The 169,938-nt window shown below is 46.0% G+C and carries 159 protein-coding genes, 3 tRNA genes and 3 pseudogenes (1 of these 165 running past the window's edge); 45 read left to right on the plus strand and 120 right to left on the minus strand.

What is annotated here, in order from left to right; all coding sequences use genetic code 11:
* The 4 genes from AC5SLM_RS06985 to AC5SLM_RS07000 form a co-directional block, all read right to left on the minus strand.
* A protein-coding gene (locus AC5SLM_RS06985) for an AAA domain-containing protein (RefSeq protein ID WP_495250221.1) crosses the window boundary here: on the minus strand, positions 1–768 show its beginning. The gene continues 2,643 nt to the left of window position 1, outside the view; 768 of the gene's 3,411 nt are visible here — the first part of the coding sequence; its start codon is at positions 766–768; its stop codon lies beyond the left edge, outside the window.
* A 252-nt stretch (positions 769–1,020) separates the two neighbouring features.
* On the minus strand, positions 1,021–1,929 hold the full coding sequence (locus AC5SLM_RS06990; RefSeq protein WP_495250222.1) for an IS110 family RNA-guided transposase: 909 nt from the start codon (positions 1,927–1,929) through the stop codon (positions 1,021–1,023).
* Between the two features lie 298 nt (positions 1,930–2,227).
* The gene (locus tag AC5SLM_RS06995; protein WP_495250223.1) at positions 2,228–3,574 is read right to left on the minus strand and encodes a hypothetical protein; all 1,347 of its coding nucleotides are present in this window, start codon (positions 3,572–3,574) and stop codon (positions 2,228–2,230) included.
* A gap of 78 nt (positions 3,575–3,652) precedes the next feature.
* Positions 3,653–4,630 (minus strand): FRG domain-containing protein, encoded by a 978-nt coding sequence (locus AC5SLM_RS07000; RefSeq protein ID WP_495250224.1) that lies wholly within the window; start codon positions 4,628–4,630, stop codon positions 3,653–3,655.
* Between the two features lie 271 nt (positions 4,631–4,901).
* Between AC5SLM_RS07000 and AC5SLM_RS07005 the strand changes: the two genes are divergently transcribed.
* A complete protein-coding gene (locus AC5SLM_RS07005) occupies positions 4,902–5,867 on the plus strand; it encodes an integron integrase (protein ID WP_495250225.1) in 966 nt (321 codons plus the stop codon).
* A gap of 86 nt (positions 5,868–5,953) precedes the next feature.
* Here the strand turns inward: AC5SLM_RS07005 and AC5SLM_RS07010 are convergent, their stop codons facing one another.
* From AC5SLM_RS07010 to AC5SLM_RS07030, 5 genes are all read right to left on the minus strand, one after another.
* Positions 5,954–6,349, minus strand: coding sequence for a hypothetical protein (locus tag AC5SLM_RS07010; protein ID WP_495250226.1), 396 nt, complete (start codon positions 6,347–6,349; stop codon positions 5,954–5,956).
* Positions 6,350–6,372: 23 nt separating this feature from the next.
* Entirely contained in the window at positions 6,373–8,094 is a 1,722-nt protein-coding gene (locus AC5SLM_RS07015) for a YgiQ family radical SAM protein (protein WP_495250227.1), read from the minus strand.
* Positions 8,078–8,548: a GyrI-like domain-containing protein gene (locus AC5SLM_RS07020; RefSeq protein ID WP_495250228.1), complete on the minus strand. Its 471-nt coding sequence runs from the start codon at positions 8,546–8,548 to the stop codon at positions 8,078–8,080. The genes AC5SLM_RS07015 and AC5SLM_RS07020 overlap by 17 nt, the downstream gene beginning before the upstream one ends.
* A complete protein-coding gene (locus tag AC5SLM_RS07025) occupies positions 8,545–9,813 on the minus strand; it encodes an aminotransferase class V-fold PLP-dependent enzyme (protein WP_495250229.1) in 1,269 nt (422 codons plus the stop codon). The genes AC5SLM_RS07020 and AC5SLM_RS07025 overlap by 4 nt, the downstream gene beginning before the upstream one ends.
* An 86-nt stretch (positions 9,814–9,899) precedes the next feature.
* Positions 9,900–12,734, minus strand: a complete 2,835-nt coding sequence (locus AC5SLM_RS07030; protein ID WP_495250230.1) for a sensor domain-containing protein — start codon at positions 12,732–12,734, stop codon at positions 9,900–9,902.
* A gap of 245 nt (positions 12,735–12,979) precedes the next feature.
* Here AC5SLM_RS07030 and AC5SLM_RS07035 point away from each other — a divergent pair, with 245 nt between their 5' ends.
* On the plus strand, positions 12,980–15,013 hold the full coding sequence (locus tag AC5SLM_RS07035) for a TonB-dependent receptor domain-containing protein (RefSeq protein ID WP_495250231.1): 2,034 nt from the start codon (positions 12,980–12,982) through the stop codon (positions 15,011–15,013).
* A gap of 46 nt (positions 15,014–15,059) precedes the next feature.
* On the opposite strand, the gene AC5SLM_RS07040 is transcribed toward AC5SLM_RS07035, so the two are convergent.
* The 4 genes from AC5SLM_RS07040 to AC5SLM_RS07055 all read right to left on the minus strand — a co-directional run bounded on the left by AC5SLM_RS07040 (position 15,060) and on the right by AC5SLM_RS07055 (position 17,930).
* Complete coding sequence (locus tag AC5SLM_RS07040; protein WP_495250232.1) at positions 15,060–16,475, minus strand: c-type heme family protein; 1,416 nt, start codon at positions 16,473–16,475, stop codon at positions 15,060–15,062.
* The gene (locus tag AC5SLM_RS07045) at positions 16,465–17,157 is read right to left on the minus strand and encodes a response regulator transcription factor (RefSeq protein ID WP_495250233.1); all 693 of its coding nucleotides are present in this window, start codon (positions 17,155–17,157) and stop codon (positions 16,465–16,467) included. The genes AC5SLM_RS07040 and AC5SLM_RS07045 overlap by 11 nt, the downstream gene beginning before the upstream one ends.
* A 99-nt stretch (positions 17,158–17,256) precedes the next feature.
* Positions 17,257–17,688 (minus strand): hypothetical protein, encoded by a 432-nt coding sequence (locus AC5SLM_RS07050; RefSeq protein WP_495250234.1) that lies wholly within the window; start codon positions 17,686–17,688, stop codon positions 17,257–17,259.
* A gap of 20 nt (positions 17,689–17,708) precedes the next feature.
* A complete protein-coding gene (locus tag AC5SLM_RS07055) occupies positions 17,709–17,930 on the minus strand; it encodes a VF530 family protein (protein WP_495250235.1) in 222 nt (73 codons plus the stop codon).
* Positions 17,931–18,189: 259 nt separating this feature from the next.
* Here AC5SLM_RS07055 and AC5SLM_RS07060 point away from each other — a divergent pair, with 259 nt between their 5' ends.
* The 6 genes from AC5SLM_RS07060 to AC5SLM_RS07085 all read left to right on the plus strand — a co-directional run bounded on the left by AC5SLM_RS07060 (position 18,190) and on the right by AC5SLM_RS07085 (position 23,155).
* Positions 18,190–18,996, plus strand: coding sequence for a DUF234 domain-containing protein (locus AC5SLM_RS07060; protein WP_495250236.1), 807 nt, complete (start codon positions 18,190–18,192; stop codon positions 18,994–18,996).
* Positions 18,989–20,005 (plus strand): sensor histidine kinase, encoded by a 1,017-nt coding sequence (locus AC5SLM_RS07065; RefSeq protein WP_495250237.1) that lies wholly within the window; start codon positions 18,989–18,991, stop codon positions 20,003–20,005. The genes AC5SLM_RS07060 and AC5SLM_RS07065 overlap by 8 nt, the downstream gene beginning before the upstream one ends.
* A gap of 64 nt (positions 20,006–20,069) precedes the next feature.
* The gene (locus AC5SLM_RS07070) at positions 20,070–20,420 is read left to right on the plus strand and encodes a P-II family nitrogen regulator (protein ID WP_495250238.1); all 351 of its coding nucleotides are present in this window, start codon (positions 20,070–20,072) and stop codon (positions 20,418–20,420) included.
* Positions 20,420–20,818: a CBS domain-containing protein gene (locus AC5SLM_RS07075; RefSeq protein WP_495250239.1), complete on the plus strand. Its 399-nt coding sequence runs from the start codon at positions 20,420–20,422 to the stop codon at positions 20,816–20,818. Before AC5SLM_RS07070 ends, AC5SLM_RS07075 begins: the two co-directional genes overlap by 1 nt.
* Positions 20,818–22,311 carry a DUF1538 domain-containing protein gene (locus tag AC5SLM_RS07080; RefSeq protein WP_495250240.1) on the plus strand — a complete coding sequence of 498 codons (1,494 nt, stop codon included), beginning with the start codon at positions 20,818–20,820 and terminating at the stop codon, positions 22,309–22,311. Before AC5SLM_RS07075 ends, AC5SLM_RS07080 begins: the two co-directional genes overlap by 1 nt.
* Positions 22,312–22,321: 10 nt before the next feature.
* Positions 22,322–23,155 carry a universal stress protein gene (locus tag AC5SLM_RS07085; protein ID WP_495250241.1) on the plus strand — a complete coding sequence of 278 codons (834 nt, stop codon included), beginning with the start codon at positions 22,322–22,324 and terminating at the stop codon, positions 23,153–23,155.
* Here the strand turns inward: AC5SLM_RS07085 and dnaE are convergent.
* The 9 genes from dnaE to AC5SLM_RS07130 all read right to left on the minus strand — a co-directional run bounded on the left by dnaE (position 23,152) and on the right by AC5SLM_RS07130 (position 34,617).
* On the minus strand, positions 23,152–26,712 hold the full coding sequence (dnaE, locus tag AC5SLM_RS07090; protein ID WP_495250242.1) for a DNA polymerase III subunit alpha: 3,561 nt from the start codon (positions 26,710–26,712) through the stop codon (positions 23,152–23,154). The two genes, AC5SLM_RS07085 and dnaE, sit on opposite strands and share 4 nt — an antisense overlap.
* 124 nt (positions 26,713–26,836) lie before the next feature.
* Positions 26,837–27,802: a glutamate--tRNA ligase family protein gene (locus AC5SLM_RS07095; protein ID WP_495250243.1), complete on the minus strand. Its 966-nt coding sequence runs from the start codon at positions 27,800–27,802 to the stop codon at positions 26,837–26,839.
* Positions 27,753–28,028, minus strand: coding sequence for an RNA-binding regulator (gene rbp / locus AC5SLM_RS07100; protein WP_495250244.1), 276 nt, complete (start codon positions 28,026–28,028; stop codon positions 27,753–27,755). The genes AC5SLM_RS07095 and rbp overlap by 50 nt, the downstream gene beginning before the upstream one ends.
* Before the next feature lie 84 nt (positions 28,029–28,112).
* Complete coding sequence (locus tag AC5SLM_RS07105; RefSeq protein ID WP_495250245.1) at positions 28,113–28,718, minus strand: hypothetical protein; 606 nt, start codon at positions 28,716–28,718, stop codon at positions 28,113–28,115.
* Between the two features lie 49 nt (positions 28,719–28,767).
* Entirely contained in the window at positions 28,768–29,520 is a 753-nt protein-coding gene (locus tag AC5SLM_RS07110) for an NYN domain-containing protein (protein ID WP_495250246.1), read from the minus strand.
* A gap of 22 nt (positions 29,521–29,542) precedes the next feature.
* Complete coding sequence (locus AC5SLM_RS07115; RefSeq protein ID WP_495250247.1) at positions 29,543–29,962, minus strand: gamma-glutamylcyclotransferase family protein; 420 nt, start codon at positions 29,960–29,962, stop codon at positions 29,543–29,545.
* A gap of 92 nt (positions 29,963–30,054) precedes the next feature.
* On the minus strand, positions 30,055–30,444 hold the full coding sequence (locus AC5SLM_RS07120; RefSeq protein WP_495250248.1) for a DUF2721 domain-containing protein: 390 nt from the start codon (positions 30,442–30,444) through the stop codon (positions 30,055–30,057).
* A 21-nt stretch (positions 30,445–30,465) separates the two neighbouring features.
* On the minus strand, positions 30,466–34,047 hold the full coding sequence (locus AC5SLM_RS07125) for an EAL domain-containing protein (protein WP_495250249.1): 3,582 nt from the start codon (positions 34,045–34,047) through the stop codon (positions 30,466–30,468).
* Between the two features lie 12 nt (positions 34,048–34,059).
* On the minus strand, positions 34,060–34,617 hold the full coding sequence (locus AC5SLM_RS07130) for a DJ-1 family glyoxalase III (protein ID WP_495250250.1): 558 nt from the start codon (positions 34,615–34,617) through the stop codon (positions 34,060–34,062).
* A gap of 149 nt (positions 34,618–34,766) precedes the next feature.
* On the opposite strand from AC5SLM_RS07130, the pseudogene AC5SLM_RS07135 reads away from it, so the two are divergent.
* Positions 34,767–34,964, plus strand: a pseudogene (locus AC5SLM_RS07135) (Rdx family protein); the annotation flags it as partial.
* Between the two features lie 46 nt (positions 34,965–35,010).
* Here AC5SLM_RS07135 and efp read toward each other — a convergent pair.
* Complete coding sequence (gene efp, locus AC5SLM_RS07140) at positions 35,011–35,577, minus strand: elongation factor P (RefSeq protein ID WP_495250251.1); 567 nt, start codon at positions 35,575–35,577, stop codon at positions 35,011–35,013.
* Between the two features lie 281 nt (positions 35,578–35,858).
* On the opposite strand from efp, the gene AC5SLM_RS07145 reads away from it, so the two are divergent.
* Together AC5SLM_RS07145 and AC5SLM_RS07150 are read left to right on the plus strand one after the other, a co-directional pair.
* The gene (locus AC5SLM_RS07145) at positions 35,859–36,107 is read left to right on the plus strand and encodes an XRE family transcriptional regulator (RefSeq protein ID WP_495250252.1); all 249 of its coding nucleotides are present in this window, start codon (positions 35,859–35,861) and stop codon (positions 36,105–36,107) included.
* Positions 36,104–36,274, plus strand: a complete 171-nt coding sequence (locus tag AC5SLM_RS07150) for a hypothetical protein (protein WP_495250253.1) — start codon at positions 36,104–36,106, stop codon at positions 36,272–36,274. The genes AC5SLM_RS07145 and AC5SLM_RS07150 overlap by 4 nt, the downstream gene beginning before the upstream one ends.
* On the opposite strand, the gene serA is transcribed toward AC5SLM_RS07150, so the two are convergent.
* The 7 genes from serA to pheS form a co-directional block, all read right to left on the minus strand.
* Positions 36,275–37,849: a phosphoglycerate dehydrogenase gene (gene serA, locus AC5SLM_RS07155; RefSeq protein WP_495250254.1), complete on the minus strand. Its 1,575-nt coding sequence runs from the start codon at positions 37,847–37,849 to the stop codon at positions 36,275–36,277.
* Positions 37,846–38,325, minus strand: a complete 480-nt coding sequence (locus AC5SLM_RS07160; protein WP_495250255.1) for a hypothetical protein — start codon at positions 38,323–38,325, stop codon at positions 37,846–37,848. The genes serA and AC5SLM_RS07160 overlap by 4 nt, the downstream gene beginning before the upstream one ends.
* A 3-nt stretch (positions 38,326–38,328) precedes the next feature.
* Positions 38,329–40,014 (minus strand): 30S ribosomal protein S1, encoded by a 1,686-nt coding sequence (locus AC5SLM_RS07165; RefSeq protein WP_495250256.1) that lies wholly within the window; start codon positions 40,012–40,014, stop codon positions 38,329–38,331.
* 69 nt (positions 40,015–40,083) lie between these two features.
* Positions 40,084–40,914 carry a 4-hydroxy-3-methylbut-2-enyl diphosphate reductase gene (locus tag AC5SLM_RS07170; protein ID WP_495250257.1) on the minus strand — a complete coding sequence of 277 codons (831 nt, stop codon included), beginning with the start codon at positions 40,912–40,914 and terminating at the stop codon, positions 40,084–40,086.
* Positions 40,904–42,187, minus strand: coding sequence for a 3-phosphoshikimate 1-carboxyvinyltransferase (gene aroA, locus AC5SLM_RS07175; protein ID WP_495250258.1), 1,284 nt, complete (start codon positions 42,185–42,187; stop codon positions 40,904–40,906). Before aroA ends, AC5SLM_RS07170 begins: the two co-directional genes overlap by 11 nt.
* Positions 42,184–44,526, minus strand: a complete 2,343-nt coding sequence (gene pheT / locus AC5SLM_RS07180; protein WP_495250259.1) for a phenylalanine--tRNA ligase subunit beta — start codon at positions 44,524–44,526, stop codon at positions 42,184–42,186. The genes aroA and pheT overlap by 4 nt, the downstream gene beginning before the upstream one ends.
* Complete coding sequence (pheS, locus tag AC5SLM_RS07185; protein WP_495250260.1) at positions 44,523–45,515, minus strand: phenylalanine--tRNA ligase subunit alpha; 993 nt, start codon at positions 45,513–45,515, stop codon at positions 44,523–44,525. Before pheS ends, pheT begins: the two co-directional genes overlap by 4 nt.
* A gap of 194 nt (positions 45,516–45,709) precedes the next feature.
* On the opposite strand from pheS, the gene AC5SLM_RS07190 reads away from it, so the two are divergent.
* Positions 45,710–46,075, plus strand: a complete 366-nt coding sequence (locus AC5SLM_RS07190) for a histidine triad nucleotide-binding protein (RefSeq protein ID WP_495250261.1) — start codon at positions 45,710–45,712, stop codon at positions 46,073–46,075.
* Here the strand turns inward: AC5SLM_RS07190 and argH are convergent.
* From argH to nadB, 24 genes are all read right to left on the minus strand, one after another.
* Positions 46,072–47,460 carry an argininosuccinate lyase gene (gene argH, locus AC5SLM_RS07195; protein ID WP_495250262.1) on the minus strand — a complete coding sequence of 463 codons (1,389 nt, stop codon included), beginning with the start codon at positions 47,458–47,460 and terminating at the stop codon, positions 46,072–46,074. The two genes, AC5SLM_RS07190 and argH, sit on opposite strands and share 4 nt — an antisense overlap.
* A 15-nt stretch (positions 47,461–47,475) precedes the next feature.
* The gene (gene pckA, locus AC5SLM_RS07200; protein WP_495250381.1) at positions 47,476–49,050 is read right to left on the minus strand and encodes a phosphoenolpyruvate carboxykinase (ATP); all 1,575 of its coding nucleotides are present in this window, start codon (positions 49,048–49,050) and stop codon (positions 47,476–47,478) included.
* 31 nt (positions 49,051–49,081) lie between these two features.
* Positions 49,082–50,401, minus strand: coding sequence for a sodium ion-translocating decarboxylase subunit beta (locus tag AC5SLM_RS07205; protein ID WP_495250263.1), 1,320 nt, complete (start codon positions 50,399–50,401; stop codon positions 49,082–49,084).
* 8 nt (positions 50,402–50,409) lie between these two features.
* On the minus strand, positions 50,410–52,203 hold the full coding sequence (locus AC5SLM_RS07210) for a biotin/lipoyl-containing protein (RefSeq protein ID WP_495250264.1): 1,794 nt from the start codon (positions 52,201–52,203) through the stop codon (positions 50,410–50,412).
* Between the two features lie 20 nt (positions 52,204–52,223).
* Positions 52,224–52,475: an OadG family protein gene (locus tag AC5SLM_RS07215; RefSeq protein ID WP_495250265.1), complete on the minus strand. Its 252-nt coding sequence runs from the start codon at positions 52,473–52,475 to the stop codon at positions 52,224–52,226.
* Positions 52,476–52,630: 155 nt separating this feature from the next.
* Positions 52,631–55,465 carry an FAD-binding and (Fe-S)-binding domain-containing protein gene (locus AC5SLM_RS07220; protein WP_495250266.1) on the minus strand — a complete coding sequence of 945 codons (2,835 nt, stop codon included), beginning with the start codon at positions 55,463–55,465 and terminating at the stop codon, positions 52,631–52,633.
* Positions 55,466–55,557: 92 nt separating this feature from the next.
* Positions 55,558–56,904, minus strand: a complete 1,347-nt coding sequence (locus AC5SLM_RS07225) for a TRAP transporter large permease (protein ID WP_495250267.1) — start codon at positions 56,902–56,904, stop codon at positions 55,558–55,560.
* 2 nt (positions 56,905–56,906) lie between these two features.
* Entirely contained in the window at positions 56,907–57,428 is a 522-nt protein-coding gene (locus AC5SLM_RS07230; RefSeq protein WP_495250268.1) for a TRAP transporter small permease subunit, read from the minus strand.
* 120 nt (positions 57,429–57,548) lie between these two features.
* Positions 57,549–58,613, minus strand: coding sequence for a TRAP transporter substrate-binding protein (locus AC5SLM_RS07235; protein ID WP_495250269.1), 1,065 nt, complete (start codon positions 58,611–58,613; stop codon positions 57,549–57,551).
* Positions 58,614–58,743: 130 nt separating this feature from the next.
* Entirely contained in the window at positions 58,744–59,394 is a 651-nt protein-coding gene (locus tag AC5SLM_RS07240) for a response regulator transcription factor (protein WP_495250270.1), read from the minus strand.
* Between the two features lie 32 nt (positions 59,395–59,426).
* On the minus strand, positions 59,427–61,625 hold the full coding sequence (locus AC5SLM_RS07245) for a sensor histidine kinase (protein ID WP_495250271.1): 2,199 nt from the start codon (positions 61,623–61,625) through the stop codon (positions 59,427–59,429).
* 33 nt (positions 61,626–61,658) lie between these two features.
* On the minus strand, positions 61,659–61,919 hold the full coding sequence (locus tag AC5SLM_RS07250; protein WP_495250272.1) for a hypothetical protein: 261 nt from the start codon (positions 61,917–61,919) through the stop codon (positions 61,659–61,661).
* Positions 61,920–61,930: 11 nt separating this feature from the next.
* Positions 61,931–63,268, minus strand: coding sequence for a sodium-dependent transporter (locus AC5SLM_RS07255; protein WP_495250273.1), 1,338 nt, complete (start codon positions 63,266–63,268; stop codon positions 61,931–61,933).
* Between the two features lie 204 nt (positions 63,269–63,472).
* Positions 63,473–63,557, minus strand: a tRNA-Leu gene (locus AC5SLM_RS07260).
* 36 nt (positions 63,558–63,593) lie between these two features.
* Positions 63,594–63,893, minus strand: coding sequence for a F0F1 ATP synthase subunit C (locus tag AC5SLM_RS07265; protein WP_495250274.1), 300 nt, complete (start codon positions 63,891–63,893; stop codon positions 63,594–63,596).
* Between the two features lie 108 nt (positions 63,894–64,001).
* Positions 64,002–66,233, minus strand: coding sequence for a polyribonucleotide nucleotidyltransferase (locus AC5SLM_RS07270; RefSeq protein ID WP_495250275.1), 2,232 nt, complete (start codon positions 66,231–66,233; stop codon positions 64,002–64,004).
* Positions 66,212–66,937: a phosphoribosyltransferase gene (locus tag AC5SLM_RS07275; protein ID WP_495250276.1), complete on the minus strand. Its 726-nt coding sequence runs from the start codon at positions 66,935–66,937 to the stop codon at positions 66,212–66,214. The genes AC5SLM_RS07270 and AC5SLM_RS07275 overlap by 22 nt, the downstream gene beginning before the upstream one ends.
* The gene (locus AC5SLM_RS07280; protein ID WP_495250277.1) at positions 66,915–67,193 is read right to left on the minus strand and encodes a J domain-containing protein; all 279 of its coding nucleotides are present in this window, start codon (positions 67,191–67,193) and stop codon (positions 66,915–66,917) included. The genes AC5SLM_RS07275 and AC5SLM_RS07280 overlap by 23 nt, the downstream gene beginning before the upstream one ends.
* Entirely contained in the window at positions 67,193–69,295 is a 2,103-nt protein-coding gene (locus AC5SLM_RS07285) for an LPS-assembly protein LptD (RefSeq protein WP_495250278.1), read from the minus strand. Before AC5SLM_RS07285 ends, AC5SLM_RS07280 begins: the two co-directional genes overlap by 1 nt.
* The gene (locus tag AC5SLM_RS07290; RefSeq protein ID WP_495250279.1) at positions 69,282–69,734 is read right to left on the minus strand and encodes an RDD family protein; all 453 of its coding nucleotides are present in this window, start codon (positions 69,732–69,734) and stop codon (positions 69,282–69,284) included. The genes AC5SLM_RS07285 and AC5SLM_RS07290 overlap by 14 nt, the downstream gene beginning before the upstream one ends.
* Entirely contained in the window at positions 69,731–70,993 is a 1,263-nt protein-coding gene (purD, locus tag AC5SLM_RS07295) for a phosphoribosylamine--glycine ligase (protein WP_495250280.1), read from the minus strand. The genes AC5SLM_RS07290 and purD overlap by 4 nt, the downstream gene beginning before the upstream one ends.
* A gap of 263 nt (positions 70,994–71,256) precedes the next feature.
* On the minus strand, positions 71,257–71,910 hold the full coding sequence (locus AC5SLM_RS07300) for a uroporphyrinogen-III synthase (RefSeq protein ID WP_495250281.1): 654 nt from the start codon (positions 71,908–71,910) through the stop codon (positions 71,257–71,259).
* 2 nt (positions 71,911–71,912) lie between these two features.
* Positions 71,913–73,451, minus strand: a complete 1,539-nt coding sequence (gene guaA, locus AC5SLM_RS07305) for a glutamine-hydrolyzing GMP synthase (protein WP_495250282.1) — start codon at positions 73,449–73,451, stop codon at positions 71,913–71,915.
* 19 nt (positions 73,452–73,470) lie between these two features.
* On the minus strand, positions 73,471–74,913 hold the full coding sequence (gene nadB, locus AC5SLM_RS07310) for an L-aspartate oxidase (RefSeq protein ID WP_495250283.1): 1,443 nt from the start codon (positions 74,911–74,913) through the stop codon (positions 73,471–73,473).
* 236 nt (positions 74,914–75,149) lie between these two features.
* On the opposite strand from nadB, the gene AC5SLM_RS07315 reads away from it, so the two are divergent.
* The 5 genes from AC5SLM_RS07315 to AC5SLM_RS07335 all read left to right on the plus strand — a co-directional run bounded on the left by AC5SLM_RS07315 (position 75,150) and on the right by AC5SLM_RS07335 (position 82,028).
* A complete protein-coding gene (locus AC5SLM_RS07315) occupies positions 75,150–75,470 on the plus strand; it encodes a hypothetical protein (RefSeq protein ID WP_495250284.1) in 321 nt (106 codons plus the stop codon).
* Complete coding sequence (uvrC, locus tag AC5SLM_RS07320; RefSeq protein ID WP_495250285.1) at positions 75,452–77,251, plus strand: excinuclease ABC subunit UvrC; 1,800 nt, start codon at positions 75,452–75,454, stop codon at positions 77,249–77,251. The genes AC5SLM_RS07315 and uvrC overlap by 19 nt, the downstream gene beginning before the upstream one ends.
* A gap of 92 nt (positions 77,252–77,343) precedes the next feature.
* Complete coding sequence (locus AC5SLM_RS07325) at positions 77,344–78,390, plus strand: hypothetical protein (RefSeq protein ID WP_495250286.1); 1,047 nt, start codon at positions 77,344–77,346, stop codon at positions 78,388–78,390.
* A gap of 24 nt (positions 78,391–78,414) precedes the next feature.
* Complete coding sequence (locus AC5SLM_RS07330) at positions 78,415–81,648, plus strand: ATP-binding protein (RefSeq protein ID WP_495250287.1); 3,234 nt, start codon at positions 78,415–78,417, stop codon at positions 81,646–81,648.
* Positions 81,645–82,028 (plus strand): response regulator, encoded by a 384-nt coding sequence (locus AC5SLM_RS07335; protein ID WP_495250288.1) that lies wholly within the window; start codon positions 81,645–81,647, stop codon positions 82,026–82,028. The genes AC5SLM_RS07330 and AC5SLM_RS07335 overlap by 4 nt, the downstream gene beginning before the upstream one ends.
* 17 nt (positions 82,029–82,045) lie before the next feature.
* Here the strand turns inward: AC5SLM_RS07335 and hisG are convergent, their stop codons facing one another.
* From hisG to AC5SLM_RS07360, 5 genes are read right to left on the minus strand one after another with little or no spacing between them, the layout of a single operon-like run.
* Positions 82,046–82,663: an ATP phosphoribosyltransferase gene (hisG, locus tag AC5SLM_RS07340; protein WP_495250289.1), complete on the minus strand. Its 618-nt coding sequence runs from the start codon at positions 82,661–82,663 to the stop codon at positions 82,046–82,048.
* The gene (locus AC5SLM_RS07345) at positions 82,657–83,298 is read right to left on the minus strand and encodes a type III pantothenate kinase (RefSeq protein WP_495250290.1); all 642 of its coding nucleotides are present in this window, start codon (positions 83,296–83,298) and stop codon (positions 82,657–82,659) included. The genes hisG and AC5SLM_RS07345 overlap by 7 nt, the downstream gene beginning before the upstream one ends.
* The gene (locus AC5SLM_RS07350; protein ID WP_495250291.1) at positions 83,285–83,617 is read right to left on the minus strand and encodes a hypothetical protein; all 333 of its coding nucleotides are present in this window, start codon (positions 83,615–83,617) and stop codon (positions 83,285–83,287) included. Before AC5SLM_RS07350 ends, AC5SLM_RS07345 begins: the two co-directional genes overlap by 14 nt.
* 16 nt (positions 83,618–83,633) lie before the next feature.
* Positions 83,634–84,632, minus strand: a complete 999-nt coding sequence (locus AC5SLM_RS07355; protein ID WP_495250292.1) for an outer membrane protein assembly factor BamB family protein — start codon at positions 84,630–84,632, stop codon at positions 83,634–83,636.
* Positions 84,633–84,635: 3 nt separating this feature from the next.
* A complete protein-coding gene (locus tag AC5SLM_RS07360; protein ID WP_495250293.1) occupies positions 84,636–85,196 on the minus strand; it encodes a hypothetical protein in 561 nt (186 codons plus the stop codon).
* Positions 85,197–85,453: 257 nt separating this feature from the next.
* Here AC5SLM_RS07360 and gatC point away from each other — a divergent pair, with 257 nt between their 5' ends.
* From gatC to AC5SLM_RS07420, 12 genes and pseudogenes are all read left to right on the plus strand, one after another.
* Positions 85,454–85,744 (plus strand): Asp-tRNA(Asn)/Glu-tRNA(Gln) amidotransferase subunit GatC, encoded by a 291-nt coding sequence (gene gatC / locus AC5SLM_RS07365; protein WP_495250294.1) that lies wholly within the window; start codon positions 85,454–85,456, stop codon positions 85,742–85,744.
* 31 nt (positions 85,745–85,775) lie between these two features.
* On the plus strand, positions 85,776–86,837 hold the full coding sequence (locus AC5SLM_RS07370) for a type IV pilus twitching motility protein PilT (RefSeq protein WP_495250295.1): 1,062 nt from the start codon (positions 85,776–85,778) through the stop codon (positions 86,835–86,837).
* A gap of 78 nt (positions 86,838–86,915) precedes the next feature.
* Positions 86,916–87,860, plus strand: coding sequence for a GGDEF domain-containing protein (locus AC5SLM_RS07375; RefSeq protein WP_495250296.1), 945 nt, complete (start codon positions 86,916–86,918; stop codon positions 87,858–87,860).
* Positions 87,861–87,863: 3 nt separating this feature from the next.
* Positions 87,864–88,403, plus strand: coding sequence for a CvpA family protein (locus tag AC5SLM_RS07380; protein ID WP_495250297.1), 540 nt, complete (start codon positions 87,864–87,866; stop codon positions 88,401–88,403).
* An 18-nt stretch (positions 88,404–88,421) separates the two neighbouring features.
* A complete protein-coding gene (locus AC5SLM_RS07385; RefSeq protein ID WP_495250298.1) occupies positions 88,422–88,874 on the plus strand; it encodes a Fur family transcriptional regulator in 453 nt (150 codons plus the stop codon).
* Between the two features lie 28 nt (positions 88,875–88,902).
* Positions 88,903–88,990, plus strand: a pseudogene (locus tag AC5SLM_RS07390) (hypothetical protein); the annotation flags it as partial.
* A pseudogene (gene lysS / locus AC5SLM_RS07395) lies at positions 88,972–90,423 on the plus strand (lysine--tRNA ligase); the annotation flags it as partial. The pseudogenes AC5SLM_RS07390 and lysS, both read left to right, overlap by 19 nt.
* On the plus strand, positions 90,420–91,667 hold the full coding sequence (locus AC5SLM_RS07400; protein WP_495250299.1) for a serine hydroxymethyltransferase: 1,248 nt from the start codon (positions 90,420–90,422) through the stop codon (positions 91,665–91,667). The pseudogene lysS and the gene AC5SLM_RS07400, both read left to right, overlap by 4 nt.
* Before the next feature lie 7 nt (positions 91,668–91,674).
* Complete coding sequence (locus AC5SLM_RS07405; RefSeq protein WP_495250300.1) at positions 91,675–92,217, plus strand: DUF1882 domain-containing protein; 543 nt, start codon at positions 91,675–91,677, stop codon at positions 92,215–92,217.
* Between the two features lie 22 nt (positions 92,218–92,239).
* Positions 92,240–92,971 (plus strand): SPOR domain-containing protein, encoded by a 732-nt coding sequence (locus AC5SLM_RS07410; RefSeq protein WP_495250301.1) that lies wholly within the window; start codon positions 92,240–92,242, stop codon positions 92,969–92,971.
* Positions 92,971–94,383, plus strand: a complete 1,413-nt coding sequence (locus AC5SLM_RS07415; RefSeq protein ID WP_495250302.1) for an anthranilate synthase component I family protein — start codon at positions 92,971–92,973, stop codon at positions 94,381–94,383. Before AC5SLM_RS07410 ends, AC5SLM_RS07415 begins: the two co-directional genes overlap by 1 nt.
* Positions 94,380–95,174, plus strand: coding sequence for a shikimate dehydrogenase (locus AC5SLM_RS07420; protein WP_495250303.1), 795 nt, complete (start codon positions 94,380–94,382; stop codon positions 95,172–95,174). Before AC5SLM_RS07415 ends, AC5SLM_RS07420 begins: the two co-directional genes overlap by 4 nt.
* On the opposite strand, the gene recR is transcribed toward AC5SLM_RS07420, so the two are convergent.
* From recR to AC5SLM_RS07440, 4 genes are read right to left on the minus strand one after another with little or no spacing between them, the layout of a single operon-like run.
* Positions 95,158–95,730 carry a recombination mediator RecR gene (gene recR / locus AC5SLM_RS07425; protein WP_495250304.1) on the minus strand — a complete coding sequence of 191 codons (573 nt, stop codon included), beginning with the start codon at positions 95,728–95,730 and terminating at the stop codon, positions 95,158–95,160. The genes AC5SLM_RS07420 and recR overlap by 17 nt on opposite strands.
* A 24-nt stretch (positions 95,731–95,754) precedes the next feature.
* Positions 95,755–97,002, minus strand: coding sequence for an ArsS family sensor histidine kinase (locus AC5SLM_RS07430; RefSeq protein WP_495250305.1), 1,248 nt, complete (start codon positions 97,000–97,002; stop codon positions 95,755–95,757).
* The gene (locus AC5SLM_RS07435; RefSeq protein WP_495250306.1) at positions 96,999–97,670 is read right to left on the minus strand and encodes a response regulator transcription factor; all 672 of its coding nucleotides are present in this window, start codon (positions 97,668–97,670) and stop codon (positions 96,999–97,001) included. The genes AC5SLM_RS07430 and AC5SLM_RS07435 overlap by 4 nt, the downstream gene beginning before the upstream one ends.
* 35 nt (positions 97,671–97,705) lie before the next feature.
* The gene (locus tag AC5SLM_RS07440) at positions 97,706–98,185 is read right to left on the minus strand and encodes a Spy/CpxP family protein refolding chaperone (protein ID WP_495250307.1); all 480 of its coding nucleotides are present in this window, start codon (positions 98,183–98,185) and stop codon (positions 97,706–97,708) included.
* Between the two features lie 156 nt (positions 98,186–98,341).
* On the opposite strand from AC5SLM_RS07440, the gene dnaJ reads away from it, so the two are divergent.
* Positions 98,342–99,463, plus strand: coding sequence for a molecular chaperone DnaJ (gene dnaJ, locus AC5SLM_RS07445; RefSeq protein WP_495250308.1), 1,122 nt, complete (start codon positions 98,342–98,344; stop codon positions 99,461–99,463).
* Positions 99,464–99,567: 104 nt separating this feature from the next.
* On the plus strand, positions 99,568–100,857 hold the full coding sequence (locus AC5SLM_RS07450; protein ID WP_495250309.1) for a M99 family carboxypeptidase catalytic domain-containing protein: 1,290 nt from the start codon (positions 99,568–99,570) through the stop codon (positions 100,855–100,857).
* On the opposite strand, the gene mltA is transcribed toward AC5SLM_RS07450, so the two are convergent.
* From mltA to AC5SLM_RS07475, 5 genes are read right to left on the minus strand one after another with little or no spacing between them, the layout of a single operon-like run.
* Positions 100,838–101,914 (minus strand): murein transglycosylase A, encoded by a 1,077-nt coding sequence (gene mltA, locus AC5SLM_RS07455; RefSeq protein WP_495250310.1) that lies wholly within the window; start codon positions 101,912–101,914, stop codon positions 100,838–100,840. The genes AC5SLM_RS07450 and mltA overlap by 20 nt on opposite strands.
* Positions 101,896–104,544, minus strand: coding sequence for a DNA polymerase I (gene polA / locus AC5SLM_RS07460; RefSeq protein WP_495250311.1), 2,649 nt, complete (start codon positions 104,542–104,544; stop codon positions 101,896–101,898). Before polA ends, mltA begins: the two co-directional genes overlap by 19 nt.
* 7 nt (positions 104,545–104,551) lie before the next feature.
* The gene (locus tag AC5SLM_RS07465; RefSeq protein WP_495250312.1) at positions 104,552–105,370 is read right to left on the minus strand and encodes an HDOD domain-containing protein; all 819 of its coding nucleotides are present in this window, start codon (positions 105,368–105,370) and stop codon (positions 104,552–104,554) included.
* A 1-nt stretch (position 105,371) separates the two neighbouring features.
* Positions 105,372–108,185, minus strand: a complete 2,814-nt coding sequence (gene uvrA, locus AC5SLM_RS07470; protein WP_495250313.1) for an excinuclease ABC subunit UvrA — start codon at positions 108,183–108,185, stop codon at positions 105,372–105,374.
* Positions 108,186–108,191: 6 nt separating this feature from the next.
* Entirely contained in the window at positions 108,192–108,923 is a 732-nt protein-coding gene (locus tag AC5SLM_RS07475) for a sulfite exporter TauE/SafE family protein (RefSeq protein ID WP_495250314.1), read from the minus strand.
* 230 nt (positions 108,924–109,153) lie between these two features.
* Between AC5SLM_RS07475 and AC5SLM_RS07480 the strand changes: the two genes are divergently transcribed.
* Genes AC5SLM_RS07480 through AC5SLM_RS07495 form a run of 4 tightly spaced genes read left to right on the plus strand, consistent with a single transcriptional unit; the run spans position 109,154 to position 111,623 of the window.
* Positions 109,154–109,582 (plus strand): hypothetical protein, encoded by a 429-nt coding sequence (locus AC5SLM_RS07480; protein WP_495250315.1) that lies wholly within the window; start codon positions 109,154–109,156, stop codon positions 109,580–109,582.
* Positions 109,579–109,890 carry a flagellar motor switch protein FliN gene (fliN, locus tag AC5SLM_RS07485; protein ID WP_495250316.1) on the plus strand — a complete coding sequence of 104 codons (312 nt, stop codon included), beginning with the start codon at positions 109,579–109,581 and terminating at the stop codon, positions 109,888–109,890. The genes AC5SLM_RS07480 and fliN overlap by 4 nt, the downstream gene beginning before the upstream one ends.
* Positions 109,887–110,711, plus strand: a complete 825-nt coding sequence (locus tag AC5SLM_RS07490; protein WP_495250317.1) for a hypothetical protein — start codon at positions 109,887–109,889, stop codon at positions 110,709–110,711. Before fliN ends, AC5SLM_RS07490 begins: the two co-directional genes overlap by 4 nt.
* On the plus strand, positions 110,712–111,623 hold the full coding sequence (locus AC5SLM_RS07495; RefSeq protein ID WP_495250318.1) for an AEC family transporter: 912 nt from the start codon (positions 110,712–110,714) through the stop codon (positions 111,621–111,623). It begins immediately after the preceding gene.
* Here AC5SLM_RS07495 and AC5SLM_RS07500 read toward each other — a convergent pair.
* The 7 genes from AC5SLM_RS07500 to gltB form a co-directional block, all read right to left on the minus strand.
* Positions 111,598–112,548, minus strand: a complete 951-nt coding sequence (locus tag AC5SLM_RS07500; RefSeq protein WP_495250319.1) for a tRNA dihydrouridine synthase — start codon at positions 112,546–112,548, stop codon at positions 111,598–111,600. The genes AC5SLM_RS07495 and AC5SLM_RS07500 overlap by 26 nt on opposite strands.
* Positions 112,549–113,553: a fatty-acid--CoA ligase gene (locus AC5SLM_RS07505; protein ID WP_495250320.1), complete on the minus strand. Its 1,005-nt coding sequence runs from the start codon at positions 113,551–113,553 to the stop codon at positions 112,549–112,551.
* Between the two features lie 11 nt (positions 113,554–113,564).
* Complete coding sequence (gene dksA / locus AC5SLM_RS07510) at positions 113,565–113,918, minus strand: RNA polymerase-binding protein DksA (protein WP_495250321.1); 354 nt, start codon at positions 113,916–113,918, stop codon at positions 113,565–113,567.
* A gap of 16 nt (positions 113,919–113,934) precedes the next feature.
* Positions 113,935–114,390 carry a 23S rRNA (pseudouridine(1915)-N(3))-methyltransferase RlmH gene (locus AC5SLM_RS07515; RefSeq protein ID WP_495250322.1) on the minus strand — a complete coding sequence of 152 codons (456 nt, stop codon included), beginning with the start codon at positions 114,388–114,390 and terminating at the stop codon, positions 113,935–113,937.
* Positions 114,387–115,292, minus strand: coding sequence for an acetyl-CoA carboxylase, carboxyltransferase subunit beta (accD, locus tag AC5SLM_RS07520; RefSeq protein ID WP_495250323.1), 906 nt, complete (start codon positions 115,290–115,292; stop codon positions 114,387–114,389). The genes AC5SLM_RS07515 and accD overlap by 4 nt, the downstream gene beginning before the upstream one ends.
* Positions 115,293–115,403: 111 nt before the next feature.
* Positions 115,404–116,786 carry a glutamate synthase subunit beta gene (locus tag AC5SLM_RS07525; RefSeq protein ID WP_495250324.1) on the minus strand — a complete coding sequence of 461 codons (1,383 nt, stop codon included), beginning with the start codon at positions 116,784–116,786 and terminating at the stop codon, positions 115,404–115,406.
* 1 nt (position 116,787) lies between these two features.
* Positions 116,788–121,212, minus strand: coding sequence for a glutamate synthase large subunit (gene gltB / locus AC5SLM_RS07530; protein WP_495250325.1), 4,425 nt, complete (start codon positions 121,210–121,212; stop codon positions 116,788–116,790).
* A gap of 227 nt (positions 121,213–121,439) precedes the next feature.
* On the opposite strand from gltB, the gene recO reads away from it, so the two are divergent.
* A complete protein-coding gene (gene recO, locus AC5SLM_RS07535; protein WP_495250326.1) occupies positions 121,440–122,057 on the plus strand; it encodes a recombination protein RecO in 618 nt (205 codons plus the stop codon).
* Here the strand turns inward: recO and AC5SLM_RS07540 are convergent.
* The 28 genes from AC5SLM_RS07540 to AC5SLM_RS07675 form a co-directional block, all read right to left on the minus strand.
* Positions 122,054–122,806, minus strand: coding sequence for a PP-loop family protein (locus AC5SLM_RS07540; RefSeq protein ID WP_495250327.1), 753 nt, complete (start codon positions 122,804–122,806; stop codon positions 122,054–122,056). The two genes, recO and AC5SLM_RS07540, sit on opposite strands and share 4 nt — an antisense overlap.
* Entirely contained in the window at positions 122,799–123,521 is a 723-nt protein-coding gene (locus AC5SLM_RS07545; protein ID WP_495250328.1) for a 5'-methylthioadenosine/adenosylhomocysteine nucleosidase, read from the minus strand. The genes AC5SLM_RS07540 and AC5SLM_RS07545 overlap by 8 nt, the downstream gene beginning before the upstream one ends.
* A 9-nt stretch (positions 123,522–123,530) precedes the next feature.
* Positions 123,531–124,289, minus strand: coding sequence for a nitrilase-related carbon-nitrogen hydrolase (locus AC5SLM_RS07550; RefSeq protein ID WP_495250329.1), 759 nt, complete (start codon positions 124,287–124,289; stop codon positions 123,531–123,533).
* Complete coding sequence (fabD, locus tag AC5SLM_RS07555) at positions 124,286–125,209, minus strand: ACP S-malonyltransferase (protein ID WP_495250330.1); 924 nt, start codon at positions 125,207–125,209, stop codon at positions 124,286–124,288. The genes AC5SLM_RS07550 and fabD overlap by 4 nt, the downstream gene beginning before the upstream one ends.
* Entirely contained in the window at positions 125,206–126,033 is an 828-nt protein-coding gene (locus AC5SLM_RS07560; RefSeq protein WP_495250382.1) for a Fis family transcriptional regulator, read from the minus strand. The genes fabD and AC5SLM_RS07560 overlap by 4 nt, the downstream gene beginning before the upstream one ends.
* The gene (locus AC5SLM_RS07565; protein ID WP_495250331.1) at positions 125,966–126,559 is read right to left on the minus strand and encodes an FKBP-type peptidyl-prolyl cis-trans isomerase; all 594 of its coding nucleotides are present in this window, start codon (positions 126,557–126,559) and stop codon (positions 125,966–125,968) included. The genes AC5SLM_RS07560 and AC5SLM_RS07565 overlap by 68 nt, the downstream gene beginning before the upstream one ends.
* Before the next feature lie 120 nt (positions 126,560–126,679).
* Entirely contained in the window at positions 126,680–127,603 is a 924-nt protein-coding gene (locus AC5SLM_RS07570) for a tetratricopeptide repeat protein (protein WP_495250332.1), read from the minus strand.
* Positions 127,604–127,606: 3 nt separating this feature from the next.
* Entirely contained in the window at positions 127,607–128,149 is a 543-nt protein-coding gene (gene pal / locus AC5SLM_RS07575) for a peptidoglycan-associated lipoprotein Pal (protein WP_495250333.1), read from the minus strand.
* Between the two features lie 53 nt (positions 128,150–128,202).
* Positions 128,203–129,471, minus strand: a complete 1,269-nt coding sequence (tolB, locus tag AC5SLM_RS07580) for a Tol-Pal system protein TolB (RefSeq protein ID WP_495250334.1) — start codon at positions 129,469–129,471, stop codon at positions 128,203–128,205.
* A 2-nt stretch (positions 129,472–129,473) separates the two neighbouring features.
* A complete protein-coding gene (locus AC5SLM_RS07585) occupies positions 129,474–130,223 on the minus strand; it encodes a TonB C-terminal domain-containing protein (RefSeq protein WP_495250335.1) in 750 nt (249 codons plus the stop codon).
* A complete protein-coding gene (locus tag AC5SLM_RS07590; protein ID WP_495250336.1) occupies positions 130,224–130,613 on the minus strand; it encodes a biopolymer transporter ExbD in 390 nt (129 codons plus the stop codon). It abuts the gene before it with no gap.
* On the minus strand, positions 130,597–131,211 hold the full coding sequence (locus AC5SLM_RS07595; RefSeq protein ID WP_495250337.1) for a MotA/TolQ/ExbB proton channel family protein: 615 nt from the start codon (positions 131,209–131,211) through the stop codon (positions 130,597–130,599). Before AC5SLM_RS07595 ends, AC5SLM_RS07590 begins: the two co-directional genes overlap by 17 nt.
* Positions 131,211–131,600 (minus strand): ATP synthase F1 subunit epsilon, encoded by a 390-nt coding sequence (atpC, locus tag AC5SLM_RS07600; protein ID WP_495250338.1) that lies wholly within the window; start codon positions 131,598–131,600, stop codon positions 131,211–131,213. The genes AC5SLM_RS07595 and atpC overlap by 1 nt, the downstream gene beginning before the upstream one ends.
* A 21-nt stretch (positions 131,601–131,621) precedes the next feature.
* Entirely contained in the window at positions 131,622–133,019 is a 1,398-nt protein-coding gene (gene atpD / locus AC5SLM_RS07605) for a F0F1 ATP synthase subunit beta (protein ID WP_495250339.1), read from the minus strand.
* Positions 133,020–133,051: 32 nt separating this feature from the next.
* Positions 133,052–133,936: an ATP synthase F1 subunit gamma gene (gene atpG / locus AC5SLM_RS07610; RefSeq protein WP_495250340.1), complete on the minus strand. Its 885-nt coding sequence runs from the start codon at positions 133,934–133,936 to the stop codon at positions 133,052–133,054.
* A gap of 9 nt (positions 133,937–133,945) precedes the next feature.
* Positions 133,946–135,451 carry a F0F1 ATP synthase subunit alpha gene (gene atpA, locus AC5SLM_RS07615; RefSeq protein ID WP_495250341.1) on the minus strand — a complete coding sequence of 502 codons (1,506 nt, stop codon included), beginning with the start codon at positions 135,449–135,451 and terminating at the stop codon, positions 133,946–133,948.
* Positions 135,452–135,481: 30 nt separating this feature from the next.
* On the minus strand, positions 135,482–136,012 hold the full coding sequence (locus AC5SLM_RS07620) for a F0F1 ATP synthase subunit delta (protein WP_495250342.1): 531 nt from the start codon (positions 136,010–136,012) through the stop codon (positions 135,482–135,484).
* Positions 136,012–136,527 (minus strand): F0F1 ATP synthase subunit B, encoded by a 516-nt coding sequence (locus AC5SLM_RS07625; protein ID WP_495250343.1) that lies wholly within the window; start codon positions 136,525–136,527, stop codon positions 136,012–136,014. Before AC5SLM_RS07625 ends, AC5SLM_RS07620 begins: the two co-directional genes overlap by 1 nt.
* 16 nt (positions 136,528–136,543) lie before the next feature.
* Entirely contained in the window at positions 136,544–136,966 is a 423-nt protein-coding gene (locus AC5SLM_RS07630) for a FoF1 ATP synthase subunit B' (protein ID WP_495250344.1), read from the minus strand.
* A gap of 113 nt (positions 136,967–137,079) precedes the next feature.
* Entirely contained in the window at positions 137,080–137,943 is an 864-nt protein-coding gene (locus tag AC5SLM_RS07635; protein WP_495250345.1) for a ParB/RepB/Spo0J family partition protein, read from the minus strand.
* Position 137,944: 1 nt separating this feature from the next.
* Positions 137,945–138,730, minus strand: a complete 786-nt coding sequence (locus AC5SLM_RS07640) for a ParA family protein (RefSeq protein ID WP_495250346.1) — start codon at positions 138,728–138,730, stop codon at positions 137,945–137,947.
* Entirely contained in the window at positions 138,727–139,362 is a 636-nt protein-coding gene (locus AC5SLM_RS07645; protein WP_495250347.1) for a biotin--[acetyl-CoA-carboxylase] ligase, read from the minus strand. The genes AC5SLM_RS07640 and AC5SLM_RS07645 overlap by 4 nt, the downstream gene beginning before the upstream one ends.
* Complete coding sequence (fmt, locus tag AC5SLM_RS07650) at positions 139,343–140,260, minus strand: methionyl-tRNA formyltransferase (protein ID WP_495250348.1); 918 nt, start codon at positions 140,258–140,260, stop codon at positions 139,343–139,345. The genes AC5SLM_RS07645 and fmt overlap by 20 nt, the downstream gene beginning before the upstream one ends.
* Positions 140,260–141,030 (minus strand): glutamate 5-kinase, encoded by a 771-nt coding sequence (gene proB / locus AC5SLM_RS07655; protein ID WP_495250349.1) that lies wholly within the window; start codon positions 141,028–141,030, stop codon positions 140,260–140,262. The genes fmt and proB overlap by 1 nt, the downstream gene beginning before the upstream one ends.
* Entirely contained in the window at positions 141,011–142,120 is a 1,110-nt protein-coding gene (gene obgE / locus AC5SLM_RS07660) for a GTPase ObgE (protein ID WP_495250350.1), read from the minus strand. The genes proB and obgE overlap by 20 nt, the downstream gene beginning before the upstream one ends.
* Positions 142,121–142,208: 88 nt before the next feature.
* Complete coding sequence (rpmA, locus tag AC5SLM_RS07665; RefSeq protein ID WP_495250351.1) at positions 142,209–142,463, minus strand: 50S ribosomal protein L27; 255 nt, start codon at positions 142,461–142,463, stop codon at positions 142,209–142,211.
* A gap of 9 nt (positions 142,464–142,472) precedes the next feature.
* Positions 142,473–142,781 carry a 50S ribosomal protein L21 gene (gene rplU, locus AC5SLM_RS07670; protein WP_495250352.1) on the minus strand — a complete coding sequence of 103 codons (309 nt, stop codon included), beginning with the start codon at positions 142,779–142,781 and terminating at the stop codon, positions 142,473–142,475.
* 110 nt (positions 142,782–142,891) lie between these two features.
* On the minus strand, positions 142,892–143,815 hold the full coding sequence (locus AC5SLM_RS07675; RefSeq protein ID WP_495250353.1) for a methylenetetrahydrofolate reductase: 924 nt from the start codon (positions 143,813–143,815) through the stop codon (positions 142,892–142,894).
* Between the two features lie 114 nt (positions 143,816–143,929).
* Between AC5SLM_RS07675 and AC5SLM_RS07680 the strand changes: the two genes are divergently transcribed.
* Entirely contained in the window at positions 143,930–144,535 is a 606-nt protein-coding gene (locus AC5SLM_RS07680) for a c-type cytochrome (protein WP_495250354.1), read from the plus strand.
* A 31-nt stretch (positions 144,536–144,566) separates the two neighbouring features.
* Here the strand turns inward: AC5SLM_RS07680 and pyk are convergent, their stop codons facing one another.
* The gene (pyk, locus tag AC5SLM_RS07685) at positions 144,567–146,012 is read right to left on the minus strand and encodes a pyruvate kinase (RefSeq protein WP_495250355.1); all 1,446 of its coding nucleotides are present in this window, start codon (positions 146,010–146,012) and stop codon (positions 144,567–144,569) included.
* A gap of 186 nt (positions 146,013–146,198) precedes the next feature.
* Here pyk and AC5SLM_RS07690 point away from each other — a divergent pair, with 186 nt between their 5' ends.
* Complete coding sequence (locus AC5SLM_RS07690; protein WP_495250356.1) at positions 146,199–146,741, plus strand: isochorismatase family protein; 543 nt, start codon at positions 146,199–146,201, stop codon at positions 146,739–146,741.
* A gap of 94 nt (positions 146,742–146,835) precedes the next feature.
* Positions 146,836–148,371, plus strand: a complete 1,536-nt coding sequence (locus AC5SLM_RS07695) for a hypothetical protein (protein WP_495250357.1) — start codon at positions 146,836–146,838, stop codon at positions 148,369–148,371.
* Here AC5SLM_RS07695 and AC5SLM_RS07700 read toward each other — a convergent pair.
* A complete protein-coding gene (locus tag AC5SLM_RS07700) occupies positions 148,368–149,711 on the minus strand; it encodes an FAD-dependent oxidoreductase (RefSeq protein WP_495250358.1) in 1,344 nt (447 codons plus the stop codon). The two genes, AC5SLM_RS07695 and AC5SLM_RS07700, sit on opposite strands and share 4 nt — an antisense overlap.
* Before the next feature lie 186 nt (positions 149,712–149,897).
* Between AC5SLM_RS07700 and AC5SLM_RS07705 the strand changes: the two genes are divergently transcribed.
* Together AC5SLM_RS07705 and AC5SLM_RS07710 are read left to right on the plus strand one after the other, a co-directional pair.
* The gene (locus tag AC5SLM_RS07705) at positions 149,898–150,965 is read left to right on the plus strand and encodes a TRAP transporter substrate-binding protein (RefSeq protein ID WP_495250359.1); all 1,068 of its coding nucleotides are present in this window, start codon (positions 149,898–149,900) and stop codon (positions 150,963–150,965) included.
* A 103-nt stretch (positions 150,966–151,068) separates the two neighbouring features.
* On the plus strand, positions 151,069–151,371 hold the full coding sequence (locus AC5SLM_RS07710) for a hypothetical protein (RefSeq protein WP_495250360.1): 303 nt from the start codon (positions 151,069–151,071) through the stop codon (positions 151,369–151,371).
* On the opposite strand, the gene AC5SLM_RS07715 is transcribed toward AC5SLM_RS07710, so the two are convergent.
* The 7 genes from AC5SLM_RS07715 to AC5SLM_RS07745 are packed head-to-tail and all read right to left on the minus strand — an operon-like array spanning position 151,360 to position 158,560.
* A complete protein-coding gene (locus tag AC5SLM_RS07715; protein WP_495250361.1) occupies positions 151,360–151,734 on the minus strand; it encodes a RidA family protein in 375 nt (124 codons plus the stop codon). The two genes, AC5SLM_RS07710 and AC5SLM_RS07715, sit on opposite strands and share 12 nt — an antisense overlap.
* Positions 151,731–152,864 (minus strand): succinyl-diaminopimelate desuccinylase, encoded by a 1,134-nt coding sequence (gene dapE / locus AC5SLM_RS07720; protein WP_495250362.1) that lies wholly within the window; start codon positions 152,862–152,864, stop codon positions 151,731–151,733. The genes AC5SLM_RS07715 and dapE overlap by 4 nt, the downstream gene beginning before the upstream one ends.
* Positions 152,865–153,569 carry an SIR2 family NAD-dependent protein deacylase gene (locus tag AC5SLM_RS07725; protein WP_495250363.1) on the minus strand — a complete coding sequence of 235 codons (705 nt, stop codon included), beginning with the start codon at positions 153,567–153,569 and terminating at the stop codon, positions 152,865–152,867. It abuts the gene before it with no gap.
* An 11-nt stretch (positions 153,570–153,580) separates the two neighbouring features.
* Complete coding sequence (locus tag AC5SLM_RS07730) at positions 153,581–155,785, minus strand: endonuclease MutS2 (RefSeq protein ID WP_495250364.1); 2,205 nt, start codon at positions 155,783–155,785, stop codon at positions 153,581–153,583.
* The gene (locus tag AC5SLM_RS07735; protein WP_495250365.1) at positions 155,782–156,129 is read right to left on the minus strand and encodes a hypothetical protein; all 348 of its coding nucleotides are present in this window, start codon (positions 156,127–156,129) and stop codon (positions 155,782–155,784) included. The genes AC5SLM_RS07730 and AC5SLM_RS07735 overlap by 4 nt, the downstream gene beginning before the upstream one ends.
* A complete protein-coding gene (gene murC, locus AC5SLM_RS07740; RefSeq protein WP_495250366.1) occupies positions 156,120–157,433 on the minus strand; it encodes a UDP-N-acetylmuramate--L-alanine ligase in 1,314 nt (437 codons plus the stop codon). Before murC ends, AC5SLM_RS07735 begins: the two co-directional genes overlap by 10 nt.
* Positions 157,430–158,560: a succinyldiaminopimelate transaminase gene (locus AC5SLM_RS07745; RefSeq protein ID WP_495250367.1), complete on the minus strand. Its 1,131-nt coding sequence runs from the start codon at positions 158,558–158,560 to the stop codon at positions 157,430–157,432. Before AC5SLM_RS07745 ends, murC begins: the two co-directional genes overlap by 4 nt.
* Positions 158,561–158,775: 215 nt before the next feature.
* On the opposite strand from AC5SLM_RS07745, the gene AC5SLM_RS07750 reads away from it, so the two are divergent.
* Positions 158,776–159,975: a multiheme c-type cytochrome gene (locus AC5SLM_RS07750; RefSeq protein WP_495250368.1), complete on the plus strand. Its 1,200-nt coding sequence runs from the start codon at positions 158,776–158,778 to the stop codon at positions 159,973–159,975.
* Here the strand turns inward: AC5SLM_RS07750 and AC5SLM_RS07755 are convergent.
* Genes AC5SLM_RS07755 through ileS form a run of 8 tightly spaced genes read right to left on the minus strand, consistent with a single transcriptional unit; the run spans position 159,968 to position 168,440 of the window.
* Positions 159,968–160,630, minus strand: a complete 663-nt coding sequence (locus AC5SLM_RS07755; RefSeq protein WP_495250369.1) for a HesA/MoeB/ThiF family protein — start codon at positions 160,628–160,630, stop codon at positions 159,968–159,970. The two genes, AC5SLM_RS07750 and AC5SLM_RS07755, sit on opposite strands and share 8 nt — an antisense overlap.
* The gene (locus tag AC5SLM_RS07760) at positions 160,627–161,427 is read right to left on the minus strand and encodes a carbon-nitrogen hydrolase family protein (protein ID WP_495250370.1); all 801 of its coding nucleotides are present in this window, start codon (positions 161,425–161,427) and stop codon (positions 160,627–160,629) included. Before AC5SLM_RS07760 ends, AC5SLM_RS07755 begins: the two co-directional genes overlap by 4 nt.
* Positions 161,424–161,612 carry an exodeoxyribonuclease VII small subunit gene (xseB, locus tag AC5SLM_RS07765; protein ID WP_495250371.1) on the minus strand — a complete coding sequence of 63 codons (189 nt, stop codon included), beginning with the start codon at positions 161,610–161,612 and terminating at the stop codon, positions 161,424–161,426. Before xseB ends, AC5SLM_RS07760 begins: the two co-directional genes overlap by 4 nt.
* Before the next feature lies 1 nt (position 161,613).
* On the minus strand, positions 161,614–162,723 hold the full coding sequence (metX, locus tag AC5SLM_RS07770) for a homoserine O-acetyltransferase MetX (protein ID WP_495250372.1): 1,110 nt from the start codon (positions 162,721–162,723) through the stop codon (positions 161,614–161,616).
* Between the two features lie 24 nt (positions 162,724–162,747).
* Complete coding sequence (gene guaB / locus AC5SLM_RS07775; protein WP_495250383.1) at positions 162,748–164,199, minus strand: IMP dehydrogenase; 1,452 nt, start codon at positions 164,197–164,199, stop codon at positions 162,748–162,750.
* A gap of 17 nt (positions 164,200–164,216) precedes the next feature.
* On the minus strand, positions 164,217–165,572 hold the full coding sequence (gene gatA, locus AC5SLM_RS07780; protein ID WP_495250373.1) for an Asp-tRNA(Asn)/Glu-tRNA(Gln) amidotransferase subunit GatA: 1,356 nt from the start codon (positions 165,570–165,572) through the stop codon (positions 164,217–164,219).
* Positions 165,569–165,691 carry a hypothetical protein gene (locus AC5SLM_RS07785; protein WP_495250374.1) on the minus strand — a complete coding sequence of 41 codons (123 nt, stop codon included), beginning with the start codon at positions 165,689–165,691 and terminating at the stop codon, positions 165,569–165,571. The genes gatA and AC5SLM_RS07785 overlap by 4 nt, the downstream gene beginning before the upstream one ends.
* Positions 165,684–168,440: an isoleucine--tRNA ligase gene (gene ileS / locus AC5SLM_RS07790; RefSeq protein ID WP_495250375.1), complete on the minus strand. Its 2,757-nt coding sequence runs from the start codon at positions 168,438–168,440 to the stop codon at positions 165,684–165,686. The genes AC5SLM_RS07785 and ileS overlap by 8 nt, the downstream gene beginning before the upstream one ends.
* A gap of 135 nt (positions 168,441–168,575) precedes the next feature.
* On the opposite strand from ileS, the gene AC5SLM_RS07795 reads away from it, so the two are divergent.
* The 3 genes from AC5SLM_RS07795 (at position 168,576) to AC5SLM_RS07805 (ending at position 169,932) form a co-directional block, all read left to right on the plus strand.
* Positions 168,576–169,667 (plus strand): CinA family protein, encoded by a 1,092-nt coding sequence (locus AC5SLM_RS07795; protein WP_495250376.1) that lies wholly within the window; start codon positions 168,576–168,578, stop codon positions 169,665–169,667.
* A gap of 102 nt (positions 169,668–169,769) precedes the next feature.
* Positions 169,770–169,845, plus strand: a tRNA-Lys gene (locus AC5SLM_RS07800).
* An 11-nt stretch (positions 169,846–169,856) separates the two neighbouring features.
* Positions 169,857–169,932, plus strand: a tRNA-Glu gene (locus tag AC5SLM_RS07805).
* Positions 169,933–169,938: the final 6 nt, after the last annotated feature.

A 169,938-nucleotide genomic window follows, 5' to 3' on the forward strand; every position in this document is an offset into this window, starting at 1 on the left:
TACAATATTATCTTGCTCAACTAGTTTTTCAATATTTACAAGCCCGATTAATGAACTTGTACTATTTTCAACTATTGTATTAAGAGTAGACTTGTTGTTAATTTTATTTGTGATATTTTCATTAAAGTTATCTAAGATTTCAATAAAGTCTTCTTTTATTTGTTGATTTAAATTTGATGCTTCTATATATTTATTTAAAATACTAATGTAATAGTCAAAATTTTTATTAGGATAACTTTTTTCTATTTCTTTATCTTCCAATTCTTTTTTTAAATCTTCTAAAACAGAATGATTAATTACATATAGCTTATTTGAAGCATAGTAGTTATTAAAAACAATTTGTGCATTTTTAAAGATTGATTTTAGATATTTTTCTTTATGGTATATAGATAAATTTTTTAATTCGATAAAAGTTTTTTTAAAACTTTTATTAATGCTAAATATAAAGTATATAGGAGTTGAACATACTTTGTCTTCTCTATTTTTCGATACTTCTATAAACTCATTAACAAATGGAAAATAAATAATTTTATATTTTTCTATTTCTTCATCTTGAAGCGAATTAATATGTTTAATCAAATAGCAAAGATTGTCTTTATATACTTTTTTATTATTCTCTTTATGTTTTAATAGAAAATAGTTCATATCTTGTAATTCATTTTTATTAATATTTCCATCTTTCTTTGGAAAAACTAGACTAGTCAATGAAGACTGGACAATAAAGTCATAGAAGTATTTGATTATTGTACTATTCTTTAGTTCACTCAATTAACTTCCTTTGTCATCTAACGTTTAAAATGAGCTAGTAAATTGCCCGCAGGGTAATTTACTAGCTCCAGTCGCCACCTTAAAAAATCATTAATTTCTTACTGAATAGCAACAGTTTCTAATTGAATTTATATTTTAAGCAACAGACTCTTCAATTTGGCTTTTGCGCTGAATATTGCCGCAAGCTCTCCGATAGATTTTCGGATTATAGGAGAGCTTGTTTTTATAAAGCGAATGAGCGATGACGATGAGCTAACGCATTACTGCGATCTGTGCTGCGGTCGAATGTTTGCCGTTTTCCTTGAGCCGGTTGTACAGGTCCTTCATCTCGTCATTGAATTTGATGGCGACCATCGTTGCCATAAACAGGTTTCCTCGGTAGAGCTTGGAGCCTGCTTTTGATATCTTGGCCCGAGATCGTACCGATGTCCCGGATTCTTTGACGACAGGGTCCAAACCAGTCAGCGATACGATCTGCCTTTGATTGGCCTGGGGATATTTGATGAACAGGTGCAGCAGGACAATCCCGGCGATATCGCCGATGCCGGGAATGAATTTGATATTGGAAAAAGCGGTTGCAAACCTTCCATCGCTTTCGATAAGTGCTTTGATCTTCGCCAATATCTCGGCTTCTTTCTCCTTGAACTCTTTGATCCTTTTAGTTAGGTCTTTGAGTGTATAGGCGTTGCCCTCTTTATGCCTGAGCGCTTCGTGATGGTTGGTCATCGCGACACGCTGTTTGACGGTAAAGCGATAGTAGCTCATCAGTTCCTTGATCGTCTCGACCGTGTTGTCTACGATCGGAACTCTAGTCTCATCCTCACGGGCGACGGCGATAGCTTTTGAGAGCATCTGCGCGTCGATCCTGTCGCTTTTGTTGCGATGCCCTAGGGCCCTGGCAAAATTGGCGGACTGCTTGGGATTGATAACAAAAGCTTTGATGCCGTGTTGAGCGCAAAACTTTGTCAGCAAAGCGGAGTAACTACCGGTTGGCTCATAGACGAAGACAATACTGTCCAGCTCTTTTTGATAGAGCTTTTTCAACTTGGAGTAGAAGGATTTGATTGCCTTGGAGGTGTTCTCGATCTCGAGATCGAGAACATTGAGCGGGACGTGGACACTGATCGTTGACTTGCCGATATCGAATCCGATAGAATGCATAGCGTAGAACCTCATTATTTTGATATTGAGAGTTCGTTAGGGCAGGACAGAAGCTGTGCCTGCCTGATCAAAATAACCGCGTTACACCTAATCTTCACTCGTGCATTATTCGATCTGACTCATAGTCGATCCGGTCGCCACTCAAATTTACAGTGTAACTATCTGGCTGGAGACCAAACTGACCTTTTAATCGCTTAAGCGAACCGGCCGTTTCCTGATTTGTCCGATATGTTACTTTTACGTACTCTCTGTAGAAATCATAACTGATTTGCTACTTTCGTATAATACGACTGATTTGTTATAAAACCTTTTTATTTCTTGCTGTTTTTATTGACATTAAAATATTTTCTTGTACTTCTTTTGGGATATTATTTTTCATGTTTTCTTTAAATTGGTTCTTGATATATGATTCTATAGTAGTGATAATATATTCCAATGTAGCAAGTTTTTTTGATGCATTTTCTTTATTAAATTTCTGAGTTTCTCTTCCATGTAAAACAGGATTTCTCTCATTATAAAGTTCTTCACAAAAATATTTAATAAATGTATCATCAAATATCGAATTTAACGATGTTTGATTAATCATATCACCTATTGTTGGATTTTTCAATATATTACCATTTAAGGTTTTTATTGATGAATAAGTTGTGTCATTATAAATAGATTTTTTTGTTTCTTGTAAATAGATTGTAAAATCCCAAGTGATTCCTTCAATAAGAGTAAAACAGAGACAAATACAAGCACTATACATACTATTTTTATAGCAATTTATTATTTCTAGTATGCTTTCTTTTCTTGAACATAATATATGTGAAGTTGGAGGAGATAAATAATTGCTTTTTAATAATCTATTTAGCTCTTCAAAATCATTCTCTCTATACTTATCAGTTAAATATGATGATATATCTATACCTTGATTATAATAATATAGTAATGATTTACCAAGAGTAATAGGTTGATTCAATATATACCACTTTAAAGGAAAATTATCCCAATTATCATCTAAATCAAAATAACAAAATAATTGATGTACTGGTTTTAATATTAAAAATGTAATATAACTAAAAATATCATCATTTTTAATATTCAGTTTTAATGTATTTTCATTTAATTTCAAGACTAATGGAGAATACTCAAAATTTTCCAACTCTTTACTTATCAAATAATATTTTTTAACTAATTTTTGATTGGTTTTTGAAAGTTTTTTATCTAATATCATTTTAGCTTTTTCAGGTAAGTTATCTTTAATTTTAAAATAGTTTTTATATTGTTTCTCTAAAATGGTTTTCTCAAGTTCAATTTTTTTATTTAATAATAACTTTTTTGTCAAGTTTTTATTATGTTCATATATTTCTATTAATTTATTATCTATTTTTCCAATTTCTTTAGATTGAATAAGTAAAGTATATACTTCTGTATATTGTTTAGTAGTCTTTAGTTCTTCTAACTCGGGTGGACATATATTGGATATACAAGAAATTGATTGACCAATAATGTCAAAATCATCTTTGGGTAGTTCTTTTAAAAATTCTTCTTTTGTAATATCATTTACGAAATCTAATAGTAGTTCATTAATATTTTGGTGATGTTCTTTAGGAATATTTAAATTATTCAAAATATCATCAAATTTCTTTTGTTTATTCATTATATTCCTTAGGTTTTATAACGTTTGAAGTGAGCCAATAAATAGCCCGCAGGGTAATTTATTGGCTCCCCTGATTTGTTATGGATTGGTTGTTGACGAAAATAATTCTTTAATTTCTTTAGCTTGATATTCCATGTCTGGAAAAAGAGTTGCCTCTCTAATTCCAGAATAAGCAAGCTCGCGCAATAAATTTTCTTTATCATTTTTCAAAATTTTTATTTTTATTAAGGAGTTTCCAGTATACATTTCATCTTCCATATTCCCAACAGGTATAAATTCTTCTCCATCAATATACATTCCACCGTGGAAAGTAAAAAATCCATGCTGTTGACGAATTCTTGGATTAAGATGTGGGGCTTTGAACGGAATGATATTAGAGAAGGCTCGTTTAATATCTTGATACACATGAGGAATGACATTACCATCCATATCTACAGTGTTTGGTAAGTTTGCTTTTATAGACAAGCTTTCAAAATTCTCATTACTACCTGCAGACAATCCCGTAAATTTGGCACGCTTGTATAGGTTGCTTCTTAGTTCACTTAAGGCGATGCCATTAAGTAAACTATCTTCATCCAATATGCCATCCAGTTTGTAAATAATTCTATGGTAGAAATCACTTCTAGATTTTTCTTGAATTTGCATTTCTAGAAGTTCATTAAATCGATAATTTCTTTCCATGTTTGTTGGATCAAAAACATATAATGCACCATCTTTTTCTATGTCATTAATACAGCAAAAATACAAACCCACAAGAAGGTTACTCGACCAATCTAATAATCTTGTTGGTAAGCCATAATGTTGCATAAGTGTTAACCATTCATACGAGCTTTTATGGCTATTAGATTGATCAGGATAACGTCGTTTAAATTCATCGAACATTCGTTGTTCATCAAAAGCTATACCAAACTTTATACCTTGTCTAAAAATACTAGGAATAAGATTGTGTTCATAATTTGGTTGACCGCGGAACCATACAGCATGAAAGCTATCAGTGAATTCATTTAAACAAGTTGTAATAGCACTTAAATTTCCGTCTACTTCAATTTCTTTCATATCTTTAATCCATAACTATTTATTCAATGAACATTATATATAAAACAGCCCAATATGCTCAAATAAATGAACATAAAAAATGTTTGTTTATTTAACAATAATATTTCAAAATGCAATATTTTGACTAGTTTTTTGCTAAATTTATTAAAATATTTTAAATTTCAATAGCCATTTAAAAATGTTTTTTGGCGTTATTTGAACATTTTGTCGTTTAAACAACTGAAAAAAGTGTTAAATGCTCATTGTGTAGTTTAATTGTTAGGAGCTTATGATGAAGAAAAAACTACTCGATGTGGTTCGTGATAAGATACGATTTAAGCACTACAGTATTTCAACAGAAAAAACTTATATTTTTTGGATAAAGCACTATATTTTCTTTCATCAGAAGCGACATCCATTGGATTTGGGCAAAAAAGAGATGGAAAATTTTTTGACTTTTTTATCTGTAACAAAAAAAGTTTCTTCAACTACGCAAAATCAAGCTTTTAGTGCTTTATTATTTCTATATAGGGAAGTTTTAGGTGTTGATATCAGCACTTGGAACATTCAAGCTTTAAGAGCGCAAGAAAGAAAGCATATCCCCGTCGTTCTTACGATAGATGAAGTGAAGAAGGTCATTTTAAACATGAAAGGCATCTGCCAGCTTATGGTCAAGCTTATGTATGGATGTGGTCTGAGGATGAGCGAGGTGCAAAATATCCGCATCAAAGACATTGATTTTGGGTTTGATAAGATTTATATCTGGGATAGCAAATCGTTAAAAGATAGAACATTACCGCTACCTCATAAAATAAAAGATGAGCTTAAAATTCAGATTGAAAAAGTAAAAGAACTGCATCAAAAAGATTTGCAAGATGGATATGGCAGTGTTTATATCCCTTATGCGCTAGAGCGAAAGTTTCCAAAAGCCAAATTTGAGACCAAATGGCAGTATGTTTTTCCCATGGATAGTATCTCAACAGACCCAAGAAGCGGCGAGAAAAGAAGACATCATATGCTAGATACAACGCTAAGTAGAAACATAAAAAATGCCGTTATGAAATCACATATAGACAAGAGGGTAACATCACATATCTTTAGACACTCGTACGCTACGCATCTTTTACAAAATGGTGTAGATATACGCTCCATACAAGAACTTTTAGGGCACAAATCTGTTGAAACGACGATGATATACACACACGTTATCAAAGAACTCAATAAGAACGAGATAAAAAGTCCACTGGATTTTGGGTGATTCTATTTTAAAAATAGCCAAACATGGGTCAATGACCATAGCTTACATGTAAAGTGTGATTCTTAATACTGCGCATAAAAGCGACACTACCGTGCAATCACGAACACCGAAATGCCCGCGTCTTTAGCCACAAGTTCTAGTCGCTTAAGGTAGCGCGCGTCTTTTTCGCCCACGATGAGCGCGACACCAGGTGCTCTGCCTGTCATCTTGGCGTAGTACAAGGCTTGGCCGATGCCCTCGGCCCATTTTTCTGCCCAGTCGATTTCGATAGCGTGGGTAGCGGTGAGGCAGTCCACCCGCGTTTTATCGGGCAAGACGTATTCCATTTGGCCTTTTAAGCTTGGACAAAAAGCCTTTTGATAGTCCCGTTCGGTGCGTTTTTCTTGGGGTGTTTCTGGGGGCGTTTCCAAAAACGTATCGCCCATCCACCACAACAGTAAACCTACGATAACCCCAAGAAGCGAAACCCCACTACCACGCATAAAATCCCTTACATGTAAGGCCTCTAGCCATCCATCTCTCCGCGCCCTCTTGGCTTTTCTTTGGTGATGACAATCTGCTTTTGGCGCTCTTTTTTGCCCATCTCTTTTTCCACAAAGATGGGCTTACGCGTGAGGTAGTGCCGTCCTGAGTAATACATGAGCGTCGAGTAGGTCGAGGGCGTGGGGATGAAAATCTGCGCTTGTTCGGGGTTCATCTTGAGCACTGTGGAGGCGAACTCTTTGAGGCTATGCATGTGCCGCTCTTCGCATCCTGGATGCGCGGCGATGAGGTAGTAGGTGAGAAATTGTTTTTTGGGATTGAGCTTGTCAAAGAGGGCTTTAAAGCTCACGAGTGAGGCTTTGCCGGGTTTTCCCATGAGAGAAAGCACTTCATCGTCGATGTGTTCGGGCGCTACTTTCATCTGCCCGCTGATGTGGTGTTCTAAAATCTCTTTGAGGTAGGCTTCGCCGTGGGCTTTGTCCTCGGCGATGAGGTCGTAACGAATCCCTGAGGCGATGAACGCTTTGCGCACCTTTGGCAACGCCCGAAGCTTGCGCAACAGTCCAATCTGCCGCGCGTGGTTCACGGGCATGGCCTTACATGTAAAGGGAAAAAGACAGGTTTTGTCCTCACACGTGCCTTTTTTGAACTTTTTGGCACACTCGTAGCCGTACATGTTGGCCGTCGGACCGCCCACGTCGTGGATGATGCCCTTAAATTTGGGATGTTGTGTGAGCTGTGTGGCTTCTTCCACAATGGACGCTTCACTGCGGCTACGCACCGTGCGCCCCTGATGGACGCTAATAGCACAAAAATTGCACTCCCCATAACACCCTTGATGGGTTGAGAGGGAAAAACGGATGGTCTCTAGCGCGCGGATTTCCCCTTGGGCCGCGTCTTTGGGGTGGGCTTCACGGGTAAACGCAAGGGCTGAAACCGCGTCCATCTCCTCAGGTGTCAAGTACGGCGCGGGCGGGTTTTGTACCACATAACGGCCGTCCACCTCTTGGCACAATCCTTTAGCACTTAAGGGGTCGTTGTTGTGGTAAAAGAGGTCAAACATGTCCATGAACACCAACGGGTCTTTGGTGCACGCGCTAAAAGAAGGAAGGGAAAGGTACTCTTCTTTAGGAGCTTTAGCCACGTAGCACAGCCCCCGCACCGCTTCTACGCCCTCGCCTTTTTCCAAGGCCCTCGCAAACTCCACCACGCTGTTATCTGCCATGCCATAAAGCAAATAATCCGCCTTCGCATCCAAAATGAGCGGACGGCGCAGTTTGTTTGACCAAAAATCATAGTGCGTTGTGCGCCTCAAACTCGCCTCAATGCCCCCAAGCATGATGGGCACCGTGGGCTTAAACACACGGCGAATGAGGTTAGTGTACACCATGCTCGCGCGATCAGGCCGTTTGGTGTTTTTGCCTCCAGGCGTGTAGTCATCGTCGTTTCTAAATTTTTTACTCGCGGTGTAGTTAGAAACCATGGAGTCCACACTGCCTCCACTCACGCCCCAAAACAAGCGCGGCTCCCCAAGGCGTGCGATGTCTTCTTCGTTCATGGGTTGAGCAATCACCCCGACGTTAAACCCCGCCCGTTCTAGCACGCGCCCTACCACCGCCACGCCCATAAAGGGACTGTCGATGTACGCGTCGCCTGAGACGAGGATGATGTCACACTGCGCCCACCCAAGGGCTTCCATCTCCTCCTTGGTGGCGGGTAAAAACGCGTTACGCTTGGATGCCAATGTAAATACTTACCTCATCTTCGCCCGTGTAGACTTCAAAATCTGTCCCAAAGGTGCGTGCGTACTCGGTGCTTTTCTCAAAAAAGCGCCAAATCTTTGCCCATAAATCTACGGTCGCCGTAGGCATCTCGCCCTTAGCATCAAAACGCAAATACACGCCGCCCTCAAGCGCAATGGATACGTAGTCACTCCCAAGCCCTTTGGTGCTTGACACTTCTGCCCCCACAAGCACGTCGTACTTTGCCCGCACCCCATCTTCGTAGTTAAAATAAACCCCATAAGGCGGTGTGTCGGGCACTTCGTTAGGGATGGGGTCTAGGATGCTACTTTGAAAATACGCCCGCCACAAGGAGGGAATCTTTGCGCCTTCGTACTCTTGTTCTTCAAGGTTTGAGGTGCGCTCTTTCACGCCCGCGATAGTTTTAGGGGCAATGGTCACTTGTTCATAGGTCATTTTTTCTCTCCTCGTAATGTCCGCGCGCACGTATCAAGCGCGTCAAGCAAGATATCTACTTCGTCTTTGGTGTGGGTAAAGTGGATGCTGATGCGCAGCCATCCTGGTTTTTGACTAAAGGGCTGGCCGTCGGTGAGTTCAAGCAAATCATGCCCATACGGCCCTGCGCAACTGCACCCTGAGCGGGTTTGGATGCCATAACGCTCACTGAGCATCTTGGCCATGTCGTCTTGATGCGCCCCTTCCATGTTGAGGGAAAAAATGGGCAATTTACGCTGGCCGTAGTGGCAGTAGAGTTTAGCCCCCTTAAGCTCTCGCACCCGCGTTCCAAAGTAGACTTTAAGCTCTTCTTTGACATCGTTAATGCGCTCAAGCCCGATGGCATTGCGTAGTTTGTACGCTTCTGCCGCGCGGATAAACTGCAAGATGCCCGGCGTGCCCGCGTCTTCTAGGGCTTCTACGTCTTTGAGGTACTCTTGCGACGTGCGCGACACGTACGCTACCGTCCCGCCACCTGAAAAGGTGGGTTTACACCCCTTACACAGTTCTTTTTTGATGACCAAAAGCCCACAAGAACCTGGGCCTCCTAGAAGCTTGTGCGGAGAGAGAAACAGCGCGTCGTAAAAGGCACAGTCGATGTTCATGTACGGCGAAGCGGCCGCGGCGTCAAGGCACAAGATGCCCCCATGGGCGTGGATGCGCTCATACAAGGCTTTATAGTCAGTGAGTACACCCGTGACATTAGAAGCCACGCTAAAGCTTCCGATGATTTCGCGCCCTTTATTGGCTTCGAGAACCTTTTCCAGTGCGCCCAAATCTAACACATCTTGCCCATTAAGAGGGATGCGCACCACCTCGCACAGCGCTTCACGAAAACTCACCTCGTTAGAGTGGTGCTCATAGGGCCCCACCAACACCAAAGGCAGGTTTTTGGGCGCAATGGCAAAACGCTCGCGCGTTGCAGGCGGGCAATACAGCCCTAAAAGTTCTTGAAATTTCTTAATCGCGCCTGTGGCCCCCGTGCCTGTTGGCATGATGTAAAACCGCTCATCCACTTCCAAACTTTGGCGCAAACTTTTTCTAGCCTTAGCGTAGTGGGCTTGGGTTTTTAGGGCATTGGAAGAGACTTCCGAGTGGGTGTTGGCATAGGTTTTTAAAAGCCTGCGAATCTTTCGCTCGATGGGTGCGTACGCTAGTCCTGAAGCGGTATAGTCAAAATACAACACATGCGGATCGCAGATAATTCCCCTGCGTATGGTTTCCATTAAAAACAACCTCTTTTTTGGGCGCATTATACCTTACATGTAAAGGGTTAACGTTGAAAAATATCAATAAAAAAACAAGGTTTTCCTTACATGTAAGGGATTTTTGGATGCCATTGCTTTAAAAACGTTGGAACTTCATGCGCTGGCATGGGTTTGGCGATGTAATACCCTTGCCCGTAGCCACAGCCAAGGGCTTTTAGAAACATGAGCTGTTCCTTAGTTTCGATGCCCTCCGCCAAGGCGTCCATTTTCATGTTTTGGGCCAAGCCCACGATGGCTTTGGCCATCACACACGCATCGGGGTCTTGGGGCAGGTCAAACACGAAAGATTGGTCGATTTTGAGCACATCCAAGGGCATTTGGCGCAAGTGTGACAACGAAGAATACCCTGTCCCAAAATCATCCATCGCCAGTTTTACGCCCAATTTGTCGAGCTTTTCAAATTCTGCGCGCCATGCGTGGGGGTTGTTCATGAGGGAGGATTCGGTGATTTCAAGTTCAAGGCTCTCGCTCCCAAGCCCGCTTGTCTCCAAAGCATGGGCTACCGTTTGGGTAAACCGCCCCTCATCAAGCTGCACGCCTGAGACATTAACCGCTACAGTTCCTTTGAAAACTCCCGTTTTGTGCCATTTTTTGAGTTGGGCACACGCTGTTTCAAGCACCCATTTTCCCAAGGGGATAATCAGCCCATTCTCTTCTGCTAAGGGAATAAATTCTGCTGGGCTCACAAAGCCAAGGGCAGGATGCTCCCACCGCAACAATGCCTCGAACCCCACGACATGCATGCTCTCAAGGTCGATTTGCGGTTGGTAATAAAGGATGAAACTGTTGGCCTCAAGAGCCTTTTTAAAGTGCGCCATGATGCGCATGCGTTGGCTCATTTGGTCGCTCAAAATTTGAGAGTAAAAGGCGTATTTGTTGCGCCCCAAATGCTTGGCTTGGTGCATCGCCACATCGGCAAATTTAATCAAATCTTCGGCTTCGTTGGCATCGGTGGGGCTAAGACTAATGCCCACACTCGCCGTCATCGTATAATCACGCCCATCAATATTAAAAGGCGCTTTGAGGACGTGCAAAAAGGCATCAAGCTTCGCAATCACATGGGCAGGACTTGTGATCTCCTCCACAATCACCACAAACTCATCGGCCCCAAAACGCGCCAAGGTGTAGCTGTGGTTGGCGACTTCTTGAAGGCGGTGTGCGACCTCTTGCAAGATGCGGTCACCCGTTTCGTGAGAATACAAGTCGTTGATGTACTTAAAATCGTCTAAGTCAATGAAACAGACCGCCACAAGCGTGTGGGTTTTGCGTGCGCGTTTTAGAGCGTAGCCAAGTTCGCGCTTTAGCAAGAGTTGGTTGGGCAGTTTTGTCAGGGGGTCATGCAAGGAAAGGTACTCGATTTGCTCCATCAACGCACGCTCATCAGTCACATCGCGCACCGTGCCGATGGAGCGCAGGGGCTTGCCTGTTGGGTCATGAAGCGTTTCACATTGCTCATGCACAAACCGCACCTCATCTCCCACTATGATGCGGTGCACGATGTCATGGTAAGGGCGAGTCGGGTCTTTCGTAGACGCCCAATACGCCGACACTGTCGCCTCTTTGTCCTCTGGGTGAATCGCGCTCATGGAGTCTTCGATAGTGAGCGGTTTAGCAGGATCCATTCCAAAAATACGGTACGTCTCCTCTGACCACACCAAAGTTTGCCCCTCCAAATCAAGCTCCCAACTCCCCACTTTGGCTATCCGCTGAGACGCACGCAGCATGGCTTCTTTTTTGGTTAGCGTCGCCTCTTTTTCCAAGCGCTCGCTGATGTTAATCGCAAAGGCGATGTTATAGTCTTTGCCTTGATAAACAAAAATAGAGGCAAACACTTCCACAGGAAAAATGCTCCCATCTTTACGCCGGTGCAAGGTTTCAAAGTGCGAGGCGCGGATGCGGTTGAGGTTTTTAGCGTGGGCATCCCACGTGGCTTGGTCAAAATTGGGGTCGATATCAATAACGCCAAGTTGAGTCAACTCCTCTTTGGTATACCCAAGGCTCTCACAGGCAGCTTCATTAACATAAAACATACCCCCCGAAACCGCATCAATCCAAAAAATAGGCACCACCGCCTTGTCAACCGAAAACTGTGTCAGTTGCAAATGCTCTTCTAAAAGTTTGCGGTGAGTCACATCGTGCGCGATACCAAGAACGCCGATAAACGCTCCCTCTTCTGTACGCAACGGCGCCTTAGTGGTCTCAAACAAGGCTTCGCGCCCATCGGGAAAACGCAACCACTCCTCGTTTACTTGCACCACGCCAAGTTCCAAGACTTTCGCATCTTGTGCACGGATGGCTTGGGCAATCTCAGGGGTAAAAAAATCCGCGTCCTTCTTCCCAAGGGCTTCCCCAGGCGCCACACCCAGCAAGGCTTCGCATTGGGCATTGCACACCAAAAACCGCCCTTTCATGTCTTTGGCAAAGACCACATCAGGAAGGTTGTGCAGCACATTTTTCAACAAATCTTTTTGCAAAGAAAGGGCTTGACCGGCAAGAACTAAAGCTGTTTGATCGACCACAGAAAATAAAAACGCAATACTCTTGTGGGAAGTTTTCACCAAAGGGGTTAACGTCGTAAGCAGCGTACGCACCTCTCCTTTAGAAGTGGTGATGCGCACCGTGCTTTCTCTGGGAGTCTTTAGCGCGCCAAGATGCTCTTTGGGGTAATCTTGAAACAATTTAAACACATCACACGAAGGGTACTCGTAAATGCTCTGGCCTGGATTGCAAACGGCACACCCATCGCACCCAAGCAACGTGTTTGAGCGAAACACCACCCGCCCCGCATCGTCTAAAAAGATAATCATACGATCAGGCAAAGCGATTTGCATCACCTCCAAGATATCTTCTTGCACAAAAGTGGGGGAAACGGTAGGCATTTTTTACTCCACAAATCTGTTTTTTTGCATTGTAGCACACTTGTGTTTTTTGCAGATATAAGGTTTACATGTAACCTTTTTTTCTGAGAAATAAAATGCTCACTCTGAACTTTTTGACACAACCGCGTGCTTTTCAGAAGGGAAAAATTTATCTAATAACTATTCTCATTACTAAGTTCTATTTAACTTCCGTTAACTATAATTCCACATGCAACTCAGTTGCAAAAATGTAAAAAGGTGTGTGTATGAAAAAATCTCTCCAACTGTGTCTAAGCACGTTCCCTTTGCTCCTTCCGACTTTTTTGGTGGCTCAACCTAGCATCCTTTTAGAGGAAGTGGAGGTCGTCCAGCAACAAGAAAGAAAGACCAATACCATGGAAATAGACCTTGCTGTTGCAGAACAACAGCAGGCCAATACATTTTTTGACCTCTTTAAACAAAGTGCCTCAACCGACGTTGGCGGGGGTGCAGCCAATGCCCAAAGGGTTTACCTTAGAGGTCTTGAAAGCAGCACTGCCAATATCTCTCTTGATGGGGCAAAACTGGGTAAAAACATCTTCCAGCACCGCGGGAATGAACTGGGCATTAATCCTGATTTGCTCAAAGCACTAGAAGTTAAAACCGCACCCGATGCTTCAAAGGGCGCGGCACTAGGTGGGGCGATTGAAATGACCACCAAAGACGCGCAAGACTTCACCACCCCAAACAAAAACAGTGGAGGCATCTTAAAATCAGGTTACAACACCAATGCAAAGGCAAAACACGCCAGCGCCATTGGCTACCATGTCACGGATTATTTTGGGGCGTATGTGGCCCTCTCTGGCCTCAACGCGCAAAACTACAAAAACGGTAAAAACGATACCGTTTACGCCACAGCGCACAAAGACAGGGATTATTTTTTCAAATTTAGCGCCCTTGGCCTCCAAGACCACGACTTGCGCGTCAGCTTAGGGCAAAACGAAAACAGCGGCAATTTTCAATGGGGAAGAGCAGGAAGCGACACGGGCGTCCACGACCCAAGCGGCCCAAATCCTCTTGAAAAAATCCTCTCAACAACAACGACCTACAGCGTGCAACACACGTACAACCCAAGCGCACTCGTAAACCTTGAGACAAAACTAAACTTTTCCACGGTTGAGCTTGAGCGAAAAGACAACGCCTTGACGTACAAAAATGAAACACTGGGCGCAAGCGTCCAAAACCATTTTGATTTTGCAACACCCCTAGCCAACCACCGAATCACCGCGGGTGCCCAGTGGCAAGACGAAAAAACAAAAGGACCTTACGCGCCCCACGCGCTAGATGCAGCCATCACCAAATACGCGCCGACAACCTCGCAAGAGCGCGCCTTGTTTGTCCAGGGCAAAACAACCCACGAGGCCCTTACACTTCACTATGGGCTTCGGTTTGATGATTACACCTTTGAAACGGGGTTAGGCAAAGCGACCAACCACCGTTTTTCGCCCAATGTGGGCGTTGATTATGCGCTTAGCGAAAATGCTTCCCTTTACGCCAACTACGGAGAGAGCAGCAGAATGTCAGGTACCATTCCTTTTACGTGGCTCACCACCATCAAAAAGGACACGACCTACTCCTCAAAACTCAAACCTGAAACTTCCACAAGGTACGAAGCGGGCTACAAATACTCCGCTCAAAGCATGTTTTCAACAGGCGACAAAGTGCGTTTTGATGCGACTATTTTTCAAACTAAAATCAAAGATTTGATTGTCTCCAAGGACGTAAACTGCAACGCCATCACAGGAAAATGTGGAAGCGGCGAAGGAGGAAGAACCTTGCAAGATGTTTACAACAGCGCCAAGGTTTTTGAGTCTCAGGGGTTTGAACTCAAGGTTTTTTACGCCTATGATACTTATTTTGCTAGCGCCTCTTATGCGCAAATCAACACCAACGCTGGCAACGACGACACGGGCGGCAACCCAGATGTAAACGAACAATCCAGCATCCGAAGGGTCGGTGCGTACGACAGTGAAAAGCTCACGCTCAATGGAGGAGTGGAGCTTGCCAAAACACTGTTGCTAGACTACACACTCACTGTTGTAAGCGGTTTGGACGAGGCATCAATCAAAAGAGGCGGCTACACAACCCACGACATCAGCGCCCAATGGAAGCCTTCCCTCACCTCAGCATGGACGTTTTTTGCCGCAGTTAACAACCTCACCAACAAAGCCTACGGCAAACACACCACCATCGCCAACAACAACCTCTACCGCCTAGAGCCTGGACGAGAGGTAAAACTTAGTTTTAAATACGAATTTTAACGCCCCGTGTGCCTTACATGTAAAGCTTTACATGTAAGGCACACACCTAAAAAAGAAGTGTAAAAATAACGCCGTCTTTGGTGTTTTTAACGCGCAACACCGCGTTGTGTTTTTGCATAATCATTTGACTCATGTACAACCCCAAACCTGTGCCAAGTTCCTTAGTGGTCACGTTGGCGTCAAAAATGGTGTCGATTAACCCATCACTAATGCGCCCCCCGTTATTTTCTAGCGTTATGCGAGGGGCTCCATTTTTAAGCAAAGCCTTAATCTCAATGAGAGGATGGGGTGTTTCTTGGACCAAAAATGCCTCTTTGGCATTGTTGAGGATATTAATGAGCACTTGCACGATTTCATTAGGGTAACCCACAACCGTAAAATCGTCTTTGATATCAATGCGCACATCGATGGCGTATTTTTCCAGCGAAACACGCAACAGGTTTTTCGCTCGGTGAATCGCCTCGTACACGGTAAATTCGGTTTTTGTTTTATTTGGAAGAAAGAAGTGTTGAAAATCATCAATAGTGTGGGACATAAAAGAGAGTTGAGTGGCGGCTTCTTTTATTTTTCGCACCAAACGCTCTTTGTTTAATTTACCTTTTTCGCTGTACAACTCAAGGTTAATCAAAATAGCGCTCACTTGGGCCAAGGGTTGCCGCCATTGGTGTGAGATATTGCCAATCATCTCCCCCATGGAGGCAAGCCTGTTTTGGCTCACCATCAAGATGTCGTTTTTCTCCTGCAACCACATTTCGCTTTTATGCATCCTGTGAAGCAAAAGGATAAAAAGCACAAACACAACAAACATGACCACGCCACCCACGATGAATTCTTCCGCATGGTAGGTCAAGATGCTAAAAATGGGGATTTTAAAGGTAATCATCGCAATCACGTCCCCTTCTTTGCCCATAAATTCGGGAATCATGCCGTATTCTTCCACCATGCGTTTGGGCGCGCTGTTGGCCGAATGGCACTGCACGCAAGAGGGGTGAGAGTTGCGAATGGGAAGGCCTACAAAAAAATAGGGCTTGCTGTCTTCTTGGATGATGCGCGCGTATTCGTCGTATTTTCCCTCTTTAAAATCGTCCAAAATCTCATGCTCAAAATCATTGCCAAGGTGTTCAGGGTTGAGCGGGTTATACGCTACGAGTTGGTAGTCATAGTCCATTCTTCCTTCCCCTTGCTGCAAACTGTGAACCGCGCTTGTGATGAAGGTAGAAGAGAGCAATCTGGGGTCAAAAAAATCTTCTGCAAGTAGTTTTTTCTCTTTGAGCTCCTCAATCAAGGGCCGCTGAACGATAGAGACATAATCACGGATGGCATTCATGGCGCCCAAGATAAGCAAGGCTTCATGTTTGGCATCTTTTAAAGCAAGCCCACGGTAAAAATTGAAAAAAAGAAGCGTAACGATGACGTATAGCCCGCAAAAAAGAAGGATGATGACCTTAAAATTATACTTCACACACGTACCCGACACCGTAAAGGTTTTTGATACATCCACTGCCGATTTTTCGGCGCAACTCTTTAACGATGGACTTTAGCGCCTCTTTGCTTGGCTGTTCAAATTCCCACATGTATTCAAACAGTTGCTCGTACGTCACGGTTTGGTTGGGACGCCCAAGAAAGTACTCTAAAAGTTGGCTTTCGCTTTTGGAAAGATGGGTGGTCGTACCCAACGAAGTAAGTGTTTTGCGGCAAACATCATAAGAACACGTAGGCGTCACGGGAACATTTAGACGGTGGTCTACTAGTTCAAGGGCAACCTCTTCAAGGGCGCCAATGAGGCTCTCTTTGTCGTAAGGCTTAATTAAATAGCGCGTAATTTTAAGCTCAACAGCGCGCCAAAGGTACTCTTGTTCGGCGTGTGCGCTCAAAATGACGATGGGGATTTTTTTGTTAAACTGGCGGATTTTTTTGATGACCGCAAGACCATCAATATGGGGAAGTGAAATATCAAACATCAGCACGTCATACACGCCTCGCGTGGCTTCTTCAAGGGCTTCGTTTCCATCTCGAACCCCCACAACTTTGCCAAAGAAAAGCTCCAAAGATTCGACGATATTGGTCAAGATAATCTCTTCATCTTCCACGCAAAGCACTTTTTTGGTTGATAAAATTTCTAAGATGTCATGGTTGTTTTTCATTACTAACTTTCATCGAAGTAGAGTCTTATTGCGTCATCATTATAACACGTTTTCAAAGCAGTGATAGTACTCTTACAACCCTTATATTTCGCCAAATCCTTAGTTTTCTTCACACGCCTTCATCACCTCTTTCCATGCCTTATCAAGACGTTCGCGCACAAACGCTTTGCTGTGAGGTACCACGCACTCCGAACAATCCAAATGCTCTACGCCCTCATGACAAAAGGCCTTAGCAAAACGCGAATGTACCGCGCAACGGCTTTTGACCACGACGCCATTTTCCCTTACATGTAAGCCTTCATCCTTAAAGCGAAAATGGGGACAGGCACATAAAAAACAGTTCAAATACGCCCTGTCGTGACACTTTTTACCGCTAGCGTACAGCAGGCAAAAATCAGGCTCACATTTAACCATGTTTTCAAAGACAAAATACGCCACCAAGGCTTCACCCTCAATGCCTTGTGTTTTTAACTTCGCTACCAAGGCTTCGTGTTTGTGCGCATGGGCCTCAAACCAGCTTTTGTATCCCATTTTTATCCTTACATGTACGCTTACGCGCGCGCTTTGCTTTGCAGGTACAAGGCCTCCACTTTAGCCCTTGCCCACGGGGTTTTGCGTAAAAATTTCAGCGATGAAGCCACGGAGGGGTCGTGGGTAAAACAGCGGATGCGGATGCGGCGGGCTAGCTCCTCAAAGCCGTATTTGGCTTCAAGTTCGGTGAGGATTCTCTCCAGCGTCACGCCGTGGAGGGGGTTGTTGGGTTGCACGTCCATGGTGTTCCTTTTTGGGGCCGATTATACCGCCAAACCCCTTACATGTAAAGCTTTTTTTGTACCTTTTTAAGGCACCGCTTGCTAGAATAGAGCAAGATACATAAAGCACCAAAGGTGCGCGAGCCCTGCGCTGAAGAGAACTCAGCGTTAGCGTAGCTTTTGGAGCTTTGCTTTAAAAGCGTTACTATAAGGAGAAGACATCGCTTCAAAAGCCCACGCCTTTTACCGCTCCCTTCCTCATCTGCCCCCGCAGGATTTTGTGGAGTATTTTTCCGTTTTTGAGGGCTTTTCCCCACCCTTAAAAGATGTCAATCTTCCCATTCGCGAGGCCATCGACACCTTTATCTTTAGCAACCTTGCGCTCCTGCGTGCACGCATGGAAGGCGGTCTTTCCCCCAAAGCCAAAGCTGTTCTCATGCGTCTGGCAAAAGGCGACCGAAAAATCCACTCCATCTACAAAAAAGAGTCCATTTCCCAACTCCAAGGGCGCTCCATCTACAAACAACTCTTTGACGCTGGCTTCATCCAAAAGGAAAAAACCCGCGAACTCCCCCTTAAAACCCACCCCAAGCAGCGCCTCAAAAAATCTTTGCGCCACTACCAAGTGGAAGACAAGGTGCATTTTTGCCACCAATTTGCACGCTTTTGGTTTACCTTTATTGCGCCCCACGACGAGGTGGCAAGCATGCAAAAGCATTTGGATTTCGGGTTTGAGTCTTACGTAAGTCTGGCTTTTGAGCTACTTTCCCAAGCCTTACTGCTCCGCGACCTTGCCCCTTTGGGCGTGATGCATCAGGGCAGTTATTGGGACAAACGCCATGAAATCGACTTGCTCTTAGAGCTTGAAGATGGGCGTGTGATTGCAGGAGAGTCTAAGTGGAAAAATCGTAGAGTGTGCAAAAATATCTTCACCTCCTTGCAACACAAATGCGAACGGGCGCACTTACGCGTAACCCATTTTGTGCTTTTTTCCAAAAGCGGGTTCAGTAAAGAACTCGAACGCATGCAAGACGAACGGGTGTGGCTGTATGACCTAAACGCCTTTGAAAGGTTACGCGATGATTGACGAGCAGTTTTTACAATCCCTTAGTGCTCCTGAAAAAGAGAGTTTCAAACAAGGCCTTGAAGCCCTCATCAACCAAACCTACGTCATCGAAGAGGAGTACAAAACCCTCAACGAATCCTACCTTTCCTTGCAAGCCTTCCTGCGCCAAGTGGTCGAAACCTTGCCCAACGCCTTGTGGGTCTTGGACGAATCAAAAGCGCTTTTTTTGCAAAACAGTGAAGCGGAACGCACCCAAGGACTTTTAGAACTCATCGACACCACGCAAAGCCACCACGAAGTGGAATTTAACGACGCCACCTACCTCATCAAAATCGTCCAAAAAGGCGACAAAACCATCATCTCCGCCACCGACATCACGGGCGAAAAACGTAAAGAACGCCTAGCCTCCATGGGCCAAGTGGCAGCGCATCTTTCGCACGAAATCCGCAATCCCATCGGCTCCATCTCCTTACTCACTTCCACTTTATTTAAAAAAGTAGACACCGCCACCAAGCCCATTGTCTTGGAGATGAAAAAAGCCATCTGGCGGGTAGAGCGCATCATCAAAGCTACCTTGCTCTTTTCCAAAGGCATCCAACCCTCCATGGGCTCTTTTTTTCTGGATGAACTTGGCAGTGAGTGCGAGGAAGCCATGTCGCACTACACTTACACCAAAGACATCACCCTCGCCCTCACCCTCCCACACCTTCCCTACCAAGGAGACAAGGATTTGCTCTCTTTGGTGTTTCAAAACCTTTTGTTTAACGCCATCGACGCCATCGAAGAAGATGAAAACGACGCAGGCACCATTACCCTTTCGTACACCAAAACAAACGGCTTTCACTGCCTTGACATGCAAGATTCAGGCAAACCCATCGAAAACCCCAATATTTTATTTGAACCCTTTAAAACCACCAAAACAAAGGGCAACGGTCTAGGGCTCGCCCTCTCCTTGCAAATCATCCAAGCCCACGGAGGTGTTATCACTCTTCAAGATGCACCCAAGGCCTTTCGCATCGCTCTTCCCTAGCGGAGTCAGGGAACTATTACGCTTTTTTTATTACAATTGTTTTACCTCAACCTAAAGGCTTACCATGAGATTTGTAGCATTGGTCGTCGTCGCCTCTAGCGAATACGAAGACAGATTAAGGGCCGTCGCCAAAGACGCAGGAGCCAGTGGCGTGACCATTCTTCAAGCCCGCGGCAGTGGGCATGAAGAGAAAAAAAGTTTTTTCGCCCTCACCTTTGAGGGAAACCATGCTTTTTTACTTTATATTCTCGAAGAAAATGTCTCCAAGCTTGTCTTAAAAGCCCTCAAGCATGAACTGGAAAACACGCCCACCAAGGGCATTGCCTTTACCCTGCCCATCGGCAACATCGTCGGGCTCAATGAGAAAATCATCAAAACCTTTGAAGAAAAAATCATAGAAGAAGGAGTCCTCTAATGCGCGCCCCTGTTTTAGTCGAAGAGATCATGAAAAAAAACGTCACCACCATCAACCCCAGCGCTAGCCTCAAAGAGGCCTTGCAAGTCATGAAAGCCAAGCGTCTGCATTGCCTAATCGTCGATAAAACGTACGAGAGCGACGCTTATGGCATCATCACCAACACCCAGATTTTGAAAAAAATCCTCGCTGAAGATGGAGACATCGAACTTTTAAACGTTTATGACATTTACAAAAAACCCGCCTTTGCCGTCTCCGCCAAGGTAGACGTCAAGCACGCCGCACGCCTCATGCTCTCCCATGGCGTCAAGCGGGTGGTCGTCACCGACAACAACGAACTCCAAGGAGTACTCTCCAGCACCGACCTCACCGCGTACTTGCTCTCCTTGGTGGATTAATGCACCCGCTCTTGAAGCAATTTGTGGCGACCTTGAAAGAATCCTTTCACAACCTAGTGCCCATCTTGCTCATCATCGTCGGCTTTCAAGCCCTTGTGTTTCAGACCCTTCCCCCTGATGCACTCACCATTGCAATAGGCTTTGGCATTGTCATCTTTGGTGTGGCTTTTTTCCTCATGGGTCTTGAAGTGGGTGTCTTCCCCCTTGGCAACAGCCTCTCAAGCGAATTTTTAGAACGCCGTTCCCTGGTGCTTTTTGCCTTGTTTGGGTTTGCCCTTGGGTTTTCCGCCTCCATCGCCGAACCTGCCATCATCGCCGTAGCTACCCAAGCGGAAGAGATTACCCACGGTGCCCTAAATGCCCTCACCCTTCGGCTTATCATCGCTTTTTCTGTGGGAGGCATCACGGCGTTTGGCATTATCCGCTCCCTTATGGGTTGGCCCATTGCCAAGATTATCATCGCAGGGTACGTGATTGTCTTGCTCATCACCTACTTTGCTCCCAAAGAAATCATTGGCCTTGCTTACGATTCGGGTGGGGTTGCCACCAACGTAGCCACCGTGCCACTCATCGTCGCCCTTGGTATTGGCATCGCTTCGGCATTGCAAGGACGAAATGTCCTTAAAGACGGATTTGGATTTGTGGCTCTTGCGGCGATCACGCCGATGATTAGCATCCAACTCTACGCCATTTTAGTCCTCGGCGATGATTTTACAGCCCCAACCCAAGCCTTTGTCCAAGGAATACCCAAGGTCAAAGAAACTTTTTCTGTGCTCAAAGTATTGGCAGATTTGTTTGAAACTTTTACCAATATTTTACCAATCCTTGGCACCATTATTGTATTTCAGTACCTTGTCCTTAGAAAACACCTCCCCAACCTTGGACGCGTTGCCATTGGTTTTGGGATGCTTGTGGTGGGGCTTTACGGGTTTATTGTAGGCATCAAGCTGGGGCTTTTTCCCATGGGGGAATCCATCGCACACTCTTTAGTTGAAAAAGACAATGTTTACTTCATCTACCTTTTTGCCTTTCTCATTGGCTTTGGCACCACCATGGCTGAACCTGCTCTTGTGGCCGTTATTAAACAAGCCGACCGCTACGCCAATGTACGTCTTAATGTGCTCATCATTCGTCTCTTGGTCGCCCTAGGTGTTGGGTGTGGAATTTTACTAGGAACCTATAAAATCGTCCACGGGCATGACATTTGGTTGCTCATCACCTTGCTTTATGGCATCGTGGTCGTGTGTACGCTTTTTGCACCACCCCAGATAGCCGCCTTTGCTTTTGACCTTGGCGGTGTTACCACTTCGGAAATTACCGTTCCTATCGTCACTGCATTTGGGCTTTACCTTGCCACCAGTATAGAAGGCCGCGATGCCCTCATGGACGGCTTTGGGCTCATTGCTTTTGCCTCAGTATTTCCCATGATTACGGTCCTTAGCTACAGCATTGTTTCAGCATTTATTGCTAAAATGGTACGACCGACACCCTAGGAGGTTTCCCATGCCAAACAGAGAAAAATGTGTTCTTGTTGCCACCGATTTTTCGCCGCGTAGTTTTGAAGTTATCACCAAAGCACACGCTTTTGCCACGGCCTCTAAAATGCCCTTACATGTAGTGCACGCTATTGAGGAAACTTTCTTTAACAAAATCCCTGACCTTGAAAAAGCCAAGCAAAACGCCTTTGACAAATTGCACGCGCATTTTCCTTTTATCACGCGAGATTTCTTTCACTGCGACAAAGGAAAAGTAGAAGAGGTTATTGGCGCGTACACCAACGCTTTTAGCACGAGTGTTGTGTTTTTGGGAAGTGGCGGTGAAAAAGGGGGCTTGCGAGATTTATTTGTAGGCTCTTCCACCAAAGCCATCGTACGCACCTTAAGCGCGCCCGTCCTTGTGGTCAAAACGCACAAAAATGTTGAGGCTAAAAAGATTCTCATCCCAACAGACCTTAGCGAGTCTTCTAGGTGGCACATCCACGCCGTTCAAACCCTCTTCCCACACGCTTCACTGCTGTTGTTACATGTATACACCGTGCCTTTTGGCAATCGTTTAAGCATGTACGGAGTCAAAAAGGGCGAGGTAAGCCTATTGGCTGAAAACCTAAAGATAGCTGCCCAAAACGAAGCGATGCTCTTTTTAGAATCCCTTGGGGAGGGTAAGAAAAACGTTGAGCTTCTTGTGCGTGAAGGAGGTCTTGACACAGCGCTGTTCACCTCAGTGGCCACCATGCACGGCATCCAACTCATCGCCCTTCACACAACAGGCAATGTCAGTTTCTTTGCCTTTGATTTATTGCAAGAAACTGACAAAGACGTACTCATCACAACTGTCTAAGCGACCTCGCCCACCAAGGAGGCTTCAAGTGCTCTGGCAAAGGAGTCTCCTACACTTAGTTGCGTTTCAATAATCACATCTTGGAGTTTTGAGGTTAGCGTTAGTGTTAAGGGTCTATTTCCCGGATGGCTTCGCACCAATTGGTACAAGGCATCAAGACGCTCAAGAGACTCTTCCATGCTCAACGTTACTATCATGGGCTCCTCGGGGATTTCCCGCATCTTGGTTTCCACTTTTTGACTGCGTGCCGCGTCGAGGGTCATGATTTTCAAAGCGCGGATGCGCACAAATTGGTCGTCTCGGTTAACAGCCACCTTAAAAGCCAAAGGCTCCTCTAAATTCATACCTTCAAGCTTTTGCAAATCTTTTTCAAACAAGGTCACTTCCACGTTGCCGTGCAAATCCATGAGGTTGACGATGGCAAAGCGGTTTCCTTTTTTGCTAAACTTGGTCACCACCTCTTCCACTTTTCCTACTACCATCGCATTAGAGCCATCTTCAATGCTCTCAAACTCAGAAGAGAGGGTATACGAAAGCCCTTCCATCTCTACTTTAAAATCATCCAGTGGGTGTCCTGAGATGTAAAACCCAATGCTCTCTTTTTCAAGCACTAACAAGTGCTTGAGGCTATATTCAGAAAGAGGGCTGAGTTTAATATCGACCCGTGTCATCTCTTCGTTTTCCCCAAAAAGAGAGTTTTCGGCCATTTTTTTGGCTTGCGAAGATTTATGGGCCGCTTCGATGATGATTTCCACTTGGTCAAACAACGCCCGTCTGGTCAAATCAAAGCAGTCTAAGCTACCTGATTTAATCAACGCCTCCAAGACTTTTTTGTTCACTTTTTGCGTCTCAACCCGAGAGATAAAATCGCTCAAACTCTCAAAAGGCCGCTCTTCGCGTGCCTCGATGATGCTACGAATCGCCCCATGCCCGATGCCCTTCACCGCGCCAAGACCAAAGATAATCGCATCTTCTCCTTCTTTGGTCTTTCCGCCCATAAACGCAATCTGCGAATTGAGCACCGAAGGGGGCAAAAGTTTAATCCCAAGGCGCTTCACCTCATCAATATACTTGACAATCTTATCCGTGTTGTCTTGTTCGCTCGTGAGCAAGGCGGCCATAAATTCTTGCGGGTAAAAGGTCTTTAGCCACGCCGTTTGGTAGGTAATCATCGCGTACGCCGCCGAGTGGGACTTGTTAAATCCGTAGCCTGCAAACTTCACAATGAGGTCAAACAACTCCGCTGCCTTGGTTTTATCCAGCCCCTTTTGGGCCGCACCTTGAGCAAACTGGCTTTTGAGGTTATCCATCTCTTCTTTAATCTTTTTCCCCATGGCCCGACGCACCAAGTCCGCCCCACCAAGGCTAAACCCACCGATGGTTTGCACAATCTGCATAACTTGTTCTTGGTAGACGATAACCCCATAAGTGGGCTTCAAGATGGGTTCGAGTTCAGGAAACGCGTACTCAATCTCCGCCCGTCCGTGCTTACGCTCGATAAAGTCATTGAGCATCCCTGATTCCATCGGGCCTGGGCGGTACAAAGCCAAGACCGCGATCACGTCTTCGAAGCTCGTGGGTTTGAGTTTGGCGTTGAGTTGTTGCATACCGCCGGATTCTATCTGGAACAAGCCGATGGTGTGGCCGCTTTGGATGGTCTCATACACCTTGGGCTCTTCCATGCTAATCTCCGCCCAGTTAATCACCTTACCAAAACGGTTTTTGATAAGTTTAATGGCATTGTCAATAACCGTGAGGGTCTTTAGACCCAAAAAGTCGAACTTGATTAAATCCACGTCTTCAAGGTATTTTAGCGAATACTGCGTGACCAAATGCTCTTCGCCCGAGGGCTTATACAACGGGGTTTTGTGCCACAACTCTTCGTTGGAAATCACCACACCCGCCGCGTGCATCCCCGCGTTTCGGTTAAGCCCCTCAAGGGCAAGGGCAAACTTCCACACCCGTGCCGCCGTGGGGCTTGTCTCGATGAGTTCGCGCAGTTTTTCTTCTTTTTGAAACGCCCCGGCTTTAAAGTCTTTGTCTCCCTCTTTGCCTTTACCATTGAGCGTAATGCCCAGCTCATCAGGGATGAGTTTAGCCATGCGGTCTGCTTCTGCATACGGCACCCCAAGTACGCGCGCAACGTCACGGATAACTCCCTTGGCAAGCATCTTACCAAAGGTGATGACTTGCGCCACGTTGTAGCGGCCGTATTTTTCCACCACGTAGTTAATGATTTCACCCCGCCTGCTTTGGCAAAAGTCCACGTCGATATCCGGCATGCTGACACGTTCTGGATTCAAAAATCGTTCAAAGAGCAAGTTGTACGGCATAGGGTCGATGTCCGTGATTTCAAGGGAAAAGGCCACCAAGCTTCCCGCCGCCGAACCCCGCCCTGGGCCCACGGGGATGTCGCGCACCTTGGCTTCTTTGATAAAATCCCAAACGATGAGCATGTAGCCGGGAAATTTCATGTTGTTGATAATCTCAATCTCTACATGTAAGCGTTCTTGGTAGGTTTGGTGTTCAGATTCTTTTACATGTAAGAGCCGTTTTTCTAACCCTTTTTGGCATAAATGGGCAAAAAGCACCTTGTCATTTTCCAAGCTGTACATCACCTCAGGCTCTGGAAGTTCCACCCCTTCAGCCTTGGCGTATTCTAGGGTAAATTTAAAATTTGGAGGCGTTGGGTTGCCAAGGTCAAGCTCTAGGTTACATTTTTCCACGATTTCTTGGGTGTTTTCAAGGGCTTCGGGAATGTCCGCAAACAGCCGCGCCATTTGCTGGGGAGATTTGAGAAAAAACTCATGCACCGAATGGCGCAACCGTTTGGGGTCATCAAACTCTTTGTTCATAGCAATACACATAAACGCTTCGTGGGGCTCTGCGTAGTCTTTAAAAGGGTAGTGGGTGTCGTTGGTGGCGATGAGCTTGATGCCTGTCTCTTTAGAGAGTCGCAGCACCGCATCGTCGATGTAATGTTGGTCCTCGATACCATGGCGCATGATTTCAAGGTAAAAATCGTCCCCAAAAATATCTTTGTATTCTAGTGCCACTTCTTTGGCACGTTCGTATCCTTTGGCCCCAAATTGAACGTTGCGAGGGTTGTTGAGATTAAGGTGCCAGTTTACCTCTCCTTGCAAACACGCCGCAGAACACACCAATCCTTCAGAATGCTCACGTAAGAGTTTTTTGTTGATGCGGGGAAAGTAGTAAAACCCTTCAATAAAACTTTGAGAAGAGAGGTACATGAGGTTTTTATAACCCGTGAGATTTTTGGCATACAAGCACAAGTGAAAGCGTTGTTTGACGCTTTTATCTCCCAACTCGTCTTGGTTATGAAGGTACGCTTCCATGCCAATAATGGGCTTGATGCCTTCTTTTTTCATGGTTTGGTAAAAATCAATCGCCCCAAACATATTGCCGTGGTCTGTGATGGCCACTGAGCCAACACCTTGGGATTTAAGGGCTTTGGCGAGGTCTTTAATACGGTTCGCGCCATCAAGTAGAGAATATTCCGTATGGAGATGCAAATGGGTAAATCGGGGTTCGCTCACAAAAAACCTTTCAATAAAAACTAAGCACTAAAAGTGCGCGGGCTTGGCGCCAAGCAGAACTCAGCGTTAGCGTAGCTTTTAGTAGCTTTGCTAGTAAAAGCGTATAAAGAATTTTAAAACTGCATTATAAGAAAAAAGGGCTTAAAAGGCACTCCTCTTTTTGGAGTAGTGCACCCAGTAAATCAACGCTATTCTCACAAGGCTGCACGCCCAAAAACATGGAAGCATGACGGAATAAATCGCGGGGAGAAGTGGTAAGTTCCACAGGGCAGGCATGTTGAGATTTTGAAAGTTTCGCTCCTGATGCGTCTCGCAACAAGGGATGATGCACTATGGTTGCATCCAAAAAAGAAGAAATCCCCATCACATGGGCAAGGTAGCGTTGCGCCAAAGAAGAGGCGCGCAAATCCTCTCCACGCACCACGAGGGTCACACCCGTGCGCCAATCATCCACCACGGAAGCCAATTGGTACGCAGGAAGGTCCTCTTTGCGCCACAGCACAAAATCTCCCATCTCCCTCGCCACAACCTGTGCTTCTTCACACAAAGACACGTCTACATGTAAGCGCAAGGCGGTGGAAAAAGGCTTAAATAAAAGGTGTTTTTCTTTACATGTAAAGGGGTAAATGCCACTGGGTGATTGCGCTAAAATCTCTTTGCGTGAACACGCACAAGCGTAGGTTAAGGGGTGCGGCCACAGGGTTTCTTTGGCGCGTTCGTAGTGTTCCATGCGGTGAGGAAGTGCAAACTTTTTTTCAAACTCTCCTACACTTGTAGGCCCCTCATCCCAGTCAAGCCCAAGCCATTCAAGGACGCGAAAAATATGTTCCACATAGGCATCTTTTGTGCGCAGGGCATCCAAGTCATCAATACGCAAGTGCAGTACGCCGCCCAAAGCACGCACCAGCGCCCACGTAAGGATAAAATTAAGCGCATTGCCGTGATGCAAAAAACCACTAGGAGTAGGAGCAAGTCTGGAAACAATCATGGAAGAAAACAGATGAGCCGCATTAACGCGGCTCGAAGAAGTGGTAGTATGATTAGTAGCGTGACCCGCGAGACTCGCGTGGTTCACGTGGTCGCGCTTCATTGACTCGCAATTCGCGCCCGCCAATCTCTTTGCCGTTTAGTTGCTCGATGGCGGCGTTGCCTTCACTTTGGCTCTCCATCTCAACAAACCCAAATCCCTTGGATCGATTGTTATTCTCACGATCAACAACGATCTTTGCACTTTTGACAGCACCATAGGGTGCAAACGTCGCCTTGAGCTCTTCCTCTGTCATATGGTATGACAAATTACCGACATAGATGTTCACGGTACAACTGTCCTTGAAAAAAATCTCCTAGTCAAAACTAGTAAGTGATGATACCTTTTTTTTAATAAAAATGGCAACTCTTTTTTAAAAACCCCCCGATTTATCGACACGCACGAGGCCATGCTTGTCATAGTGAAACACCACTTCCCTCACGCGCTCTTGCCATGCCACCCCAAAAGAAGCTTGGGCATCCTTGTCGCCTAGGCGTGCTTTTTCCATCAAAAGCGCAAGATTTTGGCTCTTAGGAAGAAGTTCAGGAAAGTACGAAAGGTTCACAAATGCCCCCGTATCTACGCGGGTAAATTGCACCATGCCCTCGATTGGTTGGCCAAAGGTGAGCAGTTGCGCACGAACAAAGGCACCACCAAGCCCTTTAAAACCGCCTTCATCCGCCGCGCCCGTGATATTGGTCATCACTTGTGCCATCACGCCTGTGACGCCGCTAGTTTTTGGCTCTTTGAACGCAATGCGCACCAAACCACGTTGGGGAATTTCTAAGGGGAAAAGGGTTTCTAGGGCTATCTTGGTCAGTATATAAGCACCCGCGACCGTAGGGCAACTGTGTCCTGCCATTTTAACACACTCAAGGTAGGTGATTTCGACAATGCCCTCATCAAAGGTCCCAAGCAAACACGCAAGGTCATCCTTTAGGACAAGGGGAGGAATTTCATTGAAAAACGGGGGATACATGGCAGACTCCTTTTTTAACGAAGCCTACCACAAGACGCGGTCTTTTTCCTTAATCACGCTCAAGGTTTACACCCTTGCGGAAACGGTATTCGATGATTGTTGCCGTTCCTTTGCCTTGGGTTTTACGCACTTCAAAATACGCACCTAGTTTTTCCACAAGCTTGCTCATCTTGCTTGAGCCGTAAGAACGTGGGTCAAAATCAGGATGCAGGCGTTTGACAATCTGCCCCGCTTCAGAAACCTTTACCCAGCCCTCTTCATCGCGCTGTTTTTCCCAAATTTGATGCATAATCCTTGCTGCTTCGCGGATACGCTCTTTGTGTTGGTTGGCTTCGGCTTCTTTTTCAAGTTCTTCTTCGGTTTTAAGGTTTTCAGTGAAGATAAAATCGTCGCAGGCGTTGCGGAAGGAAACGGGGGTTTTACGCTCTCCAATCCCAAACACATACACCTCCTCTTCTTTAAGACGCGAGGCAAGTTTGGTGAAATCACTGTCGCTTGAAACCAACGCAAAGGCATCAAATTTGCGCGTGTAGAGCAAATCCATTGCATCGATAATCATGGAAGCATCGGTGGCATTTTTTCCCGTGGTGTAAGCAAATTGTTGCACAGGCTGCACAGCAAGCTCGTTGAGCAAATCCCGCCAGTTTTTCAAATACCGACTCGACCAATCCCCGTAGGCACGTTTGATGATGATGTGTCCATGGGAAGAGAGTTCACTAAGAATTTGTCCGATTTTGCTCAGTTGCGCATTATCAGCATCAATCAACACGACGATTTTCTTTTGATGGAGTAAATCTTCCACGGCTTGCCTTTTTGGTAACACCTTATGAAACGCTCAAAAATCCCTGATACTGCTCTAAAAAACGCTGCATCCCCACAAGTTTAAAATGCTCCACGTCCCACGGATTGTCATCCACAAGTTGGTAAAAATCGCTTTTAAGCACATAAACGCTCGCACGCACGATTTTACCATTGTCTAACACAATATCTTCTGTCTTTCGCGCGTAGTATTCGCCCTCAAAGGTATCAAGACGCCTAAGGTCCTCAGCACTCACGTTTAAATACACCTCGCCCAACACACGCTCACTGGGTGCACCCTCAAAGGCAACAGGGTACGTTTCTTTTTGCAAACATCGCCTTCGAAACCCGTGCAAAGTTCCTCGAATGCTTTCGTATTCTCCTTGTACGACCCGCGTCCACACTGGTGAAAACATAAGGGAACCGTACGTAAAAACATTGACCATTCCTTGCTCCTTTGCTAAATCTAGGCGCCATTATAGTTAAAAAATCTAAAGGCAATGTGAAAGTAATATGCCTTACATGTAAAAGAATGACGCTATTTTTCCCTTGAATGCATGCCTTTAAGCTCCATATTAAGAGCCCTTGTAGAGATAGTAACCTCCCATAAGGAAAGCACCAAAGAGACACACATCGTCATAAGGCTAAGGCCAAACACTTTCGTGCCTAACACCAAAAACCCAAGTAGCATACCAAACATGGAAATAGTACACAGCAAAATGGAAACTACACCAAAAAACTGCATCCAGCGGGTTAGTTCCAAGCGCCTGCGGAGGTTTTCAATCTGCTCCATCACGCTCACCTTTTTCTCTTGTTGGCTCAACATGCGAATCAACGATGCCGTTGCTAAAAAACGGTTCGTATAGGCCAATAACAACAAGGACACTGCGGGAAATAACAGTGCGGGTGTTGAAATCTCAATTTGCATGCACACTCCTTTTACGCTAAATTACCACGAAAACCGTTCGTGTATTTTTTCCAAATCCGCCCAAGGAAGCGGTGGTGAGTAGAAATACCCTTGTGCCAAAAAGCATCCGCTTTCAAGTAAAAACTCTTTTTGCACCACGTCTTCAACCCCCTCAGCCAAGACTTCCAACCCCAAGCTTTTGCCAAGCGCCAAAATGGCTTTTGTGATGGCCATGTCGTCCAAATCTTCAGGAATGTCTCGGATAAACGAACGGTCAACTTTGAGCCTGTCTAGGGGAAATTGTTTCAAATAGCTCAAAGACGAGTACCCAATCCCAAAATCATCCACCGCCAAGGTTACGCCAAGTTTTTTAAGCTTGTTCATTAGCACCCTCGCCACCTTGGGGTTTTGCATGATATAAGTTTCCGTAAGCTCAAGTTCCAAATAATGAGGAGCCAGTCCTGTTTTTTTGGTCACTTCGTCTATCACGGTGTACAAATCATCATGGGTGATTTGTACAGCAGAAATATTCACCGCGGTTTTCCATGCCAAGCCGCACAACCCTTTATCTACCCACGCCTTGGTTTGCAAACATGCAATCTCTAACAACTGCCGCCCAATGGGAATAATCAACTTCGTGCCCTCTGAGAGTGGGATAAATTTATCGGGCATAATAATCCCCATGCCTGCATGCTCCCACCGCGCTAGGGCTTCCACACCGACCATCTTCCCCGTGCGCATGTCAACTTGAGGCTGGTAAAACAAGGTGAACTCTTGCGCATCAATGGCGCGGCGCAATTCGTTTTCCATGAGCATTTTTTCAAAAAGCGTGTGGGTGATTTCAGTGGTGTAAAAGGTGTAAGTGTTGCGCCCTGATTCTTTGGCTTTGTACATCGCCGCGTCCGCATTTTTAATCAACGTCTCAATGTCTTTGCCATCATTGGGGTAGAGCGAAATGCCCACGCTACATGTAAGGTTAAAATTGCGCTCTTTGACCAAAAAAGCGTCTTTAAATAAGTCCAAAATCCGCTTGACCACTTGTTCGAGGTAAAGCAAATCTTCGTATTCTTCTAGCACAATCACAAATTCATCGCCACCAATGCGCGCGATGGTATCTTTTTCTCGCAACAAAGAACGAAACCGCGCGGCCACTTCTTGCAAGATAATATCCCCCACCGAGTGACCAAAGGTATCGTTGATTTCCTTAAACTGGTCAAGGTCGATAAAGAGCACCGCGATATTAAATTCATCCCGTCTTGCCCATTCAATGGCATGTTCAAGGCGTGCTTCTAAGAGTAGGCGGTTGGGAAGTTTGGTGAGCGGGTCGTGGTGCGCCATAAACTCCAACTGTTGTTGGGTTTGTTTCATTAACGTAATGTCTGAGAAAACCCCAATATAATGCACCACTTCACCTTGTGCGTCTTTGACTTCAGAAATGGTCAAAAGCTCAGGGAAAGTCTCTCCATTTTTACGCACATTCCACACCTCTCCTTGCCAATACCCTCGGCTTAAAATGCGCTTCCACATGGCTTGGTAAAAGGAGCTGTTGTGGGTTCCTGAAGAGAGCAGTGTGGGGGGTTTTCCAATCACCTCTTCTGCTTCGTAGCCCGTAATGTGCGTAAAAGCAGGGTTGACAGAAGTGATAATTTGCTTTTTATCTGTCACGATAATCCCCTCGGCTGTGTTTTCAAACACACTTTGGGCCAAGAGTTGCTGTTGTTCTTGTTGGCGTTTTTGCGTAATGTCGTGGGCAACACCCACTAGACCAATCACCTCATTGTTTTCATTGATTAAGGGGGATTTTCGCACTTCAAGCACGTGAACCGTACCGTCTTTTTTCAACACACTTTCCATGAACGTCTTGCGCTGACGGGTTTGAAACACTTCCTCGTCAGTCAAGGCACACTGGGCAGAAATTTCTTTGGGGTAAAAAGCTTCGGAGGTTTTTCCTAAAATCCCCTGGGCATCTTGCCCAATAAAATCAAGCCAAGGCTGGTTGCCTCCGATGTATTCGCACTGGGTATTTTTGTAAAAAATAAAATCCTCCACCGAATTGATCACCGTAGAAAGGAGGTTTTTTTGCGCCATTAGTGCCCTGGCCGCCTCATAGCGTTCAGAAATGTCTTGCACAAAACCAACAATGTGTTTAACCCCTCCTGTCTTTGTGCGCTGCACGCTCAACGCCACTTCTACCCAAACGTACGACCCGTCTTTTCTTTTGTAGCGTTTTTCAAATTTTTCTTCGCTATGCCCCACCTCGCTCACCAAGCGCGCCCGCACCAAGTCGCCCATGGGCACATCCTCAGGATGGGAAATAGCGGCAATGCTTTTCCCCACAAGTTCCTCTTGCGCATACCCCAACAACGTGGCAATATAGGCGTTCACCCCTAAAATAACACCCTCTTGGGAAATGTACCCAATCCCAATAGCATGCTGGTTAAAGGTTTCTTCATAAAGACTTTGGCGCTCCTCCAAAGAGTCCTTGATGGAGTCGACTTGTTCGGTGAGTTCGAGGTTCAAGCGATGAATTGCACTAATATCACTCAGTAAAAGCTTAATCACTTTCGTGCCTAAAATCACTGAACAGCTCGCACTAAAGCGGTAAGTTTTTTGGTTTAAGGTGATGTACTCTTCCACATGTCGGCTTCCTTGGTCAAAAACCCGCAGGGTTTCTTCCCAAAGGGTCTTGGGCAAAAAGACACTCACATCATCATCAATCTGAACGCCCAATTCGTGTTTAGCGCGCTCATTTGCCCAACCAATCACGTACACTTCGCCCAAATCCAACACTTCAATCATCAATTCATTCATTTGGTTGTACATCAAGCGATTAGTTTGAAGTTTTTTTTCTAAAAAATTACTGTAGCTGCCTTGAAGATTGCGCAAAATATCGCGGGTTGTCATCACAAAATAGGTGGATTGGCCCTTGTCGAAAATAGCTATGCGCCGAATATTTTGCTGCTTAATCACCTCAAGTACGCGCTCAATCTCAACACTGGATTCAAAAAAAGTAAGGGGCGCGTGCATGACGTCCCTAAGGGTCATCGAAAATATTTCGGGCGATTGGGCCAGATGCAACACATCACTTTCGGTGACAATCCCCTCGGGCTTGCCCTTTTTTCCCACCAACACAGAACCAATGTTGTGCTTTGTCATCACTTCAATCGCCGCGCCCAAGGTTTGTTCAGGTTCAAGGGTGATGGCTTCGGTGGCAATATGCAAAAAATCATACAACTTCGTGCTTGCTTTAAAAATATCCGCTTCAAACTGGTAGATAATCTCTTCTTGGCTCACCGTGCCAAGGTATTCTCCATTATCACTCACCACCACAATACGGCGCAATTTTTGATCAACCATCAGCCCTAGTGCGTATTCCAAAGAACGGTTTCCGTTGGCTTTGATGAGTTGGCGCGAGCACAAAGAACACGCCAAAGATTTCATAGTGTTTTTTTGGTGCAGTAAGCGTAAAATGTCACGTTCGGTGATGATGCCATAGGGCTTTTTCTCCTGCAACATCACCATGTGGTTCACCCCACGCCCATTCATAAGCGCGATAATCTCTTCAACACTTTGCCCGCACTCTACCGCATCATTCTTTGGCTTAATAAAATTTTTTAGAATCATTCCACGCTTCCCTTATAACGCCGCATCAAACAACAACGCTTCTTTAACACTCACGTAACGTTCTTCTCCACACAATTCTTTGACGATTTCTAAAGCAAATTCCATTGCCGTTGCAGGGCCCGATGCAGTCATGATGTTATGATCATGCACCACCTTACATGTAGACAAATACCCTGGTGCGTTAATGATTGTATCAAAGGAAGGGTAGCAGGTGTAGTGGTCTTTTAAGACCCCCGCATTTTTCAGTGCCCACGGCGCCGCGCAAATGGCGCCAATGTATTTGTTGTCCCTATCAAAGGTTTGCAATAAGCGCATCATGGCTTCTGATTCTGCCAAATGCTTTGCTCCTGGCATTCCTCCTGGAAGGACCACCATGTCACACACATCAAGCACCACGTCACCAAGCAGCATGTCCGCATGCATGGCAATGCCATGGGCGCCTATTACCACTTCACGGTCAAGCCCTGCGCTAATCACTCGTATTTGCGCGCGCCGCAAGACATCGATGAGTGTCACGGCCTCAATCTCCTCAAATCCATTTGCCAAAGGAATAAGTACGGTGCGTTCCATGAGCCTCTCCTTAAAAAATCATGAAGCATTATAACAAGTTCACCTTCCAAACCCACACTCTTTTGCTACAATACCACATGCTAATTTTAAAAGGAGTTCCCATGCATGTTGCGATTACCTATTGCACTGTTTGAAAATTTTACCCTAGAGCTTCCCGGGTGGAAGAAGAGTTAAAAGCAGCCTTTCCTGAAATTACCGTTGAACTTATTGAGGGAAGCGGCAGTGTGTTTGATGTTGTGGTGGATGGAACGCGTATTTTTTCAAAAAAAGAAGGGGGGCCAGACCAATACCGACGCTTTCCCGAAGAAGGAGAAATTACAGCGTTGATTAGGCAGTTTAAGGCATAAAAAAACCCTTACATGTAAGGCTTACATGTAAGGGAATTGCGCGGTGTTATTTGCTAACGCGCTCCAAATATTCACCTTTGATTGTATCTACACGAATTACTTCCCCTTCTAGAACATGAAAAGGAACTTGCACCACAGCACCACTCTCAAGGGTTGCAGGCTTTTTGCCTCCTTGTGAATCTCCTTTGAAGTTGGGTGGGGTTTCGACGATTTTAAGTTCAACCGTCCCAGGGACTTCTACGTCGATAGCTTGCCCGTTGTGAAATAAAATATCGACCATCATGCCATCAATCATCCATTTAATCACATCGCCCACTTGGTCATGGGAAATTCCTACTTGTTCGTAAGATTCTGTGTCCATAAACTGCAACAATTCACCATCATCGTACAAATACTGCATCTGCTTTTGCACAAGGTTTGGTTGTTCGCACTTGTCGCCCGCATGAAAGGTTTTTTCAATAACTTTGGCATTAAAATAAGATTTTATCTTGACACGCACAAAGGCCGCGCCCTTGCCGGGTTTGACGTGTTGATACTCTGTAATCTTATACGGTACGCCATTTAGCTCAATTTTGAGCCCTTTTTTCAAGTCTCCCATGGAGTAAGAAGCCATTATCTCTCCTACAAAAATTTTTAAAAGTATAGCCAATTTTTGATTAGATTTTTTTACAAAACCCCCTCACTCCTCCCCCAAGGCACCTCGTACGCGCAAGCTCCATCTTTTTGATTAGCAAATAAACTCATGTTGTATACAGTATTAAGTATATTTAACCATTCTATTAAGAATTTATTTACAGTTTAATATCTGTTTTATCTAGTATAGTGTAGAATTACGAAGTTTTTTTTCATTAAAAATGTATTTTTTATATCTAAATACGCAGTTTAGGTAGCACAATGAACACTTCTGATATCTTTAATCTCTTGCACAGCAGTGTAGAGGCGCAGCATTTGGGAAAACGCATCTCCCATAAGGAAATGGCTCAACTGCTTGGCATTTCCATGCGCACCTACCAAGAATGGCGTCTTGGCAATAACGCGCCAAAGGCTGTTAAAGCGGTGTTTAAAATGTTGGGGTTGCTCAACGATGATGATGTGGTGCGATTGGTTAGGCGAGTAAAAAATGCCCAAAGGGAAGTTCAATGACGCATGTCTCTATTCAAGAAAAGCAAGGGCTTGAAGAATTATTTTTATGCTTAAGCAAACAGCAACAACGCCGTTGCCCCAAGGCATTTGCAAAAGAGATTCGCGGAAGGATTTTACGTTTTTGGGCCAAGGCGCGCCGTAAGAAAAAGGCGGCCTTGGGTCGTTAGTTAAAGGACGGCGTACTCTGCCCAGATGCAGGTTTTAAGGGCATTTAGCTTTGCTAAAATGTGTTTATCGATGGCTTCATCCACCAAAATCACCGCCAGCGCCATGCCGTGCTCGTCTCTTCCAAGCCTAAAATCTGCAATGTTCACGTGGTGTTCGGCCAAAATGGAACTAATATCCATGATAACCCCAGGAACATCGGAATTTTTAAAGACAATCATCTTGCCCTTGGGTTTAAAGTCGGTTTTAAAGCCGTTGATATTAACGATGCGTTGTTCGCTCTCGCCAAACACCGTACCGCTGATGCTTGTCATCCCTTTTTCGGTAGTGATTTTGACGGTAATTTTATTGTCATACCCACTTTTTGGCTCCACAATCGCTGAGGTTTTTACCCCTTTTTCCTTTGCCACAAAAGAAGCATTCACATAATTAATCGTCTCTCCAAGGGATTCACGAAACGCACCCACAAGGGCAAAAGTGAGCATAGAATTGACATATTTTCCAATATTCCCCTCTGCTTCAAGGCGGATGGATGTGATAGAGTGTTTGTTAATTTGTGCTGCCATGTGAGACATTTTTTGCAACAATTCCACATAAGGCATCACAAAAGGAGGTAATTCTTCTACCTTGAAAGGAAGGTTTAGCGCATTGGGATAACTGGTTCCTCGAAGGGCGGCTAGGGCTTGCTCGGCCGCTTGGATGGCGATTTTTTCTTGTGATTCAAGGGTGTTTGCCCCCAGATGAGGTGTTACACAAATATTATCAAGGTCGAGCAAAGGGTGATCCGTTGCTGGCTCATAAGAAAAAACATCGATGGACGCATAGGCCACCTTTCCGCTACGCAAACCTCGCTCAAGGGCTGTTTCGTTGTACAAACCGCCGCGCGCTACGTTGATGAGTCGCACCCCTTTTTTCATGCGTCCGATTTCTTCATCGTCAATAATATTGAGGGTTTCTTTATTTTTTGGCGTGTGAATTGTGATGAAATCACAGGCCAAGATGTCCTCAAAATTTTCCGTGTAGCTCATGCCCAAGTCCGTTACTTTAGAAGAAGGAATATAAGGGTCATACGCCACGATATCCATCTCAAAAGACTTAGCCCGCAGTGCCACACGGCTCCCAATGTTTCCAAAGCCAATGACGCCGAGTTTTTTACCACACAGTTCAACCCCATACCACTTTTCGCGTTTCCACACACGGTCATTTTTGAGGTGATTGTGGGCTTGAGGCAAACTCCTTGCCGAAGCCAAAAGGTGTGCCATGGTGAGCTCCACCGCTGCAATCGTATTGGCCGTAGGAACATTCATGGCGATAATGCCACGCTTACTGCACGCTTCTAAGTCCACATTGTCCACGCCAACACCTGCACGCACGAGTGCTTTAAGGTTTGTTGCCGCGTTTAAAAAGGCTTCGTCAATATCCGTGGAACTTCGCGTGATGGCAACCTCGGCCTTATGCATTAGCCCCAAAAGTTCATCTTTGGGAACCTTGACCGCATCAATCACTTCCACACCCTCTTGCCTTAAAAGCGCAAAGCCTTTAGGATGAATCGCGTCACATACAATTACCGTTTTCATAACCATGCCTCTTTCACAATGGATTCTATGTCATATTCTTTCAACCGTTTTACCACGCCCTCTAGCATCTCTTTGCGCTGCGCATTCACATAAATCACATTACCTTGGCGGTCTTTAACCACACTGTAGGCAAAGGGAAAGGCTTGAAGTGTCTGCATGATGCAAAAATGAGAGTATTGGTCGCTACGCTCAATAACCAGTTGAAAAATGTGTTCTTTAGGGGGTTTTGCTTCTTCTAGCTCTAGTTTAATAAAAAGCTCATTCACGGGAAAATGGTAATCCAAGGCGGCGGCTTGGGCCATTTTCTGGGCCCAAGAACCACCTTGTCTTACTGGCTGAGGTGTCTGTTTTTCGCTAGGTGCAACTGCTACCACCTGTGCTGTAGTCTGATTGGCAAACCGAATCAGTGCGATAAACACTGCCGCCAAAAAAAGACCAAGCAGCACAAAGGAGGAGAACAGTATACGTTTACGCATTTCTTAGGACAATTGGTCTTTAAGAATATCTCCCAATGTCATCTTCTCTTCTTTGTTAATCTCGTTGAGCACTTCGCGCTCTTTCATTTTAGACAGACGACGAATAGAAAGACGGATGCGGTTCTTTTTTTCATCAATAAAGGCGATGGCTGCTTCAATCTCATCCCCAATGCTCACCTCTTCAGGATTCACAGGACCTAAATCCTCCTTGCGGATAAGGGCATCAACATTCTCTTCAAGCTCAACAAAAATGCCAAACTCTTTAACATCACGGATTTTACCTGTAACGATATCACCCGCGCCATGTTTTTTGGCGTACTGTTGCACAGGGCTATCTTGAAGCTCTTTGCGGGAAAGGGAGATTTTTTCGCTCTCTTCGTCCACTTTTACAATCTTCACTTCAACTTCGTCCCCTACCTTAAAGAGGTCTTTGCATTTTTCATTGCGATCCCACGAAGCGTCTTCATTGTGAAGCAACCCTTCTACAGAACCCACGCGCACAAAGGCACCAAAAGCAGTCGTTGTTGTCACTTCGCCCATCACAACATCGCCCACCTTGAAGGCAGATTTAAACTCATCAAAAGGCTTGGCAAGCAAGTTTTTCAAAGAAACACGAAGGCGTCTATCTTGTGGGCTGATTTCAATCACTTCCACGTCTACCACTTGACCCTCTTCGATGTGGTCTTTGGGGTGTTTAATATTTTTGTCCCATGAGATTTCGGAAATGTGCAAAAAGCCTTCAATGTCATTTCCCAAATCCACAAAGGCGCCATAAGGCTCAATGTTGCTAATGGTCACTTGAATAGCATCGCCCACGTCTAGCGCATCTTTGATTTCATCCCAAGGATCTGGCATTGCCGCTTTAATAGAAAGAGAAAGGTGGCGTTTTTCCTTGTCATAGCTAATGGCTTTAACAGGAACCTTGTCGCCTTCGCTGTAAAGAGTGTTGGGATTCACAGGACCTTTATAGCTGATTTCGCTGTAGTGTACCAAGCCGTCCACGCCACCGATATCCACGAACATGCCATAGGTCGTAATCTTTTTAATCACGCCTTCAACAACGTCATCTTTTTCCATGAGTTCTTGAATCAAGTCTTTACGTTTTTTGCGGTCATCATCAAGGAGTTTTTTACGAGAAACCAAGATAGATTCACTCTGGGGATCAATCTTTAAAATGCGCACTTTGATTGATTTTCCGACGAGTGTTTGGGGGTCACGCACGGCTGCTTGTGAGCGTGGCAAGAAAAATTCAACACCATCATCATCTTCTGCAATAAATCCACCGCGGTTTTTCCCTACGATTTTTACATCCAAAATAGTCTCGTCTTCTTCTGTATGCGATTCAATAAACGCTTTTACTTTTTCTTTTTTGAGTGCTTTTTTATGGGAAACCATCGGACGTTCGTTGCGGAAACCTGTTACAACCACTTTAATCATATCGCCAATTTTATACGTCGGTTTTCCCTCAGCATCTAAAATTTCAGCGATATTAAGGCGGCCCTCAGACTTCTTGCCCACGTCCACAAGTACCATGTCGTCTTTAATTTCAACGATTACACCGTCAACATATGCATCTTTTTCGGTCTCTTTAAAAGATTCCTCAAGCATTGCAGCAAAATCTGCCTCTTCCATTGTCTCTTCATGCTCATTTGCACCCTGTGTTTGAACATTAGTGTTCACCTCAGCCATCACGATCCTTTGTGTGTTTAAATTTTGTCTTTTGCGTTTGAATGCGAAAAACAGACGAAAAGTCGCTTATTATACTTTAAAATTGCTTATTTTTTCAATAATTTTTTCAATAATCCAATCTGGGGTTGAAGCTCCCGCTGTAATACCGCACAATTGCTTGCCCTCAAACCACGTTTTCTCCAACTCTCGCTCACTCTCAATCAAATAACTGTCAAAGCAAAATTCTTTGGAAATGTGCAGCAACTGCTTGGTATTTGAGGAGTTTTTGCCTCCTATGATGACCATGACATCTGCTTCTTTGGAGAGCTCTCTTGCGGCATCTTGGTTTTCAAAGGTGGCATTACAAATAGTGTTAAACACCCGCACTTCTTTGTAATGGGAAATAAGGTGGCTCACAATTTCTTTGAACTCTTCTACCTTGCGTGTGGTTTGAGAGACCACAGCCACCCGTGAGCCAAGTTTCAAGGTGGCCAATTCCTTTACATGTAAGACCACATGCACCTCGCCACTGGCGTAACTTTTTACCCCTTTGACCTCAGGGTGTGCTTCGTCTCCAAAGATAACAATGTCATACCCTTCCTTGCTCATTTTCTCACAAATCTTTTGAGGCTTGGTCACATAAGGGCAGGTAGCATCGATGATGTCGACCTTTTTATCTTTCAAAAACTGAAGGTCTTGTTTGGGAATACCGTGGGTGCGAATAATAGCTTTTTGCGTATCTGAAACCTGGGTGATGTCTTCAAGGGTTTCGACGTTAAAGTTTTTTTTGAGGCGTAAAATTTCTTCGTTGTTGTGAATCAAGGGTCCAATCGTTGAGGCATTTTGCGCACTCTCAGCAATCTTAATGGCCCGCTTAACCCCAAAGCAAAACCCATAGTTTTTGGCCAGCTTAATCCTCACGGGCGTCTCCAAGGCTTTGCAGTAGCGTGAGAAAATTTGGAAAAGAAGTTGCCACGCAAGCGGTGTCGTCGATTTCCATGCCGCATACTAACCCCGCGATAGCAAAGCTCATCGCAATGCGGTGGTCACCAAAACTTGTTACCTTAGCAGGCTGCAACGTCCCGCCAACCACTTCAAATCCATCCTCAAACTCCCGAGCCTGTATGCCGCAGTGGCGTAAGTTGGTCACGGTGGTTGCGATGCGGTCACTTTCTTTCACGCGCAATTCTTTAGCCCCAGAAATCTTGCTCACCCCTTTTGCACACGCAAAGGCAATGGCAAGAGCGGGAATTTCATCAATCAACCACGCAATATTTTCGCTCACTTCTATCCCCTGAAGAGGAGCGTAGGAAACGCGAATATCGCCAATGCTCTCATAAGCCTCGTCCGTAATGGTGTATTCAATCTGTGTACCCATGCGCTCAAGCACCTTAAACGCCTCCGTGCGCGTAGGGTTTAAAAGCACCTGTTTTAAGACCACGCTACTTCCTGGCACAATGGCCGCAGCAAGGGCAAAGAAAAACGCGCTAGAAGGGTCTGAGGGCACGGTAATATCCAACGGTTTTAAAGGGGATTTGGGGGGATAAACCTTTACATGTAAGCCTTCTCGCTCAATCTGTACGCCCATACCTGAGAGCATTTTTTCCGTATGGTCGCGGCTCAGCTCGGGTTCCCAAAAGTGACTGGGTGCCTCAGCGCTTAAGGCGGCTAGCAATAAAGCACTTTTCACTTGTGCCGAAGCGATGGGGCTTTGGTAGGTAAAGGCGTTTGGGCGTTTCCCGCGAATAGCAATGGGAGATAAATCACCCTTTTTGCGCCCATCAATCTGTGCTCCAATGCTTCGCAAAGGGTCTGCCACCCGCCGCATGGGACGGTTAGCAAGGTAAGCATCACCGTGCAAGACAAAGAACCCCTCACGCGCTGCTAAAAAGCCCATCAAGAGTCGCATTGCCGTTCCAGAATTACCACAATCTAGCACAACAGGCGGCTCCAAAAGCGCCAAGGGCGGGGTGAGTACCATCACGCCGTCCTTCTCTTCCACGCTAACGCCAAGCTGCTTCACAATCGCCAAGGTACACAGGGTATCTTCGCCTTGAAGGTAGTTGCGCACGCGTGAGGGCTGGTCGCTTAAAAGCGAAAAAATAGCGCACCGATGAGAGATAGACTTATCAGGCGCTATGGCTTCGATGTGTTGAGAAAAGGGCGCGGCTGGCTTTACGTGGTAAGTTTTCATCGCATTCCAATACCTAAGGTTTCATGCAGGGTTGCTAGGACGGCGTCGATGGCAAGAGTGATCTCTTTTTCTTCCAAGGTGCGCTCAGCATGCTGAAACAAAAGCTTGATGGTCAAGCTCACATGCTCTCCAAGGTCCGCACTCTCAAAACGGTCGATGGGGTAGCACTGGCTTAAATTTGCAATCTTTGCCTCTTCAATACACGAGCGAATGCGTTGGTAGGACATGCTACGAGGAATCAGTAAGCTCAAATCCCGACTTGAAGAGGGAAACTTAGAATACTCCGAAGCCACAATGCGCTCTTTGGCCAACACGTCCACTTCCAACTCGGCGATATACGTGCGGGGCAAATCAAAATCTTTTTCCACTTGCGCATGCACTCTTGCCAAAAATCCCACGCACACCTCGCCCACCATCACGTTGGCGTATTCGTAAGGACTGGTGAGTTTATTGGTCGGCGTAGCCGCTTCAAGACGCATGTGTCCGATGACTTGGGAAATCTTAGAAGCAAAGTTCATGAGCGTGATAGGGCTTGGCTTGCCATGATTTGGCAGTGCAGCCTCTTCGCTCTCTCCGCTAAAGACAAATCCCAACTTTGTTGTTTCGTTACGGCTACGGTCAAAAACCCGTCCAAGTTCAAACAAAGGCACACGTTTTCTGCCATTTTTAATGTTTTTGCTTGCCGATTCTAACAGATGTAATACCAACGTGGCGCGCATGGTGTTGAGCTCATTGGTGATGGGATTGGAAAGTTCACGCTTTTTATACACCCCATTAATCCCATAGTGTTCTTGTTTTTTTTGCTCATCAAACAGATAATGCACGCTTTCAAAAAAGCCAACCGCAGCGGCTTTTTGGCGCAAAGAGGTACGGAGTTTATACTGGGCATAGGCCGCATTGGCACGTGATTTTTCCGCAAAAACAAAGGGTTTGGCGGCAATGTTATCGATGCCCACCATACGCACAATCTCTTCGCACACGTCTTGTGTATTGACCACATCGTGGCGAAAAGCAGGAACGCTCACGTGCATCACTTCTTGTTCAACCTTTACATGTACATCAAATCCAAGGCGTTTTAAGATGTCAACCACGCGATTTTTAGGAATCTCTTGACCAATCATCGCACATAACTCTTCTAGCGACAAAATAACCATCTTGGGCTTGTGTTCTTTGGTGAGTTTTTGTGACCCCGCGTACAAGGAAACGCCATTTTCCTTATGAAGCAATGTCCACAAATATTCCACGCCAAGCTCAAGTTCAGGCTCACTACCCCTTGCGGAGCGGTATAAGTGCTTATCGGCACTCAATGCTTTATTTTGCGCGCCCAATGCCGCCATGGATTCGGGCGAAGAAAAATTCGCCTCAATAATGACAATCTTGCTCTCAGGTGTTGTGCGACACGCACTCTCTTGGGAAAACCCGACGTACGCCACACGCCCGTTGGCGCCAAAGACCGCGTCCAAGCCATTGGTGTCTTTTTTGAGGTGAATGGTTGCTTTTTCCTTACTGTCTACAAAACAAGTGTAATCGTACGCACGCATCAACACACCCGTGGCGTATGTAGCATACTCTAACACGCGCTCCACATCACTTCCAAAGGTTACTTCCACTTGCGCTAGCCGCACCTCCATCAGCACGTTGGGTTTGATAGTGTGTTTTTCAAAGGCTTTGTACACAAAGGAGCCTTCGAGCTTGTCTTCGGCGTGCAAGGAAAGAATGCGTCCAATGCCCAAGAGATTTTCCTCTTCTTCAATCGCCTTGTGTTGTGCCAAAGGACGTTTTAGCGCCACCGCCAAGTCTCTTGCCACCCCGCGAATACTCAAACAATCCCCACGGTTTGGCGTCAAGCCAATCTCAATCACGTCATCATTCAGCGCTTGAATCTCACACAAAGGCTGCCCAAGGCGCAACTGGCCTACGCTCTCATCAAGGACCATAATGCCCTCGTTAATCTTGGGCAAGCCAAGTTCAGTGGAAGAACAAATCATCCCGTTGGAGTCGATGCCGCGCAAGCGTGTTGGAGCAATCTCCAACCCTCCGGGCAAAATGCACCCTTCAAGGGCGACAGCTACCCACTGCTCTTGCGCCACATTGGCCGCGCCACAGACAATTTGAAGGGGTTCTTTTTGGCCTACATCCACAAGGCATACGTTGAGTTTTTGCGCATCAGGATGGGATGTTTTTGATACCACTTGTCCCACAACCACTCCCCCTGGAATGCGTTGTTGCACCAAACCATCAACTTCCAAACCAATGGCATTGAGTGTTTCACAAACCGTTTGTGTTGAAATGCCCTCAAGTTCAATCCACTCATTAAGCCACGCTCGTGTTACTATCATCTAAACTGCTCCAATAATCGTAAATCGCCCTCAAACAGTGAGCGTAAATCTGGTATTTGATGAAGCAACATCGCAAAGCGCTCTACTCCCAAACCAAAGGCATAACCACTCACATTTTCATATCCAACGGCTTGGAAAACATTGGAATCCACAACGCCGCACCCTAGCACTTCAAGCCACCCTGTGTGCGAACACACACGGCATCCTTCGCCCTTACAGAAAATACAGCTGATGTCCACTTCCGCACTGGGTTCTGTAAAAGGAAAAAAGCTAGGACGAAACCGTACTTTCACATCGCCAAACATGTGTTTCAAAAAGTCTTCAAGGATAAACTTCAAATTTGCAAAGGAAACCTTACCCACCTCATCCACAACCAACCCTTCCACTTGGTGGAACATGGGAGTGTGGGTCAGGTCAAAATCCCGCCGAAACACAGACCCTGGGCAAATCATGCGAATGGGTGGTTTTTGGGAGAGCATCGTGCGCACTTGTACGGGAGAGGTGTGGGTGCGTAGCAACATGCCATCGTCAAAATAAAAAGTGTCTTGCATGTCGCGCGCAGGGTGGTGTTTGGGAAGGTTGAGCGCTTCAAAGTTATGGAAATCATCTTCCACCAGCGGCCCTTCCTCGATGGAAAAATTCATCCCCACAAAATAATCAATAATTTTATTCATGGTTTCCATCACAGGGTGCAACGCGCCCGCGCCCAATGTTGTACTAAAAAGGGCTACGTCCACCGCGTCTTTTTGCATCACTTCGTCTATTTTTCCATGCTCTAACACCTCTTTTTTTTCTGCTAAGAGTGTTGTGAACTTTTCTTTGGTTTCATTAAGCGTGCTAGCAACCTGTTTCTTCTCTTCCCCTTGAAGGGTTTTTAACTTTGCAAACGCTTCAGTAAAATAGCCTTTTTTTCCAAAGACCAAAAGTCGAATTTTTTCCAACTCATCAAGCGAGTGACACTTGGCTATCGCTTTTTCTAGCTTTTCCAACGGTTCTGCCTTCTTAAATTTTTGAACTGATTGTAGTCAACTTTTGATTATAAACGTGTTAAAAGCCCAAAAAATGGTGAAATGTTGCCTTAAACGCGTTACATGTAAAGGCGATTATTTTTCTCAACTGATGGAGAATGAAGGCTTTTCTTGCTATACTCTTTCTTCATTTATTTTACCAAAAGGAGCGTTTTATGCGTGAAGTTACCGTCTTTGAGCGCATTGTTGCAGGAGAACTTCCTTGTAACAAAGTGATGGAAAATGAGCACTTTTTAGCCTTTCACGACATCAACCCAAAAGCACCCATTCATATTTTGATTATTCCCAAAAAACATGTGAAAAATTTTCAAGAAGTAGACCCTAAAACCATGGAAGCCATGACGCCTTTTATTCACGCCGTTGCTTCTCTTTTAGGGTTAGAGAGTTCAGGGTACCGGCTGATTACAAACAACGGAGAGGATGGTGGGCAAGAAGTGCCCCATTTGCATTTTCATCTCTTGGGCGGAACCAAGCTTGCATGGGGGCATTTTACAGATGCCAATCCAAAGGGAAGCCTCTAGGCCTCCCTTTCTTTTAGCCACGCTTCTACGTGAGAGAGTTGTTCTAGGGTGCGTTTCGTGGCCGTACCCCCCTGAGAACTTCGGGCATTCATGGAGGCTTCAAGGGGTAAACACTCTAGCACGTCTTCTTTAATCCGCCCATCAATACGCACGAGTTCTTCAAAAGAAAGTTCTGACACATCGCATCCCAACTCTTCTGCCCTTGCGACCGCGCGACCTGTGATGTGGTGCGCTTCGCGAAAAGGAATATTGCAAGAACGCACAAGGTAATCGGCCAAATCGGTGGCACTTAGATGCCCAACTTTGCAAGCAGCCAACATCTTGTCCGTATTAACACTCAGCGTTGCCATGGCTGCGGTTAAGATTTGCAAAGAAATCGTCGCGGTTTGAACGCTATCAAACACCCCCTCTTTGTCCTCTTGCATGTCTTTATTGTAAGCCAAGGGCAATCCCTTAAGCACGGTCAAAAGACCCATGAGGTTCCCATACACCCGACCCGATTTTCCCCGCAATAATTCGGGCACATCGGGGTTCTTCTTTTGGGGCATAATCGAACTTCCCGTAGAATATTCATCACTAAAAGTGACAAAGCGAAACTCTGAGCTTGACCACAAAATGAGCTCTTCAGAAAGGCGAGAAATGTGCATCATCATTGTTGCAATATTAAACAAAATCTCTAAGGCAAAATCTCGGTCGCTCACCGTGTCAAGGCAGTTGGGCGTTACCCCTTCAAACCCTAAAAGCTTGGCCGTTAATTGCCTGTCCACAAGATGGGGTGTTCCCGCTAGCGCGGCGCACCCAAGGGGCAAAAGATTGTTGCGTTTGTAAGATTCTTCCAAGCGTTCAATATCGCGCTTAAACATGTACATGTACGCCAAAAGATGAAAGGCGAAGTTGATGGGTTGTGCGTGTTGTAAGTGGGTCATCCCAGGCATCAGGGTCTGGGTATGTGCTTTAGCAATGCTCAGCAAGGTTTGAATCAAGGCATCAAGATGGCCAATGAGAGAACGGTTGCTTCGCAAAACATAGAGGCGAAAATCTAGCGCCACTTGGTCGTTGCGGCTACGCGCAGTGTGAAGCTTGCCTCCCACCTCACCCACCAGTTGCGTTAGGCGCTTTTCAATGGCCATGTGGATATCTTCGTCTTCAATTAAAAACTCAAATTTTCCCGCTTCAATCTCTTCGCGCACCGTTGCTAACCCTTCGCATAAAATACGCGCTTCTTCTTGGGTTAAAATCCCCTGCGCACCAAGCATGGTCGCATGGGCCATAGACCCTTCGATGTCTTCTTTATACAACAGTTTGTCAAAGGGCAACGACGCGTTAAAAGCATCTAAAAGTTTTGCTGCCCCTTGTTTAAACCGACCCGACCACATTTTTGACATACTTCTTCCCTTGTGTTAAATACTTGGACCCGCTGCAGAATAATCATGTTCTGCGTCTTCGGTAAGGTATTTTTGAAAATTATGGGCAAACATGCCTGCTAAGTGGATTCTTCCTTCATCGTAACGCGCTTTATTTTCCCATGTGTTTTTAGGGTTCAAAAGTTGCGTCTCTACGCCATCAAGGTGTTTGGGGATTTGCAAATCAAACACAGGAAAGGTTTCAAACTGAGCGTTATTGATACTTCCATCCAAGATGGCGTTAATGCAAGCCCTAGTTGCTTTGATACTCATGCGCTTGCCAATCCCATAAGGACCGCCCGTCCATCCAGTGTTAAGCAAAAAGACATTCACATTGTGCTTTTTGATTTTCTCACCCAAGAGTGTGGCGTATTTGGTAGGGTGCAAGGGCAAAAAGGCTTCGCCAAAACATGCGCTAAAGGTAGCAACTGGCTCTGTGATGCCCCGCTCTGTTCCTGCAACCTTGGCCGTATAACCACTTAAAAAGTAGTACATTGCTTGTTCGCTTGTTAACTTAGACACCGGGGGCAAAATGCCAAAGGCATCCGCCGTGAGGAAAATAATGTTTTGCGGATGTCCTGCTTGCAAGGAGGGTTCGTGATTTTGAATGTGGTAAATAGGATAAGAAACACGGGTATTTTCTGTCTTGGAACCATCAGAGTAATCCACCTTCCCCGCCGCATCTGCCACAACATTTTCCAACAGCGCGTCTTTCTTGATAGCACCAAAGATTTCCGGCTCACTCTCAGGGTCTAGGTTAATGCACTTAGCATAACATCCGCCCTCAAAGTTAAACACCCCTTCTTCATCCCACCCGTGCTCATCATCCCCAATCAAGCGCCGATGAGGATCGGTAGAAAGGGTGGTTTTACCTGTTCCAGAAAGCCCAAAGAAAAGAGCAACATCCCCCGCTTTGCCCACGTTTGCCGAACAATGCATGGAAAGTTTTCCCTCCAAAGGTAGCCAATAATTCATCATGGAAAAAATACCTTTTTTCATCTCGCCACCGTACCAGGTGCCGCCAATGATGGCGATATTTTCCTCGATGTTAAACACCACAAACACGTCTGAGTGCAACCCGTGTTTTTTAAAATCTGCATTCACGCATTTACATGCATTATAGACGGTAAAATCGGGCTTAAACCCTTCAAGTTCTGCTTCGCCAGGGCGAATAAACATGTTTTTTACAAAATGGGCTTGCCACGCAACTTCTGTTACAAAACGCACTTTTTTACGGCTTGCCAAACTTCCCCCGCAAAACGCATCTTGCACATAAATGTTTTTATGGGAAAGTTGCTGTTTAACCTTAGCAAAAAGCTCTTCAAAGATCTCTTTTGAAATTGCTTGATTGATGTTTCCCCACGCAATGTGCTCTTTGGATGGGCTTTGTTTCACAAAGTATTTATCTTTAGGACTTCGTCCTGTGAAGATACCCGTGTCCACCATAAAGGTGTCATTTTCCGTGCGCCATCCTTCATCCTTGGCGACCTCGTGCTCAAAAAGCGTCGCGTAATCCAAATTATAATAAACCGTCTTTATGCCCTTTAATCCTAATTCTTCCAGTCCATTAATTGTTGACATTCTTCTATCCTCGTTCGTACACTTATTTAAAAATAGACAACAGTACGCCCGCTGCGACCGCCGAACCAATAACACCCGAAACATTTGGACCCATCGCATGCATTAACAGCACATTGCTTGGATCCTCTTTCATGCCCTCTTTGTTAGCTACCCGCGCTGCCATTGGAACAGCACTCACCCCTGCTGCACCAATAAGCGGATTGATTTTATCTTTCGTAAACAGGTTCATCGCCTTTGCCATTAAGATACCTGATGCGGTACCTAAGGCAAAAGCAATCAATCCTAAAATTAAAATCCCCAGTGTCTCAGGTGCTAAAAATTTATCTGCATCAAGCTTTGAGCCCACCGCAAGCCCAATAAAAATCGTGACAATATTAATCAGTGCATTTTGCAAGGTATCAGAAAGGCGCTGTACAACACCTGATTCTTTCACCAAGTTACCAAACGCCAGCGCCCCAATCAAAGGCGTTGCATCGGGCAAAACCAATAAGGAAAGCAACACGATACTAACAGGAAAAATAATCTTTTCCAAGCGGGATACTTCGCGCAGTTGCACCATCTTAATCTTGCGCTCTGCCTTGGTTGTGAGGGCACGCATAATAGGCGGCTGAATCACCGGCACAAGCGCCATATACGAATACGCCGCCACTGCTACTGCACCCAAAAGATCAGGGGCGAGCTTGGAGGTAATGAAGATGGCCGTAGGCCCATCCGCCCCGCCAATGATGCCAATCGCCGCGGCATCTTGCAAGGAAAAATTCACCACGGAAGTATACTGACTTAGCGCCACCGCTCCAACCAGTGCCCCAAAGATACCAAACTGTGCCGCTGCGCCCAAAAGGGCGGTTTTGGGGTTTGAGAGCAAGGGGCCAAAGTCTGTCATGGCACCCACGCCCATGAAAATGAGCAACGGAAACAAGCCATTAGCAATGCCCGCATCGTAAATGATGCCTAAAAACCCATTGGGCCCTGCAATTTCCGCAATGGGCACGTTGGCCAAAAACCCGCCAAAGCCAATGGGTAACAAAAGTAATGGCTCAAACTTTTTTGCAATAGCAAGGTAAAAAAGGATGAAAGAAACCACAATCATAATGAGCCGTCCCCAGGTCTGGGTAAACACACTCAGTTCATGTCCCGTGGAATCCTTTAGCCCCTCTTGCGGGTTCATAAAAGCATACACTCCCGTAGACTCGTAAAAACTCTTAAACAGTTCGCCGATGTCTTTAGAATGGTACTCTTTTTGTTCTTGTGGGGCCATCGGAGCTTGTGCGGCACTCCCGCACAAAGGCATCCATGCCAAAAACATCACGACAAGAAATGTCTTAAGTGCTGATTTTTTCATATTTTTCTCTACAAAACCACAAGAATCTGGCCATTTTCAACGCTCTGGCCCTCGGCAATCTTCACTTGACTCACCACGCCAGCACACGGAGAAGGAATCTCGATTTCCATTTTCATTGCTTCTAAGATGACAATGACTTCACCCTCGTTCACGCTTTGCCCTTCTTTCACAAGAAGTTTAAAGACAGATCCAGGCAAGCTTGCACGCACTTCGGCTCCCGAAGAGGCAACGGGTGTTCCATGGGCCACTGGTGCCGCAGGAGCGATGGAGGTGATATTCACATCCGCACCTTCGGCCACTTCAACGGCGTAGGATTTACCATTGACCATCACTGTATACACACAGGGGCCGTGGTGGGGCGTGCTTGCCTCAACCGATGCTTTTGGCGCTACAGGGGAGTTTTTGCGCACACTGGCTTTGGCTTCTCCTTTTAAAAAGGCGATGCCTTTTTCCTTGCACGCCGCGGCAATGAAAAGGTTTTCTTCTGTCGCTTCAAGGCCTGCGGTTTCTAAAATTTTGCGCGTGTAGGCTAAAGATTTGGTTTCGTCTTTGTCTGCTAGGTCAATAGCGTGTTCCGTGGTGGGCTCAAGTTTGAGTTGCTCTGCGGCAAGTTTTACCACCGACGCGTCTGGGGAAACAGGAGTTTTTCCAAAATAGCCAAGCACCATTTTGCCATACCCATCGGCAATCTTTTTCCATGGCCCAAACATGACATTGTTGAACGCTTGCTGAAAATAAAACTGGGACACTGGCGTAACACTGGTACCGTACCCGCCTTTTTCCACCACTTCGCGCATGGCTTTAATCACCTCGGGAAATTTGTCTAAGATGTTGTTATCGCGCATCATTTGCGTATTGGCCGTTAATGCGCCACCGGGCATGGGCGAAAAAGGGATAAGTGGAGAAACCTGCACCGCTTCAGGGGGCATAAAATACTCTTTCAAGCACCCTTGAAGCACTTCTTCGTAAGTGAGGATTTTTTCCACATCCAACCCACCTAGGTCATAGGGTTTGCCCTTCACTGCGTGCAACATGGTAAGAATGTCGGGCTGGCTTGTGCCACCACTCACAGGAGCCGCCGCCAAGTCGATGCCATCGACGCCCGCTTCTAGCGCAGCCAAATAACACGCAACGCTCACCCCTGCGGTTTCGTGAGTATGAAGCCTTACATGTACGGATGCTGGCAAAAGTTTTTTGGCCATTTTAATGGTTTCGTACACCTTTTGGGGACTCGATGTGCCACTTGCATCTTTAAAGCAAATGCTATCATAGGGAATCCCTGCGTCTAAAATCTCGCGCAGTGTTTTCTCGTAAAACGCCACATCGTGCGCGCCCACGCATCCAGGAGGAAGGTCCATGAGTGTCACCACGATTTCGTGTTTTAACCCATAATGCACAATACGCTCACCGCTGTACTTGAGGTTTTCAACATCATTGAGTGCGTCAAAATTTCGGATGGTCGTCGTGCCGTGCTTTTTAAAAAGCTTGGCATGCAAATCAACAATTTCCTTACTTCCCGTGTCTAGGGTCACGGTATTAACCCCGCGGGAGAGGGTTTGAAGGTTTGCCTCTTTACCAACAATTTCACGAAATTTATCCATCATCTCAAAGGCGTTTTCATTGAGGTAGAAAAAAAGGCTTTGAAAACGTGCGCCCCCACCAAACTCAAAATGTGTGATTCCTGCCTCTTTTGCTGCAGCCACAGCAGGCATGAAATCGTCCATAAGGACTCTGCCACCATAAACGGATTGAAAGCCGTCTCGAAATGTCGTGTCCATAATATCGATGAATTTTTTTGCCATGATTGCCCTTTTCTAAACGTTTAGTGACGTTGTTGGTTACGAAATGTTTGGATCGCTGCGGAAATCACCGCTACAAGCGTGGTTTCATCGGATGGGGATGATGAAGTGCTCCCGGAGGTGTGCGGTTTGGGAGTGGGTTTTTGAGGAAAGAACGTTGTTAGGATGGCCGATTGCGCGTACAGCAACGCCACCATCAGCATCAGGAATAAAAACACGGTCGTGATTCCAAGGACCATGAACTTTAGCCCCTCTGCAACGAGATTGATTTCCATGCCAGAAGCCTTTTTTGTGAGAACATTTTTAGCGTGGTTGCTAAATGGCGGTTATTCTAACATGTCTTTTATTAAAAAAAACCAAGCCATGCAAAGGATGGCTTGGCTGAAAAACCCTTACATGTAACGGTTTTCGTACTTCTTTTCAAAAGGTATTATTGTGTGCAACGGTCCACCAAATACAAGATGTTGCGGTAGGCAAGCCCACTGTGTTCGCTTAGGCCAATTTCGCAGGTTTTGTTGGTCGAAAAGGCCAATGTTGTGCCGCTTGGAATGTTAGCCTTAAGATCACGCAAGGCCGAAGCGTTGAGCTCAGGGAAGGTAAATCCACGGTCTCCAGCAAACCCACAACACTGCACATCTGCGGGCACATGTACTTGGGTAGAGCACAGCTTGGCCACTTCAACAAACTTATCCACTAAGCCCATTTTTCGTGTCGAACAAATGGCGTGAATGACCACAGGTTCATCGATTTTTGTAAAGGTGAGCTTGTCTTTTAAGTGGGCTAAGACAAATTCGATGGGGTCAAGCATGACCAAATCAGGCGAGAAGTTTTCACGAGACGTTTTACTGCATGAAGTCATGTCACACACAATAGGATACGCGCCGTTATTGCTCGCCGCGCGCAACGTGTCTTCTAGCTCTTTGTTTTTGCGCTTGCCTTCTTTAACATAACCCTTGCTTAAAAACGCTTGGCCGCAACACAACTCGCCCACCCCTTTAGGGATTACCACTTCAAACCCCGCACGCTCCAACAACCCAATCACTACCTCATGAATCGTTGCTTCTTCACTTTGGGGCTTTGGATTGCCCAAAGAGCGGTTAATACAAGAAGAGTAGTAAACTACTTTTGGCGCATCGGGCCTAGAGAGGGTTTTGGGCTTAAAAGAAACGCCGCCTGTGAGGCTAGGTGTCCACAGTGGAAGGGCATTATTGGTCACTTTTCGCGCCCCTTGGCTTAGCGTGCTCATGATGCCATTACCCAAGACCGAACTCACGCCTTTAACCGCACTTAGCGTAACATTCATTGTGCCGAGCACTCCGCCAAAATGCGAGCCGATAAAACCTGCTGTTTTGGCGGCAAATTCGCCAATTTGAGCACTGCGTAGCTCCTTGGTGAGATTACCCGTGTTGATTCCAACAGGACAAGAAAGGGAGCACAGCGAACAGGTGGCGCAGGTTTCTATGCCATCATACTGGTACGCTTTTTTAAAGGCTTGATACCCTTCTATGTCTAAATCACTTTTGAGTTTTGAAAGGTGCCGGTTAGCCACAATGCGTTGGCGAGGTGTGAAGGTGATGACATTAGAAGGGCACACGGGCTCACAAAATCCGCACTCAATACATTTATCCACAATAGGATGGGTTGCGGGCATGAATTTAAAATTTTTCAAATGCACCCTTGGGTCATCGTTCAAAATAACACCAGGATTTAGCAATCCTTTGGGGTCAAACAGCGCTTTAATCTCCTTCATGAGCTCATACGCATCGCTTCCCCACTCGAGCTCCACAAAAGGCGCCATGTTGCGCCCCGTGCCGTGCTCTGCTTTGAGGCTTCCTTGGTATTTGGTTGCGACTTGGTCGGCGATTTCTTGCATAAAGGCTTCGTAGCGCTCCACTTCTTTGGGGTCATCAAAGGCTTGGGTAAAAACAAAGTGTAAGTTACTATCAAGGGCGTGGCCAAAGATAAGCGCTTCGTTGTAGCCGTATTTTTTAAACAACCCTTGAAGTTCCAAGGTTGCGTCCGCTAAAGACTCAATGGGGTACGCCACATCTTCAATAATGACCGTTGTGCCCGTCTCGCGCACGGCACCCACCGCAGGGAAAAGTCCTTTTCGAATTTTCCAATAGGAAGTGTACTCGGCGACATCTTTGGTGAAATGCAAGGGCATCTCAGGTGTAATATGTTGTAGCTTTTTTAAAATAGTGGCGATGTTTTTATCTAATGTTTTGGCATCTTTCGCCCGGGTTTCCACCAACACTGCCGTGGCTGTTTCGCTGAGTGTTTTCAAAAAAGAAGGCATGCCTTCTTTGTTTTCAACACTGCGCAACCCTGCCCTGTCCATCAACTCCGCCGCGTCTACTTCCGCGTTTTCCACCCGTGTTTTACACTGAGTTTTGAGAACAATGATGGCATCGCAGGCATCTTTGATGTTTTTGAAAATCATCAACGCACTGGCCTTGTCTTTGTACTCAGGAACGGTTTTAAAGGTGATTTCTTTAATAAACCCTAGCGTTCCTTCGCTTCCTATCATCAGGTGCTGAATGATTTCAAAGGGATCTTCAAAATCCACCAAAGCATTCAGGCTGTAGCCACAGGTATTTTTGATTTTGAACTTGCGGTTTATCTTGTCCCGCAAGGCTGTGTTTTCATGCACCTTGCGTGCCAATGCCCCAATGCCTTCTACGAGTTCGGGGTGGCTTTTTGCAAAGGCTTCTTTGCTTTCTTGTGAACCCGTGTCTACCTCTGCGCCATCGTGAAACACAATTTGCATCGTGTGGAGGGTTTTGTAAGAATTATCGGCAATGCCGCAACACATCCCGCTGGCGTTATTGGCCGCAATGCCACCAATCATCGCCGAACCAATGGACGCAGGATCAGGTCCAATCTTTTTCCCATAAGGAAGCAATTTTTCGTTCACTGATGTGCCTAAAACCGAAGGCTCCATAGTAACAAGTGCGCCATCATTCTTGACATGTATCTTTTTCCAATCACGAGACGTGATAAGCAAGATAGAATCGGTAATGGCTTGCCCTGAAAGGCTCGTGCCAGCTGCTCTAAAGACCACAGGCAAGTGGCGTGCGGCCGCTTCTTTAAGCACCATACTCACCTCTTGCGCATTTTGGGCAAAAATAACAATCTTGGGAATTAGCCGATAAAACGAAGCGTCCGTGCCATACGCAATGGTATGTAGCGGGTCCGTAAAGAGACGGTTGGCGGGGATGGTCTGGGAAATAACGGCATGAAAATCAGCATAAGGGCCTGTCATGGGGTATCCTTTGGGGCAGAGTTATGGAGTGCATTCACTCATTGTACAAGGTTGGCATAATATCTAAATGATAATACACCAACCCTGAAACATCACTGCATTACACTGATACCAAACCACCCAGGATAGAACATTAAAACCGTCAACACAGCAATCTGAATCAAAATAAAAGGAATCACCCCGCGGTAGATATGCACCGTTCTAACCTCCGGAGGCGACACGCCTTTGAGGTAAAAAAGACTAAACCCAAAAGGTGGTGTTAAAAACGACGTTTGCAAGTTCATAGCAATCAAAATGGCAAACCACACAGGATTAATGCCAATAGCATCGGCGATAGGCACTAAAATAGGAACGATGATGTAGGAGATTTCCACAAAATCGATAAAAAAACCAAGAATCAAAATGGCAATCATAGACAAAATAACAAAACCCCATTTTTCACCGGGCAATCCTAGCATAAATTCTTCTACAATTTCCTCTCCGCCCGTGTACGAAAACACCATGGAAAATGCCGTTGCGCCGATCAAAATACCAAAAACCATGGCGGTAATTTTGACGGTTTCAAGAGCCGCTTCGTGGAGCATCGTAAAGGAAAAAGTGCGGTACAAAAGGGCAAGGCCCACCGCGCCAATACAGCCCACCGCCGAAGACTCCGTGGGCGTAGCAATACCTGCAAAAATAGACCCAAGTACCATAACAATAAGCACTAGCGGAGGGATGACGGCAAGCAATGCATTGAAGATTTGTTTCATCTTGCTCTCACTGCTCATAATGACAATAGGGGGAGCAAGTTCTTTTTTAAAAAATGCAATGACCAAAATGAAAAGCACGTAAGCACCCACGAGTGCAAGGCCTGGAAAAAGAGCAGCTTTAAACAAATCCCCCACAGGCACTTGAAATACGTCGCCTAAAATAATCAAGACAATAGAAGGAGGAATAATCTGACCCAAGGTTCCTGCGGCACAAATGGTTCCAGTGGCAAGCTCTTTACTGTAGCCGTATTTGAGCATGACAGGCAAAGAGATAACGCCCATCGCCACCACGCTTGCCCCAACCACGCCCGTCGAAGCCGCCAAAAGCGCCCCTACGAGTACGGTGCTAATGGCAATGCCCCCGCGAATTTCTCCAAATAAAAACCCCATCGACTCCAACAAGCGTTCGGCCAACTTTGTTTTTTGAAGCACAATGCCCATGAAGACAAAAAGTGGTACGGCCATTAAGATGGTATTTTGCATAATGGAAAACACACGAAAGGGCATAAACCCAAACATATCCTTGCCAATGCCAAACCCCTCTGCAATGGTGCCGCCATAGTGCAACGACTCCACCACGCCGCCAATCATCGCAAAAAATACCGACACCGCGCCAAAGGTAAAGGCTACAGGAAACCCAAGGGCCAACATTGCCAAAGCGGCAAAAAACATAATGATGCCTACCATGATTATGCCTCCCCTGCTGGGCGCGAATGGGCGCGGTAGGCATTTATATTTTTGATAATAAACCCAAGATTAATAAACAACAACAGGTAAAAAGAAAGGGGAATCATGGCTTTAATAATCCAGCGGTAAGGTAGCCCGCCGGGGTCTCCACTGCCCTCATTGCTCCTAAAAGCCTCCAAGACAAATTCTGTTGAACCCGTGGCAATCAACACGGAAATTGGCACAATAAAAACCACCGCGCCAAAAAGATTGACCAGTGCTTTGTTTTTTGGCTTTAGCCGATCATATACCACGTCCACTCGCACGTGCGCGTCCTCTTTGAGGGCGTAGGAAATCCCAAACAGTATAATGAGTGAAAAAAAATGCCACTCCAACTCTTGCGCCCCAATGGAGCCTGATTTAAAAAAATACCGCATCACCACATTGTAAAAAACATTGAGCATCATAGCAATCATCAAAATGCCGCACACATGCCCAATCCAATCCGCGAGCGTGTCAAAAAAACGCTCCATTCTCTCCAACATACCATCTCCCTGCTCATTCGCAATTTCTTTGGTTTTTTCATAAAGGCTTTACATGTAAGGCTTCACAAAAAAACCAAAAGGCCATGCCCTTAAGGGGCGCGACCTTTTGGTGGTGCGTCGTTAAAGATTGTCTTTTAGATAATCAAAATCCGACATTTTAGTCCAAACACGAACTTTTTTCAAGTATTGTGCCTGAGAATCCATGACTTCTTTAAAGAGAGGATTAGCATCGGACATTTCTTTGAGTAGTTTTTGGTTGGCCGCTTTCATGGCATTCATGATTTCTGGAGAAAACGTCTCAATCTTAATGTGTGGGAATTGTGTAGCAATTTCCGACCACGCCAGGGCACTTTCATGGTAGTTTAAAGCATACATATCGTACGCCGCAACGCGCATGGCAACGCGCAACATTTCTTTATAGTTTTCCGGAAGTGCTTCAAAGGCTTTTTGGTTAACGAGATACTGAAGCTCAGTTGCTGGTTCATGCCATCCTGTGTAATAATAAGGCGCTACCTTGTGGAATCCAAGCTTGATATCCATGCCTGGTCCAACCCATTCAAGTGCGTCAATTGTACCGCGCTCAAGTGCTGTGTAAAGCTCGCCTGGAGCGATGTTTGTCACTACGGTTCCAAGCTCTGCTAGCACTTCGCCCGCAAAACCAGGGATACGCATTTTAAGCCCTTTAAGGTCATCAAGTGTTTTGATTTCCTTGCGGTACCATCCGCCCATTTGAGCTCCCGTGTTGCCGCCGGGGAAAGAGTACATATTATGGGGTGCGTACGCTTTTTGCATCAACTCCAAGCCGCCGCCATAGTAAAACCATGCGTACTGCTCAGGAGCCGTCATCCCAAAGGGCATGCTGGTAAAGGGGAGTAGATTAACATCCTTGCCCTTCCAGTAGTAAGAAGCCGAATGGGCCATCTCGTATTGCCCAGCCTTTACCATATCTAGCACACCAAAGGGGGATTTGTGTCGGTTGGCTGAATCGATACGAATAATAAAGTTGCCTCCACTCATCGTTTCGACCATTTTAGCCATGTTTTCCACCGAAGTGGTAAAAGGATGCAAGGTTCCACCCCACGTCATCGCCAGTTTCCACACAACCTTTTTCTCCGCAGCATTTGCCCCTGTCACAACTGCAACAGCAAGTGCTAACACAGCAACAATGCGTTTCCAATAATGCATTTTTTCTCCTTTACATGTAAGTAGTATTCAGTACGCATTGTAAAGAGAAATTGCTAATAAGTGACAAAATTGTTCTAATTCAGGAGTAAGATTCTCCTTATTGTTTCGTTATGAAACACTAAGGAGAGGGTTAGGATTTTGGCGGGTTAAACAAATAGCCGATGTCTACAACCGTTTCGATGTAGTTTTCAGGGATTTTTTTCCGTAGTCTTCGGATAAGGGAACGGATAGAATCAAGACTGGCAAAATTGCCTTCCCATACGATAGATTGAATCTTTTCGTAAGAAACTACCTTGCCTTGGTCGCTCAAAAAGAGTCCCAACAAAAGACGTTCTTTTTTAGAAAGCCGCTCGCGCTCCCCCTCATGCTCCAAAATACTTGAAAGGGCATCAAAACTGTAACCGTTACCAAAGGTAACAATATCGTTGGTAACGTTGCATAATTTTTCAATCTTGATTTCCAGCTCATCCACAAAAAAAGGTTTTTTGATGTAGTCACTGCAACCAAAATGGTACGAATCGCGGATAGTTTCAAGCTCGACACTGGAACTAATGATAATGACGGGCGTATAGGGATAGTACTCCCGAATGCGCTTTAGCAATTCGATGCCATCAAGCGAAGGGACGTTAATGTCTAGCACGTAACATCCATAGCCATTATCCACGGCCTCATAGGCCGCTGCGCCATCCTCAAAGCTATCCACATCAAACCCTTTCGCCCCAAGGCGTTTCGTGATGGTTGCGTTAAGTCTGGTGTTGTCTTCTAGGAGTAGTATTTTCATGGGAGCATTATAATCCAAGAAAGCTTTAAAAATTAATGGATGGTTTCAATCCGCTCACAGTTGGGGACTTCGACGATAAAAATAGCACTGTTTTCCCCATTGGCCACGCTAATGCGCCCTTGCATTTTGTCTTCGATAATGACTTTAGCCATGTACAACCCAAGGCCCGTTCCTCCCGGCGTGGTCGTAAAATAAGGGTCAAACACGTGGTTGATGATGGAGGAGGGAATCTCTCCTGCGTCATCAATGATTTGAATCACTGTTGTGTCTTCATTGCGGTAAACATTGATGGTAATAATGCCTACGTTGTCGGTGCCTTTGTAGGTGTTGATGATTTTCTTTTTGGCATTGTTGATGATGTTTAAGAGCACTTGCTTGAACTCATTTTCGTAACCATAAACCATGATATCGCCTGATTCTGGTTTAAAATTGACAAAAAGATTGATGTTAGAGTAAAAGACATGGCGCCCAATAAGTTCCGTAATTTCACTAATGGCTATCCTGACGCTAAAACTTTTTTTCTGGGTCGAAGGCTTAAGAAAATTTCTAAAATCTTTTAAGGTTTTTGACATGTATTGGATTTGAAGCATGGAGTCTTTTACGTATGCTTTTACCACATCATCGTTTAGCTCTTCGTTGTAATACGACATTTCCATGTCTTGGACAATCGCAGAAAGCTCCACTAAAGGCTCATTCCACTGGTGGGCAATGGCCGCAATCATCTCCCCCATTTCGGCGAGTTTTGACTGTTGAATTAAAAATTGTTTTTGCTGAATACACTCCGTGATATTGTCCATGATGCACACAATTCCCCCCACCGAAGTGTCCGCATTGGAAAAAGTGGCTTTATGGAGAACAAAATGCTGCATGGAGCGTTTTGGCAAATGCAAGGTCGCCTCATCTACACTGCTAGCATTGGGGTATTTTAACAGCATTTCATCTTTGAGCGCATGCTCTTTTGCCCATGCCGGAGGGAAAAGATCGTAAATCGTTTTTCCTCTAATTTCCCATTTTGGAAGCCCAAGCAAGGCAGAAAACGCTTGGTTACATCCCATGTACCTCCCTAGGGCATCTTTGTAAAAAATAGGGTTTTTCACGGTATCTAACAAGGTGGTGATAAACATCAACTGGCTTTTAAGGGCCTTTTCACTTTTGCGGCGCATGACCACATTGGTTGCTAACACAAACGTCACAGCAATGCCTGATAAAAACAACAACACCAAACTCCATACCAACGACTTGTAGGTGTCGTAAAATGAAAAAGGCTTATTGTGGATTTCGTGAAATCCAATATACAAAGGAATCTTTAACCCAAATCGCGCCAACTGGTCGTGGTCAAATAGGTAGACATTGGGACTGGTATCTAGGATGGGGATTTGTGAAGGAGGTTTACCATCAAGAATTTCAAGTGCCATCTTTGAAGCCGCCTCTCCTTGTGCTTTAGCACTGGTCATCTTCCCTCCAACCACCCCATGCCCCAAGTAGAAATCCCACACCCCAAAAATAGGCACTGGGCTCACTGCATGTACTTCGCTAAGGCTTTCTTTGTAGGTAAAATATTTACCCGTACTGTCTTTAAAAAGAAGGAGGAATAAAATGGCAGTGTCATCAACATTAAGCCCTTGCACGCGGTCTTTGATGGCTGTGATATCCAAATTATCCACGTATTCAAATTCCAACTTGTGCCGATACCGAGAGATGACTTTTTCTAATTCATTTTTTACCGCAAGTCCCGTTTCACTTTGGTCGTTTAAAACAAAAATGTGCCTTAAGCGCGGGTTCATGGCTAGCATTAATTCGATTGTGGATTCGATGTCCACTTCTTCAACCACGCCTGTTATCTTTTTGCTTGCTCCTCGCAACAAGCTGGGATGAAAATCATTAATCCCTAAAAAAACAATAGGAACATCATGAAAAACATCCCGCTGGTGGGTTATGGCAAAATCCAACGCGGCATTGTCCACTGCCATGACCAAATCAAAAGTACGTTGGGAAAATTGTTCTTTATAAAGACGCACTAGGGCTTCTAAGTACGCGGGTGTATCGATGCGCTTGGTGTCCATGTACAAGGACATCACTTCAATGTTTTCCCTTTGGGAAAAACTTTCGTGAATAGCCAAAGAGATATCATCAGACCACTTATAGCCCTTATGGTAGGAGTGCAATAAAAGCACTTCATGGGAAGATGAAGTGCTTAAAGCCACGTTACATGTAAGAAGGAAAACAAGCACCCCTCTCCATAAATACCCCATCAAAAGGCTCCCTTAGCGCACAAAGAAGGCCTCAGGAGATTGGATAATAGCGCCATGCTCCGCAATTGCTTCCTCGGCAGTATGGTAGCGCTCATTAAACAGTGGGCGCTCGTGCAAGACTTCGTCTTCCATGATTTCAAAAACCATGGTTTCGTACACAATACGCTTGCCATCCCCATCAAACCACGTGTGCCTTACGGGAGTGGCAATGGTTGAAACCAAATAACTTTTATCCCCAAGGGTAATGACATTTTTTAGTTCCAAATCGCGCATTGTGTTCCTTTTTAAAAGAAGAGTTGATTAATCATTACTGCGGCAATCCCAAGGGGCGCAACATAACGAATCGAAAAATACCATACTTCAAAAGCGCCCTTGGGCATGTGTGCGCCCAAAAGTGCCACCAAGCGTTCTTTTTGAAGGGCATACCCCACAAAGAGCGCAATAAGCAAGCCGCCCAAAGGAAGTAAAATGGAAGAACTCGAGAAATCTAGAATATCAAATACCCCTTTTCCAAAGAAGGTTGCATACCCTTTGAGTGTTTCAATATTGGAAATAAGCGCTAAGGTTCCAAGGGCATAGGTCACAACCCCAAGCGCCGTAAGGGCTTGAGCGCGGCTCATTTTAAAACGGTTAATCATATACATTGCCGTAGGCTCAACAATGGAAATAGCCGAAGTAATACCCGCAAAAGCCAAGGCAACAAAGAAGGCAAAACCAATCACATTGCCCACAACACCCAAATCGTGAAACAACGGTGGCAAGGAGATAAACACCAATCCCGCACCTTGCGCAGGCTCTGCCCCAAAGCTAAAGATAAGAGAGAAAATAACCATCCCCGCAATCAATGCAATAATTGTATCCAATGCTGCTACAGATAAAGAAGCTTTAAACAAATTAGAGTCTTTGGGCAGTGAAGCAGAATAGGTCATAATAGTACCCATGCCCAAAGAAAGGGTGAAAAAGGCGTGGCCCACCGCAGAAAGAATAGAGGTAGAAGTGATTTTGCTAAAATCAGGAACAAATAAAAATCTTAACGAATCACCAAATCCCTCAAGGGTTGTTGCATAAAAAAACAAAAGCACCAAAATCCCTACCAACAGCGGCATCAACACAAGGTTAATGCGCTCAATCCCGCGCTTGATTCCCTGAGAAACCGTATAAAACGTAATCACAAAGGCAAGGGTAAAAAAGAGCATTTGCCCAAGGGTATCGGTTGTCACCATTCCCCCAAAGGCAGCACCCGCCTCTTCAACTGTAGAGGGGAGTGTTGTAGCCGCAACATAGATGTATTTAAAAATCCATCCAATCACAATGGTGTAAAATGACAGGATAACCACCCCGGTAAACACCATAAAGCCACCGTATTTCCAGTATTGGCCATTTTTCTCTGGAAGCGTTTCAAAAGCAGAAACGGCATCCCCTCGGCTCAATCGTCCCATTACTGACTCAGCCAAAAAGACCGAAAGACCAATAAAAACAATGGTAAGAAGGTAGATAAACACAAAGGCTCCGCCGCCATTTTCTCCTGTCATATAAGGGAACTTCCAAATATTCCCAAGTCCAACCGCACTTCCTGCGGCCGCTAAAACAAATCCTACTTTGCTAAAGCGTTCACCATGCATAGGCATTCCTTTAAAATAAATTTTGGCCCACATATTAGCACACCTTATCTTTTAGGTCTATTGCAAAAAGGATGATTTGGGGATTAAAAAAAAGGCAAAGGGAAGATTAGTAGCATAGGATTTATGCAAAAAATATACAACTACGTTGTATAAAAGAGTATCAATGACAGGGAGTTAAAAAAGAGAAGGGAAAGAAAAAAAAGATGGTGCGACCGATGAGACTCGAACTCATACACCTGTTGGCACTACCCCCTCAAGATAGCGTGTCTACCAATTCCACCACGGTCGCAAGTTTGGCCCAAGGATTACCCTTGGACCGATAGTATTACATTAAAGGGTTTGCGTAAAGAAGAATCAATGCGATAACAAGCGCGTAAATAACCTGTGCTTCAATCATCGCCAATGCAATAAACATTGTTGTTAAAAGTTTGCCACCAACAGCTGGGTTGCGTGCTGTTCCGTTAATGGTAGCAGACGCTGTGTTGCCCATCGCAATAGCACCACCAAAAGCAGCGATACCAAGAACAATAGCAGCACCTAAAACAGAATACACTTTAAGTGTTTCGCCGTCATTTGCAAATGCAACCGATGCAAGTGCAATCATCAAGAAAAGAACTTTCTTCATACAGTACTCCTGTCAATTTTTCACAAAGTCTGTTCGGATTTCATTCCCCTACTTACCACTTTGCAGGCGGAAATTATACTCATGGCATGATTAAAATCAGTTTAACCGCTAGTCGCGCACCATTTCTAGGCTAATCTTATGCCCTTTTTGTTCCAAAATACGTACTTTCACTTGTTGGCCTTCTCGCAAATAGTCATTGATATTATTCACGCGCTCTTTGGCAATTTTGGATACATGTAACAAACCATCAATTTCGCCAGGCAAACCTACAAAGGCACCAAAATCAACAATACGCTTTACTTCGCCCTCAAACACCTGTCCTACTTCAAATACAGGGGCTTCATGGCTTTTTTCACGGCTTCCTCCGCGTCCACCCCGTGGTCCACCACGGCTATTGTCTTTTTGTGTGATTTCAATAATATAATCTTTTGCCGCTTCGACTTGCTTTTTCTTGCCGCCTGCTATTTTTACCTCGCCTTTTTCACGGTTAAGGTCAATAGAGACTTCAAAGCGTTCAATAATCTCTCGAATCGTTTTCCCCGCTTGTCCAATGATATCCACAATCCTACTGGGGTCTACACTGAAAAGTTCAAGCTTGGGCAGCACATCTTCGTTGAGCTGAATCTTTTTGTCTGCTTCTTCCATGATATTTAAAATGTGTGCTCTGGCTTCTTTGGCTTGGTGCAAGGCTTCCTTTAACACAGAAAGCTCAATGCCGCCCAACTTGATGTCCATTTGAAGTGCTGTAATACCCTCTTTTGTTCCTGCTACTTTAAAGTCCATGTCCCCATCGTGGTCTTCAAGGCCCATAATGTCTGTCAAAATAGCGTACTTCTCGCCCTCAAATACCATCCCCATAGCAACCCCTGCAACCAAAGCAGTCGTATCAACACCCGCTGCCCGCAATGCAAGTGAACCGCCACACACCGTGGCCATAGAAGAAGAACCGTTTGATTCAAGAATCTCTGAAACAAGGCGAATGGTATGCAGTGCATTGATGTCAACCGTAGGTGTTAGTGCGCGCTTGGCTAGGTTTCCATGGCCCAATTCACGCCGTCCTGGAGGTCTTAGTGGGCTTGCTTCCCCGACAGAAAAGCCTGGAAAGTTATAGTTCACCATGAAGGTATCTGTTTGGACAGATTTTTCTGTCAAAATATCAAACATTTGGCCATCTTGGTCACTGCCTAGGGTTACCACTGCCAATGCTTGGGTTTGACCTCTGGTGAAAAGGCAAGAGCCGTGCGCTTTAGGCAAAATATTGGTTTCAATGGTAATTTCACGCACATCGCGCAAGCCTCTTCCGTCTGCACGCACGCCTTTTTGGATAATCTGCTCACGCACAACCTTTTTCTTGTACGCCTCTAGCACACTCATCACCAACTCTTTACTCCACCCTTCCTGGATGGCCGTTTCATCAGCAAGAATGGCGGAGAGAATTTTTTTAAGCTCTGTTGCACGCTCACTTTTAGCCATTTGGTTGATGGCATCTGCCACCTCTTGCTTATAAAATTCGTCAATATAGACAAAAATGGAATCATTTTCCAAACTCTCTTTGTACTCAAGCACCGCCGTTTCTTTTTTGATTGGCGTAAAGGCTTCTTCGTACGCACGGGCTGCTCTTGTGATAGCTTGTTGCGCACAATCAATCGCTTCCACCATGCGCTCTTCGTCAAATTCATTGCTTTGCTGAAGCCCAATCAATCCCCGTCCAAGAGCGGGGTCAATCATCGGGTCAATCGCCGCCATAGGAACTGGCTCTGCGTCGATAGTAGGCAAGGAGCGCATTTCAATCATCAACAGTTCTTCTTTTGTGCCCGCAACATATAAGTCCAAGGTACTTTTTTTCAATTCGCCATTAGAGGGATTAACAACAAACTCCCCTCCAATGCATCCCACGCGCACACCAGCCACGGGTTTGTTTACTGGAATGTCAGAAAGGTACAAAGCGGCTGAGGCGGCGTTAAGTGCCGCTACTTGCAAATCTACTTCAGGATCGCATGAGAGCACAAAAAGCACAATCTGCGTAGGGTAAGCGTATCCTTTTGGAAACAATGGACGCAAACTTCGGTCGATAATACGAGAGGTGAGGGTTTCAAAATCGCCAGGTTTTGTTTCTCGCTTAATGTAGCCGCCAGGAATTTTACCCGCAGCGTATGTTTTTTCAATATAATGCACTGTAAGTGGCAAAAAGTTTTCTTCCACTTGTTTGTCGTCTCTTGCAACGGTAGCAAGAATAACCGTGTCTTTGATTTTTAGTAGCGCCGCACCCGAAGCGTGCCTGGCTACCTTTCCTACATCATAAATCTCTGTTTGATTATTTACTTCAATAGAATACTGCATGTCTTAACCTCTCCTGTTTTTTGAAATGGCAAATAATTTGAGCTAGCTTCGATAATAGCCTTTACCGCCTCTTGCGCCAAAGGCTCTTTGGTATGGTAGTAAAAGTCCACATCAACAAAATTAGCAACACGAAATACGGTAAAAATTTCATCCACCACCGCTTCCAATCCTGCCACAACATTGGAAGCAATCACTGGTGTTGCATAGGATACAGATCTTGCGCCTGCGCTGATTGCCGTTTTGATACATGTAAGAACCGTTAACCCCGTCTCACATCCCTCATCCACCAAAAGAACATTTTTGCCCTTTAGTGATCCAATCAAATCTCCTTTTCTGTATTTATACACATATTTTAAGACTTTCTCTTCATACTTTCGGTGGGCTTCTCCGTAAATAAAATCTAGGTTGATACCGAAAGATTCCACCAATTCTGTATGAATGACAATCTCTTCTGTTTCGCTCACCATAGCAATCTGGCATTCAGGATTATTGGGGGCATAAATGGCTTCTGTAAACAACAAATCATACCCAAGGCCCAATTTTTTAGCGATGCCCTCTGCGACAGGAACTCCTTCTGCAGAAATAGCCACCACAACCCACCCCTCATGGCACATTTGATGAGCAGGAAGCAGCTCTATCATCTTTGCAATAGCGTCTGCGCGATTTTCAAATCGCAACGCTTCAGAATTTAAATCGTGCAGCATGATTTTCTTCTGGAAATTGTTTCATGATTTCCTCCTCAGAAAAGGAAAACTTATACCCTTCCATATACCCCTTAAGCACTTCGTATGCGTGGTTAATGTGGGGCATCGCATTCCCATGGTCCACAATATCATGGTGGTGTTTTTGCACCATTTCTCGGTAGCGCCTCTTTAAATCTTTTAAAGAGCTTAGTACGGGAAGATTAAGGGTTTCAAGGGCGGCGTTAATGGCTTCTTTGGGGTGTGTCGAAGGGGCCATTAACGCACCTCCTCGATTTTATGCTCATACTGAACGGCACCAATAGGGTAAAAATTAAACATAATATAAAATCCCTTTCGATTCACCGAATCCGACCCTGCACTTGTAAGCTTGGGGGTGATTGTTTCTTTGTAAATAAACGTATAGTCCCAACATTTCCTCAACACTTTAAAACCAAGCCGCCACGAACTCATGTAACTCTCTTCCACATCATAATTAATAGAACCAAAGGCATTATAGTATTTTCCCAGTGTTGTTTCAAAAGAAGCCGTCAAGTAACTCTCTTTTTCATCCACCTGTGTGTCTAAAAAAGTGTGCGAAAAGGTAAAGGTATGGGGAGAACCGCTCCATCTGGCAGAAGATTGGATGCGTGAAAATTTGTGAAACTCGTGGGAATATTTAAAGTCGTTGCGCAATGTCCATGCGTTGGAAAGGTACAGAGTGATGCTGTTTTCCAAATTTCCATACTTATACATGGATTTTTCCAAATAATAAGGCTGTCGCAAAGAGTGGCGAATACGTTTTGCTCCTGCATCATCGTAAAAATACTGCACCAGCTTCGCAGCAACACTTTCTGGTTCATGGGCGGTAGAAATAAAATTGTCAATCTCACTCCCGCTGCTCTCTTCAATAATCTTTTGTGAAATTTCCCCATGGTCAAAGCTTGGCACCGTGTAATCAAGGCGCAAATTTAGAGTGTGGTAAAACCCTTCATAGGCTTTTGCCAAATCGCTATAGGCGGAAAATTGGTGGTAATTTCGGTAAAAGGTTTCTGTACTTTTCCCCCGCTTTTCATCGTACTGCACATAGGTAGCATAAAAATTTTCCGAAACGCTAAGGTTTAAAAACTCATCAAAGACGGAGGTATAAAACGTAAGTGGCGCATTGACCTCGTATTGCCTCGCACTGATGCCCTTATTGCGTGTGTAGTTGTGAAACTGTGTGTCAAAAGAGTAGATAAGGTTGGGAAGGAAAAAATTATCCGAAAAACGGTGGTAATGCAAGGTTGGAAGCTCTTGCAAGGTTGTGTGGTTGTTTAGTTTTTTCGTATCAATGTAGTACTTTGCATATGCCCCATAATAGTCATCTTCTTGGCTTAAATAGTAATTTAACCGAGAGGTAATCAACTGGTTGCTCGCCTCATCATCGGATGATTTAAGGTTAAGATAGTCAATGTCGTTCAAATAGGTAACATCCAACCAGAGCCCATCTTTTGCCTCTTTTTCTAGCAAATGGCTCACAAGACGGTCACGTTGGTATTCTACTTCCACCCCATAATGCTCTTTGTTTTTAAGGTCTTCTTCTTTTGCATACTCGCTTTTTTCCCAAAATTGCCCCATGGAAATTTCGCCCTTAGAGTAAGGGGAATCTACAAACCGCAAGGTTGCGTACAACCCCTCGCCCCGATTGGTACGAATTTGTGGCTTAAATTCTATATCCCAATGGTCTTGCGTAGCAATATAAAGGGGTTGTTCATAAAAGAACCCTTCTTTTTTTCCGTAACTTATCATCGGAACCAATAAGCCAGAACGGCGTGTTTTGTCCGTAGAAAAAGCAAAATAAGGAAGGTAGAACACAGGAACATCTTGGATGTAAAATAGGGTATTGTAAAGATGTAAAAAACTACTCTCGCGGTTGAGTTTTCCTTCTGAGAACCCTATCTTCCAGTCAGGATTTTGCACATTACAACTCGAAACCACTGAATTGTCGGTGATAAAATACGCAGGGCCACTCACTGCTGACTCACACTGCATCCAAATGTCGCTACGTTGGTCATAATAAAAAAAAGGTCTGTAATCTCCCTCGTCGGTTTTAAGGTTGATTTTCGCATACTCGCTTTGGCTTGACTCGTACACGCCGCGCAAAACACTCACATTGTCAAATAATTCCAACTCACCTGTAAGCTCGTTATACAAAGCGCGATCGGCACTGAGCAAGTAGCGTTCACTATACACCAGCACCTCGCCCACCACCTCAACCCATTCGCCGTTTTTGGTCACCGTGTTGGCAAGCAACTCAACGTTTTCAACGTTTTCACTATTGGCAAATGCCACACCAAAAGAAAGTGCACCCAAGAGCACAATCTTCTTAAGCGTTGACAACAAGGGTTCCCGCCACTTTATCGTGCCATGATTCACGTTTTGGGTTAAGCATGGCCCAGAAAAACCCTAAGTAAAAAATCGTCTCACTGACCACACGAATCATCGCGCGCAAGAGTGATTTTCCCAAAGAGGGCGTGTCCACATCGTACACATAAATGACTTTAATTTTTGCAAGCATCTTCCCAGGTGTCGCCCCATACATCCACACAAAAAAGCTTTGGTAGACCACTTTTAAAAGAATCACATACATCACCATCGTATTCATAATAAGAATGGTTTGTTCAATATCAACGGCATTGGAAAATTGGTTCCAGTAGATGGAAATAAACAGCAAAGAAACAAGCAACTCGTCCACTATAAATGCAAGAGTGCGCGCAGGAAGCGAAGCAAGGGTAATATTCTCTTGCTCAAACCGTTTTACTAGCTCTTCTTCGGTCATTGGGCCAATGCCTGATAGGCGATGTCTTTGCGGTATTGCATCCCCTCAAAATGCACATGCTGACATAACGCATACGCACGCGCTTGGGCTTCTTTGACATCCTTGCCCACGCCGATACACAGCAACACCCTGCCGCCGTTTACATGTAAACCTTCTTCGAGCGACCCACCCACGCCCGCATAGGCCACGTGTGCACCTTCAATCTCAACAGCATCGATGGAAATAGGAACGTTAGGAGAACTTTTATAAGGGTAATGCTCACTCGCCACCACAACACCCACCGCAACTTGGTCATGAAAGCTTACATGTAAGCTTTTTAAATCTCTTGTTGCCGCTTTGTAAAAAAGGTCTGTGGCTGAGGTTTGCAGCAATGGCATTAGCACCTCGCACTCAGGGTCTCCAAACCGAACGTTGTACTCAAGCACAAAAATTTCACCCTTAACAATCATAAGCCCAATAAACAGCACCCCGCAAAAAGGAGCATCAATGGCTTTCATGCCCGCAAGGGTAGGCTCCACAACCCGTTTTTTAACAGCTTCGCAAATCCCCTCATTCACCAAAGGGGTGGGGGCGTACGCGCCCATACCACCCGTGTTGGGTCCTTGGTCGCCGTCTTTTAAGCGCTTATGGTCTTGAGCGGCGGGAAGTAAAATGTACTCATCTCCATCACAAATAGCAAACAAAGAGAGCTCGTACCCGTCTAAAAACTCTTCAATCACAACGCGCATACCCGCACTTCCAAAGCTTTCACCACTGAGCATATCGCGCACGGCTGCTTTTGCTTCGTCTTTGCTTTGGGCAATAATAACACCTTTTCCCGCACACAACCCATCTGCTTTTACCACCATAGGCGCGCTAAGGGTGTCGATAAAATCGCTAGCTTTCTCATACGAATCGGTTTGTAAAAATGCGGCGGTAGGGATGTTGTTAGCGGCCAAAAATTCTTTCATGAATATTTTTGAACCCTCAAGGCGTGCTGCGGCTTTTGAAGGGCCAAAAATCGTCAATCCGTGGGCATGAAACACATCCACAACGCCTTCGGTCAAAGGGGCTTCTGGACCCACAATGGTTAACTCAATGGCGCGCTCTTTAGCAAAATGTGCCAAAGATTCAAAATCAGCGAGGGGAATGTTTTCTCCAAGAGCGCTAGTGGCGCCGTTACCCGGAGCAAAAAAAAGATGGTTTTTAGGGGTATCTTTCAACAAAGCAAGTCCGATGGCGTATTCACGACCACCGTTACCGATAATTAAAATATTCATGTGCCTTACTCCAAAAAAAATAGCACCATGCCACCAGGCAGTGTGCTAAAGGTGCAAACCCAAGCGGCCGTTCCGTTAACGTCATTGGCCCTATCTAAGCCAACATGGCAAAAATGACGAGCTTTTTAGGCTGCAACTTCTCGCCTTTATTACAAGGTTCAAACAAAGCCACAGACGCACCAATCTCGTACGCTTTCCGCCCCTACTAAAGTGTTGGACCCTCATCTATACGGGTGTCGCACCGCCCAGGCTTACAAGGGATATTATAGGGGACTTTTGCTTAAGTCCACGTATAACTCTTGAGCCAAGAGGACACAAGCATCCACCGTTTGAACAGGGGCAATATGGGAAAAAATCTCCCTCGGAAAGGCATCTGCTGTTTTTCTTCCAATACTCACAACCTGCCACGAATCATCCCACGAAAAACAACGCAAAAAACAACGCACACTCGAAGGGGAAGTAAAAATCAAGACACTTGCACGCAAAGGTGCAGACAAGGTTTCACAGGGTGCACACACGGTTTCATAGGCAATCACATCGTGTACCAAAACCCTCTCTTTGCCCAAAAGACCTGCCACGTCCGAAACCACTTCTTTGGCTCTAGGAAAAAGCACTTTTTTTCCTTGAAGCAAGGGAGTTACCTCTAAAGCAAACCGCTCCCCGTATGCTTCCTTGGCCACGTAGGCGATGGTCGCACCCGCTTTTTTTGCCGCCTCTTGCGTCCCTTTGCCAATAGCATATACCGGCAAATGTTGCCATGAAATCTTGGACGCCTCCAAAGAGACAACAGCATTTTTAGAGGTTAATATGATGGCGTCAAAGCCATGGGGCGAAAAGGAGAGAGGGAGGGGGCGCACCTCAATCACCCCAAGGTGTTTTGCCCTAGGGTGTGAGGTGGCGCCAAGCAGGTAAATCAAGCCTATTCCCACTCAATAGTAGCGGGGGGTTTGCTTGAAATGTCGTACACAACGCGGTTAATGCCATCTACTTCATTGATAATACGACGGCTGATGTTTTCTAAAATATCATGAGGAATGTGGGCAAAGGTAGCCGTCATGCCATCAGTCGCTTCGACGATACGCACGCACACGGTGTTATCATAGGTGCGGTTATCGCCCATGACCCCCACGCTTTTGACGTTTAATAGCACTGTAAAGGCTTGCCATGTTTTTTCATAATACCCTGTTGCACGAAGCTCTTCTAACATAATCACATCCGCTTTGCGCAAGAGTTCTAAATCTTCGCGGTTTACTTCACCCATAATGCGAATCCCAAGGCCTGGGCCAGGGAAAGGATGGCGGTTAATCATCTCTTTAGGAAGCCCAAGTTCGAGCCCCAAAACACGCACCTCATCTTTAAAAATTTCGCGCAAAGGTTCAATCAAATCAAACTTCATCCATTCGGGCAGTCCCCCGACGTTGTGGTGAGATTTGATGGTCTTGGAAGGCCCCTTTACCGAAACAGACTCAATAACATCTGTATACAAAGTGCCTTGCGCTAAAAACTCAATACCGTCGTATTTTTTCGCCTCTTTTTCAAACACTTCGATGAACGTTTCACCAATGATTTTGCGTTTTCGCTCTGGGTCCGTGATGCCTTTTAAGCGCTCTAAAAAAATAGCGGAAGCATCCACAGTGATTAACGCCACCCCAAGACGGAGCTTAAACGCAGCTTCCACTTGTGCACGCTCTCCTGAGCGCAAAAGTCCGTTATCCACAAACACAGGCACAAGCTGCTCCCCAATCGCTTCGGCAAGCAAGGCCGCAACCACCGAGCTGTCTACGCCGCCACTGACGCCACATAAAACTTTCTTGCTGCCCACTTTTGCGCGAATTTCTTCGATTTTTTCTTTCGCAAAAGAGCCCATATTCCACGTGCTTTCACACCCGCAAATATGCTTAGCAAAGTTTTTTAACAGTTTACTGCCTTGCTCGCTGTGGTACACCTCAGGGTGAAACTGAAAGGCGTACAAGTGTTTTGCTTCGTTGGCAATGGCCGCAAAAGGAGAGTTGGCACTTTGGGCGATTTTCTCAAACCCTTTGGGCAAACTTTCGACCTTATCCCCATGGCTCATCCAAACAATTTGCCCAGAAGCAGTGTCTGTAAAAAGGGTATGATTGTGGTCAAACACAAGTTCTGCTTTGCCGTACTCGTGGTGACTTGCCGCCACAACACTGCCACCAAAGTGTTGTGTCATAAGTTGCATACCATAACAAATGCCAAGCATCGGGATACCCAAATCAAACACAGCAGGATCTGGACAATAGGCATCTTTGGCGTAGACAGAAGCAGGGCCACCACTTAAAATCAATCCTTTTGGCGCGCGTGCTTTAATGGCGTGAAGGGGTTCATTATACGGCACAATCTCGCAATAAACACCGTTTTCTCGCATCTTACGCGCAATAAGTTGCGTGTACTGTGATCCAAAGTCTAAAACGAGGATGGGTACGTCTTTCATCTATTTCCTTAGTGGTGTGTTATTTTTCAACCAGACGATGTGCACCAAGGCTCTCGCGTCGACGCAAGGCGTGGCGTAAAATCTCCTGCGAAGCTAACAATCTGAGTCTTAGCAGTTTTCCAGTGCGACATTTTAGCATGTCTTGGACGCGATTCAAAGCTTCTTCCATGCCCTTGGGTGTCCGCACAATACCTGCATTTTTCCACATCAATAACCGCAAGGCGTTTTTCTTAGCCTTATCCCCCTCGCACTGCAAGGGCTCTTCTTTACATGTAAAGGTTTTGGGCTTATGGGTGTGGGTACTTTGAAGGATGGTTTTTGCCACGCGCACGGAAAAGACCAACCCTTCTAGCAACGAATTGCTCGCCAAGCGGTTGGCACCATGCACGCCCGTACACGCCACTTCTCCCACGGCATAGAGGTTTTCCACCCCCTCAACACGCCCTTGCATGTCTGTCGCGATGCCCCCCATGGCGTAATGAAACGCAGGGGAGATGGGAATGCGCGCATAGGGCACATCAACCCCTTCATTTTGCATGGCAAAGTAGATACTCGGAAACCGCTTGGCAAACGCGGCTTTATCCAAAAAAGAAACATCCAAAAAAACATCTTGAGCGTGGGTGTGTTGGTAGTCAAAAATCGACTGGCTCACCACGTCCCTTGCCGCAAGTTCACCATCGGGGTCATAATCAAACAAAAATTGTCGTCCCGAAGCATCCACCACCTTTGCCCCTTCGCCACGCAGTGCTTCGCTTAAGAGCTGCTTGCGCACGCCTTTGCTTTTCACGTACACCGTGGGGTGAAATTGCATCATTTCCATGTCTTTTAGCGCCAACCCATGCTCTAGGGCAATGCCTTGCAAATCAGCACTAATAGTGCGTGCGTTGGTGTGAAACTCATACAACGAACCCACTCCTCCGCTTGCTATGACAATATGCTTAGCATACACGCACGAAATCCCGTCTTGGTTGCGTATGCGCACCCCATAACAGCGCTCCTCTTCAATCAACAAATCAACCACTTGGGTGTTGTAAAGCAAGGTGCTCTGAAGGTGGCGCATAAGGTGCAGGTGAATCTCTCTACCCGTTGCATCCCCACCTGCGTGGACAATGCGTTTGTCGCTGTGCGCGGCTTCTTGGGTGTAAAGCAAAGCGCCTTTTTCGTCCGTATCAAAGGCGAACCCCTGCGCCATGAGTGCCTCAACGCACGCAGGGCCTTCATTGCACAAAATGCTCACTGCCTCGGGGTTTCCATAGCGCACACCCGCTTCTAGGGTATCGGCAATATGACAGGCAATATCCTTATGGCTATTTGCTACTGCCACACCCCCTTGGGCGTAAAAAGTATTGCACTCCCAGGGGTAATCTTTACTGACCACCAAAACCCGCATGGAAGAAGGCAAATGGGCAGCCGTACTTAGTCCAGCGACACCTGCGCCGATAATGACAACATCGTACTGCATTAACGTGATTGTTCTTGGGGTTGTTCTTGGGAAGGAGCGTATGTTGGCGGGGCTTTGTACCCGCAACCTGAAAGAAAAAGCACCAAAAGAGATGGTATAATTAGCACATGAAACACGTGCGCACAATTCTTAGTCATTTGAAAAATGATCCTTCTTTGACACAACTAAAAAAGAATGAGAGCTACCAAAAACTCCTTAGCCTGCTACCAAAAAACATGGCGCAAGGCGTGCGATTCATGTACATTAAGCATGACACGCTCTTCTTTGTTTTAGAGCATCCTGGGTTAAAAATGGAATTCCATTATAAGACCACTTTAATAAAAGGGCTATTAAAAGAGTTGATTGCCCACGACCCAAGTTGCCAATGCATTGAAGTCGAACATATCAAAACCTTTGTCACCAACAAACCTCCCTTACATGTAAGGCCTTCGGCCCCCACTGGCCCTTTTTATACCGAAGCTTCACGCGCGTCCTTTGTGAACTATGCCACGTCTAAAGAGCTCCACGCCCTTTTTGAATCTATCCGCGCAACCATCCAATGCTCCAAAGCAAACTAGCCCACCTTCCTCACAGCGCAGGGGTGTACCAATTTTTTGATACAACGGGGCGTTTGCTCTACGTGGGAAAAGCAAAATCTTTAAAAAATAGGGTCAAAAGTTACTTTCGCTTCTCCCCTTCCCTTGGTCCAAATCCCACCCTCTCCCCACGCATCCATAAGATGATTAGCGAAACAGCTTCCTTGGAATACTTGCTTCTTGAGAGCGAGCATGATGCGTTTATTTTAGAAAATTCCCTCATCAAACAACTCAAACCCAAATACAATATTTTATTGCGTGATGATAAAACATACCCGTATATCTACATCGATTTTAGCAAACCCTATCCGCGCTTTGACATAACACGCAAGGTGGTCAAAGGAAAACATATTCGCTACTTTGGCCCTTTTTCTTCGGGGGCAAAAGAGTTATTGGGTGCGCTGTATTTGCTCTTTCCTTTGGTACAAAAAAGAGGATGTGAACGGGGCAAAAAAGCCTGTTTGTTTTTTCAAATGGGCCGTTGTTTAGCACCTTGCGAGGGCAAAATCACCCCCGAGGCGTACCGTGAAATCACAGAAGCAGCAGCCAACCTCATTCACCGACCACGCGTACTTCACGAAGCCTTACACCAAAAGATGGAGGCCTACGCGCAAGGGCTCCATTTTGAAGAAGCCGCGCAGTTGCGAGACATGGCACAACGCATCAGCTCCATGGGGAATTTTACGCACCTTGATTTGGCAAAACTTGAAGATTTTGACATCTTTGCCGTCCATGCGGAACCCTCCCTTGTTTGTGCCTTGCGGTTGTTTATTAGAGAAGGGAAAGTCGTCTCCTCCTCGCACACAATCGCGCGCGCCAACAGCGAAGTTGAACCCGAGGCTTTATACCGTCAACTCCTCCTAGACGCCTACCCACTCCAAAGCCCGATGACCACAGCAACCATTTTTACAGCACACCCTTTGGAAGAAGCCAAAGAATTAGAGGCCATCATTACAGCGCGTCTTCATCACCCCATCTCCATCAAACACCCCAAGCGCGGAGAAAAACGCCACCTCATCGACCTTGCCCTCACCAACGCCAAGGAACTTTGCGCCCAACACTTGCGCAAACACACGGTCTCTTTGCAAGAAGACCTTGCCCGCTATTTTGAATTTTCACGCCCGCCTGAGCGTATTGAGGTGTTTGACAATTCCCACCTTGGGGGAGAGGCGAGTGTGGGGGCTATCGTGTGTTGGGAAAATGACAACTTTCTTAAAAGTGCCTACCGCCATTACCACCTTCACAGCAAGGATGAATACGGCCAAATGCGCGAGCTTCTCACCCAGCGCGCCCTGCGCTTTGACACCCAAAGCGCTCCTGATTTGTGGGTCATCGATGGGGGGAAAACCTTACTTGAATTGGCGCGTTCCATTTTAGAAAGTGCGGGAGTGTCAGTGGATGTGATTGCCATTGCTAAAGAAAAAATTGATGCCAAAGCCCACCGTGCCAAAGGGGCCGCTAAAGACATCTTACACACCGCCAAAGGCACACACACCCTCTCCCCTGGCGACACCAAGTTACAATTTTTCCAACGCTTGCGCGATGAAGCCCACCGTTTTGCCATCTCCTTTCACCGAAAAACCAAACGGGCACAGGATAAAAATCATTCTGCATTAAAGCAATTGGGCTTAAGCGAAGGGGCTATTAAGAAATTGTTGCTCTATTTTGGTACCTTTGAAGCGATTGCGCAAGCTAGCCAAGAAGAGCTCTCTTTTGTCGCAGGGAAGCGCGTTGCACAACGGCTTTTTTTGGCACAAAAATAACTTTAAAGACTATTTATATTGATTTTTTGAGTAAAAGGTATTATTAAACATAGAATAGATAAACTTTTCCAATCATTTAGTAAGGATATTCCGTGATTTTGTACGACAAAGAGTGTAATCTTATTGGTATCGCCAAAGATGTTCTCGTTTTTTTGGGCTACGAAGACATGGAAGAATTTAAAACCTACAACAACGATGTTGCCGACTTGTTTGTCAACAAATTGGGCTACGTGTATAAATTTCAAAATTTCTCGTGGATTGATTATGTTCTTTACAGTGGCGCTCCAAGTAAAAATGCCATCATCAAGAAAAAAAATGGCAAAGAGATAGAAGTTCACGTTTCTATTCGAGAAATCCTCCCCTTTGGTCCACTAGAAACGCACCAGATGCTCTACGGTGTTTCCCTTCAAAGCATCCACGCTGGCGATGCTTCCCCTATGGCACCTTCTGATACAACCCTTTCTTCAGAAGCGCCTTCCTTATTAAAAACGCAAACCCATTTAATACCCGAAGATTCCTTACATGTAGAAGATTCCTTACATGTAGAAGATTCCTTACATGTAGAAGATTCCTTACATGTAGAAGATTCCTTACATGTAGAAGATTCCTTACATGTAGAAGATTTTTCCATCAAGCCTTCGCCCTCACTTCCCCCTGAAGAGGAAATTTCACAGTACAATGAAACGGGCTTTCCCTCACTAAACTTTGATGACCCTATTGCCTTCTCAACACAGCCCGCCCCCGCTCAAGAAAAACTTTTTATCAATCTTAACGAAGAAGAAGAGCAAGAAGAAACTTCTGCGCAACAGCCGCCCTACAAGGCACCTTATGACATTCACGAAGCTAGCACCGCACTAGGACTTGAACCGACGGAGTTTTTACCTCTCGTGGAAGAATATCTAGGGCACTTAGAGATGCTTGCCTATGCCCTAGAAGATGCCATTGCGGACAATGATGTGCGCACAAAGAACGCATTGATACATCAGGTTTTAGACACCGCGCACACCTTTCAGATGAAGCCACTTGCATTGTTGCTAGAAGCACTGCGCGAAGCAGACGACGCGCTAGCTAAAGAGCTTTTCGTTCATTTTCAACACCTGATTTTAGATTTAAAAAACGATCTTCACCGTTATTGCTAAACACCACGGCCACAAGGACTGTACATGAAATTTAGATTAAATATGACCACCACAATGACACTCATTAGTGCCCTGCCCCTGCTGTTTCTTTTGGTTTTTTCCTCCCTTTTTCTTTACCAAACCTACACCACGCAATACCTTCAATCCAAAGCCCTTGTCGCCAATATTGAAGAAACAAAAATCCTCAGCAAGCTCTCCATTGATCTTGCAAGAGAGAGGGGCTTGAGCGCCGTATTTACAGGAAGTGGGGGCGAAAGTGCCGAAAACCTCCTTACCACACAACATGTTCACTCCGATGCTACCATTAAAGAATTTCTCTCTTACATTCAAGGCAAACCCGCCTCATCTGAAATCCATGAAATCCTTAGCATGATTCAACTCATCCCCAAAGTGCGCGATGATATTCTTTCTCTTAAGAGTGATTTTAACACCTTCTTTTTTGACTACTATAGCCACATCAATACGCTCATCCTCTCTCAAATGAATCACTTTGCAAAAAACACAGAAACGGGAAATGTTAGCAAGCTTTCCACGGCCTTAGTCGGGCTATACCAAGAGATGGAATACGCAGGACAAGAGCGTGGATTTGTCTCTAAGGTATTAACACAACACGCACCTTTTGAACCAAGAGACATGCAAACATGGACCGAGATTATGGGTAAAACATCGGCGTTTACGACAAGCCTTCTGCCCGATGGTCCCACCAAAGAAGCCATCGAAAAAGCACATTTTTCAACGCAAAATAAAAATGTATTTGGGCAAGTCCACAGAGCAAAAGCTACCATTATGCTAGAGGCCAAAGAGGGGGACTACTCTATCGAGCCTAACCTTTGGTTTGGGATGACCACCAGCCAAATTAACATCATGGACAAAACGGCTTCCATGCTTAGGGATGCCTTGCAAGAGGAGATTGACGCTTACAGTAATGAAGCGCTTACCAAGCTAAACATCAGTGGTGCCATCTGGGCCCTCTCTCTTCTTCTTTTAATCATGGGGCACTTCCTCAGACGGGGCTTTCGTAAAAATATTGCAGAACTAGGAAGTGTTTTTGAGAAAATCAAAGAGCTCACCGGCGGCGAAACCCACATCGACCTCAACACGCCCGAGGGAACCCATGAAGCGTACAAGGCCATTGATAAATCCATCGAAAGCATTGCCATCGAAAAACGCAAGGCTGAAGAAGCAAGTGCGGCGAAAAGTATCTTTCTTGCCAACATGTCCCACGAGATTCGCACCCCTCTTAATGGCATCATTGGTTTTACCGAACTGCTTAAAAACTCCAACTTGGACGCGGAAGAAAAAGAATTTATCGACGTCATCGAGAAAAGTTCTGAAAACCTTTTGACCATCATTAACAATATTTTAGACCTTTCCAAAATCGAAAGCAGTCATGTGGAAATCGACGAAACGCCTTTCTTCCCCATTGAGGAATTTGAAGGAGCCGCTGAAGTGTATGGGGCCAAAGCCTCAGAAAAAAATATTAATTTCTTATTTTTCATTGACCCAAGCCTTACATGTAAGCTCAAAGGCGATGTGACAAAAATCAAAGAAGTCTTGATTAACCTTCTTAGCAATGCTATCAAATTTACCCCAGCAGGGGGCACAATCGACATTCAAATCAAACGCCTTCCCCACGAAGGGCCCAAAACGCTCTTGCATTTTTCTGTTGAAGATTCGGGCATTGGGGTTGACCAAGAGAAACAAGCATCCATCTTCAATGCTTTCTCCCAAGCCGACTCCACCATCACCCGCAAATACGGCGGGACAGGCCTTGGACTTACCATTTCATCTAAATTCATCGAAACCCTTGGGGGAACCCTTGAGATTGAAAGCGAAGAGGGCAAGGGGAGTAAGTTTTTCTTCACCCTTGAATTTGATGAAATCACCCACGACGCAAGACCCAACCACAAAGACGAATTTAGCGCCTACACCTGCGCCATACTCACCAAAGAAGGGGTGCAATCACCACAACTCCCTTACATGTATGACTACTTGTCCTACTATGGCATTACCCTTAAACCTTACGCCACCCTCTTGGAACTTAAAAACCTCATTCATACCGCAGGGGTGACGCTCATCGTGGTTGACCAAAACCTCCTTGGCGCGGGAGAAATTGAGGAGTATAAAAAAATCCATCTGCCTATTCTAGCCATTGGAAAGCATTCGCAAAAAGAGGTTCTTGATAAGTCTAAAGATTCGTACATCACGGTTTCGTACAGGCCCATCAACCCTACTAAAATCTTAAAATGGCTCGCCATTTGTCAAAAAATTGCACCCAAAAAGCAACCCTCTGGCCTTGTGCAGCGCGTCATGCATCCTTCCAATAAATTTGCTGCCCATGTGCTTGTGGCAGAAGATAATGAAATTAATCAAAAACTGATTCGCCGCACACTGGAAGATTTGGGACTCAGCGTCACTTGCGTCAACAACGGACTTTTGGCCTTACAAGAACGCACAAACAACGCTTATGACATGATTTTCATGGATATTGCAATGCCTATCATGGACGGTGTCGAAGCAACAAAAAAAATCATCCAATACGAACAAGAAACAGGAGAAAGCCACATTCCCATCGTCGCTATCACCGCCAACGCCCTCAAGGGAGATAGAGAGCGCTTTATGGGCGAAGGATTGGATGAATACGTCACTAAACCTATTAAACGCGAAGATATCCAATCCATCCTCAACCAGTTTCTCTCCCACAAAGGAATCGAGGAAGCCCCCAAACCCCAGCCCCCTACGCCTCCCGCGCCAAAAGCGCCCGTTGCCACACGCACTCCCGCGCCAATGGCACCAGAAGATGTACCTTTCTTGGACTCTCTTGAAGACTTAGATATGAATTTCCTCACGCCCAGTTTGGAGAAAAAAGAGGTTCTCGCTCCAAGTGTGCCCGAAAAAGAAATTCTTGTGTTCAAGAAAAACCCCATCGAAACAAAAATCTTTACCAGCATTTTAAAGAAAATTTCTCCTTCTATTGTCGGGGTTGATTCTTTACATAGTTTCAAAGAGTCGCTTGCAGCGTATCGCTTTAAGCTGATTATGATTGATTATGAAACCCAAGGAACGCCCTCTTCCTCCTTGGTTGAACTCATCAAAGCCTCTCAAGGCAAAGCGCACATTGTTCTTTTTGCCAACCCTTCACACACCCTGCCAGAAGAAGAAAAGAAACTTTATAGTAAAATCGCTAACACTATTGTGAGCAAAGCAGAGCTAGAGGCTGTTGTTTACGAATTTATTCCCAAAGGGACCCAACAATGAGAAGCGATCTCACCATTCTTTCCATCGATGATGACGTTATTAATCTGAAGCTCATCAGCTCACTGCTTAAAAAAAACGTCCATGTCAAAGAAATCATTGAGGCAAAAAATGGTCTTGATGCGCTTACCATCCTAGATAATACTTCCACTATCGATGCTATTTTACTCGATATCAAAATGCCCATCATGGATGGGCTTGAATTTTTGGACAATATTCAATCGCGCCCCCACCTTGTCTCCATCCCTGTGGTTGTCATCACGACAGATGAAACAAAAAAAAGGGAAGCTGTCGACAAGGGGGCGTTTGATTTTTTAGTAAAACCTATTCGAGAGGTTGAACTTTCGCAGAAGATAGAAAAAATTGCATACGTTCTTGACTAAGGATGCCCAAGGTGCCATTAGGCCTGTGCAACAACCTTAGTCATGCGATAATAAAGCGCTAAGATTTCGCTTTTCTTTTCAATAAAACTGTTTTGATTGGCCACAAGATAAGCAGAAGAATGCATAATAGTCTCCACCACTTCAAGTCCATTTTGCTTCATGGTTGCCCCTGTTTCCACAATATCCACGATAGCATCACACATGCCTACCAAGGGCGCTAACTCAATAGAGCCGTAAAGTTTGATAATCTTTGCCGCCACGGCTTTGTTGGAAAAATGCTTCTTGGCGATATTTTCCATCTTTGTCGCAATGGTAATTTCTGGCATGGTATAATCCAACTGCTCCCCTTGGCGCATTCCCACACACACGCGGCATTTGCCAATATTTAAGTCAAGCAATTGCACCAACCCTAACTCTTTTTCTTCCAATACGTCCAATCCCACCACACCCAAATCCGCCGCTTGGTGCTGTACGTAAACAGGAACATCTTGGTTGCGCACAAGCAAAAAACGAAACGGGTGGGCTTCTAAAATCAGCTTCCTGTCTTCAAAAACAAAGCGGGTGTTAAAAATCGCCTCGAACATCTCTAGGGTTTCTTCGGCAATACGTCCTTTTGGCAAGGCTACTGTTAACATATTTCTCCTTCTTTTACCAATCCACTGTGTGCGATTGCTTTTTGCATCCCTCGAAAAATCAAGGTTTTATCAAAGATAGAATGCTTGAAAAAACGGGAGAGAAATTTACCATCGCCGCCCGTAAAATAGATATTTTTTTCTTTACATGTATCGCCTAGCATCAATAAAATCGGCTTAATGACACCATAGCTCACCGCATCAACCGTTTTTTGAGGCAAGGCATCAAGGGTAATGCTAGGATTGATGCGCACGTTTAACCGTGGCGAGATGGAAGCATAAGCTTCTTGTGCGGCACTTAGCCCTGCTAAAATATACCCCCCAAGGTGCAACCCTCCTGACATGATATCCACCGTAATGGCACTTCCTGCATCAATCACAATCCCCTCTTCCACGGTGTAACACGCAGCCACCCTGTCGATTCCCATGCCTTGGTAAATGGTATCAAACTCAAAATAAGGGGCCAGGTCTATGTAGTTTTTCTTTCCCACTAACCATGGCTTCACAGACTCGTTCACATTAATAAAAAAAAGAGGCTCTTGGGTAGAAAAGTGCTGAAATTCTGGAACAGACACCGCCCACATTCTTCCTTCTTTAAAAAAATGCACGTTTGAATTGCCAATATCACACAAGTACACGCCAAATCCTCCATCCGTTTTTTCGCATCAGTGCTTCGGTTTTTGAGCACACAGGAGCATTGGTTAGCAAAATCTTCACAAAGACGCGGTGGTTTTTCAGGGTTTCAAGGCGCATCACCAACTCCTCAAAAAGCGCTGCTTCTGCACTTAAGACTCTAGCTTTCCCTTCGCGTTTCCACACACACAGGTACCGCGAATCTAACCCCACACCCAAGAAACACTCAACGCGTTTGCGAGAGCCAAGCTCTTTCAAGGAAACGCGCGTCAAAGAGCGGCACACCACGCCCTTTGAGAGCAAGGTGTTAACAATGTGATTCATAACCACCCAAACAGCACTAGCGCGCGAGCGTAAAAGAACGGTTGTCTACAAACAGCGTTTCTTTCGTCGCAAAAATAAGCGTGTCGATTTCATCTGGCAACTTATAAACATTGGTTGTCACAAGGTCCAAATCTGTGGCAATCAAATAGCCGCCTTTTTCAACCACGTACACAAACTCCCCATGAATGACGCCAGAAAAAACAGCGAAGGGAAATTTGCGTTCTTTAAGCACATTCAAATCCACATCCGCAAGCATCACGCGTCCGTCTTTTGTAAAGACAAACACCCTGTTTTCAAGCACAATCACATCTTTAATGTCGGCGTCTAAAAAAACGGTTGTGTTAGGGTTAATGGAAATAACGCGTTTAGAGGTTGCCACCACCATTCTCTCTGCTACAACGTCTAGAAAAATAATGTTATTGAAAAATTGCTCACTGCTTACGACAACATCTCGAATCAAGGTTGCGGTCTGGCGATCCACAATCACCACTTTTCCATCTAGCGTTGGAAACAACACAAGGGAAGATAAAAAATAAGGCGCAGCAATGCGAGAATCTAGCGCGTACACGTCATCTTGCTTGTGGCTATAGCGGATAGTTTTTGTCTCCATGTCCATCAAGGTCAAGCGGTTAGACGCGTCTACCACTGCCAATTCATGCCCATTTATGGAAGCAGAAGCCACCGTGTGAGAAAACGCATACTCAAATACGGTAGTGCCCGCTTGGTCCAACACCAAGAGCTTCCCGCAAGCACTTGCGGCAATCAATTTGTTGTCAAATTCTCCCAAAAGACCGTATCCTTCAGGCAACACCACCTTACCAATCCCTGCTTTTGTGATCACTTGTCCGTTTTCCAAGGTCGCGCCATAGCGTGAAACGTCTTTAATTGCTGCGGGCAATGTTCCATCATAACGCACTGACCCTGCAATTTTTTCAGGTTCAAAATTTTGACGCTTTGTCTCGCATCCTAAAAAAACCAACGCAACCAACACCGTACTTACAATTGTGCGAAACATAGGCTACTCTCCCTGAAAATGTTCAAGATTTTTAACAACGTTTTGAAGTGGAGAACTCAATGAAATAGCGGCAAACTCGACTTTAGCTGCTTCTGTTTTTCCTTCTTTTAAAAGAAGGTATCCCCGTTGCAAGGCGCCAAGGTTTGACAACAACCCTTCTGAGGTTCCGCCAAGCTGATACGATGCCAAATCACGCAACAACACATCCACATCCAAAACAAGGATAGCCTCAAGTGCTTCTTGCTCATTTGCATTAAGGGCAACTTGCGCCGCATGGGTGCCATAAAGTACGGAACTTGACTCTTTAAGCGTTTTGAGAGCAACAGCGTCATCTGGGTTAGCAAGTACGGCGCGGTAGGCTTCATTAGCCGTGCGCAGATGCTTTGTTTTGAGCGTATCCGTTATGGCATATCCAACACCCAAGAGGGCGACAATCGCCACACCAGAAACGAGCGTCCACTTGTATTTTTTAAAAAAACGCTCACTTTTAATCATCCCCTCAAGAAATTGCTCTTCGGTACTTAGCCCTTGCTTGATTGCATTGAGATTTTCTTTTAGTGCCACGCATATCCTTTTAGAGTTCTTTTTTTAGTAGAGTTCTTGTGAAACTCTTTAACGCTAGGTCTTTGCCGCGAAAAAGCCGCGCACCCGTGGTGCTTTAGGGCCTTGCAAAAGTTTCCTTTCGTAAGACGTCTATTTTTGGGAGGGTATTGTAGCACACTAAAGGTGAGACAATTCTTTTTTAAAGCGCATTTTGCTACAATCTCGTAGCTCAATTTTCATAGAGTTTTACCCCGATAACCATTGTAAGGATTGCTAGTATGCGCATTGACAACGACCTCCTTTCCAAGCTTGAAAAACTCTCCTCTTTAGAAATCGAACCCTCCAAACGTGAAGGCATCATTAGCCAACTTAGCGAGATTGTAACCTTTGTGGAAAACCTCAATGAACTTGACCTTGACACCCAAGAGGCTACTTTTACCACCGTTGAGGGAGGTACTCCCTTTCGCGAAGACATCCCTGCGTGTGACCCAGAAATTGTCCAAACCATCCTACGCCACGCCCCAAAAAGCGACCAAGGGTTTTTCGTTGTTCCAAAGATTATCGAATAATCCTTACATGTAACGCCCAAAGGAATTGTTTATGATTAGTATTAAAGCATTGCTCAAAAACATTGTTGCTTACAAAGCTTCAGACCTCCACCTTGTGAGCCGTAGCGAGCCGCAAATTCGTATTGATGGCAAGCTTGCAGGCTTGGATATGAACAAGCTTGATGGCAAGGAAATTGAAGAGATGTGCTATTCTCTTTTAACAGACAAGCAAAAAAAGGAACTGGAAGAAAACCGTGAACTTGACTTTGCGGTCATGTTTCCAGGCATTGGACGCTTTCGCGCGAACTATTACTACACCATGAACGGCGAAGTCGCCGCGGCGTTTCGGATTATTCCCCTTGAAATCCCCTCACTTGATGACCTCAAAGCCCCAGAAATTTTCAAACAACTTATCAAGCGGGAAAAAGGAATGGTGCTTGTCACTGGCCCCACAGGAAGCGGAAAATCCACCACCCTAGCCGCACTTTTAAATGAAATCAACATCACCGAAAACAAGCACATCATCACTATCGAAGACCCCGTGGAATTTGTCCATGAAAACAAACGTTCCTTATTTTCCCATCGCAACGTGGGCGATGACACGAAAAGCTTTGCGCGTGGACTAAAATACTCCCTGCGCGAAGACCCTGACATTATCCTCGTGGGCGAAATGCGTGACCAAGAAACCATCGGAACTGCCGTTACCGCAGCCGAAACAGGGCACTTAGTGCTTGGCACCTTGCACACCACTTCTGCCATTCAAACCCTTAACCGTATTGTGGACAGCTTTGAAGGGGCTGAGCAAGTCCAAATTCGCAACATGCTCTCCGTCTCTCTCACCGCCATCATTTCCCAAAGTTTGTTACCCAAAATTGGCGGGGGACGTGTTGCTGTTCACGAAGTGCTAATTAACAATGCCGCCATCTCCAACCTTATCCGTGAAAACAAGTTGCATCAAATCTATTCTCAACTCCAGCTCAACCAACAAAAAACAGGCATGATAACCCAAACCCAATCCATGCTAAAAGCCATCAAAGCAAACCTTATTACCAAAGAAGATGCCTTGCGCTTTTCCACCCAGCCCCAAGAACTCTTGAACTTGATTAGTATTTAGTGAAAACAAAAATGCCGATTTACCCACGTTACAGCTTTTTTAGCCTATAATCGGTTCCAAATTATTGAAGGTATTTTTATGATTAAAAACAGCTCTGTTATCGAATCCATCTGCGAACTCGGAGATGAAACGTTTGCTAAGCTTAAATCGCTCAACGTGCCTCCTTATCCAAAGTACTATTATGAAACATTTATGGATGGCTTGTACGCGACCAAAGACCAAGAAATGATTGAGCTTTCCAAGAAATACGGCTATCTTTTTAGCTCAAGCGCATCCCACGAGGTGATTGCTGAAAACGGTGTCGCCCTTGCCAAAGAGAGTTTGTTGAAATTCCAAGAGTCCAACAGCACCATTCGGCAAATTTCCGAAGAAAAAGCGGTTGACCTTGCCCTCTTTAAAAGCCAAAACCATCCCACACAAGCCTCTGGACTCTTCTCCTTGTTTAACGCTTTTCAAGACCAAGTTTTGGAAGAACTGCACAACGCAGAAGAGATTATTGGGAGCCTAAAACGGGAAATTGAAATCTTAGAGCGAGAATCAAACATTGACTCACTCACCAAGGCGTACAACAAAAAAGCGCTAATGCTTGACCTTGAAGAGATGCTTGGCTTTGGCAAAGAAAAAGACTTGGACTTGTACCTCGTGTTATTTGACGCGGATGATTTTAAAACCATCAATGAAAACTTTGGACACATTGCAGGCGATAAAACGCTCATTTACCTCGCCAAGCTTTTGCAAACTGCCTTGCGTAGAGGAACGCGCATTTACCGTTTTGGCGGCGAATCTTTTGTGGTTATCCTTAACCGTATCGGTCGTGAGGATGCACAAAAAACAGCCCAGCGGGTATTGCACGACACTAGCGAGAGCAAACTGTTTTACAAAGGCAACAACATTCGCCTCACCCTCAGTGGCGGAATGGCAGCGCACCGTCAGGGAGACACGACAGAAAGTTTGATTGAGCGCGCAGAAAAAAGCTTAAACCGCGCCAAAATTGATGGCAAAAACTGCTTTAGGGAAGAATAACGTATGGAACACATTGCTTGGTTTGACATCATTACCCTTTCCCTTATTTTGCTCTTAGGATTTAAAGGAATTATCAACGGCTTTATCAAAGAAACTTTTGGTCTTTTGGGTGTTGTAGGCGGTATTTTTATCGCCTCACGCTACGCCCAAGAAGCGGGCAGGTTTATCGATTCTGCGGTCTATGCCTTTGAAAACAAAGCCTCGCTTTTTTTAGTGGGCTTTATTGCGCTTTTGCTCTGTTTTTGGATTTTTTGTTTAGTGTTAGGACAAATTGTCGGAAAGCTTCTCTCTTTAAGTGGTCTTTCGGGGATTGATAAAATCGCTGGGTTTTTTGTCGGGAGTGCCAAAATATTTTTAGTATTTTCCATTTTCATTGCCGCCATTTCCAATATTGAATTTGTTCAGAAAAAAATTGATGCACACATGACGCAAAGCTTTATGTATCCTATCTTTATGGAAGTAGGCCAAAAAATTGTTGAGCTTAAACCAGATGATTTCCTTAAAGAGCCTTCATCTGAGGCACCAGCTCTTAGCGAACAATAACCGTACAAAGGACGAGGGATGACCATCGAAAATATGGAATACGATACGTTACTAGAGCGCTTCAAAGAAGTGCTAAAGACCAACAATCTAAAGTTTACAAAACAGCGCGAAGTCGTCCTTAAGACACTCTACAACCACCACGAACACTTTACCCCCGAACATTTGTATTTGCTCATCAAAGAGAAATACGGTGCCCTTAATGTCGGGATTGCCACCGTGTACCGCACACTTAATCTCCTTGAAGAAGCCGAAATGGTCACGTCCATTACCTTTGGCTCCCAAGGAAAGCGTTTTGAGCTCGCCACTAAGCCCCATCATGACCACATGATTTGCCGCAGTTGTGGTGCCATTACAGAATTTGAGGATTCGGTAATCGAAAAACGCCAAGAGGCTATCGCTAAAGAGCATGGGTTTAAACTCACCAACCACCTCATGCAACTCTATGGCATTTGTAAAGTGTGCAAAAAATAATCCAATATACTAAGGAAAGAGAATTTTAATGTTTGAAAACCAACTGGAACAACAACGTATTGAAAAAGCAAACGCCTTTCGAGAGTTAGGGAAAAACCCTTACCCTCATGCACTAACGCGCGACACTTCTACGGAAATGTTTAAAACAGATTATGCGTATGTGCTTCAAAACGACCCTCAATCAGACCCTAGCGTTACAAAAAGTATCGCGGGAAGGATTAAATTTTTACGCCATATGGGCAAGGCTGCTTTTGCAAAAATTGAAGACGAATCGGGCGTTTTGCAAATTTACTTTAGCAAAAATGAATTGGGTGAAACCTGGTTTGGGCACGTCAAAAAACTCATTGAAGTGGGCGATATTATCGTCGCTTCTGGCTTTCCTTTTGTCACCAAAACAGGCGAATTGTCTTTACATGTAACGCAACTTGTCCTTGCCACCAAGGCTATCGTTCCGCTTCCTGAAAAATTTCACGGCCTTCAAGACAAAGAGCTACGCTACCGCCAACGCTACCTTGATATGATCATGAATACGCAAGTAAAAGATGACTTTAAACTGCGCTCAAAGGTCGTCAGTGTCATTCGACACTTTTTTGAATCCCATGGTTTTCTTGAGGTCGAAACACCCATGATGCACCCTATCGCAGGAGGAGCAAACGCCAAACCCTTTGTGACACACCACAATGCCCTTGGGATTGAACGTTACCTTCGCATCGCACCCGAACTTTACCTCAAGCGCTTGGTCGTTGGCGGCTTTGAAGCAGTTTTTGAAATCAACCGTAACTTCCGCAATGAAGGTATGGACCTCACCCATAATCCAGAATTTACCATGCTTGAATTTTATTGGGCATACCACACGTATGAAGATTTAATGAACCTTACCGAGGCACTTTTTGACACCTTACTTGAAACACTAGGTCTTCCCAAGCACCTTCCTTTTGGTGAAGAGAGCATTGATTTTTCTAAACCCTTTACACGCATTCCTTACCAAGAAGCTTTAGTGAAGATTGGCGGGGTTGATCCAAGCATCCTTGAGAACAAAGAAGCGATTCTTAGTAAACTCACTAAAGATGGTTTTGAAGCCAATCCAAAACTCTCCCTAGGGCATTTGCACGCAGAATTGTTTGACGCTTACGTGGAAGCCAAGCTCATCGACCCTACATTTGTGACGCACTTCCCCTTAGCCATCAGCCCACTTTCACGTAAAAGCGATGAAGACCCCACTATTGCAGAACGCTTTGAGTTGTTTATCGCAGGTCGTGAAATTGCCAATGGCTTTAACGAACTTAACGACCCTATTGACCAATACGAGCGTTTTAGCGCCCAACTGGAAGCCAAAGACGCAGGGGATGATGAAGCCCACGAAATGGACGAAGACTACGTCAAAGCCCTAGGGTATGGTTTGCCGCCCACCGCAGGACAAGGTCTTGGCATTGACCGCCTTGTCATGCTTTTAGCCAACCGACACTCCATCCGAGATGTCATCTTATTCCCTGCCATGAAGCCTTTGCGCAAAGAAATTCAATCACCCGAAGAAGGAACCGTTCAATGACGCCACTACAATCCCTTGATCCCATTATTTTCAACCTTATTGAAAAAGAATTAGTACGCCAATGCGACCACCTTGAAATGATTGCTAGCGAAAACTTTACCTACCCTGCGGTCATGCAAGCCATGGGTAGTATTTTGACCAACAAATACGCAGAAGGCTATCCTGGAAAACGCTACTACGGCGGTTGCGAGTACGTAGACGAGATAGAGCAACTTGCCATTGACCGCGCATGCAAGCTGTTTAATTGCACCTATGCAAACGTTCAGCCAAATTCTGGCTCACAGGCCAATCAAGGGGTTTTTAACGCGCTTTTAAAGCCTTACGATAAAATCCTCGGGATGGACTTAAGCCACGGGGGCCACTTAACCCATGGCGCTAAAGTAAACAGTTCTGGCAAAATTTACGAAAGCTTTTTTTATGGCGTTGAACTAGACGGACGCATCAACTACGACCGTGTGCGCGATATTGCCAACATCGTCAAACCCAAAATGATCATCTGTGGCGCTTCTGCCTACCCTCGTGAAATCGACTTTAAAGCCTTTAAAGAGATTGCTGATGAAGTGGGTGCGATTTTATTTGCAGACATTGCCCACATCGCTGGCCTTGTTGTTGCAGGTGAACACCCCAGCCCTTTCCCCTACTGTGATGTCGTCTCAACAACAACCCACAAAACCTTGCGAGGTCCTAGGGGCGGATTAATCTTAACCAACAATGAAGAGATTGCCAAAAAAGTGAATTCAGCGATTTTCCCAGGCATCCAAGGCGGCCCCTTGATGCATGTGATTGCAGGCAAGGCTGTAGGGTTTGGTGAAAACCTTAAACCTGAGTGGAAAACTTACGCCAAACAAGTAAAGGCCAATGCCGCGGTCTTGGGCCAAGAATTGCTCGCACGCGGGTATGATATTGTTAGTGGTGGTACCGACAACCATTTGATATTGATGAATTTTTTAAACAAACCCTTTAGCGGCAAAGATGCTGACCTCGCCCTTGGGCGCGCAGGCATTACCGCCAACAAAAACACCGTTCCAGGAGAAACCAGAAGTCCCTTTGTGACCTCAGGCCTTCGCTTAGGCTCCCCTGCACTTACCGCACGCGGGATGAAAGAAGCGGAGTTTAGTACCATCGCAGGCCTCATCGCCGATGTACTTGATCATATTGAAGATGAAGCCTTGCACGGCAAGATTAAAGAGCAGGTAAAATCGTTGGCCAGCAACTTTATTCTCTATTCCCAATCAACCTATTAGGCAAAGTATGTTACCCATTGATACTTCTTTAATTAAAATCATCACCGACCATTATTGGATCAAGCGTGATACCATTGTCCAAAAAATCTCTTTTAAAGAGCGTACCTTTTTTGACAAATTTGAACGCATTGACGAGCCTTTGACGCGTGCCATCATCAAACAACACGAAGATCGTGAAATCACCGTAGCCCACTCGTTGATTAATCGGTTCGATAAAGTGGAAAATATTGTTTTTGACTATAATGGACACAATACCGAACGCTTTTGGCATCGGGCACAATTATTGCTTAGGGAAGAAGGGTTTATCAACTTTACCGCGTACGAAAGCAAAACCCCTGGGCACTTGCATCTTTATGTGCACAAAGGGCACACCACCTTGCAAGAAGGCGAGCAAATAGCCAAAATGCTTTCCATGAAACTCGGACAGCGGCTCCCAAGAGAGTGGCGTATGTTTCCAAATCCGGATTTGCCCAAAGAGTTTAATATCTTAGCACTTCCTTATGCTTTGTATCAAAAAGAACGTGGTGCTTCGTGGTCGAAGCATATGTAGTGATTTTTAAGGAGAAATAAAGATGGAAGACAAAAACGAACTTAGCGATATCGTCCTAGACAAAGACAGTGGCGCCAAAGGCATGAAACTAAAACGCATCTTGGTTATCGCTGCGGTCTTGGTGTTGCTTTTCTTGGTCGTGCTCATTATCATGCGAGCACTCAATAAGCCTACCCCCGAACAAGAAACGCGTTTGATTTTACCCCCAGAGCCCCAAAGTGCTTCTGCCGCACCAAGCCCGGCTGAAGAGAGGCTTTTCCAACAAGTTCCTATTATTAACGAAGAGCCTAAAGAAAGCTTTGAAGACATGGTAAAAAAGCTTAAAGAAAAAGAGATGAACCGCACTGTTCAAGCACCCCAAGAAGCACCCAGTGTTGAACCAGAGCCCAAAGAAATCACTCTTCCTTTACCACCCCAGCAAACAGCACCTACTCCACAAGTAGCCCCTGTTGCGACGCCTACACCACCTGCGGCAACACCCAAATCCACCGCAAGCCAGCAAGGTGAACACCTTGCTACTTCGGGCATTTATATCCAAGTTGCCTCGGTTACGCGCACCAATCCTGATGCGGCTTATTTGAAATCCATCGCAGATAAGTCCTACACGTACCGACTCTATCGCACCACGGTTGGCGAACAAACACTAACGAAAGTTTTAGTAGGGCCTTACGCCACCAATGAAGCGGCCAGAACAGCATTAGCTTCCATCAAGCAAGACCTGAGCCCCAATGCGTTTATTTTTAGAGTACCCTAGTGTATTTCCGTCAGCTACTTTTTGACCAACTTACCCCCATCACCATTTACCACAAGCTCCAATCCTTCCTAGAGGGGGAGCTTGGGTTTTTGTTTGAAAGTGCCATTAACAACGCCTCAGGAAATGCCAGTTTTCTCTTTTTTGGCGCCAAAGAACGCATTGTTCATCGCCATGGTATTAGCACCCACACCGACGAAGAGGGTATCAGCAGGCGCATTGAGACCAATCCTCTTTTGTACCTCAAAAAGCGCTATGCCACCATCAATGCTGATGAGTATAAAGCCCACAGCGCCTCATTAGGAATTGGCTTTGTGGATGGATTTATTGGATACATTGGGTACGATGCAGCCAAACTCTTTGAGCCTCGCCTTGCCCCGCACATGGAAGGGCTTACTGACGCCTTAGATATTCCCGAAATCGACCTTATGCGGCCTAAACTTGTGTGTGAATTTTCCCACAAAACAAATCGCCTAACCCTTGTAACCTTTGTTAAAGAGATTGGTGAAAAACTCGATGAGATTGTTGCACACCTCAAACAACCCCACCACTATCTGCCCATCCAAACCACTTCCGTTGACCCGCAAAAAAGCTCCTTCGCCTTTGATAAAGCCACTTTTTTTGCGATGGTCGCCAAATCCAAAGAGATGATTCGCAGCGGGGATGTGTTTCAAATTCTCATGTCCAACCGTTTCACCCAGTATGCCACCATCGATTACCTGAGTTTTTACCGTATTTTGCGCAGTAAAAATCCCTCTCCTTATATGTTCTTACTCGACTACGACCGCTTCGCTATTGCAGGAAGCTCCCCTGAGGTGATGGTCGGGCTTAAAAATGGCAATATTTTATTGCGACCCATTGCAGGAACACGTAAACGGGGTGCAACCCTTGAAAGGGATAAACACCTAGAAGAAGAGCTTTTGAGCGATGAAAAAGAGTTGGCCGAGCACTTAATGCTCATCGACCTTGGGCGCAATGACGTGGGGCGGGTTGCTAAGGTAGGCACCGTTAAGGTTTCTGAAATGATGCGGGTTGAACGTTACTCCCATGTCATGCACCTCGTAAGCGACGTGGAGGCCACACTGGATGCATCGTGCGACATGTTTGACCTTTTTTGCGCCACCTTTACCGCAGGCACCATGACAGGAACCCCTAAAATCCGCGCGATGGAATTGATTGCTGATTTTGAAGGGCTAAAGCGGAGTTTTTACAGCGGAGCGGTGGGGTATTTTGGCTTTGATGGAAACATGGACAGTGCTATCATGATTCGCACCTCTTACATGGACCATGAAAAAATTATCTTTCAAGCAGGTGCGGGTATCGTTGCAGACAGCCAGCCTGAGCTTGAATACCTTGAAGTCCACAACAAACTCGCCGCCATGATGAGTGCTTTAGAGGATTTAAAAGAGGTATGACCCTTTACACGCTTTTTGGCAATCCCGTTGCCCACTCCCTCTCCCCACGCATGCACAATCTAGCCTTTGAGCGTCTTGGCATCCAAGGCGCTTACGTGCGTTCACTTTTGGAAGAAGGGGAGCGTTTAAGAGAGGTTTTTTTTGCCCTCAAACTTGATGGGGCCAATGTGACTGTTCCTCACAAAGAAGCTGCTTTTCGTGCTTGCGACAAGGTTGTTGGCATTGCCACTTCCATTAAAGCGGTCAACACCCTCATCAACGCCAAGGGCCTCCTTGTTGGCTACAATACCGACGCGCCGGGATTTTTACGTGCCATTGCCTCCTTTGGCACATTGCACTCTGCCTTAATTTTAGGAGCAGGAGGAACCGCTAAAGCCTTGGCTTATGCCCTAAGAGAAAGGGGCATTTCCCCTACGATTCTCAATCGGAGTGCGCCCAAGCTTGCACCCTTCCAAGAAGATGGCTTTACGTGTTTTACCCATGACACCTTTTCCCCTGCCCCTTTTGACCTTATCCTCAACACCACATCCGCAGGCCTTAGCGACAACGCCCTTCCTGCACCAAAAGCCCTTTTGGAGACGCTTTTTTCCCACGCCACCTATGCTTTTGATGTCATCTACAAAGCTACACCTTTTTTAGCCTTAGCCTCAACACAGGGCCTTACATGTAAGGATGGAAAAGAGATGCTTTTATGGCAAGGGGTTTTGGCCTTCAACCTCTTTCATGGCAACTCTCTTAAAGAAGAAGAAATCGCAGCAGCAATGCACGAGGCCCTTAAGCTTTCATCCTAGACTCTAGGGCTTTTGAGAGGGAGAGCATGTCCACGTTTTCCAAAGAAACGCCCGTGGGAACCCCTTGCGCAATTTTTGTAAACGAAAGATTGAGTCCTTTTAGGCGCTCTTCGATGTATAAAATAATCCCGTCGCTTGAAAGCCCCGGAGTTAAGGCAAAGATAATTTCTTGCACGTCGCGTGCTTGAATAACGTGCTCAAGGCGTAATAAAGTCTCTTCCTCCAGGGCATCCAACACAAAATACCCCCCTTCATACGCCCCATTTTCTTCCAATACAAAAATATCTTTTGCACTTTCTACGATGCACAAAAGCTGCAAATTGCGATGCTCGTCCAAACAAATATCACACAGTTCATGCTCACTCACCCCACCACAGGCTTGGCAACGGCGAAGGGAGCGCACAGCCGTTTCAATGGCATTGGCCAACTTCATGGCACCAAACGTGTCTTTAAGCACCAAATGGTACGCAAATCGCAAGGCAGATTTTTTACCAACAGTGGGAAGAGTGCCTAGCACTTCCACGAGATTATCAAAAGCTTCGAGTCTGTGTTTCATGGCAAAAGTGTAACAAAGAGAGGATTAAATACCACCATTTTCACCCAACAAAAGATCAAAATGGTGCGCACCGTTTTCATACCCATACACCAGCTCCATCCCATGCAATGAAACGATATTTTTGACAATATACAGCCCAAGTCCCATGCCATTTTTTGTCTGTTCTGAAGTGGTGACAAAGGCTTCACAATAATGGCCGATAGGGTATTTAAGTGCGGCGCCACGGTTGCTAATACGCAAGCCTTTTTCGGTTGTGCAAACGGTTGCTTTTTTGTCGCTACTGTATTTAAGGGCATTGTCAATAAGGTTTTTGATAGCCAGTGCCAATAAATCAAAATCGGCCTTGACTAAAAAATCATGGGAAAGGCTTACATGTAAGCGTTCTTGCATCTGCGCTTCATCAAGCATGAGCGCGTCACACGCTTGCTCTACAATCAAAGAAAGGGGGCATTCTTGAAGTTTTAGGGTGTAGCTTTTGGAAACCAATTGCTCAATTTTTGAAAACTCATTGATAAGCAAATCCAAGCGCTCAAAGATGTTCACCAAGCGTTTTTTTTGCACTTCTTCTTTGACCATTTCTGAGACAATGCGCCCCTTTCCAATGGGTGTTTTTAATTCGTGCATAATGGTGCGCAAAAACAGTTGGCGCGAGCGAATCAAGTCACGGATTTTTTTAGCCGCGCGGTCGAATTCATTGGCCACCTCTGCAATCTCATCTTTTTTGTCACTCTTGCACGCAATCTCCATATCACCACTAGCAAAGCGCCGAATACTTCTACTTAAGGGTTTTAGTGGATAAATACTGCGCATAACGGAGACGTAAATTGAGACCAACACGGCAAGGGCAAGGGCAAAGGCCACCCACAAGAAATCATCCGCATACTTAATGTTTTGGTTTTCAAATACCACACGCACCGCAGGGTTATCCAAGAGCAAATAATAGCGTTTATTGTACACGATGGACGAGAGCGATCCTAGGGAAGTGGTGCGGTGAAAAACAATTTCCCCTTTTTCTAGCACCGAAGCCATAAGGTTGCGATTTTCCACTTGTTTAAGGCCAAAATGGCGAAAGTACGCTTCAATGTCTTTGGGCGGGGTATTGTTTTGGTGAAGTTGGAACAAATAGTTAATGGCTTGAAATTGGCGTTGTTGCATCGCTTCTAAGGAGCGCTGTGTTTGCATGTTATCAAGCAATAAAAACAGCAAACACACTAGCGCAAAAGAGATGCCAAAAATAGCACTGATACGGCTACTTAACGAGTGGCGGTTCATCCTAAGAGCTTATACCCAATGCCCCGCACCGAATGGATGTGTTTGGGTGTTTTGGAACTCTCTCCGATTTTGACACGCAACCTGCCAATAATCACATCCAAACTCTTAGAACCCTTATCTTTAAGGGATTTGCAGTTATATACTAACTGCTCTCTAGAGACCGAAAAGCCGTGCTGTTTGATGAGGTAATACAAAATCTCATACTCAGCGGGCGTAAGGCTCAAAGGGGTTTCGTCGTAGTAGATTTGGTGGCGCATGTCGTCGATGCGAAAGAGGGTTTGGGTGATGTGGGCTTGGGGTTCACTGCTTTTTTTGTAACGTCGAATCAAACTCACAATCCGTGCATACATTTCCTTGGGATCATAAGGCTTTGGCAAGTAATCATCCGCCCCAATTTGCAGGCCGATGACTTTGTCGCTCACATCGCTTCTGGCGGAGGAGATGATAATGGGGATGTCGTATTTTTCGCGAATCTCGCGGCATACATCAAGTCCGTCCATCCCTGGAAGGGTAAGGTCTAAAATGAGAAGGTCGTATTTTTTGACCCCCGCGCTTAAGCCCAAATAGGGGTCTTCATAATTGGTAATTTTAATATTATACTCGGCCAAATACTCGGCCAAAATCTGTGCAAACTCTGGGTCATCTTCTATCATCAACACATTAATCATTGCTTTCCTTTTAAAAGGGGCCTTAGCCCCTTCGCCTAGCTTCTTGGGCCCCTGTCTGGCATGTTTTGCATGTTTTGAACAAGCTTTTCACGCTGGTCTGGCGTGAGGATATTATATAGTTTTTCAATGTGTTTTGCCTTAAGTTCTGCTCGAGTTTGTGCATTTTTCATATCTGCTTCAACAAAAGCTTTGGCGTTAAATTTTGTCCCCTCAAAAGCCTTTTTCATCCCCTGCGTTCTCTCGCCTGGTTTCATGGATGAGAGCATTTCAACCTTCATTTGCGCTTGCAAAAGTCTTACTTCATGGGTTTGTTCGGGCGTAAGGTCAATGCCTTGAAGCATCATCATTCCTCTATTCCCTCGCTCCATGTTCCCTGGGCCGTTACCGCGCATCTCTTGGTTTTGACCACCCACCATGCCGCAATCGCGTTGCATCATGCCACCTTTTGCCCATGCGCCTGTTGCTGCGAGTGATCCTGCAAGAACCACCATTGCTACTGTTTTTCCTAGTTTCATCATTTCCTCCTTGGAATGTTTTGATAGGTGAAGTATAAAGCAAGGGCCTAAACAGGGCTTTAATCTTTTGTTAACGCAGTGCAACAAGGTTGTATTGCAAAACATTTTTAGGTAAAATAGCACTCTTCAAAAAGACTACATAAACAGGACTTTACCTTGGATTTAGATTATTATGAAATATTAGAAATCAGTCGCGATGCTGATGGGGCTACTATTAAAAAAGCCTACCGCAAACTTGCTATGAAGTTTCACCCCGACCAAAATCAGGGTGATAAAGAAGCCGAAGAACAATTCAAACGCATTAACGAAGCCTACCAGGTCCTCAGTGACGCACAAAAACGCTCCGCTTATGACCGCTATGGCAAAGCAGGACTAGAGCGTCAAGGCTTTCATAGCTACTCGGAGCAAAATTACGAAGACATTATGGACGACTTGGGGTCAATTTTTGAATCGGTCTTTGGCAGCAGTTTTGGCGGCCAAGGGCGTCGTCAAAAGCCCCGCAAATACCCCCTCGACCTTGAAACCTCCCTCACCCTTGCCTTTAACGAAGCAGTTTTTGGCTGCACCAAAGAGGTCTCTTACCGCACCAAAACCCCGTGCAAAACCTGCGAAGGCACAGGCTCAAAAGATAAAAAACTCTCTACATGTAAAGAGTGTGGGGGCAAAGGGCAAGTCTTTTTCCGCCAAGGCTTCATGACCTACTCTCAAACCTGCGGGGCGTGTAATGGTACGGGTGAATCTGTGAAAAACCCTTGCGGCACCTGCCACGGAAAGGGCTTTACCGAAGAAGAGGCGACCGTCACTGTTGATATTCCTGAGGGTATTGATACGGGGAATCGTATTCGTGCTGCGAGAAAAGGTAATGTGGACGACCAAGGACAAAAGGGGGATTTGTACGTACACATTCACGTCAAAGAGGACGACCATTTTGTGCGGCACAACGATGACATTTACATCGAAGTTCCCGTCTTTTTCACCCAAGCCGTGCTAGGCGAAACCCTCACCATCCCCACCCTAAAGGGCGAAAAAGAGTTAAAATTGCCCACTGGCACCAAAGACAAACAGCAGTTCTTGTTTGAAGGCGAAGGGGTACAAAATGTCCACACAAGGCGCAAAGGCAACTTGGTGGCACAAGTTAGCCTACGCTATCCTAAAAAACTCAACGAAAAACAGATAGGGCTTTTGCAAGAACTCCAAGCCTCTTTTGGCTACGAAAGCACCCCTCATGAAAAAAGTTTTGAAGGTGTGTTTGACAAAATTAAAAGCTGGTTTAGCTAGCACACTCTCTCCTTGGGCGCACCTTCTACGCGCCCAAACATTACAATCAAGATTTAAAGCTTCATTTTATATAATACCCCTTTTTTACATGTAACGAGGTTTTTATGCGTATTGTTTTGACCCTTTTCCTGACCCACGCGTTGCTCTTTGGAGCCATTAGACATTTTACTATTCATGAGATGGACGGGAAGGAAACAGGCAACAAACTCTTCATTATTGGAGGAATTCACGGAGACGAGCCAGGAGGGTATTTTGCCCCAGCTCTTGTGGTACAACACTACACCATCACCAAAGGCTCTTTGCTTGTTGTGCCTAACTTGAACTTTGACAGCATCGTTCAAAATCGCCGTGGTATCTACGGCGACATGAACCGCAAGTTTGACCACATTGACCAAAGCGATCCCGATTTTGAACTTGTGACCCATATCAAATCCCTCATCACCGACCCCAGTGTGGATTTTATCATCAACTTGCACGATGGGCGTGGTTTTTACCGCAGCACATGGGAGAGCGCCATTTTTAACCCGCGCGCCTGGGGGCAAGCCTATATTATCGATCAAAAAACCATTGACGATGTCAAATTTGGAAACTTAGATGAAGTAACCTCCCTCATGGTTGAGGCACTCAACCAAGGCAATCTTGCGGCACACCACCACCAATTTGATGTTAAAAACACCTACACCAAGGACAAAGATGAGCAGATGCGCATGTCCTTAACCTATTACGCCATCACCCATCTCAAGCCTGCCCTTGCCATTGAGACAAGCAAAAACATTACAGAACTCAACACCAAAGTCCTCTACCAACTTCTTTCCATGGAAGCCTTACTAAACCACATGGGCATTGTATTTGAGCGAGATTTTGAACTGACCTTAGAAGAAGTAGACCGCTTGCTTGCCAACTATGGCACCATGAACATCAACGACCGCTTTAGCCTTTCGCTCAGCGATGCGCGCAATGCCTTGCATTTTATTCCCATGCGCAAAGAGGGCAATGTCTTTACCTTTTCCCATCCTCTTGGCACAACCATCGACCGAGGCAGCTACCATCAAGTGATGATAGGCAATATTCCCGTTGCCAAACTTTATCCGCAGCATTTCCCCCTTACATGTAAGGCTAAAAGTGCAAAAATAGAAGTAGATGGGCACGTCCAAACCGTCTCTTTTGGGGAAACAGTGCGTGTTCAAAAGACCTTTAATGTTTTAAAAGATGATGCCTTTCGCGTAAACCTCATCGGGTTTGTCACCAAAGACCGCGACTCACAAGATGGCATCACGGTACAAAAAAGTGATTTTATCCCCCGTTTTTCCATCGACCAGTCTGAAACATCTTTCCGTGCCGAATTTTACGATAACGGAGATTTTTGCGGCACCCTCACGGTTGTGTTTGACTAAGGGCGCTATTGGGGAGCACGAGGTAAAGCACAATCTCTTCTTTAAGCCCTCCTGCTCGTTCTGGGGCTTCTTCTCCTGCACCAAAGAAATAATCCACCCGCGCTTCGCCACGAATAGCCCCGCCCACATCCTGCGCCACCACAAGGGGTTGGAGGTCATCTAACGCGCTTTCAATCACCAAAGGAAGCCCAAGGGGAATGTAGCGCCTATCCACCGCCACACTGCCATAAGGTGTCAACTCTACTCCCAGCGCACCCGTTGCTCCCGTCTCTTTTTGCATGAAAAAAACGTAGCTTGGATTGGCATGCATGATGGCATCTGCCTTATCAGGGTTTGCTTCCAAAAAGTCCCGAATCGACTGCATGGAAACGGTGTCAATGTAGCCTTTTTGGCGCATTAAACCCCCTATGGCACGGTAAGGGTGACCGTTTTGGTCAGCGTACCCAAGGTACATCACTTCCCCTTCTTCAAGCACCACCTTGCCAGAACCTTGGATTTGTAAGAAAAATGCGTCTACCTTACTGTCCACATAACACAACACTTCTGCCTCTACCCCTTTTTGGTCAATCTGCGCATGGGAAGCATAAGGCACCACCCGCGTGCCCTCCAACCTACCGCGCAGCCGCATGGAAGAGAGTTCACTGTAAAGGGAAGAAAGGTGGATGGAAAGCATGTCTTGTGGCCTTGCATAGAGGGGATAATAAAAAACCTCCGATTGGTTTTTGCTTCCCCGAAGCGTTGGCTCATAATACCCGCTCATTAAACCGCTAGAGGAGAGTTTTACAGGAGAAAACAACCTCTTAAAAGTTTCCAAATCCTGGATGCCACAATAAGGCGCAGTAAGGGTATTGTGTGCACAGCTGCGGTGAAAGGCTTCAAAAAAAACCGCCTCTTGCACGCCTTTGAGAGCAAGACGCTCCCACCCAACCACTTCACCCACTACAGGCAAAGAAGAGAGCATTAGGGTGTCTTGTTTGGGCGCACAACCCCAAAATGAAGCCAATAGCGCAACAACGCCCGCCGTTTGAAGCCAAGACACTACTTCAATTCCCCCCAATGTTTTCCTATGGCAACAGAAGTTTTCAAAGGGATATTAAGGGGGAAAATCTCCTCCATGCACTGTTTTGCCTTTTGAGCAAAGGCTTCTGCGTCTTCTTTGCGCACTTCAAAAATCAATTCATCGTGGATTTGCAATAAAAGTTTTGCCTTTTCATCCAACAATCCATCGTTTATTTTTAGCATCGCTAGCTTAATCAAATCCGCCGCACTCCCTTGAAAAACCGTATTGACCGATTCGCGCTCATACGCCGCAAGGAGCATGGGCGTGGCATTAGCATAATCAAAATAGCGCCGTCTGCCCAGCAAGGTCTCCACAAAGCCTTGTGCTTTGGTCTTTTCTTGCACCGACTTTAAGTACTCTTTAACCGTCGGAAAAGAGTCAAAATAACTCTCAATATACCCCGCAGCCTCTTTAGAGGGAATCCCTAATGTCTGCCCTAGTTTTCGCGCACCCATGCCATAGAGCAAGCCAAAGTTGATGCTCTTAGCGATGTTGCGTTTTGCAAGAGCTTCTTCCTCGCCAAAAAGCTTCACCGCTGTTTCTTGGTGGATGTCTTTGCCTTCGTTAAAGGCGCGCACAAGGGCAGGGTCTTGGCTAAAATGCGCCAACAATCGCAGTTCGATTTGCGAATAATCAATACCCACAAGCACCCACTCAGGCTCCGCTACAAAGCCCTCCCGCACCGCACGCCCAAGCTCTGTGCGCACAGGAATATTTTGTAAATTGGGCTCTTTGGAACTTAGTCTGCCTGTAGATGTCCCTGTTTGCAAAAAATTGGTATGCACACGCGAAGCTTTGTCTTTAGCCGCAAGCTTTATCAGGGGTTCAAAATAGGTGGATTTGAGCTTGTACAATTCGCGGTATTCTAGCAGCAAAGAGATGGAAGGATGGTCATTTTTGAGGGTTTCAAGCACACTCTCATCGGTACTGTACCCGCTTTTTGTTTTTTTCACCGCAGGCAATTTAAGCGTCTCAAACAACACTGTGCCCAGTTGCTTGGTGGAGTTAATATTAAACTCGCTACCCGTAAGGTGGTGAATCTCTTTTGTTAAAACCCCCAACCTTGTTTCCGCCGCCTCAAGCAGGGAGCGTAAAAAACGCTGGTCCACGCGAATCCCCTCTTCCTCCATGCGCATCAAGGTGAGCACAAAAGGAAACTCCACCGATTTTGCTAGGTCAATCATCGAGGGATCAAGCATTTGGATGAGTTTGTGGTAGAGCCGCAAGGTCATCCACGCATCTTCCCCCGCGTACACGCACGCTTCTTCTAAGGCCACGCTAGCAAAGGTTTCGCCGCGCTTGACCACCGAACCGAAGGAGACCATTTCGTGGCCAAAAAAGCGTTTAGCCAACGCATCAAGCCCTACCAAAGAACCCGGAGAAAGAAGCCACGCCAAAATCATCGTATCCGCATAAGGCACGGGCGGGAGCAGGTTAAAATTGTGATGCACGACCTTAAAATCAAACTTGCCATTTTGCACCACAAGCTTACATGTAAAGAGTTTTTCAAGGGCTTTGCGTGCCGCGTCTTTGGAGATTTGCTCAGGCACACCCAAATAACTGTGTGCAAGGGGAACATAATACCCTCGGTGGGCCTCAAAGGCAAAGGAAAACCCCACGATTTTGGCCGATTGGGTGTCAAGCCCATCGGTTTCTGTGTCAAACGCCACAACGCTTTGGGGGGTGAGTTGCTCCATAAGCGCTTCGAGCATAGCCGTGTCTTTAACCAGTACCGCCTCAAAGCCCTGCTCTTCTTTTTTAGGCGCACTAGGCGCGCTGCCAAGACGGCTAAGGATGCGCCTGAGTTCGTATTTTTCTAGCTCTTCTTTGATGTTAAGCAAAGGGTTTTCTTGGGGAAATTTAAACTGCTCAAAACGCCCTCCCACCTCTAGCGTGTCCACAAGGGCGGTGAGTTGCTTGCTCAAAAAGGCCTTATGTCTGCCCTCTTCTAGCAAGGCCCTATTGCGCACGTTAGAGACGTTGTCAAGGTTTTCATAAATCCCCTCAAGGGTTTTAAACTCCTCTAAAAGTTTTTTTGCGCCGCGGGGTCCAATGCCTCGCACGCCAGGAATATTATCTGCCGCGTCCCCCACCAAAGAGAGGTAATCTTGAATCTGGCAAGGAAAAACCCCAAATTTTTCCACGCAAGCTTCCGCGTTGATTTCGCTTTTTTTCAAGGGGTCATAAATCACTACGCGGTCATCGTCAATCAATTGGTACAAGTCTTTATCGTGGGTTACCACGCGCACTTTCATATCGTATTTTTTCGCAAATACAACCGCCGAAGCGATGATGTCATCGGCCTCGTAACCGTCCATGAAACATTTGTTAAAGCCCATTTTCTCAATCCACTCAATGGCAATGGGAAGTTGGGTTTGCAAATCTTGCGGTGGGGCGGGACGGTTGGCTTTGTAAGCAGGGTCTAGGGCGTGGCGAAAGGTTTTTCCCTTGGCATCTAAGGCAAAAAAGATGTAATCAGTGCCGTGTTCAAGGTCTAGGGTGTAGATAAAATTTGCAAAACCTGTGAGCAAGCCCGTGGGAACCCCTTGGGAATTGGTGAGGTTTGGCAGGGCAAAGTAGTTGCGAAAAAAAAATCCAAAGGTATCAATAATCGTTAAAGTTTTCATAACATTCCTAGTACGAGACATGCTCGATAAGTTGCTCAATGGCTTCAGCAAAGGCCATTTCATCCAGTTCAAACCGTTGGACTTCGCGAAGGGCCAGGGTAATGTTGCGTTCGCTCATAGGACCGTTAATAGCCACGGCCGTTTTGGCTACATGTAAAGACGCCGCAAAGCGCTTTGTTTCCAAATCAGGGGCATTGTGCGGGGTGTCACTGTAGCGAATGTATTGAATCATCGCTTCATCAAAACCCCAATGCTCAAACACCGCAGCAGTCACAAGGGCGGTGGTAGTCCCCACAAAGGTACGCTCAACCTCCATGAGATTATGGGCCATGGCCACTTCTGATTTAAAAGGCACCACCTCATCGCTACGCACAATCTGATCCGCAATCAAAATCTTTCCCGTCTCTTGCAACAATCCGCTTAAAAACAACAAATCCCGCTTGGGTGCATCGAGTTTTTTATACCATTGGCGCATGAGCATCCCTTGGAGGTTGGAAATATCCACAAAGGCTTCAGGAGTAATGCCATAGGGCGCGATGTCCATTTGCAACAGTTTTTTCACAGAAATCCCTGCAACCAACGCCCTTGTAGTGGTCATCCCAAAGAGCGATACCGCTTGGAGTACGCTTTTAATCTCGCGGGAAAATCCATACAAAGGGGAGTTGGCAAGGCGCAATAAACTTGCAACGAGCATGGGGTCTTTTTCGATGACCTTCGCAAGCATTTGCGTGGTACCGTTTTCGTCGCTACAGATGGCGTTGATTTTTTGAAAACTCTCGGGGAGTGGCGGAAGTGCCTTGATTTGTTCAACCATTGAAATCAGCATCTTAGTTTCCTTTTCCTAGTGTTTTTGCTAAAAATTTTCCCGTGTAACTGCCTGTTTTTACGTGGGTTTTTGCTAACATCTTAGGGGTTCCTTGGGCGACAATACGGCCACCCTTATCCCCGCCTTCTGGGCCCATGTCGATGACATAGTCGCAATTGGAAATTACATCCAAGTTGTGTTCAATCACCAAGACCGAATTACCCAAATCCGTCAAATGGTGCAACACCTTCACCAGCCTGTCCACATCGGCAAAATGCAACCCCGTGGTGGGCTCATCCAGCACGTAAAGGGTTTTGCCCGTATCTGAACGGCTAAGTTCTTTGGCTAATTTAATACGCTGCGCCTCCCCGCCACTAAGGGTGATGGCGTTTTGCCCAAGGGTAATATACCCCAAGCCCACGTCGTAAAGGGTTTGAAGCTTTTGGGCAATCTTGGGGATGGCTTTAAAAAACGCGAGCGCTTCGTCTACGCTCATGCCAAGCACATCGGCAATGGACTTGCTTTTGTATTTAATCTCTAAGGTTTGAGGGTTATACCGCGCCCCATGGCAGGCGTCGCACTTGACCATGATGTCTGGCAAAAAGTGCATCTCAATCTTAATCTCGCCCTCCCCTTGGCATTTTTCGCACCGGCCACCTTTGACGTTAAAAGAAAAGCGTCCGACCTTGTAGCCGCGAATTTGCGCCTCTTTGGTTTTGACAAACAAGGCACGAATCTCATCCATCACGCCCGTGTAGGTTGCCGGGTTGCTTCTAGGCGTTCGGCCGATAGGGCTTTGGTCGAGGTAAATCACTTTGTCCAACTGCTCCAGCCCTTCGCACTCTACCCCTTGCACTTTTTTGACCTTGCGTGCGCGGTTGAGCATCTCTTTGGCCACAGGCAAGAGGGTTTGGAGAATGAGCGAACTTTTCCCACTCCCACTCACTCCTGAAATGCCTACTAAATTCTTCAATGGAATCTTTACATGTAAGGCTTTGAGGTTATTGATGGTGACATTAGAAAGGGAAATCCAGTGCTTTTGGGGGCGATTTTGCGGGTAATAGGACCCTTTTTGGCCCGAGAGGTACTGGGCGGTAAGGGTGTTGCTTTTGTACAAATCCTCTACCGTGCCTGCAAAAACAATCTCTCCGCCAAACTTCCCAGCTGCTGGACCGATGTCCACGACAAAATCTGCCGCGTCAATGGTCTCTTTGTCGTGCTCTACGACGATGACAGTATTGCCCTTTTGTTGCAAGTTTCTAAGGGTCTTAATGAGCTTTAACGTGTCGCGCTCGTGCAGTCCGATGCTAGGTTCATCGAGTACATACATCACCCCCGTCAGCCCGCTTCCAATCTGTGAAGCGATACGAATCCGCTGGGCTTCACCCCCGCTAATAGTCCGCGCGTCCCGTCCAAGGCTCAGGTAGCCAAGTCCCACATCGTACAAAAAATGCAACCGCTCGTTAATCTCTTTTAACACAGGGGCAGCAACCACTTGTTCCTGGGGACGTAAATAGGAAAAATTTTCTGCATCGCTAAAAAACGCCACGCTTGCCTCAATGGGCATGGAGAGCACCGAAGCGATGCCTTTATCCGCCACCCGCACCGCTAAGCTTTCTTGGCGCAGTCTGGCACCTCCGCAGCGGTCACACACTTTTTCACTCATGTAATCGCCCAAATCTTTTTCGTCTTTGAGCATGTCGTAGGCCAGTTTAATCACCCCTTCCCATTTTCGGGTGAGTTTGTGGCGTTTCCACAAAAACTCTACTGGCTCCACACCTCCGTGCAAAATGGCTTTTTTTTCATATTCCTCCAAACTCTCAAAAGGCACCGTGGTGTCAATCTTGGCGGTTTTACAAAAGGCAGTGAGAAATTTAAAATAATACCCCCGATTAAACCCGTACATGAGCTTAATCGCCCCCTTTTCCACACTAAGCTCTTCATCGATAATCTTGGACAAATCCAAGGTGTAGCGAATCCCAAGGCCATCGCACACAGGGCATGCACCCTTGGGGGAATTAAAGGAAAAACTAAGGGGTTCAAGGGGTTCAAAACTTATCTTACATGTAAAGCACGCAAAGTGTTCGCTGTAGTGGACATGGGCGCGATCTAAGCCCACTTCTTCGTGGTTTAAAATCTCTAATTCCACCTCGCCATAACTTTCCAAAAGGGCTTTTTCAATGTCTGCCCCAATACGCTCATGGCTTTCCGCGTTCATCACCACGCGGTCAATGACCACTTTGATGGTGTGTTTTTTGGTTTTAGAAAGCTCAAACTCCTCGTCCAAGCGTACCATTACCCCATCCACCATGGCCCGCACAAATCCTTTGTGGCGCAAGGATTCAAGCATGTCCGCAAAGGAGCCTTTTTTCTCGCGTACTAGCGGTGCCAAAATCACCACCTTGGTTCCCTCGGGAAGTTTGAGCACTTCTTGGATAATGTCAGCACTGGACATTTTAGAGATGGGCTCCCCGCACTGGTGGCAGTGCTGTTTTCCCACGCGCGCGTACAACAAACGCAGGTAATCGTAAATCTCCGTGATGGTTCCCACGGTAGAGCGGGGGTTTTTGCTTGTGGTTTTTTGGTCAATGGCAATAGCAGGCGTGAGCCCTTCGATTTTATCCACATCAGGTTTGCCCACACGGTCTAAAAATTGGCGTGCGTAGGAAGAGAGTGACTCGATGTAGCGGCGCTGGCCTTCGGCGTAGAGTGTGTCAAAGGCTAAGGTGCTTTTACCGCTTCCTGAAAGGCCCGTAAAGACCACCAATTTATTTTTTGGAAGGCTAAGGTTGATGGATTTTAAATTATTTTCGCGTGCACCCGTGATGTGTATCATACGTATTTATCCTAAGAGTTTATTCAATGTTAATGCCAACAATATGACATAGAGTCCGATTAAGAGGTATTTTTGCTTTTTGCGTTCGACAACGTGCGATTGTTTGGCCCCAGCATAGACGCCCGCAAGAGAGGCGATACCCAACACCAAACCCGCGCGGTAATCAATCAATCCGTGATAACTCATGCTGATAAAACCTGAGACGGAAGAGAAAATCACAAAAAAGAGCCCCATAGAAACAGCGCGTTTAATATCATACCGCATCAAGCCCACTAAGATGGGCGATAAAAACAGCGCTCCACCAACGCCAATGCTAATGGCCACCATGCCCACACCAAATCCAAGACCAAACAACAAGGGCTTGGAGCGGATAGCTTCGCCGCTAGGAACAGCAGGAGCACGCGCAAAACGGTAGATGGAAAAGACCAAGGCAAAGGTAAAAATAACCATGAGCATCTGACCCGAGAGCACCGTGACAATCAACCCGCTCTGGGTCGCACCCAAAAATCCGCCGACGCCAATCAACAGGCCATCATTTAAGGCAAGTTTACCATGTTTGTAGTTGACATAGGAGCCAAATATTGAGCTAAACATCATCTGCATGACGGAAATGGCGATGGCTACTTTTATGTCATACCCAAGGTATACCAACGCAGGAACCAAAACCGGCCCTCCGCCAATGCCAAAAAATCCCGAAATAAATCCAACGCCGATTCCTAGGAATACAAGTTCTAACACATACGCTCACTTTCAGTAATGAAACTTACTTCGCCTCAATACAATCACCAAAATACTGGTCTATTCACGGTATCTTGGGGCGTTCCACGAAGCGTAATAAAAGAGGTCTATTGTACCCAAGCGGCTCTTAATCTCTTATTTGGGCCTGTTTTAGTTCCCTTTTAGTAAGATTTTACTCCACTTTGAGTACAATGAATCCTTAAAACCCCTGTAAGAGAGGATCTGCAGCGATGCTTTCGGCAATCAACGACTCGACGACCTATTTTTGCAGTGACATTTTAGGCTTTGAAGTGACGCCATGCACCTGCCTTGGCACTTCGTTTTTTGGCGCCTCCATCCCCCTTACATGTAACGCCACAGAGCACCATTTTTACCTTTTTTTTGAAGACGGGGTCTTAAACAATTTTGGCGAAATTCTTTTGGGAGAAAGCGCGTTGTGTGAGGCGGATTTGGATGATTTATGCAAGGAAGTGGCCAACCAAATCATTGGCCATGCGAAGGTTTCTTTGGAAAAACAATACCCGCAAAACCACTACCAACTTGGCACACCTGAGTTTTTGGGAGAAATCCCCTCCCCCCTTCCTGTGTGCTTGGAAGAGTTTTTGCTTTATGAACTTCAAGGACACACATTTCTTATTGGCAAAAGGACAGCATCGTGAGCGACACCACTCCACCACTGATTCACCACGCACTCATCAAGGGGTACGAAGACCTTTTGGATATTGGTGTTGAATTTATTTCCGAACTGGGCATGACAAGCATGAGCATTAAAGAGCTTTTACGCCTTGAAAAAGGGTCTGTTATCGACCTTGAAAAACCCGCAGGGGAGAGCGTTGAGTTGTATATTAACAACCGTATTTTTGGCAAGGGCGAAGTGATGGTGTATGAAAAAAACCTGGCGATTCGTATCAACGAAATCCTTGATTCAAAATCTGTTATTCAATACTTTAAGAAAGAGGTTTTATGAGATTTATTGCTCTTCTTCTGTGTGCCACATTTTCCCTTTACGCCTCCAATTTACTCACCCACAACATCTACGAACGCAGCGACAGGGTCGATATCATGCTCTCTTTTGATGCGCCTTACGAGGGGAGGATTCTTCAAAAAAAAGAGGGAGACTTAATCATTTTAACCCTTGAGGACCTTTATTTTAACGAATTTGTTGAACGCGCCATTAACTCTTCCATCCTCCAAGAGCTTACCCTTGAGCCCGTGGAAAACAGTACGGCGGTTATCTTAAAAAGCAACCAAGACATTTCCGTGCTTGCCTCTAAAACCGTCGATGGTTTTGGCCTACGCATCAGAGCGCGCCTTTCTAGCACCCCTGCGCAAGCCGCACCCTTGGTTACCACACCCCTTCCAAGCACCCAAAGTCAAAGCCTTGTGGATGGCCGCTACATGCTTGTAATTGGCATCATGCTTTTTTTACTTTTAGTGCTTTTTTGGGTCAAGCGCAAGGTTTCCCTAGCCTCTTCAAGCGGAAAATCCCCTTGGCTCTTCCCCCAAGGCCCCAGCACAGAAGCGCTAAAAGTTTTGTACCAAAAACCCCTAGATGCTAACAATAAAGTCGTCTTACTGGAATTTGAAAAACACCAATACCTCATCGTCACAGGCAGCTCTAACCTTTTGCTAGAACGTTTTGGCGAGGGAAGGGTGCGCGATGATGGGGAATTTAAAAATGTGTTTGAGCAAAATCGTCAAAAACTCGACGAATACTTGCGTATTCAACAAAACCAGCTAAGTTCCTACAAGGAAAAAGCAAGCCAAGATTTTACGCCAACACGGTAAATGTTTTATTCTGTTCTTGCGGTTTATTGCTTTGTTTTTGTGGGCTTTTTTGCCAAAAAATGGTTTCAAGACCAAGTGCAAGAACGCTCCTTCGTGGTGCTTTCTCTTTATTTTTTTCAACCCATCCTTGCCTTTTGGGGGCTTTCAACCCGCCCCCTTAACACGGAACTGCTTCTGGTTCCTTTGTGGTTTTTTGCCGGCATTGGCATCTGCCTTGTTGTTAGCTTTAGCATAGCGACCTTCTTTTTTAAAGACACCCAAGAGCGCTCCATCCTCACAGCAGGTGCTATCATTGGCAACACAGGAAACCTTGGCATTCCTCTTGGCATCGCTATTTTTGGGGAAGCTTCAGTGGTTTACACGTCACTCATGACCTTGTGCAATATCTTTTTACTTCAGACCGTAGGTGTTTTTTTATACTCGCGGGGCAATTATTCCTTGCGCGCCTCACTCCTTAATATCGTCAAACTCCCCGTTATTTGGGTGGGCCTCATCGCACTGGGCCTTAACCTGTTTCACGTGCGTATTGAGGAAAATATTTTTAGAGCCCTTGAAATGGGTGCGCACACCGCCCTCACCTTTCAACTTCTCACCTTTGGTATGTTTCTTAATCAAGTCAAACTCCGCTCCCTTAATATCAAACTGCTCATCCACACCAACCTCTTAAAATTTGTCCTATTGCCCATGCTTTTGTTCCCTTTCTTTCTTTGGCTAGAACTCTCTCCCTTACTCACGGGGGTGTTGCTTTTGCAACTGAGTGTGCCCATGGCGGTCAATAACATCAACTTTGCTTCGCTGTATTATTGCCGTCCCGTGGATGTAACGTCCATGGTTTTGGTCACTTCGGTTGTGTATATGGGGTATTTAGCGGGGATGATTTGGGCGTTTAAGTGGTTGGGGATTCTAGGCTAAAAAAGGCATCAATACACGCACGTGCCATCAACGCTTCGTCAATGCGATTGATGGTATCGCGAAAGGTACTGGCATTGGGGTACCCTTTAGAGTAGGTATGAAGGTGCTTGCGGAAAATACTCACCCCTTTTTCTTGGTAAAAATCAAGCATTGCATCAAAATGCTCCAAAACAATCGCCCGTACCAGTGCAGGTTCAACGGTGGTGCTTTGGTGCTTGATTTGATGAAAAATCCACGGGCTTCCCACGGCACCGCGCCCAATCATTAACCCTTCGCAGCCCGTAAACGCCTTTACATGTAAGGCTGTTTCAACATCTTTAATGTCTCCGTTGGCAAACACCGGGATGTGCACACTGGCCTTTGCTTCTCTAATGGCCTCATAATCCACCTTTGCATGGTAGCCACCCGATCGGGTACGGCCATGCACACTGAGAAAATCTGCTCCAGAAGCTTGGGCTATTTTAGCAATTGCACTGGGGGTTTTTTCCGCAAAACCCAGACGCACTTTCGCGCTCGTGTACTGCTTCGTAGAGGTGGTTTTAATAGCTTCAATAAGGGCTCCAAGCTTAGGCAAATCCAGCAAAAGCGAAGACCCCGCACTTTGGGCAATCACCTTTGGCACAGGACAACCGCAGTTTAAATCAATCCCATCAATCCCCTCCATGTCATTGAGCATCCGCACGGCTTCTTTTAAAACACGCACATCCGAACCTGCAAGTTGGACAATATAGGGAGATTCAAGGGGAGATTTTTCGAGCATTTTGAAGGTTTTTTTGGATTGGTAGACCAAGGCATTGGCACTAATCATTTCCGAAACGGTCACGTCCGCCCCAAAACGCTTTGCCACACGCCGAAAAGGCAAATCCGTAAAGCCCGCCAAGGGGGCAAGTGCTAAGGGGCACTTGCTAAAATCAATACCGTTCATTTAGACAAAAAGCGAGGTGTCGCAGTGTTTTCCGTGGTCTCGCAAAAAGAGGAGGAGTTTAAATTTTACCAAATCGTCTTTGTCGCTATTTTCCAACACTTCACGCACGCGGTCAATCATTTGCAATTCAAACAACACATACAAAAAGGCATCACATGCCTCTACACGTGCATTGTAAAGTTTTTCAAACAGCATCACCACAGCATCGGGGTTAAGGATGGGAAGGAGAATCTTTGCCGCTTCAATGAGTCCTTGCCTAGAAAGGGCAGGGTTTGCTAGCAAGGCTTCACATTCTAACTCTTCCATATGAAGGGCATCTTCACTGTCTGCGTGACGGCGCAACAAGCCCAAAATCATCCCCTCATCAAGGGTTCTGCCCAAACGTTTAATCTCTGCATACGAAGCACTTTGAAGCAAAACCTCAAAGGCTTTGACGCACAAGGGGGTTTCATCTAAAACACAGTTTTTTAAAAAATCGCCAGCTAGTTTTGGGTTATTATTAAGCTGATTGAGTTTGTTGCGCATCACAAGCGGATTGTCTTGACGCAATTTGTATTTTTTAAGTTCAACCACTTCGCCTTGACGCACCCGTACTACCACGTCTGCTACGGCTCTAAGTTCTTCATTCTCAATCCCCTCTGCTGTTGCTTCTGGCTTTAGGGTCATGCGAGAAATAAGCTCTGCGGGCAATTTGAACCAGTGGGATTTAAACCCAACATTGAGCTCTTCTCCCAAAAGTGACGCTTTGGCTGCGTCGATAAAATGCTCATAATCTTTCTTGCGGGCACGCTCTTGAAGCCCGGCTTTCGCGTAGTAAAATACCATGTGCACCACCGAGGCGATAACCAGTGCAACACAAGGAACAATCACCCACAACGCCACGGGAAGTGTCACGCTAACACCAAAAAATTCTCTGCTAAGTTGGGCGCCTTCAAAGCTAAAGACGTACAACCCAACCGCAACAATAAATACCAACGAGAGGAGAATGTAGCGTTTAATTCCCATGGGGCAGTCCTTTATTTAGCTGTTTTTTCAATAATCTCTCGGCACACAATGCAATACTTCGCATGGGGCTTTACTTTGAGTCTTTGTATACCAATGTCTTCTTCACACATATCACAAATCCCATAGGATCCATTGGAAATCTTGCTCAACGCAATCTCGATTTCAACCAATTCACGGCTTTGCTGGGTGGAAATTGCTTGTTCAATCATGCGGTCTGTGCTGATGGAAGCAAAATCTGCCTCATCGTTCGCTTCGCTTTCATTCAACCCTTCAATCTCACGGTGCGCGTCTTCAAGATTTTTCTTGATCTGTCGTTTTCGCTCATGGAGCAACTCTTTAAAGTACTTCAAATCACTCTCGTGCATCGTCTTCCTTTGGCGATTATTTGTGATAAGGATGGTGATGGTTAATACACAATCCTCGGTAAATTTGCTCAAACAAAACCACTTTCGCGATTTTGTGTGCGTATGTTAGTCTACTTAAGCTTATAACCTTTTGATGCTTAGTTAGAAAATCCGCGCAAAATCCATACGCCCCGCCAATAAAAAAACGGACGTCTGATTCTGAAGCAATCATTTTAGCAAAAGATGCACTCTCAAGGGACTCCCCTTGCACATCCAAAGCCACACAAAAGCCCTTCATGTGGGGCTCAAAAGCTTTTGTGTAAGCCTCTTTTGCGGCCAAGGCATCCACTGTTTGTGCCTTGGCGATCTCTTTATTAAAGACCACAACATCCTCAAGTTTAGCATACCGAGAGGCTTGCTTAACATACTCTTTGACCATTCCATCGACAAAGGCGCTTGAGGATTTTTCGATGGAATACACACCAATCCTCATCCGTGAGGCTCTTTGAGTTTAAACGTAAAATCTCCATGCTCTAAGGCCGTTGGCACGGCGACTGGCGCGCTTAAAAAACGCAACATGTCGCCAACACTTTTTTTCATGTCATTACGCTGAACAATCATATCAATCAACCCATGCTCAAGCAAAAACTCCGAACGCTGAAAGCCTTCTGGCAAGTCTGCCCCAATGGTTTGCTTAATCACCCGCTGCCCCGCAAACCCAATGAGCGCACCAGGTTCTGCCATGATAATATCTCCCAGCCAAGCAAACGAAGCACTCACGCCTCCCATGGTCGGGTCGGTTAGGATTGAAATATACGGGAGCTTTGCTTTGGAGAGTTTTTTAAGCGCGGCGGACGTTTTGGACATTTGAAGCAACGAAAAAGTGCTTTCTTGCATCCTTGCTCCCCCGCTAGCACTCACGATAACCAACCCGTGGCGTTGGTCGATGGCCCGGTGAATCGCCCGTACAATTTTTTCGCCCTCTACCGAGCCTAAACTTCCCCCCATAAAACTAAAATCAAACACTACCAATTCCACAGGTAGCGTTTCTATCTTACATGTACCGCTAATCACCGCAGCATGTCGGCCTGTTTTTTCAAAGGCCTCTTGAATCCGTTTTTTGTAGGATTTTTTATCGACAAATTTCAAAGGATCTACGGGTGCTAAGGCCGTGTCAAACTCCTCAAAACTGCCCTCATCACTCAAGAGCTCGATACGTTTTTGGGCGCTTATTCGCATATGAAATCCACATTTTGGACACACGTTAAACTGGTTTTCAATCTCTTTGTAGTACATGAGTGACTGGCACTGTTGGCATTTAATCCAATGGCTTGGCGCCTCGGCAGGGGCGGATTGTTGCCGTCTTATTTTTGAAAATATTTCGCTAAATTTCATCGTCTACACCCTGATTTTAAAGAAAATTTCGCTCATTGTATCCAAAAGTTCCTTATGGGCCCTTAGGATGGCCCATAGTTGTACATGTAAGCTTTTTGACAAGGCAAGGAGTTACTTTAAAAGGGTTTCAATGATAGCTTCAGCTGCTTTTTTTCCCTCAGCAGCAGCCGTTACGACCAAATCTGAACCCCGCTTGCAATCACCACCTGCGTAAATACCCGATTTTGTTGTTTCAAACCGTCCATTCACAACAATTCCTCCCCACTTGTTTACCTCAATACCGTTTTCGGCTAAAAACTCTGGCACGCTGGGCGAAAATCCTAGGGCAAAAATCACCACGTCCCCGTCCACGCGAAAATCGCTCCCTTTGACCACTTCTACATTTTGACGCCCAGATGCGTCCTTGTTGCCCAAAATCGTCTTTTGCATCTCAATACCAATGGCCTTGCCTTCGCTGTTAACCAACACTTCTTTGGGAGAAACGTTGTAGATAAACTCCGCCCCCTCCTCCAAAGCATTTTTAAACTCTTTTTTGGAACCGGGCATATTGTATTTATCCCGTCGGTATAAGCACGTTACACTCTTAGCACCTTCTCGAATCGAAGTACGGATGCAGTCCATGGCCGTATCGCCGCCGCCAACCACAACCACATTGCGTCCCTTCACATCCACCACAGCACTTTTGGTTTCTTGAAAAAGTTTTTGTTGAATGGAGCGCAAAAAATCAATGGCCATCACCACGCCAGGGGCTGTGTCGTTAGCAAGATTAGGACGCTTTGAGGTTTCTGCCCCAATGGAAACAAAGACCGCATCGTGCGTACTGGCAATGGCATCAAAGCTAATATCTTTCCCCACTTCTGTGTTTACATGTAAGTGCATTCCTGCTTCTTCTAGCCAACGAATCCTGCGAAACACCACCTCTTTTTCCAACTTAAACCCAGGGATGCCATAGGTCATGAGCCCCCCTGGACGGTTTTGTCTTTCGTACATGGAGACCGCAATGCCCGCACGCAGCAAGTAGGTCGCCGCGGCAATGCCCGCAGGGCCCGCCCCAATCACCGCCACTTTTTTCGTGGTTGTAATGCCTGGAAATTCCGGTCGCAACCCCCGCTTAAACCCGTTTTCACTGATGAACGTTTCAATCGCACCGATGGTGATGGCGCCATGGCCATCATTAAGCGTGCAATCTCCCTCACATAACCGGTCTTGCGGGCAAATCCTTCCTGTGATTTCAGGAAAAGGATTGGACTCGTTAGAAAGGGCAAAGGAGAGTTTCTCATCGTACTTGCTTGTAGAGCGCAACCAAAAAGGGATGAAATTGTGCAAGGGACATTTGCTGTGGCAAAAAGGGTCGCCACACTGAATACAGCGCCCTGCTTGCGAAGAAGCCTCTTCCTTGGTCATCACTTCATAAATCTCTCGAAAATCCTTAATACGCTGGGTAGCGTCACGGCGCTTTGGCTCAAGGCGTTCAACGGTAATAAAATTTTGCATCTTAGTCTCCATCCTGGGGATTCAAGGGCACTTTGGTCATGTCTTTGGGGCGAACCATCCAAAAGTCCCGCACCGCATGCCTAAAGTTTTCTAAAATATACTGGGCTTTTTCACTCTCGGTTTCATTAATGTGTGTTCGAAGCAAGCGTTTTAAGAAATGGCGCGCTTCGTCCATCTCGTCTGTGTCAATGCGCACGCCAATGACAAGTTCTTGGTTGAGTTTGTCAATAAACTCGTGCTCTTCGTCGTACACAAAGGCGATACCGCCTGTCATGCCCGCGCCAAAGTTCACGCCGGTTTTACCCAAAATACCAACCACCCCGCCTGTCATATACTCACACGCATGGTCTCCTGTGCCTTCCACCACTGTTGTAGCACCGGAGTTGCGCACGCAAAAACGTTCACCCACGCTGCCTGCAAGAAAAACTTTTCCTCCCGTTGCCCCATACAAACAGGTGTTGCCCGCACACGAATAATTACTCCCTTGGTGGCGTGGGGTGATGATAATCTTTCCGCCATTCATCCCTTTGCCAAGATAATCGTTAGCCACTCCCTTGAGGCGAATGGTGATGCCACTGGTTAAAAACGCTCCCATGGATTGGCCCGCAACCCCGCTAAGGTGAAAGGTGATGGCATTTTCAGGCAAGCCTTTGTTGCCATAAAATTTTGCCACCTCGCCGCTAATTAACGCACCAAAACTGCGGTTTGTATTGCGAATGCTTTTGTGCATTACGATGGTTTCATGGGGATTTTCAATCACCTTGTACACATCTTTAAGGATTTTCTTTTCGTAGGCATTGGCATCAAAAGGAAGGTTGGGTTTTCCACTCCATGTGTTTGGGCCATCGATGTAACGCAAGATGGAAGAAAAATCAAAGGGTTTTGCACGTATATCTTCCACCTTGCTTAGCAAGTCTGTTCGTCCAATAATCTCTCCCAAAGAGGCATAACCCAAACTGGCCAAAATCTCACGCACGTCTTCTGCGAGAAGGGTAAAGTAGTTCACCAAGCGCTCCGTGGTGCCCACAAAATGCTCACGAAGTTTCTCATCTTGGGTTGCAACCCCCACTGAACAACGGTTCAAATGGCACACGCGCAACACTTTACACCCCACAATAGCCAGTGCCAAGGTGCCAAAAGCATACTTTTCCGCGCCCAAGATTGCTGCTTTAATCACATCAAGCCCTGTTTTCAAGCCCCCATCCGTCTCTAGCAACACGCTATCGCGCAGGTGGTTTACCTTAAGCGCGTTGTGCGCTTCACTCAGGCCAATCTCCCAAGGGTTTCCGGCAAACTTGATGGAGGTATGTGGCGCAGCACCCGTGCCGCCATCCCCTCCAGAGATGATGATTTTATCGGCATAGGCTTTCGCGACTCCCGCGGCGATTGTGCCCACGCCTGCGGTTGAAACAAGTTTCACCGCAATCATTGCTTCAGGGTTTACTTGTTTAAGGTCAAAAATCAACTGGGCCAAATCTTCAATAGAATAAATATCATGATGCGGCGGCGGAGAAATCAGTGTCACCCCGGGAATGGTGTAGCGCAAAGAAGCAATCAATGGTGTTACTTTATGGCCAGGAAGCTGTCCTCCCTCACCAGGTTTTGCCCCTTGGGCTACCTTGATTTGAATCTCGGTTGCACTGCGCAAATATTCGGGTGTTACCCCAAAACGCCCCGATGCAATTTGTTTAATCTTTGAATTTTTAGGGCCCTTTAGCCGCCCTGGCGCTTCGCCGCCCTCCCCTGAGTTACTAGAAGCCCCAATGATATTCATGGCTTCTCCAAGGGCTTCGTGGGCTTCAGGCGAAATGGAACCAAGGCTCATCGCCGCCGTGCTAAAGCGCTTCCAAATCGCCTCTTTGGATTCCACCTCCTCTAGGGCAATGGGTTTTTTGTCTGGGCTAAGTTCTAGAAAATCGCGAATCATTTTTAAATCGCGTTTATTGATAAGGCCTTTGAGTGTTTCATAGTCTTCTTTTTTTCCCGTGATAGCCGCGTGGTGAATGGCGTGCACAACACTGGGGCCATAATCATGATACTCGCCCCCATCAAGGTACTTGTAAAACCCGCCCATTTCCAAGGGGAAAAGCTTTTTGGTGATGTCCAACGAAAAGGCTTCCGCGTGATTACGCGCAATACGTTGCTCAATATCGCCATACCCAAGGCCTGGAATCAACGCGTGGGAATCGCTAAAACAGTCTTTAACAATCTCACGCGAGAGTCCAATGACATCAAAAAGGGCGGAGTTTCGGTACGAAGCAATGGTTGCAATCCCCATTTTAGAAATGATTTTTAAAAGGCCTTGCCCTAGGGCGTGGTTGGTATTTTTAAGGCGTGTTTTGGTCTCGTAAGAACCAAGCTCTTGGTGTTTGCACTCATCCAGCACTGTTGCATAAAGCAAATACGGGTAAATCGCGCTCACGCCATAGGCAAGCAAACATGCACTTGAGTGGGCATCAAACACTTCGCCCGTAATGGCCACAATGGAAATCTTATGGCGCACGCCCTCTTCTTGCAAAGCATGGTTAAGCCTTCCTGCCACCATCATCATCGGAATACACTTATGGGTTTTGCTTACCCCGCGGTCATCAAGGAAAATGATGCGAATCGCCTCTTTTTTGACGGATTCCACCACATCATAAACCAAATCTTCCAAGCTTCCACGCAAATTATCTTCGTAGAGCGTGGAAAAAGTTTTGTTTTTGTAGTACTTTTTGTAGCGTGGCTTGGTGATGTCCCCAAAGGATTTGAGAATCTCAAATTTCTCTTGCATTAAGATAGGCGAAATGGACTTGATGCGCCTTGCATGAAAGGGACTTTCTTCTAAAATATTGCGCACCTCTCCAAAACCGACATTTAAACTCATGACGACTTTTTCGCGGATAGGGTCAATGGGCGGGTTGGTCACTTGGGCAAATTTTTGTTTAAAAAAGTCGCTAAAACAGCGTTGTTTTTGGCTAAATGCGGCAATGGGCGTGTCGTCTCCCATGGAGCCTGTCCCCTCTTTGCCGTCTTTCATCATCGGCTCAATCACAATCTCTTTAGCTTCTTGCGTGATGTTAAAGTAGCGTTGCAAGTAGTGCAAATTAGAAAGCTTATAGTCCCCCGTTTTGGAAAAAGGAATCTCTACAAACTCTTGCAAATAAACCAAACTTTGGTTAAGCCAATTGGTGTAAGGGTTGGAATCTTTGAGGTAATCGTTGATTTCATCATTTTTCATGATTTTGCCAAATTTTAAATCAATCCCAATCATCTGGCCGCTTTGCAACCTGCCCCGCTCAATGATATTTTCCTCTTCCAAGTCGATAACGCCGTACTCACTGGAGATGATAATGCGTCCATCTTTGGTGATGATGTATTTGGCAGGACGCAAGCCGTTTCGGTCTAAGATACAGCCAATATACCGTCCGTCTGTTAGAGAAATAGCGGCGGGGCCATCCCAAGGCTCAAAATTGATGCTCGAATACTCATAAAAGGCGCGCAACGCCGAATCCATATGGGGCGCATTTTGCCAAGGCGCAGGAATGAGCGAACGGGCGGCTTTAAAAAAGTCAAAGCCGTTGACCAGTAAAAATTCAAACATATTATCAAGGCTTGCGCTATCGCTTTGATTCCCTCCAGTGATGGGCAACAAACGCTTAAGCTCTGCCTTGGAGTAGACACTACTTTGCACCGAACCCCCCTTGGTAATCGCGTTGAAACGATTGGCGGAAATGGAGTTAATCTCCCCATTATGGGCAAGGGTGCGAAAGGGCTGTGCAAGACGCCACCTGGGAAGCGTGTTGGTGGAAAAGCGTTGATGAAACAAGGCAAAGGTTGATTTGAAGTTTGGATTGGTAAGGTCAGGGTAAAACTCTTTAATATGGGTAGGCATAACCAACCCTTTATAGGAAACCACTTTGCTAGAAAAAGAAGGGATGTAAAAATCCTCTTCTTCTTTTAAAGCCGTTTCGACATCTCGACGTGTCAAATAGAGCAAGGCTTCAAAACGCTTGGTAGCAATGAGCGAATTGGGGGCCACAAAGATTTGAACAATCTGAGGCAAGGTATCAAGGGCGAGTTTACCTAAGGCTTTAATGTTAACAGGCACGTCTCGGTAAGCAAGTACTTTTAAATCGTTTTGCTCACAGATTTCCTCAAACACATGTTTTTGTTCGTCATTTTGAAGAAAAACCATGGCAACCGCAAATTGCTTAGGTAAATCCACACCGAGTTTCTTGACTTCTTCTTTCATAAAATCAACGGGTAATGAAAACAGCAAGCCGCTTCCGTCCCCACTTTTTCCATCAGCCGCAATGGCACCGCGGTGCATCATGCGCTCAAGTGCTGTAATGGCGTCCATGACATTTTCATGGGTTGGGATGTTATTAATGTTGGCCAGTAAGCCAAACCCACAGTTGTCTTTATAGCTAGTAAGGAGTTCCATGACCTCGCCCTTTAAGATAATTTCACCTTGATTCAAAGGAATATTTGAGCCAAAAATTTTTCGATGTTACAAAAAATACCCTTAATATTTTATGAATTCAGTAAATAAGGGGTTATTAAGCATTTACATACTCTTTTTTTACTTAAGTGTCAATATCTTTACATGTAACGGTGTTTTGAAAACAAAAATGGTATACTTTCACGACCAATAAAAGGGGTGTTTTTCGCATGCAAGGGTACATTGTCCACATCACCAAGGCCAAAGAAGAGGACTTAATCGTCCATATTCTCACCGAAACAAAGCTTAAAACCGCTTACCGCTTTTACGGGGCGCGCCACTCGGTGATTCATGTGGGCTATAAAATCGACTTTGAACCCCATTATTCTACCAAATCATCCTTGCCCCAACTGCGTGAAGTCCTCCACTTGGGGCACCGCTGGAACGCATCTAGGGAACGGATGCTCTTGTGGCAACGCTTCATCGCCCTTTTTTACCCCCACCTCAAAGACATTGAATCACTCGAAACCTTTTACCTTGACTTGCTTGATTGGTGCGCCCAACGTTGGGAAAAACAAAACCCCAAACGTATTGCCCTAGAGGCTTATGTGAAACTTTTAGCACATGAGGGGCGTTTGCATGAAGAGTTTAGGTGTTTTGCCTGTGATTTACCCTTAGATGAGCAAGTGGTGCTAACGCGCGGGTTTTTATTGGCCCATCCCGCCTGTGTTTTTCAAGAAGGGATGGCGCGCACGCGTATTGAGTATTTGTTGGGTGAGGGCTCCACATTGCACTTGGATGATGGGCACGTGGAGCTTTTGTGGAGAACGCTCTTGGAGGGGCTTTAACGCAATAAGGTAGGGTCCATAAAACTCGAAGTGTGGATTTTTTCAAAAGCTGATTTGAGTGAAATAAAAAGCCCGGGGTGCTCCTTTTCAAGGGAGGCCAGTAGCACCTTAGCGCTTGCCCTTGCGTGGGGCATTTTGACATCAAAACGCATAGCCGGACACGCTTCATCCCCAATCACTTCTAAGCCATTTTTAGTGGCATTGTCGCGAAGTTGGCGCTCCCTCACGTGAATGAAGGGGCGAATCACCACAAGGCCATTGCCAGCGGTGTATTTGGGCGCGAGGGAGCGTAAGGCACCGTTGTAAATAAAATTCATAAAAAAACTCTCCGCGGCATCATCTAGGTGGTGCGCGAGGGCGAGTTTATTAAACCCGTGCTCAAGGGCATAAGTGTACAAAGCACCCCGGCGCATGCGCGAAAAGAAACTGCAAAAAGAAGAGTTTTTCCGAATCTTTTCCCCGGCAAGCTCGTACACCTTTGTTTCGATGGTTTCGTGCTCCACACCGTAGGCTTCGCAGTGGGCGTGAAGCTTGGAATAATCCTCTCCCATCCCATAAGAGATGGTGAGCGCTTTAAAGGTGAAATCAAAAGGGGCCACCCGTTGCATGTGGGCAAGCACGTGCATGAGGGCCAAAGAGTCTTTGCCTCCGCTTAAGCCCAAAAGCACTTTATCACCCTCGCCAACGAGACCGTAAGCCGCGTTGGCCTTGCCCGTTTGGCGTAAGATTTTCTTACTCAGTTCAACCATGGGAGAGTTCTTCAAGCATCGCGATCACAAAACTGCTACTAATCTTGGCCGATTCTTTTAAGAAAGCATCAAAATCAAACTGAGCGTCCATGTCTGCTGCGTCGCTAATAGCACGCAAAATGAAAAAGGGCACTTGCAGGGCATCACACACCACTGCCACAGCCGCCCCTTCCATCTCAATAGCATCGGCTTGAAAAGTTTGTGCAATCCACGCCTTGCGTTCAGCATTGGCGATAAACTGATCCCCTGTTGCAATAATCCCGTGCCGCAAATTCACGCCTTTGGCCTTTGCCACACGGTCCGCTGTGGCAAGTAGCTCTGTGCTTGGTTTTACGTACACCGCACCCTCAGGCACAAACCCATGGGGGTGTCCAAAAATACTAATATCCAAATCATGCTGACACAAAGCAGTGGCCGCAACAAGATCACCGATATTTAATGTGGAATTGATAGCACCTGCAACACCCGTAAAAAGCAAGAGGTCTGCGCCAAATTTTTCCAACAACGTGGCAGCTGTGAGGGTCGCATTCACTTTTCCAATCTTGCTGTACGCAAGAACAATCTCAAGATTTTTATAGGTTCCCTCATGGTACGTGTTGCCGCCATAGCGCATTTCATTGGTTTTCACAAAGTGCTTCAACAGTGGCTCATGGGCACTGTGGGTTAAAAATGGCTCTACTTCTTCGAGCATTGCGCCCATAATTGCAATTTTCATTATTTTTCCTTAGGTGTAACGTAGGTGGTATTTTTGAACACTCGAGAGGGTTGAATCAAGCCTTACATGTAAACATTCTGGAGTAAACAAAGGCGCTTGGGCGAGAATATTTCCCGAAGGGTCCATCACGCACGACCCGCCCCAAAACCCCAACCCATCTTCAAAGCCAACACGGTTCACAAAAATCACATGTGCCCTGCAGTAGATGGCACAAGCGCTTAAAAGCTTTTCCCATGTTTCTTGAATGGCCAGTTTTTCTCCAAAGCCCCGCGCAGGAGAGTTAGAAAGAACCAACACGGCATCTGGGTTCGCCCTAGCAACAGAAGCTACAAAGGAGGCGTCAAACAAATCCTCACACACGGCCATCACGGTTTTGCCCAAAACCGACTCAAAAGGAGCGATACCTTCTCCGGGGAAAAAGAAGCGCGCCTCTTGAAAAAGCCCGTAATTGGGTAAGGTACTTTTTTTATAAACCACGATTTCGCCAGAAGTTCGCGCGTATACCGCTGCATTGTAAATTTTATGGTGCTCTTTAAAAACACACCCAAAGACCACATCGCACGCTGCGTTTATAAAAGGAAGATTTGTGAGTTCTTCGTACGTGTAGGCATCCTCAAAAACAGCATCTTTTAGGGTGTATCCGTTTAAAGAGAGTTCTGGAAAAACCAAAACATCACACGCATCTTCACAGGCCCGCACATGCTTTACATGTAAGGCTTCGTTGTGGCGCGACAACACGGGAGAGATTTGCGCTAATGCGACCTTCATTGCTGTGCTTGTGCCGCCTGGTCTAAGGAGAGCATGTCCGTGATTGCATGGGTGGGTTTTTGGGTAATGCGTCGATTTAACCCTTTTAGCACCGCCCCACCAAACTCCACATAACACTCCACGTGCGCATCATACGCCTCGATAGATTGTTTGTACTTTACAGGCATGGTCAACTGTTCTTTTAAAAGACTCAAGGCCTCTTCTTTGCTCTGGTAGGTTTTTGCCGTCACGTTTGAGACAACAGGTGTTACAAAGGTTGTGCCTAGGGCTTTTTGCATCGAAGCAAGGAGTGGTTCGCCCACACTCTCTAATAACGGACAGTGACTAGCAACGGACATAGCCAAAAGCAACGCACGTTTTGCGCCTGCTTCTTTAAAAACCCCTTCCAATGCCACAAGGTCTTCTTTACTGCCTGCTACCACAATTTGCCCTGTGCTGTTATAATTTGCGGGCCAAACACGTTTGCCCTCTTCTCTAGCACGGGCGCAAATAGATTCAACATCCATGTCTTCCAAGCCCAAAACGGCCATCATACCCACCGCTTCTTTCGCACATGCTTCCATCATGAGTCTGCCACGCGTATGCACCAAAGCCACCCCTTCATGCAAAGGCAAGGCACCTGTTACATGTAAGGATAAAAATTCGCCCAAGGAGTGCCCAAGGGTAAGAACAGGGGCCTTAGGCACCCGTTCTTTGTACAGTGCGTAGGCAATGGCGCTCACTAAGAAAATGGCTGGCTGGGTGTATTGGGTTTGCTCCAAACGGTCATTGGGCTCAAAAAGAAGGGCTTTCATGTCCCACCCTAGCACATCACTCGCTTCTTCAACCATCCTTTGTGCCAAAGGGCTATTGTCGTAAAAATCTTTTCCCATCCCAATGCTTTGGCTTCCTTGTCCAGGAAATATAAAGGCTGTTTTCACTTTTTTTCCTTCCCTTCAAGGTAGTGCCCATACTCAGTGATTTTTTTACGCAAGGTGTTGCGGTTGAGTCCAAATTTTTCAGCCATGGCCAATTGCGAACCAAAGGCATCGTAGCCTGATTTAATCAACGGAACATCAAACAAATACAACAAATCACGGTAGTCGTTGCCGCTACCAATCTTTTTTTTCAAATAGTTTTGCATCATTAAAAGGATTTCAGTTTCCCCAAAAGAGCTCGCCAAAAAGGAGGTGTAAACAGAACGTCGCAGGGAGTACCCGTTTTCACTTAAATCTGGCACAAAATCCTTTAAAAAAATCCGCTGGCTTTCATTGGCATTAAAAACTTTACGAATTTCTAGAAAAAATTTATCTACCAAGGGGCCAACGTCTTCGGGTCGCTCCCTTAAGGGTGTGAGGGTAATTTTTAAACTAAAAAACTCATCCACCAAGGTTTCGCTCAATGTTCCAGAAGTGGTGGCAATGATACGCGTATTGTGTTTGGAGAGCATCTCTTTTAGCAAGTGAAACTGCCCTAACTTATCGAAATTTTTTACAATCAATTTTGGATTGGATTCCACTGCCTTGAGGACTTCGTGCGCGTTTTCACCAAGCACAACAGGAGCTTGCACAATATGGGTTGCCAACGTTGTTTTCCCAACGCCTTGCTCGCCCAATATCAAGGCGTTGATATTGAGGCTTTTAAGAAGGTTCGCCGACTTTAGAGCCTCCAAGGAGGCTCGTGATCGGGCAATAAAATTAGTGTGTTCCACAACAACTTCCGCCATGGTCTTTTCCATGACTTCCGCAGCATTCATCATCGTCATCGTGGGAATGTGTGTGGCTTCCACAACCACCTGTTCCACCGCAACATCCGCCAGCTGCACTACCGCCAACCACGCCAGAAGCAAGCTCATCAGCGGTTGCTTCGCGCACTTCGGCAATAGAAACAGCGAAGGCCAAGTCTTTCCCTGCAAGGGGGTGGTTAAAATCTACATCAACATTTTCATCATCAAAACCCTTGACAGTCACTTGCACCGTTTGTCCGTGCTCGCCTTGTCCATAAAGGGTCATGCCTTCAAACAACTCAATACCAGCAAATTGTTCTTTAGGAAGTGTTTGGATTGCCTCAGCATCATATTCGCCATACGCATCCGCTGCTGCAACTGTAATTTCTGCGTTTTCGCCCTCTGCAAGTTTGGCAATTTCAGCTTCAAGTCCAGAAATGATATGTCCTTTTCCTAAAATAAAAGATAAGGGCGCAGATCCAAGATTGGAGTCTAAAACTTCACCATTTTGAACATCTTTAAGTTCATAATGCATAGAGACGACACTGTTTTGCTCAATAGCCATTAAGGTCTCCTTGTTAAAAGTAAGGGGAGATTCTAACACAGGTTTGTTTTAGTGACGCTTAGTGCTTACATGTAAAGAGGATTTAAGAGAAGAGTTTTAGTCCCTAGGCGCAAGTGCTAACTAACGGTTTGGGGAAGCTTGCGCCTCTTTGGAGTCTGGGTAATTTGTCTTGAGTGCGCGGTAAAAAGGAGCTGCATTGGCAGGCTCTCCACTCTTATCAAAACTGATTGCGGTGTGGTATAACAAACGCGGAATATAGTCTGCCTTATCGTACAAATCAATACTGATTTTAAAGTGCCCAATTGCCGTTTTCCATTGTTGTTTTTTGTAAGCGATTTCACCCAAAAAGTAGTTGCTACGCGCAGGCATGTAGTTCTTTTTGACCAAGATATCGTACCGGACCCAAGCTTCATCCAAACTACCCGCATTGAAGAAATTTAACGCTTCTTGCATAAGCTCAGCACCTGGCTTTGCCTCAAGGGAAGAAGTGCTAGAAGTAGCGGCGGCAGGAGGAGGTGTTTTTTTATTTTCCATTCCATCAACGCGCTCTATGAGTGCATTTAGCGCACTTTTACTGGCGTAGTTGTTGTTGATAGAATCAATCAATGAACTCATTTCACCCAAAACAACACGTAGACGTTCATTATTGGTTTCTTGGATGGTTTTATGCTCTTGGAGTGCTGCTTGAAAAGAAAGGAGTTGGTCGCTCACTTGCGCCACAGTAGCCTCAAGTGTAGCAAGTCTACCCTCAAGTGCTCGCATATCCCCATCACTTCGGCCCACGCGTGTATTGGTTCCGTCCAATACCGAACGCACACCTTCCATTTGTTCTTTAATGGTGTTAAATTCGTTTCGAACACCCGCCAAATCACGACTGAGTTTATCGACTTCTTGGGTTTTTTCAAGGAGTAACTTTTCATTTTGAGTCAACCCATAGGGTGTCGCACTTCGCAAGTTACCCGCTTCAAAAACAGAGACTTCGGCTGCAAAAAGAAGAGGGGCGGCCCAAAAGAAAAGAGCCGCCTTAGAAAAATTGAAACGCATTAATTAGGGAAGAAGTTTAAATTCTGCACGTCGATTTTGGTCCCAGCACTGCTTGTTGCTTTCTGAACAAACAGGGTTGCTTTCACCAAAACTTACTACCATTACACGCTCACTTGGAACACCTTGGGCGATCAAAGCGTCTTTAACTGCTTTGGCGCGCTTAAGGCCCAATGCGTAGTTATACTCGTCTGTTCCCCATTCGTCGCAGTTACCTTCTACTTTGATAGACAAACCCGCTGCATTGGCTTGTTTAAACAAGGCAGCATTCGCTTCTACCACTTTTTGCATATCAGGACGAATGTCGTACTTGTCAAAATCAAAGTAAACTTTTCCTGCTTTTTGCTCAAGATCAGCAATCAATTTTGCGACCGCCTCAGACCCGGTATCTACTTTAGTAGCATCGATACCAGAAATGCTGTCCATTTTTGAATCAACAGTTTTTGGTGTTGTTGTGCTTTGTGTCATGTCTACTTGAGGGCTTTTTTGGCTACATCCTGTAAACACCAACATCAATGTTGCTAACGAGGCTACGACTAAATGTTTCATTTTTTCACCTTTGAAATAAGATTGTGCGCATTCTAGCATATTTTTTCTTTAAATTACCAATCGATAGACTGAATATGACCCGCTTTCAAGGGGAAATGAAAGCTTTTATTTGCACCAAGGCGAATAATGCCAAGGGCACTCTGTGCTCCGTATTCTTTGATAAACAAAATACTCTCCCCATCGTTTGAAAAACGAGGAAATAGATTTTTTCCCGTCGCCGTCAACTGACGAATAAAATCTGTTTGCGTGGAAATGAGATAAAGATTAAACGTTCCCGAGCCAAACTCACTGGATTTTTCTCGGCTTGAATAGACGATGTACCGATCAAATGCGGATACGGAATTGTTATTTCTCCCGTGGTATACCATCTGTTCAACGCTAGAGTGGCCAATTGTTTTTGAGAAAATATTGGGGTATCCAAGCCTGTCAGACACAAAGACAATACGTGATTCATTGTCAATAAACCCTGCACTTACATCAATGCCCGAATAGGTGGTTAAACGCTCCAGATGTTTGGTTTGGGTATGGTACATGTAAACATCAGGCTGATCGCTTGGTGCCATTGTTAACAAAAGTCTGTTTCCGTCCCGACTAACATCAGAAGCCATCATCATGCCTTGGCTTTGAGCAATATACGTGCGGCGACCCGTGGAGAGATTGACATGATACAAGGTAGGTGTTTTTGCCGCATAATCAGAATAATAAAACCCTGATTGGCGCCCATCGGCCCATTTGGGGAAAATATTTAATCCGCCCGTAATCACCGTTTGTTGAAACGTCAACGTATAATCTGCGATTACGATTTCGCTCTGCTTTGGCGTCGTATATTTGGAAAAAATAATAAACCGTTCCATCCAAGCAACAGAAGGAAGCCCCAGCCCCTCATTAAACTCAACCACCATGCGGTGGGCTAAAAAAGGATAGCGTTCAGGCTGCCCAATCTTATAACTTCGTTCACTACGCACCGTTCCTGTTGCCCCGTTAATTACCTTGGCCCGCGCTAAAATTTCTCCGCCATGGGAGAGTTCAAGCTTGTACCTAAGCACCAAATCGGGAACTTTTTGAGTGGTGTGACTGATACGATAGTCACCTCCGTAGTTACTTTTTACATACTCGTCTATCACTTCAAAGTTGGCACTTACTTTCAAATCCCCAACAAGCATTTGGAAAAAACGTCGCTTAAGCCCTGCGTCTACATCATCCGCACTTGCATCTTGTAAGGCAACCACAGGAAGTCTCTCAAGGCGCTTTACGATTTCCACCGTTGCATCAGAAGCAAACAGTCCCACCACACACGCCAATAACACAACAAGTTTTTTCATCATCACTCCATCAAATCTTTAAACATTACATTCAGGCTGGTTGAATCCCCTTCCGCATACGGAGGGAAGGAGACCGACTTCATGCGCTCTAGAAAGTCGCGCAGTTTCGCATTAAAAGCATTATTATAGGACAGTCTAACTATAGAATAACTAAATACACCTTGACGATCAATCGTCACACGCACACTCGCTTCAGCCCCCGAAACAGTATCGATGGTTTGTTGCCAATACCCTTCAAGAAGCTCGGTAATTTTACCCAAGTATTCATTATATACCCCTGTTGAACTCGAAGCCGTTGCAGCACTTTCAAACGTCAACGAACCCACTAATTTACTTGCGGTGTTTAAAGGCGGGGTGGGTGCTTGGGTTTTTTCTTGTTGTGCGCGACTTTGTGCTTTGGGTTGGGGTACAGGAATAGGTTTGGGCTCTGCAAGTTTGGCACTGTCAATTCCCCGAAATAAGTCCCGCACATTGGCCTCTTTGGGAGGGGTTGGCTTAGGCTGGGTAAGGGTGGGTGGAGGTGTTTTTTGCTCAAGGGGCTTGGAAACACTTGGTGCTTGTTTTGTCTGTTGTTCTTGCTTTGGGCGCTCTATTAGCGTGATATCCAAAAAATTATCTTTTTTTGATGAAAAACGCTGCACCCACTCTTGATTGCTCGCCATGTAGGCAATCATCCCTGCAATAATTCCAACATACAAGGCTAGAGCAGCAAAAAATGCTATAACACTATTTTCTTTGGGGGCACACTGCATCTAGCCACCAGTTTCCAAGGCTACCTTATGAAATCCCGCTTCTTTCACACTCTTTAAAATATACATGACGTCTTCATAAAAAAGACGCTTGTCTGCCTTGATATACACTGGCGTATCTTTACTAAATCCTTGCCCAAACAAAACAAAATTATCTGCAAATGAGGCATAAGAATAGGCATCATTTTTAATAAAAATCTTTCGATTAGCATCGGCACGTATTTCAATTTCTGGAAGTTGGCTAACAGCCACTTTTTGAGAGCCATCAGGCAGTGAAATATTTTCCTCATAAACCAATGCTGGCGTTGTCACCATTAAGATTGCCAGCAAAACAAGCATAACATCCACCAAAGGTGTGATATTTAAATCAGGTGTTTCATCCCAGTTGATCATGCTCACTCTTTGGCCCATGAGCTTTTGCCTTTGAAGCAACTATTTCTGCTTGACGCTCCACAAGACTTAAAACCTCATACGCTTTGCGTTTCAATAAAATGTGAAATGAATAAGCAGGAATGGCAACAAAAATACCCGCAGCCGTTACAATCAATGCTTCACTAATAGCAGGAGCGATAACGCCCAAAGAGGCACTTGCGGCACTACCAAGTTTTCCAAACGTTTCCAAAATGGAGACAACCGTTCCGAATAAACCAATAAAAGGAGAGGTTGAAGCAATCACCGAAAGCCATGAAAGACCAACCGTAGCATTTTTTTCTGCTACGTTTTTACAGACTTTCAACATCTCAGGCGAATGGGAAACCGAAGAGGTACAACGCCTTAAAATGGAGTCATCTCTAACATTCTTGGAGCCCATCATAATGGACTCCAGTGAAGCATGTTCGCGCTTTTCCCAATCCGAGAGCTGGGTCCATCTGGCAAAAAGAATGGTAAATGTTGTAATAAAATAAACCGAAAGCCAGACTAAAACCGCCCACGTAACCACATTGCTACGTAAAATATAATTTAAAAACACATCAACAGAAGTCATGTTCATCAACGGGATCTTGCGATGCTCTCAATTTTAGCTTTTGCCATAGCAATGGCGACATCTGAATCACCCATGCTCTCAATCAGCTTGGTGGCGCTCTCCAAAGAAGCAGCAATTTCGCTCTCACTGCTTCCATGGACCGCAACAGCCCCATCGGCCAACACAATGACCTTTTCCTCATCGACTTTTACATATCCCCAATTAACAGCAACCACGTCATGTTTGCCATCTTCAAGTTCAATGTCCATCACGCCTGCTTTTAACATAGAAATGAACGAGGCGTGGCCTGGTAAAATACCAAACTCGCCCTCGGTTCCTGGAAGAGTTACCGCTTTTACATCGTTAGAAAAGATGAGTCCAAGCGGGGTAACAACTTCTAATTTTAATGTACTCATGCTGTCATCCTTAAGGCGAAATTAGCCTTTGAGTTTTTCCGCTTTGGCAATCGCTTCATCAATATTGCCTACCATGTAAAATGCATTTTCAGGCATATCATCGTACTTGCCCTCTAAAATTCCCTTAAAGCCAGCAATGGATTCTTCCAAGGTAACATACTTGCCAGGACTTCCCGTGAAAACCTCCGCAACAAAGAAAGGTTGGGAAAGGAATTTTTCAATCTTACGTGCACGATCAACAACCAATTTGTCTTCTTCGCTAAGCTCATCCATACCCAAAATGGCGATGATGTCTTGCAAATCTTTGTACTTTTGAAGCACTGCTTGCACGCCACGTGCCACTTGATAGTGGTCTTCACCCAAAATCTGGGGATCAAGCATACGTGAACTTGAATCCAAGGGGTCAACCGCAGGATAAATCCCTTTTTCAGCGATAGAACGGTTAAGTACCGTTGTCGCATCAAGGTGCGCAAAAACCGTTGCAGGTGCGGGGTCCGTCAAGTCGTCCGCAGGAACATAAACGGCCTGAACAGAAGTGATTGAACCTTTCTTGGTGGATGTAATACGCTCTTGGAAGCGTCCCATTTCACTTGCGAGAGTGGGTTGGTACCCAACCGCTGAAGGAATACGGCCAAGAAGTGCGGACATCTCTGCACCAGATTGTGAAAATCGGAAAATATTGTCAATAAACATCAACACGTCTAGTCCCATTTCATCTCTAAAATATTCTGCCATAGTCAGACCAGTCAATGCGATGCGGTTACGTGCCCCTGGTGGTTCGTTCATTTGGCCATAGCACAAGGCTACTTTATCCAAGACGTTCGAATCTTTCATTTCATGGTAAAGGTCATTTCCCTCACGGGTTCGCTCACCTACCCCTGCAAAAACAGAATAACCACTGTGTTTAAAGGCAACGTTGTGGATAAGTTCCATAATGATAACCGTCTTACCAACACCCGCGCCGCCGAACAAGCCAACTTTTCCGCCCTTGGAATACGGGGCCAAAAGGTCAACAACCTTAATACCTGTTTCAAAGATTTCAGACTTAGTGCTTTGCTCTTCAAAAAGAGGAGGATCGCGGTGAATTGACCACTTTACTTCTGTCTCAATCGCTTCACCTTCGTCAATGACTTCGCCAATGACATTCAAGATACGACCCAATACCTTTTCGCCAACAGGTACTTGAATAGGACTGCCCTGAGCAACGGCTACAAGACCGCGCGTAAGACCTTCGCTCATGTCCATGGCAATGGTTCTAACACGGCCATCACCTAGGTGCGCTGCCACCTCCAAGACAAGCTTTGCTGGCTTGCCCTCTACTTCATAATTTACGACGATAGCTTCGTTGATTTGCGGAAGATAGCCGCTAAAATCAACATCGACCACCGGACCCATGATCTGGCTTATAACTCCATTCATTGAACGCTCTCCTTTAATAATTCACTCTGCATTTACTTCATCGACTCGACACCACTGATAATCTCAATAAGCTCAGTGGTGATAGATTCTTGCCTTGCTTTGTTGTAAGCAATATTTAACGCTTCAACACGTTCTTTTGCATTTTTTGTTGCACTGTCCATTGCTTGCATTCGTGCGCTGTGCTCTGCAGCTAGTGAATCAACAAGGGCATAGTACATGTTGTACTCAAAATACTTTCGCATTAACTCTTCAAGAATTTTCTCTTCCCCTGCTGGCTCAAACTCCATGAGAGAAAGCGCTGTATTGCTTGAAATCTCTGGCGGCTCAACAGGAACGATGTCATTAATTTTCAACTCTTGAGAAATCATGTTCATGTACCCATTGTGAACCAAAATAACCCCATCAGTAACGCCATTGCTAAAATCATCAATGGCATCACTAATAATTTCTTGTGCCTTTTCATAAGAAGGAGAAGAACTTACCCCTGCATATGTTTTTAGCAGCTCAACCCCTTGAAAATTGAAAAATTCAATTCCCTTGCGCCCAATGGCTCGAAGGCGTACTTTGACTTTTTTGGCCTTATAGGCTTCAAGGAGGTTGCGCACTGCTTTAATTGTTTGAACGTTAAACCCGCCGCACAATCCCTTGTCGGCCGTTACAAACAAAATGTCAATCTTGGAAGGGTGCTCAATAGGCTGAAAAAAGCGACTCTCCAAATTCCCACTCTTGTATTGGTTGACTTTATAAGCGATTTCAGACAACACTTCATTAATTTTTGCCGCATACACCCGCGATTGCTTTGCGACCTCTTCCGCTTTTCGCAATTTGGCCGTTGACACAAGCTTCATCGCACGCGTCGTTTTCTGAGTGTTCTGAACGCTTTTTATCTTTCTCTTAATCTCTTTTAAATTGGCCATGAAGCATCCTTACTTTACAACAAAGGTCGTCTTAAACTCGTTTAATGCCTTTGATAGTAAATCTTCAATCTCTTTGTCGAGCACCTTTTTGGTTCGAATCTGCTCTAAAATCTCTGGGTATTTTGCTTCAATGAAAGGATAAAGCTCTACCTCAAATGCGCCCACTTCGCTCACTTCGATATCATCCAAGTAACCCCTTGAACCAGCATAAACCAACAATACCTGCTTTTCTACAGGAAGCGGGGAATAAGGAGGTTGTTTAAGGATTTCAACCATGCGTTGACCGCGCTCAAGTTGTTTTCGACTGGACTCGTCCAAATCACTTGCAAATTGTGCAAAGGCTTGAAGCTCACGGTATTGGGCAAGGTCAAGTCGCAATGTTCCTGAAACTTGCTTGGTGGCTTTAATTTGTGCTGCACCACCAACGCGAGAAACAGAAAGACCCACGTTAATCGCAGGACGAATACCTGAGTTAAATAAGTCAGACTCAAGGAAAATCTGTCCATCTGTAATGGAAATAACGTTTGTTGGAATGTAGGCAGAAACGTCTCCAGCTTGTGTCTCGATAATAGGCAATGCTGTTAGTGAACCCGCTCCTAGTTCGTCATTCACTTTCGCCGCGCGCTCAAGCAAACGGGAATGAAGGTAAAAAACATCCCCAGGATACGCTTCACGACCCGGAGGGCGTCTTAGAATAAGAGACATTTCACGGTATGCAACCGCATGCTTGGAAAGATCATCATAAACAATAAGTGCATGTCGTGAATTATCCCTAAAATATTCACCCATGGTAACACCTGCATAGGGTGCTAAAAACTGAAGGGCCGCAGAATCACTTGCACCCGCATTGACAACAATCGTATAATCCATAGCACCGTGTTCTTCAAGTTTTTTAACAACTTGAGCAACGGTAGATTGCTTTTGACCAATAGCAACATAGATACAGACAACATCTTGACCTTTTTGGTTGATGATTGTATCAATTGCTACGGTTGTCTTACCTGTTTGGCGGTCCCCAATAATCAACTCTCGCTGTCCACGGCCAATTGGCACAAGGGCATCAATCGCTTTAAGACCTGTTTGCAAAGGCTCATGGACTGATTTTCTCGCCATAATCCCTGGTGCTTTTTCTTCAACGAAACGGGTTTCAGAAGCTTCAATAGGACCTTTTGCATCAATGGGCTCACCCAGTGGGTTTACCACGCGGCCAATCATAGCATCCCCAACAGGAACGCGAAGCAATTTGCCAAGTCGTTTTACAGAGGTTCCCTCTTGGATGCCTTTGCCACCACCCAAAATAACCACACCAACACTAGATTCTTCTAGGTTTAACGCCATGCCACTTTCACCGTTTTCGAACTCAACCATCTCGCCAGCCATCACATTTTTGAGTCCGTACACATTGGCAACACCATCCGCCGTAGAGAGAACCTTTCCCGTCTCTTCCACATCAACACTTAGATCAAAGTTTTCGATCCGCTCTTTGATGATTGAGCTGATCTCATCAGCTTTCATTTTTGCTCCCACGTAATTACTCCTTAGCTCTTATATTGCTTTTAATATGTGTTCTGTAAGTTGAGATTTTAATCTCTCAACCGAAAAACTTACTTCAATCCCAAGGTCTTCCAATTCAATCTTAATCCCCGGATAGTCACTTTTTCGAGAAGCCAGATGAATCGTTGCGCCAAATCTTTTTCCAAAACTTGCCTCAAGCTCGTTTAACTGTTTTTGTGTGAGCTCAAACATTCCCACAACCGAACCTTCAAAACTGTTTTTCTTGATGGAGACTTGATAATCAAGGCCTTGTGCAATATCAGGCAAGATTGCGAGCCTGTCATTGACACTAAGTAGCTTGATTAAATTGATCAATTTTGGACTTGGAGAGGAGACCATAGAAAGAAGTAACTCTTCTTTTTTTGAAGCAGAAACCTCACAGGATTGAATGATTGTTTGAAACTTTGCTATGCCGTACGCCGTGCACAACTGATGCAATGATGAAGTAAAGGCTTCTAATTCATCTTCGCGAAGGCTTTGCATGAGGGCGTTAACGTATTTCTTTGCTACGAGCTCTCTCATTAGGCCACCTTTTTCAAGACAATATTCACAAACTTATCACGATCAAGCGCTGTTGAGTCGCCTTTAAAAATCTCATCCATGACTTCAGAAACAGCCACACGCGTCATGCGCCGTCTTTCGATTTCGACTTGTTCATTGTGAGACTTGTCAAGGCCTTCAAGTTCAAAAGAAAGTTCCTTTTGAAGTTTTTGCTTTAACATTTCAACTTCTTTTTTAGAAGTTTGAATAAGGGATTTTGCAGCAACTTTGGCTTCTTCAACCCGACTAAGCGCCTCTTCTTTTTTTGCTTTTGACTCTTTTAGCTTTTGCTGAATCGAATCTAGGCTCTCAGCAATTCCATTCAGGCGCTGTAAGTAGACGGATTTTAGTGGTTCTGCTAAAAGATAGTAAAGTATTGCAGCAAAGATAGCAAAGTTGATGGTACGGGGTACAATATCGTACTCTCCACTGCCTCCACCGGCTGCAAACAAAGCAACGGGGGCAATAAACAGAAGAAAGTATCGTATCAATGTCATGCTGTGTCTCCTTGTTTTAAATTTGATTAAGTTTGGCCTGAACACCCTCTTTAAAAAGAGGCATTTGCGCCAGTAAACCATTTTTTAACTCTATCCGCTCTTTGTCTAATCCTTCTAAAAAAGCAACATACTCTTCTTCAAGTTCTGCTTTGCGTTGTTCTATTTTCTTCAAAGCGGCGTCTTTAGACTCTTGAATAACTTCAGCACGAATCTTTGCGGCTTCTACCTTTGCTTCGCGTAAAATACGTTCTGCTTCTTCTTGATACGCGCCAATGTCGCTAGTATTTTTCCCAGCATTTTCATAGTCGCTTGCAATTGAGTTGTCTCTGTTTTGCACAAACGCTAAAAGGGGGCGATACAGCACCTTGTTTAGCAAAATCAACATCACCAAAAAAACAGCCACTGCCACCAATAACAGGGCCGGACTAATATCCAACATAGGCTTACTCCTTTATTGTTAAACACCCAAGACAAAAGTCAAAATACGATGGATTGGTATTGAGCACTTTGTAAAGTCGACGGGATTCTAGCATAGCAAAAGAAAAAATTTCATTAAAGCGACACAATTTGTGACATTTTTTTCAAAAAGTCTTCTATTTCCTTCTCGTTTTTAAAGGCAATGGCAAGGGAATTGCGCGAAACTTTCACATTTAGCCCAAGTCCTTGAAGGCGCTCTTTCGCGGAAACCAAGAGGGTTGAAGCTTCGGGGGTAGTGGTTTTTTTAACGGGAGGCTTTCCCTCTTTTATCCGCTTAATGAGTGCTTCTGTGTCGCGTACACTTAATTTTTGCCCCAAAATAGTTTGCACTATTTTTTCTTCCTCTTCGGGCTTTAGTCCAACAATAATTTTGGCATGGCCTTGGGAGATTTTACCTTCGCTAATGTAGCGTTTGGTCTGCTCACTCAATGTCAACAAGCGCAAGGTATTGGTGATTTGGGTGCGGCTCTTGTGAATGATTTCAGAAAGCCCCTCTTGGGTGATGGCGTACTCTTCAATGAGCTCATGGTAGGCATTCGCAAGCTCAACAGGGTTAAGGTTTTCGCGTTGAATATTTTCAATAAGAGCAAGTTCGCGAAGGTTTTCCGAGGCAATATCCGCCACAATCGCCTTAATGTATTCAACGCCTGCTAGTTTACTTGCGCGAAGTCGGCGCTCCCCCGCAAGCAACATAAACCCATCTTCTTTTTCCACAACTAAGATAGGTTGTAAAAGTCCGTGTTTTTTAATAGATTTTGAGAGTTCCTCAAGGGCAGTTTCTTCAAAATGGGTACGCGGTTGAAAAGGATTAGGGCGAATAGACTCAATCTCTATTTCCCGCACCAAGTCCGCATTGCGCCCATTTAGCTCTTGGTTGTACGCATCTTCAACATCTCCAATAATCGCCCCTAATCCTCTTCCTAGTGCTTTTTTTGCCATACTAACTGACCATAATCGACTGGGCTAAGTCTTGGTAAGCTTGCGACCCTGGCGATTTGATATCATAAAGAATAATAGGCTTTCCAAAACTCGGAGATTCTGCTAACTTCACATTGCGAGGAATCACCACGTAATCTCCCCCTTGTTTGTCCAAAAAGAGCTTGCTTTTAAAGTGCTGCTTCAAATCGGCAAAGACTTGCTTGGAGAGGTTGTTTTGAATGCTAAACATGGTCGGCAAAAAGCCTTTGATTTCCAGCTTTGGATTAATGGTTTTTTTGATTAACTTCACCGTGTTTAAAAGTTGTGCTAACCCTTCAAGGGCATAAAATTCGCATTGGATAGGAATAATGATGGAGTTTGCTGCGCCAAGGGCATTAATAGTAATGCTTCCAAGTGCGGGCGGGGAATCGATGATAATATAATCATACTGATCAGCAATTTCCTCGATTTTTGTCTTTAGGATAAGTTCTCGCCCTTTGGTTTTGTTGTCGTAAAATTCTTTTTCCACACCTACTAAACCAATATTTGAAGGGGCTAAATGCAGCGTCGGGAGAGAGGTTTTGAGGATAATTTGCGACAAACGTTTACGACCTATAAGCACGTGGTAAATATTGAACTCATAATCGTTGCGGCTAAACCCCATGCCCGTTGTGGCATTGGCTTGCGGGTCAATATCTATGAGTAGCACACGCTTTTCAGCGACAGCCAAAGAGGCTGCAAGGTTTACTGCCGTGGTTGTTTTTCCTACGCCACCCTTCTGGTTGGCAATTGCGATTGTTTCACTCATCGTAAGCTGTACACCTTTTTGTTTCCAATCTGAATCGAACCATCATCGCACAAGATTGCCTCTTTCAAAGAGACGTTCTCTCCACCAATATGACACGTTGATATTTTGCTGTGCTCGAATTCTAGCTTATATTTACTAAAAATATTCTTCCACGATGGCAAAGGAGACATCTTGCCAACCAAGGCTTGTGTAAATATTTTTGGACACAATGGCACGTCCAAAACCCCAAACGATGGGGGCGAGACCTGAAGATTGATGCCCATAGACACAACAACCTTTTCCCCAGTTTTCACACTCATAATGCCGCCGATTTTCTTTTCACCCACATAGATATCATTGGGCCATTTTACCCATGCCTTCGAACCCGCATCCTTCAAAACTTCTTTTGCTAGCATTCCAAAATAGACCGAAACCGAAGCCAAAGACAAATCATTGGGCAAATGTTTCTCCAGTACACACAGTGTTAAAAAAAGGTTTCCCTCTCCGCCTTCCCACTGGTTTCCTCGACTTCCCTGACCTTGGGTTTGCTCTTTGGCAAGCACCACAAAAGGAGGATGCAAAATACCTTCTTTAAGCCCCTCTAAAACATACGCGTGTGTAGAGGGAACCGTTTCAAGAAAATAGCGCTCCAATGCCACTCCTTTTTCCGGCAAGGTATTCTTTTACATGTAAGGGTTTTTTTGAAGGCGCTTGCACCGTGTGTATGCGCAATGTTCCTTTTGCACACCCAATCACAACACCTTCTTGGCCTAGTGCAAGAATCTCTCCGGGAATGTAATCGCCTGTGGGCGACTCTAAAGAAAGCGTTAAAAGTTTCAGGCCATTTGCCAATGAAAGACCTGGCCATGGGGTGAGGGCTTGAAACCGCCGATACAACGCCACGCTTTCTTGAGAAAAATCAACCAAACCTTCGGTTTTTGAGATTTTAGGCGCATAGGAAGCAAGGGCGTTGCGTTGCACAAGAGGGACAAGGGTATTTAATTGCTCAAGGGTTCGCAAGGTCAGCGTGGCCGCGCAAGAAGCCAAGGCTTCAAACACCTCAGGGGCCGACATGTCTATCTTTAAAGGAAGATACCCAAGCCCAAGCACTGCTCCCGTATCTAACCCCTTCTCCATGAGCATTGCACTCACTCCTGTGTAAGCATCCCCTGCTAAAATTGCCGCTTGGATGGGGCTGGCCCCTCGGTATTTTGGAAGTAAAGAGGCGTGCAAGTTAACACAAGGGGCTATGTCTAGCACCGCCTGGGGCAATAATTGCCCATAAGCAGCCACCACGATAACATCTGGCGCTAATGCACGAAGGGTTTCTTGAATGTCAGGGGTTTTTAACGAAGCAGGTTGAAACAAAGGGAGAGAGGGAGCAAAGGTGTGTAAAAACTCTTTGACATGAGGGGGTTTGAGCTCCATTTTTCGCCCCGCGGGCTTATCAGGCTGCGTCAGCACACCCACAACCTCACCCCCTTCCCATGCCAAAAGGGCCTCAAGAATACGCGTAGCGTACTCAGGCGTCCCCATAAACACAACCCGCATCACGCGCCCTCGCTGGGGCAAAACAAGGTTCCACCTTCATGATGCTCATGAAGCAAAAAAGCATACACATCGCGCAAGTCAAACCCGCTAGCCATAAACATCGACCCGCCACGTTCCAGTAAAAAATTTGCCGCTTTGAGTTTGGTGACAATCCCCCCTGTCGCAAATTCTGTGCCCGGTGAAAAAGGGAGGTGCAACTCTTCCTCTTTGATTTCGTGCACAATTTTTCGCATTGACGCGTCTGCATGTTTGCGTGGGTCTTTGTCGTAATAGCCATCAATATCCGACAAAATCACCAATATATCGGCGTCAAAATAGTGTGCCACATGGGCGGAGAGTTGGTCATTGTCGCCAAAGACAATCTCTTCTGTCGCCGTTGCATCGTTTTCATTAATAATGGGTAAAACCCCTTGGACAATGAGTGCATTGACGACATTTTGTGCATTTTTGGTGCGCTTTCTGGAATCAAAATCTTCCGCAGTGACAAGTACTTGCGCGCCCATTTTGCCAAAAGTTGCAAGTTTTTTATTGTAGGTTTCCACCAAATAAGGTTGGCCAATCGCCGCAAGGGCTTGGCGATTTCCCAAGATGCTTTTGTCAAGTTTGAGCTTCGTGTACCCCGCTGCGATGGCAGCTGAAGAGACCAAAATCACCTCATACCGCTCCATCAGGGCGACTAAAAATTCTACCAAGTTAAACATACGCTCTTTGCTTAAGTGATTTTGCTCACTCAACACATGGGTTCCAACCTTAACAACAACGCGCTTCATCGTCTCGTACCTTTTGCACTAAATCTGAAAGCGCATACCGAAGCGCCTCCGTATTGCCATGGGTTACCGAAGAAAGAGGTAACACAAAATAGGGTTTTTCTTTTTCAAAAGCATGGTAATCTTGAAAAAACGAGGGGAGTTCTCCCGTGAGCCTGTAACGCTCTTTTGGCGGACAAACACTCAATCCAAGGTGGATTAAAAAGGCTTCAATATCCCCAGCAAGGTCTTCGCTATACGCCCCATCGTACCGTGTTAGTGCAACAGCAAAGTGACACGTGGCAAGGCGCGAAGAGTAGTTGGCTAGCTCTTTTTTGAGGGTTTCATACTGCTCAATCAACGGGCGGTAATTGGCAAGGTCAATCATAAAAAGCAAACATTTCGTGCGCTCAATATGGCGCAAAAACTCCAAGCCAAGCCCCCTGCCCTCACTCGCCCCTTCAATAATTCCAGGAATATCCGCCATCACATACGAAGCGTATTCATCAACCTTCACCATACCAAGCTTGGGCGTAAGGGTAGTAAATTCATAATTTGCAATCTCAGGAGTTGCGTTTGAAAGGGTTGAGATGAGAGTGGATTTGCCCACGTTGGGGAATCCTACCAAGCCCACATCCGCGATGAGTTTCAACTCAAAACGAATGGCTTTTGTTTCGCCAGGTTTTCCAGGCTGAGAGTGCGTGGGGCGTTGGTTGACGGAATTTTTAAAGTGCGTGTTACCAAGGCCACCCATGCCTCCTTCCAAGAAAACAATCTTTTGGCCATGCTCCACCAAGTCCATCAACACATCGCCAGTTTCTTGGTCGATCACTTGGGTACCAGGGGGAACAACCACCTCTAGGGATTGGCCTTTTTTTCCATACATATTTCGTCCCATGCCAGGTTCGCCATTTTTTGCTTTGAGGGCGCGTTTTCCTTTGAAGTGCGAGAGGGTGTGGGTATTGTTGTCCACGTGCAAGATGATATCGCCACCTCGACCACCATCACCGCCATCAGGACCACCCAAAATGACATGTTTTTCTCGCCGAAACGAAACAGCGCCAGGGCCACCTTTTCCAGCACTCAGGGTTAGTTCAACGGTATCTATAAACATGGGTCTACCTTTTTTACATGTAAGAAACGAAATTTATGAAAACAAAACGAGGAGGGGTAGGTAACGTACCTACCCGATTGAAAGTGAACTATGCGGGGTAAACAGAGACTTTTTTTCTGTCGCGATCTTTGCGTTCAAATTTTACATAACCGTCAATCAACGCATAAATTGTATGGTCAGTGCCCATACCTACGTTGCTGCCCTTATGTGTTTTTGTGCCGCGCTGACGGATGATAATGTTACCAGCTCGTACAAATTCTCCACCAAATTTCTTCACACCAAGCCGACGACCAGCGGAGTCTCGGTTATTCTGGGTACTACCTTGACCTTTCTTATGAGCCATTTCTTCTCCTTAGCTAGCGATTTTTACGACTTTGACTCGGGTAAACTCTCGGCGGAAACCGCGTTTAAGTTTAGAGTCTTTGCGTCGTCGCTTTTTGTAAATGATGACTTTTTTGTCTTTGCCAGAAGTAATCACTTCAAGCTCAACCTTGGCGCCTTCTACAAATGGTGTTCCAACCGTGAGCGCGCCATTATTGATGGCTAGCACTTCAGTGACCTCGATTAAATCCTTCGGGGAAGCGTCAAGTTTGTCGACATTTAGGTAGTCGCCCTCTTGCACTTTGTATTGCTTTCCGCCGTTTTTGATGATAGCGTACATTGCTAATCCTTGCATCTCGTGGATTACCACAGGGCACTTTTTGAACCGTTTCAAAAAGATTTAGGGGCACCTATATGGCATATAAGAGGCGCATAATAGCTAAAAAAAAATTAAGCCTTGTTTAAAACAATCTGCTTCACATCCTCAATCAAGGCAATGGACGCTTCGATTTCCGCCTTGCGAATCGCCACACTTTCAACATTAAACCCCACAGGAACACCCTTGGATGTGCCGTACATGTAAAGCATTTTAGCCACATACCGCATGTGCGCCATGGAAACTTCTAGCATCTCTTTTGCACCCAGTAGCATCTCTTCAAGCAAGGGGGAGATATGAATACCAAGCCACTTCATAAACGCCAGCGTTTTTTCCGAACCACAAGGGGTTAGGGTAAAAATAATAGGAACCAAAGGGAGATTTTTCGCCTGAGAAAGCGCTACATAATCATCCAAAAACCGCTTTGAGGCTTCAAGGTCATACACCGCTTGGGTGACAAAAAAGGCGCACCCTTCTTCTACTTTACGCACGACCCGCTCGTGTTCGTCATGTTTTTGCATGTGGCGTTCGGGGATGGCGATGCCCCCTAAGAGCAAATGGGGAGCAACTTCTCGCTTGAGGGCATAGGCTTCTTGCATGCTAAGGGAAACTTGTTGGGTGCGTGAAGCAGCGCCCACAAAGACACTTAAGCATTCGGGCCTATTGTGTGCGACCAACCATGCACGGGTTTGCGCCTTGGAGTACTTCCCTACCGCGCGGTAGACAACAGGGGGTACAGACAAAGCATCCAAATAGGTTGTGGCGTACATCGTGGGGTCAATGGTTTCTAAAAATGGAAAGGGGCGTGCGCACTCTGTTCGCTCGGCTTCGTCTTGCAAATCGTACACCACCACCCCATTAATAGGGCTTTTTTCCAACCTCGCGCATTGACGCGCGGCAATCTCTTGCACTTCTTCGTGGGTGTTGTTTGCTTTAGGAGGAGTGAGTCCGTACAAGACAATACCTGATTTTTTTTGACGAATTTCTTGGTCTAGCATCCTATTCTCCTCGCAATGTGAGGCGTATTTTACTAGCCCTTGCTTAGTCTTGGCTTTGCTTTGTTTTTAAGATGACCTGTGTTAAGTTATACCGACGAATCAAAAGGAGAAACAATGAAACACACTCTTGCAGGGCTATTCCTCAGCCTCTTGCTCTTAAGCGGCTGTGACAACAAAGAAACCTCAGCCGACCCCACCCCGACAACACCTAGCACCCGAGAAATTACTCCTCCAAGCCAACCTGAACCCAGTCAACCTGAACCTACCTTGCCCGAACCACAAAACACCCTTCAAGAAGAGCGTGCGCTGGAACAGCAAATTGCCCAAGTCTTAACACCCGCCCAAGAAGAGGTTGCCAAACGGTTAGAGGAAACCAACAGGGAACTTTCTGAGCGCTTGTCTCAAACCGCGCAAGAGGGAAATGATAAAATTCAAGAAACCCTTGAAACCACAGCCTCCATGCTTGAAGCCTCCACAAAAAACACCCCCGCAAAAGCCCAAACTTGTGCTTCATGTCACGGAAACAAAGGGGAAAAAGTTGCCCTTGGACGCAGTAAGATTATGAATGAAATGTCGCCCAAAGCCATCACCGAAGCGCTTTTGGGGTACCAAAACGACACTTATGGTGGAGCGATGAAGGCGATGATGCAAACACAAGTGCGGAGTCTCACCAAAGAAGAAATCGAAGAACTCGCCGCTTTTTACGGCAAAGAGGAGTAAACAAGGGAGGCATTGACTGCCTCCTACCCGCTTACATCACCATGTCAATATAATAGTCTATCTGGTCTTTTTTCAAAATACGAATGTAGTTCGTGCTTCCTTCCACTCCCGTGGGGTATCCTGCTGTGGCCACGTAGGTTTTGTCGTGGTCTATGAACCCCAATTTCACCGCTTTTTTAACCGCGGTAGCTAGCATCAAGTTTAGGCTTGTTTTTTCCACCGTCATAATGGGCTCAACTCCCCAAGCAATGGTCAACGAGCGTGCTGTTTTTTCATCATGAGTTACGGCAAAAATATCCACATTGGTGCGGTATCTGGCCATTTTTTTTGCCGACTGGCCAGACCCCGTGAGGGACATAATCGCGCGCGCACCCAACTGCACCGCCAAACGGGCCGTGGAAGAGGCAATCATGTCTGTTTCATCAAGGAATTCAAACTTGTCAAATTTGCCATAAGGGTACACGCTTTCGGTCTCTTTAATGGTGGCGGCCATGGTTTCTACCACTTTGATGGGGTTTTTGCCAATAGCACTCTCTTCGGAGAGCATCACAGCGTCCGTTCCATCCAGTACGGCATTCGCAACGTCACTGATTTCTGCGCGCGTGGCCGTTTCATTTTGCGCCATGGACAACAGCATCTGCGTGGCTGTGATAACAGGCTTGGATGCTTCGTTGGCTTTTCTGATAATGCGTTTTTGGATGCTTGGTACTTTATAATAGGGCACTTCGATGCCAAGGTCTCCCCTTGCCACCATCAAACCATCGCTCACTGCCAAAATAGCATCAATATTTTCCACCGCGTCAAATTTTTCAATTTTGGCAAAGAGTTGAATCTTGCCCCCATTGGCTTGCATAATCTCCCGTGCGCGTAATACATCTTCTGCGCGTTGAACAAAAGATATGGCGATAAAATCAATCTCATGGGCAATGGCCCAAAGCATGTCTTTTTCATCTTTTGGGGTAATCACGTCAATATTGAGTTTGGTGTTAGGGAAATTGACCCCCTTGTTGGACGCCAGTTTGCCGCTATTTTCTACCCGCGCAATCACGCGCTCACCCGCTTCGAGAACTTTGGTGCGAATCATTCCATCGTACAAGTAGATGTACTCATCCTTCTTTAGCAAGGCGAGAATTTGAGGCTGGTTAATGCTCAGTTCGTACACCCCTTCGCTCTTTTGCCTGCCTACAATCTCTCCGCGCACAAACTCAAGGGTGTCCCCTTCTTTGAGAGAAAATTCAGACTCAAGTTTTCCTACCCGAATTTTTGGGCCGCAAATATCTTGCAAGACGCCGACTTTTTTACCTGTTTTTTGTTCTGCTTCGCGAATTTTCACCAACGTGGCTTCGTGGTACTCGTGAGAGCCGTGGCTGAAGTTGAGCCTAAACACGTTAACACCGGCTAGAATGAGTCCAGTGAGTGTCTCAACGCTGTCGCTTGCGGGGCCTACGGTGGCCAAAATTTTTGTTCGTTTTTCCATGGCGATGCTCCTAAAAGAGTGTCTTTAATCTCCATCTTAACACGGATGCATTACAAAACCCTTACATGTAAGAGGGGCGATTAAAAGGTAACAAAATAGCATATGTTCGTTTAAAAAATAGTAAACATTGCGTTTTTGTAACCGCCTTTTGCTACAATAATCTACGCTACATGTAAAGGAGAATTCATGCGTATTGAAAAAGAAAACACCCTGCTAATGGTCGTTGATGTTCAAGAACGTCTCATCCCGCATGTTGCCAACCACTCCATCTTGGTGGAAAATATTGGCAAACTCATCGAGGGGTTTACCCACCTTGGTATTCCTGCTATCTTAAACGAACAGTACCGCAAAGGACTTGGTGAAACCTTGCCGCAAATCAAAACCTTACTCACGGGAGTCAAGTGCTACGAAAAGGCCACCTTTAGTTGTTGCCAAAACACCCCAACCCTAACCCACATCCTTGAGAGTGGGAAAAAAGTGGTCGTTGTTGTGGGCGCCGAAACCCACGTGTGCATCTTGCAAACCTGCCTCGACCTGCTCTCTAGCGGCGTACTGCCCGTGGTAGTGGTGGATTGTGTAAGTTCGCGAAAAGCGCTCGACCATGACACCGCCCTAAGGCGCATGGCCCACGCGGGCGTCGTGCTCTCAACCCTAGAGTCCATTTTATTTGAGCTGTGCAAGAGCTCTAAAGAGCCTGTGTTTAAGGCTATCAGTGCCCTTATCAAATAAAATTCTTGCCAAAAACTTTAGCAAGAAGGAAAAATTAATGGCACATAAATGTCAAAGTTAGTAAAATGGCAGGCATTACATTACGAGGATTTTAATGCCTGCTTCCACTCATCTCTTTAAAGAGACCTTTGCCTTTCTAGAACAGCACATTGATGAGAGTTTTTACTGTGAATCTTTTGATGAAGCCTTAACTAAAGAACTTTACACAACACTTTCTTACCATTTTAGTGACGAAGAAATTTTTGAAAACCGCGCCCAAATCCGCAAGGCCTTCAAAAGTTACTTCTTGCTGCTTAACCAAAAAATCTCGCTTTTTTTTCGTGGCTCTGACACCATCGTGCTCAAAGATTTAAAAAAGCAGGTGTTTAAAGAGCATTCCCAACAATTTCACGAAAACAGCAAACTTCTCACCCCTTTGTTTGCCCAACTCGACCGCTACTGTGTCAAAGAGGGGGTGTATATGATTCCCAAAGAGACCTTTATTGCCTACGGGTGTGATTATGAAAACATTGAGGATGAGGCCATTAAAAAAGAGCTTTACCGCGAAACGGCCAAAGTGGCTTTTTACCTCGAAACGCGGGATTTAGTCTTTTTTATGAATGAAAAGCTGACCATCAAAAAATTCGCTAGTGTGCAAGAAGGCAGCCCAGCTGAGCGGCGTGCCTACGGCTTGCCTCCGGAAGAGCTTGAAAAGCTTAAGACCATGGTCTTTGAGCAAAGTATTTTAAATGAAATCCAAAGCGGCATTGAGGTGCTGCTAGGTACCAAGCTTAATTTCGCCATCATTTCCAACGAATATTTTAGAAAAAATGCCATTCCCTTTGTGCAAAATATTCTCTACCAAGTGGCCTCCATGTATATGGGAGAAGATAGCCATATTGCCCTTAAAAATGCTTTTGTGAATTATATTTTCAGGGAACATTTTTACTCTATCCATGAACTTTTTTCTCAAAAACTCCTCGAACTTCATGCCTTGCGTGAGAAAAATGCAGAAAATTTTCTACGCTTTTACGATGGCAACATCGAAGTCATCGAGGGGCGTCAAGCTCAAAAGCCAGAAATCATTGACGAAAAAGGACAAAAATGGAATGCCGTCTCCATCTTACCCATCGTCATTCAAAAAATGCGGTGCGACAAAGAAAACGAAACCTTGCAAGAACGGGTTGAAAAAGCGCAGAAAAAGTACGATGAAGCCAATGAAAAGTTGCATGTTCTTAATCAAGAAACCGAAGTTATCCGTCAAAAGAAAGAAGAATTAGACGAGGCCATTAAACGCACCATCACCCAAAGTAAAGAGTTGCAAGATAAAAATTATGAACTCAAACGCCTGCGCAACCAAGGGCAAGCAGACGAAGCGATGCAAAAAGAAATTGGTGAGCTTGCTGTTGAGATTAAGCAATATTCCAAAGAAGAAGAGGCCTTGCGCACGTCCATTCGCGAAACCAACAACGCCCTTGAGGCCGCGCGCATTAAAACTAAAAACCTCAATACAGAAACCCAGTCCCTAGAGCGCTACATTAACGATCACCATAAAAAGCTTGATAATTTGCTTCAAATGTACGCGCCGATCATGGAAAAATACGATCTCATCATCGACGCGGTAGCCAAAACCCTCATGGCAAAGTATTAGTCTGTTAACTCCGCATTAAAGCGCTCTTGGTCAAAGGTTTTTCCCAAGTGCGCGCACGCAAGTTTCACGTCGCGTTCTGCGTTACCAAGGCAGCTAGTGGCCCCTGGACTTGGGGTCATGTTGAATAAAATCCCCGTTCCGGGATTAACAGAAGCTTCCCCTAACATGAGTTTACCCTCTGCTTTGTTGAGCACTTGTGGGCGAACGCCACCAAAGCCTTGGGCGTATTCGATATCTTCAAGCTGTAAAGAGGGGACGATTTTTCGCGCATCTTTTAGAAAAAGGCGTTTGTTAAAATAAGGAACTTCAAACAAAAAGTTGCGGAAGATGTAATTTCGGATGGTGCTGTCTTTCAATAAATCGTAAAAAATCTTAATGATTTTTCCGTCCAATCGCAAGGTGACAAAAAAGTCGATAATCGTTTTGTTGCCATGAAAACGCTCCAACTTTGGAAGCACAAGCGCCGTGGGACCAAAACGTGTGTACCCGCCCAATAAAATATCAGGATCCCCATGCAAAGCAGCAAAGGGAAGTTTGGGGTTTTGCACCATGTATACTTTTCCCGTGAGCATCATTTTGGTTGTCACGTAAAAACTTCCCGCCACAGGCAAACAACTAAAATCGTGGCCGTATCCCATTTGGTGCGCCAAATAGAGCGAATGTGCCCCTGCATTGACAATCACAAAGCCTGCCGTGAAACTCTTTCCATCCCGGGTTGTGAGGCGATGTTTTTCGCCCTCTTGGACAATCTTCACCACTTCACTGTTTAAAAATACTTCTGTTGTTTTACCCTCAATGGCTTTGGCATTTTCCACAAGACTGTTGGTCATGGCCCCAAAATCAACCGTGCTGTACTCGTTTTGCACCCCCACCCCTACGATAGGTTCAGGGCGTTCGTTACCGTTGGCATCAAAAACAAGCTTGGGCTCGATTTCTTTAAGCTTATCTTTTTCATACACTTCCAAATAGGGAAAAATTTCTTTAAAATCTTCGTAGCGCTTGCGCATGTACGCCACCTCGGCCTCACCCACGCCAATGGCCATCTTTTGATGGGCAAACATAAATTTATTTTCATACCCGTGTTGCAAGCAGTACTTGACAATCATGCGTGCTGTGCGCTTAACAGCACCCGCTTTTTGCACGGTATAGTTCGTCTCAATGTCGCCGCAGTGAATGGTTTGCGAGTTACTCTTGCCGCTAGAATTCAAGGGGGCTAAGGTATCGTATTTTTCCAATAAAGCAATAGATTGAACATCGGTGTATTTGGCCAATTCGTAAAAAGCCGCCGCACCTGATATCCCGCCGCCGATCACAATCACGTCATAATGCACTTGACTCATGGGGTCTCCTCTTGGCTATGGTTTGTGTATTTACATGTAAGGATAATTACAATACTCCTGCAAAACTTCACAATTATAATGTGTTATTTTTAAAGTAAGATATTTTTCCCGTCACTCCACCCCACCCTCTTTGCGTTTAATCTCATTTTTACTACAATACCCAAAACATTTCTCAAGGAGTTTTTGATGCAACGATGGCAACGTTTTCTAGCGGCAATGGTGGCGCTCACATGTGCGCTCACGCTTAGTGCGAACGACAACAAGGTTTACCGGCTTAAACTGGCAAGTTCGTGGGGCAATACGGTTCCAGTTTTAGGGGATGCACCCAATGAACTCAAAGAGCTTGTAGAGAGCATGTCCAAGGGGAGATTGCAACTGCGCATTGATGATCCCAACAAACATAAAGCGGGTTTGGCAGTCATGGACTTGGTTAAATTAGGGCAATACGACATCGGCTATACCGCTTCTTACTATTACAAGGGCAAAGATGCGAAATTGAGCTTTTTCACCACCATGCCTTTTGGTCTCTTGCCTCAAGAGCAGCACGCGTGGTTTGATTTTGGAGGCGGCAAAGAATTTGCCCAACAAGTGTACGACAAAGAAGGGCTTATCCATTTCCAAGGGGGCAATACGGGCATGCAAATGGGTGGGTGGTTTAAACGTGAAATCACCTCTTTGGATGACCTCAAAGGGCTAAAATTCCGTATTCCTGGCATGGGTGGCGAAGTAATGTCAAAGCTTGGTGTTATGGTCACCTCCACACCTATTGGCGAGCTTTATTTGGCGCTTGAGATGGGAACCATTGACGCAGTTGAGTGGATTAGCCCCGCCTTTGACATTAATATGGGCTTCCAAAAAGTCGCCAAATTTTACTACACAGGCTGGCAAGAACCCGCTAGCGAAACCCAATACCTTGTGAGCAAAAAAACGTACGAGGCTTTGCCTAAGGATTTGCAAGTGATCTTAGAAACCGCCATCAACCAAGTAGCGACGCGTGTTATGACTAAAGCCATGCACCTTAATGTTACGGCTTGGGAAAAAATCCAGGCCGAGCATCCCGAGGTAAAAGTGGCGAGTTTTCCTGATGATGTACTGCACGCACTTGCTGCGGCCAATATGGAAATCCTCAACGCCGAAGCGGCGAAAGACCCTTTGTTCAAAGAGATTTTAGACTCCCAACAAGCGTTTTTAAAACGTGCGCGTCCTTGGACCATGATGGGCGAGTATTCGTACATTAACAACACATCCAAATAGCCCATACCCCCGCACTTCGCGGGGGATTTCATACAAATTTCATCTGATTTAACTATACTGCGTTTTCTGAATAACCATTCATATTTTAAAAGGAAATGTAACGATGTTTCACGAAAGCGATTCACTACAGCTTAAAGAGTTTGTCACAGTGGAAGAAAAACAGTATTACCTCTCCACCATTGAGATGGAAGTGCGCCACTCTTGGCACAAAGACCATGCGCGTATTTGTGTCTATGAAACCATGGTTTTTGCCACACTAAACGAGGAGATTGACTACCACAGCAGCTTGTACCATTGCCGCTACCGCACCAAAGAGGAAGCCACCAAAGGGCATCAACGCGTCCGTGAAGAACTTCCTCGCATCATCCTTACATGTAAGACCTGTCGCAATAAACTAGTTTCTTAGCGCGATTGCCTCAATCTCCACCAACGCGTTTTTAGGCAGGGTCTTTACTGCAACCGTGCTGCGTGCAGGTTTATGGTCCCCAAAAAACGCCCCATAAAGGGCATTTACCGCCGCAAAATCGTCCATGTTGGCAAGAAAGATGGTCGTCTTCACCACGTCTTGCACTTTTGCGCCACCTGCTTCTAGCACGGCACCGAGATTAGCTAACACTTGTTGGGTTTGTGCTTCGATGCCGCCTTCTACAAACGTCCCCTCGGGTGTGAGGGCAATTTGACCTGAGGTAAACAAAAAGCCGCCCGCTTGGATGGCTTGGGAATACGGGCCAATGGCCGAGGGGGCATGGGGGGTTGAAATGGGTTTCATACAGTCTCCTTAAGGGTTTGAATCACGCGCAAGAAGACCTCTTTTAAGGCTTCCACATCGCGCAACGGGGTGCATTCGTTGGGGGCGTGAATAGTGTCATTGACCACACCAAACTCAATAGTCTCAATGCCAAACTGGGCCAAAAAACGCGCATCGCTTGTGCCACCTGCCGTGGAGTGCTTGGGCCTTACCCCACACACCGTTTCGATGGCCCCATCAAGGGTTTGGACAATAGGGGCTTTGGCATTGGCCACAAAAGGATGGGCACTTTGGGATAAGCGCAGTGTAAATTCCGTCCCTTCCATCACTAAAGCGATGTAGGCTTCAATCTCTTCTTTGGAAGTTTTCGTGGAATTACGCACGTTGAACATGAGTTTAAGATGCCCTGGACTCACGTTAGTCACTTCCATCCCACTACGTAAATCCGTCAACACCAACTGGCTTGGGGCAAAATAAGCATCTCCTTGGTCAAAGTAATGGCCTGCGAGTTTTTCAAGGCGCGGGGCCATGAGGTGCAAGGGGTTAGTGGCTTTTTCAGGATACGCCGCGTGCCCTTGGACGCCAAAAACTTCCAAAACCCCGTTAATAGACCCCCGCCGTCCAATCTTAATGGCATCCCCAAAACGGGTTTCACACGTGGGTTCTGCCACAATCGCCATGTCAGGCAACATGTCAGCCTCTTTCAAATAGCGCAAGATTTCAATGGTACCATAGGTCGCATCGCCCTCTTCGTCACTGGTGAGCATCACCGAAAGGGTGCCTTCAAAATGGTCTATTTCTTGCAAAGCACGCACAAAGGCACACACGCCGCTTTTCATGTCTTGCGCCCCACGGGCGTAAACAATGCCCCCTTTGACTACGGGTTCAAATGGGTCAGTGTGCCACCCTTGGCCCTCAGGTACCACGTCCACATGGCCCGCAAAACACAGGTGTGGGCCTTGACCCGCACGGCGGTACAAAAACAGGTTGGTCGTGTCCGCCACGTCAATGCGCACGGGCGTGAAGTGCGGCAATTGGGCGGCAAGAAAATCTAACGCACCTGCATCGTTGGGGGTTAGAGAGGGAAAACGCAAGAGCGTTAAAAACAGGTCGGTTGTTTTTGCTAAAGAATTTTCGTTACATGTAAACATTTACCGCGTTCCTTGGGTGGCTAAAAAGTTTTTACAATAGGCTTCAATCTTGGGTGCCGCTGTGGTTGCAGATTCGTGAAAACAGCGGGTAAAATACCCATCAAGAGCAGGGTCAGGGTCGAGGTTATTGAGAATCGAATCCTCCACTTGCATCGCCATCCATGCGACATTAATCACTTGCCCCGAGGTGCCAATGCACACGAGCAATTTGGCATCTTCCAACGCAGTATAGAGGGTTTCATACTGCGGTGCCGCCTCCCCAAACATCACGACATTATGCCGCACGGACACGCTTTGGCAGGCAGGACACCGCACGCCTTTTTGAGAGGCATACCCAATCTCAAACACTTCCCCACAACGTTTGCACCGCAGTTGCGTGAGCGTGTCGTGCAAATGCACCACCTCTTCGCACCCTGCTTTTTCCAGCAAATTGTCCACATTTTGCGTCAACATCGCCACGTCGCTAGGGTAAGCGCGCTTGAGTCTTGCGAGCATTTCATGGGCGGCGTTGGGCTGTTTGTCTTCCAAATCTTTGCGCCTTGCATCGTAAAAGGCGTGGACTTTTTGAGGATTGGCCGTGTAGCCTTCTACAGAACACACTTCCATGACATCATACTCTTCCCACAAGCCTCCCGCGTCTCGAAAGGTACGAATCCCACTTTCCGCACTCAGACCCGCACCGCTAATACATACAATCGTTGCCATGTAGCCTCCTTTTAAAGGGTCACTACCGTTGCACCAAACCCGCCAAGGGTGGGTGGGGCGTCAGTAAAGCTTTTGACACTGGGATGGGCTTTTAGAAAGGTTTTGACCGCGTAGGCGAGCTTTCCTGTACCAATCCCATGATACACCAGTACCTCATCAAAGCCGTGAATCAGCGCGTCGGAGAGAAACTGGTCGAGTTTTTCCACCGCCTCTTCGCCACGCATCCCATGCAAGTCCAGTTTAATCCCTCCCCGCGCGGTACGCTGGACGTCGATTTTGGTTTTAGACGCTGGCTTGGGCGTGGGGTTTCCGCTGCGTTTAATGGCGTGCAAGGGGACATGCAAGGTGATGCCTTCACATTCGATGATAGCCTTTTCTTTGTTGAGTGCTTTTAACACCCCTTTGGAGCGTCCGTATTTGATGGCATCGCCTACATGTAAAGGTTCTTTGGATTGCAAAGGCGGAGGTGTTGGTACGCGTTTTTTGGCCGCGTGGGCGTGGTTGAGTGCGCGGTGGGCTTCTTTGGATTCGGTGGCGCGCACCGCTTCCTTGGCCGCGTCAATGGCTTTTTGATACTCCCTTTCCAGACTTGCTTCTTTGGCTTGGTAGGAAAGTTCTAGGGCTTCTTCTTTTTCAATCAACCGTTCGCTTAAGCGCTTGGCACGGTGTTCTTCTTCTTCCATGGTGCGCAGTTTTCGCTTCATGGAAAGTTCCAAGTCAATGTTTTTTTGAATGAGGTCGTTGAGATTTTCCTTGTCTTCCCCATAAAGCACCTTGGCCTTGCCAATGAGTGAGGCAGGGATGCCATAGCGCAGTGCCGTTTCAAAGGCGTAACTTTTTCCGATAGTCCCGTGCAAAAAGTCATAGGTGGGGCGTTGGTTTTTTTCATCATACAAGGCCGCTAACAATTCCACCCGCTCATCTGTGGCCAAAAGAGAGGCAAGGCGTTTGTGGTGGGTGGTGATGACAAGCTTTGCCCCTTGGGCCATGAGTTGGTCGATGAGCACCTTAAACAAACTCGCCGCTTCGTCCGCGTCGGTTCCAAGCTCAATCTCATCCACCCCCACCAAGGTTGTCCCTTTTTTTCCAAACAAGCCACTAAAGTGCACCATGCGTCCTGCAAAGGTAGAGATGTCATTTTTCACATTTTGCGGGTCTTCGATGATGGCTTCGATGTGTTTAAAGGAGCCAATACTTGATTGCGCCGCATTCAAGGGCAAGGGCAAGAGGTATTTGGCCATCAATACCGCGCTGAGGATGGATTTTAACAGCATGGTTTTTCCGCCCGCGTTTACGCCTGTCACCATCAACACACTGCCTTGAAAGTTTACATGTAAGGGTTTGGGCTCATGCATGGCAGGGTGTTTGAAGCCCGAGAGTTTAATGGCCTCACCTTTTCCAGGAAGCAAAAATTCCAAGTTGCGCGACTTGGCAAAACTAATCCGCGCGTGGTACGCATCAAACCTGTCAAAGGCCCCGTTGATAAATTTTAAAAAGGGTTGTTTTTTGGTAAATTCGGCACTGATTTTTTTACAGTACTCCAACACCACGCTCTCGTAATTATCCAAAAGCGTGCTTTCGCGCTTTTTGAGCCCTTCGATGGATTCTGGCACCACATAAAAAAAGCCACTGGTACTACGGCCAATCACGGCACCTTTGAGCACATGATTAAACCCGCCCCGCACAAGAAGTGCTTCTTGAGAATGCAGCAAATGCACTTGGTGATCAACCAAATACGGCTCAAGACGTTTGGTGGAAAGGAGTTGGCGAAACTGGCTTTGGAGTTGGCTTTTTACCTCGCCCATAGCCTGTTTTATCTGCACAAACCGCGGGTCGATGGTTTCGTTTAATGCACCAGAATCACTAAACCACTCGCTCATCTCCTCGACACTGGGCGGGACGATGATGGCACTTATCCACTCCCCAAGGCGCCCCTCAAAAGGTTGACGGGCTAAGAGGCGAAAATAGCGAATGATTTTTACAAATTCCGCAATCTCCCCAAGGCGTAAAATCCCCTGTTTGGTCAAATGCACCAACGGCGTGTCAAGATTTGCAACCGTAGGAGGTGCGGGGTAAAGGTACGTTTGAAGCTGGGAAATCATCTCAAAATGAAGCTTGGAATCCCCTTCTAAAAAAATCGGTTTTTCACGGGCTAAAAAGGCGTGGTATTCCTCAAGGTAGCCCTCAAGGTCAAGGCGGCTAAAGAGGTCACTCACTCGCTTGCCACCTCACAATCACGCAAAGGGATGATGACCCCGCGAATTTCCCGCGCGCTCTTTTTGGCGACAAAAGATGCCGTACCGTTTTCATAGGAAAAGCGCGTCGTATCTACTAAAACCCCCTTACATGTAAGGGCACCACCTTGGGAAAAGTGGTTGATTTTTTCGCGGTTATGGAGCTGTTCTTTGGAGGAAAAAGATTGGTAAAGCATGCCTAGTATTACCAAGCTTGCAACAACACCCATAATACCCCACTTCGCTTTTGGCGAAACGGTTTCTTTGTCAATCATCAGCAGTGCCACGACCACCAACAGTAACACTAAAAAAGCAATTATTTGCATGGACATTTTCCTCGTAGTTGGTAGGTAATATCGCCTGCCCCAAAGCCAATCACCAAGCCCCGAGAAAGTAAGGTATGGTGTTCATCCTCTAACACAAGCGTCTCTTCTTGACGCACAACGCACGAAGCAAAACGGGGCGCATAGCGGGCAAACTCTTTTTCAAAATCAATAAACCGTTCCGCCTCGCCTGCCGACCACACGGGCAAAATAACCAAGTCATCCACCCCTTCAAAACACGCCTTAAAGGCTTCAAGGTTGTCCACCGTGCGCGAGTACTTATGGGGTTGCCAAATGGCTGTCACCCGTGCAAGTCCCATGGCTTTAGCGTAGGTTTTGGCTGAGGCTAGGGTTGCTTTGATTTCCGTGGGATGGTGGGCGTAATCATCGATGAGGACAAATTCTTCATCCACGCGTAAAATATCAAAGCGCTTTTTAATACCCCGAAAGTTTTTGAGCTTTTCGCGCACGGTTTCGATGTCGTATTCTGTCAGGCTTGCCAAAATCGCCAAAGACGCATCCAAGGCGATATGTTCCCCAATGCCCCACACTTCAAAGGTTCCCAAATCTTTGAGGTTAAACCGCGTAAAGGGTTCGTTGTGGCGAATCACTGTCGTGAGGTCTTTGATATCTTTACTGGGGTAAAGGCGAATAGCCTCTAAGCTCTCTAGGGTGCCAAGATAGGGGTCTTCTGCATTCATAACACGCACCGAAGCACTTTCTAAAAAGCGGCGGTACGCCCCGTAAAAGCGCGCGTAATCGTAGTTGTAGTACTCCATGTGCTCAGGTTCGGCGTTGGTGACAACGGCCACGTACGGGTTAGAGTTTAAAAAGCTCTCATCACTTTCATCGGCTTCAAAAATGACATTCTTACCCTCTTTGTAAACCATGTTGGTACCAAATTGCTTTGACTCAGCCCCGATAATCACACTGCCTTCTACCATAGACGCTAGCATCGCACTCGTGGTACTTTTCCCGTGGGCTCCCGCTACAGAAAAAACCCGTCGTTCTTTGAGGATAAAAAGCAAGGCTTCTTTTCGAGACACAATCAATTTACCCTGACGTCGTGCCTCGACCATTTCCACATTGTCTGGCTTAATCACCGCCGAATAGACCACATAATCTTGGTCTGTAATCATCCCTTTATCATGGGGCACACACACGGCGATGCCCTCTTTTTGCAAGGCGTCAGTGATGGTCGTTTGCTTAATATCAGATCCCGTAATATGGTGGCCTTGTTGTTTTAAAAACCGTGCCAATGCCGAAAGCCCGATGCCGCCGATGCCAATAAAATGTATTTTTTTCACGCCCACCCTTTTAAAAAATCTCGTAATCGCAACAATGCTTCCTCAACGCGCGCAGGGGTTTCAACCAACGCTATGCGTACGTAAGCATGTCCCATTCCACCGCGTCCTAGGTAGCCTCCAGGCAAAACTTTGACCCTTTGGGCTTCGTAGAGCGCTTTAGCAAAGGCTTCGCCATCCCTTACATGTAACCACAGGTAAAAGGTGGCTTCCGAGGGCGTGATGCCTAAAATCTCCTGAGCCAACGCCATGTTTTGCGCGTAAATCCTGCGCGCCTCTTCCACGTGGGCTTCATCGTTCCATGCCGCAATGGCCGCCATTTGTAAAGGCAAGGGAGACGCACACCCCACGTAGGTGCGGTACTTGGCGTATCCTTTTAATATCTCCGCGTCCCCTGCAATAAAGCCCGAACGAAGCCCTGGAGCACAACTGCGCTTGGAAATGGAGTTCACCACCAAGGTGTTGTGGTACGTGGTATTGCCAATGGCCTTGGCTGCTTCAAGGAGCGAAGGGGGCGGTGTAGTGGTGTAAATTTCGCTGTAGCACTCGTCATTCAGCACCACCACATCTTGCTCTACTGCCAAGCGTGCCCAAGGCTTTAGGGCTTCAAGGTCCATCACGCGGGCCGTAGGGTTAGAAGGTGAGTTTAGGATAACCAAATCGCACGCCTTTAATACATCAGGGTCGCACACGGGCAAAAAACCGTTTTCCTCTCGTAATTCCAGATGCACCACCCGCGCACGTGACGCGATGGCCGCCCCTTCGTAAATCTGGTAAAAAGGATTTACAAACCCCATCACGGGCTTGGGCACATCAAACAAAACATACTGAGGAAAATTAAACAGCACTTCACGGGTGCCAAAGGTGGGCAAAAGCATCTCTTTTTCAAGGGGCACGCCAAAGCGGCGTTGCATAAACCCTCGCTGGGCTTCTCTTAAGGCTTCTTCTCCCGCAGTTTTGGGGTATTTGTTGAGCAATGCAGCGCTTTTTATCAAAGCCTCTTGAATAAAATCTGGTGTTGAAAACTGAGGCTCACCCACGGTTAAGGCGATAGGCGAAAGGTCGCATGAGGAGGAGCATGCACTTAAAAGATGGTCGAGTTTTTCAAAGGGATAGGGTTCAAAATCCATGGTTTTCCTTACATGTAACAAAAGGCACATTATACCTTTTCCACTCTTAAGTCGTGCTCTTCTTGTCGGTCCATTATTGTGTAAATCTCCACCTTTTTAATCATTTTCGCATACGTTTTTTGGTAGAAGTCTTAATAAAAGAATCTCTTTAAAAAGTTAATGCTATACTCCAAACATTAAATTATCACAAAAATATTCCATTTTAAGGATTACCCGTGGGCAAATACTTTGCGGCACTCTTGTTGCTTCCTTTGTGCGTGTGGGGAGATATCAACCAGCGGTTTATTAACCCTGTTAATTGCCAAGCCTGTCATCCAGAGCATGTTTCCCAATGGGAAACCTCGTGGCACGCCAATTCCCATGAGGACAAAAATCCCCTCTACCAAGCTGCCATCACCCATGTGCAAAAAACCACTTACCAAACACGCGCCGAAGTGACCATCGGTTGTGCCAAATGCCACAACCCCAGACTAGAAGCCTCAAAACCCAATGATGCTTACATGTACGCCAAAGCCTTTGGTATTGAGTCTGAAGAAACCAAGAAAATAGAAAGCGCCTTAAAGGAAAAACACATCCAAAGCGGGATTGGGTGCTATGTGTGCCACAACATTAACGCGTTGCACCCCAAAACGTCCCCCAGCCATGCAGGCACAGACCTTATCCAATGGACCAAGGGGGAAGTGATTGTCGGGCCCTACCCTGCCAACACACGCTCCCCGTACCATCAAAGTCAACAACGGGATTTTTTCCTCGAAGGAAATCAGCTTTGCCTCACCTGCCACGAAGGAAATGCCAACACTAACGCAGCCATCCCAGGTTACGAAACAGGAACCGAACTCGCCCTCGCTTCTAGCAAGGAGCGTTGCGTGGATTGCCACATGGGCACGCCCACCAAACAGGTCATCGCCCCACACATCTCCAAAGAGGGCGAACCGCCGTTGGTGCGTGATGTACGAAGCCACCTTTTTGCAGGGGCACGCAACAGCGATATTTTGAGCACAACACTCAATCTTTTAGTGGATGCCTCACCTGGAAAAGCAACCGTGCGGATTCAAAACCTCACGCCTCACCGCGTCCCCACAGGCTTTAGCGGGCGTAGCGGGGTTCTTGAGATAGTATTTTTCAATGGTACCACCATCATGCAAACCCAACGGGTCGAATTTCGAACCACCTACCTCAACCAAGAAGGGCAAGAAACCCTCTCCTATACCGCTACACGCCTAAAAAGCGACACCCGTTTAAAGCCTTATGAAATCAAAACCCTCACCTTTGCTAGTCCCAAAGGGGCCACCAAGGTTGAGGCGCATCTGTCGTACTTTTTACTAAGTCCTTCGCTCCATGAGACCTTGGAAATCGAAGACCCAGTCTTTACGCGCCCTTACCCCATCGCCAAAGCGGCAGCGTTTTTTAAATAGGCATGGAAAAGGTTTGGTGAATCAACTCGCCTGCTTGATCAAAATAGAGGTAATACAACACGTCCTTTTTGACGCTTAGTCCTGCCAAGTAGCGCAGGGCTAAGTTTGCTTGTAAAGAGGCGATGTGCATCACAATAGGTGCGGCAATGCCCTCGGGTGTTTTATTGAGCACTTTAAACGCGTCAAAACTGCTACGTTCAAAAAAGCACACTTGGCCGTTAAAAGCTTCCACGGAGCCGTAAATCCACGGGGTATTGACCTTTTTGGCGTAGGCGTTGATTGCCGCGCGCGTCGGAAGATTGTCCGTAGCATCAAGGATGAGGTCTACCTCCACCCCCTTACATGTAAAGGTTTCAAAATCCATCAAATGGGGCGTCACTTTAACCCCTTCGTACCTAGAGGTGAGTAACGAAGCAAGTACTTCCGCCTTTGGCTTGCCTTCATCTTCGAGCCTAAAAGCAATCTGCCGGTGGATGTTGTGCACACTCACCGTGTCAAAATCCACCAAATGAATTTCGCCAATCCCACTGCTTCCAAGACCAATGCCTAGCGAGCTTCCAAGCCCTCCACTGCCAATAATTGCAATGCGTTTACCCGTCAATGACGCTTGTACCTCTTCACCCCAAAGCTGCACTTGGCGCATAAAATAATTCATACAATCGTTCCTTTTTTTGCCCACTGCGTGCGCCATCCCCAGACCCGTCGCGCTTCTGCTAGCAAGGTTTTGTCGATGGTTGCCACAAGCAATTCTTCCTTATCGGTGAGCGAGACTTCAATCTCGCCGTGTGGATTCACCAAAAGGCTATCCCCGTAAAAATGCCACCCGCTTTCGCCTTCTTTAAAACTTCCAATGCGGTTTGTTCGCAAAATGTACACATTGTGCGTCAATGCACGCATCCGCAGTAATTCTCGCCACCGTGCCCCGCTATCAAAAGCCGAAGCACTTGGCATCAACACAGCGTCCACACGTTTTTTATCTACCTCTGCCCAAACGGCATCAAAGTACGCTTCAAAACCATTGACCACGCCAAAGCGCACTCCCTCGTGCACAAAAACGGGCAAATCATACGCACCTTTGGGCTCTAGGAAAAATTTCTCCTCATTCCAGTGCTTGAAGTGGATGAGCCAATATTGGGGGTAATAATGGGTCGAACGGGGGGAAAATTTAGCCGTTACTTTGACAAATCCCTCTTTTTTCACCAATACCAAAGGCGCAATCACCGTAAGGTCGTATTTCGCACACAAGGCTTTGAGGGTTTTGATTTTATGTTCACTTTGCTCTTTAGCCATACTTTGGGGCATGGTGGAGAGTTCTTTAAAAAAACTGTTTAAAACATACTCCCCTAGCACCACCACCCCAATCCCTTTTTTGGCGCAAATACGAAAATAATAATCCAACTTCGCATCGCTCATGGGAAGAGTGGGGAGCTGAATCCCCGCAACCACGCTCACGCAACATCCCCTTTGGCATGTTCAAAGGCAAGCTTGGCATTTTCTAGCATCTTGGAAGCTTCTTGCAGGGCTTTCATCCCTTTTTTGTAGGCTTCCACGCTCTCTTCCAAAGTCATCTCGGGCGCGTTGAGTTTTTCTAAAATCTGTTTTGCTTCTTGCAATTTTGTTTCAAAATTTTCCGCCATGTTACACCTTTGCTTCCAATGCACGCTTGATGTGCATATCGATTTTGTCAAGTTCTACCAAAAAGGCATCGTGCCCGTATTTGCTGTCTATCTCAATGTATTCTGCCAAATGCCCGCGCCCCAAGTCGTCCATCGTTTTTTTAATGGTTACCATCTCTTCAGGTAAAAACAACAAGTCCCCCCGAAAACCAATCAGCGTCAATTTGGCCCGCACATGACTGAGCGAATCGTGCAAGGTTTCAAAGTTGCGCGTCGCATCAAAGATGTTCATGGCTTTGATGATGTACAAATAGCTCAAAGGGTCAAAGCGTTTGGAAAAGTTGTGCCCATTATACTCCAAGTACCGCTCCACTTGAAAGCGTCCAAAGAGCTCATACAAGCCATCGGTATCTACGTAATTTCGACCAAATTTTTTCGCCATCGAATCAGGGCTTAGAAAACTAATATGCCCTGCCATGCGCCCAAGCGCAAGGCTCACCAGTCCTTCTTCTTGAATCTCTTTGGGATCATATTGCCCCTCTTTAAACCGAGGGTCGTTGAGCACTGCTTCCATGGCAATTTTATTAAAGGCAATCGCCCAAGGCTGGGTGGCGTAGGTTGAGGCTAGAGAAATGACGCGCTTGGTAAAATTGGGGTGTTCGATGGCAAAGCAAAGGGCTTGCATTCCCCCCAAAGAGCCACCAATCACCGCATGTGCTTTGTGAATCCCAAGCCTGTCAAACAAAATCCTCTGGGCGCGCACCATGTCGGTGATGGTCACCACAGGAAATTTCAAACGGTACGCTTCGCTGCTTGGGTAGCGTGGGGACATAGGACCTGTGGAACCAAAACAGCTCCCAATCACATTGACACAAATGACACAGTACCGCGTGGTGTCCATCACTTTTCCGTCCCCAATGAGCCCATCCCACCATCCTGGCTTTGCCTCGTTTTCGTAACGGCCTGCGGCGTGGTGAGAGCCGGTGAGGGCATGGCATACCACAATTGCATTGGACTTATCAGCATTGAGTTCGCCGTACATCTCGTACGTCAAATCAAAAGGCTCCAAAATCCGCCCACTCTCTAGGTAGAGCGGATTGGTAAAATGTTCTGTTTTAGTACGGAGTTTCACTACCCGTTCACTTTATGCAACCGGCTAGTTAACACGGTAATTGGGCGCTTCATGGGTGATGATAACATCGTGTACGTGGCTCTCTTTAAGGCCCGCGCTGGTGATTTCTACAAATTCTGCTTTTTCTTGGAAAATTTCCAAGCTTGCCGCACCCACATAGCCCATAGAAGAGCGTAATCCTCCCACCATTTGGTGCACCACACTTTTGACACTGCCCACATAAGGCACGCGCCCTTCGATGCCCTCAGGAACCAACTTATCTGTCGCTGTACCATCTTGAAAATAACGATCCGTACTTCCCTTGGTCATGGCCCCGATACTTCCCATGCCACGGTAGGTTTTATACTGACGTCCTTGGTAGACAATCAAGTCTCCTGGACTCTCATCGGTTCCTGCTAATAAACTTCCAATCATCACGCTACTCGCACCCACAGCCAAGGCTTTGGCCACGTCGCCAGAGTATTTAATACCCCCATCGGCAATCACAGGAATCCCGTATTTTCTCCCCACGCTCGCGCACTCTTCAATGGCAGAAATCTGGGGCACGCCTACACCTGCTACGATGCGCGTGGTGCAAATACTGCCTGGTCCAATGCCAACCTTAATCCCATCCGCTCCTGCTTCAATCAATGCCAATGCGGCCTCAGCCGTAGCGATATTGCCCGCAATGACATCCACACCATCAATCTCATCTTTGATGCGTTTAACGGTGTCAATAATCCCCTTAGAATGCCCATGGGCCGAATCAAGCACCAACACATCTACCCCTGCTTTTGCCAATGCGTGGGCACGGTCATACTGGTGCACCCCAATAGCAGCACCCGCACGCAAACGGCCAAAGCTGTCTTTGTTAGCCGCAGGGTACTCTTGGCGTTTTTTCAAATCTTTAATAGTAATCAGCCCCTCAAGCCGCCCTTGCTCGTCCACAATAGGCAGTTTTTCTACTTTGTTGGTGTGAAAAATACGCTCGGCTTGGTCTAGGTCGCATCCTAGGGGTGCTGTAATAAGGGGCGCCTTGGTCATCGCCTCTTCCACTAAACGGGTAAAATCATTTTCAAAGCGCAAATCGCGGTTGGTCAAAATCCCTAAAAGACGGCGGTCTTTATCTATAACAGGAACGCCAGAAATGCGGTACTCAGACATAATATCCAGAGCATCTTGGATGGTCGCTTTTGGGCCAATGGACACAGGGTCGATAATAATCCCGCTTTCGCTTTTTTTCACGCGGCGTACTTCGCGCACTTGCGATTCAATGTCCATGTTTTTATGGATAATCCCAATACCACCAAGACGCGCCATCATAATGGCCGCACGGTGTTCAGTCACCGTGTCCATCGCAGCAGAAACGATAGGAAGGTTGAGGGGAATGTTGCGTGAGAGCATGGTTTGAATATTGACTTCCCGAGGAAGAACTTCTGAGTATTTTGGGATAAGTAAGACATCTTCAAAGGTAAGTGCCCGTTTGCGAATTTTCATCATAGTTGTGCTTCTCCTTAGCGTGTAAGAGCGCGTTCAAGCGAAAGCGCGCCATCAAATAGGGTTTGTTCTGCGTATGCTTTTGCCACCAATTGTCCGCCAATTGGCAACCCATCTTGGCTCATCCCCAAAGGAAGGGCCAAGGCAGGAAGACCTGCAAGGTTAATAGAAATGGTATAAATGTCACTCAAATACATTTCCAAAGGATCACTAATACTGCCAAATTCAAAGGCAGGCGTGGGGGTCACTGGCATAAAAATCAAATCTGCTTCTTTGAAAATAGCTTCGTAGTTTTCTTTAATCAAGTGCCGCGCTTTTTGTGCTTTGATGTAGTAGGCATCATAATACCCGCTACTTAACACAAAGGTTCCTAATAAAATGCGGCGTTTTACCTCATCCCCAAAGCCTTCACTGCGCGATTTTAGGTACATTTCTTTAAGGCTTGTTGCGTCTGCGCGGTTGCCATAACGCACCCCGTCGTACCGGCTAAGGTTCGCACTGGCTTCTGCGGTGGCAATGACGTAGTATGTCGCCACGTCGTACTTGGTGTTCATGAGGTTTTTGTAAACGATGGTGTGGCCTTGGGCTTCAAGCGCCTTGATGCTTTCTTGCATTTTTTCTTGAATGGAAGGCGCCGCCCCTTCGAGAAAATTTTCGATAACGGCAATGGTGAGCTTTCGATCAGGATTAAGTGCGGTGCTCACGCTTTCGTGGGCCATGCGTGCACTGGTAGAATCCCTACTCTCATGTCCCGCCAAGATGTCATACAAAATGGCCGCATCTTCGACGTTTTGGGTAATGGGTCCGATTTGGTCAAGGGAGCTTGAAAAGGCACCCAAGCCATAGCGGCTCACTTTTCCATAGGTGGGTTTCATGCCCACACACCCGCAAAAGGCCGCGGGCTGACGGATACTCCCACCTGTGTCGCTGCCCAAAGCCGCGATGGCAAGTCCGCCCGCGACCGCAGCGGCACTCCCGCCACTACTACCCCCAGGCACGCATGCGTGGTTGTGGGGGTTTTTTGTTTTACCATAGTACGAGGTTTCAGTGGAACTTCCCATGGCAAACTCGTCCATATTGGTGCGACCAAAGGGCGCAAGTCCGTGTTTAAGTAGGTTTTCGATGACGGTGGCGTTATAAGGGGCAACATACCCTTGCAAAATCTTAGATGCGCTAGTGACATTCCAACCTTTGACTTGGATATTATCTTTGATGGCAATAGGAACGCCCTCGCCAAAGGTGTTGAGCGCTTCTCCTGTGAATTGCTCCACGTAAGCCCCTAGGACAACATTTTCTTTGATTTTAGCGTTGAGTGTTGTACGAAAAACAGCGATTTCTTCTCTAGGAAGCGTCAATGCTTCTTTTAATGTCATTTCGTGTCCTTGATTCTCTTTTTATTAACCAACACAATGCCAGCAGCAATGATGAGCACCACCACACCAACGGCACCAAATACAACCCAAAGGCTCACAGGTTGTGCGAGGTTAAACATGGCTAAGCACTTGTGCGCATCTGGGGCATGGGGTGTTTTCATCCTCGGCCGTATACTTCCAGCATCGTGGACATTTTGCCGCGTCTGCGCGCCACAGCACGTAGGGGGTTTCATCCACCTCAAAGCGTCCTAGGCATTCTGTTTCAAGGGCGCGTGGCGAGATGCCACTCACCGTCAGCCAATCTTGCGCGTCTTCTTCTTTAAGAACCTCATAAAACAGCGGTGCCTTCGTCTCTACCACAAGTTCTAGCGTGGATTTGATGCGTTTTTCTTTCTTCAAACTGTCTACGATTTCAAAAAACTTTTCCCGCACTTCTTGGGCACCTTCAAGCTTACATGTAAAGGTTTCCATAGGTTGGTAGGTTAAGTCAAAAACACCCTGCGCGTCTTGCTTGATAATGGCAGGGGCGTATTGCAATACCTCATCCACCGTGTAAGTAAGCACGGGTGCAAGAAGTGGCAAAAAGGCACGCGTCATGTGCACCATCGCACTTTGTGCTGAGCGTCTTAGGCGGTCTTCTTGGTCATTACAATACAAACGGTCTTTGGTAATATCAAGATAAATACCGCTGAGCTCTACGGTCATAAAATGGGTCAAAAGAGCATAGCCTTTGGAAAAATCATACTCCCTAAAGGCCGCTTCCATGCCTCGCAACACTTCCCCTGCCTCGTCTAAAATCCAACGGTCAAGCTCACTCATCTGCGAAGGGGCCACTACCTCTTTTACGTCATAAACGCACGAGAGCATAAAGCGCAGTGTGTTGCGGATTTTGCGGTATTGTTCGCTGACTTGCTTGATGATAGTGGGGCTGATTTTTAAATCTGTCGTGTAATCACTCATCCCCACCCACAAGCGTAAAATCTCAACGCCATTTTGCTTGGCAATATCTTCGGGTGCGACAACATTGCCCTTAGACTTGCTCATCTTTTCACCCTTCTCATCCACCGTAAAGCCGTGGGTCAAGATTTTCTCATAAGGGGCTTTGCCTCGTGCCGCCGTACTGACAAGCAAGGAACTTTGAAACCACCCTCGGTGTTGGTCACTGCCCTCTAGGTACATGGACGCAGCGTAAGCCCCCGCATCATAAGAGGGAGATTCTAAGACCGCTTTCCACGTACTGCCACTGTCAAACCACACATCCAAAATATCCATCACTTTTTCAAGATTTTGAGGGTCTAGGGTACAAGCAGGAGGAAGAAGTTCCGCAATAGATTTATCCCACCACACGTCTGCACCCTCTTTTTCAAAGAGGTTTCCAATGTGCGCTAACACCGCTGCGTCAAATACCACTTCGCCGCTAGTTTTATCCCTAAAAAAGGCAATAGGCACACCCCAATCACGTTGGCGTGAGATACACCAATCGGGGCGGTTTTCAATCATGCTTCCTAAGCGCTTTTTGCCACTGGGCGGGTAAAACTGTGTTTTTTCCACTTCTTTTGTGGCCAACGTCCGTAAGGTTTCGCCCTCGATTTTTGCCTCATCCATGGCAACGAACCATTGGCGGGTGGCACGGTAAATCACAGGCTTGTGGGTACGCCAACAAAAAGGATAGGAGTGCACAAACTTAGAAGCATGCAACAAATGCTTGCCCAAAAGTTCCAAGATTTGCTCATTGGCACGAAATACATGCTCACCTACAAAGTGGGCAGGAAGGAGTTTTTGGTGGACAATGGTTTCATCGTACTTGCCCTCTTCATCCACAGGCATCACGACTTCTAGGCCGTATTTGAGTCCAACCTTGTAGTCTTCTTCCCCGTGCCCTGGGGCAGTATGAACCAATCCAGAGCCCCCATCTACCATAACATGCTCGCCCAAAATTAACTGTGAAGGACGGCCATTAAGCGGATTGGTGGCCAATAGGTTTTCAACTTCCCCGCCCATGAACTCTTTTTGAATCTCTCCTTGGGTGATGCCAAGGGCACTCAAACTCTCCACCAACGCCTTGGCCACCACGTAGCCCTCACCCGTAACCACATAGGGTTCTGTTGGACTAAGGGAAATAGCTACGTTCGCAGGCAATGTCCACGGGGTCGTCGTCCAAATCACAAAAGAGAGTGGGCCTTTAATGCCCAGTTTTTCAGATACTTGTGAGGTTGCATCAAAGGCTACAAAAATAGAATAATCCTCTTTTTGCTCATACTCCACTTCTGCTTCTGCTAGCGCGCTCTTAGCAGCCCAAGACCAATACACCGGCTTACTGCGCTCTACCAACAACCCGCGCTTAGCCACCTCACACAAGGCACGGTAAATGTCTGCTTCAAAGGCAAATTTCATGGTCAGGTAAGGGTTTTTCCAATCCCCCATCACCCCAAGAGATTGAAATTCTTGGCTTTGAATGTCAACAAATTTTTGGGCATGTTCGCGGCACAATTGGCGGATTTTTGACTTAGGAAGGGCGTCTTTTTTTTCCTTTCCAAGGGCTTTTTCGACTTGTTGTTCGATAGGCAATCCGTGGCAATCCCACCCTGGCACATAGCGCACTGATTCGCCAAAAAAGTAGTGGGTTTTAACAATCACGTCTTTGAGGATTTTATTTAAAGCATGGCCGATATGAATATGTCCGTTTGCGTAAGGGGGGCCATCGTGGAGGTTAAAAGAACGCGAGGCATTGGCTCGATTTTTAATCATCGTTTGATAAACATTGTTTTCGTGAAACCATGCGGCATAACGTTTGGGTTCATTGGCTGGCAAATCCCCCCGCATGGGAAAGTCTGTTTTGGGTAGTAGCAACGTCTCTTTGTAGTCCATTTCGTTCTCTCTCCTCAAAGGCATCCGTGTAGATAAAATTTGGCTATTTTAGCTTAAAAGTATTTAAGAAGCACTTATCGCACGCCAAAACAACGGCTGTGCTATAATGCTTCGACGAATTCACAAGGAGTGTCTATGACCCACGCATTGCTGATTGTAGGGGATTCGCTCAAGCTTAATCCTCTCATGATGACTTACATTGAGCGCGCCTATGTGGCCCATTTTTTAGAACGAGGCAACACGTACTTTGTCTCCAAAAATGACACCAAACTTTTCATCACCCTAGAGTCATTAATGCACCAGTATGAGGTTTTAAGCATCGCGGCTTCCCATGAAAGTTTTCACCTCATTAGCAAGGTGCTCTCCACCCTCACTGAAGACACCTTGGTCCTTAAGGAAGAAACGCTCTCTCCTTCCAAGGCGCTTGAAGCAACCAAAGGAAGCTACCTTTTGGCCTTTGGTGAAAAACTCATCAATGTTTTAGAGATCACTCAAAACAAAACCCTTCCTCCCTTCCTAAGCACACTTCCAAGCCAAAAAACCTCCTTTAGCCTTATTGGGATAGACGAAGATTCGTGCCGCATTCTTCTGGAACCTTTAGCCCAAACCTTTGAAATTTCCTTACATGTAACGCCGCTAGTGGAAGGGTGGATCAGCATTGCGGCTAAGTCTCAAAAGTACGGTCAGATTGAACATTTTATTAAAAGCGTTGGCTCTCTCTTTGGAGAAAAAATGCTCCTAGCCACCAACCCTATTGAACACATCGTCGCCCGACTCATTCAGCATGAAAAACGTATCACCTGCGCGGAGAGCTGTACGGGAGGTTTGATTGCCTCCATGCTTACCACCATACCTGGTGTTTCTGCCTGCCTTTCTGGCACCCTCGTCACCTACGCCAATTCCCTTAAGCGCGCATGGCTAGGCGTTGACGCAGAGATTTTAAAAACCAGGGGTGCTGTGAGCGAAGAATGCGTACATGCTATGCTAGAAGGCGCGCTCAATGCTTCCAAAGCAGACATCGCCCTGGCTACAAGCGGCATTGCAGGGCCAGAAGGTGGGAGTGCGCAAAAACCTGTTGGTACGGTTTTTGTTGGTGTAGGTACTAAAGAAGGTGTACGGGTTGTTGAACGTCTCTTGTTGCAAGGCGATCGTCAGTACATTCAACACCAAAGTGCGTACCATGCTTTACGACTTTTACTCCAAAGCCATCCACGCCTCTTTTTGTAATAAAACGGGGCTCCTTTATTTTGGGCAAACTTTCCTTGACAAAGGAGATTTTTTTGCCTATAATTTCATCCTCTTTTTAAGAGACCTGAAAGACACCAAAATGACTCGTTAGCTCAGCCGGTAGAGCATCTCCCTTTTAAGGAGGTGGCCGTTGGTTCGAATCCAACACGGGTCACCATTTTATCTTTGGACCCCTTCGTCTAGTGGCCCAGGACCCTGTCTTTTCAAGGCAGTAACAGAGGTTCAAATCCTCTAGGGGTCGCCAGAACGT

This window comes from Sulfurospirillum sp. HTRB-L1, assembly GCF_059415125.1.

Bases quoted from the DNA above. Each gene is read 5' to 3' on its own strand.
- atpD (WP_495250339.1), bottom strand. From the start codon at position 133,019: ATGAATGGAGTTATAAGCCAGATCATGGGTCCGGTGGTCGATGTTGAT.
- AC5SLM_RS07150 (WP_495250253.1), top strand. From the start codon at position 36,104: ATGACGCATGTCTCTATTCAAGAAAAGCAAGGGCTTGAAGAATTATTT.
- AC5SLM_RS07240 (WP_495250270.1), bottom strand. From the start codon at position 59,394: ATGAAAATACTACTCCTAGAAGACAACACCAGACTTAACGCAACCATC.
- AC5SLM_RS07080 (WP_495250240.1), top strand. From the start codon at position 20,818: ATGCACCCGCTCTTGAAGCAATTTGTGGCGACCTTGAAAGAATCCTTT.
- AC5SLM_RS07035 (WP_495250231.1), top strand. From the start codon at position 12,980: ATGAAAAAATCTCTCCAACTGTGTCTAAGCACGTTCCCTTTGCTCCTT.
- guaA (WP_495250282.1), bottom strand. From the start codon at position 73,451: ATGAAAGACGTACCCATCCTCGTTTTAGACTTTGGATCACAGTACACG.
- AC5SLM_RS07120 (WP_495250248.1), bottom strand. From the start codon at position 30,444: ATGCAAATTGAGATTTCAACACCCGCACTGTTATTTCCCGCAGTGTCC.
- AC5SLM_RS07280 (WP_495250277.1), bottom strand. From the start codon at position 67,193: ATGGCCCCTTCGACACACCCCAAAGAAGCCATTAACGCCGCCCTTGAA.
- AC5SLM_RS07315 (WP_495250284.1), top strand. From the start codon at position 75,150: ATGTACATTAAGCATGACACGCTCTTCTTTGTTTTAGAGCATCCTGGG.
- AC5SLM_RS07225 (WP_495250267.1), bottom strand. From the start codon at position 56,904: ATGGTAGGCATCATTATGTTTTTTGCCGCTTTGGCAATGTTGGCCCTT.
- AC5SLM_RS07215 (WP_495250265.1), bottom strand. From the start codon at position 52,475: ATGGAAATCAATCTCGTTGCAGAGGGGCTAAAGTTCATGGTCCTTGGA.
- AC5SLM_RS07005 (WP_495250225.1), top strand. From the start codon at position 4,902: ATGAAGAAAAAACTACTCGATGTGGTTCGTGATAAGATACGATTTAAG.
- AC5SLM_RS07680 (WP_495250354.1), top strand. From the start codon at position 143,930: ATGAAACACACTCTTGCAGGGCTATTCCTCAGCCTCTTGCTCTTAAGC.
- atpA (WP_495250341.1), bottom strand. From the start codon at position 135,451: ATGAAAGCTGATGAGATCAGCTCAATCATCAAAGAGCGGATCGAAAAC.
- polA (WP_495250311.1), bottom strand. From the start codon at position 104,544: ATGAAAACTTTAACGATTATTGATACCTTTGGATTTTTTTTTCGCAAC.
- AC5SLM_RS07500 (WP_495250319.1), bottom strand. From the start codon at position 112,548: ATGAACGGTATTGATTTTAGCAAGTGCCCCTTAGCACTTGCCCCCTTG.
- gatC (WP_495250294.1), top strand. From the start codon at position 85,454: ATGCGCATTGACAACGACCTCCTTTCCAAGCTTGAAAAACTCTCCTCT.
- AC5SLM_RS07505 (WP_495250320.1), bottom strand. From the start codon at position 113,553: ATGGGAATTAAACGCTACATTCTCCTCTCGTTGGTATTTATTGTTGCG.
- AC5SLM_RS07515 (WP_495250322.1), bottom strand. From the start codon at position 114,390: ATGAGGATTGGTGTGTATTCCATCGAAAAATCCTCAAGCGCCTTTGTC.
- AC5SLM_RS07550 (WP_495250329.1), bottom strand. From the start codon at position 124,289: ATGAAGGTCGCATTAGCGCAAATCTCTCCCGTGTTGTCGCGCCACAAC.
- recR (WP_495250304.1), bottom strand. From the start codon at position 95,730: ATGAAACACAGACTCGAAGCTTTTGATAATCTCGTGGAAGTGCTAGGC.
- gatA (WP_495250373.1), bottom strand. From the start codon at position 165,572: ATGACATTAAAAGAAGCATTGACGCTTCCTAGAGAAGAAATCGCTGTT.
- AC5SLM_RS07230 (WP_495250268.1), bottom strand. From the start codon at position 57,428: ATGTTGGAGAGAATGGAGCGTTTTTTTGACACGCTCGCGGATTGGATT.
- serA (WP_495250254.1), bottom strand. From the start codon at position 37,849: ATGAAAACGGTAATTGTATGTGACGCGATTCATCCTAAAGGCTTTGCG.
- AC5SLM_RS07045 (WP_495250233.1), bottom strand. From the start codon at position 17,157: ATGAAAAACAACCATGACATCTTAGAAATTTTATCAACCAAAAAAGTG.
- uvrC (WP_495250285.1), top strand. From the start codon at position 75,452: ATGCTCCAAAGCAAACTAGCCCACCTTCCTCACAGCGCAGGGGTGTAC.
- AC5SLM_RS07000 (WP_495250224.1), bottom strand. From the start codon at position 4,630: ATGAAAGAAATTGAAGTAGACGGAAATTTAAGTGCTATTACAACTTGT.
- nadB (WP_495250283.1), bottom strand. From the start codon at position 74,913: ATGCAGTACGATGTTGTCATTATCGGCGCAGGTGTCGCTGGACTAAGT.
- AC5SLM_RS07385 (WP_495250298.1), top strand. From the start codon at position 88,422: ATGACCATCGAAAATATGGAATACGATACGTTACTAGAGCGCTTCAAA.
- argH (WP_495250262.1), bottom strand. From the start codon at position 47,460: ATGTCAAAAATGTGGTCGGGTCGGTTTAAACAAGGGGCAGCAAAACTT.
- AC5SLM_RS07355 (WP_495250292.1), bottom strand. From the start codon at position 84,632: ATGTTTCGCACAATTGTAAGTACGGTGTTGGTTGCGTTGGTTTTTTTA.
- AC5SLM_RS07030 (WP_495250230.1), bottom strand. From the start codon at position 12,734: ATGCCTACCGTTTCCCCCACTTTTGTGCAAGAAGATATCTTGGAGGTG.
- AC5SLM_RS07130 (WP_495250250.1), bottom strand. From the start codon at position 34,617: ATGGAACGCACCGTACTTATTCCTTTGGCAAATGGATTTGAGGAGATT.
- AC5SLM_RS07275 (WP_495250276.1), bottom strand. From the start codon at position 66,937: ATGCTGCACGATTTAAATTCTGAAGCGTTGCGATTTGAAAATCGCGCA.
- purD (WP_495250280.1), bottom strand. From the start codon at position 70,993: ATGAATATTTTAATTATCGGTAACGGTGGTCGTGAATACGCCATCGGA.
- AC5SLM_RS07250 (WP_495250272.1), bottom strand. From the start codon at position 61,919: ATGCGCGATTTGGAACTAAAAAATGTCATTACCCTTGGGGATAAAAGT.
- AC5SLM_RS07055 (WP_495250235.1), bottom strand. From the start codon at position 17,930: ATGGACGTGCAACCCAACAACCCCCTCCACGGCGTGACGCTGGAGAGA.
- efp (WP_495250251.1), bottom strand. From the start codon at position 35,577: ATGGCTTCTTACTCCATGGGAGACTTGAAAAAAGGGCTCAAAATTGAG.
- AC5SLM_RS07050 (WP_495250234.1), bottom strand. From the start codon at position 17,688: ATGGGATACAAAAGCTGGTTTGAGGCCCATGCGCACAAACACGAAGCC.
- AC5SLM_RS07410 (WP_495250301.1), top strand. From the start codon at position 92,240: ATGGAAGACAAAAACGAACTTAGCGATATCGTCCTAGACAAAGACAGT.
- dapE (WP_495250362.1), bottom strand. From the start codon at position 152,864: ATGTTTACATGTAACGAAAATTCTTTAGCAAAAACAACCGACCTGTTT.
- AC5SLM_RS07700 (WP_495250358.1), bottom strand. From the start codon at position 149,711: ATGAGTCAAGTGCATTATGACGTGATTGTGATCGGCGGCGGGATATCA.
- AC5SLM_RS07540 (WP_495250327.1), bottom strand. From the start codon at position 122,806: ATGGTTGAACTGAGTAAGAAAATCTTACGCCAAACGGGCAAGGCCAAC.
- AC5SLM_RS07715 (WP_495250361.1), bottom strand. From the start codon at position 151,734: ATGAAACCCATTTCAACCCCCCATGCCCCCTCGGCCATTGGCCCGTAT.
- AC5SLM_RS07745 (WP_495250367.1), bottom strand. From the start codon at position 158,560: ATGGATTTTGAACCCTATCCCTTTGAAAAACTCGACCATCTTTTAAGT.
- AC5SLM_RS07165 (WP_495250256.1), bottom strand. From the start codon at position 40,014: ATGGCTGAGGTGAACACTAATGTTCAAACACAGGGTGCAAATGAGCAT.
- AC5SLM_RS07375 (WP_495250296.1), top strand. From the start codon at position 86,916: ATGATTAAAAACAGCTCTGTTATCGAATCCATCTGCGAACTCGGAGAT.
- AC5SLM_RS07710 (WP_495250360.1), top strand. From the start codon at position 151,069: ATGTTTCACGAAAGCGATTCACTACAGCTTAAAGAGTTTGTCACAGTG.
- AC5SLM_RS07145 (WP_495250252.1), top strand. From the start codon at position 35,859: ATGAACACTTCTGATATCTTTAATCTCTTGCACAGCAGTGTAGAGGCG.
- AC5SLM_RS07695 (WP_495250357.1), top strand. From the start codon at position 146,836: ATGCCTGCTTCCACTCATCTCTTTAAAGAGACCTTTGCCTTTCTAGAA.
- AC5SLM_RS07125 (WP_495250249.1), bottom strand. From the start codon at position 34,047: ATGATTCTAAAAAATTTTATTAAGCCAAAGAATGATGCGGTAGAGTGC.
- AC5SLM_RS07480 (WP_495250315.1), top strand. From the start codon at position 109,154: ATGCTTTCGGCAATCAACGACTCGACGACCTATTTTTGCAGTGACATT.
- AC5SLM_RS07075 (WP_495250239.1), top strand. From the start codon at position 20,420: ATGCGCGCCCCTGTTTTAGTCGAAGAGATCATGAAAAAAAACGTCACC.
- AC5SLM_RS07025 (WP_495250229.1), bottom strand. From the start codon at position 9,813: ATGGAAACCATACGCAGGGGAATTATCTGCGATCCGCATGTGTTGTAT.
- gltB (WP_495250325.1), bottom strand. From the start codon at position 121,212: ATGGAACTCCTTACTAGCTATAAAGACAACTGTGGGTTTGGCTTACTG.
- AC5SLM_RS07465 (WP_495250312.1), bottom strand. From the start codon at position 105,370: ATGCTGATTTCAATGGTTGAACAAATCAAGGCACTTCCGCCACTCCCC.
- AC5SLM_RS07070 (WP_495250238.1), top strand. From the start codon at position 20,070: ATGAGATTTGTAGCATTGGTCGTCGTCGCCTCTAGCGAATACGAAGAC.
- recO (WP_495250326.1), top strand. From the start codon at position 121,440: ATGCAAGGGTACATTGTCCACATCACCAAGGCCAAAGAAGAGGACTTA.
- AC5SLM_RS07690 (WP_495250356.1), top strand. From the start codon at position 146,199: ATGCGTATTGAAAAAGAAAACACCCTGCTAATGGTCGTTGATGTTCAA.
- AC5SLM_RS07525 (WP_495250324.1), bottom strand. From the start codon at position 116,786: ATGCAAAATTTTATTACCGTTGAACGCCTTGAGCCAAAGCGCCGTGAC.
- AC5SLM_RS07450 (WP_495250309.1), top strand. From the start codon at position 99,568: ATGCGTATTGTTTTGACCCTTTTCCTGACCCACGCGTTGCTCTTTGGA.
- AC5SLM_RS07705 (WP_495250359.1), top strand. From the start codon at position 149,898: ATGCAACGATGGCAACGTTTTCTAGCGGCAATGGTGGCGCTCACATGT.
- AC5SLM_RS07330 (WP_495250287.1), top strand. From the start codon at position 78,415: ATGAAATTTAGATTAAATATGACCACCACAATGACACTCATTAGTGCC.
- uvrA (WP_495250313.1), bottom strand. From the start codon at position 108,185: ATGATACACATCACGGGTGCACGCGAAAATAATTTAAAATCCATCAAC.
- AC5SLM_RS07585 (WP_495250335.1), bottom strand. From the start codon at position 130,223: ATGCAGTGTGCCCCCAAAGAAAATAGTGTTATAGCATTTTTTGCTGCT.
- proB (WP_495250349.1), bottom strand. From the start codon at position 141,030: ATGAAGCGCGTTGTTGTTAAGGTTGGAACCCATGTGTTGAGTGAGCAA.
- AC5SLM_RS07265 (WP_495250274.1), bottom strand. From the start codon at position 63,893: ATGAAGAAAGTTCTTTTCTTGATGATTGCACTTGCATCGGTTGCATTT.
- ileS (WP_495250375.1), bottom strand. From the start codon at position 168,440: ATGGACTACAAAGAGACGTTGCTACTACCCAAAACAGACTTTCCCATG.
- AC5SLM_RS07725 (WP_495250363.1), bottom strand. From the start codon at position 153,569: ATGGCAACGATTGTATGTATTAGCGGTGCGGGTCTGAGTGCGGAAAGT.
- dksA (WP_495250321.1), bottom strand. From the start codon at position 113,918: ATGCACGAGAGTGATTTGAAGTACTTTAAAGAGTTGCTCCATGAGCGA.
- AC5SLM_RS07795 (WP_495250376.1), top strand. From the start codon at position 168,576: ATGACCCACGCATTGCTGATTGTAGGGGATTCGCTCAAGCTTAATCCT.
- AC5SLM_RS07255 (WP_495250273.1), bottom strand. From the start codon at position 63,268: ATGCATGGTGAACGCTTTAGCAAAGTAGGATTTGTTTTAGCGGCCGCA.
- atpG (WP_495250340.1), bottom strand. From the start codon at position 133,936: ATGGCCAATTTAAAAGAGATTAAGAGAAAGATAAAAAGCGTTCAGAAC.
- AC5SLM_RS07785 (WP_495250374.1), bottom strand. From the start codon at position 165,691: ATGTTTAACCTCGCACAACCTGTGAGCCTTTGGGTTGTATTTGGTGCC.
- AC5SLM_RS07160 (WP_495250255.1), bottom strand. From the start codon at position 38,325: ATGCGTAAACGTATACTGTTCTCCTCCTTTGTGCTGCTTGGTCTTTTT.
- AC5SLM_RS07235 (WP_495250269.1), bottom strand. From the start codon at position 58,613: ATGCATTATTGGAAACGCATTGTTGCTGTGTTAGCACTTGCTGTTGCA.
- fmt (WP_495250348.1), bottom strand. From the start codon at position 140,260: ATGCGGGTTGTGTTTATGGGGACGCCTGAGTACGCTACGCGTATTCTT.
- AC5SLM_RS07635 (WP_495250345.1), bottom strand. From the start codon at position 137,943: ATGGCAAAAAAAGCACTAGGAAGAGGATTAGGGGCGATTATTGGAGAT.
- AC5SLM_RS07430 (WP_495250305.1), bottom strand. From the start codon at position 97,002: ATGAACCGCCACTCGTTAAGTAGCCGTATCAGTGCTATTTTTGGCATC.
- AC5SLM_RS07095 (WP_495250243.1), bottom strand. From the start codon at position 27,802: ATGAAGCGCGACCACGTGAACCACGCGAGTCTCGCGGGTCACGCTACT.
- AC5SLM_RS07105 (WP_495250245.1), bottom strand. From the start codon at position 28,718: ATGTATCCCCCGTTTTTCAATGAAATTCCTCCCCTTGTCCTAAAGGAT.
- AC5SLM_RS07590 (WP_495250336.1), bottom strand. From the start codon at position 130,613: ATGATCAACTGGGATGAAACACCTGATTTAAATATCACACCTTTGGTG.
- AC5SLM_RS07400 (WP_495250299.1), top strand. From the start codon at position 90,420: ATGACGCCACTACAATCCCTTGATCCCATTATTTTCAACCTTATTGAA.
- AC5SLM_RS07220 (WP_495250266.1), bottom strand. From the start codon at position 55,465: ATGACAGGCCCTTATGCTGATTTTCATGCCGTTATTTCCCAGACCATC.
- AC5SLM_RS07010 (WP_495250226.1), bottom strand. From the start codon at position 6,349: ATGCGTGGTAGTGGGGTTTCGCTTCTTGGGGTTATCGTAGGTTTACTG.
- AC5SLM_RS07495 (WP_495250318.1), top strand. From the start codon at position 110,712: ATGTTTTATTCTGTTCTTGCGGTTTATTGCTTTGTTTTTGTGGGCTTT.
- aroA (WP_495250258.1), bottom strand. From the start codon at position 42,187: ATGAAAACTTACCACGTAAAGCCAGCCGCGCCCTTTTCTCAACACATC.
- pheT (WP_495250259.1), bottom strand. From the start codon at position 44,526: ATGATAGTAACACGAGCGTGGCTTAATGAGTGGATTGAACTTGAGGGC.
- AC5SLM_RS07335 (WP_495250288.1), top strand. From the start codon at position 81,645: ATGAGAAGCGATCTCACCATTCTTTCCATCGATGATGACGTTATTAAT.
- AC5SLM_RS07370 (WP_495250295.1), top strand. From the start codon at position 85,776: ATGATTAGTATTAAAGCATTGCTCAAAAACATTGTTGCTTACAAAGCT.
- AC5SLM_RS06995 (WP_495250223.1), bottom strand. From the start codon at position 3,574: ATGAATAAACAAAAGAAATTTGATGATATTTTGAATAATTTAAATATT.
- AC5SLM_RS07560 (WP_495250382.1), bottom strand. From the start codon at position 126,033: ATGACGATGATGAATGCTGCGGAAGTCATGGAAAAGACCATGGCGGAA.
- AC5SLM_RS07620 (WP_495250342.1), bottom strand. From the start codon at position 136,012: ATGAGAGAGCTCGTAGCAAAGAAATACGTTAACGCCCTCATGCAAAGC.
- AC5SLM_RS07435 (WP_495250306.1), bottom strand. From the start codon at position 97,670: ATGATTAATGTGTTGATGATAGAAGATGACCCAGAGTTTGCACAGATT.
- AC5SLM_RS07065 (WP_495250237.1), top strand. From the start codon at position 18,989: ATGATTGACGAGCAGTTTTTACAATCCCTTAGTGCTCCTGAAAAAGAG.
- AC5SLM_RS06990 (WP_495250222.1), bottom strand. From the start codon at position 1,929: ATGCATTCTATCGGATTCGATATCGGCAAGTCAACGATCAGTGTCCAC.
- AC5SLM_RS07570 (WP_495250332.1), bottom strand. From the start codon at position 127,603: ATGCGTTTCAATTTTTCTAAGGCGGCTCTTTTCTTTTGGGCCGCCCCT.
- AC5SLM_RS07380 (WP_495250297.1), top strand. From the start codon at position 87,864: ATGGAACACATTGCTTGGTTTGACATCATTACCCTTTCCCTTATTTTG.
- atpC (WP_495250338.1), bottom strand. From the start codon at position 131,600: ATGAGTACATTAAAATTAGAAGTTGTTACCCCGCTTGGACTCATCTTT.
- AC5SLM_RS07490 (WP_495250317.1), top strand. From the start codon at position 109,887: ATGAGATTTATTGCTCTTCTTCTGTGTGCCACATTTTCCCTTTACGCC.
- AC5SLM_RS07630 (WP_495250344.1), bottom strand. From the start codon at position 136,966: ATGTTGGATATTAGTCCGGCCCTGTTATTGGTGGCAGTGGCTGTTTTT.
- hisG (WP_495250289.1), bottom strand. From the start codon at position 82,663: ATGTTAACAGTAGCCTTGCCAAAAGGACGTATTGCCGAAGAAACCCTA.
- obgE (WP_495250350.1), bottom strand. From the start codon at position 142,120: ATGTTTATAGATACCGTTGAACTAACCCTGAGTGCTGGAAAAGGTGGC.
- rpmA (WP_495250351.1), bottom strand. From the start codon at position 142,463: ATGGCTCATAAGAAAGGTCAAGGTAGTACCCAGAATAACCGAGACTCC.
- AC5SLM_RS07190 (WP_495250261.1), top strand. From the start codon at position 45,710: ATGCGTGAAGTTACCGTCTTTGAGCGCATTGTTGCAGGAGAACTTCCT.
- AC5SLM_RS07675 (WP_495250353.1), bottom strand. From the start codon at position 143,815: ATGCTAGACCAAGAAATTCGTCAAAAAAAATCAGGTATTGTCTTGTAC.
- AC5SLM_RS07290 (WP_495250279.1), bottom strand. From the start codon at position 69,734: ATGACCGAAGAAGAGCTAGTAAAACGGTTTGAGCAAGAGAATATTACC.
- accD (WP_495250323.1), bottom strand. From the start codon at position 115,292: ATGAAATTTAGCGAAATATTTTCAAAAATAAGACGGCAACAATCCGCC.
- AC5SLM_RS07755 (WP_495250369.1), bottom strand. From the start codon at position 160,630: ATGAATTATTTTATGCGCCAAGTGCAGCTTTGGGGTGAAGAGGTACAA.
- AC5SLM_RS07405 (WP_495250300.1), top strand. From the start codon at position 91,675: ATGTTACCCATTGATACTTCTTTAATTAAAATCATCACCGACCATTAT.
- AC5SLM_RS07545 (WP_495250328.1), bottom strand. From the start codon at position 123,521: ATGAAAATTGCAATTATGGGCGCAATGCTCGAAGAAGTAGAGCCATTT.
- AC5SLM_RS07270 (WP_495250275.1), bottom strand. From the start codon at position 66,233: ATGCAGTATTCTATTGAAGTAAATAATCAAACAGAGATTTATGATGTA.
- AC5SLM_RS07420 (WP_495250303.1), top strand. From the start codon at position 94,380: ATGACCCTTTACACGCTTTTTGGCAATCCCGTTGCCCACTCCCTCTCC.
- guaB (WP_495250383.1), bottom strand. From the start codon at position 164,199: ATGAAAATTCGCAAACGGGCACTTACCTTTGAAGATGTCTTACTTATC.
- AC5SLM_RS07020 (WP_495250228.1), bottom strand. From the start codon at position 8,548: ATGACCTATGAACAAGTGACCATTGCCCCTAAAACTATCGCGGGCGTG.
- AC5SLM_RS07640 (WP_495250346.1), bottom strand. From the start codon at position 138,730: ATGAGTGAAACAATCGCAATTGCCAACCAGAAGGGTGGCGTAGGAAAA.
- AC5SLM_RS07085 (WP_495250241.1), top strand. From the start codon at position 22,322: ATGCCAAACAGAGAAAAATGTGTTCTTGTTGCCACCGATTTTTCGCCG.
- rplU (WP_495250352.1), bottom strand. From the start codon at position 142,781: ATGTACGCTATCATCAAAAACGGCGGAAAGCAATACAAAGTGCAAGAG.
- pal (WP_495250333.1), bottom strand. From the start codon at position 128,149: ATGAAACATTTAGTCGTAGCCTCGTTAGCAACATTGATGTTGGTGTTT.
- AC5SLM_RS07350 (WP_495250291.1), bottom strand. From the start codon at position 83,617: ATGAATCACATTGTTAACACCTTGCTCTCAAAGGGCGTGGTGTGCCGC.
- AC5SLM_RS07595 (WP_495250337.1), bottom strand. From the start codon at position 131,211: ATGAACATGACTTCTGTTGATGTGTTTTTAAATTATATTTTACGTAGC.
- AC5SLM_RS07440 (WP_495250307.1), bottom strand. From the start codon at position 98,185: ATGAAACTAGGAAAAACAGTAGCAATGGTGGTTCTTGCAGGATCACTC.
- AC5SLM_RS07205 (WP_495250263.1), bottom strand. From the start codon at position 50,401: ATGAAAAAATCAGCACTTAAGACATTTCTTGTCGTGATGTTTTTGGCA.
- AC5SLM_RS07735 (WP_495250365.1), bottom strand. From the start codon at position 156,129: ATGCAAATAATTGCTTTTTTAGTGTTACTGTTGGTGGTCGTGGCACTG.
- AC5SLM_RS07625 (WP_495250343.1), bottom strand. From the start codon at position 136,527: ATGACATTGATACGATACTTTCTTCTGTTTATTGCCCCCGTTGCTTTG.
- pyk (WP_495250355.1), bottom strand. From the start codon at position 146,012: ATGGAAAAACGAACAAAAATTTTGGCCACCGTAGGCCCCGCAAGCGAC.
- AC5SLM_RS07565 (WP_495250331.1), bottom strand. From the start codon at position 126,559: ATGGCTATTGAGCAAAACAGTGTCGTCTCTATGCATTATGAACTTAAA.
- xseB (WP_495250371.1), bottom strand. From the start codon at position 161,612: ATGGCGGAAAATTTTGAAACAAAATTGCAAGAAGCAAAACAGATTTTA.
- tolB (WP_495250334.1), bottom strand. From the start codon at position 129,471: ATGAAAAAACTTGTTGTGTTATTGGCGTGTGTGGTGGGACTGTTTGCT.
- AC5SLM_RS07115 (WP_495250247.1), bottom strand. From the start codon at position 29,962: ATGGTCAATGTTTTTACGTACGGTTCCCTTATGTTTTCACCAGTGTGG.
- AC5SLM_RS07210 (WP_495250264.1), bottom strand. From the start codon at position 52,203: ATGGCAAAAAAATTCATCGATATTATGGACACGACATTTCGAGACGGC.